The organism is Micromonospora sediminimaris (genome assembly GCF_016863575.1).
GTDB classification, from domain to species: domain Bacteria; phylum Actinomycetota; class Actinomycetes; order Mycobacteriales; family Micromonosporaceae; genus Micromonospora; species Micromonospora sediminimaris.
The window spans coordinates 56,226-285,145 of record NZ_BOPD01000008.1 but is presented as its reverse complement, the minus strand read 5'-3'; the positions used below and the strand labels follow the sequence as shown (position 1 = coordinate 285,145).

At 71.5% G+C, this 228,920-nt stretch carries 215 protein-coding genes, 4 tRNA genes, 2 pseudogenes and 1 riboswitch (2 of these 222 cut by a window edge); of the genes and pseudogenes, 147 read left to right on the top strand and 74 right to left on the bottom strand.

The window, feature by feature from the left end; translation table 11 throughout:
• From Vse01_RS06910 to Vse01_RS06885, 6 genes are all read left to right on the top strand, one after another.
• Positions 1-305 carry the final stretch of a DeoR/GlpR family DNA-binding transcription regulator gene (locus Vse01_RS06910; protein WP_093403331.1) on the top strand. The gene continues 481 nt to the left of window position 1, outside the view, so 305 of the gene's 786 nt are visible here — the last part of the coding sequence; its start codon lies off the left edge, out of view; the stop codon is at positions 303-305.
• Between the two features lie 155 nt (positions 306-460).
• On the top strand, positions 461-1,471 hold the full coding sequence (locus tag Vse01_RS06905; RefSeq protein WP_093403333.1) for an ATP-binding cassette domain-containing protein: 1,011 nt from the start codon (positions 461-463) through the stop codon (positions 1,469-1,471).
• A complete protein-coding gene (locus Vse01_RS06900; protein ID WP_093403334.1) occupies positions 1,468-2,481 on the top strand; it encodes an ABC transporter permease subunit in 1,014 nt (337 codons plus the stop codon). The genes Vse01_RS06905 and Vse01_RS06900 overlap by 4 nt, the downstream gene beginning before the upstream one ends.
• A 147-nt stretch (positions 2,482-2,628) precedes the next feature.
• Positions 2,629-3,018 carry a DUF3263 domain-containing protein gene (locus tag Vse01_RS06895; protein WP_373870649.1) on the top strand — a complete coding sequence of 130 codons (390 nt, stop codon included), beginning with the start codon at positions 2,629-2,631 and terminating at the stop codon, positions 3,016-3,018.
• 63 nt (positions 3,019-3,081) lie between these two features.
• Positions 3,082-4,038, top strand: coding sequence for a hypothetical protein (locus Vse01_RS06890; RefSeq protein ID WP_232511188.1), 957 nt, complete (start codon positions 3,082-3,084; stop codon positions 4,036-4,038).
• A gap of 103 nt (positions 4,039-4,141) precedes the next feature.
• The gene (locus Vse01_RS06885) at positions 4,142-4,648 is read left to right on the top strand and encodes a GNAT family N-acetyltransferase (RefSeq protein WP_093403339.1); all 507 of its coding nucleotides are present in this window, start codon (positions 4,142-4,144) and stop codon (positions 4,646-4,648) included.
• Between the two features lie 11 nt (positions 4,649-4,659).
• Here Vse01_RS06885 and Vse01_RS06880 read toward each other — a convergent pair whose 3' ends face one another.
• The 7 genes from Vse01_RS06880 to Vse01_RS06850 are packed head-to-tail and all read right to left on the bottom strand — an operon-like array spanning position 4,660 to position 13,063.
• Positions 4,660-7,032: an AAA family ATPase gene (locus tag Vse01_RS06880; protein ID WP_093403340.1), complete on the bottom strand. Its 2,373-nt coding sequence runs from the start codon at positions 7,030-7,032 to the stop codon at positions 4,660-4,662.
• A gap of 34 nt (positions 7,033-7,066) precedes the next feature.
• Complete coding sequence (locus Vse01_RS06875) at positions 7,067-7,582, bottom strand: hypothetical protein (protein WP_093403342.1); 516 nt, start codon at positions 7,580-7,582, stop codon at positions 7,067-7,069.
• A gap of 42 nt (positions 7,583-7,624) precedes the next feature.
• The gene (locus Vse01_RS06870) at positions 7,625-8,395 is read right to left on the bottom strand and encodes a GTP-binding protein (RefSeq protein ID WP_170863395.1); all 771 of its coding nucleotides are present in this window, start codon (positions 8,393-8,395) and stop codon (positions 7,625-7,627) included.
• The gene (locus tag Vse01_RS06865) at positions 8,373-8,855 is read right to left on the bottom strand and encodes a DUF742 domain-containing protein (protein WP_093403343.1); all 483 of its coding nucleotides are present in this window, start codon (positions 8,853-8,855) and stop codon (positions 8,373-8,375) included. Before Vse01_RS06865 ends, Vse01_RS06870 begins: the two co-directional genes overlap by 23 nt.
• Complete coding sequence (locus Vse01_RS06860) at positions 8,852-9,322, bottom strand: roadblock/LC7 domain-containing protein (protein WP_093403345.1); 471 nt, start codon at positions 9,320-9,322, stop codon at positions 8,852-8,854. Before Vse01_RS06860 ends, Vse01_RS06865 begins: the two co-directional genes overlap by 4 nt.
• Positions 9,319-11,886, bottom strand: coding sequence for a nitrate- and nitrite sensing domain-containing protein (locus tag Vse01_RS06855; protein ID WP_093403346.1), 2,568 nt, complete (start codon positions 11,884-11,886; stop codon positions 9,319-9,321). The genes Vse01_RS06860 and Vse01_RS06855 overlap by 4 nt, the downstream gene beginning before the upstream one ends.
• On the bottom strand, positions 11,873-13,063 hold the full coding sequence (locus Vse01_RS06850) for a hypothetical protein (RefSeq protein ID WP_093403691.1): 1,191 nt from the start codon (positions 13,061-13,063) through the stop codon (positions 11,873-11,875). The genes Vse01_RS06855 and Vse01_RS06850 overlap by 14 nt, the downstream gene beginning before the upstream one ends.
• Positions 13,064-13,431: 368 nt before the next feature.
• On the opposite strand from Vse01_RS06850, the gene Vse01_RS06845 reads away from it, so the two are divergent.
• Positions 13,432-16,299 carry an alpha/beta fold hydrolase gene (locus Vse01_RS06845; RefSeq protein WP_093403348.1) on the top strand — a complete coding sequence of 956 codons (2,868 nt, stop codon included), beginning with the start codon at positions 13,432-13,434 and terminating at the stop codon, positions 16,297-16,299.
• The gene (locus Vse01_RS06840) at positions 16,299-17,198 is read left to right on the top strand and encodes an ABC transporter permease (protein ID WP_093403349.1); all 900 of its coding nucleotides are present in this window, start codon (positions 16,299-16,301) and stop codon (positions 17,196-17,198) included. Before Vse01_RS06845 ends, Vse01_RS06840 begins: the two co-directional genes overlap by 1 nt.
• A gap of 41 nt (positions 17,199-17,239) precedes the next feature.
• Here Vse01_RS06840 and Vse01_RS06835 read toward each other — a convergent pair whose 3' ends face one another.
• Complete coding sequence (locus Vse01_RS06835) at positions 17,240-17,977, bottom strand: DUF4232 domain-containing protein (RefSeq protein WP_093403351.1); 738 nt, start codon at positions 17,975-17,977, stop codon at positions 17,240-17,242.
• A gap of 203 nt (positions 17,978-18,180) precedes the next feature.
• Between Vse01_RS06835 and Vse01_RS06830 the strand changes: the two genes are divergently transcribed.
• The 5 genes from Vse01_RS06830 (at position 18,181) to paaN (ending at position 24,232) form a co-directional block, all read left to right on the top strand.
• On the top strand, positions 18,181-18,627 hold the full coding sequence (locus Vse01_RS06830; RefSeq protein ID WP_093403352.1) for a DoxX family protein: 447 nt from the start codon (positions 18,181-18,183) through the stop codon (positions 18,625-18,627).
• Between the two features lie 117 nt (positions 18,628-18,744).
• Positions 18,745-18,880, top strand: a riboswitch (SAM riboswitch).
• Positions 18,881-18,889: 9 nt separating this feature from the next.
• Positions 18,890-20,176, top strand: a complete 1,287-nt coding sequence (gene thrC, locus Vse01_RS06825; RefSeq protein ID WP_093403354.1) for a threonine synthase — start codon at positions 18,890-18,892, stop codon at positions 20,174-20,176.
• 239 nt (positions 20,177-20,415) lie between these two features.
• Entirely contained in the window at positions 20,416-21,435 is a 1,020-nt protein-coding gene (locus tag Vse01_RS06820) for a GNAT family N-acetyltransferase (RefSeq protein ID WP_093403355.1), read from the top strand.
• 50 nt (positions 21,436-21,485) lie between these two features.
• Positions 21,486-22,505, top strand: a complete 1,020-nt coding sequence (locus Vse01_RS06815) for a GNAT family N-acetyltransferase (protein WP_093403693.1) — start codon at positions 21,486-21,488, stop codon at positions 22,503-22,505.
• 53 nt (positions 22,506-22,558) lie between these two features.
• Complete coding sequence (paaN, locus tag Vse01_RS06810; RefSeq protein WP_170863396.1) at positions 22,559-24,232, top strand: phenylacetic acid degradation protein PaaN; 1,674 nt, start codon at positions 22,559-22,561, stop codon at positions 24,230-24,232.
• Between the two features lie 61 nt (positions 24,233-24,293).
• Here paaN and Vse01_RS06805 read toward each other — a convergent pair whose 3' ends face one another.
• Entirely contained in the window at positions 24,294-24,824 is a 531-nt protein-coding gene (locus Vse01_RS06805; RefSeq protein ID WP_093403358.1) for a GNAT family N-acetyltransferase, read from the bottom strand.
• A 211-nt stretch (positions 24,825-25,035) separates the two neighbouring features.
• Between Vse01_RS06805 and Vse01_RS06800 the strand changes: the two genes are divergently transcribed.
• From Vse01_RS06800 to groL, 3 genes are all read left to right on the top strand, one after another.
• Positions 25,036-25,239 carry a cold-shock protein gene (locus Vse01_RS06800; RefSeq protein ID WP_013288855.1) on the top strand — a complete coding sequence of 68 codons (204 nt, stop codon included), beginning with the start codon at positions 25,036-25,038 and terminating at the stop codon, positions 25,237-25,239.
• Between the two features lie 258 nt (positions 25,240-25,497).
• Entirely contained in the window at positions 25,498-26,421 is a 924-nt protein-coding gene (locus Vse01_RS06795; protein ID WP_139233127.1) for a hypothetical protein, read from the top strand.
• 275 nt (positions 26,422-26,696) lie between these two features.
• A complete protein-coding gene (gene groL, locus Vse01_RS06790) occupies positions 26,697-28,319 on the top strand; it encodes a chaperonin GroEL (protein WP_093403361.1) in 1,623 nt (540 codons plus the stop codon).
• Between the two features lie 104 nt (positions 28,320-28,423).
• Here the strand turns inward: groL and Vse01_RS06785 are convergent, their stop codons facing one another.
• Both Vse01_RS06785 and Vse01_RS06780 read right to left on the bottom strand, forming a co-directional pair.
• On the bottom strand, positions 28,424-28,666 hold the full coding sequence (locus tag Vse01_RS06785) for a hypothetical protein (RefSeq protein WP_093403363.1): 243 nt from the start codon (positions 28,664-28,666) through the stop codon (positions 28,424-28,426).
• Between the two features lie 160 nt (positions 28,667-28,826).
• Positions 28,827-31,331: a S8 family serine peptidase gene (locus Vse01_RS06780; protein ID WP_093403364.1), complete on the bottom strand. Its 2,505-nt coding sequence runs from the start codon at positions 31,329-31,331 to the stop codon at positions 28,827-28,829.
• 114 nt (positions 31,332-31,445) lie between these two features.
• Here Vse01_RS06780 and Vse01_RS06775 point away from each other — a divergent pair, with 114 nt between their 5' ends.
• Positions 31,446-33,269 (top strand): glycerol-3-phosphate dehydrogenase/oxidase, encoded by a 1,824-nt coding sequence (locus Vse01_RS06775; RefSeq protein WP_093403366.1) that lies wholly within the window; start codon positions 31,446-31,448, stop codon positions 33,267-33,269.
• Positions 33,270-33,352: 83 nt separating this feature from the next.
• Entirely contained in the window at positions 33,353-33,877 is a 525-nt protein-coding gene (locus Vse01_RS06770; RefSeq protein ID WP_170863397.1) for a hypothetical protein, read from the top strand.
• Between the two features lie 13 nt (positions 33,878-33,890).
• Here Vse01_RS06770 and Vse01_RS06765 read toward each other — a convergent pair whose 3' ends face one another.
• A complete protein-coding gene (locus Vse01_RS06765; protein ID WP_093403695.1) occupies positions 33,891-35,291 on the bottom strand; it encodes an FAD-binding oxidoreductase in 1,401 nt (466 codons plus the stop codon).
• A 66-nt stretch (positions 35,292-35,357) separates the two neighbouring features.
• On the opposite strand from Vse01_RS06765, the gene Vse01_RS06760 reads away from it, so the two are divergent.
• A complete protein-coding gene (locus tag Vse01_RS06760; RefSeq protein WP_093403369.1) occupies positions 35,358-35,732 on the top strand; it encodes a DUF4031 domain-containing protein in 375 nt (124 codons plus the stop codon).
• Positions 35,733-35,795: 63 nt separating this feature from the next.
• Here Vse01_RS06760 and Vse01_RS06755 read toward each other — a convergent pair whose 3' ends face one another.
• Positions 35,796-36,434: an HD domain-containing protein gene (locus tag Vse01_RS06755; protein ID WP_093403370.1), complete on the bottom strand. Its 639-nt coding sequence runs from the start codon at positions 36,432-36,434 to the stop codon at positions 35,796-35,798.
• 109 nt (positions 36,435-36,543) lie between these two features.
• Here Vse01_RS06755 and Vse01_RS06750 point away from each other — a divergent pair, with 109 nt between their 5' ends.
• Both Vse01_RS06750 and Vse01_RS06745 read left to right on the top strand, forming a co-directional pair.
• Complete coding sequence (locus Vse01_RS06750) at positions 36,544-37,806, top strand: FUSC family protein (protein ID WP_093403372.1); 1,263 nt, start codon at positions 36,544-36,546, stop codon at positions 37,804-37,806.
• An 87-nt stretch (positions 37,807-37,893) separates the two neighbouring features.
• Positions 37,894-39,390, top strand: a complete 1,497-nt coding sequence (locus Vse01_RS06745) for a PrsW family intramembrane metalloprotease (RefSeq protein WP_093403373.1) — start codon at positions 37,894-37,896, stop codon at positions 39,388-39,390.
• Positions 39,391-39,448: 58 nt separating this feature from the next.
• Here Vse01_RS06745 and Vse01_RS06740 read toward each other — a convergent pair whose 3' ends face one another.
• Entirely contained in the window at positions 39,449-39,616 is a 168-nt protein-coding gene (locus Vse01_RS06740; RefSeq protein ID WP_166458800.1) for a hypothetical protein, read from the bottom strand.
• An 88-nt stretch (positions 39,617-39,704) separates the two neighbouring features.
• On the bottom strand, positions 39,705-40,043 hold the full coding sequence (locus Vse01_RS06735; RefSeq protein ID WP_093403375.1) for a GroES family chaperonin: 339 nt from the start codon (positions 40,041-40,043) through the stop codon (positions 39,705-39,707).
• Between the two features lie 166 nt (positions 40,044-40,209).
• On the opposite strand from Vse01_RS06735, the gene Vse01_RS06730 reads away from it, so the two are divergent.
• Positions 40,210-41,508 carry an AI-2E family transporter gene (locus tag Vse01_RS06730; RefSeq protein ID WP_093403697.1) on the top strand — a complete coding sequence of 433 codons (1,299 nt, stop codon included), beginning with the start codon at positions 40,210-40,212 and terminating at the stop codon, positions 41,506-41,508.
• Between the two features lie 23 nt (positions 41,509-41,531).
• Here Vse01_RS06730 and Vse01_RS06725 read toward each other — a convergent pair whose 3' ends face one another.
• A complete protein-coding gene (locus tag Vse01_RS06725; RefSeq protein ID WP_373870648.1) occupies positions 41,532-43,757 on the bottom strand; it encodes an ATP-dependent DNA helicase in 2,226 nt (741 codons plus the stop codon).
• Between the two features lie 57 nt (positions 43,758-43,814).
• Between Vse01_RS06725 and Vse01_RS06720 the strand changes: the two genes are divergently transcribed.
• The 4 genes from Vse01_RS06720 (at position 43,815) to Vse01_RS06705 (ending at position 47,125) form a co-directional block, all read left to right on the top strand.
• Positions 43,815-44,321, top strand: coding sequence for a DUF402 domain-containing protein (locus Vse01_RS06720; RefSeq protein WP_093403376.1), 507 nt, complete (start codon positions 43,815-43,817; stop codon positions 44,319-44,321).
• A 102-nt stretch (positions 44,322-44,423) separates the two neighbouring features.
• Entirely contained in the window at positions 44,424-45,356 is a 933-nt protein-coding gene (locus Vse01_RS06715; RefSeq protein ID WP_093403378.1) for a PPK2 family polyphosphate kinase, read from the top strand.
• A gap of 133 nt (positions 45,357-45,489) precedes the next feature.
• Positions 45,490-46,116, top strand: coding sequence for a DUF47 domain-containing protein (locus Vse01_RS06710; RefSeq protein ID WP_093403380.1), 627 nt, complete (start codon positions 45,490-45,492; stop codon positions 46,114-46,116).
• Positions 46,117-46,120: 4 nt separating this feature from the next.
• Positions 46,121-47,125 carry an inorganic phosphate transporter gene (locus Vse01_RS06705; RefSeq protein ID WP_093403382.1) on the top strand — a complete coding sequence of 335 codons (1,005 nt, stop codon included), beginning with the start codon at positions 46,121-46,123 and terminating at the stop codon, positions 47,123-47,125.
• Between the two features lie 49 nt (positions 47,126-47,174).
• Here Vse01_RS06705 and Vse01_RS06700 read toward each other — a convergent pair whose 3' ends face one another.
• Entirely contained in the window at positions 47,175-48,143 is a 969-nt protein-coding gene (locus tag Vse01_RS06700) for a Gfo/Idh/MocA family protein (protein WP_093403383.1), read from the bottom strand.
• Positions 48,144-48,219: 76 nt separating this feature from the next.
• On the opposite strand from Vse01_RS06700, the gene Vse01_RS06695 reads away from it, so the two are divergent.
• Positions 48,220-49,050 carry an NUDIX hydrolase gene (locus Vse01_RS06695; RefSeq protein ID WP_093403385.1) on the top strand — a complete coding sequence of 277 codons (831 nt, stop codon included), beginning with the start codon at positions 48,220-48,222 and terminating at the stop codon, positions 49,048-49,050.
• 9 nt (positions 49,051-49,059) lie between these two features.
• On the opposite strand, the gene mshD is transcribed toward Vse01_RS06695, so the two are convergent.
• From mshD to Vse01_RS06680, 3 genes are all read right to left on the bottom strand, one after another.
• Positions 49,060-49,986 (bottom strand): mycothiol synthase, encoded by a 927-nt coding sequence (gene mshD, locus Vse01_RS06690; protein WP_093403387.1) that lies wholly within the window; start codon positions 49,984-49,986, stop codon positions 49,060-49,062.
• A 57-nt stretch (positions 49,987-50,043) separates the two neighbouring features.
• Positions 50,044-50,919 (bottom strand): polysaccharide deacetylase family protein, encoded by an 876-nt coding sequence (locus Vse01_RS06685; protein WP_373870646.1) that lies wholly within the window; start codon positions 50,917-50,919, stop codon positions 50,044-50,046.
• 69 nt (positions 50,920-50,988) lie between these two features.
• Positions 50,989-51,726 carry a winged helix-turn-helix transcriptional regulator gene (locus Vse01_RS06680; protein WP_093403700.1) on the bottom strand — a complete coding sequence of 246 codons (738 nt, stop codon included), beginning with the start codon at positions 51,724-51,726 and terminating at the stop codon, positions 50,989-50,991.
• Between the two features lie 253 nt (positions 51,727-51,979).
• On the opposite strand from Vse01_RS06680, the gene Vse01_RS06675 reads away from it, so the two are divergent.
• The 5 genes from Vse01_RS06675 to Vse01_RS06660 all read left to right on the top strand — a co-directional run bounded on the left by Vse01_RS06675 (position 51,980) and on the right by Vse01_RS06660 (position 55,446).
• Positions 51,980-53,008, top strand: a complete 1,029-nt coding sequence (locus Vse01_RS06675) for a hypothetical protein (RefSeq protein ID WP_093403702.1) — start codon at positions 51,980-51,982, stop codon at positions 53,006-53,008.
• Positions 53,009-53,112: 104 nt separating this feature from the next.
• Complete coding sequence (locus Vse01_RS06670; RefSeq protein WP_093403390.1) at positions 53,113-53,898, top strand: LmeA family phospholipid-binding protein; 786 nt, start codon at positions 53,113-53,115, stop codon at positions 53,896-53,898.
• Positions 53,899-53,970: 72 nt separating this feature from the next.
• Positions 53,971-54,048 carry an Ms5788A family Cys-rich leader peptide gene (locus tag Vse01_RS29765; RefSeq protein WP_311202345.1) on the top strand — a complete coding sequence of 26 codons (78 nt, stop codon included), beginning with the start codon at positions 53,971-53,973 and terminating at the stop codon, positions 54,046-54,048.
• A 209-nt stretch (positions 54,049-54,257) separates the two neighbouring features.
• Entirely contained in the window at positions 54,258-55,106 is an 849-nt protein-coding gene (locus Vse01_RS06665; RefSeq protein ID WP_093403392.1) for a sulfurtransferase, read from the top strand.
• A gap of 1 nt (position 55,107) precedes the next feature.
• Complete coding sequence (locus tag Vse01_RS06660) at positions 55,108-55,446, top strand: DUF1416 domain-containing protein (RefSeq protein ID WP_093403394.1); 339 nt, start codon at positions 55,108-55,110, stop codon at positions 55,444-55,446.
• Positions 55,447-55,952: 506 nt separating this feature from the next.
• Here the strand turns inward: Vse01_RS06660 and Vse01_RS06655 are convergent.
• Entirely contained in the window at positions 55,953-60,329 is a 4,377-nt protein-coding gene (locus Vse01_RS06655) for a S8 family serine peptidase (RefSeq protein ID WP_093403396.1), read from the bottom strand.
• A gap of 288 nt (positions 60,330-60,617) precedes the next feature.
• On the opposite strand from Vse01_RS06655, the gene Vse01_RS06650 reads away from it, so the two are divergent.
• Both Vse01_RS06650 and Vse01_RS06645 read left to right on the top strand, forming a co-directional pair.
• Positions 60,618-61,157, top strand: a complete 540-nt coding sequence (locus Vse01_RS06650) for a winged helix-turn-helix domain-containing protein (RefSeq protein ID WP_093403397.1) — start codon at positions 60,618-60,620, stop codon at positions 61,155-61,157.
• Positions 61,158-61,169: 12 nt separating this feature from the next.
• Positions 61,170-62,027, top strand: a complete 858-nt coding sequence (locus Vse01_RS06645) for a hypothetical protein (RefSeq protein ID WP_093403399.1) — start codon at positions 61,170-61,172, stop codon at positions 62,025-62,027.
• Between the two features lie 33 nt (positions 62,028-62,060).
• Here Vse01_RS06645 and Vse01_RS06640 read toward each other — a convergent pair whose 3' ends face one another.
• The 3 genes from Vse01_RS06640 to Vse01_RS06630 all read right to left on the bottom strand — a co-directional run bounded on the left by Vse01_RS06640 (position 62,061) and on the right by Vse01_RS06630 (position 64,958).
• A complete protein-coding gene (locus Vse01_RS06640; protein ID WP_093403703.1) occupies positions 62,061-64,112 on the bottom strand; it encodes an amylo-alpha-1,6-glucosidase in 2,052 nt (683 codons plus the stop codon).
• Entirely contained in the window at positions 64,109-64,489 is a 381-nt protein-coding gene (locus Vse01_RS06635; protein ID WP_093403401.1) for an SCP2 sterol-binding domain-containing protein, read from the bottom strand. The genes Vse01_RS06640 and Vse01_RS06635 overlap by 4 nt, the downstream gene beginning before the upstream one ends.
• A 94-nt stretch (positions 64,490-64,583) precedes the next feature.
• Positions 64,584-64,958, bottom strand: a complete 375-nt coding sequence (locus Vse01_RS06630) for a DsrE family protein (RefSeq protein WP_093403402.1) — start codon at positions 64,956-64,958, stop codon at positions 64,584-64,586.
• Positions 64,959-64,970: 12 nt separating this feature from the next.
• Here Vse01_RS06630 and mtfM point away from each other — a divergent pair, with 12 nt between their 5' ends.
• Both mtfM and Vse01_RS06625 read left to right on the top strand, forming a co-directional pair.
• Positions 64,971-65,075: a small membrane protein MtfM gene (mtfM, locus tag Vse01_RS29595; protein WP_046570768.1), complete on the top strand. Its 105-nt coding sequence runs from the start codon at positions 64,971-64,973 to the stop codon at positions 65,073-65,075.
• Positions 65,076-65,138: 63 nt separating this feature from the next.
• On the top strand, positions 65,139-65,741 hold the full coding sequence (locus Vse01_RS06625) for a heme-binding beta-barrel domain-containing protein (protein WP_093403404.1): 603 nt from the start codon (positions 65,139-65,141) through the stop codon (positions 65,739-65,741).
• 66 nt (positions 65,742-65,807) lie between these two features.
• Here the strand turns inward: Vse01_RS06625 and Vse01_RS06620 are convergent, their stop codons facing one another.
• Positions 65,808-66,656 carry an aminotransferase class IV gene (locus Vse01_RS06620; protein WP_093403406.1) on the bottom strand — a complete coding sequence of 283 codons (849 nt, stop codon included), beginning with the start codon at positions 66,654-66,656 and terminating at the stop codon, positions 65,808-65,810.
• Between the two features lie 68 nt (positions 66,657-66,724).
• On the opposite strand from Vse01_RS06620, the gene Vse01_RS06615 reads away from it, so the two are divergent.
• The 4 genes from Vse01_RS06615 (at position 66,725) to Vse01_RS06600 (ending at position 70,242) form a co-directional block, all read left to right on the top strand.
• The gene (locus Vse01_RS06615; RefSeq protein WP_093403408.1) at positions 66,725-67,153 is read left to right on the top strand and encodes a Fur family transcriptional regulator; all 429 of its coding nucleotides are present in this window, start codon (positions 66,725-66,727) and stop codon (positions 67,151-67,153) included.
• On the top strand, positions 67,150-68,262 hold the full coding sequence (gene ygfZ, locus Vse01_RS06610) for a CAF17-like 4Fe-4S cluster assembly/insertion protein YgfZ (protein ID WP_093403409.1): 1,113 nt from the start codon (positions 67,150-67,152) through the stop codon (positions 68,260-68,262). Before Vse01_RS06615 ends, ygfZ begins: the two co-directional genes overlap by 4 nt.
• A gap of 44 nt (positions 68,263-68,306) precedes the next feature.
• Positions 68,307-69,134 (top strand): beta-keto acid cleavage family enzyme, encoded by an 828-nt coding sequence (locus Vse01_RS06605; protein WP_093403411.1) that lies wholly within the window; start codon positions 68,307-68,309, stop codon positions 69,132-69,134.
• Between the two features lie 94 nt (positions 69,135-69,228).
• Positions 69,229-70,242 carry an asparaginase gene (locus tag Vse01_RS06600; protein WP_093403413.1) on the top strand — a complete coding sequence of 338 codons (1,014 nt, stop codon included), beginning with the start codon at positions 69,229-69,231 and terminating at the stop codon, positions 70,240-70,242.
• A gap of 26 nt (positions 70,243-70,268) precedes the next feature.
• On the opposite strand, the gene Vse01_RS06595 is transcribed toward Vse01_RS06600, so the two are convergent.
• Complete coding sequence (locus Vse01_RS06595; protein WP_093403414.1) at positions 70,269-71,066, bottom strand: alpha/beta fold hydrolase; 798 nt, start codon at positions 71,064-71,066, stop codon at positions 70,269-70,271.
• A 111-nt stretch (positions 71,067-71,177) separates the two neighbouring features.
• Here Vse01_RS06595 and Vse01_RS06590 point away from each other — a divergent pair, with 111 nt between their 5' ends.
• The 5 genes from Vse01_RS06590 (at position 71,178) to Vse01_RS06570 (ending at position 75,018) form a co-directional block, all read left to right on the top strand.
• On the top strand, positions 71,178-71,780 hold the full coding sequence (locus Vse01_RS06590) for a helix-turn-helix domain-containing protein (protein WP_093403416.1): 603 nt from the start codon (positions 71,178-71,180) through the stop codon (positions 71,778-71,780).
• 2 nt (positions 71,781-71,782) lie between these two features.
• On the top strand, positions 71,783-72,595 hold the full coding sequence (locus Vse01_RS06585) for a hypothetical protein (protein WP_093403417.1): 813 nt from the start codon (positions 71,783-71,785) through the stop codon (positions 72,593-72,595).
• A gap of 70 nt (positions 72,596-72,665) precedes the next feature.
• Positions 72,666-72,980, top strand: a complete 315-nt coding sequence (locus tag Vse01_RS06580) for a DUF2516 family protein (RefSeq protein ID WP_093403419.1) — start codon at positions 72,666-72,668, stop codon at positions 72,978-72,980.
• A complete protein-coding gene (locus tag Vse01_RS06575) occupies positions 72,977-73,864 on the top strand; it encodes an alpha/beta fold hydrolase (protein WP_093403420.1) in 888 nt (295 codons plus the stop codon). The genes Vse01_RS06580 and Vse01_RS06575 overlap by 4 nt, the downstream gene beginning before the upstream one ends.
• A gap of 239 nt (positions 73,865-74,103) precedes the next feature.
• Complete coding sequence (locus Vse01_RS06570; protein WP_093403422.1) at positions 74,104-75,018, top strand: SDR family oxidoreductase; 915 nt, start codon at positions 74,104-74,106, stop codon at positions 75,016-75,018.
• Positions 75,019-75,080: 62 nt separating this feature from the next.
• On the opposite strand, the gene Vse01_RS06565 is transcribed toward Vse01_RS06570, so the two are convergent.
• From Vse01_RS06565 to Vse01_RS06545, 5 genes are read right to left on the bottom strand one after another with little or no spacing between them, the layout of a single operon-like run.
• On the bottom strand, positions 75,081-76,082 hold the full coding sequence (locus Vse01_RS06565) for a helix-turn-helix transcriptional regulator (RefSeq protein WP_093403423.1): 1,002 nt from the start codon (positions 76,080-76,082) through the stop codon (positions 75,081-75,083).
• A 6-nt stretch (positions 76,083-76,088) separates the two neighbouring features.
• Positions 76,089-76,739 carry a response regulator gene (locus tag Vse01_RS06560; protein WP_093403425.1) on the bottom strand — a complete coding sequence of 217 codons (651 nt, stop codon included), beginning with the start codon at positions 76,737-76,739 and terminating at the stop codon, positions 76,089-76,091.
• A complete protein-coding gene (locus tag Vse01_RS06555) occupies positions 76,736-78,058 on the bottom strand; it encodes a sensor histidine kinase (RefSeq protein WP_232511190.1) in 1,323 nt (440 codons plus the stop codon). The genes Vse01_RS06560 and Vse01_RS06555 overlap by 4 nt, the downstream gene beginning before the upstream one ends.
• A 4-nt stretch (positions 78,059-78,062) precedes the next feature.
• On the bottom strand, positions 78,063-78,797 hold the full coding sequence (locus tag Vse01_RS06550; RefSeq protein WP_093403426.1) for an ABC transporter permease: 735 nt from the start codon (positions 78,795-78,797) through the stop codon (positions 78,063-78,065).
• Between the two features lie 10 nt (positions 78,798-78,807).
• A complete protein-coding gene (locus Vse01_RS06545) occupies positions 78,808-79,716 on the bottom strand; it encodes an ABC transporter ATP-binding protein (protein ID WP_093403428.1) in 909 nt (302 codons plus the stop codon).
• 128 nt (positions 79,717-79,844) lie between these two features.
• Here Vse01_RS06545 and Vse01_RS06540 point away from each other — a divergent pair, with 128 nt between their 5' ends.
• On the top strand, positions 79,845-80,666 hold the full coding sequence (locus Vse01_RS06540) for an EI24 domain-containing protein (RefSeq protein WP_093403429.1): 822 nt from the start codon (positions 79,845-79,847) through the stop codon (positions 80,664-80,666).
• A 1-nt stretch (position 80,667) separates the two neighbouring features.
• Positions 80,668-81,183, top strand: a complete 516-nt coding sequence (locus tag Vse01_RS06535; RefSeq protein ID WP_093403431.1) for an O-acetyl-ADP-ribose deacetylase — start codon at positions 80,668-80,670, stop codon at positions 81,181-81,183.
• On the opposite strand, the gene Vse01_RS06530 is transcribed toward Vse01_RS06535, so the two are convergent.
• The 8 genes from Vse01_RS06530 to Vse01_RS06495 all read right to left on the bottom strand — a co-directional run bounded on the left by Vse01_RS06530 (position 81,180) and on the right by Vse01_RS06495 (position 89,986).
• Entirely contained in the window at positions 81,180-82,088 is a 909-nt protein-coding gene (locus Vse01_RS06530) for a GNAT family N-acetyltransferase (protein ID WP_093403433.1), read from the bottom strand. The genes Vse01_RS06535 and Vse01_RS06530 overlap by 4 nt on opposite strands.
• Positions 82,089-82,212: 124 nt before the next feature.
• Positions 82,213-83,127 (bottom strand): endonuclease domain-containing protein, encoded by a 915-nt coding sequence (locus Vse01_RS06525; RefSeq protein ID WP_232511191.1) that lies wholly within the window; start codon positions 83,125-83,127, stop codon positions 82,213-82,215.
• A 105-nt stretch (positions 83,128-83,232) separates the two neighbouring features.
• Positions 83,233-84,240 (bottom strand): LacI family DNA-binding transcriptional regulator, encoded by a 1,008-nt coding sequence (locus Vse01_RS06520; protein WP_093403436.1) that lies wholly within the window; start codon positions 84,238-84,240, stop codon positions 83,233-83,235.
• Positions 84,241-84,259: 19 nt separating this feature from the next.
• Complete coding sequence (locus tag Vse01_RS06515) at positions 84,260-85,630, bottom strand: GH1 family beta-glucosidase (RefSeq protein WP_093403438.1); 1,371 nt, start codon at positions 85,628-85,630, stop codon at positions 84,260-84,262.
• Entirely contained in the window at positions 85,627-86,460 is an 834-nt protein-coding gene (locus Vse01_RS06510) for a carbohydrate ABC transporter permease (protein ID WP_093403439.1), read from the bottom strand. The genes Vse01_RS06515 and Vse01_RS06510 overlap by 4 nt, the downstream gene beginning before the upstream one ends.
• 103 nt (positions 86,461-86,563) lie before the next feature.
• The gene (locus Vse01_RS06505) at positions 86,564-87,571 is read right to left on the bottom strand and encodes a carbohydrate ABC transporter permease (protein WP_093403441.1); all 1,008 of its coding nucleotides are present in this window, start codon (positions 87,569-87,571) and stop codon (positions 86,564-86,566) included.
• Positions 87,572-87,685: 114 nt separating this feature from the next.
• Entirely contained in the window at positions 87,686-88,993 is a 1,308-nt protein-coding gene (locus Vse01_RS06500; RefSeq protein WP_093403442.1) for an ABC transporter substrate-binding protein, read from the bottom strand.
• A 228-nt stretch (positions 88,994-89,221) separates the two neighbouring features.
• Positions 89,222-89,986, bottom strand: a complete 765-nt coding sequence (locus Vse01_RS06495; RefSeq protein WP_093403706.1) for a maleylpyruvate isomerase family mycothiol-dependent enzyme — start codon at positions 89,984-89,986, stop codon at positions 89,222-89,224.
• 70 nt (positions 89,987-90,056) lie between these two features.
• Here Vse01_RS06495 and Vse01_RS06490 point away from each other — a divergent pair, with 70 nt between their 5' ends.
• Positions 90,057-91,139 carry a UDP-N-acetylmuramate dehydrogenase gene (locus Vse01_RS06490; RefSeq protein ID WP_093403444.1) on the top strand — a complete coding sequence of 361 codons (1,083 nt, stop codon included), beginning with the start codon at positions 90,057-90,059 and terminating at the stop codon, positions 91,137-91,139.
• An 84-nt stretch (positions 91,140-91,223) separates the two neighbouring features.
• On the opposite strand, the gene Vse01_RS06485 is transcribed toward Vse01_RS06490, so the two are convergent.
• Positions 91,224-92,012, bottom strand: a complete 789-nt coding sequence (locus Vse01_RS06485) for an SAM-dependent methyltransferase (protein ID WP_093403708.1) — start codon at positions 92,010-92,012, stop codon at positions 91,224-91,226.
• 5 nt (positions 92,013-92,017) lie between these two features.
• Positions 92,018-92,782 carry an SDR family oxidoreductase gene (locus tag Vse01_RS06480; RefSeq protein ID WP_093403445.1) on the bottom strand — a complete coding sequence of 255 codons (765 nt, stop codon included), beginning with the start codon at positions 92,780-92,782 and terminating at the stop codon, positions 92,018-92,020.
• A gap of 184 nt (positions 92,783-92,966) precedes the next feature.
• Here Vse01_RS06480 and mshA point away from each other — a divergent pair, with 184 nt between their 5' ends.
• The 3 genes from mshA (at position 92,967) to Vse01_RS06465 (ending at position 96,041) form a co-directional block, all read left to right on the top strand.
• Positions 92,967-94,316 carry a D-inositol-3-phosphate glycosyltransferase gene (gene mshA, locus Vse01_RS06475; protein WP_093403447.1) on the top strand — a complete coding sequence of 450 codons (1,350 nt, stop codon included), beginning with the start codon at positions 92,967-92,969 and terminating at the stop codon, positions 94,314-94,316.
• Positions 94,317-94,390: 74 nt separating this feature from the next.
• A complete protein-coding gene (locus tag Vse01_RS06470; protein ID WP_093403448.1) occupies positions 94,391-94,924 on the top strand; it encodes a type III secretion system chaperone family protein in 534 nt (177 codons plus the stop codon).
• A gap of 217 nt (positions 94,925-95,141) precedes the next feature.
• Complete coding sequence (locus Vse01_RS06465; RefSeq protein WP_232511205.1) at positions 95,142-96,041, top strand: hypothetical protein; 900 nt, start codon at positions 95,142-95,144, stop codon at positions 96,039-96,041.
• 370 nt (positions 96,042-96,411) lie between these two features.
• Here the strand turns inward: Vse01_RS06465 and Vse01_RS06460 are convergent, their stop codons facing one another.
• Positions 96,412-97,713 (bottom strand): MFS transporter, encoded by a 1,302-nt coding sequence (locus Vse01_RS06460; RefSeq protein WP_232511192.1) that lies wholly within the window; start codon positions 97,711-97,713, stop codon positions 96,412-96,414.
• A gap of 52 nt (positions 97,714-97,765) precedes the next feature.
• Positions 97,766-99,073: an MDR family MFS transporter gene (locus Vse01_RS06455; protein WP_093403452.1), complete on the bottom strand. Its 1,308-nt coding sequence runs from the start codon at positions 99,071-99,073 to the stop codon at positions 97,766-97,768.
• A 151-nt stretch (positions 99,074-99,224) separates the two neighbouring features.
• Here Vse01_RS06455 and Vse01_RS06450 point away from each other — a divergent pair, with 151 nt between their 5' ends.
• Positions 99,225-99,992: a phosphoglyceromutase gene (locus tag Vse01_RS06450; protein WP_093403711.1), complete on the top strand. Its 768-nt coding sequence runs from the start codon at positions 99,225-99,227 to the stop codon at positions 99,990-99,992.
• Positions 99,993-100,056: 64 nt separating this feature from the next.
• On the opposite strand, the gene phoU is transcribed toward Vse01_RS06450, so the two are convergent.
• Positions 100,057-100,707 carry a phosphate signaling complex protein PhoU gene (phoU, locus tag Vse01_RS06445; RefSeq protein WP_093403453.1) on the bottom strand — a complete coding sequence of 217 codons (651 nt, stop codon included), beginning with the start codon at positions 100,705-100,707 and terminating at the stop codon, positions 100,057-100,059.
• 199 nt (positions 100,708-100,906) lie between these two features.
• On the opposite strand from phoU, the gene Vse01_RS06440 reads away from it, so the two are divergent.
• Together Vse01_RS06440 and Vse01_RS06435 are read left to right on the top strand one after the other, a co-directional pair.
• Positions 100,907-102,139, top strand: a complete 1,233-nt coding sequence (locus Vse01_RS06440; protein ID WP_093403455.1) for an ATP-binding protein — start codon at positions 100,907-100,909, stop codon at positions 102,137-102,139.
• Complete coding sequence (locus tag Vse01_RS06435) at positions 102,136-102,819, top strand: response regulator (RefSeq protein WP_093403456.1); 684 nt, start codon at positions 102,136-102,138, stop codon at positions 102,817-102,819. The genes Vse01_RS06440 and Vse01_RS06435 overlap by 4 nt, the downstream gene beginning before the upstream one ends.
• Before the next feature lie 331 nt (positions 102,820-103,150).
• On the opposite strand, the gene Vse01_RS06430 is transcribed toward Vse01_RS06435, so the two are convergent.
• The gene (locus Vse01_RS06430; protein WP_093403458.1) at positions 103,151-103,960 is read right to left on the bottom strand and encodes a DUF3109 family protein; all 810 of its coding nucleotides are present in this window, start codon (positions 103,958-103,960) and stop codon (positions 103,151-103,153) included.
• Positions 103,961-104,032: 72 nt separating this feature from the next.
• Between Vse01_RS06430 and Vse01_RS06425 the strand changes: the two genes are divergently transcribed.
• Together Vse01_RS06425 and Vse01_RS06420 are read left to right on the top strand one after the other, a co-directional pair.
• Complete coding sequence (locus Vse01_RS06425) at positions 104,033-104,977, top strand: Ppx/GppA phosphatase family protein (protein ID WP_093403459.1); 945 nt, start codon at positions 104,033-104,035, stop codon at positions 104,975-104,977.
• Between the two features lie 75 nt (positions 104,978-105,052).
• On the top strand, positions 105,053-105,859 hold the full coding sequence (locus Vse01_RS06420) for a sugar phosphate isomerase/epimerase family protein (RefSeq protein WP_170863399.1): 807 nt from the start codon (positions 105,053-105,055) through the stop codon (positions 105,857-105,859).
• Positions 105,860-105,892: 33 nt separating this feature from the next.
• On the opposite strand, the gene Vse01_RS06415 is transcribed toward Vse01_RS06420, so the two are convergent.
• From Vse01_RS06415 to Vse01_RS29260, 3 genes are read right to left on the bottom strand one after another with little or no spacing between them, the layout of a single operon-like run.
• On the bottom strand, positions 105,893-106,450 hold the full coding sequence (locus tag Vse01_RS06415) for a CGNR zinc finger domain-containing protein (RefSeq protein WP_093403462.1): 558 nt from the start codon (positions 106,448-106,450) through the stop codon (positions 105,893-105,895).
• Positions 106,451-106,468: 18 nt separating this feature from the next.
• Positions 106,469-107,635, bottom strand: a complete 1,167-nt coding sequence (locus tag Vse01_RS06410) for a glutathionylspermidine synthase family protein (RefSeq protein WP_093403464.1) — start codon at positions 107,633-107,635, stop codon at positions 106,469-106,471.
• A 2-nt stretch (positions 107,636-107,637) separates the two neighbouring features.
• A complete protein-coding gene (locus tag Vse01_RS29260; protein WP_232511193.1) occupies positions 107,638-107,946 on the bottom strand; it encodes a hypothetical protein in 309 nt (102 codons plus the stop codon).
• A gap of 69 nt (positions 107,947-108,015) precedes the next feature.
• Here Vse01_RS29260 and Vse01_RS06400 point away from each other — a divergent pair, with 69 nt between their 5' ends.
• From Vse01_RS06400 to Vse01_RS06345, 12 genes are all read left to right on the top strand, one after another.
• Positions 108,016-108,936 carry a proline dehydrogenase family protein gene (locus Vse01_RS06400; protein WP_093403466.1) on the top strand — a complete coding sequence of 307 codons (921 nt, stop codon included), beginning with the start codon at positions 108,016-108,018 and terminating at the stop codon, positions 108,934-108,936.
• 91 nt (positions 108,937-109,027) lie between these two features.
• A complete protein-coding gene (locus tag Vse01_RS06395) occupies positions 109,028-109,828 on the top strand; it encodes an alpha/beta fold hydrolase (RefSeq protein WP_093403467.1) in 801 nt (266 codons plus the stop codon).
• Positions 109,821-110,399 carry a TetR/AcrR family transcriptional regulator gene (locus Vse01_RS06390; protein ID WP_093403469.1) on the top strand — a complete coding sequence of 193 codons (579 nt, stop codon included), beginning with the start codon at positions 109,821-109,823 and terminating at the stop codon, positions 110,397-110,399. Before Vse01_RS06395 ends, Vse01_RS06390 begins: the two co-directional genes overlap by 8 nt.
• Positions 110,400-110,470: 71 nt before the next feature.
• Positions 110,471-111,883, top strand: a complete 1,413-nt coding sequence (locus Vse01_RS06385; protein ID WP_232511194.1) for a hypothetical protein — start codon at positions 110,471-110,473, stop codon at positions 111,881-111,883.
• Between the two features lie 128 nt (positions 111,884-112,011).
• A complete protein-coding gene (locus tag Vse01_RS06380; RefSeq protein ID WP_232511195.1) occupies positions 112,012-113,226 on the top strand; it encodes a hypothetical protein in 1,215 nt (404 codons plus the stop codon).
• Positions 113,227-113,268: 42 nt separating this feature from the next.
• Positions 113,269-114,657 carry an efflux RND transporter periplasmic adaptor subunit gene (locus Vse01_RS06375; RefSeq protein ID WP_093403470.1) on the top strand — a complete coding sequence of 463 codons (1,389 nt, stop codon included), beginning with the start codon at positions 113,269-113,271 and terminating at the stop codon, positions 114,655-114,657.
• A complete protein-coding gene (locus Vse01_RS06370) occupies positions 114,654-115,364 on the top strand; it encodes an ABC transporter ATP-binding protein (protein WP_093403472.1) in 711 nt (236 codons plus the stop codon). Before Vse01_RS06375 ends, Vse01_RS06370 begins: the two co-directional genes overlap by 4 nt.
• Positions 115,361-116,545, top strand: a complete 1,185-nt coding sequence (locus tag Vse01_RS06365; RefSeq protein WP_093403473.1) for an ABC transporter permease — start codon at positions 115,361-115,363, stop codon at positions 116,543-116,545. The genes Vse01_RS06370 and Vse01_RS06365 overlap by 4 nt, the downstream gene beginning before the upstream one ends.
• A gap of 226 nt (positions 116,546-116,771) precedes the next feature.
• Positions 116,772-116,981 carry a helix-turn-helix domain-containing protein gene (locus Vse01_RS06360; RefSeq protein ID WP_007465625.1) on the top strand — a complete coding sequence of 70 codons (210 nt, stop codon included), beginning with the start codon at positions 116,772-116,774 and terminating at the stop codon, positions 116,979-116,981.
• A 221-nt stretch (positions 116,982-117,202) separates the two neighbouring features.
• On the top strand, positions 117,203-117,304 hold the full coding sequence (locus Vse01_RS06355) for a 30S ribosomal protein bS22 (protein ID WP_007465623.1): 102 nt from the start codon (positions 117,203-117,205) through the stop codon (positions 117,302-117,304).
• Between the two features lie 117 nt (positions 117,305-117,421).
• Complete coding sequence (locus tag Vse01_RS06350; protein WP_093403475.1) at positions 117,422-118,495, top strand: NAD-dependent epimerase/dehydratase family protein; 1,074 nt, start codon at positions 117,422-117,424, stop codon at positions 118,493-118,495.
• A 161-nt stretch (positions 118,496-118,656) separates the two neighbouring features.
• Positions 118,657-119,466, top strand: a complete 810-nt coding sequence (locus Vse01_RS06345) for a lysophospholipid acyltransferase family protein (RefSeq protein WP_232511206.1) — start codon at positions 118,657-118,659, stop codon at positions 119,464-119,466.
• Between the two features lie 69 nt (positions 119,467-119,535).
• On the opposite strand, the gene Vse01_RS06340 is transcribed toward Vse01_RS06345, so the two are convergent.
• The 3 genes from Vse01_RS06340 to Vse01_RS06330 form a co-directional block, all read right to left on the bottom strand.
• Positions 119,536-120,396, bottom strand: coding sequence for a DUF5667 domain-containing protein (locus Vse01_RS06340; RefSeq protein WP_093403476.1), 861 nt, complete (start codon positions 120,394-120,396; stop codon positions 119,536-119,538).
• 283 nt (positions 120,397-120,679) lie between these two features.
• The gene (locus Vse01_RS06335) at positions 120,680-121,627 is read right to left on the bottom strand and encodes an ECF subfamily RNA polymerase sigma factor, BldN family (RefSeq protein ID WP_093403478.1); all 948 of its coding nucleotides are present in this window, start codon (positions 121,625-121,627) and stop codon (positions 120,680-120,682) included.
• Positions 121,624-121,770, bottom strand: coding sequence for a hypothetical protein (locus Vse01_RS06330; RefSeq protein WP_170863400.1), 147 nt, complete (start codon positions 121,768-121,770; stop codon positions 121,624-121,626). Before Vse01_RS06330 ends, Vse01_RS06335 begins: the two co-directional genes overlap by 4 nt.
• A gap of 449 nt (positions 121,771-122,219) precedes the next feature.
• Between Vse01_RS06330 and Vse01_RS06325 the strand changes: the two genes are divergently transcribed.
• From Vse01_RS06325 to Vse01_RS06285, 9 genes are all read left to right on the top strand, one after another.
• On the top strand, positions 122,220-123,800 hold the full coding sequence (locus Vse01_RS06325; RefSeq protein ID WP_232511196.1) for an AMP-binding protein: 1,581 nt from the start codon (positions 122,220-122,222) through the stop codon (positions 123,798-123,800).
• Complete coding sequence (locus Vse01_RS06320) at positions 123,793-124,044, top strand: glutaredoxin family protein (RefSeq protein ID WP_093403479.1); 252 nt, start codon at positions 123,793-123,795, stop codon at positions 124,042-124,044. Before Vse01_RS06325 ends, Vse01_RS06320 begins: the two co-directional genes overlap by 8 nt.
• 38 nt (positions 124,045-124,082) lie before the next feature.
• Entirely contained in the window at positions 124,083-124,745 is a 663-nt protein-coding gene (locus tag Vse01_RS06315; RefSeq protein ID WP_093403481.1) for an HAD family hydrolase, read from the top strand.
• Between the two features lie 344 nt (positions 124,746-125,089).
• Entirely contained in the window at positions 125,090-125,860 is a 771-nt protein-coding gene (locus Vse01_RS06310; protein ID WP_093403720.1) for a redox-sensing transcriptional repressor Rex, read from the top strand.
• Positions 125,857-127,185, top strand: a complete 1,329-nt coding sequence (locus Vse01_RS06305; protein ID WP_093403482.1) for a glutamyl-tRNA reductase — start codon at positions 125,857-125,859, stop codon at positions 127,183-127,185. The genes Vse01_RS06310 and Vse01_RS06305 overlap by 4 nt, the downstream gene beginning before the upstream one ends.
• Positions 127,182-128,153, top strand: a complete 972-nt coding sequence (hemC, locus tag Vse01_RS06300) for a hydroxymethylbilane synthase (RefSeq protein ID WP_093403484.1) — start codon at positions 127,182-127,184, stop codon at positions 128,151-128,153. Before Vse01_RS06305 ends, hemC begins: the two co-directional genes overlap by 4 nt.
• Positions 128,150-129,730, top strand: coding sequence for a bifunctional uroporphyrinogen-III C-methyltransferase/uroporphyrinogen-III synthase (locus Vse01_RS06295; RefSeq protein ID WP_093403485.1), 1,581 nt, complete (start codon positions 128,150-128,152; stop codon positions 129,728-129,730). Before hemC ends, Vse01_RS06295 begins: the two co-directional genes overlap by 4 nt.
• A 36-nt stretch (positions 129,731-129,766) precedes the next feature.
• The gene (hemB, locus tag Vse01_RS06290; protein WP_093403487.1) at positions 129,767-130,750 is read left to right on the top strand and encodes a porphobilinogen synthase; all 984 of its coding nucleotides are present in this window, start codon (positions 129,767-129,769) and stop codon (positions 130,748-130,750) included.
• Between the two features lie 426 nt (positions 130,751-131,176).
• The gene (locus Vse01_RS06285; protein WP_139233128.1) at positions 131,177-131,569 is read left to right on the top strand and encodes a helix-turn-helix domain-containing protein; all 393 of its coding nucleotides are present in this window, start codon (positions 131,177-131,179) and stop codon (positions 131,567-131,569) included.
• Between the two features lie 20 nt (positions 131,570-131,589).
• Here Vse01_RS06285 and Vse01_RS06280 read toward each other — a convergent pair whose 3' ends face one another.
• Together Vse01_RS06280 and Vse01_RS06275 are read right to left on the bottom strand one after the other, a co-directional pair.
• Positions 131,590-132,606, bottom strand: coding sequence for a GNAT family N-acetyltransferase (locus Vse01_RS06280; protein ID WP_093403488.1), 1,017 nt, complete (start codon positions 132,604-132,606; stop codon positions 131,590-131,592).
• A gap of 72 nt (positions 132,607-132,678) precedes the next feature.
• On the bottom strand, positions 132,679-133,893 hold the full coding sequence (locus tag Vse01_RS06275; RefSeq protein WP_093403490.1) for a lytic transglycosylase domain-containing protein: 1,215 nt from the start codon (positions 133,891-133,893) through the stop codon (positions 132,679-132,681).
• Positions 133,894-133,949: 56 nt separating this feature from the next.
• On the opposite strand from Vse01_RS06275, the gene Vse01_RS06270 reads away from it, so the two are divergent.
• Positions 133,950-134,168 (top strand): FmdB family zinc ribbon protein, encoded by a 219-nt coding sequence (locus Vse01_RS06270; protein WP_093403491.1) that lies wholly within the window; start codon positions 133,950-133,952, stop codon positions 134,166-134,168.
• A 165-nt stretch (positions 134,169-134,333) separates the two neighbouring features.
• Positions 134,334-137,162: an ATP-binding protein gene (locus Vse01_RS06265; protein WP_093403493.1), complete on the top strand. Its 2,829-nt coding sequence runs from the start codon at positions 134,334-134,336 to the stop codon at positions 137,160-137,162.
• Positions 137,163-137,252: 90 nt separating this feature from the next.
• Here the strand turns inward: Vse01_RS06265 and Vse01_RS06260 are convergent, their stop codons facing one another.
• From Vse01_RS06260 to Vse01_RS06245, 4 genes and pseudogenes are all read right to left on the bottom strand, one after another.
• Positions 137,253-137,789: a phospholipase gene (locus Vse01_RS06260; RefSeq protein WP_093403495.1), complete on the bottom strand. Its 537-nt coding sequence runs from the start codon at positions 137,787-137,789 to the stop codon at positions 137,253-137,255.
• A gap of 185 nt (positions 137,790-137,974) precedes the next feature.
• Positions 137,975-138,700 carry a methyltransferase domain-containing protein gene (locus Vse01_RS06255; RefSeq protein ID WP_093403496.1) on the bottom strand — a complete coding sequence of 242 codons (726 nt, stop codon included), beginning with the start codon at positions 138,698-138,700 and terminating at the stop codon, positions 137,975-137,977.
• Between the two features lie 136 nt (positions 138,701-138,836).
• Positions 138,837-139,088: pseudogene (locus tag Vse01_RS06250) on the bottom strand (hypothetical protein); the annotation flags it as partial.
• A gap of 37 nt (positions 139,089-139,125) precedes the next feature.
• A complete protein-coding gene (locus tag Vse01_RS06245; protein ID WP_093403499.1) occupies positions 139,126-140,763 on the bottom strand; it encodes an ABC-F family ATP-binding cassette domain-containing protein in 1,638 nt (545 codons plus the stop codon).
• 60 nt (positions 140,764-140,823) lie between these two features.
• On the opposite strand from Vse01_RS06245, the gene Vse01_RS06240 reads away from it, so the two are divergent.
• The 3 genes from Vse01_RS06240 to Vse01_RS06230 all read left to right on the top strand — a co-directional run bounded on the left by Vse01_RS06240 (position 140,824) and on the right by Vse01_RS06230 (position 142,435).
• A complete protein-coding gene (locus Vse01_RS06240) occupies positions 140,824-141,576 on the top strand; it encodes an ROK family protein (RefSeq protein WP_093403500.1) in 753 nt (250 codons plus the stop codon).
• A 91-nt stretch (positions 141,577-141,667) separates the two neighbouring features.
• On the top strand, positions 141,668-142,033 hold the full coding sequence (locus Vse01_RS06235) for a tetratricopeptide repeat protein (RefSeq protein ID WP_093403502.1): 366 nt from the start codon (positions 141,668-141,670) through the stop codon (positions 142,031-142,033).
• Positions 142,034-142,180: 147 nt separating this feature from the next.
• Positions 142,181-142,435 (top strand): Smr/MutS family protein, encoded by a 255-nt coding sequence (locus Vse01_RS06230; protein ID WP_013736060.1) that lies wholly within the window; start codon positions 142,181-142,183, stop codon positions 142,433-142,435.
• A gap of 5 nt (positions 142,436-142,440) precedes the next feature.
• On the opposite strand, the gene Vse01_RS06225 is transcribed toward Vse01_RS06230, so the two are convergent.
• Entirely contained in the window at positions 142,441-144,819 is a 2,379-nt protein-coding gene (locus Vse01_RS06225; RefSeq protein WP_093403503.1) for a M28 family peptidase, read from the bottom strand.
• A 157-nt stretch (positions 144,820-144,976) separates the two neighbouring features.
• Between Vse01_RS06225 and Vse01_RS06220 the strand changes: the two genes are divergently transcribed.
• The 7 genes from Vse01_RS06220 to Vse01_RS06190 all read left to right on the top strand — a co-directional run bounded on the left by Vse01_RS06220 (position 144,977) and on the right by Vse01_RS06190 (position 153,887).
• Complete coding sequence (locus Vse01_RS06220; protein ID WP_170863401.1) at positions 144,977-146,227, top strand: PP2C family protein-serine/threonine phosphatase; 1,251 nt, start codon at positions 144,977-144,979, stop codon at positions 146,225-146,227.
• The gene (locus tag Vse01_RS06215; protein ID WP_093403505.1) at positions 146,224-148,014 is read left to right on the top strand and encodes a sensor histidine kinase; all 1,791 of its coding nucleotides are present in this window, start codon (positions 146,224-146,226) and stop codon (positions 148,012-148,014) included. Before Vse01_RS06220 ends, Vse01_RS06215 begins: the two co-directional genes overlap by 4 nt.
• Positions 148,011-148,463, top strand: coding sequence for a response regulator (locus tag Vse01_RS06210; RefSeq protein ID WP_093403507.1), 453 nt, complete (start codon positions 148,011-148,013; stop codon positions 148,461-148,463). The genes Vse01_RS06215 and Vse01_RS06210 overlap by 4 nt, the downstream gene beginning before the upstream one ends.
• Positions 148,456-149,265: an inositol monophosphatase family protein gene (locus Vse01_RS06205; RefSeq protein WP_093403509.1), complete on the top strand. Its 810-nt coding sequence runs from the start codon at positions 148,456-148,458 to the stop codon at positions 149,263-149,265. Before Vse01_RS06210 ends, Vse01_RS06205 begins: the two co-directional genes overlap by 8 nt.
• A 294-nt stretch (positions 149,266-149,559) precedes the next feature.
• The gene (locus Vse01_RS06200) at positions 149,560-150,564 is read left to right on the top strand and encodes a coiled-coil domain-containing protein (RefSeq protein ID WP_093403511.1); all 1,005 of its coding nucleotides are present in this window, start codon (positions 149,560-149,562) and stop codon (positions 150,562-150,564) included.
• Positions 150,565-150,600: 36 nt separating this feature from the next.
• Positions 150,601-152,154, top strand: coding sequence for a fused MFS/spermidine synthase (locus tag Vse01_RS06195; RefSeq protein WP_093403513.1), 1,554 nt, complete (start codon positions 150,601-150,603; stop codon positions 152,152-152,154).
• 71 nt (positions 152,155-152,225) lie between these two features.
• Positions 152,226-153,887 (top strand): serine/threonine-protein kinase, encoded by a 1,662-nt coding sequence (locus tag Vse01_RS06190; RefSeq protein WP_093403514.1) that lies wholly within the window; start codon positions 152,226-152,228, stop codon positions 153,885-153,887.
• A gap of 9 nt (positions 153,888-153,896) precedes the next feature.
• Here Vse01_RS06190 and Vse01_RS06185 read toward each other — a convergent pair whose 3' ends face one another.
• Together Vse01_RS06185 and Vse01_RS06180 are read right to left on the bottom strand one after the other, a co-directional pair.
• Entirely contained in the window at positions 153,897-154,568 is a 672-nt protein-coding gene (locus Vse01_RS06185; protein WP_093403516.1) for a potassium channel family protein, read from the bottom strand.
• A complete protein-coding gene (locus tag Vse01_RS06180; protein ID WP_093403517.1) occupies positions 154,558-155,892 on the bottom strand; it encodes a TrkH family potassium uptake protein in 1,335 nt (444 codons plus the stop codon). The genes Vse01_RS06185 and Vse01_RS06180 overlap by 11 nt, the downstream gene beginning before the upstream one ends.
• A gap of 183 nt (positions 155,893-156,075) precedes the next feature.
• Here Vse01_RS06180 and Vse01_RS06175 point away from each other — a divergent pair, with 183 nt between their 5' ends.
• From Vse01_RS06175 to Vse01_RS06145, 7 genes are all read left to right on the top strand, one after another.
• Entirely contained in the window at positions 156,076-156,276 is a 201-nt protein-coding gene (locus tag Vse01_RS06175) for a hypothetical protein (protein ID WP_139233129.1), read from the top strand.
• Between the two features lie 325 nt (positions 156,277-156,601).
• Entirely contained in the window at positions 156,602-157,807 is a 1,206-nt protein-coding gene (locus tag Vse01_RS06170; protein WP_093403520.1) for a substrate-binding domain-containing protein, read from the top strand.
• Between the two features lie 6 nt (positions 157,808-157,813).
• A complete protein-coding gene (locus Vse01_RS06165) occupies positions 157,814-158,557 on the top strand; it encodes an ABC transporter ATP-binding protein (protein WP_093403522.1) in 744 nt (247 codons plus the stop codon).
• Positions 158,554-159,330, top strand: a complete 777-nt coding sequence (locus tag Vse01_RS06160; protein WP_093403523.1) for an ABC transporter ATP-binding protein — start codon at positions 158,554-158,556, stop codon at positions 159,328-159,330. The genes Vse01_RS06165 and Vse01_RS06160 overlap by 4 nt, the downstream gene beginning before the upstream one ends.
• Positions 159,330-160,220: a branched-chain amino acid ABC transporter permease gene (locus Vse01_RS06155; RefSeq protein ID WP_093403525.1), complete on the top strand. Its 891-nt coding sequence runs from the start codon at positions 159,330-159,332 to the stop codon at positions 160,218-160,220. Before Vse01_RS06160 ends, Vse01_RS06155 begins: the two co-directional genes overlap by 1 nt.
• On the top strand, positions 160,217-161,347 hold the full coding sequence (locus tag Vse01_RS06150; protein WP_093403527.1) for a branched-chain amino acid ABC transporter permease: 1,131 nt from the start codon (positions 160,217-160,219) through the stop codon (positions 161,345-161,347). The genes Vse01_RS06155 and Vse01_RS06150 overlap by 4 nt, the downstream gene beginning before the upstream one ends.
• 182 nt (positions 161,348-161,529) lie before the next feature.
• Entirely contained in the window at positions 161,530-162,276 is a 747-nt protein-coding gene (locus tag Vse01_RS06145; protein WP_093403528.1) for an SDR family NAD(P)-dependent oxidoreductase, read from the top strand.
• Here the strand turns inward: Vse01_RS06145 and Vse01_RS06140 are convergent.
• Positions 162,248-163,078 (bottom strand): hypothetical protein, encoded by an 831-nt coding sequence (locus Vse01_RS06140; protein WP_093403530.1) that lies wholly within the window; start codon positions 163,076-163,078, stop codon positions 162,248-162,250. The two genes, Vse01_RS06145 and Vse01_RS06140, sit on opposite strands and share 29 nt — an antisense overlap.
• A gap of 92 nt (positions 163,079-163,170) precedes the next feature.
• Here Vse01_RS06140 and Vse01_RS06135 point away from each other — a divergent pair, with 92 nt between their 5' ends.
• Together Vse01_RS06135 and Vse01_RS06130 are read left to right on the top strand one after the other, a co-directional pair.
• A complete protein-coding gene (locus Vse01_RS06135) occupies positions 163,171-165,345 on the top strand; it encodes a RecQ family ATP-dependent DNA helicase (RefSeq protein WP_093403531.1) in 2,175 nt (724 codons plus the stop codon).
• 69 nt (positions 165,346-165,414) lie between these two features.
• A complete protein-coding gene (locus Vse01_RS06130; RefSeq protein WP_232511197.1) occupies positions 165,415-166,440 on the top strand; it encodes a DUF8832 domain-containing protein in 1,026 nt (341 codons plus the stop codon).
• A gap of 8 nt (positions 166,441-166,448) precedes the next feature.
• On the opposite strand, the gene Vse01_RS06125 is transcribed toward Vse01_RS06130, so the two are convergent.
• The 3 genes from Vse01_RS06125 to Vse01_RS06115 all read right to left on the bottom strand — a co-directional run bounded on the left by Vse01_RS06125 (position 166,449) and on the right by Vse01_RS06115 (position 170,129).
• Entirely contained in the window at positions 166,449-166,901 is a 453-nt protein-coding gene (locus tag Vse01_RS06125) for a helix-turn-helix domain-containing protein (protein ID WP_093403533.1), read from the bottom strand.
• A 118-nt stretch (positions 166,902-167,019) separates the two neighbouring features.
• Positions 167,020-168,195 carry a class I SAM-dependent methyltransferase gene (locus Vse01_RS06120; RefSeq protein ID WP_093403534.1) on the bottom strand — a complete coding sequence of 392 codons (1,176 nt, stop codon included), beginning with the start codon at positions 168,193-168,195 and terminating at the stop codon, positions 167,020-167,022.
• 227 nt (positions 168,196-168,422) lie between these two features.
• Entirely contained in the window at positions 168,423-170,129 is a 1,707-nt protein-coding gene (locus tag Vse01_RS06115) for a DEAD/DEAH box helicase (RefSeq protein ID WP_093403536.1), read from the bottom strand.
• A 332-nt stretch (positions 170,130-170,461) separates the two neighbouring features.
• Here Vse01_RS06115 and Vse01_RS06110 point away from each other — a divergent pair, with 332 nt between their 5' ends.
• Entirely contained in the window at positions 170,462-171,115 is a 654-nt protein-coding gene (locus Vse01_RS06110; protein ID WP_093403537.1) for a ferritin-like fold-containing protein, read from the top strand.
• Between the two features lie 90 nt (positions 171,116-171,205).
• Here the strand turns inward: Vse01_RS06110 and Vse01_RS06105 are convergent, their stop codons facing one another.
• Positions 171,206-171,433, bottom strand: coding sequence for a DUF3107 domain-containing protein (locus tag Vse01_RS06105; protein WP_093403539.1), 228 nt, complete (start codon positions 171,431-171,433; stop codon positions 171,206-171,208).
• Positions 171,434-171,496: 63 nt separating this feature from the next.
• Positions 171,497-172,135: a TetR/AcrR family transcriptional regulator gene (locus tag Vse01_RS06100; protein WP_093403541.1), complete on the bottom strand. Its 639-nt coding sequence runs from the start codon at positions 172,133-172,135 to the stop codon at positions 171,497-171,499.
• Positions 172,136-173,521: 1,386 nt separating this feature from the next.
• Here Vse01_RS06100 and Vse01_RS06095 point away from each other — a divergent pair.
• The 6 genes and pseudogenes from Vse01_RS06095 to Vse01_RS06070 form a co-directional block, all read left to right on the top strand.
• A pseudogene (locus Vse01_RS06095) lies at positions 173,522-175,162 on the top strand (hypothetical protein); the annotation flags it as partial.
• A 23-nt stretch (positions 175,163-175,185) separates the two neighbouring features.
• Positions 175,186-176,160 carry an alpha/beta fold hydrolase gene (locus tag Vse01_RS06090; protein WP_093403545.1) on the top strand — a complete coding sequence of 325 codons (975 nt, stop codon included), beginning with the start codon at positions 175,186-175,188 and terminating at the stop codon, positions 176,158-176,160.
• 97 nt (positions 176,161-176,257) lie between these two features.
• Complete coding sequence (locus tag Vse01_RS06085) at positions 176,258-177,106, top strand: DUF3152 domain-containing protein (protein WP_373870643.1); 849 nt, start codon at positions 176,258-176,260, stop codon at positions 177,104-177,106.
• Between the two features lie 172 nt (positions 177,107-177,278).
• Positions 177,279-177,995, top strand: coding sequence for a DUF3152 domain-containing protein (locus tag Vse01_RS06080; RefSeq protein WP_232511198.1), 717 nt, complete (start codon positions 177,279-177,281; stop codon positions 177,993-177,995).
• A 101-nt stretch (positions 177,996-178,096) separates the two neighbouring features.
• Positions 178,097-179,317 (top strand): adenylyltransferase/sulfurtransferase MoeZ, encoded by a 1,221-nt coding sequence (gene moeZ, locus Vse01_RS06075; RefSeq protein ID WP_170863402.1) that lies wholly within the window; start codon positions 178,097-178,099, stop codon positions 179,315-179,317.
• A 32-nt stretch (positions 179,318-179,349) separates the two neighbouring features.
• A complete protein-coding gene (locus tag Vse01_RS06070) occupies positions 179,350-180,270 on the top strand; it encodes a prenyltransferase/squalene oxidase repeat-containing protein (protein WP_247673809.1) in 921 nt (306 codons plus the stop codon).
• A gap of 116 nt (positions 180,271-180,386) precedes the next feature.
• Here Vse01_RS06070 and Vse01_RS06065 read toward each other — a convergent pair whose 3' ends face one another.
• A complete protein-coding gene (locus tag Vse01_RS06065) occupies positions 180,387-181,631 on the bottom strand; it encodes a glutamate-5-semialdehyde dehydrogenase (RefSeq protein ID WP_093403548.1) in 1,245 nt (414 codons plus the stop codon).
• 28 nt (positions 181,632-181,659) lie between these two features.
• On the bottom strand, positions 181,660-182,769 hold the full coding sequence (proB, locus tag Vse01_RS06060) for a glutamate 5-kinase (protein ID WP_170863403.1): 1,110 nt from the start codon (positions 182,767-182,769) through the stop codon (positions 181,660-181,662).
• Positions 182,770-182,830: 61 nt separating this feature from the next.
• Here proB and Vse01_RS06055 point away from each other — a divergent pair, with 61 nt between their 5' ends.
• From Vse01_RS06055 to Vse01_RS06045, 3 genes are read left to right on the top strand one after another with little or no spacing between them, the layout of a single operon-like run.
• Positions 182,831-183,136: an MGMT family protein gene (locus Vse01_RS06055; protein WP_093403551.1), complete on the top strand. Its 306-nt coding sequence runs from the start codon at positions 182,831-182,833 to the stop codon at positions 183,134-183,136.
• A 41-nt stretch (positions 183,137-183,177) separates the two neighbouring features.
• Positions 183,178-184,653 carry an MFS transporter gene (locus Vse01_RS06050; protein ID WP_093403552.1) on the top strand — a complete coding sequence of 492 codons (1,476 nt, stop codon included), beginning with the start codon at positions 183,178-183,180 and terminating at the stop codon, positions 184,651-184,653.
• Positions 184,650-186,113, top strand: a complete 1,464-nt coding sequence (locus Vse01_RS06045; protein WP_093403554.1) for a pyridoxal phosphate-dependent decarboxylase family protein — start codon at positions 184,650-184,652, stop codon at positions 186,111-186,113. The genes Vse01_RS06050 and Vse01_RS06045 overlap by 4 nt, the downstream gene beginning before the upstream one ends.
• Positions 186,114-186,218: 105 nt before the next feature.
• Here the strand turns inward: Vse01_RS06045 and Vse01_RS06040 are convergent, their stop codons facing one another.
• Entirely contained in the window at positions 186,219-187,172 is a 954-nt protein-coding gene (locus tag Vse01_RS06040) for a hypothetical protein (protein WP_093403555.1), read from the bottom strand.
• Positions 187,173-187,227: 55 nt separating this feature from the next.
• Positions 187,228-187,437 carry a hypothetical protein gene (locus Vse01_RS06035; RefSeq protein WP_093403557.1) on the bottom strand — a complete coding sequence of 70 codons (210 nt, stop codon included), beginning with the start codon at positions 187,435-187,437 and terminating at the stop codon, positions 187,228-187,230.
• A gap of 128 nt (positions 187,438-187,565) precedes the next feature.
• On the opposite strand from Vse01_RS06035, the gene Vse01_RS06030 reads away from it, so the two are divergent.
• The 3 genes from Vse01_RS06030 to Vse01_RS06020 all read left to right on the top strand — a co-directional run bounded on the left by Vse01_RS06030 (position 187,566) and on the right by Vse01_RS06020 (position 190,432).
• Positions 187,566-188,144 carry an NADH-quinone oxidoreductase subunit B gene (locus Vse01_RS06030; protein ID WP_093403558.1) on the top strand — a complete coding sequence of 193 codons (579 nt, stop codon included), beginning with the start codon at positions 187,566-187,568 and terminating at the stop codon, positions 188,142-188,144.
• Between the two features lie 129 nt (positions 188,145-188,273).
• On the top strand, positions 188,274-189,590 hold the full coding sequence (locus Vse01_RS06025) for a DUF2252 domain-containing protein (protein ID WP_093403560.1): 1,317 nt from the start codon (positions 188,274-188,276) through the stop codon (positions 189,588-189,590).
• 11 nt (positions 189,591-189,601) lie between these two features.
• On the top strand, positions 189,602-190,432 hold the full coding sequence (locus Vse01_RS06020) for a hypothetical protein (protein ID WP_093403561.1): 831 nt from the start codon (positions 189,602-189,604) through the stop codon (positions 190,430-190,432).
• On the opposite strand, the gene Vse01_RS06015 is transcribed toward Vse01_RS06020, so the two are convergent.
• Positions 190,337-191,383 carry a glucose 1-dehydrogenase gene (locus Vse01_RS06015; protein WP_170863404.1) on the bottom strand — a complete coding sequence of 349 codons (1,047 nt, stop codon included), beginning with the start codon at positions 191,381-191,383 and terminating at the stop codon, positions 190,337-190,339. The two genes, Vse01_RS06020 and Vse01_RS06015, sit on opposite strands and share 96 nt — an antisense overlap.
• A 148-nt stretch (positions 191,384-191,531) precedes the next feature.
• On the opposite strand from Vse01_RS06015, the gene Vse01_RS06010 reads away from it, so the two are divergent.
• Positions 191,532-192,335, top strand: coding sequence for an NADH-quinone oxidoreductase subunit C (locus tag Vse01_RS06010; RefSeq protein ID WP_093403565.1), 804 nt, complete (start codon positions 191,532-191,534; stop codon positions 192,333-192,335).
• Entirely contained in the window at positions 192,335-193,297 is a 963-nt protein-coding gene (locus tag Vse01_RS06005; RefSeq protein WP_093403566.1) for a complex I subunit 1/NuoH family protein, read from the top strand. Before Vse01_RS06010 ends, Vse01_RS06005 begins: the two co-directional genes overlap by 1 nt.
• A 100-nt stretch (positions 193,298-193,397) precedes the next feature.
• On the opposite strand, the gene Vse01_RS06000 is transcribed toward Vse01_RS06005, so the two are convergent.
• On the bottom strand, positions 193,398-194,429 hold the full coding sequence (locus Vse01_RS06000; protein WP_093403568.1) for a glutathione S-transferase family protein: 1,032 nt from the start codon (positions 194,427-194,429) through the stop codon (positions 193,398-193,400).
• Positions 194,430-194,537: 108 nt separating this feature from the next.
• Complete coding sequence (locus tag Vse01_RS05995; protein ID WP_093403570.1) at positions 194,538-195,110, bottom strand: Uma2 family endonuclease; 573 nt, start codon at positions 195,108-195,110, stop codon at positions 194,538-194,540.
• Positions 195,111-195,205: 95 nt separating this feature from the next.
• Here Vse01_RS05995 and Vse01_RS05990 point away from each other — a divergent pair, with 95 nt between their 5' ends.
• The 9 genes from Vse01_RS05990 to Vse01_RS05950 all read left to right on the top strand — a co-directional run bounded on the left by Vse01_RS05990 (position 195,206) and on the right by Vse01_RS05950 (position 205,013).
• The gene (locus Vse01_RS05990) at positions 195,206-195,832 is read left to right on the top strand and encodes a NuoI/complex I 23 kDa subunit family protein (protein WP_093403571.1); all 627 of its coding nucleotides are present in this window, start codon (positions 195,206-195,208) and stop codon (positions 195,830-195,832) included.
• Complete coding sequence (locus Vse01_RS05985; protein ID WP_093403573.1) at positions 195,829-196,365, top strand: NADH-quinone oxidoreductase subunit J family protein; 537 nt, start codon at positions 195,829-195,831, stop codon at positions 196,363-196,365. The genes Vse01_RS05990 and Vse01_RS05985 overlap by 4 nt, the downstream gene beginning before the upstream one ends.
• Positions 196,362-196,748 carry an NADH-quinone oxidoreductase subunit NuoK gene (gene nuoK / locus Vse01_RS05980; protein WP_232511200.1) on the top strand — a complete coding sequence of 129 codons (387 nt, stop codon included), beginning with the start codon at positions 196,362-196,364 and terminating at the stop codon, positions 196,746-196,748. Before Vse01_RS05985 ends, nuoK begins: the two co-directional genes overlap by 4 nt.
• Positions 196,745-198,694: an NADH-quinone oxidoreductase subunit 5 family protein gene (locus Vse01_RS05975; RefSeq protein WP_093403574.1), complete on the top strand. Its 1,950-nt coding sequence runs from the start codon at positions 196,745-196,747 to the stop codon at positions 198,692-198,694. Before nuoK ends, Vse01_RS05975 begins: the two co-directional genes overlap by 4 nt.
• A gap of 76 nt (positions 198,695-198,770) precedes the next feature.
• Entirely contained in the window at positions 198,771-200,312 is a 1,542-nt protein-coding gene (locus Vse01_RS05970) for a complex I subunit 4 family protein (RefSeq protein WP_093403575.1), read from the top strand.
• A 46-nt stretch (positions 200,313-200,358) separates the two neighbouring features.
• Complete coding sequence (locus Vse01_RS05965; RefSeq protein ID WP_093403577.1) at positions 200,359-201,831, top strand: NADH-quinone oxidoreductase subunit N; 1,473 nt, start codon at positions 200,359-200,361, stop codon at positions 201,829-201,831.
• Positions 201,832-201,956: 125 nt separating this feature from the next.
• A complete protein-coding gene (htpX, locus tag Vse01_RS05960; protein WP_093403731.1) occupies positions 201,957-202,832 on the top strand; it encodes a zinc metalloprotease HtpX in 876 nt (291 codons plus the stop codon).
• A 228-nt stretch (positions 202,833-203,060) separates the two neighbouring features.
• Complete coding sequence (locus Vse01_RS05955; protein ID WP_093403578.1) at positions 203,061-204,320, top strand: MFS transporter; 1,260 nt, start codon at positions 203,061-203,063, stop codon at positions 204,318-204,320.
• Between the two features lie 222 nt (positions 204,321-204,542).
• Positions 204,543-205,013, top strand: coding sequence for a GNAT family N-acetyltransferase (locus tag Vse01_RS05950; protein ID WP_093403580.1), 471 nt, complete (start codon positions 204,543-204,545; stop codon positions 205,011-205,013).
• A gap of 115 nt (positions 205,014-205,128) precedes the next feature.
• Here Vse01_RS05950 and Vse01_RS05945 read toward each other — a convergent pair whose 3' ends face one another.
• Positions 205,129-205,623 carry a YajQ family cyclic di-GMP-binding protein gene (locus Vse01_RS05945; RefSeq protein WP_093403581.1) on the bottom strand — a complete coding sequence of 165 codons (495 nt, stop codon included), beginning with the start codon at positions 205,621-205,623 and terminating at the stop codon, positions 205,129-205,131.
• A gap of 149 nt (positions 205,624-205,772) precedes the next feature.
• On the opposite strand from Vse01_RS05945, the gene Vse01_RS05940 reads away from it, so the two are divergent.
• The 25 genes from Vse01_RS05940 to fusA form a co-directional block, all read left to right on the top strand.
• Positions 205,773-205,856, top strand: a tRNA-Tyr gene (locus Vse01_RS05940).
• A 582-nt stretch (positions 205,857-206,438) separates the two neighbouring features.
• Positions 206,439-206,612 carry a hypothetical protein gene (locus Vse01_RS05935; protein ID WP_170863405.1) on the top strand — a complete coding sequence of 58 codons (174 nt, stop codon included), beginning with the start codon at positions 206,439-206,441 and terminating at the stop codon, positions 206,610-206,612.
• Between the two features lie 38 nt (positions 206,613-206,650).
• Positions 206,651-209,176, top strand: coding sequence for a putative bifunctional diguanylate cyclase/phosphodiesterase (locus Vse01_RS05930; protein ID WP_170863406.1), 2,526 nt, complete (start codon positions 206,651-206,653; stop codon positions 209,174-209,176).
• Between the two features lie 92 nt (positions 209,177-209,268).
• Positions 209,269-209,341, top strand: a tRNA-Thr gene (locus Vse01_RS05925).
• Positions 209,342-209,366: 25 nt separating this feature from the next.
• Positions 209,367-209,439, top strand: a tRNA-Met gene (locus tag Vse01_RS05920).
• Positions 209,440-209,573: 134 nt separating this feature from the next.
• Positions 209,574-209,741 (top strand): 50S ribosomal protein L33, encoded by a 168-nt coding sequence (gene rpmG, locus Vse01_RS05915; RefSeq protein WP_093403583.1) that lies wholly within the window; start codon positions 209,574-209,576, stop codon positions 209,739-209,741.
• A gap of 123 nt (positions 209,742-209,864) precedes the next feature.
• The gene (locus tag Vse01_RS05910; protein WP_093403585.1) at positions 209,865-210,311 is read left to right on the top strand and encodes a MaoC family dehydratase N-terminal domain-containing protein; all 447 of its coding nucleotides are present in this window, start codon (positions 209,865-209,867) and stop codon (positions 210,309-210,311) included.
• Position 210,312: 1 nt separating this feature from the next.
• Positions 210,313-210,705 (top strand): MaoC family dehydratase, encoded by a 393-nt coding sequence (locus Vse01_RS05905; RefSeq protein ID WP_093403586.1) that lies wholly within the window; start codon positions 210,313-210,315, stop codon positions 210,703-210,705.
• A gap of 126 nt (positions 210,706-210,831) precedes the next feature.
• Positions 210,832-210,904: transfer RNA gene (locus Vse01_RS05900), tRNA-Trp, on the top strand.
• A 210-nt stretch (positions 210,905-211,114) separates the two neighbouring features.
• Positions 211,115-211,504 (top strand): preprotein translocase subunit SecE, encoded by a 390-nt coding sequence (secE, locus tag Vse01_RS05895; protein ID WP_093403588.1) that lies wholly within the window; start codon positions 211,115-211,117, stop codon positions 211,502-211,504.
• Between the two features lie 37 nt (positions 211,505-211,541).
• Positions 211,542-212,264 carry a transcription termination/antitermination protein NusG gene (nusG, locus tag Vse01_RS05890; protein ID WP_093403589.1) on the top strand — a complete coding sequence of 241 codons (723 nt, stop codon included), beginning with the start codon at positions 211,542-211,544 and terminating at the stop codon, positions 212,262-212,264.
• Between the two features lie 200 nt (positions 212,265-212,464).
• Positions 212,465-212,896 (top strand): 50S ribosomal protein L11, encoded by a 432-nt coding sequence (gene rplK / locus Vse01_RS05885; RefSeq protein WP_093403591.1) that lies wholly within the window; start codon positions 212,465-212,467, stop codon positions 212,894-212,896.
• 83 nt (positions 212,897-212,979) lie between these two features.
• Entirely contained in the window at positions 212,980-213,696 is a 717-nt protein-coding gene (gene rplA / locus Vse01_RS05880; RefSeq protein ID WP_093403592.1) for a 50S ribosomal protein L1, read from the top strand.
• 74 nt (positions 213,697-213,770) lie between these two features.
• Positions 213,771-214,559, top strand: coding sequence for an ABC transporter ATP-binding protein (locus Vse01_RS05875; RefSeq protein WP_093403594.1), 789 nt, complete (start codon positions 213,771-213,773; stop codon positions 214,557-214,559).
• Positions 214,556-215,245, top strand: a complete 690-nt coding sequence (locus Vse01_RS05870) for a hypothetical protein (protein ID WP_093403595.1) — start codon at positions 214,556-214,558, stop codon at positions 215,243-215,245. The genes Vse01_RS05875 and Vse01_RS05870 overlap by 4 nt, the downstream gene beginning before the upstream one ends.
• Positions 215,246-215,652: 407 nt before the next feature.
• On the top strand, positions 215,653-216,198 hold the full coding sequence (rplJ, locus tag Vse01_RS05865; protein ID WP_013735964.1) for a 50S ribosomal protein L10: 546 nt from the start codon (positions 215,653-215,655) through the stop codon (positions 216,196-216,198).
• A 56-nt stretch (positions 216,199-216,254) separates the two neighbouring features.
• Positions 216,255-216,644, top strand: coding sequence for a 50S ribosomal protein L7/L12 (rplL, locus tag Vse01_RS05860; RefSeq protein ID WP_093403597.1), 390 nt, complete (start codon positions 216,255-216,257; stop codon positions 216,642-216,644).
• A 570-nt stretch (positions 216,645-217,214) separates the two neighbouring features.
• A complete protein-coding gene (gene rpoB, locus Vse01_RS05855) occupies positions 217,215-220,646 on the top strand; it encodes a DNA-directed RNA polymerase subunit beta (RefSeq protein WP_093403598.1) in 3,432 nt (1,143 codons plus the stop codon).
• A 128-nt stretch (positions 220,647-220,774) separates the two neighbouring features.
• Complete coding sequence (locus Vse01_RS05850; protein WP_093403734.1) at positions 220,775-224,662, top strand: DNA-directed RNA polymerase subunit beta'; 3,888 nt, start codon at positions 220,775-220,777, stop codon at positions 224,660-224,662.
• A 77-nt stretch (positions 224,663-224,739) separates the two neighbouring features.
• On the top strand, positions 224,740-225,087 hold the full coding sequence (locus Vse01_RS05845; RefSeq protein WP_170863407.1) for a VOC family protein: 348 nt from the start codon (positions 224,740-224,742) through the stop codon (positions 225,085-225,087).
• 27 nt (positions 225,088-225,114) lie between these two features.
• Positions 225,115-225,489 (top strand): hypothetical protein, encoded by a 375-nt coding sequence (locus Vse01_RS05840; RefSeq protein WP_093403601.1) that lies wholly within the window; start codon positions 225,115-225,117, stop codon positions 225,487-225,489.
• Between the two features lie 625 nt (positions 225,490-226,114).
• Positions 226,115-226,486: a hypothetical protein gene (locus Vse01_RS05835; protein WP_093403603.1), complete on the top strand. Its 372-nt coding sequence runs from the start codon at positions 226,115-226,117 to the stop codon at positions 226,484-226,486.
• A 578-nt stretch (positions 226,487-227,064) separates the two neighbouring features.
• Entirely contained in the window at positions 227,065-227,439 is a 375-nt protein-coding gene (gene rpsL / locus Vse01_RS05830) for a 30S ribosomal protein S12 (RefSeq protein WP_013735958.1), read from the top strand.
• A gap of 1 nt (position 227,440) precedes the next feature.
• Positions 227,441-227,911, top strand: coding sequence for a 30S ribosomal protein S7 (gene rpsG, locus Vse01_RS05825; RefSeq protein ID WP_093403604.1), 471 nt, complete (start codon positions 227,441-227,443; stop codon positions 227,909-227,911).
• Positions 227,912-227,985: 74 nt separating this feature from the next.
• Positions 227,986-228,920, top strand: the 5' portion of a protein-coding gene (gene fusA / locus Vse01_RS05820) for an elongation factor G (protein ID WP_093403605.1). It continues 1,162 nt past the right edge of the window; 935 of the gene's 2,097 nt are visible here — the first part of the coding sequence; its start codon is at positions 227,986-227,988; its stop codon lies beyond the right edge, outside the window.

Sequence of the window (228,920 nt, the reverse complement as noted above, 5' to 3'; positions counted from 1 at the left end):
TCGGGCCACTGGGCGGGGCGCTGCTACGCGAGGTCACGCTGGACGTGGCGCTGCTCGGGGTGGACGCCATCGATCCGCTGCTCGGTGCGGCGGCTCATCACGAGGGTGAGGCGGCGATGAACAACCTCATGGTGGCGCGGGCCAAGCGGGTCGTGATCATCGCGGACTCGTCCAAGCTGGGCGGTCATGCCTTCGCTCGGATCTGCCCGGTCGACCGGGTCGAGACGCTGGTCACCGATTCCGGAGCCGCGCCCGAGGTGGTAGACGCCTTCCGTGCCGCCGGGGTCCACGTCATCTGCGCCTGAGCGCTCCGGCCCCGAGGCTGACCTGGCGTCGCTTCGTCGACGCTCACGGTATTGAAATCTTCCGTTCGGCGTGGCGCTGCATACCGGGTATTGCCTGCGGCTGCATACCGCGTATGGTGTCGTCGTCGCCCACACACCAACGGGGGAGGTGCAGCTTGCCAGCTGTCCTGGAAATCGAAGGTCTACGAAAGACGTACCGAAGCCGACGCCGTGGCACCCGCAACGCCCTGGACGGCTTCGACATGCGGGTCGAGGCGGGCCAGGTGCACGGCTTCCTCGGTCCCAACGGGTCCGGCAAGACCACCACGCTGCGTACGCTGCTCGGCCTGATCCGGCCGGACGGCGGCCGGATGGCGATCCTCGGGCACGAGGTGCCCGGGACGCTGGACCAGGTCGCCCCGCAGGTCGGCGCGATCGTGGAGAGCCCGCAGTTCTTCCCGCACTTCACCGCGCGCGACACGCTGTCGCTGCTGGCCGGTGCCGGTGACCTGCCCGAGCAGCGGGTCGACGAGGTGCTGGAGCTGGTCGGTCTACGCGATCGGGCCGGTGAGCGGGTCAAGACGTACTCGCTCGGCATGAAGCAGCGACTCGCGGTTGCCTCGGCGTTGCTCAAGAACCCGCGGCTGCTGATCCTGGACGAGCCGGCCAACGGCCTCGACCCGGGCGGCATCCGGGAGATGCGCACGCTGATGCGCAACCTCTCCGAGGCCGGCATGACGGTGGTGCTGTCCAGCCACATCCTCGGCGAGATCCAGCTGATCTGCGACTCGGTCACCATCATCTCGCTGGGCCGGCGGGTCGCCTTCGGCCCGGTCGACGAGGTGCTGGCACAGCACTCGTCCGGCGCGGTCCGGGTGCGGCTGGAGGCGGTCACCGACCTTCCGGTCGCCGCCACGGCACTGACCCGGGCCGGCGTACGCGTCACCACGAACGACGACCACCTGATGCTCGCCGGGGTGGACAAGCCGGCCACGGTCACCCGGATCCTGGCCGAGCAGAGCCTCTACGTCAGCGAACTCGCGCCGATCGCTGTCGACCTGGAGAGCGTCTTCCTCGAACTGACCGCCACCGCGCCGGTACCCGGCCAGCACCGGCAGGTCGACCAGTCCGTACGAATCGACGGGACGGCGCCGTCCGCGCCCGCCGGAGGAGGTTGGGGCGCGTGAGTCTCTTCCGTACCGAGCTACGCCGGCTGGCCAAGCGGCGCTTCGCCCGTTGGATGACCGCCGGTGGCCTGCTGGTGCTGGTGCTGGTGGCGGCGGGCATGTTCCTGAGCAACCAGAAGATCGGCCCGGACCAGCTTGCGGAAGCGCGGCAGGCCGCTGACCGGCAGCATCAGGAGCAGGTCCGCTGGGCGGAGCAGGAACGCGCAAACTGCGAGCGGGCCAAGGCAGCAGGCGAGAACGTCGACTACTACCCGGCCGACTGCGCCGAGATCAGCCCGCCACCACGGGAGTCGATCGAGGAGCAGTGGTTCCTGCCCTCGACCTTCGACTTCCGGAAGAGCTTCGGCGAGATGCTGATTCCGCTCGCCGCGATTCTGGCCCTGGTCGGGTTCGTGGTCGGTGCCTCGTTCGTGGGTGCCGAGTGGAACACCGGCGGGATGATGAATCTGCTGCTCTGGCGGCCGAAACGGCTGACCGTCCTGCTGACCAAGCTGGGCGCGCTGCTCACCGGTCTGCTGGCGCTGGCACTGCCCGCCACGGCGGCCTGGTTCGGCAGCATGTGGCTGGTCGCCAACCTCCGCGGCACCACCGAGGGGATGACCTCGGGTACCTGGCAGTCGTTCCTCATCACCGGGCTGCGCGGCATCGTGCTGGCACTGGTCGCGGCGACGGTGGGCTTCGCTCTGGCCTCGCTCGGCCGGCACACCGCGATGGCGCTCGGCGGGGCGATCGCGGTCATGGTGGTCGGCCAGGTCGGGCTCGGCATCCTGCTGTCCATGGCGCAGGTACGGTTCGCCGAGGCGTGGCTGTTGCCCACCTACGCCATCGCCTGGATGACCAAGACGGTCACGCTCCAGGACTGGCAGGCGTGCAACGCGACCTACACCGGTGAGTGCGAGCCGGCCACCCTGGACATCACCTGGCAGCACTCGTCGGTGCTGTTCGGCGTCGGGATCGTGCTCTTCCTCGGCGCGGCGCTGTGGACGATGCGCCGGCGCGACATCACCTGAGCCGGCCGGTGGCGGACCGTTCTCGCCGGAGCGGTCCGCCACCGCCCCTCTTTGTCGCGGTGGCCCGCCGGCTGGTGGGATGCGGCAGGTGGTGGCCCTCGTTAGGCTGATGGGCCAGGTTGGCCTTGCCGTGCCGGCCGCCCCCGGATGAGGAGCACGATGCAGCCCGCCGACGCCACCCCGGCAGCGCAGACCGGTCCGGACGCCGTCACGGTGCCACCGCCGAGATCCGCCCCCGAGGTCGAGTCGACGTCACCGGACCCTGCGGAGTCACCTGCCGACGCCGGTGGGGAAGCGGCCACGGCCAGCGGGCTCGACGAGCGGGAACGGGAGATGCTCGCCTTCGAGCGGCAGTGGTGGCGGCACGCCGGTGCCAAGGAACAGGCCATCCGCGACCGGTTCGGGCTCTCGGCCACCCGCTACTACCAGCTGCTGAACGCGCTGCTTGACAATCCGGCGGCCCTGGCCGCCGACCCGGTGCTGGTGGGCCGGCTGGTGCGGCTGCGCGCCTCCCGAACCCGCAACCGCCGCCGCTAGGGCTTGCGACCTCGACGTGTCGTCCGGTGCTGAGTGGGTAGCCGGGGGCGCGGGGAGGTGGCGATGAGCGGCGGAGGGCCGAGACAGCCGGGACGAATCGCGCATCCGGAGACCAGCGTGCCCGAGGCGGCCCCGGACGAGCGCCGGCGAGGTGCGGTGGTCGGGACCGCACCCACCATGCGGGTACGATCCGCGTCCGCCCCGCCACCCGGTCGGGCGGTCAACGAGGACCTGGTGTTCCGCTTCGGGCCGCTGGTCGGGGTGCTCGACGGCGCCACCGTGCCGGAGGGCTTCGACACCGGCTGCGTACACGGACCGCAGTGGTATGTCCGGCACCTGGCCGCCCGGCTCGGCCTGGCGGAGGCCGCCCGCCCGGCCGCCACGCTGGTGAGCAACCTGGCCGCGGCGATCCTCGCGGTCCGTTCCGACCATGGCGAGCAGTGCGACCTCGACCACCCCGGCACCCCGTCGAGCACGGTGTGCCTGCTCCGCGACGGCGGTGACCAGGTCGACTACCTCGTGCTCTGTGACAGTCCGCTGGTGCTCGACACCGGTGAACGCGTCGACGTGGTGGCCGACGACCGGCTCGCGGCCTCGGCGGACAACCTGCGCGAGACCGCCGACCTGCTGCCCGAGCCGACCGACTGGGCCACCCGGTTCCGGCGCGCCGTCACGGCGCAGCGGGAGCTGATGAACCGTACCCACGGTTACTGGGTCGCCGCCGCCGACCCGGACGCCGCCTACCACGCGGTGGTTGGCACCGTGCCACGGCACGGGCCGGCGGCGTTGCGCCGCGCCGTGCTGCTCTCCGACGGTGCCTCCGCCCTGGTCGAGCAGTTCGGACTGCTCGACTGGTCCGGCCTGCTGAACGTGGTGGCCACGGAGGGTCCGGACGGGCTGATCGACCGGGTCCGCGCCGCCGAACGGGACCACCCCGACCGGCGACGCCGGCACAAGGCGGCCGACGACGCCTCCGCCGTCTACTGCGAGTTCGCCCGGCCGGACGATCGCGGAGCGTGACCCGGGAGGTGATTCGACCCGACCGGTCGGACCGGTCCGCCGGAGGGGCCGGTCGTCGCCAACCGGGTGGACGTGCGCCGCCGGGCGCGGGAGACTGCGGCACGTGACTGGTGCGGTCCGGTTGGAGCCGGTGGACGAGCGGAACCTCGAACCGTTGCTCTCCGTGGCGGTGGCCGAGGCGGAGCCGGCCGACGTGATGCCGCCGGTGGAGGCGCCGGCCGGCTGGTCGAACGCGCGGCGGGAGGCGTTCCGTGAGTTCCACCGGGCCAGCTTCGGTGGGCTCGACGCGACCGCCCGCAGCGCGATGTACGCGATCGTGGCGGGCGGCGAGGTGGTCGGAATGATCCGGATGAGCCGACGGGACGAGCCCGGCGTCGCCGAGGTCGGCATGTGGCTCGGCCGGTCGGCCCGGGGCCAGGGGATCGGCGCGGCAGCGCTACGCGAACTGCTGCACCTGGCGGCGGCGGCTGGCCTGCGGACCGTGGTCGCGGACACCACACCGGAGAACCGCGGCGCGCTGTCCGTGCTGGGGAAGTGCGGCGCGAAGCTGCGCGAGGCCGATGACCGGGTGTACGCCGAGATCTCGCTGGACGACGCAGCTCCCTGTTGACCGCGGGATGCTCAGCCCCGTTGTTCGGCGTACGCGGCGAGCCAGGCGACCTGGGCCGGGTCCAGGGACGGGCGGACCCGGGACCGGGCCGCCGCCACGTGCTCGGCGGTGACCGTGGAGGCGGTGAGCGACTCGCGCATCGCGGCCAGCGCTGCCTCCCGGACCAGCGCCGCGCAGTCGGCGGCCGAGAACCCGTCCAACTCCGCGCCGAGGGCGGGAAGGTCGACGCCCTCGGCGAGGGGCACGTTGCGTGCTGCGGCCCGCAGGATCTCCGTCCGGGCCTCGGCGTCCGGTGGTGGCACGTAGACCAGCCGTTCCAGCCGCCCCGGGCGCAGCAGCGCCGGGTCGACCAGGTCGGGACGGTTCGTCGCGGCGACCACCACCACGTTGCGCAACGCCTCCACCCCGTCCAGCTCGGTCAGCAGGGCGGCGACCACCCGGTCGGCGGTGCCGCCGTCGGTGGCCTGGCCGCGTACCGGGGCGAGGGCGTCCACTTCGTCGAGGAAGACAAGCGTGGGGGCGGCCTCCCGGGCCCGACGGAACAGCTCCCGTACCGCGCGTTCGCTCTCGCCGACCCACTTGGACAGCAGCTCCGCGCCCTTGACCGACAGCACGTTCGCCCGGCCGGTCCCGGCCAGCGCGGTCACCAGGTAGGTCTTGCCGCAGCCCGGTGGACCGTAGAGCAGCACCCCGCGCGGCGGTTGCACGCCGAGCCGGGCGAAGGTGTCCGGGTAGGTGAGCGGCCACAGCACCGACTCGGTGAGCGTCTGCTTGACCTCCACCAGGTCACCGACGTCGTCCAGGGTGACCCGGGCCAGTTCGAGGGTGGCGGCGGCCATGGTGGTCGGCCGTACCACCTCCAGGGCGGCGGTGAAGTCGGCCATCAGCACCGTGGGGGTCTGCGCCGACTTCTGCCGCAGGGCCGCGCGCACCCCGGCCTCCCGGACCAGCGCGGCCAGGTCGGCGGCGACGAAACCGGGGGTACGCGTGGCCACCTCGTCCAGCCGTACGTCGTCGGCGAGCGGCACCGGACGGGTCAGCACGGTCAGCTGCTCCCGGCGCAGGGCGGCGTCGGGCAGCGGCACGTCGATCCGCAACGAGAGCAGGTCCGGGGCGCGTAGCGCCGGGTCGACCGCTTCAGGTCGACTGCTGGTGCCGACCACCGCCGCTCCGGCCCGTACGAGTTGTGCCACGCACTGCCGGAACACGGTCGCCACCGGTCCGGGAGCCTCCGCCGGGGCCAGCGCCTCCACGTCGGTGACCAGCAGCACGGCCGGCCCGGCGGCCAGCGCCTCGGCCGTCACCGCCCGGAGCCGGGCTGCGGCCGAGTCGTTCGTCAACGCCGCGACCTCCGGCGCCCAGAGCGGATGCACCCGGGCGCCGACCTGGGCGGCCACCGCCCGCACCAGGGCCGCCTTGCCGGAGCCGGCCGGCCCGCTCACCAGCACCCCCAGCGCCACTGCGGTGCCCAACCGGCTGAGCACCTCCCGATGGTGGAAACCGAGGTCGAGCAGCTCGGTCAGCTCCTCCGCCTGGGCGCGCAGGCCCGGCAGCTCGTCCACCGACGGTACGGCCCCGACGTTGGCGTCGGCGTCCGACTCGATGTCGGAACCACCAGCCGTCCCGGGCTCCGTCGAACGGCCGTCGACGCTACCGTCGCCAGCGGTGCCGCCCGTCGGCCAACTGCCCTGCCCGACGCCCGTCGTCCAGCCGCCCTGCCCGACGCCCGTCGCCTGGCCGCGCGTTCCGACGCCCGCCGCCCGGCTGGCCGCAGCGGTCGCCGGGGGGACGCCGGTGCCATTGTGGGTCGCGGGACCGTGTTCCCAGGCGACGAGGGTGTCCATGGTGACAAGCGCGCCCGGATCCGGTTCGGCGGCCAACACCCGCAGCAGGGTGCTGGTCCAGGCGTAGCCGACCCGGGTGGAGAGGCTGCGCCGGGCCGCCTCGACCAGGGTGCGGGTCGAGGCGTCCGGCAACACATCCTGCGGCAGCAGGGAGACGTCGTCCCCGGTGGTGACCACCTTGCCGAGCAGCGCCAGCCGCAGCATCTCGGGGGAGACCACCGCGACGACCTCGGCCGGCCCGGCGAGCAGCACCCGGCGGGCCGGGGTGACCGGAGTCGGACTCAGTCTCACCTGCCCGCCGTCGCGTACGCCGAGGTTGCCCAGCATCAGGTCGTCGGCGTGCAGCAGGGCCGCGCTGGCGGTGCCCTCGGCCGCCGCGACGAGGCCGGCGGTCACCCGCCGTCCCGCGAGCCGGACCGGATCACCTGGGCGCAGCGCGAGGGCGGTGAGCGCCTCCGGGTGCAGCCGGACGATGCCCCGCCGGGCGTCCAGTGCGGCCGGCCGCAGGCTCGCGATCAGGGTCAGCTCGGGTTCGCCCACCGCCCGACCCTAGCGTGCGTGTGGAAGCCCCTGGTCAGCCTGCGGGTTCCTCCCCGGTGAGCAGGGACGGGTCGCGGCGGATCAGCTCGGCCAGCCGGGCTGCCGGATCCTCGCTCAGCCCGTCCTGGGCGGCGGACCAGCCGGGCACCGTCTTGACCGACAGTGGCCAGGAAGGTGGCGGCGCGGCCGGCTGTCCGCTGACCGTGACCTCCTGATCGACCCAGGTCACCCGCAGGTCGTACGCCTGCCCGTCGTGCTCGACCCGAGCGGCGACGGACGCCCCCGGGTGCGCGGCGACGGCCGCGCGCAGCGCCTCGGCCACGTCCTCCACCGGGTGCCGTGGCGGGGCCTCGTGGGCCGGTTCGTGGACCCCGGCCCAGCCGGGTCCCGCGTTGCGGCTGTCGGTCCGACCCCAACCGGCACCGGACCCGTGGCCCGGCTCCGGACCGGGCTGGTCGTCGGCCGCCACGGTCGGGTCCGTGGCCCGTCGACGCAGCGCCTCCTCACGCCGACGCATCCGGGCCAGAGTCTCGTCCAGTCCGCCTCTCATCCGCCTCACCCCTTCCCACGAGGGGCCTGCGAGCCGGTCGGCTCAGGCCCGTTTCTCCCGGGTGGCCCGGTCCAGCGCGCGGTCCAGGACGACCAGCAGGGCGTCCCGGACCGAAAGCCGGTCCCGTGCGTCGAACTGCACCAGGGGTACATGTTCGCCGATCGCCAGAGCCCACCGGATCGCACCCAGGTCGTGCGCCAACCGCCCGTCGAAGGCGTTGACCCCGACTACGAACGGCAGTCCCGACCGTTCGAAGAAGTCGATCGCCGGGTAGCAGTCGTCGAGCCGGGCGCTGTCGACCACCACCAGTGCGCCGAGCGCACCCCGGGCCAGGTCGTCCCACATGAAGCCGAAACGGGTCTGGCCCGGCGTACCGAACAGGTAGAGCTTCAGGCTTCGATCGATGGTGACACAACCGAAGTCCATCGCCACCGTGGTGGTGGTCTTTCCGGAGCGCTGACCAGGGTCGTCGACCCCGATCCCGGCGGTGGTCATCTCCGCCTCGGTGGTCAGCGGGGCGATCTCCGAGATCGAGCCCACGGTGGTGGTCTTGCCGACCCCGAAGCCGCCGGCCACCAGGATCTTCACCGGTATCGGCGGGGTCGCCCGGTGCGTACCCGTGGTGGCGGGCGTCGCGGCCGGCGGCCGGTACGGCGGCGGCGCCGGTGCGGCGTGGGCCGGTGGCGGTGGCGCGGTGGCCCGGCCGATGGATGGTGGGGTAGGTGTCGGACCGGCGTAGCGGGCCGCGGCGCTGTTGGCGGCGAGCGCGCCCGGTGGCGCGGCGGGCCAGTCAGGAGATTGCACGGAGTCCATCAATCACTCGCAGGATGACGTCGGGGTCGAGGGCGTCGTCGGCGTCGGTCACGTGTACGTCCAGGTGGCCGGCGGCGCGCAGATCGCCCACCAGCACTCGGGTCACGCCGAAGTGCAACCGGGTCTTGGCGGAGATCTCGGCCACCGAGATCGGCTCACCGCAGAGCGCCACGATCGCCTGGAGTTCCGGGCTCAACCGGGTGGCCGTGACGTTCCTCGCTTCGGTGGTCGGTCGGGCGGTCACCTGGGTCTCCAGGCCGATCGTGGGGTCGGCGCCGGCCACCCGGCCGGCGGTCAGCACGAAGGGGCGAGGTCCGGTCGGCCCGGCCTCCTCGGGCTCCGGTCCGATCGCCGCCGGTGCGCCCGCCGGGCCGGCGGAGCCGGCCGGGGAGGACTCGCGCAGGTAGGGCCGGATGCGGATCACCGGCTCCTGTTCGGCACCGGCGGCGTCGGGATTCATTGCTGTACGGAGTTCTTGAGCTCGGCGATCAGGCGCGGGGTGAGCGCACCGCCGGCCCGACCGGCGAAGAGGGTCATCTCGTAGGCGACGGTGCCCAGGTTCGCCGACCGGTCGGCGACCACGCCGAGCACCGAACCGCTGCTGATCGCACTGATCAGGAGATAACCCTCGGCCATGTCCACCACGACCCGGTTGAGACCGCCCAACGCGTACCAACTGGCGGCCCCGCCGGCCAGGCTGGTCATCCCGGAGACGACTGCGGCGAGCCGCTCCGCGTTGGACCTGTCCTTGATCGCGGACATGGCCATCAGCAGGCCGTCCGACGACACGGCGATCGCCTCCAGCACCCCCGCGGTCCCGGAGGTGAAGGAATCCAGCAGCCAGTTGAAGGTGCGGGCCTCGGGGCTGAGGTCGCCGGCGGGGTGGCTCTGGTGGTCGAGGTTCTCGTGCACGTGCGGGCTGGTCAACGTGGCGTTCCTTCGTCGTCGCTGCGGTCGTTACGGACATCGCGCAGAGCCCGGGCGACGCCCGTCTCGAACGCGTTGATGCGATCGCGGACCTCGGCCGGATCGCCCGGGTCCTGGGTGAGCGGTTGTTGCGGTAGCTGCGCGATCAAGTTGGCGCCGGGCACCCTGCGGGACAGCTGAGTCAGCCCCGGCGGAGCGGGCGGCTCGACCGGCTGCGGCAGCGCGTCGGCCTGGCTCAACTCGGCCCGGCGTACCCCCGACTCGAACGCCTCGACGGCGGCGCGAGCGGCGCTCGGGTCCACGCTGCTGGAGTCGGCCCGGCCCACCTTCGGTGCCGTCCTCGGCAGGCTGGCGCCGGGCACCCGCTGCCGGATGCCGGGCATCGGGGCCGGCGGGGTGGCCGAAGCCGGTGTGACCTGCGGCACCGTCACGGTCGCCGCGTCGATTGCGGCCGATTGCTCGTCGGTCTTCCCGACGGGCTCCGGGCCGGTGCCGAACGCGTCCCAGGACTCGGACAGTTCCATGCTCTCGGTTGCCCGGGTCAGCAACGTGGGATTGAACCCGACCGGTTCCGGCACGGGGGTGGCCAGGTCCACTGACGCCTGGGTGTCCCGGGTCGGTGGCACCGCTTCGAGCTGGTGCCGGGCCGGCAGGGCGGCCACCGGCGCGGCCCGGCCGACCGGTGGAACGGGGAGGCCGGCCGGCTCGGGCGTCCCGACGACCAGCGACGTACGGGGAATCCGGAGGGTCGCGGTGACGCCGCCGCCCGGGGTGGCGGAGAGATCGACCGCCCACCGGTGCCGGCGGGCCAACCGACCCACCACGAACAGCCCCAGCACCTCGGTCGGAGCAAGGTCCAGCCGCTCCCGTCGGGTGATGCGGGCGTTCTCGTCGGCCAGCCGCGCCTCGGTCATGCCGATGCCGTGGTCCACCACGGTGAGCTGTACGCCGCTCTCGGTGAGTTCGCCGCTGACCAGCACCCTGGTGTGCGGCGGCGAGAAGACGGTGGCGTTCTCCATCAGTTCGGCGAGCGCCAGCACCAGGTCGCCGACGATCGCGGGTGCGGCGGCGGCCTCGGTCGGCACCTGGACGTCCACCCGGGTGTAGTCCTCGATCTCACCGAGGGCGAGGCGGACCACGTTGGCCAGCGGAACCGGCGCGACGTGCGCGACGTCACCCACCGCGCCGGAGAGCACCACGAGGTTGCCCGCGTTGCGCCGCAGCCGGCTGGAGATGTGGTCGAGCCGGTACAGGTTCTCCAACCGCCCCGGATCGGTCTCCTGCTGCTCCAACCGGTCGATCAGGGCGATCTGCCGACCGACCAGGTTCTGGGTACGCCGGCCGACGTGGCCGAACATCTGGGCGACGTTGCGTCGGCTCGCCGCCTGCCGCTCCACCAGCCGTGCGGCCGTGTGCTGTACCCGTTCGAAGGCGCGGGCCAGGTCGCCGACCTCGTCCCTGGCACGGACATCGACGGGATCGAGGCGAACGGGTTGGGCGTTGTCGACCTCGTCGTCGGCCACCCGGACCAGCTCGGACTCGGCGACCCGGGCGACCCGGTCCGCGGAGCGGGTGAGCCGGGTCAGTGGCCCGGTCACCGTGCGGCCGATGGCCAGGGCGAGCAGCACCACGCCGACCAGGATCACCGCGACCAGCACGGTCACCCAGTACGCCCCGGAGAGCGCCGTCTGCCGTTGTGCGCGTACCTCGGCGGTCACGTCGGCGACCAGTTTCTTCTCGACGAACTGACCCAGCGTGATCAGCGAGGAAACGGTGGGGAAGAGAGCCTGGATGGGGATGTCCGCCACCGCGGCCACCGGGTCCAGGGCGCTCTGTTGGAGGAACTCGGGGCTGGTTCGGGCGTCGACAGCGGTCTGCTCGATGTTCACAAGCGCCTGCTGCTCCGGGGTGAGCAGGCCGAGCATCTTGCTGCTCTCCGACTGGAGGGTGGCCATGTTGGCCACGAAGGCGGTGGCGAACTGCGGGTTCGGCGAGGCGGCGACCAACACGATCAGGGCACCGCCGCTGCTGAGGCCCTCGCTCTTGCGCAGGATGCTGTCCAGGGCCAGCGTCTGGCGTCCGGCCGGGGTCCGGGTGTCCACGTCGTGCGGCAGCCGCAACGAGTCGATCAGGGCGATGTGGACCGGCCCGTACGCGCCGATGACCTGCGGCGGCGCGGCCTGTCCGGCCAGTACTGCCGTGCGTACCTCGGCGAGTTGCGCAACGCCGTCGAGTGCCGTGTCCACCTCGGCCGGAAGGTCACCGTCGAAATCGGCCCGCAGATCGACGATCCGGTCGTCCACCTCCGCGATCTCCTGCACCAGCGTGGTGCGCTCGACCTGCCCGAGCAGGAGCCCGACGGCGAGCATCCGTTCCCGCTGCAGGTGCTGAAGCAGGGTGCCGACCCGACTGGCGAGCTGGACGGTCTGGTCGATGTCGGCGGCCCGCTGGGCCACACCGGCTCGTTCCCAGACCACCGGCAGGGTCAGCCCAAGCATGCCGAGCAGGGGGATGGTCACCAGCAGGCTGAGTTTGCCGCGGATGCGGAGCCTACCGAGCAGCATCGAAGGGCCTCCACCGATCCGGCTCGTGGACCTGTCCCACCGGCTGAAGCGCCGGTGGTGGTTCGACGGGACGTGACCCGACGGCACCCCACTGGATGCCGGACGGCGGAGGCGGCACGACTCCGCCTGCCGGCACGCCGCCGCCTGCCGACGCGGCGGAGGTGTCTCTCGGACGGGACATCCAGCCGCTCACCGCGAGACCGACCAGCAGCAGTGCGGCGAGGCCGCCCGCGCCGAGAATCAGCAGGCGATCCCGGTCCAACCCGTCGAGTCGCTCCACCAGCAGCCGGTCGATCTCGTCGAGAAGGACCGGGTGGAGTTGCTTCGCGGCCTGCTGCGCCTCGTTGCGGGCGGCGAGGAGCCGCGTCGTGTCGACCGTGCCGGCCCGATCGACCGGCTGGGAGTGCAGGGCCATCGTCTCGACGGCGCGCTGGTAGGCGTCGAAGGGGGTGAGCACGTTCGCACCCAGGTCGGCACTTTCCGTGTTCTCCACCACCGCCCGCAGGTTGCTGGCCAGGTCGTTGGCGGGTTGCAGGGCGGCAGCCCGGAGGGTGGCCAGCTGGCTGAGCGACTGGATCCGTTCGGCCGTGGGCCGGCGGTTCATCAGGACGGCCAGGTCGGTGAGGCGGCCGGCGGCCACCATCGCCTCCGGCATCTCCTCCGCGACGCCGTCCTGCAGGAAGTACGCGTCGACACCGGGGTCCCGGATCAGGCCGGAGGTCTCCCGGACCTTGCCGTGCAGGGCCAACAGCAGGTCGGTGACCTCGCCGTACACGGTGAAGGCGGTCTCCGGGTCGGCCAGTGAGCGTTCGGGGAGCGCCTCCAACTTCGCGCGGAGCCCGGCCCACCGCTCGCTGGTGCTCAACTCACCACCGATGCGCGCGTCGACCGCGGCGGCCCGCTCGACCGCCTGGTCGAGGGTGTCCCGGCGCAGCGACCGGCCGGTGACGGCGGCGCTCTGCGCGTCGACAAGCGCGTCGGTCACCGGACCGAGGGCGCGGAGGTACTCGACGCCGAGCCGTTCCCGCCCGACGACCTCGCGGTCGTTGTCGACGAACTGGTGTGCCTGTACGACGAGGAACGCCACCGGCAGCAGCAGCGCGGTGGCGAGTAGCAGCGGCAACAGCCGGCCCGGTGTCCGGGGCCGGCGACGGACCCGCGGAGCGGGAACGGTCATGGTTGTCTCCTCCGGCATGGCGCAGGTTGTCCGACGGCGTCGACGAGCCGGTCCCGTGCGCCGGACCGGAAAACTAATCGAAGGCTGGTGCTATCGGTCGGCCGGCAACCGTCAGCTTTGCGTCACTTCGAGCGATGTGACTCACGGCGATCAATTCGCTCACGGTAAGTGCCGTTCATGTGGGAGATAGGCGTACTTGAGTATAGATTCGAGCGAAAGGCAGGAATTTCCGCGATGCGAAGTCATCCCAAAGGTTCGCCGACTGGACGCTGTGCGGATGACCTTCGCCGGATGACGATCGGGCTACCAGAACGGACGTACGGCGGATCTCAGCTAATACCCAGGTTTCGGGCCGTACCGTGTGCCCAATGAGATCGCCGTTCTCGGCCGCGCGGATCCGACGTGCCCTGCCCACCGGTCGCCGGGCCGTCGCCGCCACCGCGGCTGTCGTCCTGCTGGCGGCGGCCGTGGTGTGGGCGGTGTGGCCGGACCGGCCGGCCTTCCGCACGGAGTCCGCGATGCTCACCGTCCGGTCCGGACCGGACGGTGACGAGCCGGTCGACCTGGACACCACGCTGTACCTTCCGCTCGACGCCGCCGCCGGCCGCGAGGTGCCGGCGGTCCTGCTCGCCCACGGCTTCGGTGGCACCAAGGAGTCGGTCCGCACCGACGCCGAGGATCTGGCGGACCGGGGGTACGCCGTACTGACCTGGACCGCGCGCGGCTTCGGTCGCAGCGGCGGCCAGATCCACCTGGACAGTCCCGACCACGAGGTACGCGACGCGCAGCGGCTGCTGGACTGGCTCGCCGCGCGTCCGGAAATCCGCACCGACGCCACCGGCGATCCCCGGGTGGGTGTGGTCGGCGGCTCCTACGGCGGTGCCCTGGCACTGCTGCTCGCCGCCCAGGACCAGCGGGTCGACGCGATCGTTCCCATGATCACCTGGAACGACCTGTCCCGCGCCTTCCTGCCGGAGAGCACCGGCGGCGAGCCGACCGAGGGCGTGTTCAAGTCCGGCTGGGCCGGCATCTTCTTCGGCGGCGGCGGAAACGTCGGCTCCGGCCCGGCCGGGATCTCCGGCACCGGCGCCGAGACGCCGGAGGGCGCGCCCGGCGCCGGGCCGCCCAGCCCCGCCCCGGGCCAGGGACCCGGCACCGCACCCGGCGCACCGGCCGTCGGCGGTCTGCCCGATCCCTCCTGCGGACGGTTCGCCGCCGACGTCTGCGCCGCGTACCTGCGCATCGCCGCCACCGGCCGGGCCGACCAGGGCGCCGTCGACCTGCTGCGCCGGTCCAGCCCGGCCGGGGTGCTGGACCGGATCACCGCGCCCACCCTGCTGGTGCAGGGCGCGGCGGACACCCTCTTCCCGCTCGCCGAGGCCGACGCCAACGCCCGGGGCATCGCCGCGAACGGCACCCCGGTCCGGGTCGCCTGGTTCACCGGCGGCCACGACGGCGGCTCCGGACCGCAGACCGACTCCGACCGGGTGAAGTTCCTGACCGCGCAGTGGCTCGACCACTACGTGTCCGACGACGGTGACTCGCCCGGCGACACCTTCACCTTCTCGCGGATCGCCGGCTTCGACGCCATGGACCGTGGTTTGGTCGCCACCGGTTACCGCACCGAGGACTATCCCGGTATCGGCGGCGACTCCCGGGTGGAGGTGGCCGTGGCCGGCCCGGCTCAGCCGGTGGCCAACCCGCCCGGCGGCAACCCGGCCGCGATCTCCTCGGTGCCGTTCGCCGGTTCGCTGAGCTCGCTGCTCGGCGGGGTGGCCGGCGACATACCCGGGCAGCACGCCCGGTTCGAGTCCGAGCCGTTGACCGAGGCGGTCGACATCGTCGGTACGCCGACCGTGTCGCTGCGCGCCGCGTCGAGCAGCGGCGAGGCCGTCCTCTTCGCCAAGCTCTACGTGGTCGACCCGGAGGGGGCGGCAACCCTGCCCAGCGGCCTGATCGCGCCGATCCGGCTCACCGGCCTGCCGGCGAGCGTCGACGCCGCCGCGCCGGTCACCGTCACCCTGCCGGCGATCGTGCACCGGGTGGAGGCCGGGCACCGGCTCCGGCTGGTGGTGGCCACCTCGGACCAGGCGTACACGACCCCGATCGAGCCGGCGGTCCACACCGTCGCGGTCGGCGACACGCCGATCAGCCTGCCGACTGTCGACAGCGACCCGATCCCCACCGAGGCGGCGCTCTGGCGCTGGATCCTGGTCGGGCTGCTCGCCGCGATCGTGGTCGGGCTCGTCGTGCTCGTGGCCGTGCTGCGCCGCCGGCACCGTCGCCAGGACACCTCCGTGCATCCGGAGTACGCGGACACCCCGCTGGCCGTGCGCCGGCTGCGCAAGGAGTACGCCGACGGCTTCGTCGCGGTCTCCGAGGTGGACTTCGAGGTGCACCCCGGTCAGGTGGTCGGCCTGCTCGGGCCCAACGGCGCCGGCAAGACCACCACGCTGCGGGTGCTGATGGGGCTGACCCAGCCGACCGCGGGGGAGATCTACGTCTTCGGGCACCGTCTGGTGCCCGGCTCGCCGGTGCTGTCGCGGATCGGTGCGCTGGTGGAGGGGCCGGGGTTCCTGCCGCATCTGTCCGGCCTGGAGAACCTTGAGGCGTACTGGCGGGCGACTGGCCGGCCGAAGGCCGACGCCCACTTCGAGCAGGCACTGGAGATCGCCGGGCTGGGTTCCTCGGTACACCGGCGGGTGCGTAAGTACAGCCACGGCATGCGGCAACGCCTCGCCATCGCCCAGGCCATGCTCGGTCTGCCGGAACTGCTGGTGCTCGACGAACCGACCGACGGGCTGGACCCACCGCAGATTGCCGAGATGCGCCGGGTACTCCAGCGGTACGCGACCGACGGTCGGGCGGTGCTGGTCTCCAGCCACCTGCTCGCCGAGGTGGAGCAGACCTGTACCCACGCCGTGGTGGTGAACAAGGGCCGCATCGTCGCCTCCGGACCGGTCGAGGAGATCGTCGGTGACTCGCCCAGCGTGCTGTTCGAGGTGAGCGACCCGACCGCGGCCCGGACCGTGCTCGACGGCCTCGGCCGCGTACGCGTGCTGGACGACGCCGACGGGCAGTTGGTGGTGGACACCAACGGCACCGCCCGCAGCGAAGTGGTCGCCGAGCTGGTCCGGGCCGGCATCGCGGTGGACCGGGTGGTGCCCCGGCGCCGCCTGGAGGACGCCTTCCTCGCCCTGGTGGGCGAGAACTCTCGGGGAAGCGGGGACCGGTGATGGCGGGATCGACTGTCGAGCCGACGGGGGACACGACAAGCGTCGCCGCCTCGGGAGCGGCGGCGGGTTACCGGCCCGCCCGGACGCTGCCGTTCGGTGCCGAGTTCCGCCGGCAGGCGTCGCGTCGGCGTACCCAGTTGGCGCTCGGCTTCATGGTGCTGCTGCCGCTGATCATCCTGATCGCGTTCCAGTTCGACACCAACGACGACGACAACGGCGGGGGCGAGTTCGGCAGCCTGATCGATCTCGCCACCTCTGGTGGGTTGAACTTCACCCTCTTCACCATCTTCGTGTCCGCCTCGTTCCTGCTTGTCGTTGTGGTCGCGCTGTTCTGCGGCGACACGGTGGCGAGCGAGGCGAGTTGGGGAAGCCTGCGCTACCTGTTGGCGATTCCGGTGCCCCGCGCCCGACTGCTCACGGTGAAGCTGCTTGTCGCGCTCGCGTACTCGGCGCTGGCACTGATCCTGCTCGCCGGCACGGCACTGGCCATCGGCACCCTGCGCTACGGCTGGTCGCCGCTGCGCAGCACGGTCGCCGCGCAGTTGGAGCCGGGCGAGGGGCTGCTGCGGTTGCTCGCGGTGCTCGGGTACCTGGCGATCGTCCTGCTGGTGGTCGCGGGCCTGGCCTTCCTGCTGTCGGTGACCACCGACGCGGCGCTGGGCGCGGTGGGTGGCGCGGTGCTGCTGTGGATTCTCTCCAGCATCCTGGACCAGATCACCGCGCTCGGCGCGATCCGGTCCTTTTTGCCGACCCACTACAGCACCGCGTGGTTGGGACTGCTCTCCACGCCCGTACAGACCGACGACATCGTGCGGGGCACGGTCTCGGCGATCTGCTACGCGACCGTGTTCTGGGGCCTGGCGTTCTGGCGTTTCACCCGCAAGGACATCACCAGCTGAGCCCGTTGTCCGCGCCCGCTCGGCCCGTGTGCTCCGTCCGGTCAGAGCAGCGGGACCGGTGTGGTGGGCGGCGGGTTGGGCACCGCCCGCGTCGGCTCCGGCGTGCTCGGCTCGCGTTTCTGCCAGGCGCTGACCCCGAGCCGGTCGGTGTTGCCCAGGTCGATGTGGCCCTGTATGACGACCCGTTGCGCGGGTCGGCCGCGCAGCGGGGCGACGTCGAGGTGCTCGGCGTTGGTCGCCACCACTGTCGGGTTGTCGACCAGGTTGCGCCAGAGCAGGGCGGTGCCGGCCGCCTCGCCGGGGGCCAGGACCAGGGGGCGGGGTGGGTCGTCGAAGCCGGACGTGATCCCCTTCGCGCCCCGGATCACCCGAACCGGGATGACGTCGCCGTCCGCGTCCCGCAGTCGCGGCTCAGGGTAGCCGTGCAGCCGGTAGGGGCGGTCGCCGCAGTTGACCAGTTCCAGGCCCATCGCCCGCAGCCCCATCGCGGCGCTGACGCCGCGGTAGGTGATCCGCACACCGGAGTCGGGGCAGCCGGACGTAGGGCCGTTGCTTCCCCCGGGATCGCCGTCCCGGGAGGGCGTGCCGCCGAGCTCGGCGGCGTCGGACGGAGCGCTGCCGGGTCCACGGGAAGCCGGGGTCGGGCCGGGCGGCGCACTCGCGAGGCCGCCGGCCGGGGCGCAGCCGGCGAGCAGGCCGAGCGTTGCGGTGATCGAGACCGACACGGCGACGAGCCGACGCCCACCGGGGGCCGGGCTGCGGACCGTTGTGGGTGGCATCGGAGCATCGTCGCACCCGGCCACGGCGGCTTGTGCTCCCGCCACCCACGTAAGCAGACCATAAGGTTTCCGTGGTAGGGGTACCCCCGAAAGTTTCGGCCGCTAGACTGAGTGTGGGAGCGTTCCCAACAAGAGAGATTGCATCGACAACTATCTATAGATTCCGCATTCTGGTACCACCACCCCACTCGTAGGAGGTACCAATGCGTACTGACCGGTTCGGCGGGCCGGCTCTGTCCCTGTTCCGCATTGTCATCGGGCTGTTATTTCTCATTCACGGCATGTCGTCCGTCTTCGGCGTCTTCGGCGGCAACCGTGGCACCGGCGAGGCGGTGCCGCTCGGCCAGTGGCCGGGCTGGTACGCCGCGATGATCCAGTTGATCTGCGGTGCCCTCGTGCTCCTCGGCCTGTTCACCCGACCCGCGGCTCTGGTGGCGTCGGGCTCCATGGCCTACGCGTACTTCGTCGTCCATCAGCCCGAGGCGCTGCTGCCGCTGCGCAACAACGGCGAACTGTCCGTCCTCTTCTGCTGGGCGTTCTTCCTGGTGGCGGTGCTCGGCCCGGGCACCTGGGCGGTGGACACGCTCTGGCGACGCGGGGCCGCCACGGTCGCCCTGGCCGAGGACGAACGGCGGTCCGTGCCAGCCTGACGGTGATGCTCAGCGGCGCCGGGGGCACGAACGGCGCCGCTGAGGTTTCGCTCACAGGCTGAGATTGGCAGGCGACGGCCGCGTCCGGATTGCCTAGACTCGGCGACACAACTGCATACCTCATCCAGAGGGGCTGAGGGATACGGCCCGACGACGCCCCGGCAACCACCTCGCGCGCTCACCGTTGAGCGTCCGGCGGGGCAGGTGCCAATTCCGTCCCCGCCGCAGGGTGCGATGCGGGGAAAGATGAGAGGACTTCGACATGACGTCGACGCTCGCCCCGTCCGGCATCGACACCGCCGCCAGCCCCGCCCGTGCCCTGGTCTGCCGGGCCTGTTCGGCCCGCTACCCGCTCGCCGCCCAGCACGCCTGTTACGAGTGTTTCGGCCCGCTGGAGGTCGACTACGACCCGGCCGCACTCGCCACCGTCACCCGCGAGCAGATCGAGGCCGGCCCGCGCAACCTCTGGCGCTACGCCGCCCTGCTGCCCGCCGGCCAGGACCCGGCCGCCCGGGTCACCCTGGACCCGGGTTTCACCCCGCTGGTGGCCGCCGACCAGCTCGCCGCCGAGTTGGGCATCACCGCTCCGCTCTGGGTCAAGGACGACAGCGCCAATCCCACCCACTCCTTCAAGGACCGGGTGGTGTCGGTGGCGCTGACCGCCGCCCGCGCGCTGGGCTTCTCCCGGTTCGCCTGCGCCTCCACCGGCAACCTGGCCAACTCCGTGGCCGCGCACGCCGCCCGGGTGGGTGCGCCCTCCGTGGTCTTCATCCCCAGCGACCTGGAGCAGGGCAAGGTCGTCACGACCGCCGTCTACGGCGGTGACCTGGTCGCCATCGACGGGTCGTACGACGACGTGAACCGGCTCTGCGGCGAACTGGTCGAGACCGACGAGTTCGAGGACACCGCCTTCGTCAACGTCAACGTGCGGCCGTACTACGCGGAAGGGTCCAAGACGCTCGGCTACGAGGTGGCCGAGCAACTCGGTTGGCGGATCCCCGCCCAGGTGGTCATCCCGATGGCCTCGGGCGAGCTGCTCACCAAGATTGACAAGGCGTTCAGCGAGCTGGTCGAGATCGGCCTGGTCGAGGCCCCGGCCGGTGGCTGGAAGGTCTTCGGGGCGCAGTCGGCCGGCTGCAACCCGATCGCCACCGCACTGCACGGCGGCACCGACGTCATCACCCCGGTCAAGCCGACCGGGATCGCCAAGTCGCTGAACATCGGCGACCCGGCCGCCGGGCTGTACGCCCTGGAGGCGGTGCGCCGCACCGGTGGCTGGATGGACTACGCCGACGACGACGAGATCCGATCGGGGGTACGCCTGTTGGCGCGTACCACCGGGGTCTTCGCGGAGACGGCCGGCGGGGTGACCGTGGCGGTGCTGCGCAAGCTTGTCGAATCGGGCCGGCTGGACCCGACCGCCGAGACGGTGGTGTTCAACACCGGCGAAGGACTGAAGACCCTCGACGCGGTCGCCGGCGAGGTCGGCCCCACCCACCGGATCAAGCCTTCGTTGCGGGCCGCCCGCGACGCGGGCCTGCTGACCTGACGACGAACGGATTAGTAAGCGGCATTTCGCAGGGAGTGAGCGAAACACGCCGCCAGGGACTTGACGACCGCAAACGGACGGCGCAAGATGCTCCGTGCGGGAGGGCGCTTCGCCGTAGACTTTCAGTCTTTACGACCCAGCGCCGGAGGCGTTGTGCGATCGTCCCTCCCGACCAACGTCCGAGCGGGCCAGCGAAAATTCGCTGGCCCGCTCGTCTGTCGCTGGCGCAGGCTGCCGGCATGACCATCACCATCACCCCGGTCTGGGCCGCCGACGAGGCGGCCGTCGAGCAGGCGTATCAGATCGGTGCCGCACAGGTGGCCGCCGACGAGCCGGACTTCCCGCCGCTCTGCCGGCGACGATTCACCGCCCTGCTCCGCCATCCGATGCCGGGCTACGAAACCAGCATGCTGCTGGCGTGGATCGACGGTGTGCCGGCCGGTTTTCTCCGGCTGGACCTGCCGCAGCTGGACAACACCGAGAACGCCTCCGCTGAGCTGATCGTGCATCCGGCACGACGCCGCCGAGGCGTCGGCCGAGCGTTGGCCGAACATGGCCTCGGCCTGCTGCGCGAGCGCGGGCGTAAACGGGTGAGTGCGATGAGCCGGGCGGAGCTTGCCGGCGAGCCCGGCCGCCGGTCGCCGGGTAACGCATTCGCTGCGGCCATGGGCGCGGTCGACGCCCTGACCGATGTGCGGCGACGCCTCGACACCGCCGACCTCGATCAGGCGAAGCTGGACGCGCTGCTGGCCGACGCCCGGGATCGCTCGACCGGCTACCAGGTGCTGTGCTGGCGCGGGTACACGCCCGACGACCTGGCCGCCGACGTGGCGTACCTCGACGGACGGCTGCTGGCCGACGCGCCGATGGGCGATCTGGCGTGGGAGCCGGAGCAGGTCGACGCCGACCGTCTGCGCGGCACCGAGTCGGCGCTGGACGCGCGGGGTCGGCGGCGTTACCACGTCGGCGTCCGCCACGAGGCATCCGGTCGGCTGGTCGCGTGGACGCTGTTGGACGTCGGTGCCTCCGCGGACTGGCACTCGTTCCAGCAGATCACAATCGTCGACCCCGAGCACCGGGGACACCGGCTGGGCCTACTCGCCAAGATCGAAAACTTGCGGCACCTGCTCGCCCACGAGCCGGGCGTACGAGTGATCGACACCTTCAACGCGGCCAGCAACGACCACATGATCGCCATCAACGAGCAGCTCGGTTTCCGGGTGCAGGACCGGTGGAGCAACTGGCAGCTCAACGTGTGACAGGCGAAAACCGGTGGCGGTGGCCGGGCGGTGCCGGCACGCTCACCGCCATGGACATCGCCGTCATGCCGTACGAGTCCACCGACGAGGCAGCGCTCGACGAGGCGTACCGCGTTGTCGCGGCGGCGCAGGCGGTCGACCTGCCCGATCTGCCGGTGGGAGACCGGGCCGAGTTCGGGCTCCTGGTCGCCCATCCGCCGCACGGCAACGTGATCCATCAGGCGTTGGCCCGGCGGGACGGCGAGGTGGCCGGTCACCTGCGGATGCGGCTGCCGCAACTGGAGAACACCGGCATCGCCACCGTCGAGCTGACCGTCGATCCGGCGCGGCGGCGGCGGGGGGTGGGCCGAGCACTGCTGGCGTACGCCCGGAAGGTGGCCGCCGAGCACGGCCGCGAGCGGTTGATCGGTGAGACCCCCGGGCCGCTGCCCGGCGGACCGGGGCGGGAGGCGCCCGGGGCGGCCTTCGCGGCGGCGGCCGGCGCGCAGGCCGCGTTGGCAGAGGTGCGGCGTCGACTGGACACCACGCGGCTGGACCCGGCGGCTCTGACCGCCCTGCACAATGCTGCCCGCACCCGGGCCGCCGGTTACCGGACGGTGGCCTGGCGCGGGCCGGTGGCCGAGGAGTACGTGGTCGACATCGCCAGGCTGGAGAGTCGGCTGCTCGTCGACGCGCCGATGGGGGATCTCGCGATCGAGGCGGAGCAGGTGGACGCCGCGCGGCTGCGGGAGATCGAGCGGATCCAGCGATTGCGGGGCCGACGGCGTTACCACGTCGGCGCGGTGCACGAGGCCACCGGCCGGATGGTCGCCTGGACGATGATCGACAGGGGCCCGTCGACGCCGTGGCACGCCTGGCAGGAGATCACCATCGTCGACCCCGCACACCGGGGTCATCGCCTCGGCCTGCTCGTCAAGGTCGAGAACCTTCGGCACGCACTTGCCCACGAGCCGGGCCTGGCCGCGATCGACACCTGGAACGCGGCGGTCAACGATCACATGATCAGCATCAACGAGCAGCTCGGGTTCCGCCCGGTCGACGCCTGGACCGATTGGCAGCTGACCATCTGAAGTTGTGACACGCCCCTACTGATCTGAGGGCTTCGTGTTGCATGATGGCGGGCATGACGGAGACCCCGCACCCCCGCTACGACAGGCACGCCGAGACCCTCAACCGCGCGCTGACCGCGATCACGGAGCGGGGATACTGGTCCGCCTACCCGGAATCACCAAGCCCACGGGTGTACGGCGAGACCGCCGCCGCCGACGGCAAGGCCGCCTTCGAGGCGTACCTGGGCGGGGACTTCCCGCTCGACCAGCCGGGTGGCGGCGACCGGGTCGCCACCGAGCACAGCCCGTTCGGCGTCGCCCTGAACGTCCGCTACCCGCACGCCGACGCCGAACAACTGGTCACCGCCGCGTCAGCGGCGCTGCCCGCCTGGCGGGACGCCGGCCCGCAGACCCGGGTGGGTGTCTGTCTGGAGATCCTCGACCGGCTGCACAAGAACATCTTCGAGCTGGCCAACGCGGTGCAGTTCACAAGTGGTCAGGCGTTCGTGATGGCCTTCCAGGCCGGTGGCGCGCACGCCCTGGACCGCGCGCTGGAGGCGCTGGCCTACGCGTACGCGGAGATGACCCGGCACCCGGGCACCGCCGGCTGGGAGAAGGCCGCCGGCAAGGGCGACCCGCTGCGGATGTCCAAGACCTTCCACGTGGTGCCCCGGGGCGTGGCCCTCGTCATCGGCTGCAACACCTTCCCGACCTGGAACTCGTACCCGGGTCTGTTCGCCTCGCTGGTCACCGGCAACCCGGTCGTGGTCAAGCCGCACCCGCGCGCCGTGCTGCCGCTGGCCATCACCGTGCGGTACGCCCGGGAGGTGCTCGCCGAGGCCGGCTTCGACCCGAACCTGGTGCTGCTGGCCGCCGAGGCCCCCGGCGAGAAGCTCGCCTCGACGCTGGCCCTGCACCCGGCGGTGAAGATCGTCGACTTCACCGGCTCCACCGAGTACGGCGACTGGTTGGAGGCGAACGCCCGCCAGGCGGCGGTGTACACCGAGAAGGCGGGGCTCAACACGGTGGTGATCGACTCCACCGACGACTTCGCCGGGATGTGCCGCAACCTGGGCTTCACGCTGACGCTCTACAGCGGGCAGATGTGCACCACCTCGCAGAACATCTTCATCCCCCGGGACGGCATCGACACCGATCAGGGGCACAAGAGCTTCGACGAGGTGGCCGGCGGCATCGCCGCGGCGGTCGGCAAGCTCACCGGTGACCCGGCCCGCGGGGTGGAACTGACCGGCGCGATCGTCAACGACGGGGTGCTGGAGCGGCTGAATGAGGTGACCAAGGTCGGTTCGCCGGTGCTGGAGTCGCGTACCGTCGAGCACCCCTCGTTCCCGGACGCCGTGGTGCGTACGCCGGCCATCGTGAAGTTGGACGCGGGTGACACCGAGACCTACTCGCGGGAGTGGTTCGGGCCGATCTCCTTCGCCATCGCCACCGACTCCACGGCGCACAGCCTGGAGATCCTGCGCTCGACCGTGGGCGAGAAGGGCGCCCTCACCGCGGCGGTCTACTCCACCGACGACGCGGTGCTGGACGCCACCGAGGCGGCGGCGATCGAGGTCGGGGTGCACCTGTCGGCCAACCTCACCGGCGGCGTCTTCGTGAACCAGTCGGCGGCCTTCTCCGACTTCCACGGCAGCGGAGCGAACGCGGCGGCGAACTCGGCGTTGACCGACGGGGCGTACGTGGCGAACCGGTTCCGGGTCGTGCAGAGCCGTCGACACGTCTGAGAGCTGATGCGGCTCCGGGGTATTCCCCGGAGCCGCCCGGGTCGGCGATCGTCCGTCGGGTCTACGCGGCCCTGCGCATCTGGAGTTCGCGCAGGGTGGGGATGTTGGGGTGCGGGACGCGGACACCTGTGTCGACGAAACCCAGCCGCTGGTAGGCCCGGTAGGCGAGGTCGTTGCCGACCACGACCTCGAGCATCAGCTCGTTCCGTCCGCAGGCCCGGGACCAGTGCGCCACCCCACCGACCAGCTCCGCGAGCAGGCCGGTGCCCCGCCAGCTCGGAGTGATGTAGACGGCGTAGAGCACGGTCACCCCCGGCTCGGCCGGGTGCGCCATGCCACCGACGTGCCCGACGAGCCGGCCGCCCGGATCCGCCACGAACTGCGCCGTGTCGGGGCCGGCGGAGACCCGGGCGACCCGGGCGGCGTACTCGGCGTGTGGTCGGGCCGCGGCCTCGGCGATCGTCTCCAGGAAGGCCAGCGGCGCGTCCGCGAGCATCTCCAGGCGCAGCGCCCGCATCCGAGCTGTGTCGGCTGGCTCGACTCGGCGGATGACGGCCCGGCGCAGCGCCGTCCCGTCGGTGACGCTTGTCATGCCGGAATGCTTATCACAATGACGTACGACGATGCGGACGACTGTAATACGCCCGATTTGTGGTCGTGCGCCGTCGTCACTCCTCGTGTAGCGTGCGATTTCGGTCACCCGTTTCAGTGGTCGTCGCCGACCGCTGAAACCGGTGGTTTCCGGGTGCCGGTTCGCTGGCGGCCCGAGGTAGTGGAACGCCGTGCAGAGTGAGGAAAACACCGTGGCACAAGGCACCGTGAAGTGGTTCAACGCCGAGAAGGGCTACGGCTTCATCGCCGTCGACGGCGGGCAGGACGTCTTCGTTCACTTCTCTGCGATCGAGATGGACGGCTACAAAGCGCTGGACGACGGTCAGCGGGTGGAGTTCGAGATCGCCCAGGGCCAGAAGGGCCCACAGGCGGAGCGGGTGCGCGTCATCGCCTGAGCGCCGACCACCCACCCCCCACCGACCGATCGTCGTCGGGGTGGCGTGACCATCGCCGGAGGGGGCAGCGGTGCCGGCGCCCCACAAGGGAAGATCATGGGCCGAGCCAGCCGTCGCTGAGGAGGTCCCATGTCCGACCAGCCGCCCCCGACAGGTCCGTCCTCTCCGCCTCCGGGTGAGCCGCAGCCGCCCGCCGGATGGGTCGGTCAACCACCCCTCCCGGGCCAGCCTGCGTACGGTGCGCAGCCGGCTCATCCCATGCAGCCGTCCCACCCCGGCATGACGCCGTATCCCGGCCAGCCGTTCTACGGCTGGTACCCCCCGGGCGGCTACGGCCTCGACCCCTCCGACGCCCTGGTGACCCCGCCCGGGGCCGGGCTGGGCGGCTGGTTCGCCCGGTGTGTGGGTGCCGCCCGCCGGGGGTGGCGACCCCTGCTGCCGATCCTCGTACTCACCCAGGCGCTGCCGGCCGCGGTGCTGTCGGTGCTCGTGTTGGCCGTGGACCCCTCGGCCCGCTGGGACGCCCAGCTCGCCAGCGACTCCGCCGCGCTGCCGGCGAACTTCTGGTCCGATCTCGCGACGCTCCTGGTCGTGGTACTCGGTGGCAGCCTGCTGCTCGGTGTGGTGCAGGCCGTCGGCTGGGCCGCCGGCACCTGGGTGATCGCCCGGCAGGCGGTCGGCGAGTCGGCCGGCCTCGGTGCCGCCCTGCGCTACGGAGCGCGTCGGGCGCTCGGTCTGTGGGGCTGGACACTGCTCATCACCCTGATCGTCACCTTCGGATTCTGTCTGTGCTTCCTGCCCGGCGTGTACGCGGCGTTCGCGCTGGCCCTGGCCGGCCCGGTCTACCTCTTCGAGCGGCACGACCCGCTCAGCAGGTCGCATCGAATGCTGCGTGACCGGCTGGGGCTGCTGCTCGGCCGGGTGGCGCTTGTGGGTGCCGCCGTGATCGGTTTCTCACTGGCCGCGAGCGTGCTGGAGTCGCTGGCGATCCTGCCGTTCGGCACCACTCCGTTGGACTCGCCGGGCACGGCGGTGGGCGCGGTGCTGACGATTGCGGTGGTCGCGGTGCTGACGCTGCCGGCGTACCTCGCGCAGCTGGTCGGGCTGGTCGTCACCTACGCCGAGCAGCGGGCACACGAGGGCCCGGTGAACGCCGCCCAACTGGCAGCCGAACTCGGCTGACCCGGGCCATCGTGCTTGCACTCGGCAGGGCAGAGTGCTAAACAAGTCATTGGCACTCGCATGGCGTGAGTGCCAGCTGGTCGGGACGGTGGGGCTGCGGTCGCGCTCGTGACATAACCACGGGTGGGGCACGTGGCCGGTCGTCGCGGGCTATCCGGCCCGGCCGAGGAGACGTCGCCGTCGCCAGGTGGCGACGTCCCAAGGTGCGTACACCAGACGGCCCATCCGGGGCACACACTCGGGTGGCCCGTGAGTGTCCAGGAGGACAACGCCGTATGGCCAAGATGATCGCGTTCGACGAAGAGGCGCGCCGCGGCCTCGAGCGGGGCATGAACCAGCTCGCCGACGCCGTGAAGGTGACCCTCGGCCCCAAGGGCCGCAACGTCGTGCTCGAGAAGAAGTGGGGTGCCCCCACCATCACCAACGATGGTGTGAGCATCGCCAAGGAGATCGAGCTCGAGGACCCCTACGAGAAGATCGGCGCCGAGCTGGTCAAGGAGGTCGCCAAGAAGACCGACGACGTCGCCGGTGACGGCACGACGACGGCGACCGTCCTGGCCCAGGCACTCGTTCGCGAGGGCCTGCGCAACGTGGCCGCCGGTGCCAACCCGATGGCCCTGAAGCGGGGCATCGAGGCTGCGGTCGCCAACGTCTCGGAGGAGCTGCTGAAGCTCGCCAAGGACGTCGAGACCAAGGAGCAGATCGCCTCCACCGCCTCCATCTCCGCTGGTGACGCCAGCGTCGGCGAGATCATCGCCGAGGCGATGGACAAGGTCGGCAAGGAAGGCGTCATCACCGTCGAGGAGAGCAACACCTTCGGGCTGGAGCTGGAGCTCACCGAGGGTATGCGCTTCGACAAGGGCTACATCTCGGCCTACTTCATGACCGACCCGGAGCGTATGGAGGCCGTCTTCGACGACCCGTACATCCTGATCGCGAACAGCAAGATCTCGTCGGTCAAGGACCTGCTCCCGATCCTGGAGAAGGTCATGCAGGGCGGCAAGCCGCTGCTGATCATCGCCGAGGACCTGGAGGGCGAGGCCCTGGCCACGCTGGTGGTCAACAAGGTCCGTGGCACCTTCAAGTCGGTCGCCGTCAAGGCGCCGGGCTTCGGTGACCGCCGCAAGGCCATGCTGACCGACATCGCCATCCTCACCGGTGGCCAGGTCATCAGCGAGGAGGTCGGCCTCAAGCTGGACGCCGCCAGCCTCGACATGCTGGGCCGGGCCCGCAAGGTCGTGGTGACCAAGGACGAGACCACCATCGTCGACGGTGCCGGCGACGCCGAGCAGATCCAGGGTCGGGTCAACCAGATCCGGGCCGAGATCGACAAGAGCGACTCCGACTACGACCGGGAGAAGCTGCAGGAGCGGCTGGCCAAGCTGGCCGGCGGCGTTGCGGTGATCAAGGTCGGCGCGGCCACCGAGGTCGAGCTCAAGGAGCGCAAGCACCGCATCGAGGACGCGGTCCGCAACGCCAAGGCCGCCGTCGAGGAGGGCATCGTCCCGGGTGGTGGTGTCGCGCTGGTCCAGGCCGGCAAGACCGCCTTCGACAAGCTCGACCTGGCCGGCGACGAGGCGACCGGCGCGCAGATCGTGAAGATCGCGCTGGACGCCCCGCTGCGGCAGATCGCCGTGAACGCCGGCCTTGAGGGCGGCGTCGTGGTGGAGCGGGTCCGCAACCTCGACTCGGGTCACGGCCTCAACGCCGCGACCGGCGAGTACGTCGACCTGCTGGCCGCGGGCATCATCGACCCGGCCAAGGTGACCCGTTCCGCGCTGCAGAACGCCTCGTCGATCGCCGCGCTGTTCCTCACCACCGAGGCCGTCGTGGCGGACAAGCCGGAGAAGACCCCGGCCGCACCGGCTGGCCCGGGCGGCGGGGACATGGACTTCTGAGTCCAGCTCCAACGCCGGAAGGGGCGGGCCGCGTCAGCGGTCCGCCCCTTCCGCTTTTGTCGGCGGTGGCCGGCCGACCCTGCGTCGGCGGTGGCGGCTGGTCGCTACGTCGGGAGTGGCCGCTGGTTCCGTCGCTTCCGCGCCCGGTCGTACGGTGGTCGGTGCTGAACCGGCTCGTCCACCAGGATGAGCGGCTCCTCGGGTGGCTCGTCCACACCGGTCATCTCGGCCAACTGCTCGGCGTCGCCGTAGTCGAGCCGGTCGATCGGCAGTTGGCCGGGGAGTCCGTGGACCGCAGCCCCGGTGGCTGGTGGGGCTTGCCGGGCCTGATCGTCGTCCGTGCTCATCGCTGCCTCCTTACCGAAACGGTAGGGGCGTGCCGAGCACCGGGATGGGCGATTGGCATTATCGGGATCTATTTGCTATTTGCGCTTTTCAAGTGGTCAAGGGCGCTACGTCCGGAAGAAGATACGTTCGGCCCGGACGCCGGTACCGCCCGAATGACGATCAGTCACGGGCCGCCGACACGGCCGCGTACGCGTCGACCAGACCGGCACCCACGATGTTCGCCGGGCCGCCACATTCGTCGGTCCGCGCCCGGGCCGGGTCGTCGGTCTCGATCGGGTCGGCCGTGTCGCGGAGGATCCGCCGCGTCCGGTCAAGGTCGCCGACGAGTTCCGGGTTGGCTGACCACATCAACGCGACCACGCCAGCCACCTGTGGTGTGGCCATCGAGGTGCCGTCGAGCACGGCGTACCCGCCGCCGGGCATCGCGGAGACGACCTCCGCCCCCGGTGCCATCAGATCCGGTTTCGTCACTCCGGCGATCGTCGGGCCACGTGAGGAGAAGGCGGTGACCCGCCGCCGGTCGTCCACCGCACCAACGGTCAGCACGTCCGCGTACGGTGCGGGCGGGTCCTGCACGGAGCCGCAGAACGGGCCGGTGTTGCCGGCCGCCGCGACGACGAGAATCCCGGCGGCCTCCAGCGCTGCGGTGGCCGGCCGCAGCGCCGAGGGATCGCAGCCTTCGATCGGCGGGCAGCCCCACGAGTTGGTCAGGATCTCCGGCGCCCGGGCGGGCCGCCCCTGTCGGAACGGGTCGCCGCCGAGCGGGAAAGGCGCCAGCATGAACTGGAGGCAGTCGAGATAGGCTGCCGGGTTCCCCAGATTGCGGTCGAGGTTGACGCAGCCGACCCACCGCGCGCCGGGGGCCACACCGATGCCGTCCCGCCCGACGGCGCTGCCCATCGTGTGGGTGCCGTGTCCGCTGCGGTCGGTCGGTGCCCCACTGCCGTTCCACGGGTCGAACCACGAGTCGTCGCCGCCCCGGAAACCCTGGGCCAGGGCCGGATGCCGCCCGTCCACTCCCGAGTCGGAACTGCCCACGGTCACGCCGTCGCCGGTGACGCCGAGTTCGGACCAGACCCGATCCGCGCCGATCATGGTGATATTCCACGGCGGGCCGGACGGGGGCGTGGCGTTGCCGGTGGCGCTGTCGGCGGGTGCCGGCAACGGACGCAGTTGCTGGCTGACCAGTACCCGGGCCACCTCGGGTCGGCTGGACAGCCAGGCGCGTACCGCCGGCCCACCAGCCACCTCGATCGCGTTGACGAGATAGTAGGGGGTGTGTGGCAGTCGAGCCCGCCGCAGATCCCGCCGCAGGTCGGCCTGGGTCCGGTCGGCGGTGTCGACCAACCGCCGGTAGACCTCCTCGGCGCGTGCGTCCCGGCCCGCCCGCCCTGGCTCGCCGCGCACACCGCTCAGGTCCGCCTGTTCGCGGAGCAGTACGAAGAGCCGCTCCCCGTGCAGCCCTGGCTGTCCGGCGGTCGCGCCGACCAGACCGACCGTGACCAGTAGCGTCAGGGCGCTCGCTGCGGCCAGCACCCGGCTCGGCGTGCGGGCCGAGCGGCGGGCCAGCAGCAGGCCGTACCCGACCGCCAGCACCAGTCCGACGGCGAGGCCGACACCGGTCGCGGCCGCGACCCAGAACGGCACGTCGCGGTTGCCGACCAGCAGCAGGCTGACCTCCTCCGGGTCGGTGAAGGCAAGCGGGCCGAACACACCGAGCCCGACCAGCCAGGCGGTCGGCGTCCGACCGCCATCCCCGGCAGAATGGTGGGCCACGACGCCCCCGGCGATCGGTTGATCCGGCAGAACGCGGCGGGTGCCCGGGTGGGCGACACCACGTCCGGTGGCCGGCCGGCGGCTCATGGCCCGCAACGCGGCCAACGCGAAACCGGCCGGCGGCAGCGTCACCAGCAGGGGCAACTGCGCGCCGGAATGGCCGGTGCCGGCACCGATCAGCAGCAGCAAAACCCCGGCGACGAGCCCGCCCAGCAGCACCAGCCGGGCCGGTCGAGGTGGTTCGTCGGCCCCGAAGCGGCCCCAGAACCGAACGTCGAGCAGCGTCGCCGCCAGCACGCCGACGGCCACCGCAGCCAGCCCGGCGAGCATGGTCTCCAACAGCCCGCCGAGTGCGCCCCACCAGACCCAGGGCAGTAGCAGGGCGAGCCCGGCGGCCACCGCCAGCAGGGCCGCCACCGACTGCTGTCCGTCCCGTCGCGCCTGCCGCCCGGTCTCGGCTTGCCGGCCGGGGCCGAGGACGTGGGAGGGCAGCCGGGTCGTCACCACCGCCAGCAGCGCGGCCACGAGGGCCAGCGCACCGAGGTACGCCTCGTGGTGCACCGGGGGGATCGTCCGCAGCAGCCCGAGCAGACCGAGTACGAGCGCACCGGCGAACCAGAGCCGGCCGGTGACGCGGACCGCCGCCGAGCGGGGAACGAGGGCCAACGGCAGCGTCGCGGCGGCGATCAGCAGCACGGTGAGCAGGCAGGCCACCGGCCAGAGCGGCACCAGCCGGTCCAGCCCGCCGATCAGCACCACCTGGTCCACGGCCCAGCCCCCGGTCTGCGCCAGGACCGTGACCGCGACCGTCCAGCAGCCGGCGAGTACCGCCGCGACGATCGCCCAGGGGCTGGCGGCCGAGCCGGGTGTGGTGGGTTCCGCCCGCATCCGCACACAGTACGACGCAGCCGCCGCGCCGTCGGACGGATCTGGCGGGCAACGAATCCGAGGCCCCCGGGCCGGCACGTGTCGGGGGAGGACCGGGCCGGTTAACGTGGACGGGTGCGTGATCCGAACGTTCTGCGGTCCGTTGCCGGGCAGCTGTCGCCCGCCCGCCGCGCCGCCGACCTGCGTCGGTTGCGGGCCGAGCGGTTCGACGTGCTGGTGATCGGGGGTGGGGTGACCGGTGCCGGCGCGGCCGTCGACGCCGCGTCCCGGGGCCTCAAGGTGGCCCTGGTGGAGGCCCGCGACTTCGCCGCCGGCACCTCCAGCCGGTCCAGCAAGTTGATCCACGGTGGCCTGCGCTACCTGGAGCAGTTGGAGTTCGGCCTGGTGCACGAGGCGCTGACCGAGCGTGGGCTGCTGGCCACCCGGCTGGCGCCGCACCTGGTGCGGCCGGTGCCGTTCCTGGTGCCGCTCCCGGCTGGGCAGGGCGTCCGCGACCTGCCCGCCCGACTGCTGCGGCGGGCCTACTACGGCGCCGGGGTGGCCGCGTACGACGCCTTCGCCGGCCTCTTCGGCGGCGGTCGGGGCATGCCGCTGCATCGGCACCTGAGCCGGGAGGGTGCCCGCCGGGTCTTCCCGAGCCTGCGCTCGGACGGCCTGGCCGGGGCGATCCGCTACCACGACGGGCAGGTCGACGACGCCCGCCTGGTGGTAACCCTGGCGCGCACCGCCGCCAGCCTGGGCGTGACCGTGGTGAGCAGTGCCCGGGCGGTCGGGCTGATCCGGCAGGCCCGGGAGGTCACCGGGGTCCGGGTCCGTGACCTGGAGGCGCCCGCCGGTTCACCCGAAGCCGAGTTCGAGGTACGCGCCCGTACGGTCATCGCCGCCACCGGTGTCTGGACCGATGACATGTCCCGCATGCTCAACGACGTCGGGCTGCGGCCCGGGGTCCGGGTCCGGGCGTCCAAGGGGGTGCACCTGGTGGTGCCCCGCTCGGCGATCACCGGCGAGACCGGGCTGATCCTGCGTACGGCCACCAGTGTGCTTTTCGTCATCCCGTGGGGCGGGCACTGGATCATCGGCACCACGGACACCGACTGGCGGCTGGACCGCTCACACCCGGCGGCCTCCGCCAGCGACATCGACTATCTGCTCCGGCAGGTCAACACGGTGTTGGACCGCCCACTGACCACCGCCGACATTGAAGGGGTCTACGCCGGGCTACGTCCGCTGCTGGCCGGTGAGGCGGACTCCACCTCGAAGCTTTCCCGGGAGCACGCCGTCATCGAGCCGATGCTCGGGCTGCTACTGGTGGCCGGCGGCAAGTACACGACGTACCGGGTGATGGCCGCCGACGTGGTCGACCGGGCGATGCGTCGGCTCGGTGGCCAACGGGTGTCGCGTACGGCCGATCTGCCGCTGCTCGGCGCGGACGGGTACGCGGCCATGTGGCGGGACCGGGCGGACCTGGCCCGCCGCCACGGCTTGCCGGTGGGTGTGGTGGAGCATCTGCTGGAGCGCTACGGAAGCCTGACCCTCGACCTGCTCGCCCTGATCGACGCCGACCCGTTGCTGGCCTCCCCGCTGGCGGGCGCGCCGGAGTATCTCGCCGCCGAGGTGACGTACGCGGCCCGCGCCGAAGGGGCGTTGCATCTGGAGGACGTGCTGACCCGGCGTACCCGGATCTCGATCGAGACCACCCACCGGGGCCTGGAGTCGGCCGAGCACGCGGCCGAGCTGATGGGCGCGGTGCTGGGCTGGGACGCGGCTCGGCGGGCACGGGAGGTCACGCACTACCGGGGCCGGGTGGAGGCCGAGCGACAGTCCCAGCTGATGCCGGACGACGCGACCGCCGACGCCGCACGACTCGGCGCGCCAGACGTGCGCGGCTACGCTGCGGATCGGGGCGCCGACGACGGCGCGGCGGGTGTGGCCCGCTGAGATCCACACTGGAGATCGTCGAGCATGGATATCTCTTCGACGGGTTACGCTTCCTACCTACGGTGGGGTAAGTTCCGCGAGTGATGGCGCTTTCCCGATCACGACTGGCATTCCTGCCCGGCATCGTCCTGCTGGCGGTCGCTCTCGGCGGCTGTGCGCCCTTCGGCGACAACTCCGAACCGCCCGTGGAGGCGAGTGCGCCGGCCGCCGGGCAACCCGGCGGCGCGGGGGCCACCACCACCGGAAAGGGCCGGGTCAGTCTGCTCCAGAACGACGGGGCCGACGGTCCGCTGCGCACCCTGAACGTGGAGCCGGACGGGCGTTGGGAGTGCATAGACTGTGCCGGCGACGGAGTCACCTCGACCGGCGCGTTGACCGAGGAGCAGCGGGAGCGGCTGCAGCAGCTGCTGGCCGAGCCGGACTTGGCGCGGGAGACCGACGAGGCCCGCGGCTACCGGGTCAGCTGCGTCGGCGCGCTCACCTCCAGCCTGCTGACCGCAGCCGGTCTGATCACCTCGCAGGACTGTCCGGGGGAGGAGCGACCGCCGGTGGCCGAGGAGATCCTGCTGCTGCTCACGCAGAACACGCCCGCCGAGATGGTCGGCTGAACCGCCCCGACGCTCAGAGGACCTTTCCGGGGTTGAGCAGGCCGGTCGGGTCGAGCGCCGCCTTGATCGCCTGGTGCACCCGTACGCCCACCGGACCGATCTCCCGGGCCAGCCAGTCCCGCTTCAGCAGCCCGACGCCGTGTTCACCGGTGCAGGTGCCGCCCAGGTCCAGCCCCAACCGCATGATCTCGTCGAAGGCCCGTCGGCCACGCTCCAGGCTCGCCGGATCGGCTCGGTCGACCACGATGTTGGGGTGCATGTTGCCGTCACCGGCGTGACCGACCACCCCGATCGGCACCTGGCACTCGGCCGAGATCCGGGCCACCCCGTCGAGCAGCGCGGCGAGCGCTCCCCGGGGCACCGCCAGGTCGTCGATGATCAGGCCGCCGCTGCCGCCGGGGTACGCCTCGGCGGCGTACTTCTCCATTGCCGGGTGAGCCGACCGGCGGGCCTGCAACAGCGCGGCGGCCTCCACGGCGTCGCTGGCCGCGTACACCTCCTCGGCGCCGGCCGCCTCGCAGACCGCAGCCAACTCGGCCAGGTCCGCCGCCGCTCGGGGACCGGTGTCGGCGGCGGCCAGCAGCAGCGCCTCCGCGTCGGTGCGCAACCCCATCGGCCGGTACGCCTCGATCGCCCCCAGATGGGTGCGGTCGAGCAGTTCCAGCAGGCTGGGGGAGAGTCCCTGGGCCGCGATCCGGGCCACCGCCTCGCCGGCGCCCGCGGTCGAGCCGAACACGGCCACCAGGGTTAGCGACTCCGCGGGCGCGGGTCGCAGCGCCACGGTGACCTCGGTGATCACTCCGAGGGTGCCCTCCGAGCCGACGAAGAGCCGGGTCAGGTCGTAGCCGGCCACGCCCTTGGCGGTGCGCCGTCCAGTGCGCAGCACCTCGCCGGAGGCGAGCACCACCTCCAGGCCGAGCACGTACTCGGTGGTCACGCCGTACTTGACGCAGCACATGCCGCCCGCGTTGGTGGCGACGTTGCCGCCGATCGTGGACGACTCCCAGGAGCCCGGGTCGGGCGGGTACCACAGACCCTGCTCACTCACGGCGGCGGTGAGCGCGGCGTTGACCACCCCCGGCTGGACGACCGCGATCCGGCTCACCGGATCGATCTCCAGGATCGCGTTCATCGAGGTGGTGCTGATCACCACCGCGCCGGCGACGGAGTTCGCCGCGCCGGCCAGCCCGGTACGGGCACCCTGCGGCACCACCGGCACGCCGTGCCGCCCGGCCGCCCGGACCACCGCGACGACCTCCTCGGTGCTGCTCGGCCGGGTCACCACCAGCGGCGTCGCCGAGGCACACAGGTCAGCCTCGTCCCGCTCGTGCCCGCGCAGCAGGTCAGGATCGGTGAGCACCGCGTCCGGCCCGAGGGCGGCACGCAGGTCGTCGAGGAGCGGGGAGGTGGCCATGCGGCCGAGGTTACGACCGGCCACTTGTGATCATCAACCTGAGTCGGCGGCGGGTACGGTGGCGGGGTGATCTACGTGGACCGGCCGGCCTGGCCGGGGCGCGGCCGGCTCTGGTCGCACCTGATCAGCGATGTCTCCCTGGCCGAACTGCACGTCTTCGCCGAGATGCTGGGCGCCCCCGGGCGGGGCTTCGACCGGGATCACTACGACATTCCCGCCGAGCGCTTCCCGATGGCTGTCTGGCTCGGTGCTCAGGTCGTACCCAGCCGCGACATCGTCCGCCTCCTGCGCGCCGCCAACCTGCGCCGCCCCAAACACCTCTCCCGCCCCACTCGCCCCTCCCTCCCGCCGCTCCCCCCGACCGCCCCCGCCGCCGATCATGCAGTTGTGGTACGCATCAAAGCGGACGAAGCATCCATAACGCCTGCCGCAACTGCATGATCGGCGACGCGAGGCGAGGCGAGGCGACGCGGGGCGGGGCGGGGCGGGGGGTGGTGGGGCTTGTCAGGGGGTGAGGTGGGTCAGTTCGCGGGTGAGGTTGGTGTGGGCCGGGTGGGTCCAGCGGGCGGCCAATGCGGGAATGCGGTACAGGGAGGGCAGGGCGAGCAGGCCGGAGAGCACCCGGGCACGGCCGGCCCGGTAGTCCGGCTCGGGCACGTGGGCGTACTCCCGGCGGATCGCGGCGGCGTACCGGTCGTACTCCGGTGGTGACGCGGCCAGCACGGCCAGGTCGGCGTCGCAGAGCAGCGCGCCGTCGGCGTCCGCCGGAGCCACCACGTGACCGGCGGTGAGCAGGACCAGTCGCTTCACCTCGGCCACCTCGGCGGGAGGCAGCCCCAACCGGGTGAGCAGGGCGTCGGCGAGCGCCGCGCTGTCCTGCTCGTTCCGGTCACCCGCCGCGCGGGGGTCGTACACCGCGTCGTGGCACCACGCGGCGAGTCGCACCAGATCGGGTCGCGACGCGGTCGAGGCGTACCGGTCGATCACGTCGAGCACGGCGGCCAGGTGCGCGATCGTGTGGTAGTGCCGGTGCGGCTCCCGCCACCGTTCGAGCAACTCCGCCCCGGCGGCGTCGACCGACGCGGGGTCACCCGCTCCGGCAGCCCGGGCGGCGGTACGCCATCGCGCGATCAACCCTGTCACCGGCCCGAGTCTGCCCGATCCCGGCGACGAGCCGTGATCCGGTGCCGCCGTCCGGAGTGATGTGCCGCTTCGGCGGGAATGTCCGGGCGTCAGGTGGGTAGTCCCGGCCATGACGGTGGCCCGGCGCGGACTTTCTCGGCTGCTGCGCCGAGACGGCGCGCGCGACGGACGGTCCGACGTCGACACGGCTCGGATCGCCGGGACCATGGCGCAGCTACATCACCGGAGCAAGGCGACCCTGCGCGACCGCCTGCACCGGGTGCGCCTGTCACTCGGCCTGGCCGCGCAGGCGGGTCTGGCCGCCGGGCTGTCCTGGGTGGCCGCGCATGAGCTGCTGGGCAATCCGCAACCGGTCTTCGCCCCGATCTCCGCCGTCGGCACCCTGGCCGTCTCGGTGGGTCAGCGGTTCCGCCGGACCATCGAGTTGATCCTCGGGGTGGGCGTCGGGGTGTTCGTCGGCGACCTGCTGATCTATTTCCTCGGCACCGGGCCGTGGCAGCTCGGGCTGGTGGTCACCTCCGCCATCGTGCTCACCGTTTTCGCCGGGGGCAGCGTCGCCATCGTCATCCAGGCCGCGGCGACCGCGGTGCTGATCGTGACGCTCAGCCCGTCGGTGGAGGATCTGGAGATACCCCGGTTCATCGACGCGATCGTCGGCGGCAGCATCGCGCTGCTGGTCACCGCGATCCTGCTGCCGCTCAACCCACTGCGGGTGCTCAACCGGGCGGCCCGGCCGGCGCTGGACCTGCTCGCCGCCCAGCTCGATGCCGCCGCCGACGGGCTGCGGGAGCGCGACGCGGGCAAGATCCAGAGCGCGCTGGACCGGCTGCGCGACAACAAGGAGGAGCTGGCCACCTTCTCCGAGGCGATCGAGGGTGCCAAGGAGACCGCGCTGCTCTCCCCGGCACGGTGGCATCGGCGTAGCGAACTCACCCATTACGCGGAGGCGGCCGAACCGATCGACCGGGCGATGCGCAACAGCGGCACCCTGATCCGGCGTGCGGTGACCCTGGTGGAGGACGACGAGCCGATTCCGGAACCGATGCCGGACGCCGTCGATCACCTGGCCGAGGCGGTGCGCCAGCTACAGAAGGAGTTCGCTCAGGGCGAGGAGCCTGAACAGGCCCGGGAACGGTCGCTGCGCGCCGTCAGCGAGGCCGGCCGGGCGTACGGCGACGGGGTGGGGTTCTCCGGCAGTGTGGTGGTGGCCCAGGTGCGTACCACCGCCAGTGATCTCCTGGTGGCCTCCGGCATCAGTCAGGAGGAGGCGAACCGGCTGGTGCGGCGCTCCTTCGGTGAACTGGACCGACCGGGGGCACCGGCCGGGCCGGAACCGGCCGTACAGCGGCCCACCGCACCCCCGGTCGGCTAAGCCGTGTGTCGAAGTCCCCGGCGGGGCTGCGGCGCGCCCTGGCACGTCGGCTGGCGGCGTTGCCGTCGCTCTGTCCTCGGGGTGGCCATGCGCCCGGCCCGACGGGCCGGGCATGACTACGCTGACCGCATGGCCGTCACCCCGTCCGGCGGATCACTGCCGCCGTCGCAGTCCGTGCCCGTCGCCCCAGGCGTGGAGGGTGGCGTACCCGGAATGCCGCGACGCCGCCTCAGCTGGCGACGGGCACTGGTGCTGATCGGGGTGATCATCCTGATCGCGGCCTGCGCGATCTTCATGATCTTCACGCTCGGCACCAGCCTTGGCGCAGAGGCGTTGCTGGTCGGCACCGCCGCCGCGATCCTGCCGGTCCCGGTGCTGGTGGCCTGCTTCCTCTGGCTCGACCGGTACGAACCCGAGCCGCTGAAATACCTGGTCTTCTGCTTCGCGTGGGGCGCCTTCGTCTCCACCGCCGCGTCACTGATGGTCAACGAGACGGCCGCCAACTGGTTCGACGACCAGGGGCTGCCCGTCGGGCTCACCGCCGTTCTGGTCGCGCCCTTCATCGAGGAACTGACCAAGACGCTCGGTCCGATCCTGCTGCTGGTGTTTCGGCGGCGGGAGTGGTCCGGCATCACCGACGGGCTGGTCTACTGCGGGCTCTCCGCGATCGGCTTCGCGATGGTGGAGAACATCCTCTACCTCGGCGGGCTCGGGTACGCCTCGGGCGTCGAGCAGTACGGGCCGGCGACCGGGGCGCAACAGGTCATCGCCATCTTCATCGTCCGGATCCTGCTCTTCGGGTTCGCCCATCCGCTGTTCACCTCGATGGCCGGTATCGGGCTCGGTATCGCCGCACGGTCGGCGGACCGTCGGGTGCGGTTCTTCGCCCCGGTCGCCGGGCTGCTGCTGGCGATGATGCTGCACGGGACGTGGAACCTGCTGCCGACGCTGACCCAGGCCACCGGTCAGGTGCTGATCTCGCTCTTCGGCTTCGTCGGCGTGATGGTTCCGATCTTCTTCGGCATGGTCGGCCTGGCGGTGTGGCTGCGGGCCTGGGAGGGACGGCTCACCGAGCGGGTGCTGCCGGACTACGTCCGGGCCGGTTGGCTCACGCCACCTGAGGTGGCCGCGTTGAGCAGCCTCGGTCGACGACACGCGGCCCGGGTGTGGGCCCGGCGGGTGGCCGGCGACGCCGGTCTACGGGCGATGCGTGGCTACCAGTTCGCGGCGACCCGGTTGGCGTTGCTTCGGGACGGTGCCACCCGAGGTCTGGACCGCCGCCCCGTCGACCGGGACCGGACGGCCCGGGAGGAACAGGAACTGCTCCACTCCATCGCCGCGTACCGGTCGTACTTCGTGGGCCGGGACCCGCAGTCGCCGGTCGGTGTCTGGGACGGGCACCGCTACCACCTGTGGTTCCCGGACGGTTCGCAGCGGGCGGTGGAGGCCCCCGAGGAGCCGGTGGTCCCGATCCCGGTGGTGCTCACCCCGCCGCCCCCGCCGCCCGCGTTCCCCGCCGGATACGGCCACCCCGGCTGGTACGGCCCCCGTCCCGCCGCCCCCTGGCCACCCGGCCACCGCTGACCGCCCCCGTCGGCCCGGTTCCGGCCCGGCCGGTGACCGGGGCGGCCGCTCGGTGGGCTCACGTCATCAGGCTGGTGAGGAAGTCTCCGAGCCCCTGGGCCATCATCATCAGGGCCGCACCGATGGCCTTGAACATCTGTGCGGCGCCCTCCGGCCGGAACGCCATGAAGTAGATCAGAAACGCGAGGCTTCCCCAGGCCAGCACCTTTTTCACGAATACCGGCATCGTCCCTCCCCAGGCCGGTGGTGCGGCTGGCTTCCCGCCGGGGAGCGCGGCAAACGACGCGTGGGCCGTTGGAGGGGACGGAAGCCGGTCAGAGATAGAGACCTGTCGCGTTCTCCTCGATCCGCTCGGCGGCCACCGCGTGCACGTCGCGTTCGCGCAGCAGCACGTAGCCACGGCCGTGCAGCTCGACCTCGGATCGGTCATCGGGGTCGAAGAGCACCCGGTCGCCCGAGACGATGGAGCGTACGTTGGGCCCGACGCCGACGGCGGTGGCCCACGCCAGGCGTTTGCCCACCGCCGCGGTGGCAGGAATCACGATGCCGGCGCTGGAACGCCGCTCGCCTTCGCTGCCCTCCATCCGCACCAGCACGCGGTCGTGTAGCAGCCGGATGGGCAGGCCGGAGTCGAGGTTCGGATCGGCGGTCACGCCGCAGACGCTACCGTGTCGTCCCCCGTGGGCCGTCGGTGGTCACCTGGTTAGCGGACCGGTCGGGCGGGGCACTGTGGGTGGCGAATTCGTCCTACCGTTGCCTGGTCGGGCGTATCCTGTCCGACCTGACGCAGTGCGCAGGCCGATCTGCCGGGAGGTGCGCTTGAGCCGCTTCGAGCGGATACGCGGACGGCTGCGTCGCGCGTACGAGTCGGGCCGGGAATCGGTCAGAGCGGGTCGCCGGAGTCCCGCCGACGTCTCGGAGCCGCCCGGCCTGGCGTCGCCGTCGAGCCCTGGTCCGGTGGCACCGGCGGCGGCGACGGTGGTCGGTGCCGAGACGCCCACCGCGCTGCACAACTCCACCTCCAGTCGGGACGACGCCGACGTGCCGCACGCACTGCGGATCGCCGCCGCGTGGTGCTGGCGGCTGATCGTCATCGGCATCGTCTTCTGGGCGCTGCTGAAGCTCGTCGGCACGATCAGCATCGTGATCATCCCGTTGGCGGTGGCGCTGCTGCTGTCGGCGCTGCTGGCACCCGCGGTCGGCTGGCTGCTGCGGGCCCGCCTGCCGCGATCCCTGGCGACCGCGGTGGTGCTGGTGACCGGGCTGGCCGCGGTGATCGGCACGCTCACCCTGGTGGTCAACGAGTTCATCAAGGGCGTTCCGGAACTGACCGCGAAGTCCACCCAGGGGTTGCAGCAGATCCAGGAGTGGCTCAAGACCGGGCCGCTGCACCTGTCGGACAACGACCTCGACCGGTACATCGAGGAGACCCAGCGGTGGGTCGACAACAACACCGAGCGGTTCACCAGCGGTGCCCTCTCCACCGCGGCCACCCTGGCCGAGGTGCTGACCGGCACGGTGCTGGTCCTCTTCGCCACCTTCTTCTTCCTGCGCGACGGCAACATCATCTGGCGGTTCCTGGTCCGGCTGCTGCCCGTTGCCGCGCGTTGGAAGGTCGACGACGCCGGTCGGGCCGCCTGGGCGACGCTTGTCGCCTACGTCCGGGCGACGGTGCTGGTCGCCTTCATCGACGCCGTCGGCATCGGCATCTTCCTGGTCATCTTCGACATCCCGTTCGCCTTTCCGCTGGCCGCCCTGGTCTTCCTCGGCGCGTTCATCCCGATCGTCGGTGCGACCCTCTCCGGGGGCGTGGCGGTGCTTGTGGCGTTGGTCGACAGCGGCCCGGTTACCGCGTTGATCATCCTGGGCGTGGTGATCGGTGTGCAGCAGGTGGAGGGACACGTCCTCCAGCCGCTGATCATGGGTAGGGCGGTCGCCATCCACCCGCTCGCAGTGATCATCGGTCTGGCGGCCGGCGTCGTCCTCGCCGGGATCACCGGCGCGCTGGTGGCGGTGCCCATCATCGCGGTGCTCAACACGGCGGTACGCCGCCTCGCCGCCCGGCGCGTTCCGGACACCCCGCCCGACGCCGTCGTCGTCGCCGCCCGGGCACCCTGACCCGGGCTGCGCCGTCGGCCGGCTCAGCTCGCGGCGAGGCGGGTCAGTGCGCCCCGGGCCACCTCCGGGCGGGTCGTGTACCAGAACGGGGGCAACGAGCGGCGGAGGAACGAGCCGTAGCTGCGGGCCGTCTCCAGCCGGGAGTCGAGCACCGCCACCACGCCCCGGTCACCGCTGGCCCGGATCAACCGGCCCACGCCCTGTGCTAGCCGAACCGCCGCGATCGGGACGCTCACCGCGGCAAAGCCGGAGCCGCCCTGCGCGTCGACCGCCGCCGCCCGGGCCGCAGCGAGCGGTTCGTCGGGGCGAGGAAACGGAAGCCGGTCGATCACCACGAGCTGGCACGCGTCGCCCGGCACGTCGACGCCCTGCCACAACGACATCACCCCGAACAGGCAGCTCGACCGTTCCTCGCGGAAACGTCGGACCAGCAGCGGCAGCGTCTCCTCACCCTGAAGCAGCACCGGCAGGTCGGTCCGCGCGCGCAGCAGCTCCGCCGCCTGCTGCGCGGCCCGGCGCGAGGAGAAGAGCCCGAGCGTACGCCCACCGAGCGCGGTGACCAGCGCGAGCAGTTCCTCCCCGGCGGCCTCGGGCAGCCCGGAGGCCCCCGGGCGGGGCAGGTGGGCGGCAACGTAGAGGATTCCCTGCCGGGGATAGTCGAACGGCGAGCCAACGTCCAGTGAACGCCACCCGAGCCCGGAGTCCGTCAACCCGTCGGCGGGGTCCGGCGGGCTCGGTGTCGTAGCACCCGCCGAATCGTCCGGCGTGGACGGTCGCCGGGTGGCCTGGGCGAGGGCGGCGGCGGCCGGCGACGGTGGGCCGGGCGGAGGCGAGTCGAGGCCCAGTGCCCGGGCGACCGTGTCGAACCGCCCGCCGAGCGCGAGCGTGGCCGAGGTGGCCACCACGGTCCGCTCGTCGTAGAGGTGGGTGGCCAGGGTGCCGGCAACCGAGAGCGGCGCCACCACAAGTGCCCGCCGTCCGGTCACGTCGTTGCGCTCCACCCAGGCCACGTCGTGCTCGGCCTCCTCCAGCAACCGCTGAGCGGTGGTGGACAACTCGTCGAGGACGGCCTTGGCCTGCTGCTTGCGTACCGGGTCGGGGTCGTCGGCCTTGACGTCGCCGATGCTGTCCAGGGCGGTACGGGTGGCGGCGTCCAACAGCGTGCAGGCCTCCCGGAGCGGGCCGGGCAACCCGCTCGTGATCCGCCCGACCGGTGCCTCGGCCAACCCGACCGCGAGGGCGTCACCCGATGCGGTCAGCGCTTCGGCCGTCTCCGGGCGCAGCAGCGGCCGCGCCCGCCGGGCGGACCTGTCGATCAGCTCCGGGGTCAGCTCCGCCTGGGCCGCCGAGGAGACCCGGTCCGCCAGTTCGTGGGCCTCATCGACGACCAACAGCCGGTGCGGCGGGACGATGTGTCGGCCGGCGAGCATGTCGACCGCGAGCAGGCTGTGATTGGTCACCACGATGTCCGCCTCCCGGGCCCGGGCCCGGGAAGCCTCGGCGAAGCACTCCGCACCGTACGGGCAGCGGGACGCGCCGACGCACTCGCGGGCGGGCATGGAGACCAGCCGCCACGTCTGGTCGTCGACGCCCGGGTCCAACTCGTCGCGGTCACCGGTGTCGGTCTCCAGGGCCCAGTCCCGCAGGCGCTGGATCTGCTTGCCCAGCCGGCCGGCCTCACCGAGCCAGCGGGTGCCGCCGGGGCGCTCGGTCGGGGCGTCGAAGAGGGTGTCCTCCGGCTCGTCCGCCGTGGAGTTCTCCAGCCGGGCGAGGCAGAGGTAGTGGTGGCGGCCCTTCAGCACGGCGAACGTGGGGCGGCGCCGGAGCAACGGTTCGACGGCGTCGGCCAACCGGGGCAGGTCGTGCTCCACCAGCTGGGACTGCAACGCCAGGGTGGCGGTGGAGACCACCACGGGGCCGTCCACAGTCAACGCCGGGGCGAGGTACGCCAGGGACTTGCCGGTGCCCGTGCCGGCCTGCACCAGCAGGTGATCACCGGTGCTGACGCATTCCTCGATCGCCGCGGTCATCCGCTGCTGGCCAGGACGGGCCGTACCGCCGGGGACGGCACCGACCGCAGCGGACAACAGCTCGGCGCCGCCCGGCCGGTCGCCCCGCCGACGTGCCTTGTCGCGGGCGGTGGCGGTGGCGGTGCGGGGCGGAGTCACCGTGGCACGGTACCCGCCGGGGCGGACGCGGTCGGTACCGAGCGGGCCGTGTCGCGGTCGCGCGGCACGGAATACCGCCATGTCGTCCGGTAACTTCCCGACGGCGAGGCGTGGGCGGAATCGGCTAGGGTGCGACTCATGCCGAGCGACGTGATCCGTGTGATCTACCGCAAGTTCGACGGCAGCGCCCACCGCGACTACCCGGCCCGTCGGTTGGCCGAGGACGACCTCGGCATCTGGCTCGGCGTGCCGGCCGGCACCAGCTCGGTCTACCACGGCCGGCCGTCGGTCGAGCAGATTCCCTTCGTGCTGCTGGTGCCGCACCACGCCTGGTGGACAGGCATGTTCAACCCGCCGCCCCGCACCAGCGAGGTCTACTGCGACATCGCCAGCCCGGCCCGGTGGGAGGGCGAGGACACGGTTCATCTGATCGACCTCGACCTGGACGTGGTCCGGCGTCGCGAGACCGGCCTGGTCGAGCTGCGCGACGAGGACGAGTTCGCCGAGCACCGGGCCCGCTTCGGGTATCCCGAGGACCTGGTGGTGGAGGCCGAGGCGGCGGCGCGCTGGCTGTTGGGCGCGCTCGGGGATGGCACGGAGCCGTTTGCCACCTCGTACCGCAAGTGGTTGGCCCTGGTGGTCTGACCGCTGCCGGCGGGCGGACCGTCCCCGACATCCCCGGCCCTGCACCCCGGCACGATGCGACTCCGTCGCGCGGACCGGCGGCGGGCGGGTGATGATGCTCCGATGGTGGACGACTGTGGCTTTGACGTGGTGGCGCCGAACGGCGGCGCGGTACGCGACCTGCTCCGGGTACGGCCCGGTGGCCCGGTGGACCTCGCGGAGATCGATCCCCGTTCGACTCCGGGGTTGCCCGGCCCGGAGGTGACCGGGCCGGACCGCAAGACCTGGGCCCGCCGGCAGCTCACCCGGCTGGGTGCGGGGTTGGCCCGGCAGCAGGAGATGCTGTTCGCTGGCGCGAAGGCCGACCCGGGTGCCGGTCGGCGGGTGCTGCTGGTGCTCCAGGCGATGGACTGCGGTGGCAAGGACGGCACGGTCAAGCGGGTGGTCGGGGCGATGAATCCGCTCGGCGTGCACATCCGGGCGTTCGGCCCGCCGACCGTCGAGGAACTGCGGCACCACTTCCTGTGGCGGATCCGCCGGGCCCTGCCGCCGCCGGGCAGCCTGGGGGTCTTCAACCGCTCGCACTACGAGGACGTGCTGGTGCCCCGGGTCCAGGAGCGGGCGCCGGAGGAGGTCTGGCGACCCCGGTACGCGGAGATCGGCGAGTTCGAGCGGGAGTTGACCGACACCGGGGTGACCGTGGTCAAGGTCTTCCTGCACATCTCGAATGCCGAGCAGGCGGAGCGGCTGCTGGCCCGCCTCGACGATCCGACCAAACACTGGAAGTACCACCCGTCCGACGTCGACGCCCGGGCCAGGTGGGACGACTACCAGGCCGCGTACGCCGAGGTGCTCGCCAGGTGCGGTACGGACCTGGCGCCGTGGTACGTGGTGCCGGCGGACCGCAAGTGGTACCGGGACTGGGCGGTGGCGCACCTGCTGCGTGAGACGTTCGACACTCTTGATCTGGGGTATCCGCCAGCCGACTTCGACATCGAGCGGGAACGCGAGCGACTGCTGGGAACCACGGGGCCGGTGAAGGTGAACGGAAGTTGAACGAGCGGTGAATGCTATCTGGCCAGGGGTGGGCCGAATAATCGCCGATCTGACGGTTCCCTAGCATTCCCCTCAGCAGGGCGCCGGAGCGACGGCCGCCACCCCTTCCACCCGACACGACGAGGTCCGTGCTGTGAGGTTTTCCTTCCGCCCCAACGAGGGCGCTTTCTACGAGCTCTTCACCAGGGCCGCGCAGAATCTGGTCCGGGGTACCGAGCTGCTCAACGAGCTGGCCCTGCCCGATGTCGAGGTGCAGTCGGTGAGCGAGCGGCTCACCGAGGTGGAGCACGACAGCGACCAGATCACCCACGATCTGTACAAGAAGATCAACTCCACCTTCGTCACCCCCTTCGACCGCGAGGACATCTACCGGCTCGGTTCCCTCCTGGACGACGTCATGGACCACCTGGAGGCGGTGGGCAACCTGCTCTACCTCTACGGGCTGACCAAGCTGCCGTCGCTGCCCCGGGAGATGCACGAGCTGGTGCACGTGCTCGACCAGCAGGCGAAGCTGACCGCCGACGCGATGCCCCGACTCAAGTCGATGAAGGATCTTGAGGATTACTGGATCGAGATCAACCGACTGGAGAACGACGGCGACCAGGCCTACCGGATGCTGCTGGTGCGGCTCTTCTCCGGTGAGTACGACGCGCTGACCGTGCTGAAGATGAAGGAGGTCGCCGACGAGCTGGAGGCCGCCTGCGACGCCTTCGAGCACGTCGCCAACACGGTCGAGACCATCGCGGTCAAGGAGTCCTGATCCTGTGAGTCCCGAGCTCATCGCCGTGCTGGCGGTGATCGGGGTGGCCCTGGTGTTCGACTACACCAACGGCTTCCACGACGCCGCCAACGCGATCGCGACAAGCATTTCCACCCGAGCGCTGACACCCCGGGTCGCCCTGGCCATGGCGGCGGTCGGCAACTTCATCGGCGCCCACTTCGGTGCCGAGGTCGCCAAGACCGTCGGCAGCGGCCTGGTCGAGCTGCCTACCGGCGTCTCCAGCCTCGGCATCGTGTTCGCCGGCGTGATCGGCGCGATCACCTGGAACCTCATCACCTGGTACTTCGGCCTGCCCTCGTCGTCCTCGCACGCCCTGATCGGTGGCCTGGTCGGCTCGACCGTGGCCGCCTCCGGCACCGTGCTCTGGACCGGCATCGGCGAGAGCGTCATCATCCCGATGATCCTGTCGCCGATGGTCGGCTTCATCCTCGGCTACATCGTGATGATCGCTGTGCAGTGGGTCTTCCGGAACGGGCACCCGGGCAAGCTCAACCGCGGTTTCCGCTGGGCACAGACCGCTTCGGCGGCGGCCATGTCGGTCGGCCACGGCATGCAGGACGCCGCCAAGACCATCGGCATCGTGGTGCTCGCCCTCTTCGTCGGTGGCTACCAGGACGATGCCACCTACATCCCGGAGTGGGCGTTCTGGACCTCGGCGGCCGTGCTGGCGGCCGGCACCTACGCCGGCGGCTGGCGGATCATCCGGACCCTGGGCCGGAAGATCATCGACCTGCGTCCGCCGGAGGGTTTCGCGGCCGAGACCGTGGCCAGCGGCGTGCTCTACTTCAACGCCCTGGTGCTCGGTGCGCCGATCTCGACCACGCACACGATCACCTCGGCGATCATGGGTGTCGGCGCCACCAAGCGGCTCTCCGCCGTGCGTTGGGGCGTGGCCGGCAACATCATCGGCGCCTGGATCCTGACCTTCCCGGCGGCCGGCTCGATCGGTGCCCTGATGTACTTCCTGGTCCGTCCCATCTTCAGCTGAGCACGGTCGAAGGGCCCCTGGGACGGCCCAGGGGCCCTTCGACAGGCCGTCAGATGTAGGAGACGCCGATCTGGGCGCGGATGTCGTCCAGCAGCCCCATGATCTCCAGGGTGGCCGAGTGCGGTACCAACGGGCTCTCGGTGAGCCCCTCGGCCAGGCACCGCTGCACCTCGATGGCCTCGTGCTGGTAGCCCGAGCCGACCAGCTCCTCGGTGATCGTCTCCGGCTCCGCGTCGCCCCGGTAGAGGGTGAACCTGTCGGGTCGGAAGAACGGCTCGGGCAGATCGATCCGACCGGTGCTGCCGGTGATCGAGGCGGTGAGCCCGGTGGCCCCCACCATGCCGCAGCTCAACGTGGCCACGGCACCGGAGTCGTAGCCGAAGACCAGGCCGGTGTTCTCGTCCGTGCCCTCCGGACCCAGCTTCGCCCAGGACCGTACGTGCTGCGGCGTGCCCAGCAGCAGGTGGGCCAGGCTGATCGGGTAGACGCCGAGATCCAGCAGAGCGCCACCGCCCAGCGCCCGCGCGCGCATCCGGTGCTCAGGCGGGAAGGGGCCGGCGACGCCGAAGTCGGCCCGGACCCCGGTCAGGGTGCCGATCGCGCCGTCGGCGATCAGTTGACAGACCCGCCGGATGAGCGGGTTGCACCGCATCCACATCGCCTCCATGAGGAAGACCCCGGCGGCGCGGGCGGTGTCGACGAGTTCGGTGCTGGTGGCCAGGTCGAGGGTGAACGGCTTCTCCACCAGCACCGGCCGGCCGGCGGTGAGGCAGGTCAGGGCCGCCTCGTGGTGGGCGGCGTGCGGGGTGGCGACGTAGATCACGTCGACGTCGGCGTCCGCAGCCAGTTCCGCCCAGGAGCCGTACGCCCGTGGTACGGCATGCCGGTCCGCGAAGCGTTCCGCGGTCTCGGCGGTGCGGGAACCGACCGCGACGAGTTCGGCCCCCGGCACCAGCCGGAGGTCCTCGGCGAAGCGGGCGGCGATGTGGCCGGTGGCCAGGATGCCCCAACGAGTCATGGCGCGACGCTACCGAAGATCAGCAGAGGGCTGTACTGGGCATCCACGGGTCGGGACCAGGGCCTAGTCTCGGCGCATGACGACCGACAGTGGCTTCCCGGCTCCGCCCGCGCTGGTGGAGCACGCCCGCAGGTTCCGGGCCTCTGGCGCGGTGCCGGCGGTACCCAGGGTGGCCGCCACCGTGCTGCTGCTCCGCCCGGCCGACGAGGGCTTCGAGGTCTACCTGATCCGCCGGGTCGTGGCGATGGCGTTCGGCGGCATGTACGCCTTCCCAGGTGGTGGAGTGGACCCCTCGGACTCCACCACCCACCTGGACTGGGCGGGCCCGGCACCGAGGGACTGGGGCGTACGCCTCGGGCTGGCCCCGGCGGCGGCGCAGGCGGTGGTCTGCGCGGCGGCCCGCGAGGTCTTCGAGGAGGCGGGGGTGCTGCTCGCCGGGCCGGACGCGACGCGGGTCGTCGGCGATGTCAGCGACGACGGCTGGGAGGCTGCCCGGGCCGACCTGGAACAGCGGCGAACCGGGTTCGCCGACCTGCTCGCCGGGCGCGGGCTCACCCTCCGGTCGGACCTGCTGCTGCCGTGGAGCCGCTGGGTGACCCCGGAATTCGAGCCACGTCGGTTCGACACGTACTTCTTCGTGGCGCTGCTGCCCGAGGGACAGCGGACCCGCGACGTCTCCGGTGAGGCCGACCACACGCTGTGGATCCGGCCCGACGAGGCGGGCCGGCAGGCGGCGGCCGGCGACCTGACAATGCTCCCGCCGACCCTGGTCACCCTCGGCGAGGTGGCCGCCTGCACCGATCTCGCCGCGGTGGCAGCGGCGGCAGCGGCCCGCGACGCGGTCACCGCGATCACGCCCCGGCTGGATCTGTCCGACCCCGACCGGCCCCGGTTCTACCTGCCCTGACCGGACGGATCAGCCGAGTTGGTAGTTGACGTGGGCGGACCAGCGGGCGAAGCCGAGCCGCTCGTAGAGCGCCACCGCGCCGGTGTTCGACTCGTCGACGTACAGCATCACCCGGTCCAGTCCGCGTCGGTCGCGCAGGTACGCCAGCCCGGCCATGGTCAGGGCCCGGCCGAGCCCGCCGCCGTGCGCGGTGGGCTCCACCCCGAGCACGTACACCTCGCCGATGCGGGCGGAGCCGGGTCGCTCGTGCACCTTGGTCCAGTGGAAGCCGAGCAGCCGGCCGGTCGCCGACTCGACGGCGAGCAGGAAGCCGGCCGGGTCGAACCACGGTTCGGTGAGGCGTACCCGCAGGTCATCGGCGGTCCACCGGCCCTGCTCCGGGTGGTCGGCGAAGGCCCGCGCGTTGAGCGTCAACCAGGCTTCCTCATCGCTGCCGGGGCGGAACGCGCGCAGCGTCACCCCGTCGGGCAGGCGCGGTTCGGGCAGCGGCGCGGCGAGCGGTCGACGTAGCTGCCAGAGGACCCGGGCGCGGTGAAATCCGAGGTCGACCGCGAGGGCAGCGGCCGAGGGGTGGTCGCCGTGCGCCCACGCCCGCAGTGGCCCGGCGGCGGTGGCCAGCACCCCCCGGGCCAGTGCCCGTCCGGTACCGCGCCGCCGGTACGCCGGGTGCACCATCAGCTCCACGCCGACGCCGCTGTCGGGGTCGGTCGTGTCGAGGTGCGCGTACCCGGTGAGCGTGCCGTCGGTGGAGCGGGCAACCAGGTGGCTCGCGGCAGCGTGCTCGTCGCGCAGGCGGAGCAGCACGTGCTCGTCCATCGGGTCCGCCCCGTCGGCGTCGCCGGCCGTCCGGGCGAGCGCCAGCACGTCGGTGATCTCCGCCGGGCCGAGTCGGTCGACGCGGCTGACCTGGTCGATGCCCGACTGGGTGCTGCTCATCGCATCACCGTAACCGCACCGGAGGTGCGCCGCCCGGAGGGACGGTTGGTACCCCCGTCACAGTCCGCGCGGTGGCAGCGCCTGAACGTCGAACCGGCCGGCCAGTTCCGGCAGGATCCGGTACAACGAGTTGACGGTGCCCTGACGGTCGCCACCCGCGTCGTGCAGCAGGACGATCGAGCCGGGTTGTACCCCGTTGAGCACGGCGGCGGCGATCCGGGTGGCGCCCGGCGCCCGCCAGTCGGACGGGTCCAGCGTCCAGTGCAGCGGTGCCATGCCGAGGTCACGGGAGACGGAGATGACCGAGTAGGTCCAGGCGCCGCCCGGCTGCCGGTACCAGGCGATCGGCGCGTCGGGCACGGCGGCGCGGATCGCCTCGCTGGTCCGCATCAGGTCGGCGCGGATCCACTCGATCGACCGGGCGCCCAGGGCGACGTCATGGTCCCAGCTGTGATTGCAGAGGGTGTGCCCCTCGGCGACGATCTGCTCGACGAGCCAGGGGTACGCCTGGGCGTTCTTGCCGACCACGCAGAAGGTGGCCGTGACGTGGTAGTCCCGCAGGATCGCGAGAACCTGAGGGGTGTAGTCGGGGTGCGGTCCGTCGTCGAAGGTGAGCGCGACACCGGCGTCGCCGGTGCTCACACGGGTGCCCATCGGGCCGAAGTTCGGGTCCTGCCCCTGCTCGTCGGTGCGCTGCGACCCGTCCGACCCGGTGTCGGGTGCGCGGGTGGCGTCGGGCTCGGCGTCGATCGGGGCCGACTGGTCCGCGTACTCGGGGTGATCGGCACCGGTCGCGGTGACGGCGGTGTCGGTCCGCGACGCCTCCGGCACCAGGCTTCGTCCGAGCAGGTACGCCGTGCCGAGGACCGCCGTCACCACGAGCGTGATGATCCCGACGGCCCGTGCCGCCCCCACCTGGTTACCGCCCACCAATGCCCCCCGCTGGTCAACTGGCAGTCACCATAAGGCGCACTAGTCGACCAAAAAGGGCATATAGGAAATTTAGCCCTCGACGGTGAGGGCCCGCATCGGTAGCGGCGAGTGCTCGGCAGCCTCCGACAAGGTCCGCGACGACGGCACCACGAACTTGTAACCCACCTGCCGGACTGTGCCGATCATCGACTCGTACTCGGAGCCGAGCTTGGCGCGCAGGCGACGCACGTGCACGTCGACCGTCCGAGTGCCGCCGAAGTAGTCGTACCCCCACACCTCGCGCAGCAACTGGTCGCGGGTGAACACCCGCCCTGGGTGCTGGGCGAGGAACTTCAGCAGCTCGAACTCCTTGTAGGTCAGGTCGAGCGGGCGGCCCTTGAGCTTCGCCGCGTAGGTGTCCGGATCGATCATCAGCTCGCCGGCCCGGATGGATCCGCCGGCGCCGGCGGTCGCGTTGCTCAGCCTGCCGACCGCGAGGCGCAGCCGGGCCTCCACCTCGGCGGGGCCGGCGGAGGCGAGGATGACGTCGTCGACGCCCCAGTCGGCGTTGAGTGCGATCAAGCCAGCCTCGGTGACCACCGCGACCAGCGGCACGCCGAGCCCGGTGGCGTGCAGCATCCGGCAGGTGGCCCGGGCCTCGCTCAACTCGGAGCGGGCGTCGACCAGCACGGCGTCCGGGCTCGGGCCGGCGACCAGGGTGCGGACATCGCGGGGTGCGGTGCGGACCGAGTGCGGCAGCAGGTCCAGTGCCGGTAGCACTGCGGATGGTTCGCCTGCCCGTGCGGTCACCAACAGCAGGATCTCCACGATCACCTCCGTCCCGGCGGCCCGTTGCGGCCGCGCGCGACCAGCGGCACTCCTGCGGGGTGTGGCGCTGGGAACTTCCGTGGGTCCCGGCGTCGCTGACGGGCGGGTTTCGCCGTTGAGCGTAACCGATTGCTCGCGTACGACCCTGGCGCGGTTTCCTCTTTGCCCTATCTGCCCCTGATCGCGGCCCAGGTTTTAACGTCGCGGAAACGCTGGCACCCGCGATGTGAGGTTGGTCTGGCACGATCGGTGGGTGTTTCCCTCCAACTCGTCCGAGACCGGCCGTGACCCGTGGGCCGAGGATCCGTCCGTCCCGGGAGGCTCGGCGCCCCGTACCGGTCCGGCCGTGGAGACCGACGAGCGGCCCTCGCGTGGCCCCCGCCGCCTGCGCCGCGGCGGTTCGGCCCGCCGGGCCGACGACGAGGCGGATGCCGACGACGAGGAGGAGGAACCACCGGTCGAGGTACGCCGGCAGCTCTCCCTCGCCATCGGCGGCTTTGCCGCGCTGCTCGGTCTCGGCCTGGTCGTCGCCGCGCAGACGTCCATCCCCGGGCACCGGCTGCCCTTCACCCTCGTGGTGCTCGCCGTGCAGGCGCTGTTCGTGCTCGTCTGGACCATGGTCACCAGGCCACCGGCACTGGCGGTCGTCCTCGGGGTCGGCGCGGTGACCGCGGTGGCGGCCGACGTGGTGGCCGTACGGTCGGCCGAAGCCCGGTTGGCGCCGCTGCTCTACCTCGCGGTCGGCGGGGTGCTCGCCGCGGTGCTCGGTCAACTCGTCCGACGGGTGGACCGGGTCCGGGTGACCGACTCGCTGCGGACCACCGCGACCACCGTGCTCGGAGTGGTCGCGTTGGCCACGCTCATCATGCTCAGCCGGATCCCGGCGGGCACCCAGACGATCGCCGTCTGCCTGACCGCGGCTGGCGTGGCGCTCACCGTCGCCCGGGTGACCGACGCCGTCGCGGCCTGGCCGAGGCTGGCCCCCCAGGTGCCCAGGGGGGCGGCGGGGGTGGTTGGCGGCGCGATGGTCGGCACGCTGATCAGCGCGCTTCTCGGTGGCTACCTGGTCACCCCGTTCACACCCACCCGGGCCGCGATCATCGGCCTGGTGGCGGCCGTCGTCGCCGTGCTGGCCGACCTCGCCGTGAGCTACGCCGAGGCGGGCCGGCTGATGGCCGGTGAAGTGCCGTCGGTCTGGGCCGTACGGCACGTGCAGGGGCCCCTCGGTGGCTTCGCGATGGCGGCGCCGGCCGCGTACCTGATGTGTCGGCTGGTGCTCTGACCGTCAGCGCGGCGACCGTCCGGCCGCGCGATTGAGAAATCCGGACCACGGGTACCACCGGTCCACCGCTGGCGGCATCGAGGTACGACGAGACAGGAGACGGCGTGGAGCAGGAGCAGACGTACGAACGGCGGCCGCGGCGACGTGGACGCAAGGTGCTGATCGGGTTCGTCGTCCTGCTGCTCGTGCTCGCCGGACTGATCGCCATCGCCGACCGGGTGGCGGCGAGCGTGGCCGAGCGCACCATCGCCGACGAGGTGCGCCAGCAGGTCGCCGAGCAGGGCGCGCAATCCTCGCCACCCGAGGTCGAGGTGGGCGGCTTCCCGTTCCTCACCCAGGTGCTCGACGGTCGGTACGAGCGCATCTCGATCAAGCTGCGGGACGTGCGGGCCTCGGTGCAGGGCGACGCGGTCGCGCTGCCCAGTCTGGACGTCGACGCCCGAAACGTACGGGCCTCGCTGGACACCCTGCGCACCGGCCAGGGTGAGGTCGTGGCCGAGACGGTCAACGGCACCGGCACCATCAGCTACCAGAGCCTGTCGGCCCTGCTCGATCGGGAGGGGCTGACCCTCGGTGAGCGGGACGGGCAGCTCGCCGTCACCGCCCCGGTGGACATCCTCGGCCAGCGGTTGACCGTCACCGGCACCGCCGACATCGTCGTCGGTGAGCAGGGGCAGGTGGCCCTGCAGTTCGACGACCTGGACGCCGAAGGGCTGCCGGACGTGCCGTTGGCCCGCACCCTGGTGAGCAATTTCGCCCGCAGCATCTCGGTCGACGTGCCCCTGCCGGAGTTGCCGTTCCAGCTCACCGTCCGCGAGGTCCGGCCGCAGCCGCAGGGGCTGACGGTGACCGCCGACGCACGGGACGTGCCGATCAACTCGGTCGGCTGACCACCGGCTCGGCGTCCCGGATGCTGGTCGGCCCGATAGAGATATCTGGGATCGCTGGTAGGCTCCCTGCTCATGGGGACGCTCCTCACCAAACGGCGCGCGGTCGACCTGTGCCGCGTGGCCACCTGCCTGTGTCGCCCCGTCATCTGACGGCGGGGCTGACTCGGGCCGCCTAGCGGCCAAGGCACCAGGGGCACGCGTACCTCGTTCCCGGTGCACCCCACCGGACGCCCGGCAGCGGCGCCGTCGCACGAACCCGTGATCCGTTCCGAGCTATGGGTCCCGCGCGTGGTGCGACACCTTTACATCCCGATCTCCGCGCGCTGGCTCACCATCCATCCTCACCAGGGAGTGATCTGATGAGTCGCGACACCGCACTCGTCTCGGCCGAGTGGGCCGAGAAGAACCTCGACGCCCCGGGCGTCGTCTTCGTCGAGGTCGACGAGGACACCTCGGCCTACGACTCCGGCCACATCGCCGGCGCCATCAAGCTGGACTGGAAGAACGACCTCCAGGACCCGGTCCGCCGGGACTTCGTCAACAAGACCCAGTTCGAGGCGCTGCTGTCCGAGCGGGGCATCAGCAACGACGACATCGTCGTCCTCTACGGCGGCAACAACAACTGGTTCGCCGCGTACGCGTACTGGTACTTCAAGCTCTACGGCCACCGCGACGTCAAGCTGCTCGACGGTGGCCGTAAGAAGTGGGAGCTGGACGCCCGGCCGCTGGTCACCGACGCCGTGACCCGCCCGGCGACGCAGTACGTCGCCAGCGAGCCGGACACCAGCATCCGAGCCTTCCGGGACGAGGTCGTCGACGCGATCGGCACCAAGAACCTGGTCGACGTGCGTAGCCCCGACGAGTACGCAGGCCGCCTGCTCGCCCCCGCCCACCTGCCGCAGGAGCAGGCACAGCGCGGCGGCCACATCCCGACGGCGATCAGCGTGCCGTGGTCGAAGGCGGCCAACGAGGACGGCACCTTCAAGTCCGACGACGAGCTGCGCAAGATCTACGGCGAGGCCGGGCTGGACGACGGCAAGGAGACCATCGCCTACTGCCGCATCGGCGAGCGTTCCTCGCACACCTGGTTCGTGCTCCAGGAGCTGCTCGGCCACCGCAACGTGAAGAACTACGACGGATCGTGGACCGAGTACGGCTCGCTGGTCGGTGTGCCGGTGGCGCTGGGCGATGAGCCGGGGGAGGCCTGAGATGACCGCACCCACCGCAGCAAGCACCGCCGCCGCCGGCTGCGCGGCTCCCGATCAGGCCGCCCCGCTGCCGGCCGGCCTCGACTTGGAGCGGGAGACCGTCATCACCGGGGTCGTCCGCTCCGCGGAGGGCGAGGCGGTGCCGGGCGCGTACGTCCGTCTGCTCGACTCGACAGGTGAGTTCACCGCCGAGGTGGTGACCTCGCCGGCCGGCCAGTTCCGCTTCTTCGCCGCGCCCGGCGCCTGGACGTTGCGGGCGCTCTCCCGTCAGGGCAACGGAGACACCACCGTGACCGCCGGTCGCGGCATCAACGAGGTGGCCGTCACCGTCACCGACTGACAGCTCTGGCTGACCCGCTCTGATCGGCCTCGTGGCCCGCATCCCTCCCAAGAGGATGCGGGCCACCCGCCGTCTGCACCCCACCCCGCCCTGAGCTGCGCACTCCCTGCGCCGCACGCCCCCGCCGCCCTGCGCGCTCCCCGCTGCGCGCTGCCCGCCGCGCCCTGCGCGCTCCCCGCCCCCGCCCCCGCCCCCGCGAGGCTGTGGCAGCAACTTCGCTGATGTTGCTGCCCTGACGACGCCGGATACAGCAGTATCCCTGAAACTGCCGGGGGTGCCGGGCCGCTGGCCCGGGGCACGCCCGGGGTCCGGGGGGCGAGGCGCTGCCCGGGGTCCGGGGGCGAGGCGCTGCCCGGGGTTCCGGGCGCGGCGTTGCCGGGGGTTCCGGGCGGGCGAGGCACCGCCCGGGCGCGGCGTTGCCCGGGGTTCCGGGCGGGTGGGTGTTGGCGGGAGTCGGGGGCGGGGCACCGGCCCGTGCGGGCCGGCGCCCCGCCGTGTGGGTCGGGTCAGATGCCGGTGGCTCTGGTGCAGGTGGAGGCGGGATCAAGGGCGAAGTCGAGCGTGCCGACGATGCCCGCCTCGATGCGGTGGCGCTGTACCTGCGGCACCCAGCCGTCCTTGGCCACGATGACCTCGTAGCGGCCCTTCGGCAGCCACCAGGCGTAGCGGCCGTTGCCGTCGGCCGTCAGGGTGGTTCCGGTGCCGGCCGAGATCAGGTTCACCCGTACCGTCGCCGGGATACCGACCGTGACACCGCCGCAGGTGGTGCCGGTGACGGTGCCCCGGATCTTGCCCCAGCTGGCCGGCGGCGACACGTTCATCTCCACCGAGACCGGGGTGACCGGGTAGGGGCTGTCGGAGGCGATGGCGAGTTCGCCCGCGTACCGGCCGGGTTGGGCGACGCCCGCCGCCTCGGTGGCCGTCAGGGTGACGGTCACCGTCCGCGACTCGCCCGGCGCGAGGGTGAAGGTGGCCGGGGAACTGTCCAGCCAGGGCAGGTCGGCCTCGGCTGCGCAGAGCTCCAGACCACCGAGCCGTTCGCTGTCCGCGCTGCCCACGAAGGAGCTGGGTGACCCGCCGATCTTGTACGCGCCGCAGGTGGCGGCCCCCCGGTACCGGCTGAAGCGGGCGTTGGGCAGGTCACGCCAGGCGCCGGTGACCGGGTCGAAGCCGACCGTTCGGTTGGTGACCGCCGTCGAGCCGTCGGTCACCCCACCGGCCAGCACCAGCAGCCCGCCGGCCGCCGCGTACTGTGAGCCCCACAGCTCCACCGGCAGGTCTGGCAGCGGACTCCAGTTGTCGGTGGCGGGGTCGTACCGGTAGGCGTCGGTGTACTCGGTGCTGCCCGTGCCACCGGCACAGTAGACCGAGGCGCCGATCCCGCCGCAGGCCAGCCACGACACCGGGTGTGGATAGGCAGCACCGGTGCTGAACGAGCCGGTGTCCGGGTCGAACACCACCAGGCCGTCGCTGTCGGTGCAGGTGGCGTCGGCGCAGCCACCCACCAGGTACACCTTCCCGCCGACCACGGCCGAGCCGGCCGCCGCGACCGGGGCCGGATTGGTCACTCCCGGCAGGGTGCTCCACGTGCCGCTGGCCGGGTCGAAGACGTCGACCGTGGCGACTGTGGCGTCGTCGGCGCCCCAACCTCCGATCACGTAGAGCTTGCCGCCGACCGCTGCCGCAGCGGGCTTGGACCGTACCGTCGGCAGGTCGGGCAGGGCGGTCCAGGCGCCCGGCGCGGGGTCGTACACCCATGCCTTGCGCTCGGTGCCGGTGCCACCGCCACCACCGACCGAGTAGATCTTCCCGTCCAGCCACGCGGCGGCGTTGTCGTAGATCGACGTCGGCAGCTTGGCGATCTCGGTCCACGCCTCGTCCTCGGCGGTAGCGGCCTGGGATGCCGCCCCGCCGTACGGGGTGCCGGTGCGGGCCTTGCTGATCCCCTTCATCTTCTGCTCCCGCAGCGGCGCGCCGTCGCGCCTGAGCAGTTCGAACTGACCGGCCCGTTCCAGTAGGTCTACGCTGGCCGGCGCGGTACCGCTGTTCCGGACCGTCACCCGGGTGGTGCGGCTGCTGCCGTACGGCTGATGTGACTCGATCGATGTCGGGCTGACCGTCAGCCGGCCTGCGGCGAGGGCGAAGTTGGCCCGCTTGACCCGGTCGGCGGTGACCGTCACCTCCTTGGTCACCGGCGCGTACGGGGTGCGGTCCGCGGTGAACGGGTGGGTGCCGGTGAGTCCGGAGAAGAGCCAGTAGAAGCCGTCCGGCTCGGCCGGGTCCTCGGGCGTGGCCGCCGAGACCGCCCGGTCCTCGGGACGGTGGTCGCTGGCCACCGTCACGCCGTTGAGCGGGTCACCGGTGTTGCGGTCCGTGGTGGTGCCTACCACCAGCCCGCCGGGCACCGGCGAGCACTCGCGGTTGACCACCTCCACGTCGTCCACCTGCCACCACCAGGCGAAGGTGCCGTTGAACCGGAAGCGGAACAGCGCGGAAGCGGCGTTCGCGGCCGGGTCGAGCGGTACCTCCTCGGTCCGGGGGCCACGCCGGCTGGCGGTCTGGTGCCAGACGTTGGTCCAGTTGGCCCCGCCGTCGGTGGAAACGTCGATGTCGGCGGTGTCGCTGATGCCGACGGCCCGCCAGTCGCTGCGGAACCGCAGCACCGGTGCGGCCGTCGTGGACAGGTCGACCGGCGGGGCGATCAGGTCGGTGTCCTGCGTGTTGCCGGAACCGAGGGCGTCGCTGTCGATGATGGCGAAGCCGCCGGTGCCGCCGGTGAGGTTGCCTCGGGAGTCGGGATCGTCGAAGACCCAGCCGCCGGAGGCGGTGCGGTTCTCCACCCTCCAGCCGGGCGGCGCGCTCGTGCCGTCGAAGCTCTCGGTGAGCAGCGGCGTACCGAACTGTGCCGTGTAGCCGGCGGCGTTGCAGGCGGCATCGACCGGTACCGCCACATTGATCTTGGTGGCGTCACCGCCCACCGCCACCTCACGGGTGACGGTGCGGTAGCCCGGGTACTGCGCGGTCACGGTCAGCCGGTACGAGGTGTTGCCGGGCAGGGTGACGGAGTATCGGCCGGTCACCGGATCGGTGAAGACCGGATCACCGGGCCGGCCCGCCACCTCGATCTTGGCGTACAGCGGCCAGCCGTGGCCGGAACCGTCGGTGACCTTTCCGCTCACCGTGACCGCCGGCGTGGCCAGCAGGGCGAAGTCCAAACTGACGGAGTCACCGTCGGGCACCGTGACGGTAGCCGACTCGTCGGCGTAGCCGTAGGCGCTGACCGTGAGCGTGGTCTCGCCGGCCGGCAGGGTGAGCGCGTAGCGCCCGTCAGCGTCGGTGGTCGTGCTGCGGGTGCCGTCGGTCACCCTCGCACCGGAGAGCGGGTCGTCGTCACCGGAGTCGGTGACCACCCCGGTGACCCGGCCGACCGGTCCACGGGGTGCGTCCCGCACCGCCGCGTACGCGTCGAGCCGCCCCTCACCGAAGACGTTGTTGTCGGCCGGCGTGCCACCGCAGGTGGTGGCGTCGACATCGCGGGCCGTACGGTCCAGCAGCTCCTCGGTCGCGGCGAGGTCCCCGCGCAGTCCGGGCGCCGCCGCCCAGAGCAGCGCCACCGTGCCGGCGACGTGCGGCGCGGCCATCGACGTGCCGCTGAACGAGGCGTATCCGCCGCTGGGAACGCTGGACCGGACGCTGCTGCCGGGGGCGGCGATGTTCGGCTTCAGCGGGTCGGTTCCGGAGCCGCGCCCGGAGAAACCGGCGATCACGTTGTTCACGTCGTACGCGCCGACGGCGTACGCGTCGGTGTAGTCACCAGGCGAGCCGGCGCTGCCACAGGCCGGACCGTCGTTGCCGGAGGAGAAGACGGGGAACATGCCGGCGGCCCGCCAGGCGGCCACGGTCTGCTGGTACCAGGGGTCACCACCGTCGCCGCCCCAGGAGTTGTTCACGATGTCGGGCCGCAGGTCCGGCCGGGGATTCTGGCCGTTGGCGTCCGTGGGGGCGAGCACCCACTGACCGGCGGCGAGCAGCGAGGCGTCGGAGCAGTCGTTCGACTCGCAGCCCTTTGCGGCGATCCACTTCGCGCCGGGTGCGACGCCGATCTGGTTGCCCGCACCGTCGTCACCGACCATGGTGCCCATGGTGTGGGTGCCGTGGTCGTTGTTGTCGCAGGGTGCGGTGCCGGCGCACACACCGGCCGGATCGAACCAGTTGTACGCGTGGTCGAAGCTGCCGCCGCCGAGGTTGCCCCGGTAGGAGCCGACGAGGGCGGCGTGGTCGTAGCGCACGCCACTGTCGATGTTCGCCACCACGACGCCCTCGCCACGGGTGCCGAACTCGTCCCACACCCGCGGTGCGCCGATGTTTGTCAGTCCCCATTCGACGGCGGCGGTGCGCGCCCGAGCGGTCTCGGTCGCGGTGGGCCGGACCAGCGGGTAGCTGCGGCTCGGTTCGATCCGGGCCACCTCGGGCCGGCGGGCGATCTCGTCGAGCAGTGCCTTGTCGCCCTCGACCCGCACCGCGTTGGCGATCCAGTACGAGGTGTGCGGCACCTTGCGATCGTCGAGCAGCGTACGCAGGTCGCGTTGGGTGCGGGTGGCCGTGGTGGTGAGCAGACGGTGTACCTCGCCGGCCCGGGCGTCGGGGTCACGCAGCCGGCTGGCCTGCGCCAACGGCGCGGTGTCGGCCAGGTAGACCAGGAAGGGTGCGGTCGACGTGGCGCCGAGCTGGTCGAGCAGCGCCGGATCGACGGCGGCCCGGTGCGCCACCGGCGGTTGAGCCGGCGCGGCGAGCGCGGGCTGGCCGGTGACGCCCAGCACGGCAGCGGTCAACACCGCCACCGCCCGCCATCGTGGCGACCGGGTGGATGGTCGTGTGAACAATGTTCCTCCCCACGTCGTCGGTCCCGATCCGTTCGGGCCCGCACACCCGCGCGCCGCGACGCGGCTGCGCGCAGCGGCCGGGGCGATGTGGGTGGCCGGTGGTGGTGCCTCCGCCCGCTGAAAGTCATGCTCTTGCTCCGACCGTCGGTGATCAATGGACGGCGTCGGTCAGTACTCGGTCAGTGACGAGGCGCGATCCTGACAGTTAGGCTGCAACCGGGCGTCATCGGTGACCGTCACTGGCGATCGGTGGAAGTCGCAGGCCAGAGGCGCCCTGGGGGAGGCTTCGTGTCCGGTCCAGAGTTTCCGATCGTGGTCTGCGTCAGCTCCGACGCCACCGTCCGGCAGCGCGTGGTGCAGCGGCTGGAGGGCGTCGGGCCGGTGGTGATCTGCGCAGACCTCGCCCAACTGCGGGCGGTGTTCCCCGCCCCGCCGGCGGAGCCGGGAGGGCCGCTCGACGAGCCTGCCGAGCGTCCCACGGAACGGCCGGCCACCTGGGGAGATCTGACGGTCGACCGGGCAGGGCACCTGGTCACCTGGCGCGGCGCACCGCTGGGGCTGACCCGTACCGAGCGGGAGTTGTTGGCCCGCCTGGTCAGTCCGCCCATCACGTTGTGGAGCTACGAGCGGCTGTTCGCCTCCGTCTGGGGTGGTGCCTACCTCGGCGACACCGCGATCCTGCACTCGGCGGTGAAGCGGCTGCGTCGCAAGCTACGGACGCTGCCCGACGGGCCGCAGGTGCAGACCGTACGCGGCGTTGGTTACCGGCTGAGCGTGCCGCCGGAGGCTGGCGACGGGCGTCCGGACGGACGGTCGCGCCAGGCGTGACACGATGGCCGGGTGAGCAACGCCGTCCACACCACCGCCCCACCGACCGGTCCCCGACCGCCGGCCGCCGGCTCCCGATGGCCGCGCTGGCTGATCACGGTGACGGCGGTCTGGGTGGTGCTGCTGGCCGGCCTCACCTGGATGTCGTCGGTCGAGGACCCACCGACCGTTCGGGAACAGCGCACCCTCACGCAGGCCGGGCCGGTGGTCGACGGTGCGATAGGTGAAATTGTCGCGGCGGCTGACGCGGGTGTCCCGGCGCTGGTCCCAGCCGAGGTCGACCGGGGCTGTCGGATCAGCCCGTTCGCAGACGGTGCGACGCTGACCCGTTCGGTCGACCTGGCCGCGCCGGTGGGCGAGGAGCAGGCCCTGCTGCGGCAGGTCGCCGACCGGCTGCCCGCGCGGTGGCGGGCCGGTGTCCGGCTCACCCCGGACGGCCCTCGCCTGCGCGCCGACGCGGGTGAGTTCGTCACCGTGACCGGGCGGCCGGCGACCGACGGTCGGATCCGGTTCACCGTCGACACCGGCTGCCGCCCGGTGGGCGACGACTACGACAGCGCCGGGGCCGCCCCGGCCGGCCCCGAGGCCGGCGTGCTGGCTGAGGTGGTGCGTGCGCTGAACGGCCGCGTCGACGACCCGGAGTCGGTGGTGAGCGCACCCTGCCCCGGTGGCGGCGTGGCCCGCACCATCCGCTCCGTCGTCGACCCGGTGGCCACAGCGCCGCAGGCCGCACTCGCGCCGTTGGCCGGCGGCACGCCGGTGGTGGAAACCCCCGAGGTGTACGCCTACCGGCAGGACGGTGTCGCGGTGCTGGCCGATTTCCAGCCGGAGCAGGTCGTGGTCGCCGCGACGACGGGGTGCGCCGGCTGAGCCTCGCCGCTCTGCCGCCGAAGCTGAGGTCGTTCAATCCGGTCGGCGCGGCCCCTCGTCGCGGCTGCGACCCAGCGCGTCCACCCGGCCCCACCGGCCGGGAATGTCCAACAGTTCCACCCGGCCCATCCCGGCCGGCACGTACGGGTCGATGATCAGGTGCTCGCCCTGTGGTTCGAGTCCGAGCATCACCCGCAGCAGCAGCAGCGGGGTGCCCGCCGACCAGGCCTGTGGGCTGCACGCGGTCGGATACTCCACCGGGTAGTCGGTCAGATCACGTTCGTAGCCGGCGAAGGCTTCCGGAAGCCGGCCGAAGAAGTAGCGGGAGGCCGCGAACATCGACTCGCAGATCCGACCCGCCTCCTCGCGGAGACCGTACTTCCACAGACCCCAGGCGATGATCGAATTGTCGAACGGCCAGACGGTGCCGACGTGGTATCCGATGGGGTTGTAACGTCCCTGGTCGTCGGCGAGGGTACGGACGCCCCAGCCGGAGAAGAGCCGGGGACCGAGCAGGTGCTCGGCGACCCGCTGGGCCCGGGAATCGTCGACGATGCCGCTCCAGAGCAGGTGCCCGATGTTGGACGTGAGCGCGTCGACCGGGCTGCCGTCGGAGTCCAGGGCCAGCGCGTAGTACTCCTTGTCGGGTAGCCAGAAGTCCCGGTTGAAGCGTTCCTTCAACTCGGCGGCCTCACGTTCCAACCGGTCGGCGTAGACCGGGTCGTTCCAGCACAGTCGGGCCAACCGGGCACCGCGCAGCTTGGCGTCGTAGGCGTAGCCCTGCAACTCGCAGGTCGCCCGGGGGAAGCTCGGCAACCGACCGTCGGAATAGCAGATCGCGTCCCAGGAGTCCTTCCAGCACTGGTTCTCCAGGCCGATCTTGGGGTTGCGGGTCTGGTACCAGACGTACCCGGTGCCGAGCAGGTCGCCGTACGTGTCGATCCAGGTCAGCGCGGCCCGTACCGAGAACTCCAACCGTTTGACCAACTCGACGTCGCCGGTCCACCGCTCGTACTCGTCGAGCAGGATCACGAACAGGGCGGTCGAGTCGGCCGCGCCGTAGTAGGGCGAGTGTGGCTGTTCCTCGAAGCCGGCGGATTCGCCGTAGCGCAACTCGTGCAGGATCTTGCCCGGCTCCTCGTCGCGGAAGTCGTCCACGCGGTGGCCCTGGAGACCCGCCAGCATGGTCAACGTCGGTGGGATCAGCTCCGGCACGAACGGCAGCACCTGAAGCGAGGTGAAGATGCTGTCCCGGCCGAACAACGTCATGAACCACGGCAGGCCGGCGGCCATCAGCCGGACGCCGAGCGCGATCGACTCGTACCGCAGCGCGGCCAGGTCGGTCAGGCTGCGCCGGTACGCCCCGGCCATCGGCTCGCAGTCGCAGCCCAGCTTGGGTGCCCGGGCGACGAACTCGGCGTGTTCCGCCTCGATCGCCGCAGTGGTCCGGCTGCCCGCGAAGGGCAGCAGCGAGCGGACGTCCTGACCGCGGGCGCCGTAGATGACGACGTTCACCGTCAACCGGGTGGTCCACTCGCCGTGCGGTCCGATCATGATCGGAAAGGTCATGCCCCGGCGGTCGACCTGGGCGGCGGCGCTGCTCGTGATCGTCGTCTCGCGGTGGAAGGCGTCCCGCCGGTAGGTCAGCCGCAGCGAGTTCTCGCCGGGCGCGGCGGTGTTGTGCCCCTTTTTGCGCTGGGTGTCCTTGATCTCGAAGATGTCCGCGAAGTCGGAGGCCATCTCCATCCGGACGGTGAAGCTCATCTCCTGCCCGGAGTGGTTGAGCACGGTCAGTTCCTCGGACAGGTCGCCGCTGATCGCCCGACTCCTGATCACCGAGACCTTCGCGTCCAGGAAGTGGGTCGGCTCGCCCGGCACCAGGAAGTAGCGGGTCCGGTGGGACTCGGCGTCGTCGATGGAGAGGGCGTGCAGCCGCTCGCCGTCGATCAGCAGCAGCCAGGTGGACAGGAACCGGGTGTCGAAGGCGAACAGCCCGGTGGGGAAGTCCAGCGAGGGCTCGACGTCCCCACGGCGGTCGCTGACCAGGAACGTGTTGCCGTCGAGGATGCTGACCAGTTCCTTCACCGGGTCCACCTGGCGTGCTCGCGGGCGACCTCGCGCGGGTCGCGGGTGCCGGGTGCGGACGGGAAGAACAGCCGGAAGGCGAGAAACAGCACCACGTCGCCGCGAAAGGTGCTCTCGTTGCGAAGTACTGCGGAGATCGCCTGCGCGCGTCCGGTGACCAGCCGTTCGAAGAGATCGGCCCCGCAGTACCAGGTCGCGTCGCCCGGCTCCACCCCCTGGTCGACCTCCACGGCGCCGGGCCGCATCCGGACCAGCCAGTGCTCGGTGCGGTGCCCCTCGGACAGGTCGATCCGCAGCGTTCCCGCGACCGGAGTGCGGAGGACTTCCGGGGCGCGGGCCGGCAGGGTCGCGAAGAACTGCTGGGTGGCCTCGGTCACACCCGAATCGTAGGCATTCGCCCGCCTTGTCGGGCGGGTTCCGCCGCCTTCTGAGGCAGCTCCCGGCGAGCCTGGCCGGGCACTGACCGGCGAGTCAGTAGACGAGCGCCTGCGCGCCCTCGGCCATCGTCTCCTCGACGAAGACGGCCGCCCCGGCGATCCGTACTCCGGGGAGCACGTCGCCGGAGTCGATGTCCCGGCGAGCGGCGCACTGGGTACAGGCCGTCACGGTGCCGGTGGCGAGGATCACGTGCAGCAGCTCGGCCAGCGGGGCGGAGTGCGGAAGCTCGAAGTTCTGCGCCCGGCCGGGCAGCGCGAACCAGGTCGACTCCCCGGTCAGCCAGAGGGAGACGGGCACCCCGGCGGCGGCTGCGGTGGCTGCCACGGTGAACGCCTGGGCGCACCGTTCCGGTGCGTCGGCGCCGGCGGTGGCCTTGACGACGAGAGTGCGGGCCATGACCGCCAGCATAGGATGACCCGGATGGTCACCGAGATCGGGTTCGTCAGCCTGCTGGTCGCCGGCCTGGGCGCGCTCGCCGGTGGCCTGGTCTATCTGGCGGTACGCATATCGAGAGGCAAGTGGTGATCCGGTGAGTGCGAGGAGTGAGCCGGTTTTGCGAGCCCCGCAGTCGCGAACGAAGGTGATCCGGTGAGTGCGAGGAGTGACGACAATCCGTTGGCGCCGCCGCCCTGGCTGAACGCGCCGCCGGTGGAGGCGTACCCCTTCGAGGAGAGTCACGACCTGCGGGTCGGCCCGAAGCTGCACCCCACGCTCGACGGCCTGCTGCCGTACATCGGCGTGTGGCGGGGGCGGGGGCGGGGCGGTTTCCCCACCATCGAGGACTTCGACTTCGCCCAGGAGATCCGGATCAGCCACGACGGGCGGCCGTTCCTGCACTACGAGTCGCGGGCGTGGATCCTCGACGAGCAGAGCCGACCGGTGCGGCCGGCCGGCCGGGAGGTCGGCTGGTGGCGTCCGGTGCTGGACGGCGACCGGGCCACCGACGAGCTGGAGGCCCTGCTGACCACCCCGACGGGGGTGATGGAGCTGCACGTCGGCCGGCGCAAGGGCACCCAGGTGGAGTTCGTCACCGACGCGGTGGTGCGCACCTCCACCGCCAAGGAGGTCACCGCCGGCCACCGTCTCTTCGGCATCGTCGAGGGCGCCCTGCTCTACGCGCAGGACATGGCCGCCGTCGGTCAGCCGTTGTCTCCGCACCTGTCGGCCCGCCTCATCCGGGTCGCCGGCTGATCCGCTTCCGCCTCCGGCCCACCCCGCCGGTACGCCCGGCTCGGGTCAGCCATCGCCGGTCCAGGTTCAGGGCAGCGGGAAGCCGAGCAGCTGCTGCAACGCGCGGGTGAGCGGGCTGGGCGGCAGCGGCTCACCGTCGAGGGTGTGCACCGCGACCAGGCCGCGTACCGACGAGGTGAGCCAGACCCCCTCGGCCTTGCGCAGCTCCGTCGGGGTGACCATGCGTTCGGCGGCCCCGCAGCCGACGTCGGCGGCGTGGGCGAGCAGCCAGGCGACGGTGGTGCCGGGCAGGATGCCGGTGCGTCCGGCGGGCACCGTGCACAGCGTCTCCCCGGCCAGCCAGACGAGGTTGGCGGTCGGTCCTTCCAGGGCGTACCCGTCGGAGGAGATCCAGAGCACGTCGTCCACGCCGGCCCGGGCGGCCCAGCGCCGGGCGGCGCTGCTGGCCCCGTACGACGTGGACTTGATGCCCGCCGGCAGCCAGTCCAGTTCCGGCCGGGCCTCGGCGGGCACCCCGAGGGAGAGGGTGGCGACGCTCACCCCGTCGTGCCGGGCCTGCGGGGCCGCGGGGGCGACCTCCGACAGGGTGGCGTAAACGGTGGGCGGGCCGCCGCGCTCCGGCCCCCGGGTGCAGACCAGCCGCAGTGCGCCCTCCACCTCGGCCGGCCAGTCGGCGGCCACCTCGTCCAGCAGTTCGACCAGGGCGTCGTCCGCCGGCAGGGCCAGTTCCACGGCGGCCGCGCCGCTCCGCAGCCGGGCCAGGTGCTCCTGGCGCAGCCAGGCTCGCCCGTCACGTAGGTGCATGGTCTCGAAGAGCCCGTCACCCCGCAGCACGCCGAGATCGTCGGCGCGCAGCACCGGCTCATCGGCCGGCAGCCGCCCGCGACCCAGCACGCCGATCCGCGAGGTCACCACGGGGGCCGAGCATAGTGCCGTGCCGGTCGCGCCGGGAGGTACGCGCGCGGCCGAACTATGATCGGGGGGTGTCCGAATCCTCCCTCGCGGAACTGCTCCGCGCCCGTGGGCTCCGGCTGACGGCGCAACGACAGCTGATCCTCCAGGCGGTGCTGGACCTGGGGCACGCCACCCCCGAGCAGGTGCACACCGCCGTACGCGAGGTCGCCGCCGGGGTCAACATCACCACCATCTACCGCACGCTGGAGCTGCTGGAGCGGCTCGGCCTGGTCACCCACACCCACCTCTCGCACGGGTCGCCGACCTACCACGCTGCCGGTGAGGACCAGCACGTGCACCTGGTCTGCCGCGAGTGCGGCGCGATCGACGAGATGGATCCGGAACTGATGCGTCCGCTCTCCGACCAACTGGCCGGGGAACGGGGCTTCCGGGTGGACATCGGGCACGTCTCCTTCTTCGGCTTGTGCGCGCGGTGCGGAGACGGGGAAAAGACATGATCGACATCGCGGGCGCGGTGGCCGTGGAGAGCATCGACGAGGCCAGCCGGGATCAGCCGGAGCCGGCGCACGCCGCAGCCGGGGTGCGGGGCGTGGCCGCGCACTACGGCGACCCGATGCGCGAGCAGCGCCAGTTGGACACCGAGGTCGGCCTGGTGGACCGCTCCCACCGGGGCGTCGTCGCGGTGCCGGGTGCGGAGCGCATCTCCTGGCTGCACACCCTCACCACCCAGCACCTGGCCGAGTTGGGCCCGTGGCAGGGCACCGAACTCCTCGTGCTCTCGCCGCACGGCCATCTGGAGCAGCACGCCATGGTGGCCGAGGACGGCGACACCACCTGGCTCGACACCGAGCCTGGGGCAACTGCGGGACTGCTGACCTACCTGGAGAAGATGCGGTTCTTCAGCCAGGTCGACCCCCGCGATGCCACCGCCGAGTACGCGCTGCTGTCGTTGGTCGGGCCGAAGGCCGCCGAGGTGGTGGCCCTGCTCGACGTACCGCCGCTCGCCGAGCCGGACGTGGTGGGGCTGCCCGGCCCGAAGTTCCGCTCCGGCGAGTTGCCGCCCCGCCCGACCGCCCGCTACGACGTACAGCCGCTGCCGCAGGGTGGCTGGGCCCGGCGCGGTCCGCTCGGGGTGGACCTGCTGGTTCCCCGACCCGCGATGGACCAGGTTGTCACGCGGCTGCGCGACAACGGGGTGCCCCCGGTCGGGCTGTGGGCGTACGAGGCGGTGCGGGTGGCCGCCCGGCGGCCCCGGGTCGGCGTCGACACCGACCACCGGACGATCCCCGCCGAGGTGAACCTGATCGCCCCGGCAGTGCACCTGGACAAGGGCTGCTACCGGGGGCAGGAGACGGTCGCCCGGGTGCACAACATGGGCCGTCCGCCACGCCGACTGGTGCTGCTGCACCTCGACGGGGTGGCCTCGGACCAGCTGCCGGTCGCCGGTTCCCCGGTGACCCTGGACGGCCGTACGGTCGGTTTCGTCGGCACCGCGGTGCTTCATCACGAGCTGGGGCAGGTCGCGCTCGCGGTGGTCAAGCGCTCGGTGCCCGACGATGCCGCGCTCCGGGTGGGCGACAGCGCCGCCGCCATCGACCCCTCGTAGACACCGACACCGCTGGTGGCCGGGGGCGCTCTAGGATCGCCGGCATGACGACAGGGACGTTGATCACGGTTGCCCCCACCGGCGCGGAGTCGGCGAAGACCGAGGTGCCGGCGCTGCCGGTGACCCTCGACGAGCTGCTGCTCACCGCCAAGGAGTGCGAGGCACTGGGTGCCTCCGTGATCCACGTGCACATCCGCGACGACCAGGCCCGGCCGACCCTGGACCCGGGTCGGCTCCGGGCGACCGTGGCGGCGTTGCGGGAGAGCACCGACCTGATCGTGCAACTGTCCACCGGCGGCGCGGTCACCGACCCGGAGGCCGACCGGCTCGCCGTGCTGGACGCGGCCCCGGACATGGCCTCCTGCACCATGGGTACGGTCAACTTCGGTGACGAGGTGTTCCTCAACCGTTGGGAGTTCGTCGTCGACCTGCACACCAGGATGCAGGAGCGGGGCATCGTGCCGGAGTACGAGATCTTCGATCTCGGCCACCTCAGCGCCCTGCAGCGCCTGTTGGGGAAGTACGGCCTGCCGCACGGCGGTCACGTTCACGTCGACTTCGTCATGGGTGTGCCGGGAGGCATGCCGGGAACCACGGCGACGCTGGTGGCGGGCCAGCAGATGCTCCGGGATCTGCCGGAGGGCACCACGTTCTCGGCGACCGGCATCGGCCGTACCAGCCTTCCGGTGCTGCTCGCCGCGCTTTCCACCGGCGGTCACCTGCGGGTCGGGATGGAGGACACGGTCACGTACGCCAAGGGCCGCCCGGTGGAGTCGAACATGCAACTGGTCGCGCGTGCGGTCGGCTTCGCTCAGCTCGCGCAGCGTCCACCGCTGAACACCGCCGAGGCCCGCGAGCTGCTCGGCCTGTAAGGCACGAGTCGCCCGGCATCCCTTTACGCCCGGAGGTGGAGTCCCAGCTCACCCCGGCGTGAGGTCGGCCGGACACCTCGGTACCGTCCACGTTGTGGGAAAGACGTACGAGGGCGGCGTACCGCTCGCCGAGGTGGTCCGGTCCGGCTTCGTGGAGGGCGTGCACCGCGGCTCGGTGGTGGTGCTCGACAGTGCCGGTGCGTCGCTGGCCGCGGCGGGCGACGTAACCTCGCCGATCTTCCCGCGCTCGTCGAACAAGCCGATGCAGGCGGTCGGCATGCTCCGCGCCGGGCTGTCCCTCACCGAGCCTGCCGACCTGGCCATCGTCTCCGCCAGCCACGCGGGGGAGGAGTTCCACCTGGCCAGGGTCGCCGGGCTGCTCGCGGGTGCCGGGCTGAGCGAGGACGACCTGCACTGTCCGCCGGACCTGCCGGCGGGCGATCTCGCACGGATGGCGGTGCTGCGGGCCGGCGGCGGCCCTGCCCGGGTCCAGATGAACTGCTCCGGCAAGCACGCCGGGATGCTGTTGACCTGCCGTGCCGCCGGCTGGCCGCTGGAGGGTTACTGGCGGATCGAACATCCGCTCCAGCGGTGGCTGCGCGAGACGGTGGAGGAGTTCACCGGCGAGGAGGCGGTGGCCGTCGGCGTCGACGGTTGCGGCGCTCCGGTGCTGTCCGCGTCGTTGACCGGGCTGGCCACGGCATACCTACGGTTGGTGACGGCCGAAGGCGACACCGGGGCGGGCCTGGTGGCCGACGCGATGCGGGCGCATCCGGAGGTGGTCGGCGGTACGCAGGCGGACGACACCCGACTGATGCGTGGCGTACCCGGGCTGCTGGCGAAGATCGGCGCGGAGGGTGTCATCGCCGCGGCCCTGCCCGGCGTCGGCGCCGTGGCGCTCAAGATTGACGACGGCGCCGGCCGGGCCCGGATGCCGGTCCTGGTCTCGGCCCTGCGCCGGCTCGGCGTGGATGCGCCGGTCCTGTCGGAGTTCGCCGAGCTGCCGCTCTTCGGCGGCACCCTCCCCGTCGGCGCCACCCGCCCCAGCGACGCGTTGATCAAGAAGTTTTGGTCGGGAGTAGCGCGGAATCCGACCAAAACTTCTTGATCAACCCGGAAGGGGGGAGTGCGGGGTTAGGGGAGGAAGGTGAGGAGTTGCTGGTTTACCCGGGTGGGGTGTTCCAGGGGGAGTAGGTGAGCGGCGTTTGGGATGTCGGGTGGGCGTATCGCGTGGGGTGCCTCGGCCGCGATGCGATCGGCCAGGTGGCGGATGTCGGGCACGTCCAGCGCGCCGGCCGCGACCAGCACGGGCATGGTCAGCTCGGCGAGTCGCCCGATGGCCGGTGGGTCGAGCTCGGCCACGTCCACGGCGCTGAGCGCCAACTCGGCGGCGAGTGCGCGCTCGTCCATCGCGGTCGCGAAGGCGACCAGCTCAGGGTCGACGTCGGCGGGCTCGCGGTCCGGACCGACCACCCAGAACCGCACCTCACCCGCGGCAGTCGCGGCTAAGTCCTCCGGATCGACGTCGCCGACCAGGTGCTCCCACAGCTCGTTCGTCTGCTCTGACCATTCGTGGCCGGAGACCGCGGCGCCGAGCAGGGCCAGCGCGCTCACCCGGTGGGGGTGGGCGAGTGCGGTGTCGATCGCCACCGCCCCACCGAAGGAGCAGCCGACCAGTGCCGCGCTGGCCAGTCCGAGAGCGTCGAGCAGGCCGACCACGTCATCGTGGTGGGCGAAGGCGCTCGGTGGCAGCTCGGACTCCCCGTACCCGCGAAGGTCGAGGGCGATCACCCGGTGTCGGGTCGCGAGTGGGGCGATCTGGTCCCGCCACATCCGGCGGTCGGCGATACCGGCGTGCAGCAGGACGACCGGCGATCCGCTGCCGGCCTCGTCGTACGCCAGCAGAGCGCCATTTACCTGGATCTTGGTCACCGCAGGACGGTACGACCGGGCGGGAGCGGTGCGCAAGCCGGCGATGAGACATCGCTAACTTCGGCTAGCACTTTGCTTGCAGCTGCTAGCAGTGCGGGCTAGCGTTGAGTCATGGCCACTCCCAAGGACCTTCCCGACGTCGGCGGGTTCATTCGTGACCTGCGGCGGAACGCGAAGATTTCGCTCCGGCAACTGGCCGAGCAGGCGGGGGTCAGCAACCCCTACCTCAGCCAGATCGAGCGCGGCCTGCGCCGGCCGAGCGCGGAGGTGCTCCAGCAACTCGCCAGCGCGCTGCGGGTCTCCACTCCGGCGATGTACCTGCGGGCCGGACTGCTCGACGACAAGGAGGGGCAGGGTGTGCTGGCCGCCATCGCCGTCGATCCGGACCTGACGATGGCCCAGAAACAGTCCCTTACCCAGATCTACGAGACATTTCGCCGGGAGAATGCGCGGCTGGCCGAGGCGACCGCGACGATGCCTGGCGCGAGCGGGGAGACCGGCACCTCCGACGCGGATAACGTCACCGCCCCCGACGTGGCCAACCTGGCCGCGACCGGGCCCACCACCGCGGCGGGTACCCCGACCGAGGCGGTGCTCGAATCGGTCGCCGTGACCGAGGCAGGTTCCGCTCCCGCCCCGAACAGCACCCCACCCAGGAAGGCCGCCCGCAAGGTGGTCCGCAAGACCGCGACAGCGGTCCAGGAGGAGAAGTAACGATGAGCCAGCCGAAGACCAATCGCATCCCTGCCCCGATCTACGCTGCGGCCGGCGCTGGTGAACTGGCCTTGCAGCAGCTGCGCAAACTGCCCACCGTGGTCGGTGAGCTGCGTGACCGCGTCGTCGCCGACGGTGGGCGGGTCGTCAACGAACTCGGCGGCAAGGCCGTCGTCACCGGCTTCGAACTGCGTCAGAAGGCCAACGACACGCTGCGCAACGCCAACCGGACGGCCGAGTCGCTGCGGCAGAAGGCCGCCCCGACGACCGACCTGAACCGGCTGCGTGAGCACGCCGACCTGGCCAAGCTTCGCGAGGCTGCGGACCTCACCAAGCTGCGCGAGACGGCCGACCTGAACAAGCTGCGGGAAGCAGCCGACCTGGACCGTCTCCGCGAGCTGGCGAGCCGCAACGCGGCGGTCGTCGTCGCCGGCGCCCAGGCCGCTCAGGTGCGGGCGCTGGCCGCGTACGGTGCGCTGGTGGCGCGGGGCGAGCGTGTCGTGGGCGCCGGCGTGCTGGAGGCCGCCGACACGGTGAACGCCGACATCGAGGCGACCGGGACGACCACCCCGACGGCGACTGTCGAGCAGACCGCGACCGTCGGGAAGTCCGCGCCGACCGAGACGACCGTGACCGTCGGGAAGGCCACGCCGGCCGAGGTGCCGAGCCCGGCGGAGGTGGCCGAGATCGTGGAGGCCAAGCCGGCCGCCGCGAAGAAGACCACCCGGGCGAAGTCGACCACCCGGCAGGCCGCTGCCAAGCGGACCGACAGCCCGTCGGCGAAGCTGCCCCGGGGTACCAAGCGGAGCCAGTGAGTCAGCAGCCGGCGGCCCCGGGACCGTCCCATCGCCACGGATCCGGGGTCGCCGGCATAAGCTTGCCGTCATGGCCAACGCCGCGCCGATCTTCGTTTTCGACGTCCGCTACGTGATCGAGCTGATCCTCTTCGTCTTCGCACTGATCGTGCAGGGGGTGGCTCTCGTGCACGCAGTCACGCAACGCTCCGATGCCTTCCCGGCGATCGGGACCCTGCCGAAGGGCGGCTGGATCGCGATCCTGGCGGTCACTCTCCTGCTCACCCTGCTCACCCGCTCCACCCTCAGCATCTTCGGGCTGATCGGTGTGGCGGCGGCTCTGATCTATCTGCTCGACGTCCGGGTCGGACTACGTGACCTAGGCGACAACAGAGGGTCCTGGTGAGATCTTTCCGCTGGCCACCACCGCCGGACGGCGGGCCACGCAGCTGGGGTCCCGGCCCGGGTGCCCCACGGACCGGCCGACCGCCGTTACCCGACCCGGAAACGGAACTGGTCGCCACCCCGCACGGCGTACGTCTGGAGCGGCTGGTCACCGGCGTTGGTGACCCGGTCACCGTCTTCGCGCACGGGCTGGCCAACGGCATCGCCACCACCCGACCCTTCGGCAGCGGGGTCACCGGTCGCCGGGTCTTCTTCCAGTTCCGTGGCCACGGCCGTTCCGACGCGCCCGACGGGCCGTGGAGCTACCTGGACCTGGCCCGCGATCTGCGGGCGATAGCCGACCTCAGCGGCGCGACGCGCGCCTTCGGGGCCAGCCTGGGCGCCGGTGCGCTGTGCCGCCTGCTCGCCGAGAGCCCGGAGCGGTTCGAGCGGCTCGTCTTCTTCCTCCCCGCCGCACTCGACCGGCCGCGCGGACCAGTCGCCCGGGCGCGGCTGACCGAACTGCTGGCGGCTGTGGAGAGCGGGGACGCCTCGGCGGTGGCGGAAGCCGTCTCCACCGAGCTGCCGCCGGCTGTCCGCAACACGCCGGCCGGCTGGGCGTATCTGCGGCAACGGCTGGACCACCTGCTGCGCGACGGCCTCGCCGCCGGGCTGATCGACCTGCCGGAGCAGGCGCCACTGCCCGACGCCGGCGTGCTCGCCCGGGTGACCGCGCCGGCACTGGTCATCGCCGCCGAGGGCGACGACCTGCATCCGGTGGAGGTGGCCGAACAACTCGCCGCCACGTTGCCCCGGGCCACCCTGCACCGCTACGACCGCCCCGGTGTCCTCTGGACGGAGCGCGCCGACCTCCGCAGCCGGATCTCCGACTTCCTCAACGGCTAGCCCGTCGCGTGCCACCTAGCGCCCCCGCCCGCCGCCCGTGGGATGCGGCATGCCGCGGCATCCGGCGTGCGGGAGGGCGCGACATGCGGTATCTCGGGGCATCCGGCGGGCGGTAGGACCCGGGATGCCGCAACTCGCGAGCCGGATTGTGGCCCTCCCGGGTCGATCAGCCGGCCCTGTCGCGACGAGTCGCGAATACCTGCCACCAGATGGCAGGTATTGCTGGCAGCGTGGAGCGCATGACTAAACCGCTGATCGGAAAGGTGGCGCTGGTCGCCGGGGCCACTCGGGGGGCCGGCCGGCAGATCGCCGTGCAACTAGGCGCCGCAGGTGCCACCGTTTACGCGACCGGCCGCAGCAGCCGCGCCGGCCGTTCCGAACTGGACCGCCCGGAAACCATCGAGGAGACCGCCGAACTGGTCACCGCGGCCGGCGGCACCGGCATCCCGGTCCGGGTCGACCACCTGGTACCCGACGAGGTGCAGGCCCTGGTCGCGCGAATCGACGCCGAGCAGGGCAAGCTTGACGTGCTGGTGAACGACGTGTGGGGTGCCGACCCCTTGATCACCTGGGAGAAGCCGGTGTGGGAGCAGTCGCTCGACGCCGGCTTCCGGATGCTGCGGCTGGCGGTGCACACCCACGTGATCACCAGCCACTTCGCGTTGCCCCTGCTGATCCGCCGGCCCGGCGGACTGGTGGTGGAGATCGGTGACGGTACGAAGGCGTACAACGAGGAGAACTACCGGCTGTCGGTCTTCTACGACCTGGCCAAGACCTCGGTCAACCGGCTCGCCTTCAGTTGGGCCCACGAGGTCAGGCCGCACGGCGGTACGGCGGTCGCGCTCACCCCGGGCTGGATGCGCTCCGAGGCGATGTTGGAGCACTTCGGCGTCACCGAGGACAACTGGCGCGATGGCGCGGCCAAGGACCCGCACTTCCTCATCTCGGAGACTCCGACGTTCGTGGGTCGAGCCGTCGCCGCGCTCGCCGCCGACCCGGACCGGGCACGCTGGAACGGTCGGTCCGTCTCCGCCGGAGAACTGGCCAAGGTGTACGGCTTCACCGACGTCGACGGCTCCCAACCGGACGCCTTCCGCTACCTCAGTGAGGTGGTCGACGCCGGCAAACCCGCCGACACCACGGGTTACCGCTGATCCTCCCGCCCCGGCGTCCGCCCGTCTGAGCGGCCCGACCGGCGTGCACCCGACCGGCCGTACTACGCCGGCCGGTCGGGGAACCGGTCGTCGGCGGTGGAGTACAGCGCGGCGGCGCTCATCGCCGCCTCGGCCAGCCGCGACCGTAGCTCCGGCGGCTCGATCACCTCCACCTCCGGCCCCAGCGCGAGCAGTTGGGTGTACGCCACCTCGACGGACTCGACGGGCAGGCGGGTCACCACCCAGCCCTGCCCGTCGGGTTCGCCCGCGGCGGCGACCGCCGCCTCGTACACGAAGGGGGCGTCGGCGAGGAAGCGGAGCCGGCGCAGGCCGGCGGGGCTCAACCGGATCGTCACCTCGACCCGGAGCATGCTCCGCAGGAACGCCTCGGCCTGCTCCCGCCAGTACCCCGCCAGGTCGAAGCCGGCGTCCCGGTCGAAGGTCTCCGTCCCCACCTCGACGTGGGTGACCCGGTCCACCCGGTACGTGCGGTACGCGTCGTCGACCCGGGCCACGAGATACCAGACGCCGCTCTTGAGGACCAGCCCGTACGGGTGCGGCTCCCGCTCGACCTCGCGGTCGCCGCGGCGGTAGCGCAGCCGCACCACCCGGTCCCGCCAGACCGCGCCAGCCAGGTCGCTCAGCCACGGCGGCGGCCCGGTTTCCCGGAACCAGCCGGGCACGTCCAGGTGGAACCGCTGGCCGGTGCGCGCGGGGGCGTCGCGCAGGCTCGGCGGTAGCGCCGCGAGGAGCTTCAGTTCCGCCGCCGCGACGGCGTCGGCGAGACCCATGTCACCGGCCGGGCCGGGCAACCCGGCCAGGAAGAGCGCCTCCGCCTCGTCCCGGGTCATCCCGGTCAGCCGGGTCCGGTAGCCGCCGAGCAGCCGGTAGCCGCCGGCCCGTCCCCGGTCGGCGTAGATCGGCACCCCGGCGGCGGAGAGCGCCAGCACGTCCCGGTAGACCGTCCGCTCGGAGACCTCCAACTCGCGGGCCAGTTCCGCCGCCGTCAGCGCCTCACGGGTCTGCAACAGCAGCAGCAGGGAGAGCAATCGCGACGCCCGCATCGACGCTCACCGGCCACCGGGGGTCAGCAACCCCCGGTCGTACGCGACGGCCACTGCGGCGGCCCGGTCGTTGACCCCGAGCTTGGCGTAGACGTGCAGCAGGTGGGTCTTCACCGTGGCCTCGCTGATGAACAGGCGCGCCGCGGCCTCGCGGTTCGACGATCCCCGGGCGACCAGGGTGAGCACCTCCAACTCACGCTGGCTCAGCGGTTCCTCGGCCGGTTGGCGTGGCGTCCGGAGGCGACCCATCAACCGGCCGGCCACGCTCGGCGCGAGTACCGACTCGCCTCGGGCGGCGGCCCGTACCGCCCGGACCAGTTCGTCGCGGGGCGCGTCCTTGAGCAGGTAGCCGGTGGCGCCGGCCTCGATCGCCGGGAGCACGTCCGCGTCCGTGTCGTACGTGGTCAGTACCAGCACCTTCGCCGGGCTGTCCGCCGCGACGAGGCGGCCGATCGCGGTCACCCCGTCCATCCCCGGCATCCGCAGGTCCATCAGCACCACGTCGGGGTGGTGCCGGGCGGCCATCGTCAGCGCCTCGGCGCCGTCCGCCGCCTCGCCGACCACCTCGAACCCCGGGTCGCCGGCGAACATGCCGCGCAGTCCGTCCCGCACCACTGGATGATCATCCACGATGAGCAGGCGTACCGGATCGGTCATGCGGCGGCTCCGGGCAGGGCCGGCACGGAGGCCGAGACGGCGGTCCCGCCACCCGGTTCGGACTCGACGGCGACCTGGCCACCGACCCGGTTGACCCGCTGCCGCATCGCGGTCAGGCCGTAGCTTCCGTCCTGATCCGGGATGGTCGACTGGTTGGCCACGTCGAATCCCGATCCGTCGTCGCGGACGTCGAGGGTGACCACGTCCGACATGTACGACAGGGTGAGCCCGACCCGGGACGCGCCGGCGTGCCGGGCCACGTTGCTCAACGCCTCCTGAGCTGCCCGCAGCAGCGTCACCTCGATCTCCGGGTGCAGTGGGCGGGGCGTCCCGGTGGTGCTGACGCTGGCCGTCACCCCGTGCACGGCCGACCAGCGCTGACCCAGCTCGGAGAGCGCGTCGGGAAGGCGGGCCGTCTCCAGCGGCTCGGGGCGCAGCGCCCGGACCGACCGGCGGGCTTCGGTGAGGCTCTCCCGGGCCAGCGCCAGGGCGTTGTCCATGTGGCGTCGCCAGTCGGCGGAGCGGTCGCGGGTCTGCTCGGCCGCCTCCAGCTGGGTGATGATGCCGGTCAGGCCCTGGGCCAAGGTGTCGTGGATCTCCTGAGCCATCCGCTGCCGCTCGTCCAGTACGCCGGCCTCGCGGGCCTGGGTGAGGAGCTGGGCGTGCAGTCCTTCGTTCTCCCGTACCGTCTCGGCGAGCTGGCGGTTGGCGGCGGCGAGTTCGGCCACCAACCGCTTACGCCTGGCGTCCTCCCGCTCACCGACCAGGTTGAACCAGCTCACCGCACCGGCCAGGACCAGGTTGACCAGCACCAACACCAGCCACAGCGGCCAGTTCGACCACGAGGACGGCAGACCGCCGCCCTGCGCGGTGGCCACCAGCACGGCTGTCGCGGCCATACCGGCGAACCGCCATCGTCCGTTGAGCACGAGGAAGGCGTGCAGAAATCCGACCCAGGCGAAGAAGCCGTACCACGGGCTCGCGGCCACCAAAACGGCGGCGAAGGCGAGCAGCCCGACGTAGTAGACCGCCATCGACCGCTGCTGTCCCTGCCACTGCGGAGACAGCACGACATACCAGGTGACCCAGCAGGCGGTCAGCCCGGCGATCACCAAGGTGAGCGGCATCGGCAGCCCACGCGGTGCCGGCGCGAAGGCGGCCAGCAGCGAGCCCACGAGCAGGCCGCCGTAGGGCAGCACCCGGTGCAGCCGCGCCTCCCGCGCCCGCCAGTGGGTTAGCCAGTCGTCGGCGGGCAGGGTGTCGTCGCGGCTGGCCGTCGAGCCGTCCCCGCCGTAGGTCATCCCGTCCCCGCTCACCATGCGCTCACTCCCAGCGGAACAGCCTCGCCGCAGCGGCGCCGGCCGCCACGGCGATCACGGCCATTATCCCCAGGTGCAGCGGGTGCGGTGCGGTGCCGGTCCAGGCGTCGAGCAGCGCCTGGACCCCGGGCGGGGTGTAGGCGCCGATGTCGGCGAGGAAGTCGGGCAGCAGGAACCGGGGCAGGTACACCCCGCCGAAGAACATCGTCACCATGAACAGCGGTACCGCCAGCGCCTGGGCCGCCTTGGCGGTGGGCGCGACCGCCGCCACCAGCAGCCCCACCGCGAGCAGAGCGGCCGTACCCAGGACGAGCGCCACCGCGAACCCGAGCGGGTGCTGCGGCAACGGGGTGCCGAACGCCAGTCGGGCGATCACCGCGAGGAGCACCGCGCTGGCCAAGATGCCCACCAGGGCCAGCACGAGTTGAGCGGTCAGCAGCGCCAGCGGACTTGCCGGGGTGGTGGCCAGCCGGCGCAGGATGCCGCGCTCCCGGTAGGTGGCCAGCACGGTGGGCAGGGCGTTGATGCCAACCATGGCCAGCGTGACGACCAGCAGCGAGGGGGTGAAGTACGTGACGAAGGACTGGTTGCCGAATTCCGGGCTGGGTTCCCGAAGCGACGGAATCAGCCCGAGCACCACCAGGATCAGGGTGGGCAGGGCGACGGTGAGCATCAGCGTCGGAATGTCCCGTAGGTAGAGCTTTGCTTCAGTCCTGAGGATCTGGCCGAAGGCGTGCATCGTGTCCCCTTCAGTCGACGAACCGGCGCCCGGTCAGCTCGACGAACGCGTCGTCAAGCGTGGCCTGCTCCAGCCGTAGTTCGGCGGCGGTGATCTGGTGGCGGGCGAGCACCGAGGTGACCGCGTGCAGCACGTCACCGGTGCCGGTCACCACGATCTGGCCGCCGCTGCGCGTCACGGCCGTGACCTGCGGCAGGCCGGTCAGCAGCCGGTCGTCCAGTGGAGTGGACGGGCGGAACCGGACGCGCTGCTCGGGTGCTACGGCCGAAACCAGCCCGGCCGGGGTGTCCAGGGCCACCACCCGCCCCTTGTCGATCACCGCGAGGCGGTCACAGAGCCGCTCGGCCTCCTCCATGAAGTGGGTGACAAGCAGGATGGTCACCCCGCGATCCCGGACCCGCTCGATCAGACCCCAGGTGTCCCGGCGTGCCTGCGGATCCAACCCGGTGGTCAACTCGTCCAGGATGGCGATCCGCGGGTTGCCGACCAGCGCCAACGCGATGGAGAGCCGCTGCTTCTGACCGCCGGATAGCTTCTCGTACGGGGTGTTCCGCTTCTCGTCGAGGCCCAACTCGCCGATGAGCTGCGTCGGGTCGGCCGGCTCTCGGTAGAACGACGCGTAGAGCTCCAACGCCTCGGCCACCCGGAGCCGGTCGGGCAACTGGCTCTCCTGAAGTTGCACCCCCACCAGTTGGCGCAGCCGGGTGGCGTCCCGGCGAGGGTCGAGCCCGAGGACCGACACCCCGCCCCCGTCTGGGACGCGCAGCCCGGCGACACACTCCACAGTGGTGGTCTTGCCGGCGCCGTTCGGGCCGAGTACGCCGAAGATCTCGCCGGCCTCGACGTCGAAGGACACGTCCGCCACCGCCACCGTCTCGCCGTACCGCTTGTGCAGGCTGGTCACCTCGATGACCGGCATGGCAGCCGCCTCTCGTCGTCGGTTCCGGGTACCGCTCAAGCGTCGCGGGAGGCGGCCGGCGACGAATCGACCGGCTGTAGGTGACCTTGGTCAGCTCCGGTTGATTCCGGCGATCCGTCAACCGGTGGATGCGCCGACGAGTGACTACGCTCCTGGACGTGCACGCATCCGAGCTTCCCTCCACCGCCGTGGGCGCGGGCCGCCGCTTCGTCGGCGGGGCCACGCTGCTCCTGCGGGGCATCGGCCTGTACGTACGCAGCCCAGGTCTGATGCTGCTCGGCGTCGTCCCGGCGCTGATCTCCGGGGCGATCTTCGCGACCGCGTACGCTCTCCTGGTCTTCTTCGTCGGCGACCTGGCCGCTGCGGCCACTCCGTTCGCCGACGACTGGGCGGCGACACCGCGCAGCGTGGTCCGGGTGATCGCCGCGCTGGCGTTCCTCGGTCTCGGTGGCCTGCTCACCGTCCTCACCTTCACGGCGGTCACCCTGGTCATCGGCGATCCCTTCTACGAGAAGATCTCCGAGCGGGTCGAGCGGCGCTACGGCGGTACGCCGGACGAGGTCGAGGTCCCGTTCTGGCCGTCGCTGCGTCGCAGCGCCGCCGACTCGCTCCGGCTGGTCGCCCTGGCGGCGTTGTTCGGCGTGCCGTTGTTCGCCGCCGGTTTCATTCCGGTGGTCGGGCAGACCGTGGTGCCGGTCATCGGCGCGTTGGTGGGCGGCTGGCTGCTCGCCGTGGAGCTGACCGGCGCGCCCTTCTCCCGGCGCGGCAAGCGACTGCCGCACCGGCGCGCGGCACTGAAGGTGGACCGACCCACCTCACTCGGCTTCGGAGTCGCGGTCTTCGTCTGCTTCCTGATCCCACTCGGCGCGGTACTGCTGATGCCGGCCGCGGTGGCCGGCGCCACCCTGCTGGCCCGCCGCTCCCTCGGCCAACCCATCACGGAGGGCTGACATGCACATCGCCCTGGTAGCGGGAGACATCACCACCGAACAGGTGGACGTGGTGGTGAACGCGGCGAACTCGTCCCTGCTGGGCGGCGGGGGAGTCGACGGCGCCATCCACCGCCGGGGCGGACCGGCGATCCTCGCTGAGTGCCGCGCGCTGCGCGCCTCGCGCTACGGGCGGGGCCTGCCGACCGGACAGGCGGTGGCCACCACGGCAGGTGACCTGCCGGCGCATTGGGTGGTGCACACCGTCGGCCCGGTCTGGTCGGACACCGAGGACCGTGCCGCGCTGCTGCGCGCCTGCTACACCAACAGCCTCGCTGTCGCGGACGAACTGGGCGCGGCAAGCATCGCCTTCCCGCTGATCTCCGCCGGGGTCTACGGCTGGCCGGTCGAGGACGCCGTCCGTCAGGCCCTGTCGGTGCTGCGCGCGGCAACCCCGACGAACATCAGCGAGGCTCGGCTGGTGCTCTTCGGCGCCGACACCCACGCGATCGCCGAGCGGGTGTACGCGGAGGGTTAGCCCATCTCGCGTACGCAGGACCACTGGCTGGCCACCCGCCGGTAGCCGAGCCGGTCGTTGACCGCCAGCATCGCCGCGTTCGCCGCGTCGTTTCCGGTGTACGCGACGGTGACGCCGCGCGCCGCCGCCCGGTGTAGTGCGGCCAGCTTCGCCAACCGGGCCAGCCCTCGGCCGCGGAAGTCCGGCACGGTGCCGGTGTAGTCCGACCACATTCGTGCGCCGTCCCGCTTCACCAGGCTGATCGCCACCAACTCGCCGTCGACCTCGGCGCCCATGCTGCCCTCCCGGTCCAGCCCGACGTTGTCCCAGGTGTCGGCACACCAGGTGGCATATCCGATGGCGTCGGAAGTCACGTCACCCGGCTCGTCGGCGCTGGCCAGCACGTCCACCCGGTGGACCCGGCGGGGGTCGACCTCGGCGAGCGGGACCAGCCGGACATCGGCAGGGGCCGGTGGCAGCGGTGGCAGCGCGTGCAGCTCCAGAGCCGAGAAGTGCTCCTGCCGACTCGGGATGAAGCCGTGCCGGCGGGCGAACGGCAGCGCCTCCGGCAGCGTACGGCCCCGTAGCCGGTTCAGGCCGAGCGGCGCGAGGTGCTCCAGCGCCCGGCCCAGCAGTGCCCCGCCGATCCCGCGTCGCCGCTGGTCCGGGTGTACGTGCAGCAGGGACACCTCGCCGACGGCTGCGCTGGTGTTGGTGTTGCGGGACGCCGACACCCAACCGATGACCTCCCCGTCGACCTCGGCGACGAAACCGCCCCAGTGCTGCTCCGCCGGTGGCGTCGAGATCAGCTGCCGGGTGGACGCGACACCCCGGATCAGGAAGGGAAACACGAGGGTACGCAGCGCCACCACGGCTGGGGCGTCGTCGGGATGTGCGGGACGGATCAGCGCGGACGGTTCAGGCATGCGCGGCAGGCTAACCAAACCCCACGGACCTCCGCGCCCGCTTTCCCACCCCCACCCCCGCCGCGCGGCACCCAGGCGGTGGGTACGTTTCTTGTCGCTGGGACGACAAGAAACGTACCCATGTTCAGCCTTGCCAGCCGGCGGCGGTCAGGGCGGCGCGAAGTTGGGCGGCGACATCGTCGGGGCGGTGGCGGACGTCGAACGCGGTGAACCGGAGAATGCGGTCGCCGTCGATCCAGATTCGGTTCTGTCGACGCAGGTCCGCCGCCCAGTGCCGGGCGTCCATGTGGTGCGCGCCGTCGACCTCCACGTGCAGCCGCCACTGTGGCCAGTAGGCATCCAGGTAGCGGATCCGTCCGTCGGCGTCGCGGCGTCGCTGCTGTGCGGTTGGCGCCGGGAGGTGGTGGCGTCGGCAGAGTCGTACCAGGTCGATCTCCGAGAGCGCCTCGGCGCCACCGGCGATGTCCTGCACCGTCTGTCGGATCAGGACCCGCCGTCGGGCCTGGGGCAGTCGGGCGAGGACCGCGGCGATCTCCGTCGGGGTCGACCGCCGCTGCTGGCAGCCGGCCGCGAGAATCTGTTGGGCATCCTCATCGGTACGCGCCCACTGTGCCGCGTCCACCAGGGAACGGGCCATCGACGTTCGGTCGGGCCGACCACGCTGCCGGTCCTCGTCCGGCAACTGCCGGGCCCGGCGTACCCGGACAGCAGGTAGGCCGAGCGGCAGCCGACGCAGCAGGTCTGCCCGACGCCGGTGATGCGGAACCAGCACGTCGACGGTCTCGTAGCGCCACTTTCCGCGTAGCCCGCCCGCTGTCGCCGCCGCCAGCCCGGCCAGCACCGCACCCGGACCGGCCGCCAGCACCGCCACCCACAAATGCTGCTCTCGACGGTACGGCTCATCGGGCGAGGCGGCCCGCAGGATTCCCCGACACACCCTGCCCCACCGCCCTGTCGCCAGCAGGTGCCGGACCTTCGCCGGGCTCAGCTCGGCGGTCGCCTGCGCCCAGCTGACGATCCCCGACTGCTCGAACAGCAACCACTGCAACGTGTCGGCGTCGTCCCCCGGGGATCCGCATCTGTCGATTGAATCTCCAGTCGGGTACGTTTCTTGTCGCCCGGGCGACAAGAAACGTACCCGGGTTCAGGCGGAATCGCGGATGATCAGCTCGGTGGGCAGGATGAGCGCCGGCTCGACGTCCTCCCCAGCGGCGAGGCGCAGCAGCAGCCGGGTGCCCTGCCGACCCAGCTCCACTATCGGTTGCCGGACGGTGGTCAACGGCGGATCGGTGTACGCGGCGGTCTCGATGTCGTCGAAGCCGATCACCGCCACGTCCTCGGGTACCCGACGTCCCGCCTCGCGCAGCGTACGCAGGGCGGCGTGGGCCATCAGGTCCGACGCGGCGAAGACGGCGTCCAGGTCGGGGTGGGCGGCGAGCAACTCCCGCATCGCCGCCGCTCCGGATTCGCGGGTGAAGTCGCCGACCGCCACCATCTCGGGCAGCCCGGCGGCGGCGACGGTGTCCCGGTAGCCGGCCAGCCGCTCGATGCCGGCGACCATGTCCTGCGGTCCGGCGATGGTGGCGATCCGACGCCGGCCGCTGTCGATCAGGTGCCGTACCGCCCGGGTGACCCCGCCGACCTGGTCGACGTCGATGTACGGCACGTCCGCCCCGTCGAGCGGTCGGCCGCTGCACACCACCGGGATGCCCAGCGCGGCCAGTCGGGCGGGCAGCGGATCTGCCCCGTGCAGCGAGGCGAACAGCACCCCGTCGACGTGCCGACCGGTGGTGTACCGGGCGACCCGTTCATGCCCGGCCGGCGACCCGGCCAGCATCAGCACCAGCTGCTTGTCGGCGGCCTCCAACTCCTGTGCCGCGCCCCGGATGATCCCCGGGAACACCTGGTCGTCGGAGAAGACCCGGGTGGCCTCCTCCGGCATCACCAGGGCGATCGAGTCGGTCCGCTGGGTGACCAGGGTGCGTGCGGCCAGGTTCGGCACGTACCCGAGCTCGGCGACCGCCTGACGGACCGCCTCCTGGATCGGCTCGGCGACCGTGGTCGAGCCGTTGACCACCCGGGAGACGGTGGCCCGGGACACACCGGCCCGTCGTGCCACCGCTTCCAGAGTGGGCCGTTGCGCCCCCGTCATCGGAGAAACCACCACCTCGTCACAGCCCGTTCCGGGAGATCACCTCCTGGTACCACCGGGCGCTGGACTTCGGTGTACGCCGCTGAGTGAGGTAGTCGACGTGCACGATGCCGAATCGCTTACGGTACCCCTCGGCCCACTCGAAGTTGTCAAGCAATGACCATACGAGATAGCCGCGCAGGTCGACGCCCCGGGCGATGGCCTCGTGCGCGGCGCGCAGGTGGCCGTCGAGGTAGGCGATCCGGTCCGAGTCCTGGAGCGGGGTCGTCGGGTCGGCGGTCTTGTCCGGGAAAGCCGCGCCGTTCTCGGTGATCAGCAGCGGTACCGCCGGGTAGTCGGTGGCGATGCGCTCCAGCAGCCGGGTCAGTCCGGCCGGCTCGATCATCCAACCCATGTCGGTGAGCGGCCCGACGGGTGCCAGGAACTGCACCCGCCCCTCGGTGCCGGGGTACGCCCCGCCACCACCGGCACCGTCCGGCCGGCCGGCGACGTAGGTGGGCGCGTAGTAGTTGATCCCGAGCAGGTCGATCGGCGCCGCGATGATCTTCTCGTCGTTGTCCTGCACAAAGGTGGGTTCGACGAACCGCGCCACATGCTCCCGGATGTCGTCCGGGTACCCGCCGACCAGCAGCGGATCGAGGAAGATCCGGTTGTGCAGGCCGTCGACCAGGCGTGCGGCGGCGGCGTCGGCCGCGCTGTTGGGATCGGCCGGGCGTACGTCGGCGGGATTGAGCGTGACGCCGACCCGGCCGGCGCCGGCCGCGCGCAACGCCTGGGTCGCCAGGCCGTGCGCCAGCAGCAGATGGTGTACGGCGCTGAAGGCCGCGCCCGGATCCTGCACCCCGGGGGCGTGCACGCCGTTGCCGTAGCCGAGGTACGCCGAGCACCACGGCTCGTTGAGCGTGGTCCAGGTGCCGATCCGGTCACCGAGGCGGGCGTACAACGCGGAGGCGTAGGTGGCGAAGTGCTCGGCGGTGTCCCGGCTGGTCCAACCGCCGCGATCCTGAAGGGTCTGCGGCAGGTCCCAGTGGTAGAGCGTGATGATCGGATCGATGCCCCGGCCCAGCAGCGCGTCCGTCAGCCGGTCGTAGAAGTCAAGGCCGCGCGGGTTGACCGGGCCGCTGCCGTCGGGCTGGATGCGGGGCCAGGAAACCGAGAAGCGGTACGCCTGCAACCCCAGCTCCGCCATCAGCGCGACGTCGTCGGCGTACCTGTGGTAGTGGTCGCAGGCGACGTCGCCGGTGTGGCCGGCGTGTACCTTGCCCGGCGTACGGCTGAAGGTGTCCCAGATCGACTCACCGCGCCCGTCGTCGCGGGCCGCCCCCTCGATCTGGTACGCCGCAGTGGCCGCACCCCAGAGAAAGTTGTCCGGAAATCTCAACTCAGTCACGCCTTGACCGCACCTTCCATGATCCCGCCGATGATCTGGCGGCCGAACAGGACGAATACCAGCAGCAGGGGCAGCGTGGCGATGGCCGTGCCGGTGAAGACCTGGGACATGTCCTGGTAGTAGCCGTCAGACAGGGCCCGCAACGATAGCTGCACGGTGGGATTCTCCGGGTCGTTGAGCACCGCGTACGGCCAGAGGAAGTCGTTCCAGGTGGTCATGAAGGTGAGCAGGCCGAGGACGGCGGCGGCCGGCCGCAGCGCCGGCACCACCACGTTCCAGTAGATGCGGGCGGTGCCGCAACCGTCCACCCGGGCTGCCTCGATTAGCTCGCTGCTGACCGCCTGCCCGGCGTACTGCCGCATCATGAACACCCCGAAACCGGTGACCAGTGCGGGCATGATCACCGCCGGCAGCCGGTCGTTCAGGTTGAACTTCGTCATCAGGATGTACAACGGAATCACGCCCAGTTGGGTGGGCACCATCATCGTGGCAATGATGATCATCAAAAGTGCGTTGCTGCCCCGGAACCGCAGCTTGGCGAAGGCGAACCCGGCGAGGGTGGAGAAGAAGACCACGGAGGCGGTGACCGTGATCGCGACGATCGCCGAGTTGATCAGACCGGTCAGGAAGTAGGCGTCGGTGTTGGCGAACAGCCGGGAGATGTTGGCCCCCAGGTTGCCGCCGGGCGTCACCGGCGGTGGCAGCTGGCCCATCGCATCGCTGGACCGGCTGGCCACCACGAACATCCAGTAGATCGGAAAGACCGACAGGACCCCGGCGGCGACGAGTGCGAAGTAGGTGAGCGGGCTCGCCCGCCACAACTGGCTCATCGCGCCACCTCGCTGCGCTCGGCGTCCCGATGAGCTTCACCAGCACTGAGCCGAATTGTTCGCTCGCTGCGCTCGCTCACCCGCGCCACCACGCTGCGCTCGCTCATCGGGAGCCTCCCTTCCGCTTGCCGGTGTCCGGCCGTGCGCCGGCGCCGAGCCGGCGGATGATCAGTACGTTGATCGCCGCGACGATGGCGATCAGGGCGAAGAGCAGCCAGGCGACCGCCGACCCGTAGCCGAAGTTGTAGTACGGCGCGAAGGCGTTCTCGAACATGTACATGGTCATCGTCTGCGACTCGCGCAGCGGCCCGCCCCGGATCGCGTTGGTGCCGGAATGGAACAGCCGGGGCTCGGTGAACAGTTGCAGTCCGCCGATGGTGGAGATGATGACGCAGAAGATGATCGTCGGCTTGAGCAGCGGCACGGTGATGGTCCAGAACTGCCGGGCCCGGTTCGCGCCGTCGATCGCCGCCGCCTCGTAGAGGTCGCGGGGGATGGCCTGCATGGCGGCCAGGAAGATCAGCGCGTTGTAGCCGGTCCAGCGCCAGTCGACCATCGTCGAGATGGCCACCCAGGAGGCGAACCGGTTGGACTTCCACTCGATGCCGTCGACGCCGATCAGGTCGAGCAGCCAGTTGACCATGCCGAACTCACGGCCGAACAGCACGCCGAACACGATCGCCACGGCGGCTGTGGAGGTGACGTTGGGCACCAGCACCGCCATCCGCCAACCGGTACGCATCCGCAGCTGCCGGTTGAGCAGGTTCGCCAGCCAGAGCGCGGCGAGCAGCTGGGGGAGCGTGCTGATGACGAAGATGCCGAGGGTGTTGACCACCGAGTGCCAGAAGTCGCTGTCCGCCAGCAGCCGGGTGTAGTTGTCCGCGCCGACGAATGTGGGATTGCTGCCGAGCAGGTCCCAGTCGTGCAGGGAGACCCAGAAGGTGTACGCCAGCGGCCAGGCCCCGAAGATCGCGAAGATCACGAAGAACGGGGCGATGTAGAGGTAGGGCGAGTATTTCGCGTCGATCCGGCTCAGCCGGCCGGCCCGGGACGGGCGGCTGTCCCGCGGCGCCGGTCTGGCCGGCGGTCGCGCGTCGAGTTGCAACGCCATGACCCGTTGACTCCTTTCCACGCCCCCGCCCCGCGCCGGCCCAGGGCGAGCCGCCGTACGCGTCACGACGCGGCGGACCCTGGACCGGCGGCGGGGATGGGGCCGTCGGGCCGGTTACTTGGCGGCGGCCTTCTTGGCGTTGTTGATCGCGTCCTGCCAGCCCTGGTCGGGGCTACGCTGGCCCAGCTCGACGGTGCGGACCGCGTTCTCCACCTCGGTGCGGACGGCCTGGTTCTTCGGGCCCATGTAGACCGGCTTCAGGGTCTTCGCGCCTTCGCCGAAGATCTTGCCGACCGGTGCGTCGGAGAAGTACGCATTGGTGGCCTCGGTGATGGCGGGGTCGTCCAGCGCCTGCGGCGAGGACGGCAGTGGACCCTTGGCCTTGAAGGCGCCGATGTGACCCTCGGCGCTGGTCAGGAACTTGACCAGCTTGACCGCCTCGTCCTGGTGCTTGCTCTGCTGCGGCACCGCCAGGTGCGAGCCGCCCCAGTTGCCACCGTTGCCCGGCACCCGGGCGATGTCCCACTTGCCCTTGGCCTCCGGCCCGGCGTTGCCCTCGATCACGCCGGTCATCCAGGCGGGGCAGGCGATGGTGGCGAACTTGGCCTGCTTGAAGGCGGAGACCCATTCCTCGGACCAGGAACCGTACTTGCCGGACAGGCCGGCGTTGACGATGTTCATGGTGATGTCCCAGGCCTGCTTGACCGCCGGGTTGGTGTCGACCACCAGGTTGTCGCTGGTGTCGTAGTAGTGGTAGCCCTGCGCGTTGCCGGCCGTCTGGAGCACGATGGTGTTGAAGGTGTTGGTGGCCGCGTCCAGGAACGACGCGCCGGTGTTGGCGGCCTTGAACTTCTCGCCGGTGGCGATGTAGTCCTCCCAGGTCGGCCAGAGTGCGGAGACCTGCTCACGGTCGGTCGGCAGGCCCGCCTTCTCGAACAGGTCGGTGCGGTAGCACATGGCCATGCCGCCCACGTCGGTGCCGAGCCCGATCAGCTTCTGGCCGTCGGCGGTGAGCCCCTGGTTCCACTTCCACTCCAGGAAGTTGCCCTTGAGGTCGGCGGCGCCGTGGTCGAGCAGGTTCACGAAGTTGTCCGGGTTGGCCTTGTACTCGACCATCAGGCCCTCTTCGATGGCCACGACGTCACCGGCGCCCTTGCCCGCGGCGAGCCACTGGGTCAGCTTCGGCGAGTACTCGTCGAGGTTGCCGCCGGTGCCCCGCTCGACGATCTTGATGTTCGGGTTGGCGTCCATGTACTGCTGGTAGAGCTGCTCGTAGCCGAACTGCCCGAAGACGTCGACGGTGAGCGTTATCTTGCCGTCCCCGGCGGCCTCGTCGCCGCCGCCGCAGCCGCTGGTGACGAGCAGGACGCCGGTGGCGGCCAGAGCGACCGCCGCGAGGCGGTGACGCGGGAATGTGCCCATTGTCTGATGACCCCTCTCAGGTCGGGGTGGTGGTAGAAGGTTCTGAGAGCGCTCTCTCGTAGCCTGCGGTCCGCCCCGGAACCGTGTCAAGAGAGCGCTCTCTCAGTCGCCATCACAGAATGGCCACAACCGGACCGCCGCCCACCCGCACTGATTGATCATGAGGTTGGCGGCAACCGGAGAGATCAACTGCCGCCCAACCTCATGATCGACGAGGTTGGGCGGGGGTCAGCCGGTGCGTACGCCGTCGAGCAGGGTGCGGTCGCCGGAGACGGTCAGGGTGTCGAAGCTGACCCGGCCCCAGAGCGCCAGCAGCAGGTCGCTGGCGGTGCCGGTGACCTGCACCCGGGCATGGTGGTCGTCGTGGTCGAGGATGGTGCCGGTGTCGAGCAGGGCGACCCCCTCGCCGCGCAGCCGCAGATACCACTCCTGGTCGGCGTCGGTGGCGGTCAATCGGACCACGCCCGCCCACGGGCCGCCCGACCTGCGCCGGCCCGCCGGCAGCCAGGTGTCCAGCACCTCGCTCACCCCGTCGGCCGCGAGCTTGGCCTCGACCGGCTCACCTGCGGCGATGGCGAGCTGGGCGTCCCAGCGGTGCACCGCCGTCTCATGGGCCATCCGCCGTGGCCAGAAGCCCGCCTTCTTCGGCTGCGGAGCCCAGTTCCAAGCCGGCGCCTCCGGGTCGAGGGAGTCGAAGAGCGCCATCAGTTCGTCGTACGCCTGCTGCCACTGCTGCACGGCGGTGACGTCCGCCGCCGGCTCGACCGGCTGTGACCGGCTCTGCTGTGGTGCCGACGGGTCGCCCGAGCCGGCCACGGCATGCACCCACCGGTAGACGCCGGCGAGATGGCGGGTCAGGTCGGTCACGGTCCAACCGGGGCAGGACAGCACAGGTGTCTCGGGCGGTGCCTCGGCCACCGCGGCAGCGAACGCCGGGCCCTCCGCCCGGAGCGCGCCGATCCAGAAATCCTTGGTGCCGTGCAATCTGCTCATCGCCATCCTCCCGGGGGTGACCGGGCCACCAGTGGGTGCCACGGCTACCCCTCAGCCTAGGGTGAGAGGCGTGTCTGACGTCTACGCCCAGCCGACAGCCGCCGCGCAACCCGCCAGCACGGACGATCTGGCGCAATACACGACATTGTGCCTGGGTGGGCCCGCCGGCCGGGTGGTCAGCGCCACAAACGCCGACGAGATCGTCAGCCGGGTACGCGAGGCGGGCACCGAGATCCTCCTGATCGCCGGCGGTAGCAACGTGGTGATCGGTGACGGTGGCTTCCCCGGCACGGTGGTGCTCGTCCGCTCCCGGGGGCTGCGGGTGCTCACCGAGGACGAGCAGACCGTGACGGTACGGGTCGAGGCCGGCGAGCCGTGGGACGACCTGGTCGCCGCGACGGTACGCAACGGCTGGTCAGGGCTGGAGTGCCTGTCCGGCATCCCCGGCTCGACCGGTGCCACGCCGATCCAGAACGTCGGGGCGTACGGGCAGGAGGTCGCCGAGACCATCACCGCCGTGCAGGTCTACGACCGGACGGCCGGCGCGGTCGGGCAGGTCGAGGCCGCCGACTGCGGCTTCGCCTACCGGTCCAGCATCTTCAAGTACAACGAGCGCTGGGTGGTGCTCTCGGTGGACTTCCGGCTGGCCCGTTCGCCGCTGTCCGGCCCGGTGCGCTACGCGGAGCTGGCCCGGGCGCTCGGCGTCGAGGTCGGTGACCGGGTGCCACTGGACCAGGCCCGGACCACGGTGCTGGGACTGCGCGCGGGCAAGGGCATGGTGCTCGACGCGGGCGACCCCGACACCCGCTCCGTCGGCTCGTTCTTCACCAATCCGGTCCTCGACGCCGCCGCGTACGAACAGTTGCGGCAGCGGGCCAACGGGCTGGGTGAGCCGCCGGCGTGGCCCGGTGCCGGCGGCGTGGTCAAGGTCAGCGCCGCCTGGCTGATCGACAAGGCCGGTTTCGGCAAGGGGTATCCCGGCCCCGAGGGCACGGCCATCTCCACCAAGCACACCCTCGCCCTGACCAACCCCACCGGCACCGCCAGCGCTCAGGCCCTGCTCACCCTGGCCCGCGAGATCCGCGACGGCGTCCAGTCCCGCTTCGGCGTAACCCTCCACCCCGAACCCGTCCTCATCAACTGCACCCTCTAACCGGGTTGATCAAGAAGTTTGCGTCAGCTTCCGCGCGGAAGCTGACGCAAACTTCTTGATCAACTCCGTGTCCGCCGGGCTCGTTCAGGTGGGGGATACTGCGGGCCAGGGGACGGTGAGGTGGCCGTGGCGCCAGTGGCGGGGGCGGCCGAGGACGGGCCAGCCCTGGGCGCGGACAGCCGACACGGTGTGCAACCAACGTTGGCGCGGGCCAAAGGGGGCGTAGCCGGCGGCGGCCCGCCAGGCGTCGTCCAGGGCCCGGATCAGGTCGTGGATCCGCTCGCCCGGTACGTTGCGGTGGATCAGCGCCTTGGGTAGCCGTTCGGCCAGCTCGGCCGGACTTTCCAGCGTCGTCAGCCGAGCGGCCAGGGTCAGCGAGCGCGGTCCGTCGGCTTCGAGCAGCACCCACCCGCCGAGGCGTCCCAGCTCGTCGCAGGTCCCCTCCACCAGCAGCCCACCCCGCGCCAGCCGGGCGCACATCGTGGCCCACGCGTCGGCCACCTCGCTCTCGTCGTACTGGCGCAGCACGTTGAACGCGCGGACCAGGGTGGGGCGCAGACCGGCCAGCTCGAAGCCGCCCCGGGCGAAGGTGAGCCCGGGTGGGTCGGCGGCGGGTTGCGCGTCGGCGACGCGTACCGGATCGATCTCCAGCCCGACCACCCGCACGTCCGGGCGGACCCGGGCGGCGAGCCGATCCCGCAGCTCCACCGCGGTCACCGGGGTCGCGCCGTAACCGAGGTCCACCACAAGCGGGTCTGGCGCGGCGCGCAGCGGATCAGCGCAGGTCTCCACGATCCAGTTGTCGACCCGGCGGAGCCGGTTGGGATTCGTGGTTCCCCGGGTCGCCGCGCCGAGCGGCCGGGACGCCGGCATCACCGTCAGCCCGTCCGGTGCACCTTGTGCTGGGCGGCCTGGGCCAGCGGCCGGACCACGAGACGGTCCACGTTGACGTGCTGCGGTCTGGTGGCGCACCAGGCGATGCAGTCGGCGACGTCCTCGGCGAGCAGCGGCTCCGCGACCCCGGCGTAGACCGCCTCCGCCCGCTCGACGTCCCCGTTGAAGCGGGTCAACGAGAACTCGTCGGTCTTCACCATGCCCGGGTCGATTTCGATCACCCGCACCGGGCGCCCGCACAACTCCAGCCGCAACGTGCCCGCGATCGCGGTCTGCGCGTGCTTGGCTGCGGTGTAGCCGCCCCCACCCTCGTAGACGGTGAAGCCGGCGGTCGACGAGACGACGACGACGGTGCCGGACCCGGAACTCTCCAGCGCTGGCAACAGCGCCTGGGTGACCCGCAGCGTGCCGAGCACATTGACGTCGTACATCCACTGCCAGTCACCGACCGCGCCGGACTCCACCGGATCCAGCCCACGTGCCCCGCCCGCGTTGTTCACCAGGAGGGTCACCGGCCCGCCGGCCTGCTGCGCGGCCCGGGCGAGGTCGGCCACCGACTCGTCGGAGGTGACGTCACAGCGCACCGCGGTGGCGGAACCGCCGGCTGCGGTGATCTCCGCGACCAGTTCGGCCAGGCGGTCGGTACGCCGCGCCGCGGCGAGCACGTGGAACCCCTCGTCCGCGAGCCGCCGGGCGGTGGCGGCGCCGATCCCGCTGGATGCTCCGGTGACGATCGCGACACGACTCATCCGGCCATTCTCGCCCCCCGCCATCGGATGGCGGGCGGCACGGTCGCCATGAGGTCGGTCACGCCCGAAGGCCTGCCCGACGTATTACCCGTCGCCGATCGGGAAGATGACATCCGGCGCGGAGTGTTGACGCAGAAGCGCCGGTCGTGCGGGGACGGCATCAACCGTGGCAAAGGGAGCGGAAGTGGCGGAAGAGCACACCGGTGTCGGTCGTCAGCGAGGTTCCCTGCCGTGGCCGCGTCCCCGGCGGATCGCGACACTGTCGGTACACACCTCACCGTTGCACCAGCCGGGTACCGGAGACGCGGGCGGCATGAACGTCTACATCCTGGAGGTGTCCCGGCGACTGGCCGAGGCGAACGTCGAGGTCGAGATCTTCACCCGGGCCACCTCGGGCGACCTGCCGCCGGTGGTGGAGGTGGCCCCCGGAGTGCACGTCCGGCACGTGATGGCCGGCCCGCTGGAGGGCCTGACCAAGGAGGAACTGCCCGGCCAGCTCTGCGCGTTCACCGCGGGCGTGCTGCGCGCCGAGGCGGCCCGCCCGCCGGGCCACTACGACCTCATCCACTCCCACTACTGGCTCTCCGGGCAGGTCGGCTGGCTGGCCAAGGATCGCTGGGGGTTGCCGCTGGTGCACACCGCGCACACCCTCGCCAAGGTGAAGAACGCGCAGCTCGCTGCCGGTGACCGGCCGGAGCCGAAGGCGCGCGTGATCGGTGAGGAGCAGGTGGTCGCGGAGGCGGACCGGCTGGTGGCGAACACCCGGGTCGAGGCGCGGGACCTGATCGGCCGGTACGACGCGGACCCCACCCGGGTGACGGTGGTCGAGCCCGGGGTGGATCTGGAGCGGTTCCGTCCCGCTGCCGGCGACCGGGACGCGGCGACCACGGCCGCCCGGGTTCGGCTGGGCCTGCCGACCCGTGGTCATCTGGTCGCCTTCGTCGGGCGGATCCAGCCGCTGAAGGCGCCCGACGTTCTCATCCGCTCGATCGCCGCCCTCCGGGCGCGGGATCCCGAGCTGGCCCGTGAGGTGGCGGTGGTGATCTGCGGCGGGCCCAGCGGCACCGGGCTGAACCGGCCAACCGCGCTTATCGAACTGGCCGCCTCGCTCGGCGTCACCGACCGAGTGCACTTCCTGCCGCCGCGCACCGGAGTGGAACTGCCCCTGCTGTACCAGGCGGCCGACCTGGTCGCGGTGCCGTCGTACAACGAATCCTTCGGTCTGGTCGCGCTGGAGGCCCAGGCCTGCGGTACGCCCGTGGTGGCCGCCGCCGTCGGCGGACTGGTCACCGCGGTGCGTGACCAGGTCAGCGGGGTACTGGTGCGCGGACATGACCCGGCGGACTGGGCGGGTACGCTGGCCCGCCTGTTGCCCGACCGGGCCCGACGGGCGGAGTTGTCCGCGGGAGCCGCCCGGCATGCCCGAGCCTTCTCCTGGCATCGCACGGCCGCCGGCCTGCTCAGCGTCTACGGTGAGGCGATCGCCGACCATCGGGCCGGCCTCACCGCAGAACTCACCGCCTCCTGCTGTTGAGCGCAGGACGGGCTGGGCCGACCGCGTCCGGTCCCTCCCGGCGACGCGGTGGTGATCGTCGTAGAGTTGGCCGGATGAGCGACCTCGGTGCACTGATCGAGTCCGTCTGCGCGGAGCGGGACCTCGCCTGCGAGTCCACCGGCCCGGGGTCGTACGCGGTGACCCTGCCCGGTACGCACAAGCTCAAGACGATCTGCAACCTGATCGTCGGTGAGCACGCGCTGCGGATCGAGGCGTTCGTGATGCGTCAGCCGGACGAGCGGCGCGAGGAGCTGTGGGCCTGGTTGTTGCAGCGCAACGCCAAGATGTACGCCGTGTCGTTCTCCATCGACGCGGTCGGTGACGTCTACCTCACCGGCCGGGTCAACCCGGACGGTGTCGACGCCGACGAGTTGGATCGGCTGCTCGGCGCGGTACTTACCTACGCCGACGAGTCCTTCGACACGATGCTGGAAATCGGCTTCGGCAGCTCGATCCGCCGCGAGTGGGAGTGGCGGGTGAAGCGCGGTGAGTCGACCGCCAACCTGGCCGCCTTCGCGCACCTGTTCGAGCCCTCGGAGGCCGCCCGGTCGGCTCCGCCGGCAGCCGGGAACTCGGACGCCTCTTGACGGCAGCCGGAGGTTCGGACCGCTCCTGACGGGTAAGCCGCTGCGCGCGGTGCGGCGTTGGGACCCGCCGCGCCGAGACGGCGAGTGGCGAGGAGCGTGAGCATCCATGGCTCAGCGAAGCAGCTCGGGTCGCGGCGGGACCGCGACCAGGACCAGGCGGCAGGGCGGCAACCAGACCCCGAACACGCCACGGATCTCCGAGTCGGAGATCTCCCGCATGCGGGTGGACGACATTCGGGGACAGCTGCGGCGACACGGGGTCTCCGGCATCTCGGCCCTGCGTAAGCCGGAACTTGTGAAGACGTTGGCGAAGACGCTGCGATCCAGCGGTGCCGGGCGCCGTAGCAGCGGCCCGGCCGGCCGGGCCGGCGCCACGAAGGCGTCCGGCACGAAACAGGCGGCTTCCGGCCGGACGGCGCCGGGGCGGGCCAAAGCAGCGCCGGGACGGGCCAAGGCGGCGCCGGGACGGGCCAAGGCGGCGCCGGAACGGGCCAAGGCGGCACCGGCGAAACGGGCTGCTCCGGCGCGCAAGGCGACCGGCGCGGCGGCCAGGTCGACCGCCGGCACCGCCCGCAAGGCGACAAGTGCGGCGCGCAGGTCCGAGACGGGTACGGCGCGGAAGAGCACGGCCGGAGCGCGGAAATCGGCCCCGCGCAAGTCGGCCCTGAGCGGCACGACGACCACCCGCGCCCGTAAGGCGGTACCCACCCGCCGTCCGGCCGAGGCTCGGCCGGCCCGTGGTGGCGCGGCCCGGACCGGTCGGTCGACGTCGCGGTCGGTCCGGTCGTCGCAGCTGATCTCCTCGCTTCAGGACCGGCCGGAGCGCCCCGGCCGCAGCCTGGTGACCAACAACCATGACGTCATTCGGCGGTGGGCCCGGGAGCGGGGCGCCAAGCCGGCGACGATCAGCGGTACCGAGCGTGCGGGTCGGGCCGGGGTGCTGACGTTCAACATTCCGGGTTACCGGGAGAGCAGCCGGATCCGCGAGATCACCTGGGACGAGTGGTTTCACACCTTCGACCTGCGCCGGCTGAACCTGATCTATCAGGAGCAGATGCGGGACGGCCGGCAGAGCAATTTCTTCCGGACCGAATCACCCGATCGTGAGGATGGGTGAGAGGTTTGCGGGAATAGCACTCGGGTACCCGCAGTTGGCCTTGACCGAGGGCCTAAGCGCCGTCTCCAAGGGGATCGCGCTGTGACGGGCGAGACAGCCGCTCAGGTTGAATCGCGAGGTCGGGCCGCACTAGCTTTATTGCACCGCGTCACGCTCGGTACCGTTCGGGGGAGCGGCGGATCGATCAGATCTGTGCAGCCGGGCGAGACGCGGGGGACGGGTGGACCGACACCGTTGGGGGACGGTGGCCCACCTGTTTGGACCGGCGGCGCGAGCGGGCGTCGCTTACGGGGGTGAGTGCCGCCCGCCGCCGCCGGTCGTACGACGTGAAATGCCCGGCACGACTTCGTGCCGGGCATTACGCGTGGGCTCAGGAATGCCCGGCCAGCGACGGCTCGGCCCGTTCGCCCTGACCACGCAGGGTGGCCACGCGTCGCTCCCGCGCCGGCCCGGCGAACAGGTGCGCACCGGCGGCCAACAGACCCAGTGCGCCGACCAGCAGCCAGTGCCCGTCGCCCCAGCGTTGCAGGCTGAAGCCGCCGAGCGTCGGCGCGATGAAGGACGCTGCCGGGAAGGCCAGGTAGAACACCGACTGGTAGCGGGCCCGCAGCGCCGGTGGCGCCAGGTCCGCGTTGATCTGTGCGTTGGGTGGCGCGGCCAGCATCGAGCCGACCGTCCAGACCAGGCAGGCGCCCAGGTAGAACACGAGGTCGTCGGCGACGGCGAGCGCGCCGAAGCCGACGGCGAGCAGCGCCGTCGACAGGGCCAGCACGTGGGCCTTCCGGTGCCGGTCGATGAGCCGGGGTACGAACAACTGCCCGAGCACGATCAGGACGCCGCCTAGGGCCACCACCGCGCCGTACGACGACGGCCCCAACCCGTCGGCCCGCATGGCCAACGGCATGATCGTCGACGCCTGCATGGTCAGTACGGCGAGGACGAAGGTCAGCCCGACGAAGACCAGGAAGTGCCGATCGGTAAGCGCGGTGTGCAGCCCCGGGCGACGCGGGCGGCGGGGGCCGGCGGCCGGACTCGCCCGCATCTGCCGACGGGCCAGCGTCTCCGGAACCTTCCAGGCGATCAGCGCGGCGGTCGCCACCGTGGCGACCGCGTCGACCAGGAAGAGGGCCACGTAGCTTGCCTCGGCCAGCAGACCGGCCAGCAGCGACGCGACGGCCATGCCGAGGTTGAACGCCCAGAACTGCAGGTTGAAGGCGCGGGACCGGCGATGTTCCGGTACCACGTCGACGATCGCGGCCACGAAGGCCGGGCTCGGCACGGAGTGCGTGACCCCGACCAGCAGGGCGAGTGCCGCGATCACGCCCAGGTGCTGGCTGAGCGCCAGCGCGACCATCAGGGCGGCGGTGACCAGGTGAGCTGCCACCAGGGTCGAGCGTCGGCCCCAGCGGTCGGCGAGGACCCCACCGAGCAGCACCCCGACCGCACCACCCGCGCCGTACGCGCCCACCACCACGCCGGCCAGCGACTCGCTGGCCCCCCGGGCCGCGGTCAGGTAGAGCGACAAAAAGAGCATCGCGAACGCGCCGGCCCGGTTGATCAGCAGGCCGGCCCAGAGGTACCAGAAGGTCGCGGGCAGGCCACCTGCGGTGTCGGTCAGCCAGCGACGAAGCGCCCCGGCCGGCACCCCGACCTTGCCAATCTGTTCGGACACCTAACAGATCTTGCCCGGGCTGATCGGCGGGTGGGACGCGGGGTGGCGGGGTTCACCCCCGGGAGGTGGCCACCGGCTCGGCCGCCTGCGGGGCGGCGGGCTGCGGGGCGGTCGACTGCACCGTCACCACCGGGGCGGTGCCAGCGGTACGCAACGCGACGGCACGCCGTTCCCGCGCGGGCCCGGAGAGCAGGTGGCCCACCGCCATCACCAGCCCGATCGCTGCACAGGCCGCCCAGAGGGTCGCGTTGCCGGCCTGCTCCCGCACCAGTCCGCCGAGGATCGGCGCCGCCGCTCCGGCGAGCTGCCAGGAGAGCGAGAAGACGCCCTGGTAGCGACCACGCAGCTGGGTGGGGGAGAGTTCGGCGATGAGGGTGGCGTTGGACGGCGAGTTGAGCATCTCGCCGAGGGTCCAGATCAGCACCGTCAGCCCGTAGAACCAGGCGACCTCGGCGAACGCGGTCAGCCCGAAGCCCACGCCCATCACCACCGCGGCCAGGGCGAGCACGTGTGAGCGGTTGCGCCCCTTGATCAGCCGGGGCACGAAGAGTTGACCGGCCACGATCAGCACGCCGTTGAGCGCGATCACCGATCCGTACGTGGCGGGGCTCAGGCCGGAGTCGGCCATCGCGATCGGCAGCATCGAGATGTGCTGGAGGAACACCAGCGCCCCGAGGAGGTTCAGCGCGACGAAGCCGAGGAACACCCGGTCGGTCAGGATGGTCCGCAGGGCTCTGGCCGGCACGCCGCCGCGTGGCATGCCGACGGTGACCGTCCGGGTCTCCTTGACCTTCACGAAGATGATCAGTGCGGTGACCACCGTGGTGGCCGCGTTGACCACGAAGAGCAGCAGGTAACCGGCCTGCGCGGCGAACCCGGCGAGCACGGCGGCGCAGGCGAACCCGAGGTTGATCGCCCAGTAGTTGAGCGAGAAGGCGCGCAGCCGGTCCCGCTCCGGCACCACGTCGATCATCATGGCGCCGAACGCGGGGCGGGCTGCCTCGGCGAAGAGGCCGAGCAGCAACGCCCCCGCCGCGACCGTCCACAGGTCACGGGCGAAGCCCATGGCGAGCATCATGGTCGCGGCGCCGAGATGGGCGGTGAGCAGGGTCGGCCGGCGACCCCACCGGTCGGTCAGGGTGCCGCCGGCGGTGGTGCCGACCGCGCCGCCGACGCCCCAGGCGCCGAGCACCAGCCCGGCCTGCGAGGCGGAGAAGCCGCGTTCCTGGGTCAGGTAGATGGCGAGGAAGACCAGGACGAACGAGCCGAGTCGATTGATCAGCGTGCCCGTCCAGAGGTACCAGAAGGTCCTCGGTAGCCCACCTGTGGTGTCCCGGAACCAACCCCGCATCGCGCGCACGCCCGCGCCCCCGTTTCCGTAATGCCTGTTGCTCTTTTGGATCCTTACCAACCTAGTGGCGTGCCGGAATCAAGGTCACCTGTATTTCCACGTGGTGGTCGTCACCACCCTTCCCGCGCGGGCCAGTACGGGTTGCGGCAGGATGATCGGCATGACAGCTAGCGAGGGGCCCACCGTCGGGACGCTGGTCCTGCTGCGGCACGGCGAGAGCGACTGGAACGCCAAGAACCTCTTCACCGGCTGGGTCGACGTCGACCTGACCGCGAAGGGGGAGGACGAGGCGCGCCGCGGCGGCGAGCTGCTGCGCGAACACGGCCTGCTGCCGGACGTGGTGCACACGAGCGTGATGCGCCGCGCCATCCGGACCGCCGAGTTGGCGCTGAACGCCGCCGACCGGCACTGGATCGCGGTGCGTCGGTCGTGGCGGCTGAACGAGCGTCACTACGGGGCGTTGCAGGGCAAGAACAAGAAGCAGACCCTGGATGAGTACGGCGAGGAGCAGTTCATGCTCTGGCGCCGGTCGTACGACACCCCGCCGCCGCCGATCGAGGACGACGACGAGTGGTCGCAGGTGGGTGATCCGCGTTATGCGCTGCTGCCGACCGAGCTGATGCCGCGTACCGAGTGCCTCAAGGACGTCGTCGAGCGGATGCTGCCGTACTGGTACGACTCGATCGTGCCGGACATCCTGGCCGGCCGTACGGTGCTGGTGGCCGCGCACGGCAACTCGTTGCGGGCGCTGGTCAAGCACCTGGACCAGATCAGTGACGAGGCCATCGCGAAGCTCAACATCCCCACCGGAATTCCGCTGCGCTACGACCTGGACCCGCTGCTGCGTCCCCAGACGCTGGGCGGCACCTACCTCGACCCGGAGGCCGCCAAGGCGGCCGCCGCCGCCGTCGCCAACCAGGGCCGCTGAGCCGACCGAGGACTTCGAGACGGACCCGAGGGGCCCCGGCGCTGGCCGGGGCCCCTCGCCGTGCTCAGGGGGAGGTTACGGGTTCGCCGGTGATCAGGTAGACCACGTGTTCGGCGCTGTTGACCGCGTGGTCGGCGAAGCGCTCGTAGAAGCGACCGAGCAGGGTGGCGTCGATCGCGGTCTCCACCCCGTACGGCCAGTCCGCGCCGAGCAGCACCCCGAACAAACCCTTGTGCAGCTCGTCCATCGCATCGTCGTCGCTGTCCAGTTCCGCGGCGAGGTCGGCATCGGGGTGAGCCAGCACCGAGGCGATCTTCTCGGCCATCCGGTCGGCGATGCCCGCCATGTCGGTGAAGACCGGGCGCAGCTCCGCCGGAACGGCCGGCGACGGGTGCCGGCGCAGCGCGGTCTTGGCCACGTGGTCGGCCAGGTCGCCCATCCGCTCCAGATCGGCGGCCACGTGCAGTGCAGTGATCATGGCGCGTAGGTCGGAGGCGACCGGTGCCTGGCGGGCCAGCAGGTCACAGACGCGCTCCTCCACCTGGCGGTACAGTCCGTCGATCTCCGCGTCCCGCTCGATCACGGACTCGGCCGCCCGACGGTCGGCGGTGAGCAGGGCCCGGGTCGCCTGCCGCAGTGCCGCCCGAACTCCCTCGGCCATCTCGACCAGCAGTTGGCTCACGGCCTCAAGTTCGGCCCGGAACTCGTCGCGCATTGTCACGTCCTGTCCGTCGGTGCCGGCGAGCCCGCCGGCGGGATTTCCGCAGGTGCGCCGTCAAGCTATGACGCCCGGGCGGATCGGAGGTGAACGCCGATGAACTACGCCGGACGCGCGAGTGAACTTTCCCGGAAGTGAGAGTGCTTCGTCCTGTTCTGGGCGATAGCCAGGTTAACAATGACCATACGATCGCCGAGTGACGTGGGCGGTGACGGTGGGCGTGGCTGCGGCCCTGGTGGTCGGGGTGGCCGTCGGCCTGTGGTTGTCCCGGTTCGGTAAGGGGAGGCTCGCGATCGTCGACGAAGTGCAGGTCGGGCTCGGCCGCCGCGCGATCGATTCGCTGCGCGCGGGGGTCGTGGTGCTCGACGCGGACGATGTGCCCGTACTGGTCAATCCGGCGGCGCGGGCGATGGGACTGCTGCGGACCGGTGGGCGGCCGGGTTCGATCATGGCGCATCCGCTGATTCGTACCCTGGCGGGGCAGGTACGGCGCACCGGCGTGCGGCGCGAGATCGAGCTCGACCTGCCCCGAGGCCGCGACAACGCCGGGGAGAACCCGCTCGGCGTGCACCTGCGAGCGATGGGGCTGGGCAACGGCTACATCGCGGTGGAGGCGGCCGACGTGACCGAGTCGCACCGGTTGGCGAGGGTGCGCCGAGACTTCGTGGCCAACGTCAGTCACGAACTGAAGACCCCGATCGGCGCGTTGCAACTGCTCGCCGAGGCACTGCTGGACGCCACCGAGCCGGCCGACGAGGGGCGTCCGGATCTCTCCGAGGACCTGATCGCCGCCCGGCGGTTCGCCGAACGTATCCAGCACGAGTCGACCCGGTTGGGGCGGTTGGTGCAGGAGTTGCTGGAGCTGACCCGACTCCAGGGTGCCGAACCGCAGCCGGCCCCCGAGCCGGTCGGGGTGGACTGGGTGATCTCCGAGGTGATCGATCGCACCCGGACCGCCGCCGCCGCCCGCCGGATCGAGGTCACCGTCGAAGCGGAGCGGGGCCTGACCGTGTACGGCAGCGACAACCAACTCGCCACCGCGGTGGCGAACCTGGTGGAGAACGCCCTCAACTACTCCGGCGAGGACACGACGGTACGCATCGCCGCCCGGGCCGCCGGAGAGCAGGTGGAGATCGCGGTCACCGACCAGGGCATCGGCATCGCCCCTACCGACGTCGACCGCATCTTCGAGCGGTTCTACCGCGCCGATCAGGCGCGCTCGCGGGCAACCGGCGGCACCGGCCTCGGGCTGGCGATCGTCAAGCACATCGCGAGCAACCATGGCGGTCGGGTGGAGGTGGCGAGCACTCTTGGTGGTGGGTCGACGTTCACTCTCCGGCTGCCCGCTCGCCCGCCGGACGACCTGCTGGCGACACTGCCGCCTGCTGGGATCGAGCCCGGTCCGACCGATGAAGGGAAACGCCGTTGAGTCGCGTTCTGGTGGTCGAGGACGAGGAGTCGTTCTCGGACGCACTGTCGTACATGCTCCGCAAGGAGGGGTTCGAGGTTTCCGTGGCCGCCACGGGGACGTCGGCTCTCACCGAGTTCGACCGGACCGGTGCCGACATCGTCCTGCTCGACCTGATGCTGCCGGAGATGTCCGGTACCGAGGTCTGCCGGCAGCTGCGCCAGCGCTCGCACGTGCCGATCATCATGGTCACCGCTCGGGACAGTGAGATCGACAAGGTGGTCGGCCTGGAGATCGGGGCGGACGACTACGTGACCAAGCCGTACTCTCCCCGGGAACTGGTCGCCCGGATCCGCGCGGTGCTGCGCCGGCAGAGCCCGGAGGCACCCGAGTCGGGCGCGCCGACGCTCGCCGCCGGGCCGGTCCGGATGGACATCGAGCGGCACGTGGTGACCGTGGACGGCGGCGCGGTGCAGTTGCCGCTCAAGGAGTTCGAACTGCTTGAGCTGCTGCTGCGCAACGCGGGCCGGGTGCTCACCCGAGGGCAGTTGATCGACCGCGTCTGGGGTGCCGACTACGTCGGCGACACGAAGACGCTTGACGTGCACGTGAAGCGGCTGCGCTCCAAGATCGAGCCGGAGCCTTCCACCCCGCGCCACATCGTCACGGTGCGCGGTCTCGGCTACAAGTTCGAGCCCTGATCGGCCCTGAGCCGCCCCGGCTCGTGACTGCCATTGTTGATGACGATCTGTCACTGGCTCGGCGTGGTTGCTTTGGGTGACGCCGCAGCCACCTACCCAACCCCCTACTCGACCCCTTTGCTCTGCTTACGTATACGCACAACTCGCTGAACAGGACTTGACCGGGCCGCTCTCGCGGCTAGAGGCGAGACGCAGACCACAGAGAGTCACCTGTGCGTATAGGTAAGCAGAGCAAAGGTGGCAAGGGGGTTGGTCGGGTCGGGTGCGGATATTTACCTGGTGTGACGACCTGCTCCGGCGCGCCGTCAGCGACCGGCAGGCGGACTCCGTGTCAGGCGCCGTCTGCCGGGTGCGGGGCGACGAGGCCCTGCCGGGTCCGCGCCGCGCACAGCTCGGCCAGCCTGGCGTACGCCGGCTCGCCGATGAGCGCGGTCAATTCCGGGGCGTACGACAGATACATCGGGTCGGCCCCGACGTGCGCGTCGGTGGAGGAGGTGCACCACCAGTCGAGGTCGTGCCCACCGGCACCCCAGCCACGCCGATCGAACTCGGCAAGCGTGGACACCAGCACCTTCGTGTTGTCCGGCCGCTTCACCCACTCCTGATCACGGCGGATCGGCAGCTGCCAGCACACGTCCGGCTTGTACTCCAGCGGATGCGCCCCGTCGCGCAGCGCCTGGGCGTGCAGCGCGCAGCCGCTCCCGCCCGGGAAGTCCGCGTCGTTGAGGAAGACGCAGGGCCCGTCCGCTTCCCGGGTGGCGGTCCGCCGGGCCGGGTTCTTGCCGTCGACGGTGTCGTTCTCGGTCCAGTTCTTGAACCCACGCCGATAGTGCTGCCAGGTCTGCGGGGTCAGCCGCTTCACCGCGGCCCGTACCCGCGACTCGTCGTCGGAGTCGGTGAAGAACGCGCCGTGCGAGCAACAACCGTCGGCCGACCGGCCGGCGATGATGCCGTGGCAGCCCCGGCCGAAGATGCACGTCCACCGGGACAGCAACCAGGTGAGGTCGGCCCGGATCAGATGCCGCTCGTCCGCCGGGTCGACGAACTCGATCCACTCCCGGGGGAAGTCCAGCGGCACCTCCCGGCTGCGCGGGTCGGTCGGGTCGTCCACCAGCACGCGGAGTTCGATCTGCCCTGTCACCCGGCCAGCGTACGCGCGGTGCGGCGGGCAGGTCGCCGAGTGACGCGAACCGGGTGGGCCTAGGGTTCTTCCATGCGACTGGGTGTCCTCGACGTTGGTTCCAACACGGTGCACCTGCTGGTGGTCGACGCCCACCGCGGCGCGCACCCGTGGCCGGCGCATTCGGAGAAGGCCGTGCTGCGTCTCGCCGAGCAGATCGGCCCGGACGGCGCGCTCCGCGAGGCCGGCGCGGACGCCCTGGTCAAGGCGGTCGAGGCGGCGCGTACGTCGGCTGCCGGCCTGGAGGTGGACGACCTGATCGCCTTCGCCACCTCCGCGGTGCGTGACGCCACCAACGCGGCCGACGTCCTGACCCGGGTGCGGGACTCCACCGGCGTACGGCTGGAGGTGCTCTCGGGCGCCGACGAGGCGCGGATGACCTTCCTCGCGGTCCGGCGGTGGTTCGGTTGGTCCGCCGGGCGGCTGCTGGTGCTGGACATCGGTGGCGGCTCGCTGGAGATCGCGGCCGGCATCGACGAGGACCCGGACGTCGCGGTGTCGCTGCCCCTGGGCGCCGGTCGGCTGACCCGCGACCGGCTCGGGGTGGATCCGGAAAGCACCGTCCCGCCCGCACCGGAGACGGTGGAGGAACTGCGGCAGTACGTCGACGCCCACCTCGATCCGGTGGTCGAGCGGATGACCGAGGTGGGTTGGGAACGGCCGGTGGCCACCTCCAAGACCTTCCGTACGCTGGCCCGGCTCGCCGGTGCGGCACCCAGCGGTGCCGGGCTCTGGGCCCGACGCCGACTCACCCGGTCCGGGCTGCGACAGGTGCTCGGCTTCATCCGGCACATCCCACCGGCGCAGCTCGTCGAGTTGGAGGGGGTCAGCGCCGGGCGTGCCCACCAGCTGCTGGCCGGTGCCGTGGTCGCCGAGTCGGTGATGCGTCGACTCGGCGTGGACTCCCTGGACGTGTGTCCGTGGGCACTGCGGGAGGGCGTGATTCTCAGCCGGATGGATCGACTGGCTCCGGTGTGATCCCCGTCGTCCTCGCTGTCCGATTTACGTACTCTCGTCAGGGTGTCTGAATGCGCGGCGGCTACCCTCGGTGGTGTGACTTCCCGCGTCCCGGTGCTCCTGTCCAGTTCCTCGGTCTTCCCTGAGCGGACCGCGGCGGCGTTTCAGCTGGCCGCGACCCACGGCTACGACGGCCTTGAGGTGATGGTGTGGACCGACGCGGTCAGCCAGGACGCGGGCGCGCTGCGCGGACTCTCCGATCACTACGGGGTGCCGGTGCTCTCCGTGCACGCTCCGTGTCTGCTGGTCACGCAGCGGGTGTGGAGCCCTGATCCGTGGGAGCGGCTCCGCCGGGCGGCGGTGCTCGCCGAGACGCTTGAAGCGCCGACCGTCGTGGTGCACCCGCCGTTCACCTGGCAGCGGGATTACGCGCGAGGCTTCGCCGAAGGGCTGGACCGGGTGGCCGGCGAGTTCGGTGGCCTGCGGTTCGCGGTGGAGAACATGTACCCGGTACGGATGGCCGGCCGCCAGTTCGTCCCGTACGTGCCCGGTTGGGATCCCACCGAAGCCGGTTACGCCTCGTACACCCTCGACCTGTCGCACTGCGCGGCCTCGCACACCGACGCGTTGGCGATGGCCGACCGGATGGGCGACGGTCTGGCGCACGTGCACCTCGGTGACGGCACCGGCGAGGGACGCGACGAGCACCTGGTGCCGGGACGCGGCAACCAGCCCTGCGCCGAGCTGCTGCGCTCGTTGGCCGGGCGGGGCTTCACCGGCTCGGTGGCGGTGGAGGTGACCACCCGGGGTGCGAAGAGCCGACAGGTCCGCGAGGCGGATCTGCGCGAGGCGCTGGCGTTCGCCCGTCAGCACCTCAGCACGCCGTCCCCGGTCGACGCCTGAGCATCGGTTCCGACCGTCCCGGGCCACGCCAGGTCAGGAAACCGGTGTCAGCGGGTCCGGCTGGCTGGGCACGGCGGCCCGCTTGCGGGCCCGGTGGGCGGCCACGTGCGAGCGGGTGGCGCAGCGCTCCGAGCAGAACCGCCGGCAGCAGTTCGATGAGGTGTCCAGGTAGACGTTGCCGCAGCGGTCGTCGGCGCAGACGCCGAATCGGGCGCTGCCGTACTCGCACAGCCACACCGACAGGCCCCACACCGCGCCGGCCAGATACTCCGAACTGACCGATGCACCCCGGCTGGTCACGTGCATGTGCCAGTCGCTGGAGTCGTGCCCCGAGATGCGCGGCTGCACCGGGAATGCCTCCAGCAGGGAGTTCAACTCGCCCACCGCCTCGACGTCCCGCCCCGAGGTGCCGTACTCGAAGACGTCGCGCAGTCGCTTCTGCGCGCGCCGGAAGGTCGGCAGGTCCCGTTCCGCGACCTCGTGGCGCATCCACTCCTGGTCGTCGCAGAAGATGGCGCGCAGATCGTCGAGGTCGTCCAGGCGCGCGTTGACGAGGTCAACCCCGGTCCGGGCGTACGCGTCGAAGTTCACGCCCCAACGGTAGACGACTCAACCCGGGCGTGGCGCATCGATGTAGTGCGGCAGGAACCGCGCGTAGCCGTCGGTGATCAGGCTCGCGCTCTCCCGCAGCCCGACCCCCGCCGACTCCCCGTCGACGATCCAACTGCCCAGCACGAGGTGGCTCCCGGCGAATTCGGGCAACGCCCGGAACTCCTGGTAGCAGAAGCCCTCGTCGCCGTAGTCCCCCGGATTGCTGATCTCCTCGCCGGGGGTGACGATCCGCACCGCGGCCCCCTCCCGACCGAGCAGCGGCTTGGCCACGTACTCGGGCATCCCGCGCGGCGAGTCCAGGTACGCCGGCAACAGCAACTCGTGCCCCGGGTACAGCTCCCAGAGCACGGCCAGCAGCGCCTTGTTGGACAACAGCAGCTTCCAGGCCGGCTCGATCCAGGTGGTCGGGGTGCCCGGCTCCAGCGCCAGCGGGCCGTACGGCTCGGCGAGCATCCACTCCCACGGATAGAGCTTGAAGCAGGTGGTGACCGGGCGGTCGGCGGTGTCGACGAAACGTCGGCCGTCCCAACCGAGATCCTGAATCGGCAGCAGCTCGACGTCCAGCCCCGCCTGGCGGGCGGTCTCGGCCAGGTAGCCGGCGGTCATGTGGTCCTCGCCGGTCTCCTCCTCGTTCGACCAGACCACGTGCACCCGCCGGTCGTGCAGCCCGGCACCGATCTTCGCCCAGCTGCCGACGAGCCGTTCGTGCAGGCTGTTCCACTGGTCCAGGTCCGGTCGGGTGTGCTCCAGCCAGTACCACTGGATGATGCTCGCCTCGACCAGCGCGGTCGGGGTGTCGGCGTTGTACTCCAGCAGCTTCGGCGGCCAACTGCCGTCGTACCAGAGGTCGAAACGGCCGTAGAGGGTCGGTGGCGTCTCCCGCAGCGAGCGGGCGACCGCCTCGGCCGCCCACTCGGGGATGCCGAACTCGGCGTACCGGTTGCGCGCCACCACGTGTTCGGCGGCGGCCACCGACATCCGGTGCAGTTCCTCGGTGGCCTCCTCCAGCCGCAGCACCTCGTCCAGCTTGAAGGCGTACGCGGCGGTCTCGTCCCAGTACGACATCACTCCGCCGTCGGGCAGTTCCGTGTCGACGTAGACCAGGCCCTGCTCACGGATGGTGGTGTCCCAGTCGGGGCGCGGTGTGGTCGGTTCGCGACGCACGTTCAGCCGCCGCAGGAGGCGAGGTGGGTGCCGAAGCCGCCCCGGTCGGGCACGGCCGCGCCGACCGGCTCGGGCGCGGCCCGACCGACGCTGGTCTCGGCGGCGGGGGCAGGCACCCGCAGGGCCAGAGCCACCGTCTCGCCGCCGCCGGTCGGGCCGAGGGCGCAGTCGTCATCGTCGTCGTCGGAGGTCATGTTGCAGCCGGAGAGGGCGAGCGCCAGAGCGGTGATCGCGCCGAGCTGTACGGAGGCCGATCGGAGTCGGCGGCGAGGGCGTTGTTCCACGACATGGTTGTAACCGATGAACGCCATCCCGTCCGCCCCGGGCCCGGGGCGGACGGGGAACGTACCTGGCGGTCGGGTGGGCGTTACGCTCGGCTCATGTTCCGTTCCGTCATCCTCGCCGCCTCCCGGTCATCCCGGGTCGAGCGGCTCGTCGCGACGGCCCCGTTCTCCCGGGACGTCGTCCGCCGGTTCGTCGCCGGCGCCAAGACCGACGACGCGTTGCGCGCGACCCGCGAACTCGTCGACGACGGTCTCGCGGTCACCCTCGACAATCTCGGCGAGGACACCGTCACCGGTGAACAGGCAAACGCCACCCGGGACGAGTACCTCACACTGCTGCGAATGCTCGCCGAGGCGAAGCTGACGCCCGCCGCGGAGGTGAGTGTGAAGCTCTCCGCGCTCGGCCAGGCGTTCGACGAGCAACTCGCCTACGACAACGCCCGGGCGATCTGCGCCGCCGCCGAGGCGGCGGGCACCACGGTCACCCTCGACATGGAGGACCACACCACCACCGACTCGACCCTGGACATCCTGACCAAGCTCCGTAAGGACCACCCGTCGACCGGGGCGGTGTTGCAGGCATACCTGCGGCGTACCGAGTCCGACTGCCGGGAGTTGGCGTCGGCCGGGTCACGGGTGCGGCTGTGCAAGGGCGCGTACCGGGAGCCGGAGTCGGTGGCTTACCAGTCGGCCCGCGAGGTCGACAAGTCGTACGTCCGGTGCCTCAACATCCTGATGTCCGGCGACGGCTATCCGATGCTTGCCACCCACGATCCGCGTCTGATCGCCATCGGCGAGGACCGGGCGCGCTGGTTCGACCGTGGCCCCGACCGCTTCGAGTTCCAGATGCTGTACGGCATCCGGCCGGAGGAGCAGGCCCGCCTGGTCGGCGAGGGCTACACGGTGCGCACCTACGTGCCCTACGGCGACGACTGGTACGGCTATCTGATGCGCCGTCTCGCCGAGCGCCCCGCCAACCTGGCCTTCTTCGCCCGCGCGCTCGCCTCCAAGAAGTAACCCTCGCCCGCACCCGTACCGCCGATCGACCCGGTCGGCGGTGCGCGGCGCAGCCTTGACGTCGTCGGCTAATGCCATTAGCCTTCTGGCTATGACAGCTAGCTTGGTGGAGCGTGCCGGCGGCCGGATCGCGTACGAGGTGCACGGGCAGGGGCCGCTTGTGGTGCTCTCGCACGGCATGGGAGAGAACCGGCACTCCTACCGGCATCTGATTCCGCTGCTGGTGGCGGCGGGCTACCGGGTCGCCTCGATCGACGTACGCGGGCACGGCGACTCCAGCGCCGACTGGCCGTCGTACGCCCCGGCGGAGGTGGGTGGCGACCTGCTCGCGGTGGTTCGCGACCTCGGTGGCGGTCCGGCCGTCCTGGTCGGCAACTCGTCCAGCGGCGCGGCCGTGGTCTTCGCCGCCGCCGACGCACCGGACCTGGTCAACGGCATCGTGCTGGTCGGCGCGTTCGTCAACCAGCCGAAGCTCAGCCCGTTCCTGCGGCTGGCCCAGACGGTGGTGCTGCGCAGTCCACGGTTGTTCGGCCTGTTCCACCGCACGCTCTTCCCGGTGCACCGTCCGGCCGACGACGCGGAGTACCGCCGGCAACTGGTGACGGCACTGCGTCGCCCCGGCCGGATGGTGCCCGTGCGGGGCGTCATCCACCCGGTGCAGCCGCACTGGACCGCCCGCGCCCCGCAGGTGCGTCAGCCGGTGCTGGTGCTGATGGGCACGAAGGACCCCGACTTCCCCGACCCGGGTGCCGAGGCGCGGGCCGCCCGGCGGCTCTTTCCGGTCGCCGAGGCGCGGATGCTCACCGACGCCGGGCACTACCCGCACGCCGACCGTCCAGAGGCGATGGCGAACGAACTGGTCGGCTTCCTGGCGGCGGCCAACCGTGCCTAGGGCCGGGCTCAACGCGCAGATCGTGGTGCGCGAGGCGGCCCGGCTGGTCGACGAGGTCGGATATCACCGGCTCACCCTCGCCGCGCTGGCGAACCGGCTCGGCGTGGCGCTGCCCAGCCTCTACAAGCACATCAAGGGTGCCGAGGCGCTCGCGCAGCAACTGTCCACGCTGGCCACCGCCGAGATCGCCGAGGAGATGACCACCGCCGCCGCCGGCCGGAGCGGCGAGGACGCACTGCGGGCCGCCGCCGCCGCCTACCGTTCGTACGCCCGGCGGCACCCCGGTCGCTATCCCGCCACCCAACGGGTACCGGATCCGGCCGACCCGGCGCACCTGGCTGCCGGGGAGCGGGCGGTCGGCGTCGTCTACGCCATCCTGCGGGGTTACGGCATCGACGGTGACGCTGCGGTGGACGGGGTCCGGATGTTCCGGGCAGCCGTGCACGGTTTCGTCTCGCTGGAGGCGGCCGGCGACTTCGGGCTGCCGCGCGAACTCGACAGTTCCTTCGACCAGATGATCGCCGCGCTGGGCGTGGCGTTCCGTTCCTGGCCCGCGCCCGGCCCTGCCTGAAGGTACGAACCGTGGCAACGGCCGGATGATCACTCTTCCGTCGGCACCACCACAGGCCTTACCCTGCGCCGGTGAATCACGGGGGCCCTGAGGGCGACGAACAGCCAGCGCCGACCGGTGCGACACCGGACGAGGTGACGGCGCAGCCGGCACAACTCCCGGCGGTGGGGGTGCCGCCCGTCGGCCCGACTCCCGACAGCCGGCCGCGTCGCCGATGGCCACTGTGGGCCGCGGTGGTCGCGGTGGTGCTGACGCTGAGCGTCGGCGTACCGGTGGTGCTGCTGACCGGCGGAGTGTCCGATGTCGAGGTCGGTGAGCCGGCGACCGCCGCCTCACCGACGGAGAACCCGACCACCGTCGCCGCCCGACAGGTCGCCGAACGGATCACCGCGCAACTCGACAAACAAGCCGCCGCGCTGCTCGGCGGCGACCGGTCCGGGTTCGCCGCGATCGCGTCTTCAGCCGTACGCCCAGATCTGCGCCGTCGGTTCGACGCGCTCAGGGCGCTGCGGGTCACGCACTGGCAGGGACGCCCGAGTGGCCTGCCCACCTCCGCGGGTCGGGCAGGCGAATGGCGGGTGTCGATCGAGTTCCAGTACTGCTTCGTCGTACCGAACTGTCAACCGAGCCCGATGGCGGTCGAGACCCGGTGGCGTGACGGCGCGGAACCCCGGCTGCTGACCTTTCCGAAGTCGAAGTCCTCGGCGTATGTGAACGGCCGCTACAACGGTCAGCCGGGCGTCCTGCCCTGGGAGGTCAGCAAGCTTGCCGTCCTGGTCGGCAAGCGCGTGATGGTGGCCAGCACCCCGGCTCACCGGGATCGGTTGCCGGGACTGCTGAAGCGGGCCGAGGCGGCGGCGAAGGTGGCCGACAGCTACGTCGTGGCCGGTGCGCCACCTGACCTGTACCGCGTCTTCTATGCCGGGCCGAAAGAGTGGGACCGGTGGTACGGCGGTGACCAACCGGAATGGGGTGCCGGGTACGCGGTGAACGTCGGCGGCGGTCACCACGAGGTGGTGCTGGCGCCCGAGACGCTCGGTTATGGTCCCGGGCTGGACGAGGTGCTTCGCCACGAGTTGGCCCACGCCGCCTCGCTGCCCGACAAGAGCTACTGGGACGACTCGGCGTGGTGGCTGATCGAAGGGTTGGCCGAGCACGCGGGTGCGGATGGCCAGCCGGTCACCCGGTACGAGGGACTGGTACCCACCCGAGGGCTGGTGAAAGGCGATTGGGACGGCAAGCTCGACAAGCTCCTACCCGCCGACGACGCGTCCGACGAGGAGGTGGCAGGCACCTACGGGATCGCGTACCTCGCCTTCCGGCATCTGGTCGACCGCTTCGGCGAGGAACGGGCCTTCGCCTTCTTCAAAGCGGTGGTCCACGACCTGCGGCTACCGGCGCAGACCACCGAGGAGATCTTCGATGAGTCCTGGGCGAGCCTGCGCAAGGAGTGCGTCGCGTACATCCGCAAGGCCGTGCGGTGACCGGCATGACAGGTTCAGAGGTTCCTGCTGATCCGCCGGTTCCGGCCCCCGGGCGACCTCAGCGGCGTTGGGGAGTGTGGGCCGCGCTGCTTGTGGTCGTGTTGCTGGTGGCTTGCAGCCTGCCGGCGGTGACGGTACTGATGATCGGGTCCGGTCGCGAGGGCGCCGACGGCGCATCGAGCGAGTCGGCCGACCCGACCGAGAACCCGACCACTGCGGCAGCCCGGCAGCTCGCCGAGCGGATCGGCGCGCAGCTGAACCGTCAGGCGGCCGCCCTGCTCGACGGGGACCGGGCCGGGTTTCTGGCGATCGCCGAAACCGCAGCCGCGCGCACCGAGCTGCGCCGCCGGTACGACTCGCTCAGAGCGCTGCGGGTGGCCCGTTGGGTGGCCAGCCCGAGCGGCCTGCCCACCAGGGCGGGCGAGGCGGGCGAGTGGCGGATGCGTGTCTCGATGAACTACTGCTTCGTCACCGCCTCGTGCCAGCTCAGCCCGATGGTTGTCGACACCAGGTGGAGCGACGGGCCGGAGCCGCGGCTGCTGGAGATCGAGAGGTCAAAGCCCTTCCCGGACGTGCTCGGCCAAGCCAGCGGTCAGCCCGGCAACGTGCCCTGGGAGATCAGCGAGTTGACCGTGGTGGTGGGCAAACGAACTCTCGTGGCGACCGTACGGGAGCATCGCGAGTTGCTGCCGATCCTGCTGCTGCAGGCCGAGGCGGCAGCCAGGGTGGCCGATCGGTACGCGGTGGACGGCACGCCGCCGGACCGGTATCGGGTCTTCTATGCCGGCAAGAAGGAATGGCAGAGCTGGTACGGCGGCGAACAGCCGGAATGGGGGATCGGTACGGCGATAGGCATCGGCGGCGGCCACCACGAGGTCGTACTCGGGCCGGACAGCCTGTACTACGGCCCCTACCTCGACCAGGTGCTCCGGCACGAGTTCACCCACGCGGCGACGATGCACGACGGCTACTGGGAGGATTCGGCCTGGTGGCTGGTTGACGGGTTGGCCGAGTACGCGGCGGCGAACGGTCAACCGATCGCCCGTTACCCCGCGCTCGCCGAAACCCGGCGGCTGGTGCGCGGCGACTGGGACGGCAGGTTCGACGACCTCTACCCGACTGCCGAATTCTCGGACGAAGAGGTGAACGGAACGTACGGCATCGCGTATCTCGCCGTGGGGTACTTCATGGAGCGGTTCGGTGCTGAGCGGTTGCTCCCCTTCTTCAAAGCTGTGGTGCACCAAGGCCGTCGACCTGCCCAGACTTCCGAGGAATTGCTGGGCGTGCCCTGGTCTGAGCTGCACAAGGAGTGCGTCGCGTACATCCGCAAGGCCGTGCGCTGACCTGGTGCCCTGGCCGGGTCGACATCGACAGGGGCTCGTAGCATGTGTCGCGTGCGCCGCCCCGACTCGCCGCGGCTGCCAGCCCCGCGGCTCCGCCTGCTCACCGTCCTGCTCGCCGTCACCGTCCTGACCCTCACCACCGCTGCCTCCTGCGGTGGCGACGAACCGTCGATCACGCTCGCCGCCGCGGCACGGGCCGCCGTGGCGGAGGAGATCGACGCCCCCGCCACTGTCGTCGCGCGGGCGGCGGCCACCCTGACCGCCCCGGCCGACGGCACGTTGGCGCGCCTCCGGGTGCAGCCGGGCCAGCGGGTCAAGCGGGGCCAGGTGCTCGCCGTGATCAGCTCACCGTCGGCCCGGGAACGGCTGCGCCAGGCGCGCAGCGCCCTGGCCGCCGCGAAGCGCGCCGGTGCCGGCGGTGGCGGCGGCAACCTCGCCGGTTCGCTGCGTGTCACCGACCGCGCCGCCGACGAGACGCACGCCGCCGCCCGTGCCGCGGCGGCGAAGATCAGCGATCCAAAACTCCGGAAGGCGTTGCTCACCCAGGTCGAGGCGGCACAGCGACGGTACGACTCGGCGGCCCGAGCCGCCGACCAGGCGGTACGGGAGGTGCAACGCGGTGTCCGGAACCTGAACTCCGCCGTCGGCGCGCTCGCCACCGCCCAGCGACTTCAGGCCCAGCAGGCGTACGACCTGGCCAAGGCGACCGTCGACGCATTGACCCTGCGCGCGCCTATCGCCGGGGTCGTGCAACCTGGCGGAGTCAGCACCGGCGGTGGCTCGGCGGGGGCGCTCGCCGGGCTGCTGGAGTCGGGCGGGGTGCCGGCGGGGATCGACCCGGGGGCCCTCGGCGCGCCGGCCGGCCCGCCGCCCGGCGTGGACACCGCGATCCCGGTGGGTGGTCGGGTCAGCGCCGGCACCCCGGTGCTGACCGTGGTGGACACCCGCGACCTGGGCCTGCTCGCCGAGGTCGACGAGACGGACGTGCTGCTGGTCCGGCCCGGGCTCACCGGGACCGTCGAACTGGACGCCGTCACCGGTGCCACCTACGAGGCGACGGTCCGCTCGATCGACGTGCTGCCCACCACGTCGGCGCGGGGCGGGGTGAGCTACCGGGTGCGACTCGCCCTCGGCGCCGGCCGCTACGGCGAGGCCGAGCCGGCGCCCGCGCCGCGGCCCGGGATGAACGCGGTGCTGCGGCTGCGGGTCCGGGAGGAGGCGGACGCGGTGACCGTGCCCGCGTCGGCACTCTTCTCTGTCGACGGCCGGGACACCGTGTGGCTGGTCCGCGACGGCCGTGCCGACCGGGCGGTGGTCACCGTCGGCGTGCAGGGCCAGGACCTGGTGCAGATCGTCGACGGGGTGCAGGCCGGCGACCGGATCGTCGTCCGGGGTACCGACCAGGTCCGCGAGGGCCAGGAGATCGGGTGAGCCGGGCACCGGCGATCGAGGCTTTCGACGTGTCCCGGACGTACGAGTTGGACGGGGTCTCCGTGCCCGCCCTGCGGGGGGTGTCGCTGACCGTCGCGGCCGGGGACTACGTGGCGCTGACCGGGCCCTCCGGATCCGGGAAGTCCACGCTGATGCACCTGCTCGGCGGTCTGGACCGGCCCAGCGGCGGCCGGCTGGTGATCGGTGGCCGGGAGGTGGGCACGCTCTCCGCCCCGGAGCTGGCCCGGCTGCGCAACGAGACCATCGGCTTCGTGTTCCAGGCGTTCCACCTGCTGCCGCGTACCTCAGCCGTGGACAACGTGGCGTTACCGCTGGTGTACCGGGGGGTGGGCGCGCGCCAGCGGCGTGAGCGCGCCGCCGCGATGCTGGGACGGGTCGGCCTGGGGCACCGGTTGCACCACCGGCCGAACCAGCTCTCCGGCGGTGAGCAGCAGCGGGTCGCCATCGCGCGGGCGCTGGTCACGGACCCGACGGTGCTGCTGGCCGACGAGCCGACCGGCAACCTGGACAGCACCACCGGCGCCGCCGTGCTGGAACTGCTGGAACGGCTCAACGTCGAGTCCGGGGTGGCGCTGGTGATGGTCACCCACGACGCGGAGGTGGCGGCCCGGGCCCGGCGACGGGTCGCGATGCGGGACGGCGTGGTCGTCACCGACAGCGCGACGGACGGCGGGGGCGGCGCGTGAGGCTGGCCGAGGCGTGGCGGGTGGCGTGGGACGCGCTGCGTGCGAACCGGATGCGCAGCGCCCTCACCATGCTCGGGGTGGTCATCGGGGTGGCCTCCGTGGTGCTGCTGGTGGCCATCGGGACCGGCACCAAGCAGCGGGTGGAACAGCAGGTGGAGGGCCTCGGCTCCAACCTGCTGCTGGTCGTGCCGGGGCGGCTGGACGTGGGCAGTGCTCCGGCGCTCTCCCCGCTCACCCTTCAGGACGTGGACGCGGTCGGCCGGGTGGTCGGTGATCCGAACCGGGTGGCCGTGACGGTCGCCTCGGGTGCGACCGTGCGGGCCGGCAACCGGGAGGACTTCACCACCGTCCAGGGGGTGTTGGAGACGACCCCCACCGTTTTCGCCCGGGAACTGGCCCGCGGGCGGTACCTGACCCGATCCGACGTGGACACCGGCCGGCGGGTCGCGGTGCTCGGCGACTCGGTGGCCCGGTCCCTCTTCCCGGATCGGGAGGCGGTCGGCCAGCAGATCAACGTGGCCGGCGTCCGCTTCCGGGTGATCGGCGTCTTCGTCCCGCTCGGGCAGAGCCTCGGCGTCGACCGGGACGACGAGGTGCACGTACCGGTGACGGCGGCGCAACGGCTCTACGGCACCCAGCGGGTCGACGCCATCGCGGTGAAGGCGCCGGACCGGGAACGAATCGACGAACTGGGCGAGCGGATCGTGGCCGAGCTGAACGGTCGGCACCCCGGCACCGAGTTCAGTGCCGTCACTCAGGAGCAGATCCTCGGTGTGCTGGGCGACATCCTCGGCATCCTGACCGGCGTACTGGCCGCCATCGCGGGCATCTCGCTGCTGGTCGGCGGGGTCGGCGTCTCCAACATCATGCTGGTCTCGGTCCGGGAACGGACCCGGGAGATCGGGCTGCGCAAGGCGGTTGGCGCCCGTCCCCGGGACATCGGCGTTCAGTTCCTGCTGGAGGCGGTGCTGCTGACCTCCGTCGGTGGACTCACCGGGATGGCCCTCGGGGTGGGCGGCGCACTACTGGTGGCCGCCGTCTCACCCATACCGGCGGCGGTGACCTGGTGGTCGCTGGCGCTGGCGTTCGGCGTCTCGGCAGCTGTCGGCATCGTCTTCGGGGTGGTACCCGCGCAGCGGGCCGGTCGGCTCGACCCGGTGGTGGCCCTGCGCACCGAGTGACATCCCCGATACCCGCGGCCGAGGTTGATCGTTGCCGAAATCCCGGGTACGGCACCCGACCAGGGGTTTTTCGTCACCAGCCCGGGCCCGATCCATGATCAGTTGCAGGAAGGGATCGCGCCGGTCACAGCCGTCCCGCTACCGTACTGGTAACACGCGCGTCGCCGGCCGCGCGGGAGGACCCGTGTGGCGGCACGCGCCGGGCATGGGATAGGTCGGGTGAGCCATGGCCGGGTCGCAGTCCGACGGTCGGCTGTCGGAGGTCAAGTTCCTGACTGTCGCGGAGGTGGCGACGGTCATGCGGGTGTCGAAGATGACGGTCTACCGCCTGGTGCACAGCGGCGAGCTGACCGCCGTACGGGTGGGCAGGTCGTTCCGGGTGCCGGAGCACGCGGTGCACGAGTACCTGCGCGGCGCCTTCCAGGAGACCGCCTGACCCCTGGTGCGGCCGGGCCAGGCGACCCGGCGGAAGGGGCATCGAGCGGGGGCGCGTTGGTCCTGCTGACGCAGTCCCGCTACGCTGGACTCCGATCGTGACCGCTGGTGCGCTCCGCCGCCCTTCCCGCCGGTCCGATCCCTGTCCGCAAGCGGTCGCTGACGCCACGGGTTCGTGGTGTCCTCCCGGTCGCGCCGCACGTTGCATCGAAAGGCTGTCGTATGGGCTCGGTGGTCAAGAAGCGCCGCAAGCGCATGGCTAAGAAGAAGCACCGCAAGCTGCTGCGCAAGACCCGCGTCCAGCGTCGCCGTCTCGGTAAGTGACCGATGCCGGGCCTGGTCCCGGCATCCGTCCCTCGCCAACTGTCGACCCTCGGAGGCTCAGGTGATCAGGCCGTGGCTGCCCCGGCTCGGTCCCACCTGCCGGGGTAGGTGCCAGACATGACCCCCGGTGGCTCCCAGAGCCCTCCGGGGGTCGTCGTCGTGACCGGGGTCAGCCGCTATCTCGGCGCGCACGTCGCCGCCCGGCTCGCCGACGACCCGCGGATCGACCGGGTCATCGGCATCGACCAGCCGGAGCCGGGGCCCGACATCGACGTCCTGCTCGACCGGGTGGAGCGGATCCGGGTCGACGCCGGCTCGGTCGGTGGCCTCCTCGCCGACCTCGACGTGGACACCGTGGTGCATCTGGCCCTGGTCAGCTCCCCCGATCCGCAGCACGGTGGCCGGGCGGCGATGAAAGAGCAGAACGTCATCGGCACCATGCAACTGCTCGCCGCATGCCAGCGCGCACCACGGTTGCGCAAGATCGTGATCCGCTCCTCCACTGCGGCCTATGGTGCCTCGTTCCGTGATCCGGCCGTCTTCACCGAGGAGACCGAGCCGCGCGAGGTGCCGCGGGGCGGCTTCGGTCGCGACATCCTCGACATCGAGGGGTACGTCCGAGGCTTCCGTCGTCGGCGCGGTGACGTCACCGCCACCGTGCTGCGCTTCGCGCCGTTCATCGGCTCGACGGCGGACACCACGCTCACCCGCTACTTCGCGCAACCGGTGGTGCCCACCATCTTCGGCCGGGACGCTCGACTGCAGTTCCTGCACTTCGAGGACGCGCTGGAGGTGCTGCACCGGTCAGTGGTCGAGGATCATTCCGGCACCTTCAACGTCGCGGGGCCGGGGGTGCTCGCGTTGTCGCAGGCGATCCGCCGAGCCGGGCGGGTCGCCGTGCCGGTGCTGGAGCCGGGCCTGTCCGGCGCTGTCGCGCTCGCCCGGGTGATGGGGTTCGGCCGTTACGGTCTCGACCAGGTCGACCTCTTCGTGCACGGCCGGGTGGTGGACATCTCCCGGCTGGAACGGGAGTTCGCCTTCACACCCCGCTCGACCGCCGCCGCCTTCGACGATTTCATCCGGGCGCACCACGGGCGTGCCGTGGTGACCCGGGACCAGTTGGCCGCCGCCGAGCAGTTGGTGCTGAACAACATCCGGCAGGTGCGCGCCGCCGTCCGGGAGCGGTCGTGACCGAGCCCGAGGAACGGCATGACGAGGGGGGCCTCGACGACCGGTACGTGGTGCCGGCGCCGGTGAGCCCCGATGCGGACCCGGCGCGGCGCAACGGGCACCGCCCGGGCGTACCGGACCAGGCGGGCGGCGACGTCTGGGACCGCCGGGTCGCCACCGGACTGGCCTTCCTGCGGCGACGGCTGGCCGGCGACTACGAGGTGGACGAGTTCGGCTTCGACCGTGACCTGACCTCGGCGGTCTTCCATCCGCTGCTGCGCCGGCTCTACCGTGACTGGTTCCGCACCGAGGTCACCGGCCTGGAGAACGTGCCGGCGGATGGGGCGGGACTCATCGTCGGCAACCACTCCGGCACCGTGGCCCTGGACGCGTTGATGCTCACCACTGCGCTGCACCACGAGCATCCCGAGCACCGCTACCTGCGGCTGCTCGGTGCGGATCTGGTCTTCCGGATGCCGGTGGTCTCCGAGATCGCCCGTAAGACCGGCGGCACGATGGCGTGCAACCCGGACGCCGAGCGGCTCATGCGCCACGGCGAACTGGTGGGTGTCTTCCCGGAGGGTTTCAAGGGCATCGGCAAGCTGTACGCGGAACGGTACAAACTGCAACGCTTCGGGCGGGGTGGTTTTGTCTCGGCGGCGCTGCGCACCGGCACCCCGATCATTCCGGCGGCGATCGTCGGCGGCGAGGAGATCTACCCGATGCTCGCCGACATCAAGCCACTGGCCCGGCTGCTCAAGCTTCCGTACTTTCCCGTGACACCCACCTTCCCCTGGCTCGGGCCGCTGGGCATGGTGCCGTTGCCGAGTAAGTGGCTGATCGAGTTCTGCCCGCCGATCCCGACTGAGCACCTGATGGATTCGGCGGACGACCCGCTTGTCGTGTTCAACCTTGCCGACCAGGTACGGGAGACCATCCAGCAGACCCTGCACCAGCTGCTGAAGCGTCGACCCGACCCGTTCGGTCCCTGACCGACCGCGACAGTGACCGGCTGCCCGACGCCGTGCCGACTTCCCGGCGGGCTCGCGGTGCCCGCCCGGTCAGGAGCAGATGGCGGGGATCGGGCCGAGCGTGTCGCTGGTGACGGTGAGCTCCTGACCACAGGCGATGGCGGCGCGCATGGCGTCGGCCCGGTCGGCGACGGACTCGAGCAGCGCCAGCGATTCGCTGGTGCGCGCCCGGTCGGTCCGGGAGCCCCGGCCTTCCAGCGCGTTGAGCGAACGCCGCTGGTCGGTGAGGAAGGCGTCGACCGCGGCCAGCGCTGCAGGGTCCGAACGCTGGGCGGCCGCTCCGGTGAGCAGGCGTACGCCCTGCCGGGTGTCCGCGTCCATGTCGTCCAACACGGCGCTGTAGCCGCTCGGGTTGCTCCGCAACGTGGCCGCCTCGGCCAGTCGGGTGCGGGCGAAGTCGAGGAAGAGCTGACCCCGGCTGATCTCGGAACTGGTGAGCGCGAGTTGCGCCCGTTCGGTGCCTCGCTTCATGCCGTACAGCGCGTCACCGGGCACCGCGTTCTCGCTGGCCGCCGAGATGCCGGAAACGGCCACCGCACCGGCGGCGATGCCGATCAGGATCGCACCGCGGGCGCGGGCCCGGCGGGCAGTCACCGCGGGCAGTAGCGACCCACGACTGGAAGCTGCCTTCTCGGCCGGCCGGGCCGCGGCAGGCGTCCCGATGCCCTCGCGAGCAGCGGTGGCCAGCAACATGGCCCGCAGGCCGGTGCGGAATTCCGGGTCGACCTCGGCCGCCGGCGGGTTGACGCCGAGGTGACGACCGAGCGTCACGAGCGGCGCGAGCCGATCGTCGTCCCTGGATCGCACGTGATGACGTCGGCCGCCGTTTGCTTCGTCGAGAAGCTGCGCGAAGCGCTCGGCGCGCCGACGGGAGAAGAGGGCGTTGTCCACCGTGGCACCTCCTCTCGCTGGTCACGGCCGGTCGGCCGTGTTCACCGCCAGCGACCGATGATCCCGTGACATCACGGCGGAGGGCCGTCGTCGGCTCCGTCGCAGATCATCCGAGGACCCCGTGGGTTCCCGACCTGTCACCGGTCGCACCCGGAGAAACGCGCCGTGCCGGGGGCGGGTTACGGCCCGGCCGGTGCCGAAATTACGCAAAGTGATCGCTGTCAGGTCGAGAATGCTCGGGATTCGGCCGGGCCGGACGACCCTCGTCGCGGTGCCGGGGAGGTCACGGCTGGAATCCGTCCGGGAGCAGCCGGGCCAGGGCCCGCACCGCCCGGTACTGCAACGCCTTGATCGCGCCCTCGTTCTTGCCCATCGCCCGGGCGGTCTCGGCAACCGAGAAGCCCTGGAGAAAGCGGAGCACGATGCACTCCTGTTGCTCGGGGTTGAGGCGTTTCACCGCACTCAACAGGGCGACGTTTGTGATGTGCTCCACCACCGCCGCCTCCGGGCTGCCTTCGGGACCGCGATCCTCCCGGTCGGCGTCGAGGACATCGCCGGTGGTCACCTCCAGCCGGTACCGGCCCGACTTGAAGTGGTCGGCGACCAGGTTGCGCGCGATGGTGACCAGCCAGGCGCCGAGGTCGCGGCCCTGCCAGGTGAAGCTGCCGATCCGCTTGAGTGCGCGTAGGAAGGTGTCCGAGGTGAGATCCTCGGCGAGTTGTCGATTGCCGACCCGGAAGTAGACGAACCGAAAAACGGTGTCCACGTAGCGGTCGTAGATCAGCCCGAACGCCTCGGCCTCACCGGCCTGGGCGCGTTCGACGAGGGCCCAGACCTCGGTCGCCGGGTCGGAGGGATCCGGACGGCTCGGGAACCCGGTCGAGGTGCCGGTGGTCTCGGGCACCGCCGGAAGGATCGCCGTCTCGGTGGTGGACACCTCGGTGACCGGTGCATCCCCGCTGCGCCGGGCCTGGGCCGGCATCGTCGGCCGGTTCGGGGAGGCGACCCGGCCGCCAGCGGGTTTGGCGTTTCCCCCGGGCACGGGTGGTCGATGCGGCGGCTCGTTCTGATGGGGCCGGCTGCCCACCCGACGCGCGGTACCGTCGCCCCGGACGGCGAGGTTGGCCGACGCGTCCGGGGCACTGTGGGCACCGCCGCGTTCGTTGATCGGAGTGCGGGCGGCCGGACCGGTCAGGCCGACCGGACGTTCGGCGAAGCCGAAGGTGGTCATCGCGCCGCCTCCGTTCCGCCGGTGGCCGGCGGGCTGGCGACGGCCGGTCGCCCGGTCGTCGCCCCGTCGGGCAGGTTGGCTCCGGGGTGTGCCGGCGGGCGGCAGATCCCCTTGAGGTGCTGGTCCAATGCGCTCAACGGCACGGGGGCCTCCTCGGGCTGAGGGGTGTCGACTCACGGCAAATGGGGTGAGCCGACCCGAGTGATGATAGGGCCAACGTCACCCGCGCGTGGCAAGTCCGTTACACAGGGCCGAAGTATTTCCCGACGTGTCGCCGACCTGGCGGACCGGTTGTCCGTCGGGTGTGGTTGACAACCGGCGGTCCGGCTGATCCCCAGTGGAGCCGCTGTTCGTGCTGGTGAGGGGGCGGATCGACGGTCGGCGTCCCGGGCCGGTGGAGGCTGGTGCCGGAACCGGAGCGGGACACCTGCGGTGCGTTGTCGTCGCGGCCGTGCCGCACCGTCGGTGACGTGGTCCGGTTCCGTGCACGGGACTCACCGGACCCTGCGGGACGGCTGGCGCGTTCCTCCGGGTGCGGCCGGTGGTTCGCGGGCGTGGCCGTGCGGACCCGGCTGTGCCAGACTCAGCCACCGTGCAGGATCCTGACTCGGTTTCCGGTCCCAACCTCGCCGACCGTCTCCGCCGGGCGGCGGAGCTGTACGCCGGCAAGCCCGCACTGCACTGGCAGGATCGGACGATCACCTGGTCCGAACTGGACGAGGCGGTGAGTGGTACGGCCCGGGCGCTTGCCGACGCGCTGCCGGGGGCCGATGCGACCAGGCCCGGCGCGCGAGTCGCCGTGGCGCTCCCCAACGTGCCGGATTTCGTGATCAGCCTGCTCGGTGCGTTGCGGGCCGGCATGACGGCGGTACCCGTGAACCCCGGCCTGACCGCCCGCGAGCTGCAACACGTCCTGGCGGACTCGGGAGCGTCGGTGCTGATCGCTACCGAGCGAATCCGGGCTCTGGTCGGGGAGCTGGATCTGCCCGCGTTGGTGGCGGTACACACCAGCGCGCCGACCGCCGGAGGCGACCAGAGGTTTCCGGTCCGGGGCGCCGACGACCTGGCGGTGCTGCTCTACACCTCGGGGACCTCGGGGTGGCCAAAGGGGGCCATGCTCTCGCACGGGGCGTTGGCGGCCAACCACGAGCAGGTCGACCGGATCGAGCCGCCGGTGGTCGGCCCCGACGACAGGGTGCTGCTGGCCCTGCCGCTCTTTCACGCCTACGGGCTGAATGCCGGGCTGGGCGCGGTGATCCACCACGGTGCGACCGGGGTGCTCGTCGACGATCCAGGCGCCGACGCGGCGCTCACCGAGATCGCCCGGCACCAGGTGAGCGTGCTGGTGGGCGTACCGTCGATGGTGCAGACCTGGTCCCGGGCGGACGCCGAAAGCCTCGCCGCGGCGATGACCGCGGTGCGGATCGTGGTCTGCGGCGCGGCGCCGCTGGAGCCGGCCGACGCGGCCCGCTTCACCGAGGCCGCCGGCCGTCCGGTGCACGTCGGGTACGGCCTGACCGAGACCGCGCCGGTGCTCACCTCGACCCTGGTCGGCGGCGAACCCCGGCCCGGATCGATCGGCCGTCCCTTGCCCGGCGTGCAGGTGCGGCTGGTCGGGGCGGACGGTACGGAGTTGTGGCGCGACGGGGTCGCCGCGCCCGACGATGACCCGGACGAGATGGATCTCACCGATCCGGCTACGGGCACCGATCCGGGTCAACTCGTGGTCCGCGGCGCGAATCTGTTCTCGGGATACTGGCCGGACGGCGCGGGCGGACCGGATGCCGACGGTTGGTGGGCGACCGGCGACGTCGCGTACGCCGATGCCGATGGCGATCTCTACCTGGTCGACCGGGTCGGTGAGCTGATCCTGGTCAACGGCTTCAACGTGTACCCGCACGAGGTGGAACTGGTGTTGTCGGCGCATCCGGCGGTGGCGGAGTCCGCCGTAGTGGGCGTGCCGCACCCGAGGACCGGAGAGACTGTCCGGGCGTACGTGGTGCCGGTGCCGCAGGCCACGGTGGCCGGTACCGAGCTGATCGCCCACTGCACGCGTAATCTGGCCAGATTCAAGTGCCCGACCGAGGTCGAGTTCGTCGATGTGCTGCCGCGCTCGGTGATCGGGAAGGTACGCAAGACCCTGCTCGGTACGACGGAGGAGACCGATGCGTGAACCCCGCCTGACGCTGATCACCCGCCCCGGCTGTCACCTCTGCGAGGACGCCAAGGCGGCGCTCGATCGGGTGGTCGCGGTCACCGGCGACCGGTGGACCGAACGGGACGTCAGCGGTGACGTGGAGCTGGAACGTGAGTACGGCGACCGGCTGCCGGTGGTGCTCCTCGACGGCCGGGAGCACGGCTACTGGCGGGTCGAGGAGGAACGGCTGCTGCGCGACCTGACCACCCCGCAGCTCTGAGCCCCTCGCGCCCTCCCGCGGCCGGATAGGGTGCGGCGATGACCCCTGCGAGCCCCCATCTGGTGTGGGACTGGAACGGCACCCTGCTCAACGATCTCAGCCTCGTGGTGGCCTGCACCAATGCGGTGTTCGCCAGCGAGGGCGGGCCGAGCGTCACCCCCGACGAGCACCGGGTCCGGTTCCGCCGGCCGATCGCCGACTACTACGCGGAGGTGCTCGGTCGCGCGGTGGACGACGACGCCTTCGGCCGGCTGGACAAGATCTTCCACGACGCGTACCGGGTGGGTCTGACCACCTGTGAGCTGGCGCACGACGCCGTGGCGGCGATGGCGGCCTGGTCGGGCAGCCAGTCTTTGTTGTCGATGTGGTTCCACGACGAGTTGGTACCCACCGTCGAGACGTACGGTCTGACCGGCCGGTTCGCCCGGGTCGACGGGCTGCGGGCGCAGGTGGGCGGCGACCGCAAGGCAGAGTCACTGGCACGGCATCTGGACGCGTTGGGCGTCGACGGCCGGTCGGTGGTGCTGATCGGCGACTCGCTCGACGACGCCGACGCGGCCCGCTCCGTCGGTGGCCGCGCCGTCCTCTACACCGGCGGATTCACCGACCGCGCCCGACTGCTCGCCTCCGGCCATCCGGTCGCCGACAGCCTCACCGAGGCCGTGACCCTCGCCACCGATCCCACCGCCAAACCGCGCTGATCATGAAGTTTGTGGCCCCCCAAATCGGCGTGTCGGGGCGATAACCTCATCATCGGCCAATTGGAATGGGAGCCAGGGGCTGCGTGTGATTGGTCAGAGAAGTCGGGATTGAGCGATAATCGCGCGGGCGCCTATGGCGAGGTGGTGATCGATCTTGCGGGATGGAGGGGCCGGTGGGGGCGCGGGCCGTGCCAGCAAGATCGCGATTTGTGCACGTCTTCACAAGCGCCTACTCTGTAATTCCGACGCGCCCTGCTAGCACAGCCGGCAACATCGGTCGCCAGCGGGAGTCCCGAAACGGCCGGCCGGTGGAGTTGGTCGAGGATCGCACCGCACGGAGTCTCATGAGTCAGCACCGTCACCCTGGCGCGCCCGGTCGCGCAGGTGCCGTACCGGCGCTCCCGGATCTGCCGGAGGCGACGGTGGCCCGGCTCCCCGAATATCTTCGTGCCCTGCACAACCTCGCCGAAACCGGTCACGAGACGGTTTCCAGTGAAGGATTGGCCAACGCCGCCGGCGTCAACTCGGCCAAGCTTCGCAAGGACCTCTCCCAACTCGGCTCGTACGGCACCCGGGGCGTCGGCTACGACGTCGGGCTGCTGATCGACCAGATCGAGTACGTGCTCGGGCTCACCCAGCGTCGGGCCGTCGCCCTGGTAGGGGTGGGTAACCTCGGTCACGCCCTGGCCGGCTACGACGGCTTCGCCAGCCGCGGGTTCCGGATCGCCGCCCTCTTCGACGCCGATCAGGAGCGGGTCGGCGAGGAGATCAACGGTCTGGTCGTGCAGCACATCGACGAGCTGCCCCGGGTCGCCGCCGAGGAATCCATCGCGATCGGTGTCATCGCCACCCCGGCAACCGCCGCGCAACGGGTGGCGGATCAGTTGGTCGCGGTCGGCGTGACGAGCATCCTGAATTTCGCCCCGTGCGTACTCTCGGTCCCCGAGGGGGTCGACGTGCGCAAGGTCGACCTGGCCATCGAGTTGCAGATCCTGTCGTTCCACGAGCACCGCAAGGCATCCCTGACCGCGCTTCCCGCCGCCGGTGGGTCCGCCCTCACCGCCCTGCCGGGTGGTCTCGCGGTCACCGAGAGCCAGGAGGCGATCGGCACGTGAAACTCCTCGTCGTGGGCGCGTCGTACCGCACCGCACCGGTCGCCACCCTGGAACGACTCGCGGTGTCACCCAGCGGGCTCGACCGCACCCTGGGGCGCCTGGTCGCGCAGCCGTACGTGAGCGAGGCCGTCCTCGTCTCCACCTGCAACCGGGTGGAGGTCTACGCGGCGGTGTCCGGCTTCCACGGCGGCCTCGGCGACATCTGTGCCATCCTCGCCGAGCAGGCGGGCTGCCAGCCGGCCGCGCTGGCCAACCACCTCTACGTGCACTTCGACTCGGCCGCGGTGGATCACGTCTTCCGGGTCGCCGCCGGGCTGGACTCGATGGTGATCGGCGAGGCGCAGATTCTCGGGCAGCTCCGGGACGCGTACCACTGGGCAAGTGCGGCCGACACCGCCGGGCGGCTGCTGCACGAGCTGATGCAGCAGGCCCTGCGAGTCGGCAAGCGGGCTCACTCGGAGACCGGCATCGACCGCGCCGGCCAGAGTGTGGTCACCGCCGCGCTGGGGCTCGCCGCCGGACACCTCGACGACGACCTCACCGGCCGACCCGCGCTGATCGTCGGAGCCGGGGCGATGGGCTCGCTGGGCGTGGCGACACTGTCCCGGCTCGGTGCCGGGCCGCTGACCGTGGCGAACCGAAGCACCGACCGCGCCGTCCGGCTGGCCGAGTCGTACGGTGCCGGTGCGCGACCGATGGCGGAGCTGGCCGAGACGCTTTCCACTGTGGACATCGTGGTGGCCGCCACCGCCTCCACCGAGCCGGTCCTCACCCGCGAGGTGGTCGCCGCCGCGGCGGCCGACCGCGACCCCGGGCGTGGCCCGCTGGTCCTGCTCGACCTCGCGGTACCGCGAGACGTCGGCCCCGGCGTCGCCGAGCTGCCCGGCGTCGAGGTGATCGACATCGACCGGATGGCGGCACTGCTCGCCGACGGTCCGGTCGCCGCGGACGCCGCCGCCGTCGAGCGGATCGTGGCCGGCGAGGTCGAGTCCTTCCTCAGTTGGCTGCGCGGCGCCGACGTCGCCCCGACCGTCGCGGCCCTGCGCGGGCGGGCCGACGACGTGGTCACCGCCGAACTGCGCCGGCTCGCGCAACGCCGTCCCGACCTCAGCGACGACCAGCGCGCCGAGGTGGCGCGTACCGTGCACCGAGTGGTCCAGCGGCTGCTGCACCAGCCGACCGTCCGGGTCCGTCAGCTCGCCGCCGAACCCGGCGGTGACCAGTACACCGCCCTGCTGCGGGAACTGTTCGATCTCGAGGTTCCGCAGACCTCGCCGGTGGACACCGTGCCCGACATCACCCCACCGACCGGAGGCGAGCGATGAACGAGGCCCCGCTGCGCCTCGGTACCCGGGGCAGCAAGCTGGCGATGGCCCAGTCGGGCCACGTCGCCGAGGCGCTGACGGCCCGTACCGGACGCCCCGTCGAGCTGGTCGAGGTGGTCACCGCCGGTGACCGGTCCAGCGCGCCGGTGCACCGGCTCGGGGTCGGCGTCTTCGTCTCCGCGCTGCGTGACGCACTGGTCGCCGGGACGATCGACTTCGCGGTGCACTCGTACAAGGACCTGCCCACCGCGACCGCGGCGGGGCTGCACATCGCTGCGGTGCCGCCACGACAGGATCCGCGCGACGCGCTGATCGCCCGCGACGGCAGGACTCTCGCCGAACTTCCACCCGGCGCGGTTGTCGGCACCGGTGCGCTGCGCCGGATCGCCCAGCTGCACGCGTTGGGCATGCCCCTGTCGGTCACCCCGATCCGGGGCAACATCGACACCCGGCTTGCCCGGGTGCTGGGCCCGGACGCCGACCTCGACGCCGTCGTCCTGGCCCGAGCGGGCCTGGCCCGCATCGACCGGAGCGACGTCATCACCGAGACGCTCGACCCGATGCTGATGCTGCCGGCACCCGCGCAGGGTGCCCTGGCGGTCGAATGTCGGGTCGACGACCCGGATCTGGTCGAACTGCTCGCCCTGCTCGACCATGCGCCGTCCCGTGCCGCGGTCACCGCGGAACGGGCGATGCTGGCCACCCTGGAGGCCGGATGCTCCGCTCCGGTCGCCGCCTACGCCGAACTCGCCGAAGGCGAGAACGGCGATGAGATCTACCTGCGCGGAGCGGTGATCAGCCCGGACGGTACCCACGAGGTCCGGCTGTCCCGCACCGGTACGCCCGCCGACGCGGCGGAGATCGGTAAGGCACTCGCCGCCGAACTCCTCGACCTCGGCGCCGACTCGATCCTCGGCCCGCAAGGACACGACGGCCCGGGGACCCAGCAATTTGGGAGCACAGAATGACCCGCACCCGTAAGCCCGTAGGCCGCATCGCGTTCGTCGGGGCAGGACCCGGCGACCCGGGCCTGCTGACCCGCCGGGCGCACGACGCCCTGGTCGACGCCGACCAGGTGGTGTACGACCGGGGAGTCCCCGAGTCGCTGCTCGACGTCGTCCGGGCCGAGGCCAGCTCTGACGCCCAGTTCACCCCGGCCGAGGGCGCGCCGGGCGACGTGGCCAAGATCCTGATCTCGGCGGCCCGTTCCGGGCAGAACGCGGTGCACCTGGTGGCCGGCGACCCGTTCGGCCACGACTCGGTGGTCAAGGAGGTGCAGGCGGTGGCACGTACCGCCGCGCACTTCGAGGTGGTTCCCGGCGTCGGCCAGGCCGAGGGGGTGGCCACCTACGCGGGCGTGCCGCTGCCGGGCGTACGCACCGCCGCCGACGTCGAGGACGTCAGTGCGCTGGACTTCGACGCGCTGGCAGCGGCCGTGCAGCGCGGTTCGCTGGCGCTGGCGGTCGACGCCGGCGACCTGGCCGCGATCCGGGACGGGCTGCTCGCCGCCGGCGTGGACGGCGGCACCGACGTCGGGGTGACCGGGGACGGCACCGGGGAGACGCAGTACACCACCACGTCGACCGTGGACTCCTTCGTCGCGGCGGCACTCGGCTTCACCGGCCGGGTCGTGCTGACCGTCGGTGACGGCGTGGGCCAGCGGGACAAGCTCAGCTGGTGGGAGAACCGTCCGCTGTACGGGTGGAAGGTGCTGGTGCCCCGCACCAAGGAGCAGGCCGGCGCGATGAGCGCCCGGCTGCGTGCGTACGGGGCGATTCCCTGTGAGGTGCCGACCATCGCGGTCGAGCCGCCGCGTACCCCCGCCCAGATGGAGCGGGCGGTCAAGGGCCTGGTCGACGGCAGGTACGCCTGGGTGATCTTCACGTCGGTCAACGCGGTACGGGCGGTCTGGGAGAAGTTCGCCGAGCACGGCCTGGACGCCCGGCACTTCGGCGGCGTCAAGATCGCCTGCATCGGCGACGCCACCGCCGACGCCGTCCGCGCCTTCGGTATCCAGCCGGAGCTGATCCCCTCCGGTGAGCAGTCCTCCGAGGGGCTGCTGGCCGAGTTCTCGCCGCACGACGAGGTGCTCGATCCGGTCGGCCGGGTGCTGCTGCCGCGTGCCGACATCGCCACCGAGACGCTCGCCGCCGGGCTCACCGAGCGCGGCTGGGAGGTCGACGACGTGACCGCGTACCGGACGGTCCGGGCCGCTCCGCCGCCCGCCGAGATCCGGGACGCGATCAAGTCGGGTGGGTTCGACGCGGTGCTGTTCACCTCGTCCTCCACGGTGCGGAACCTGGTCGGCATCGCCGGCAAGCCGCACACGCGTACCGTTGTTGCTGTCATCGGGCCCAAGACGGCGGAGACCGCGACGGAGTTCGGCCTGCGGGTCGACGTCCAGCCCCCGCACGCCTCGGTGCCCGATCTGGTGGAGGCGCTCGCCGGCTACGCCGTCGAGCTGCGGGAGAAGCTCGCCGCGATGCCGGCGAAGCAGCGCCGTGGTTCGAAGGTCCAGGGGCCGACCGCGCTGAGGTTCCGGTAGCCGTCGCCGGCTCCGGCTGGTCGTCAGGGAGGGTTCGTGCCGTACCCAGAGATCCGGCCCCGCCGGCTGCGCCGCACCGCGGCGATGCGTCGGCTGGTCTCCGAGACCCGCGTCGACCCGGCCGAGCTGGTCGTGCCGATGTTCGTCAAGGAGGGGCTGACCGAGCCGCGCGCCATCGCTTCGCTGCCGGGTGTGCTCCAGCACTCGCGCGACTCGCTGCGCAAGGCGGCGGTGGAGGCGGTGCAGGCCGGCGTCGGCGGGATCATGCTGTTCGGCGTGCCGGCGTCGCGCGACGAACGCGGCTCCGGCGGTATCGACCCGGACGGCATCCTCAACGTCGCCATCCGTGACGTGGTCGCCGAGGTGGGCGACGCCACGGTGGTGATGAGCGACCTCTGCCTGGACGAGTTCACCTCGCACGGCCACTGCGGGCTGCTCACCCCGGCCGGTGAGGTGGACAACGACGCCACCCTTGGCGCGTACGCCGAGATGGCGGTGGCCCAGGCCGCCGCCGGGGTCGGGGTGGTCGGGCCGTCCGGGATGATGGACGGCCAGGTCGGGGTGGTACGCCGGGCACTCGACGCGGCCGGTCACACCGACGTGGCCGTGCTCGCGTACGCCGTGAAGTACGCCTCGGCCTTCTTCGGCCCCTTCCGTGACGCGGTGGAGTCGGCGCTGGAGGGGGACCGACGGGCCTACCAGCAGGATCCGGCCAACCTGCGCGAGTCGCTGCGCGAGGTCGCGCTGGACGTCGCCGAAGGCGCCGACATGGTGATGGTCAAGCCTGCGCTGCCGTACCTCGACGTGGTGTCGGCGGTCCGCGCCGCCGTGGACGTGCCCGTGGCGGCCTACCAGGTCTCCGGCGAGTACGCGATGGTCGAGGCGGCTGCCGCGAACGGCTGGATCGACCGGGAGCGGGTGATGTTGGAGACCCTCACCTCGATCCGCCGCGCCGGTGCCCAGATCATCCTCACCTACTGGGCCGTCGAGGCTGCCCAACTGCTCCGCCAGCGCTACTGACCTGCTCGACGGCCCTGCTCGCCTCTCCCACGACACCCGTCAGCACTGGTCGGCCAGCGGCACCTCAGCCGCAGCTGTCACTCTGAGTGTTGCTCGTCCAACCCCACCGATGCACTCGCCCATCCTTTGCTCTGCTTCAACCCACGCATAGCTTGCGGAGTGTAGTCGTCGGCGGATGGCGCGTTGAGGACTCGGCCTCGCTCAGCTGCTGGTCAGAGAGGGTTGCGTGGGTTGAAGCAGAGCAAAGGGCGTGGAGGTGCTAGTAGGAAGATCGGAGGGAGGAGCCCTTTCGGTCACTCAAGGTGATCGTCGCTCACGGTGGCGATCGTCTGCCTGGTGCGGGGTCAGTGGATGCCGCGGGGCTTGATATCCACAGGTTTTTCCACAGGGTTGCTGCCCTGGTTCGTGCAGCGGCAAGGTCGGGGCATGTCCACCGTCTTCGAGCCGCCGGACCTCGGCCCCACCGTCGGTCCCTTTCCCATCGCCGGTCTGGTGCGACGTGCCCGCCGGATCGTCGGGCTCAGCCAGTTGCGGATGGCCCGGTTCGCCAAGGTCGCCCCGTCGACCGTCGCGCGGGTCGAGGCGGGCAGCCTCACGCCGAGCCTGGCGGTGCTGGAGCGGCTGCTGGCTGCGGCCGGGCTATACCTCGTGGCCGTCGACCAGGAGGGGCGGGTCGTGCTGCCGATGGAGGTCTGGGACGACACCCGGGACGGAGCCGATCGGGAGGCGCGGCGACGCCGCAGTCAGTGGGAGGTGCGGGTGGCCAAATACCGGAACGTGCCGCCTCCGCCCGACCCACGGACCTGGTACCGGGACTGACCGCCGGACAGCCGACCGGGTCAGCGCGTGGTGTCGATCCGGTGGACCAGCTCGGCGACGTCGATGCTGTATTCGCACCAGTCCCGGTCGGTGCGGTAACCCAACTCGGCGTTGACCTTGAGCATGGCCTCGTTGGCCTGCGCGTTCCAGGTTTGCACCTCGGTCAGCTGCGGCTCGGCCGAACGCAGCTCCAACAGCATCCGAGCCTTGATCGCGCGGTCGATGCCGTAGCCCTGGTGATCCTGCACCACGATCGTGTCGTACTGGTCGGCGCGGGTCGGATGCTGAGCCGGCACGACCACCTCGGTCAGGCCGGCCACCTCACCGGTCTGCTCGTGCAGCGCGAGCACGATGTACGGCTTCATGCCCCGTCGGTGCAGGCAGTCGAGGCTGTCCCGGAGCCGCTGCGGATCGTACGAGCTGGGTCGTAGCTCGCCGTCCTCGATGTCCCGGATCTCGGCCTTGGCCCGCGCGTACGCCTCGATCAGTTCGTCCGGCGGGCCGCCGGGGTGGAACTGGACCTGGTAGCCCGCACCGAGCCCGGTCGACATCTCCGCCAACTCGGCCCAGTCCACGCTGGAGAGGTCCAGGACGCTTCGGGTCTCGACGTACTCCCGGCTGAAGCCGAGCGATTCGTAGAAGGCGACGGCAGGAGTGTCGCCGACCACCTCCACCCCGATCGACTCGAAGCCCTCCTGGTAGACGCGACGGGCCGCGCGCAGGACGAGATCACGGCCCAACCCGCTGCGCCGTGCGCTCGGGTGGACCAGGACCTCAAGCACGCCGATGTTGCCGAGCAGCAGCACGTGCACCTGGCCGAGGATGGCCCCCGGGCTGCCGTCAGCAGCCGGATCCTCCTCGGCGATCCAGGAGATCCGCCGTTCGCCCGGCATCACCTCGGCGAGGTACTCCCGCAGGGAACTCTCCCGCCACGGCGGATCCTGCGGGAGATCGGCCGCCAGGACCGCGTTCAGCGTGTCCAGCAGCGACGCGATCTCGGCGGACGACGCGGTCCTGGGGTCCCACTCGCGCACCATCACCCGTCTAGCTTGCCGTTAACCGCAGCCGGGGGGAAGTGTCCAGTTCTCCAATGTATGCGGACGATCACTTCACGTGCGACTGGCCTGTCCGTACCGGTTGGCGGCGTCGAAGACATCCTGGGCGTACCTTCGGACGTCGTTGTACGACAGAATCGCGTTCCACCAGTCACCCGGAATGGTGAGGTTCCGACCGCCCTTGCACAGGTACATGCCGGCGGCGAGCGCGGCGTCGTGGATGTTGTGCGGGTCCTTGCGGCCGTCGTTGTCCGCGTCGGCACCGATCTCCGCCCAGGTGGTCGGAATGAACTGCATCGGCCCGATCGCCCGGTCGTAGGTGGTGTCGCGGTCCAACTCGCCCCGGTCGGTGTCGGCGATGCGCATCCGGTTGCCCTGACCGTCCAGCGGCAGACCGATGATTTCCGGGACCGCCCGGCCGTCCGCGCCGAGCTGGGCGTTGTTGGCCTGGCCGTGGCGGGACTCGACCAGACCGATCGCGGCCAACGTGGTCCAGCTCAGGCCGCAGGCGCGATCGGTCTCGGCGAGCACCAGCTCGGCGTAGCCGTACGCCTGCATGGCGATCGGGTCGATGCCGACCTTGGCGCCCGTGTCGCGGGCCCAGCCGGCCAGGGCGTCGGACGGGCGTCCACCGGCCGGCGCGGCGGTGCCCGGTGGGGTCACGCCCGGCGGAAGGGTCGCGGTGGGTGGCGGAAACTGCCCCGGCGGCGGCACCGCACCGGACGGCGGCAGGTCGCTGGGCAGCGCGTCGGGCACCTCGGCGGTGGCGTCGACCGCCACCGGACGCGGGGCGCCGAGGGTGGCCGGCACGAGCAGTGCGCCGGCCGTGGCGGTCGCAGCGATCAAGGCCAGCAGGAACACGCCGGGCAGGGTCAGCCGGCCACTCGGGCGGCGCGACCAGTCGCGGGTCGCCCGGGCCGCGACCCGCGGCCCCGGCAGACGTACGGCGTGCACGAAGCGCACCCGGCGACGCCGGGCTGCCGGTGCGCCGGAGTCCGGAGTGGACTGCTCGACAGTGGTCTTCGGCGTCGATCCGGGAGCCGCAGCGCCGGTCGAGGCGCCTGCGGCGCTGTCGATGGCCGCTGCCGGAACCGACTCGGTGGTTGGTGAGTCCAATGCCGCGTCGTCGGCCGGCTTGCCGGAACTCAGCCAGGGTCGGCGGGGCCGGGGCAGCCTGGTCGCCGGCCCGTCCGGGCCGGCACCGGAGTCGGCGCGCGGCGTGGCCGGTCGGAGGGGTCGAAGGGTGCTGCGCTCTTCGCCGTCTGCCACCCGTCGAGTATCACCCATGTCCACGCCGACGTCAGGTCCGGTCGTAGGCTGATGGCATGCCCCGGTACGAGTTCCGTTGCCGCGCCTGCGGCGCCACCTTCGAGGTCAACCGTCCGATGGCGCAGGCCGGTGAGCCGGCGCCCTGCCCGCAGGGGCACGCCGACACGGTGAAACTGCTCTCCACGGTCGCGGTCACCGGTCGCGGCGGTGGCGGCTCCGGTGCCGCGTCCGTTGCCGGCGGCGGCGGTTGCTGTGGTGGCGGCTGCGGCTGCTGACCGCGCCGGCAATCTTCGTGGATGGGTGGTACGGGTGATGCCGGCCTTGCCCGGATGCCGGGTCCGATGGCACCTTGGGTCGGAGTCTTGGCCGGCCGTTCTCACGATGCGTGATGATCTGGTCTCGGGAAGTATGGTGCCGAGACCAGGGGGGAGGTTCCACGCATGCCGCCACGGATCCACCTCCCGACCGGCTGGGTGACCTTCGTTTTCACCGACATCGAGGGCTCCACCCGACTGGCGCAGCTGCTCGGGTCGGGCTATCGGCCGGTGCTGGCCGAGCATCGACGGCTGCTCCGCCGCACGATCGCGGCGACCGAGGGCGCGGAGTTGCTGACCGAGGGCGACTCGTTCTTTCTCGCCTTCGATGACGCCGGAGCGGCGTTGACCGCCTGTCTGACCGCCCAGCGGGCGCTCGGTGAACACGACTGGCCGACCCCCGAGGCGGCCCCCCGGGTCCGGATGGGACTGCACACCGGTTGGGCGGAGCCACGCGACGGCGAGTACGCCAGTCCCGAGGTGCACCGGGCGGCCCGCGTCGCCGCTGCGGCGCACGGCGGGCAGATCCTCTGCTCCGGTGCCACGGCGCGGCGGGCCCGTCCACTGCCGGCCGGCGCCTCGCTACTAGACCTCGGGCTGCACCGGCTACGCGGCTTCGATGACCGGGAACGGCTCTTCCAGCTCGTCGCACCCGGCCTGGAACGGCAGTTTCCGCGACCGCGTACCGCCGACGCGGTGGCGCACAACCTGCCGATCCAGGTCACCACGTTCGTCGGCCGGCAGACCGAACGCGCCGAGCTGAGGCGACTCGTGGCCCGACACCGGCTGGTCACCGTGCTGGGCGCGGGTGGCAGCGGCAAGACGCGGCTGGCCGTGGAGTTCGCCACCGACCTGGTGGACGAGTACCCGGACGGCGTCTGGTTCGTCGACATCGCCGCGGTCACCGATCCCGGGCTGGTCGCCTTCGCGGTCGCCGCCGTGCTCGGGCTGCGTCCGGAGCCGGGCCGCCCGATGGTCGACACGCTTGTGGAGTACGCCGCTGCCCGCCGGATGCTGATCGTGCTCGACACCTGCGACGCCCAGCCGGCGTCCTGCGCCGAGGCGGTGTCCCGGTTGCTGGCCGGTGGCGGTGGCGTGCGGGTGCTGGCGACGACCCGGGAACCGCTCGGGCTGCCGGGCGAGGTGGTGTGGCGAATCCCGCCGTTGTCCGTCGACCCGGCACCCGACGGCACCGAGAGCGACGCGGTTGCGCTGCTGCTGGACCGTACGGCGGCGGCCCGAGGCGGGCGGCAGCCCGACCCGTCCGAGTCGGCCGACATCCGCCGGGTGGTGCGCCGCCTGGACGGGTTGCCGCTCGCCATCGAGCTGGCCGCGGCCCGGCTGCGGGTGCTCTCGGTCGGTCAGCTCGCCGAGCGTCTCGACGACGTGCTCGGCACGCTCGACGCCGGCCGCGAGGATCCGCTGCCGGCACCGGCCGATCGGGGCAACACCGGCAACCAGCGGGACACGGTCGACCTGGCCGCGGCGGCCACCGGCGTCAACCCCTCGGCCCCGGCGACCCGCGCTGCGGCCCGCTCGGCTGTCGAACGGCACCTGACCATGCAGGCGACGGTGACCTGGTCCTACCGGACCCTCGGGCCGCGGGCCGCGCGACTGCTGCGCTGGCTGGCCGTCTTCGCCGGCCCGGTCGACCTGCCGACGGTGGAGTGGCTGCTCGACGACGACCCGCTCGACCCGCTGTCGGTGCTTGTCGACAAGTCCATGGTGCTGGCGGAGCCGCATGCGGCCGGCTGCACCTACCGGATGCTCGACCCGATCCGGGCGTACGCGGCACGCCGGCTCGCCGAAGCCGGCGAGGAACAGGCGGCCCGTGACCGGCATGTGGCCTGGTCGGCGCACGCCCTGGAGCGGGCACACCTCGGCCCGGACGGGCAGGCGGTGACGCTGTCGCTGTACGCGCTGGATCCACTCGCCGGTGAGCTGCGTGCCGCGCTGCGCTGGTGCGCCACAGGTGGCAGTGCCCGGATCGGACTGCGGCTGGCTGGCGGGCTGGACCAGTGGTGGCGTGAGCGCGGACTGGCCCGGGAAGGCCGGCTCTGGCTGTTCCGGCTCTACGGCCGCCTGGCCGAGACCGGTGAGGTGATCCCGGAGGACGAGCTGGCGGCGGCCTACCACATGCATTCGCTGCACGCCGGTGGCGACGGCGAGTTCGGCGAGGAGCTGCGCTACTCGCAGCGGGCCGAGGCGGCGGCCCGCCAGGCCGGGGACGCCGGTCTGCTGGCCCGGGTGCTCGCCGGCCGCGCCGCCCCGCTCGTCGACATGGGACAGTTCGCCGAGGCGGAGCGGGTCTGCCGGGAGGTCATCGACTGGGCGCAGGACCAGGGGGTCGAGTCGGAGGCGTTGTTCGCCGTCTTCCGCCTGGCCGAGCTGCTGTGGCGGCGGGGCGCGCTGGGCGAGGCGGCGGAGCTGCTCGGTGCGGCTCGTCCGGTGGAGGCGTCCCGCCCGGTCGACCGGGGACGCCGCTCGGTGGACATGCTGCTCGGCATGGTCGCGCTGGCGCGGGGTGACCTGGTGGCCGCACACGAGCACCTGCTGGTGGCGCTGCGGTCGCGGATGAATCACGGCTTCCACGGGCGGGCCTGCGACACGTTGAACGCGGTCGCGGTGCGTTGCGCGGTCGGTGGCCAGCCGCTGACCGGGGCTCGGCTCTTCGGCGCCGCCCAGGCGACCCGGGCGGGTCTGCGGTCGACGCCGGGCATCTTCGAGGCGTACTGGACGGAGCGGCAGGCGGCGCTGCGGCGGATGTTGGGCGACACGGCCTTCGACGAGGCGTACGGCGAGGGCGCCGAACTGGGGCTGGATGAGGCGGTCGCGTTGGCGCTCGGTGTCGAGCATCCCGACCTGGCGGCCGATTCGGGGCGGTTCGCCTCGGGAGCGGGTCGCTCCGCTCCACCTCGGCCCAGCGCTGTCAACCGGCACACCGAGCACGCCTGAGACCGTCGGGAATCCGCGCGCGGATTCCCGACGGTCCCTGAGCGGCGGGACGCCCGACCACGGTTGCTGCCGGGCCGTCCACACTGTTCGTCAGGCGCGAGCGCGGCGCTCGGCGTCGGCCTTCATCCGGGCGGCCCGGTCGATGTCGGACTGCTGGACGGCGGCTACCGAGCCGAAGATGGCGACGGCCTGGTAGTAGGTCCACGCCAGGCTCAGGCAGGCCGGCCGGACGACGGAGTTGTAGGTGGCGCAGGACCGCTTCAGATCCGCGTAGAAGGCGCTGTCGAGGCGCGGCTTGGTGGCACTGAACTGGCCGACCGCCTTGTAGTTGCGGTAGCCGAAGTCGTGGCGGGCGCAGGAGAGGCTGAACTTGAATCCGAGCGGGTTGTCCGGGCTGGACGAGCAGTAGTCGGTGGACCAGTCGAAGTTGTACTCGGCCCAGGGCGCGCGGTTCTGGCGGGCGGAGTACCAGGCGTTGTGGCTGCTGGCGCTGGTCTGGGTCCAGCTGGACAGGACCGACAACTTCTGCTGTGGAGTGACGGCCGCCGTGGCGGGGGAGGCCACGGCGAAGGCGGTGAGCAGCGCGAGTACGCCGGAGGTGAGGATGGTGGCGAGACGTCTGGGCATGGTCGTACCTCCGCGGGGGTGTGCGGTGGGGCCAGTTGTTACCGGCGAGTCACCGGGGTTAGATCAGTGTCGATCGATGACGCGGCCTGCCGGTGTTACCCGCGAGAAATATTGGTGACCTGTGCCGAAACAGACGAATGTCCTGGACACCGCCGGTGTCCAGGACATTCGTCGAGCGGACCTGCCTAGTCGAAGAAGCGGGCCAGGTGGGTGGCGGTAGGGCCGTCGTCCTCCGGTCCCAGCGGAGTGAGGTCGGCGAAGATGGACGCACCGTCGCTGCCGGCGTGCAGGGGGTACCAGCGCGGCGTGCCCGGGGGTCGCATGACGCAGATGCCCTTGACCGTCTGCACGTCCAGCAGCCGCACGTGGGTCGGGTCGGCAACCGCGTTCACATGACCCCACCAGGGGCTCATCACGTGCAGCACACCCCCGGGGCGGAGCACCCGGTGGCACTCGTCCAGCAGCGGCAGAAAGTCGATCAGGTGCTCCAGGATGTGTACCGCGAACAGCACGTCGACCGAGTCGTCGGCCAGTGGCAGGGAGCCGGAGAGATCGGCGACCGCGTCCACTCCGGGGGCGGGGAAGATGTCCAGGCCAAGATTGCCGGGCCACTGCTTGGTGGCGCCGCAGCCCAGATCGACCACCACCGGGTCGCGTCCGCCGACCCGTACCCGGCACCAGACGCCGAAGACGCCGGCCAGCCGGCCGACCTGCTCGCGTACCAGTCGCAGCTGTGCCGGCTCGTCGACCTCGCCGGTCAGGTGGGCGACGCCCCGGTCGAAACGGACCTCGACACCGAGCGGGCGCAATCGCTCGTCGTGGCGGACCTGGTCCAGCCACGCCTCGGTGAGGAACCCGTCCATCGCCCGCAGCCGCTCGGCGGAGGACGGGGTGTGTGCCAACGCGACCATACCGGCCACCTCCGGCCGGCCCGTTACCCGGATAGTTGCCCGGTATGCGCCGGTTGTCCCTGAAATTCGCGCCAGGTCAACGCGCGATGGGCCGTCGAGGACGTCCGGTACGCATCCGCTGCCGCGGTGCGGCCGCCGTCCGGGGCCGCTTCAGGTGATAGCGGTGCAACTCGTTGTTCCCCGGCAGGGACGGGTCCTCGCTCATCGCGACCAACTCCCAGCCCTGGTCGCCGGCCCGGTTGAGATGAGCCAGCGCGGTGTCGCCGTACGGCGTGACGTCGATCATCGAACCGTCGGGGCCGTACCAGGAGAAGATGACCTCGAAGCCGAGGTCGTTGGTGGCGGCCTGGCGGCGGCGCACCAGTAGGGCGTACTCCCACCTGAGCATGGGGTCATTGTCGCCCCACCGTCCGGATTCCGCCGGATCAAAACTCGGTGATCCGCCCGGCGTCCACCCGCAACCGCCGGTCGAGGCGTACCGCCTCCAGCATTCGCCGGTCATGGGTCACCAGCAGCAGGGTGCCCGGGAAGCTGGCAAGCGCGGACTCCAGTTGCTCGATCGCCGGCAGATCGAGGTGGTTCGTCGGCTCGTCCAGCACCAGCAGATTGACGCCGCGCCCCTGCAACAGGGCCAACGCGGCCCGGGTCCGTTCGCCCGGAGAGAGCGTCGCGGCCGGTCGCAGCACGTGCTGCGCGCGCAGGCCGAACTTGGCCAGCAGCGTACGCGCGTCCGCCGGAGACACGTCCGGCACCGCGGCCCGGAACGCGTCAAGCAGCGGTACGTCACCCAGGAACAGTCCCCGGGCCTGGTCCACCTCGCCGACCACCACGCCCGGCCCCAGCGCGGCCTGGCCGGCGTCCAGCGGCAACCGGCCGAGCAGGGCGGCCAGCAGGGTCGACTTGCCGGAGCCGTTCGCCCCGGTCACCGCCACCCGGTCCGCCCAGTCGATCTGAAGGTTCACCGGGCCGAGGGTGAAATCGCCCCGGCGTACCACGGCGTCGCGGAGCGTGGCCACGACGGCGCCGGCGCGCGGCGCGGCGGCGATCTCCATCCGCAGCTCCCACTCCTTGCGTGGCTCCTCCACCACATCCAGACGTTCGATCAGCCGCTCGGTCTGCCGGGCCTTCGCCGCCTGCTTCTCGGACGCCTCGGACCGGAACTTGCGGCCGATCTTGTCGTTGTCGGTGGCCTTACGCCGGGCGTTGCGGACCCCCTTCTCCATCCAGGCCCGCTGGGTACGCGCCCGTGCCTGGAGTCCGGCCCGCGTGTCGGCGTACTCCTCGTAGTCGGCGCGCGCCTGGCGGCGGGCCACCTCCCGCTCCTCCAGGTACGCCGCGTAACCACCGCCGAAGTGGTTCACCTGCTGCTGGTGCAGGTCCAACTCCAGCACCGAGGTGACCGTGCGGGCCAGGAACTCCCGGTCGTGGCTGACCAGGACCGTGCCGGCGCGCAGCCCGGTCACGAAGGTCTCCAGCCGGTCCAGCCCGGCCAGGTCGAGATCGTTCGTGGGCTCGTCGAGCAGGAAGATGTCGTACCGGCTGAGCAGCAGCGACGCCAGGCCGGCCCGGGCGGCCTGGCCGCCGGAGAGACTGGTCATCTCCTGGTCGAGATCGACGGCGAGGCCCAGCTCGGCCGCCACCTCCTCGGCCCGCTCGTCCAGGTCGGCGCCGCCGAGCCCGAGCCAGCTCTCCAGCGCGGCGGCGTACGCGTCGTCCGCGCCCGGGGTGCCGGCGGTCAGCGCCTCCGTCGCCGCGTCGAGCGCAGCTTGCGCCCCGGTCACGCCGGTGCGGCGGGCCAGGAACGCCCGGACCGTCTCCCCGGGGCGGCGCTCCGGCTCCTGGGGCAGGTGCCCGATGCTCGCGCCGGGCGGGCTCACCGCGACGCTGCCGGCCTCGACCGGCAACAGACCGGCGAGCGTACGCAGCAGCGTCGACTTGCCGGCCCCGTTGGCCCCGACCAGGCCGACCACGTCGCCGGGCGCGACCACGAGGTCCAGGCCGGCGAAGAGGGTGCGTTCCCCGTGCCCGGCGGCGAGGTCCCGGGCGATCAGCGTGGCGCTCACAAACAGCCGAGCCTACCCGTCGCCGCGCGGCGGACCCTGCGACGAGGCAGACTCACGTGCGTGTTGACCACTCTGGCGATCGACTGCGGGGGCGGCGGAATCAAGGCCTCCGTCCTCGACGGCGCGGGCACGATGCGGGCCCAGCCGATGCGGGTGCCGACGCCGTACCCCCTGCCGCCGGACCTGTTCGTCCGCACGCTCGTGGAACTCGGCGGTCGGTTGCCGGCGGCCGGCCGGGTGACGGTCGGGATGCCTGGCATGATCCGGCACGGCGTGGTGGTGGCCACCCCGCACTACGTGACCCGTTCGGGCCCACGTAGCCGGGTCGACCCGGCGCTGCTCGCCGAGTGGTCCGGGTTCGACGCCCGCAGCGCGCTCTCGGCCGCGTTCGGCCTGCCGGCGCTGGTGCTCAATGACGCCGAGGTGCACGGTGCCGGGGTGGTCGCCGGCACCGGTTGCGAACTCGTGCTGACCCTCGGCACCGGGTTGGGCAGCGCCCTCTTCGACGGTGGGGTGCTCGCCCCGCACCTCGAACTGTCACATGCCCCGGTGCGTTGGGGCACCACCTACGACACGTACGTCGGTGAGCCTGAGCGCCGCCGGCTGGGCGACGCCTTCTGGTCCCGACGGATCCGGCAGGTGGTGGAGGGGCTGCGTCCGGTGTTCCGCTGGGACCGGCTCTACCTGGGCGGCGGGAACTCGCGGCGGATCCGCCCCGAGCAGCTCACCCGGATGGGTGACGACGTGGTGGTGGTCCCGAACAGCGCCGGCATAGTCGGTGGCGTCCGCGCCTGGGACCTCGCCACCGTGTAAGGCAGGCAGGAAAAGCCACCGGGAACAGTCGCGGTACGGCCGGTGTTGTGCCAGCGTCGGAGCAGTGGTGCGACACGGAGGGGGTGGCGGCATGGATCTTCTGGCCGAGTACCGACGGGCGACCCTGTTCTTCGAGGCGGGCGACCCCAGCAGCGCGGCCCGGCTGCTCGAACCGATCATCGAGGCGGAGCCGGACAACGCCTCCGTGCGCCAGTTGCTGGCCCGGGCCTACTTCCAGTCGGCACAGCTCAACCGGGCCGAGGAGCAGCTGCGGGAACTGGTCGACCGCAACCCCAGCGACCACTACGCCCACCACGTGCTGGGCCGGACGCTGGAGCGGCTCAACCGCTACACCGACGCGCTGCGTCACCTGCGCATCGCGGCGGCCATGCACTCGTCCAACGACGACTACACGACCGCCCTGCGCCGGGTCGAGACCCGGGTCGGCGGTCGCTGATCCCGGACACGTGTCGAGAGGGCAGCCCGGGTGGGCTGCCCTCTCGACGTCTGGGGACCCGGCAGCCGCCGTGCCCACGATGGCCTGGCCGGCGTCCGGCGTGCCTACCATGAGCCGCATGACAGCCGACCGGACGGTGGACGTGGCATGAAGCTGAAGCTGGACCTGCACGACATCTTCAACAAGGGCCACGACATCGACCGGGCACTGCGCGGGATCATGGACGAGGCGGTGGCCAAGAAGGCCACCCTCGTCGAGATCATCCCGGGCAAGGGCTCCGGCCAGCTCAAGAAGCGGGTGCTGCGCTTCCTCGACCAGAAGGACGTCAAGCAGCTCTACCACCGGGTCGAGAAGGACTCCAAGAACTTCGGCCGCCTCTTCGTCCACTTCCGCTGGAAGTAGCTGCCCTACAGCGGGTAGGTGCGGGCGACGGCGAGCATCTCGGAGCTGTGCGAGCCGGCGACGCCGACGTCCGGTGGGCGGGGGCGGAAGCCGGGCAGCGTGTCGAGGCCGTCGCTGGCGTCCATCGCGCGCAACGCGATCCGGTCCGTCTTCGGCGTGACGGTAAGCGTGACCTCGATCCCGTCGGGCGGTGGGGCGTGGAAGACCACCCCGAATCCCCAGCGGCCGTCGCGGGTCTCCACCGGAACCGGGCGGCCGGCGACCTCGACCCGCCGCACGTCAGCGGTGTTCGTGTCGACGTGCAGGGTGGTCAGGCGTACCTGGCGCTGCGGGGTGAGCCGGAGCGTCAGTGTGCGTTCGCCTGCGGTGGTGGTGTCGGTCAGCACGTCCAACCGGGGCGCGGGTAGGTCCGCCGGCTGTGCCGGGCCGCCGAGCAACTCGTCGCCGCCGATTCCGGGGAACTCGTCGGCGACCTCGACCGGGCCGTCCACGTACTCGTCGGTCCAGGGCTGCGGATCGCTCTCGTGGCTGAGCCAGCGGGCCTGGCCGGTGCCGGCGTCCAGCGCGTACATCAGGTGGGTGGGTGCGGGGTGCGTGGCGTCGAACCGGTCGACGGCGAGGCCGATCCCGGCGAGGATCACCGCGGCCAGTGCGGCGGCCCCGGCCGGCAGGGCGCCGAGTCGGCGGGCCCGCAGCGCGATCATGCCCCGCTGGCCGCCGGCCTGTGGATGCAGCAGGTCGATCACGGGCAGCGCGGCGAGACCGAGCAGCACCGCGAAGAGCGCCGCGACGCCGCCCATCGCCATGCCCAGCGCCGGGAAGAGCAGCACGACGGTGGGGAGCAGCAGGAGCACCGCGACCGCGGCCGCGACGGTCACCGCGATCACCGGTACCGGGCCGTCGAGCCGGGTGGCCAGCGCCACCAGTCCGCCGAGCGCCCCGGCCAGGGCGGGCAGGGTCGCCAGGTACGCCCCGCCGGGCGCCAGGAAGGCGAGCAGCACGCCGAGCAGCGCCAGCCAGCCGAGTCCGCCGATCGCCAGGGCGGCTGGGCCGATCCGGCGTCGGCTCAGCGCGTACCAGGCGAACACGACGGCGGCGGCGAGCGACAGTACGGCCAGCCGGTACCAGGTCGGCCGGTACGGGTCGAGCAGTTCGGCGTAGCCCGGCCGGAGCGCGACGATCGCAGCCCAGAGCAACTGGGCGCCCAGCGGGGCCACCATGATCGGCACCAGGGCCAGGCCGAAGCCGGCGGCCAGCCGACCGGTGGTGACCCGATCCCGGCGTCGGGCCAGCCAGCCGAGCCCGACCACGCCGCTCAGCGCCAGCAGCGCCAACGGCAGCACCAGCCAGCCGGGGTAGCGGGCGAGCCCGCCGGGCACGGGGAAGTAGGTGGCGTCGTGACCGGCGCGCAGGTCGCCGAGGTCGATCCGGCCGAACTCCCGGGCGAGACCGAGGGTGTTGTCACCGTGGTGCTGGAGGCTGGCCTGGTCCATCGAGGCGGGGGTGTCCAACGGCGTGTGGTAGATCGCACCGCCATCCAGGTACGCCGAGTTCAGCCCGAGGAACCCCTCGTCGAGGAAGGCGGTGAAGTCGGTGTCGTTGGGCAACGCGCGGTACACCTCCACCGCGAACGAGGTTCCCACCGGGTGCGGTGCGGCCCGGCCGAAGACCTCGACCAGACGCGCGTTCTCCGGCGACGTCTCGAACATGATCACCGGGCCGGTTCGACCCCTTGCCTCCAGGTTGAGCACCACACCCTTGTCGGCGGTGAGCGGGTGCTCGGAGGCGAACGTCGAGGCTCCGCAGAGGCACGCCTCCTCGGCGTCGGTGAGCACGAAGACGACGTCGTTGCGGGGCGCTGGGCCGTCGGTCAGCGCACGGGCCACCTCCAGGATCGCCGCCACCCCTGCGGCGTCGTCGTTGCCGCCCGGCCCGGTCTGCACCGCGTCGTAGTGCGCGACCAGGAACACCGTGCCGGTGGGGGCGGTGCCGGGCAGCCGCGCCACCACGTTGCGGACCCGGGCCAGGGTGGCGCCGCCCGCCGCGCCGCTGAGCTGCCCGGCCTCCTCGGCGACGGTGTCCTGCACCTGCGTCTCCAACCCGAGGCCACGCAGCGCGCCTTCCAGGTAGCCGCGGACCTCCTCGTTGGCTGGGCTGCCTGCGACGTGTGGCCGCCCGGCGACCTGCGTCACGTGTGGGTACGCGCGCCCGGCGCTGAACTCGTCCGTCGGCGCGTCGGCCGGCCGGGGTGCCGGAGGACGCAGGTCGAGCAGCGCGCCCGCGCCGACGGCGACGAGCGCGACGAGTGCGGCCAGCGCGGCGAGGGGACGTCGACGCGGCCGGGTGAGGGCGCGGTCGGCGGCGGGGGTGGGGGGTGCGCCCACGGGTGGCTCCTTGCGAGGGGGGTCCTGGGGTGGACATCATCCTCCATGCCACCTGAGGGTGCCCCGTCGTGTTGTGTGCGAACGTTGTCTAATACAGGATCAGCAGGGCACTCGGAAGGAGCCCGACATCACCAGCGATCAGCCGCCAATCGCGGCGGTGACCCGGCCGGCCCGGGGGACCGGGATGACCGGTCCCTCCGTCGTGTCGTGGCCGTACCCGCAGGGAGGGCTGGGTGGCAACCCGAACCTGCCACCCGGGGAGCGGCTGAGCGTGCTGCTGGTGGAGGACGACGAGGGTGACGCCTTCCTGGTCGGCGAGTTGCTGGCCGAGACGAACTCCGGAATCGACCTGCTGGTGGCGACCAGCCTGAGCGAGGCCCGCCAACGGATCGCGGGGGTCGACTGCGTACTGCTCGACCTGGGGCTGCCCGACGCGCAGGGGCTGGACGGGCTGCGGCAGGTGCTGGAGATGTCCGGCAGCGCGGCCGTCTGCGTGCTCACCGGTCGAACCGACGAGCACCTGGGCATCGTGGCGGTTGCCGAGGGGGCTCAGGACTACCTGGTCAAGGGCCAGGTAGACGGGGTGCTGCTGACCCGGGCACTGCGCTACGCGGTGGAGCGCAAACGGGCCGACGAGAACGCCCGCCGGCTGCGTGAGGTGGAGCTGCGCCAGGCCGAGTCGGCCCGGTTGGAGCGCGGCCTGCTGCCCCAGCCGCTGATGTCGACCGATCAGATCGCCGTACACACCTTCTACCGGCCCGGCCGGCACGCCGCACTGATCGGCGGGGACTTCTACGACGTGGTGCAGACCCGTCCCGACCGGGTGGATCTGATCATCGGCGATGTCTGTGGGCACGGCGTGGACGAGGCGGCCCTCGGCGTCGAGCTGCGGGTGGCCTGGCGGGCGCTGATCCTCGCCGGGGTACCGGACGACGAGGTGCTCCCCGCGCTGGAACAGGTGCTGATGAGCGAGCGTCGGCTTCAGGAGATCTTCGCGACCGTGGCGACGGCCCGGCTGGACCTCAATGCCGGCCGGGCGACGGTGCGGCTGGCCGGCCACCCGCCACCGGTGCTGCTCGCCGGTGGGCGGGTGACTCCGGTGCCTGCCCCGGGTGGTCTGCTGCTCGGCGTACGGCCGCGCCGGCCCGTCGCCTTCGACCTGAAGTTCGACACCGAGGACTGGTCTCTGCTGATGTACACCGATGGTCTGATCGAGGGCCGGGTGGGCGCGGGCGACGAACGTCTCGACGTGCCCGGCCTGACCCGCCTGCTGACCGAGCCGGCCAGTCGGGCGGTTGCGCTGCCCGATCTGCCGGCCTGGCTGGTCGGGCGGGCCGAGCAGCTCAACGACGGCCCGTTCGCCGACGATGTGGCGATGCTGCTGGTCACGCGGGGTGGTGGCCGGTGACGGCCACGGGTGCCGGCTGGAGCCTGCGCGGTCGGCTGGCCCTGCTCGTCGCCGTCGTCGGGTTGCTGTTGCTCGGGGTGGCCGTCGCGGAGGCGGTGGTCGCCACCCGTAGCCGGGCGCACATCGACGCGGTGCTCAACGAGACAGGTCCGTTGCGGGCCCAGTCCCAGGAACTGCTCGCGGTCCTGGTCGACCAGGAGACCGCGATCCGGGGGTACGCGCTGACCGGCGAGCGGGAGGATCTCGCCCCGTTCGACACCGGCCGGCAGCGGGAGCAGGAGCTGGCCGCCTCGATGGACCGGCTGTTGGCCAGCTACCCGGAGCTGCGTGACGAGTTCGGCACGGTGCAGCAGCGGGCGGAGCAGTGGCGGCAGGCGGTTGCCCTGCCGGTCATCGCCGCCATCGAGACCGGTGGCGCCACCGCCGGCCAGCAGTTGCTCACCGACCAGTCGCGGCAGCAGTTCGACCAGATCCGGGTCGCCGTCGACGTGTTGCAGAACGGCATCCTCGAGGTTCGCGACGAGGCCGCGGCGAACGTACGCAGCACGAGCAACCTGCTGGTGCTGCTGCTGGTCATCGCGGCGCTCGTGGTGCTGGTCACCGGGGTGGTGCTGCTCACCTCGCTGGAGCGGATGGTGATCCGTCCGCTGACCAGCCTGGCCGGGCAGGTTCGGGAGGTCGCCGTCGGCGACTACGGCCACCGCATCACCGGCACCGGTCCGCCGGAGTTCCAGCGCCTCGGCGAGGACGTGGACGCCATGCGCCAGAAGATCGCCGCGGACCTGGCCGAGGTGCGTGAGGCCCGGGAGCGCATCGAGTGGGTCAACACCCAGTTGCAGAAGCAGGCCGAGGAGCTGACCCGGTCCAACCGTGACCTGGAGCAGTTCGCCTACGTCGCCTCGCACGACCTGCAGGAGCCGTTGCGCAAGGTGGCGAGTTTCTGCCAGCTGCTCCAGCGGCGTTATGCCGGGCGGCTCGACGAGCGGGCCGACCAGTACATCGCCTTCGCGGTGGACGGCGCGCAGCGGATGCAGCGGCTGATCAACGACCTGCTGGCCTTCTCCCGGATCGGCCGGCTCACCACGGGCTTCACCGATGTCGACCTGAACCGCCTGATGGCCGAGGTGGCGGCACAGACCGAGCCGGCCCGGCAGTACGCCGACGCCGAGCTGACCTGGGGCGAGCTGCCGGTGATCCGCGGCGAGGAGCCGCTGCTGACCAACCTGCTGGTCAACCTGGTCAGCAACTCCGTGAAGTTCCGTCGGGCGGATGTTCCGCCGAAGGTGCACGTCTCGGCCCGGCTGATCGGCGAGGATTGGGAGATCACCTGCCAGGACAACGGCATCGGGATCGAGCCGGAGTTCGCCGACAAGATCTTCGTCATCTTCCAGCGACTGCACGCCAAGGACGCGTACCCGGGTACCGGAATCGGGCTGGCGATCGTCAAGAAGATCGTGGAGTACCACGGCGGTCGGGTCTGGGTGGACACCGACGTGCCCGAGGGGACGGCGATCCGTTTCACCCTGCCCGCGCTGCCCGCCGACACGGAGGCTGCGCAGAGCGCCACCGGCGCGGACGGGTCCGCGGCGGACGGGGAGGCTGCGGACGGGTCCGCTCCGGCGACTGTGGGGACGGACGCGGCGGCAGGCCGGGCCGATGACGAGGTCCCGGTGGGTGACGGTACCGTCGGCGCCGAGGCCGGCGGCGACTCGCAACGCCCCTCGGCCGTCGCTGGCCTGCCACAGGCCGGCGGTGGGACAGGTGGCATGAAGGAGGCGGTGGGATGACCGCGCCGGCGGACGGTAACAGCCCGATCGAGGTGCTTCTGGTCGAGGACGACCCGGGCGACGTGTTGATGACCCAGGAAGCGTTCGAGGAGCACAAGCTGCGCAACCGGCTCAACGTCGTGTCCGACGGTGCCGAGGCGCTTGCCTACCTGCGCCGCGAGGGCCAGTACGCGGACGCGGAGCTGCCGGACCTGATCCTGCTCGACCTGAACCTGCCCCGGCGGGACGGTCGGGAGGTGCTGGAGGAGATCAAGAAGGACGAGCAGCTCCGCCGGATCCCGGTGGTGGTGCTTACCACCTCCCAGGCCGACGAGGACATCCTGCGCAGCTACCAGCTGCATGCGAACGCGTACGTGACCAAGCCGGTCGACTTCGAGCAGTTCATCGCGGTGGTCCGGCAGATCGACGAGTTCTTCGTCAGCGTGGTGAAGCTGCCGCCGCGTGGTTGACACCCTGCTCGACGACGTCGGCGGGCTGCTGCGGGAGACTGCCGACCGCGTCGTGCTGCCCTTGTTCCGCCATCTCGACGCCGCCGACGTGAGCGAGAAGGCCCCCGGTGAGCTTGTCACGGTCGCCGACCGGCGGGCCGAGGAAATGATCAGCGCCCGGTTGCTCCGGCTGCGCCCCGGCTCGGTGGTGGTCGGCGAGGAGGCGGTGGCCGACGATCCCGACCTGCTGCGTCACCTGCGTGCCTCGGGGGACGTCTGGCTGGTCGACCCGGTCGACGGCACTGCGAACTTCGCAGCGGGCCGCCGCCCGTTCGCCTTGATGGTCTCCCTGCTCACCGATGGCGAGCCGGTGGCCGCCTGGGTGTTCGACCCGTTGGCCGACGCGCTGGCGACCGGCCGTAACGGCGAGGGCACGTACCTGGACGGTCGGCCGTTGCACCTGCCCGACGGGGCACCGCCAACGGGTGAGCTGCGGGGCACCGCGATGACGAAGTTCCTGCCGGGGCCTTCCCGACGCACGGTGGAGGCGGGCGGTGCGCGGCTCGGCGAGCTGCTACCGGGGCAGCATTGCGCCGGTCGCGAGTATCTCGACGTGCTCACCGGCCAGCAGCAGTTCGTGCTGTTCTGGCGGACCCTGCCCTGGGACCACGGCCCAGGCACCCTGCTGGTGCGGGCCGCAGGCGGAGTCGCCCGCCGGCTCGACGGCACGGACTACCACCCCGCCGACACCGAACACGGCCTACTGGTAGCCGCCAACCAGGAGGTCTGGACCAAAGTCCACACCACCCTCCTCCCCACCTGATCCCCTGCGCCCACCCGTGTTGATCATGAGGTTGACGGCGAGTTCGATCCGAAAGTGCCGCCAACCTCATGATCAACACGGGGTAGGGGTGCGGAGGGTGAGGGGGTGGTTGCGGGGGGTTGGGATTGGACGGGTTCAAGGGTCGGCGGGCTGGTCGGGAGGGATGGTTCCGGTATCCTGACCGGCGGCCTACCGCCAGCAGGCCGCCGACCGGCGCCGGCGGGGGCCGCCGCCGCGCAGTGGAACTCATCGGGGGCCGGCGGCCGACGAAAGGATGCTTTCGTGCGCAGGTCCATGCCCGTCCGGCGGTACGCCCACCGGCCGCTGATCGCCCTGCTCGCCGCCGTGGCGCTGCTGCTCGGGGTGGGTGCAGTGCCGGCGTACGCCGAGCCCAACGAGGGTGGCAGCAAGAAGCTGCGGGACGCCCTGGAAGCCACCGCCAAGGCGCACATCGACGCCAAGCGCAAGCTGGACGGCTCCAAGAAGCGGCAGAAGCAGATGGCCAAGGAGTTGTCCGCGATGGAGGGCCGGCTCAACGAGCTGACCGCCATGGTCGGCGAGGTGGCCGCACAGTCCTACCGGGTCGGGCGGCTCAGCCCGGCAGCCGTACTGCTGGACAGCGCGACGCCGGAGGCGTTCGTGCAGCGCGCCGCCAACCTCGACATGATGGCCCAGCGGGACAGCCGCCGGATCCGGGAGCTGACCGAGGCGCGTGAGCAGGCCCGGCAGGCCAAGCTGGCGATCAACGCCGAGGTGCGCGAGCAGACCAAGCAGTTGGCCGTGATGGCGAAGAAGAAGAAGGAGGCCGAGGCGGCCCTGGCCGCGGTCAGCTCAGGTAGCGGCGGCGGGTTCAGCGGTGGCAGTTCCACCTCGGCGAAGCCGGCACCGCGTAACTCCGACGGTTCCTGGCCCGGCGAGTCGTGCTCGGTGGACGACCCGACCACCTCGGGCTGCATCACGCCCCGCACGCTGCACGCGCTGAAGCAGACCCAGGCCGCCGGATACAAGCGGCACGTCTCCTGCTACCGCAGCGGCGGCTCCGGCGAGCACCCCAAGGGTCGGGCCTGCGACTTCTCCGCCGCCACGAACGGCTTCGAGGACCGCACGGCTACCGGTGGCGACAAGTCGTACGGTGACAGCCTGGCCTCCTGGCACGTCCGCAACGCCGACCGGCTCGGCGTGCTCTACGTCATCTGGTACCGCCAGATCTGGCACCCGGGCACCGGTTGGCGGGCGTACAGCGGTAGCGGCAGCCCGGCCGCCGACCACACGAACCACGTTCATCTCTCGATGTACTGACCCGCCGGCCCGGGGCCGCTGCGTACCATCGCCACGATGAACTCTCCATCGCCTGAGGTGGCGGCCCCATCCGTGCCGTCCTCGCCGGAGGTGCCCCGGGCCCTGCCCAACGGGCTCGCCGCGTTCCTGGTCTTCTACTCCAGTGGTGCCGTCCTGGTCCTGGAGACCGCCGCGCTGCGCCTGGTCGGGCCGTACGTCGGGGTCACCCTCCAGGTGACCAGTTCGGTCATCGGCATCGCGTTGGCGGCGATCGCGTACGGGGCGTGGGCGGGTGGCTGGCTGGCCGACCGGCGCAACCCGCGTACGCTGCTGGCCCCGGCGCTGGTGCTCTCCGGCATCGCCACCGCGATCACCCTGCCGGCGGTGCGGTACGCCGGTGAGGTGCTGCGGGGCGGTGCGGCAAGCGCGGTTCTGCTGCTTGTCGCGGTCGCCGTGTTCGCGCCCGCGATGCTGCTCTCGGCGGTCAGCCCACTGGTGATCAAACTCCAGCTCGCCGACCTGCGCCGCACCGGCCAGGTCGTCGGCCGGCTCTCCGGCATCGGCACCCTCGGCGCCGTCACGGCCACCCTGGTCACCGGCTTCGTGCTGGTGGCGGCCCTGCCCAGCACCGTCATCCTGTTCGGGCTGGCCGCCTCCCTGGGCATCACCGGTATCGCGCTGGGGGTGTACCTGCACCGGCAGGACCGGGCCGCCCTTCCCGGGCCGGCCCGGGTCAAGGCCGCCCTGGCGGTGCTCGGCCTGGCCGGGGCCGGGCTGACCATGGTCGCCCCGAACCCGTGCGACGTCGAGACGGCGTACCACTGTGCCCGGGTACAGGCCGACCCGGGTCGGTCCAGCGGGCGGACGCTGCTGCTCAACTCGGCCCAGCACTCGTACGTGGACCTGAACGACCCGACCCACCTGGAGTACGCGTACACCCGGTGGATCGGCGCGGTGGCCGACGTGCTCGCCCCGTCGGGCCAGCGGCTCGACTCGCTGCACCTGGGCGGGGGCGGGTTCACCGTGCCGCGTTACCTGACCGCCACCCGGCCCGGCACCGACAACCTGGTGTTCGAGATCGACGGCGGGCTCGTCGAGCTGGGGGAGCGGCGACTCGGCGTACGCCAGGGACCGGACCTGCGGGCGGTGGTGGGCGACGCCCGGATGCTGGTGGCCGACGAGGCGACCGACAGCCGCGACTTCGTGGTGGGCGACGCCTTCGGGCACCTGGTGGTGCCCTGGCACCTGGCCACCCGGGAGATGGCCGCCGAGATCCGCCGGGTGACCCGCCCAGCTGGCGTGTACGTGCAGAATGTCATCGACTACCCGCCGCTGCGGTTCATCCGCAGTGAGGTGGCCACCGTCGCTGCCGAGTTCGGGCATGTCGCGCTGATCGCCCCGCCCGAGGCGCTGGCCGGCGAGCGGGGTGCGAACTTCCTCATCATGGCCTCCGACGCGCCACTGCCACTGGCCGCGGTACGGGCCCGGCTCGACGACGCCAACGAGCCGGCCAGTCTGCTCAGCGGCGGTGACCTGACGGACTTCGTCGGCGACGCGCTGGTGCTCACCGACGACTACGCTCCGGTGGACCAACTGCTCGCCACCGCCTGATCGGGTGACATCCGTGACCGAATCAGACCAGAAAGGTGTAGGCGGCCTCACGTCGGGCAACAACGCCGACCATGGGTGGTGCGGTGAGCAGAGGCGCGCAACTGCTCGGTGAGCGGTACCGGCTCATCGAACAGCTCGGCGCGGGCGGCATGTCGGTGGTCTGGCGCGGCTACGACGAGGTGCTCGGCCGGCAGGTGGCGGTCAAGGTGCTCGCGTCCCGGCTGGCCAGCGACCGCGCGTTTCGGCACCGGATCCGGATCGAGGCCCAGGCCGCCGCCCGGCTCTGCCACCCCAACATCACAAACGTGTACGACTACGGCGAGTCCGTGCAGGTCGGGTTGACCGTGCCGTACGTGGTGATGGAACTGATCGACGGCGGTCCGCTGACCGCGAGGTTGGCCCGGGACGGACGCCTGCCGTGGCGGGAGGCGGTGGCGGTGGCGGCCGAGGTCGCCTCCGCGCTGGCCACCGCGCACGCCCGGGGCGTGGTGCACCGCGACGTGACCCCCGGCAACGTGATGCTCACCGCGACCGGGGTGAAGGTGGTCGACTTCGGCATCTCCGCGCTGGTCGGTGAGAGCGAGAAGGGGCCCGACGGCAACCTGCTCGGCACCCCGGCGTATCTCGCGCCGGAACGGCTCGACAACGGCCAGGTCAGCCCGGCCACCGACGTGTACGCGGTCGGGCTGCTGCTGTACCGGATGCTCACCGGTCGGCTGCCCTGGCAGGCCGACACCACCACCCAGATGCTGCGCGCCCACATGTACCGCGAGCCGGAGCCGATGCCCGACGTGCCGGGCCTGCCCGGTGCCGTCGCCGACCTCGTGCAGCGCTGCCTGGCGAAGCGGCCGGCGGATCGTCCGGCCACCGCAGAGCTGGCCCGGGTCCTCGCGGAGGCGGCCGGCAAGGTGCCGACGGTGCCGGTGGGCACCGGCGTGGGTGACATCGGTCCGTCGTCGCTGGCCGACGCCGGTACCACGATCCTGCCCTGGTCCGCGGCGACCGACGCGCTGCCCCTGGCCGGCCTGCGCACCCGGCGCCGGCTGAACCGCAGGCGCCGGATCGAGGCGGTGACGGCCGCCGCCGGGCTGATGGCCGTCACGGCGGCGGTCTGGGGGGTCACGTCGCACAGCTCCGCCAGCGGTGGAATCGATCAGCCGACCCAGGCACGCATCGGCGGCGAACAGGAGATTCCCTGCCAGGTGACGTACGCGCTGCGCAAGGATTCCGGCAAGGACTTCACCGCGGAACTGAGCCTGACCAACACCGGCGATCGTGAACTGCGCGACTGGACCATGAGCTTCGCGTTCCCCGGCGAGCAGCAGGTGACCGACGCGACACCGGTGCCGGTGCGGCAACAGGGCCGGTCGGTGGCGGTGCAACCGGTCCCGCAGCGGCCGGCGCTGGCACCGGGTGCCACCGAGAAGGTGAACCTGACCGGGCGGTACTCCGGGACGAACCCGCTGCCGGTGGAGTTCCGGATCGGCACGGCGGTGTGCGGGGTTCAGGTCTCCGGGGTCGCTGGCACCGCGCCCACCACCAAACCGGCACCCACCAAGTCGGCCACGGCCAAGACGGTGAAGGCGACGGCCGGCAAGGCCGGGTCCGGTGACTCGAAACCCAAGGCGAAGAAGCCCAAGGCCGAGAAGGCCAAGCCGGACGACGGCAAGGCGAAGGGCAAGGGTGGAGGGAAGCCGCAGCCGGACAAGCCTGGCAAGGGCTCCAGCCGGTGAGTTGAGCGGTCAGGACAGCGCGGCGAAACGCTGGATCTGTTCGATGGTTCCCTCCACGATGAGGATGGTGTCCTCGGTGAGGTCCAGGACGTGCGAGGCGTACCGGTACCGGTTCTCGCCCGGCCGCTTCACCCCGATCACCCGTACGCCGTAGCGGTCCAGCAGTTGAATCTCGCTGGTCGGGCGACCGGCGAGCGACCGCGGAACGCGGACCCGTGCCACTGCGAAGGCCTCATCGAACTCCACGAAGTCGAGCGTCCGGCTGATGATCAAATGGGCGAGCCGCTCGCCGGTCTCCGCCTCGGGAAAGATCACGCGGTGCGCGCCGACCGAGGAGAGGATCTTCGCGTGCTGCCCCGATGTCGCCCGGGCCCAGATCTGCGGAATGCCCAATTCCACAAGCGCGAGCACGGTGAGCACGCTGGCCTCGACGGAGGCGCCGATGGCCACCACCACCCGGGGCAGGTCGGTCAGGCCGAGCTGGCGCAGCGCGCCCTCGTCGGTGGCGTCGGCCTGCGCCACCTGGTCGAGCATCGACGACCACTTCTGCACCTGCTGAGCGTCCCGGTCGATGGCCAGCACCTCGCGGCCGAGGGCGGAGAGCGATTCGGCCAGATGGCTGCCGAACCGGCCGAGGCCGATCACGGCGATGCCGCCCGGGTCCGATTTCCTATCCGACAATGGGTTGCTCCTCTGGGTATCGGTACAGCCGACGTCGGGTGTTCAGCGCGATCGCCGAGCCGAAGGTGAGCGGCCCGACCCGGCCGACGTACATGAGCACGGTCAGCAGGAACTGGCCACCGTCGGACAGGGAGGACAGGACGCCCACCGAGAGCCCGGTGGTGCTGAACGCCGACGTGACCTCGAACAACGCGGCGTAGAACGGAAGCTTGTCGGTCATCGCGATCAGCGTGGCGGTCCCGCCGGCCACGATCGCGACGCTGAGCAGCGCGACGGTGAGGGCCTGCCGCTGACTGGCGGTGGCGATCCGACGGTGACCGACCGTGACGTCCGGCTCGCCGCGGACCTCCGCCCAGATGACGAAGGCGAGCAGGAAGAAGGTGGAGACCTTGATCCCACCGGCGGTGCTGGCGCTGCCGCCGCCAATGAACATCAGCCCGATCAGCAGGACGTGGCTCTCCTCGCGGAGCAGGCCGGTCGGCACCACCTCGAAGCCGCCGGTGCGGGCCAACGCGATCTGCGTGAACGCGGCCACCACCTTGCCGGGTACGTCGTACTGGCCGACGGTCCACGGGTTGGCCCACTCGGCGGACAGGAACGCGACCGCACCGAACACGACAAGCGCCGCGCTGCCCCAGATGGTCAGCTTGGTGGCGACCGCCCAGCGCGCCGGCTGCCGCCACTCGCGGACCGCTTCGAACAGGGCCGGGAAGCCGAGACCGCCGACGATCGCGCCGAGGGCCAACGGCAGGCTGATCCACGGGTCACGGGAGAAGGCCAACAGCCCGTCGGGGTAGAGCGAGAATCCGCAGTTGTTGAAGGCCTGGATGGAGTGGAACGCGGCGGACCAGAGGGACTGCCGGAATGGCTGGTCGTAGCCCAGCCAGAGCCGCCCGGTGACGACGACGGTCATCGCCAGCTCGCAGGCGAAGACCGTGGTGGCGATGCGCAGCAGCAGTCGGCGTACGTCGCCGATCCCGTACTCCGCGGTCTCGGCCCGCAACAGCAGCCGGTTGTGCAGCCCGAGCCGCCGGGACACGGTGAGGATCACCAGCGCGGCACCGGTCAGGATGCCGAGCCCACCCAACTGGGTGAGCACGGTGATGAGCGCCAGCCCGGAGCCGGACCAGTAGTTCGGGGTGTCGGTGACGGTAAGGCCGGTCACCGAGATGGCCGACGTGGCGGTGAACAGCGCGGTCATGAACGAGGTGTGCTGGTACTCGATGGTCATCGGCCGCAGCATCAACAGGCCGGTGCCGATCAGGATCGCCACCAGGAAGACCAGCGGCACGAGCCGCACCGGGTGACGAAGAAACCGACGCACCAGACAATCTTCCGATTCTGCGCGCGGTTCCGGGCCTGAACCGACATCCCGACGCCCCGCACCCCGGGCCCGCCCTTGCTCTGCCCCGTCCCGGTCTAGCCGGCAACTTCGGGGATACTGCGGCCTCGGGCGCTGGCGACCCTGGCCGACCAGATCACCGACGCCCGGGTCGCGGAGGCCGGCGTGCCGATGACCGTGGCCGGCCTGTATCCGTCACTGCACCTCAACCTCGGTGACTGCTACCGCAGACTGGGTGATCTCGACCTGGCCCGCGCCCACCTCCACCGCGCGGAGGCGGGGATGGCCGAGCTCGCTGACGACGACTACGGCCGGTTGATCAAGAGTGGCCTGGACCGACTGGCCGAGCAGCTGACCGCCGGGTAGGAAACAGGCCGCCGTCCCACGAGACACCGCAACCTGTGCCTTCGGCTGGCCCGGACGCCCCGACATGCCGCAACTCGTCGTCGCCGGAGAGCGTTCGCGAGTGGGCGGCGGACCGTGGCGGGGGGCGACACATGACGGCCGCGAACCGTGGCAGCGGGCGACCGCCGTTGTGCTGGGCCGGTGCGCCCGGGCTCCGGGCTTGTAAGTGCCGGCCACCTCGGCCCGGTTACTTGTGTGTTTCGACCACATGGCCCGTGGGTGACGTCACTTCTAGCGTGAGCCGACACATAAGGTTCCTCCCTCTGAGTCCTCACGTGGAGTCGCAATGACGGTCCGGACGACACGGCGGGTGTTCATCTCCGCCGCCACGATGATGGCCGCGGCGATCGCCGCCACGGCCTGTGGCAGCCCTCAGGACACCGCCAACGGCGGCGGCGACAGCGCCGCCCCGGTGAAGGTTGGTCTGGTCTACTCCCAGTCGGGAGCGCTGGCCAGTTACGGAAAGCAGTACATCGAGGGGTTCAGGGCCGGCCTGGACTTCGCCACCGACGGCACCAACAAGGTCGGCGACCGCACGATCGAGATCACCGAGGTCGACGACGCCGGTGATCCGGCGAAGGCGGTCTCCGCGGCCAAGGATCTGATCGGCAAGGGCAACAAGATCATCGCTGGTTCGACGGCCTCGGGCGTGGCGCTCCAGGTCGCCCCGATCGCCGCGCAGAACAAGGTGCTGTTCATCTCCGGCCCGGCCGCCACCGACGCGGTGACCGGCGCGAACAAGTACACGTTCCGCTCCGGCCGGCAGTCGTACCAGGACGTGGTGACCGCGAAGTCGTTCATCGGCGACCCGGCCGGCAAGAAGGTGGTGGTTTTCGCCCAGGACGGCGCCTTCGGCGACGCCAACGAGGCCGCGGTCAAGGCCGTCATCGGTGGAGCCGGCGCGAGCGTCAGCGCCGTCCGGGCGCCGGCCAGCGCGACCGAGTTCACCCCGTTCGCCAGCCAGATCAAGTCCGCCAAGCCGGACCTGCTCTTCGTGGCCTGGGCCGGTACCACCGCCCCGGCCATGTGGCAGACCCTGGACCAGCAGGGCGTGCTCACCTCCACCACGGTCGTCACGGGCCTGGACATCCGCACCTCCTGGCCGACCTTCGGTGCCGCCGGCAGCAAGATCTCCTTCCTGTCGCACTACTTCGACGGGGCCAGCGACACCGAGGCGGCCAAGGCCGCGAAGGCGAAGGTCCCCGGCGGCACGCTCGACCTGTTCCACCCGGACGGGTTCGCCGCCGCGCAGATGGTGGTCCGCGCCGTGACCGAGGGTGGCGACGACGTCGAGAAGATGGTCACCGCGCTGGAGGGCTGGAGCTTCGAGAGCGTCAAGGGCAGCATGACCATCCGTGCCGAGGACCACGCGCTGCTCCAGCCGATGTACCAGGCGAGCCTGACCGGAAGCGGCGACACGTTCACCGCGACCGCTCAGAAGGCGCTCACCGGTGACGAGACCGCGCCGCCGGTCCAGGCAATGAAGGGCTGACGCGAGATGCTCGCCACCCGCGGTCTGACCTGGCGGATCGGTGAGGTCTCCATCGTCGACTCCGTCTATCTGGACCTGGCACCCGGGGAGTTCCTCGGCGTGATCGGTCCCAACGGCGCCGGCAAGACCTCACTGTTCAACCTGATCACCGGCCTGCGCCGAGCCACCGAAGGCCGGGTGACCCTGGACGGGCAGGACATCTCCGCCCTGCCGCCGTACCGGCGGGCCCGGCTGGGCCTGGGCCGTACGTTCCAGGCGTCCTCGGTGTTCGGTTCGTTGAGCGTGCGGGAGAACGTCCGGCTCGCCGTGCAGGCACACCGCGGGGGTTCGCTGAAGCTGTGGCGGCGGGCGGCGGCCGACCGGGAGGTCGCCGCCGCCGCCGACGCGGCGCTCGACCGGGTCGGCCTGGCCCACCGGGGTACGGCGTTGGCCGGCACCCTCGCCCACGGCGAGAAGCGGAAGCTGGAGATCGCCCTGCTGCTGGCCGGCGAGCCACGGGTGATGCTGCTCGACGAGCCGATGGCCGGGGTCAGCGCCGAGGACGTGCCGGAACTGGTCCAGGTGATCCGTGCGTTGACCGGGGACAGCGGTCGAGCGGTGCTGATGGTGGAGCACCACATGGACGTGATCCTCGAACTGGCCGACCGGATCGCCGTGATGCACCACGGCGCGTTGCTGGCGTGCGACACGCCGGAGACAGTGATGGCCAACCCGACCGTACAAGAGGCCTACCTCGGGGAGTCGCTGTGAGCGAACCCGTATTGACCGTGGAGGATCTGTCGGTCCGGATCGCCGGGCTGCACATCCTCCAGGGAGTGTCGTTCACGGTCGCGCCGACCGGGGTCACCGTGCTGCTCGGCCGCAACGGGGTCGGCAAGACCACCACGCTGCGCGCCGTCGTCGGGCTGACTCCGCGCAGCGGCGAGGTACGCGGCACGGTCCGGATGGGCGCCCGGAGCCTGCTTTCCCAGCGGACCCACCGCCTGGTCCGCGATGGGCTCGGCTACGTGCCCGAGGACCGCTGCGTCTTCGCCGGACTCACCGTCGCGGAGAACCTGCGGCTCGCCGAGCGGCGCGGCACCACCGCAGCGTACGACCGGGTGTTCGCACTCTTTCCCGAGCTGGACCGGCGTTCCCGGCAGCGGGCCGGATCGCTCTCCGGCGGGCAGCAGCAGATGCTCGCCATCGGCCGGGTGCTGCTCAACGACAACCGGCTGCTGCTGGTCGACGAGCCGACCAAGGGGTTGGCGCCGAAGGTGGTGACCGAGGTGGCCGAGGTGCTGGAACGGGTCGCGGAGTCCGTGCCGGTGCTGCTGGTCGAGCAGAACCTGGCGGTGGTCCGGCGGCTGGCCCGCGACGCGGTGGTGCTCGCCGCCGGACGGGTCGCCTGGGCCGGCGACGCCCAGGAGTTGCTGTTGGAAACCGCGCTGACCCGGTCCCTGCTCGGCGTCGGCTCGGTAGAGGGCCACCAGCCCGCCAGCCAGCCGGCCGCCGCCGCGTCGGCCCCGGAGGACGGCAACTGATGGACGCGATCATTCTGCTGACGCTTACCGGGCTCGGCCTGGCCGCCCTCTACTTCCTGGTCGCCTCCGGGCTGTCGCTGGTCTTCGGCCTGGCCGACGTGCTCAACTTCGCGCACGGGCTGTTCCTCGGCGTCGGCGCGTACGCCACCTGGTGGGCGGCGGGGAACCTGCCCGGCGCCGGCCCCGACGGCCTCGGTTTCGTGGTCGCGGTCGCCTTCGGGGTGGCCGCCGGCACGCTGATGGCGGTGCTTGTCGAGCTGGTGCTGATCCGGCCGCTCTACTCGCGCACCATCGAGCAGGTGCTGGTCACCGTCGGCCTCTCGCTGGCCGGCGTGGCGTTGTTGCAGGCCACCTGGGGCGCCGACGCCCGACCCTTCCCCCGTCCGGCATGGACCCGCGAGGTGACCTCGATCTTCGGCGCGCAGGTGCCCAACGGAGGTCTCCTGCTGATCGTCGCTGCGGCGCTGGTGCTCGGCGCGATCCTCGCCTTCCTCCGCTGGACCCGCTACGGCCTGATCATCCGGGCCGGCGTGGAGAACCGGGAGATGGTGACCGCGCTGGGCATCGACGTACGCAAGGCGTTCACCCTGGTCTTCGCCATCGGCGGGGCGGCGGCAGCGTTGGCCGGGGCGCTGGGCAGCGTCTACTTCGGCACCGTCTCGCCGCAGCAGGGCGGCTCGCTGCTGATCTTCGCGTTCATCGTGGTGGTCATCGGCGGCATGGGCTCGGTGGTCGGGTCCGCGTACGCGGCGGTCGCGGTCGGGCTGCTGCAACAGTTCGTCAACTACTACGGCACCTCCGGACTGGGTGACATCTGCGTGGTGGCGTTGCTGGCCGTGGTGCTGCTGCTGCGTCCGCAGGGCATCGCCGGGAAGGCGGTTACGGCATGACCGAGGTCAAGAGCCCCGAGGTTTCGGCACCACCGGCGGCGGTGCCCGACGAGTTGACCGAGCAACCAGGCCGCTGGGGCCGGCTCCGCCCGTTCCTGCCGCTGGTCGCGCTGGTGGTGGCGCTGATCCTGCCGTACTCGACGCTGCACCTGCCGGGCATCTTCGAGGGCGCGCTGAACTCGCCGGGCACCCTGCAACTGCTCGCCGTGTGTCTGGTCTTCGGCGGTCTGGCGGCCGGTTACGACCTGCTTTTCGGGCGCACCGGAATGCTCTCCTTCGGCCACGCCCTCTACTTCGCCGCCGGCGTCTACGGCACCGACATCCTGATCACCCGGGCCGGGCTGCCGCTGTGGCAGGCCGCACCGCTGGCCATCGTGGGCGGAACCATCCTCGCCGGGCTGCTCGGTGCCGTGGCGCTGCGTACGGTCGGCATCGCCTTCGCCATGGTGACGCTGGCGTTCGCGCAGGTCGGGGCGATCCTGGTGGCCCGGGACTTCGGTGGCCTCACCGGTGGTGAGGAGGGGCTGCCGCTTGACGTCGCCGGGCTGCCGGACGGGCTGGTCGGGGTCACCAACACGGTAAACCTGTACTGGTTGGCGCTGGCGTATCTCGTGGTGGTGGTCTTCGTGGTGCACCGGGTCAGTGGCTCGCCGACCGGGCGGGTGCTGGCCGGGTTGCGCGACGACGAGCGCCGCATCGGCGTGCTCGGGCTGGATCCGTACCGCTTCAAGCTGGTCGCCTTCACGCTGGCCGGCGGCTTGGCGGCGGCCGGCGGGGCGGTCTACTGCCTGATCGTCGGCGGTGCCTCGCCGCACATCACCAGCAGCGAGCTGACCCTGTCGCTGCTGGTGATGGTGGTCCTCGGCGGGCCGGGTACCCGGTGGGGCCCGGTGCTGGGCGGCATCCTCTACATGTACCTGGACCACCGACTGGTGTCGTTCGGCACCTCCGACGCGGTGAACGCGTTGCCGGCGTTCCTCAGCCGGCCGCTGTCCCAGCCGCTGTTCGTGCTCGGCACGGTCTTCATCCTGGCCGTCTACTTCTTCCCCGGTGGCCTGGCCAGCCTCGCTCCTCGCCTGGCCCTGCTCCGTGACTCCCTGCGTCCCGGCTCCCGCCAGCGAGGTTGATTACGAGGTCGGCGGGACGGCACGGACGGCGTGCCGTCCCGCCGCGCTAGCCTCATGATCGGTGGCCGGACCGTGCTTCGGTCCGGCCAGCCGGGCATCCGGCTGGTCACCGTCGCGCTGCGGCACGGCGGTGGCGGGTCCGGCCGGGCGCGTGCGGGAAAAGCAGCGACGGGGAGGACGGCATGAGCGAGCGGTTGGCCGTGGTCAGTGGCGGCGGTACGGGGATCGGGGCGGCGGTGGCACGGTCGCTCGTCCTGGACGGGTGCTCGGTGCTGGTTCTGGGCCGGCGCGCGGAGGTGCTCAGTGCGACGGTCGAGCGGATCGGCGCCGAATGTGGCCGTCCCGAGGCGATCCGTGCCGTGACGGCGGACCTCACCGACCCGGACCAGGCGGCGAAGGTGGTCGAGGCGGTGGGTGGTCGGCCGGTCGACGTGCTTGTCAACAACGCCGGCGGCTACCACAGCGCGGAAAGTGACACGCTTGCCGGGATCGCCGCGAACTGGCGGGCGACCCTGGACACCAACGTGCTCACCGCGGTGCTGCTCACCGAGGCGCTGCGGCCGGCACTGCGCCGGCCCGGCGGTCGGGTGATCCTGATCAGCTCCATCGCCGCACAGCGCGGTGGCGGTGACGCGTACTCGGCGGCGAAGGCGGCGCTGCACGGCTGGGCGTACAGCCTCGCGGCCCAACTCGGGCCGGATCAGATCACGGTCAACGTGGTCAGCCCGGGCTACGTCGCGGAGACCGAGTTCTTCGACGGCCGGATGACCCCCGAGGGCCACGCGCAGCGGGTGGCCGCGACCCTGGTCGGCCGGGCCGGGGTACCGGACGACGTCGCCGAGTCGGTGCGCTACCTGGCCAGCCCCGCCGCCGGCTACGTCACCGGGCAGGTGCTCGGCGTCAACGGGGGGTCGGTGCTCGGCCGCTAACCGGTAAGCGGTTGAGCAGGTCGTACGCGGCGTTCGGGGCCTGCTGGGCCTGCTCCTCGGTGAACGCGACGACGGCGGGGGCGGCACCGAAGTCGAAGTACTCGACCACGTACTCGGACGCCTTCTTCTTGCCGGCCGGCGGGATCTCCAGCGTCAGCGAGGAGAGGTTGCCGTCCGCGCCGACCACCGCGCTGAGCGGAAGCTGCCCGTCGGTGTCGTCGAGCGCGGCCACGCCCTCCAGGGCGTCAGCCAGCTCCGGCACCACGGACAGGTCCACCACACCGGTGTACGTCCCGGGCTCACCGGCCTGGACATCGGAGGCCGCGCGGATGATCGCGGCGGCGTTGCCCGGGTCGGTGCTCTGGTAGCTGAGCAGCGGGTTCGGTCCCTCGATCTCCGCCGGGTCCAACTCCATCCACTTGGTGGGCAGCTTCATCAGCTTCTGGATGTCCTTGGCACCCTTGAAGTTGACCTTCATCCAGGTGCGTGACTCGACCATCCGGTAGGACATCTCAAGCGTGAAGTCCTTGTCCTTGGTGACCGTGTCGATGTCCATGCCCCGGTTCACCGGGTCGACCACGCCGGAGACGTCCCCGGACGAGTCGCTGGTGGTGAAGCGGAAGGCCGGGTCCTGCTCACCCGGCACGGCCGCCAGCAGCTCCTGCTTCGGGTCCGGTGGCGGTGGCGCCGCCGCCGGAGTGGCCTCGTCGTCGCAGCCGGCCACCACTGTCGCGGCCAGCAGGGCGGCGGCCACGGCCGCGAGACGGCGGGTCGTGGCGGTGGTGCCGGTTCGCTGAGTCATCTCGTCTCTCTCTCCGGTATCGAACGGGAATGGTAGAACACACTCCCGGACGCGGCCCGGCTCTGCCGCCGCGACGCTGGTAGAAACGTCGGATGGGCCAGGAACGGACGGTGGTACGGGAGCGGGCCGAGGCGGTGCTGCGGCGGCTGGCCGGCGCGCAGGCCCGGCTCCGCGAGGACCAGTGGCGGGCAATCGAGGCGCTGGTGGTGGACCGGCGTCGGGTGCTCTGCGTGCAGCGCACCGGGTGGGGCAAGTCGGCTGTGTACTTCGTGGCGACGGCGCTGTTGCGCGACCGCGACGGCCAGGGCACCGGGGCCGGACCCACCGGCCCGACCGTGATCGTCTCGCCGTTGCTGGCCCTGATGCGGAACCAGGTCGACGCGGCGGCCCGGGCCGGCATCCGGGCCCGCACCATCAACTCGGCGAACCTGGACGAGTGGGATGCCATCACCGCCGAGATCCACGCCGGCACGGTGGACGTGCTGCTGATCAGCCCGGAACGGCTCAACAACCCGGACTTCCGGGACGCCGTACTGCCGAAGCTGGCCGCCACCACCGGTCTGCTGGTGGTCGACGAGGCGCACTGCGTGTCGGACTGGGGGCACGACTTCCGGCCGGACTACCGCCGGCTGCGCACCTTCCTCGGTAACCTGCCCGAGCGCACCCCGGTGCTCGCGACCACCGCCACCGCCAACGCCCGGGTGACCCGGGACGTGGCCGAGCAACTGGGCACCGAACCGATAGCGGCGGCCGGGCCGCGACCGGACGTCCTGGTGCTGCGCGGCAGCCTGGACCGGGAGTCGCTGCGGTTGGGCGTGCTCGACCTGCCCAGCCCGGCGCACCGGCTCGGTTGGCTCGCCGACCACCTGGACCGGCTCCCCGGTTCCGGCATCGTCTACACGTTGACGGTGGCCTCGGCGACCGAGACCGCCGAGTTCCTCCGCTCGCGCGGTTGGGCGGTGGCCGCGTACACCGGGCAGGCCGAGGACGCCGACCGCCGCGCCGCCGAGCAGGACCTGCTGGACAACAAGATCAAAGCCCTGGTGGCCACCAGCGCGCTCGGCATGGGTTTCGACAAGCCGGATCTCGGCTTCGTCGTGCATCTCGGCGCGCCGCCGTCGCCGATCGCGTACTACCAGCAGGTCGGCCGGGCCGGGCGGGCCGTCGAACATGCCGAGGTGCTGCTGTTGCCCGGTGCCGAGGACGCGGCCATCTGGCGGTACTTCGCCTCACTGGCCTTCCCGCCCGAGGAGCAGGTCCGCGCGGTGCTGGCCGCGCTGCACACCGACCGGCCGCTGTCCACGCAGGCCCTGGAGCCGCTTGTGGATCTGCGCCGGGCCCGGTTGGAACTGATGCTCAAGGTGCTCGACGTGGACGGCGCGGTCCGCCGGGTACGGGGCGGCTGGCTCGCCACCGGGGAGCCCTGGACCTACGACGAGGCCCGGTTGCGTCGCGTCGCCGCCGCCCGCACCGCCGAACAACAAGCCATGGTCGAGTACGCGGCGACGACCGGCTGCCGGATGCGCTACCTGCGCGAATGTCTGGACGATGCGGAGGCGGTCGACTGCGGCCGGTGTGACCGCTGCGCCGAGCCGCTGTTCCCGCCCGAGGTGTCGGCGGCCGCGCTGACCGCCGCGCAGACCTTCCTCGGCCGCCCCGGGGTGCAGGTCGCGCCGAAGAAGCTCTGGCCGACCGGGCTGGAGTCGGTCGGCGTACCCCTGAAGGGGCGCATCGCCCCGACGGAACAGGCGCTGCCGGGCCGCGCCGTCGGCCGGCTGTCGGATCTCGGCTGGGGCGGTCGGCTGCGCGGGCTGGTCGGCCCGGACGCGCCGGACGGCCCGGTGCCCGACGACGTGGCCGCCGCGGTCGTCGAGGTGCTCAAGGCGTGGGCGCACGGTGACGACCCCTGGCCGGACCGCCCGGCCGGGGTGGTCGCGGTCGGCTCCCGGACCCGTCCGGCGCTTGTCGGTTCGCTGGCCGAGCGGATCGCCGCCGTCGGCCGGCTGCCGCTGCTCGGCCAGGTGATCCCCACCGGGTCGGTGGCCGCCGACGGTCCGCGCGGCAACAGCGCGCAGCGGGTACGCGCCCTGCACGGCACCCTCACCGTCCCCGACCGTCTCGCCGAGGCCGTCGCCGACCTGGACGGCCCGGTGCTGCTGGTGGACGACCTGGTCGACTCCGGCTGGACCATGACGATGGCGGCCCGGGAACTGCGCCGCGCCGGCGCCACCGGCGTGCTGCCGCTCGCACTCGCCGTCGCCGCCTGAGGATGCGACCGGAACCACGATCCGGTCGGCCCGCCGGGTGTCCGATTCGCCCGGCGGTACGGTGGGCGCATGGCTGACCAGGCACCCGATGCGCCCGCGCTCGGGTCGGTACGCACCACCGAGCGACCAGTCGCCGGTCAGGACTCCGGCGCGACGTCGGCCCGCCGGGCGCCTGCCGCGGCCTCGGCCGTACCGGATCGCGCCACGCTGCGGCTGGCGCTGGTGGTGGGCGGGCTCGTGCTGGCGGTGCTGCTCGGATTCGGGCTCGGGCGGATCAACGGGCGCGGTGGCCCCACGGCGGCCGGCGGCACCGACAGCGCGCTGGCCGATCACCCCCACGCCCCCGGCGCCGGCGCACACTCGCACGGTGCCGACCAGGACGCGGCGGCCGAGGCCGGCGGTCTGGCCGTCAGCCGCGACGGCTACACCCTGGCCCCGATGACCGCCGAGTTCACCCCCGGTCAGGCAGCTGAGCTGCGCTTCCAGATCCGGGACGGGCAGCGGCGGACGGTCACCCGGTTCGCGGTGGTGCACGACAAGCCGATGCACGTGATCGTGGTGCGTCGGGACCTGTCCGGCTATCAGCACCTGCATCCGACCATGGCGGTGGACGGCACCTGGTCGGTGCCGCTCACGCTGCCGTCGCCCGGCGTCTGGCGCGCGTACGCCGATTTCACCGCCGTCGCCGACGACGGCCGGCAGACGGCGACGACGCTCGGGGTGGATCTGGTCGCGCCCGGCAGCTACACGCCTCGTGACCTGCCCACACCGGCGACCACGGCCAGGGCCGACGACTTCACCGTCACGTACCAGAGGGTTCCCCAGCCGGGGCTCACCGTGCCGGTCGACTTCCGGATCACGGGGGCGGACGGCGCCGGCCCGGCGCTGGAGCGTTACCTCGGCGCGTTCGGTCACCTCGTCGCGTTGCGCGAGGGCGACCTCGGCTATCTGCACGTGCACCCGGAGGCGGAGTTGGTCGACGGGGCGATCCGGTTCTGGCTGACCACACCGGGGCCCGGGCGGTACCGCCTCTACCTGGACTTCGCCACGGGGGGAGAGGTACGCACGGCAGAGTTCACGGTGTCGGTGCCTTAGGCCCTGGGTCAGCCCGCCGTCCGGCGCATCGGTGCGGCGGTGGGGTCCGTCGGCCGGCGGACCGGCCGGCGGGCGAGGTAGCGCAGCAGGTCGCGGATGTGGTGTTTCTCTTCGGCCGGCACCGCCGGATCCGCCAACCGTTGCAGGATCACCCGCACATCGGCCTCCACCGGGCCGTCGTCGCCGCGTCGCCAGGACCCGGGGCCCGCGTCGGGCAGACCGAGAGCGCGGAAGGCAGCCGCCACCGGCAGATCGAGCGCGGCGCAGAAGCCTCGGACCTTGGCCAGTTCGGGATAGTCCTGCCAGTCACCGGCGAGCCAGCGGAAGACGGTCGAGCGACCGATGCCGGTGTGGGCGGCCAGGTCGGTGACGGTCCAGCCGCGCTCCTCGCGGGCATCGTCGATGGCGCGGCGTACGAAACGCGCGAAGGCCATCTGCGGCGAAACCTCTGCCGAACCCATCCGGTGGGTCTTCCCTCCCGACCGGCACCCGACGGTGCGCTCTTCGAGAGTAGTACGGGAAGGGCGCTCGACAACTGACTGATCGACCAGACGATTCCGGTGGCGAGCCGCTGATCCGTCACACCGTGGGCGAAGCCTGCGTGAGCAGCGTCTCCAGCCGGGGCGTGACCTGCCACTGGGAGACCAGGTCCCGGTACTCCGTGCGCTGGGCGGCGGTCGGGTCGGCACCGGTTCGCCGGGCCCGGATGAGCAGGTTCCGGGGGGTGTGTGCGGAGTCGACGAACTCGACCACCTCGGCCCGGTAGCCGTGCAACCGGAGCAGCCCGGCACGCAGCGCGTCGGTGAGGACGTCCGCGAAGCGCTCCCGCAGGATGCCCTGCCGGGTGAGCAGGTCGTACGGCCCCGGTGCCGGCCGGTTACGCAGCTGCGTCGCGACGTCGTGGTGGCAGCACGGCGCGGCGAGCACCCAGCGGGCGTGCCAGCCCACCGCCCGGGCCAGCGCCTCATCGGTGGCGGTGTCGCAGGCGTGCAGTGCGAGCACCAGGTCGGGCGGTGGTTCGACAGCCGCGTCGGCGATCGTGCCGGCGACGAACCGCACCCGTCCGGCCCAGCCCAGCCGCTCGGCCAGTTCGGTGTTGCGGCGACGCTGGTCGTCGCGCACGTCCACGCCGACCAGTTCGACGTCCAGGCCCGACCGGGACAGGTAGCGGTACGCGGCGAAGGTCAGGTACGCGTTGCCGCAACCCAGGTCCACCACCCGCAGCGGTCGGTCCAACTGCCCGGCCAGCCCGTCCGGAAGGGTGGCGGTCAGCGCCCGCAGGAACGCGTCCACCTGTCGTCGCTTGGCCGCCGAGCCGCCGATCTCGGCGAAGAGCGGATCGCCCGGATCGAGCAGGTACTCCTTGGTCCGGTCGTGCCCGGTCGCTGCCGCTGGAGCGGCCGACCGGCTCGCCGTGCTGCGGTGCACCTGGGCCTCACCCGACTTGGTGACCCGCAGTTGCAGGGTGGCGTCGGCGGTCTCCACATGCCAGTTGCCGAACGGCTCGGCCAGCAGCGCCTCCACCGCGGCGTCCGCCTCCGGCCCCGGGCTCAGGTTTCGGGTGTGTGGCCGGGCTCCGTCCGAGGTGGAGATCTGCAACCGCTGACCGGCCTTGAGGGCGACGGGCCGCAGTTCGGCCCGGATCACCGAGGGACGCTGGCCGCGCCGCCGTCCGGCCGCCACGGCCCGGGTCAGGGCCGGTCCGAGCAGCATCGAGCGGACCTCGGCCAGGGCGGAGTCCAGTGGTTCGGGCATCGCTCCATCTTTCGGGGAGGATTCGGCGGCATTCGTCAGCTGGCAGGCGGTCCACGACCCCTGCGCTGCCCATCCGCCAGCTCTGCTTCAACCGACGCACAGGTTCCGGCGCTTGGCCGGTGCGTGGAGTGAAGCAGAGCAAAGGGGCCGGACAGCAAGCACCGCCCGGGCGGCGACGGGTCGGCCAGTGGCGCTGGCCGCTCTCCGCCGCCTCGGGCGGTACGTGGTCAGTCCGTGGTCGCCTCGGCCGGCGTACCGCTGTCGGCTGCGGCACCACGGCGGCGTCGGCGGCGGCGCGGGCGCGGATTGGCCTCACCGGCGGCGTCCTCGTTGCGGTCGGTGGTCGCCTCGGCAGGGGCGCCGTCGACGGCCGTCGACACGGTCTCGGCGCCCGCCACCGCCTCGCCGGCCCGGCGACGCCGACGACGCCGGGGAGTACGGGTGCCTTCCTCGGCGTCACTCGCGGTGGCGTCGGTCGGCGTGGTGTCGGCACCGTCCTGCCGGCGACCGCTGCCGCCGCGTCCACGACCGCCCTCACCACGACCGCCCTCACCGCGACCGCCGTCGCCGCGACTGCGGCGGCGGGTGCCACGCGGCTCGCCCCGCCGGGAGCGGCCACCACCCAGGTCCTCCTCGACCTCGGCGGCCAGTCCCGCACGGGTGCGTTCCGCGGTCGGCAGGGTGCCGGTGATCTCGGTGGAGATGTGCAGGTCGGTGTAGAGATGCGGCGAGGTGTGGTACGTCTCCGGTGGCTCGGGCATATCCAGGCCGAGCGTCTTGTCGATGATCCGCCAGCGGGGCATGTCGTCCCAGTCGACGAAGGTCACCGCGACACCGGTCGCGCCGGCCCGACCGGTCCGGCCGATCCGGTGGGTGTACGTGTCCTGGTCTTCCGGACAGTCGTAGTTGATCACGTGGGTGACGCCGCTGACGTCGATGCCCCGGGCTGCCACGTCGGTGGCGACCAGAGTGTCGATCTTTCCGGCCCGGAACGCCCGCAGGGCCCGCTCGCGGGCGCCCTGACCGAGGTCGCCGTGCACCGCCGCGACCGCGAAGCCACGGAAGTCCAGGTCCTCGGCGACGCGGTCGGCGGCCCGCTTGGTCCGGGTGAAGATGATGGTCAGGCCGCGGCTCTCCGCCTGGAGGATCCGGGCCACGATCTCGATCTTGTTCATCGAGTGGGTGCGGTAGACAAGCTGTTCCGTCTGCGGCGACGGGCCGGTCTCGGCGGTGTGCCCGGCGTGGATGGTGATCGGGTGGCGCAGGAAGCGTCGGGACAACGTCACGATCGGATCCGGCATGGTCGCGGAGAAGAGCATGGTCTGCCGGTCCTCCGGCAGCATCGCCAGGATCCGCTCGACGTCGTCGAGGAAGCCGAGGTCGAGCATCCGGTCGGCCTCGTCCAGCACCAGTGCGCGTACCCCGTGCAGGCGCAGATGCTTCTGCTTGGCGAGATCCAGCAGGCGTCCCGGAGTGCCGACGAGGATCTCCACGCCCTTGCGCAACGCCTCGATCTGCGGCTCGTACGCGACGCCGCCGTAGATCGGCAGCACCCGTACGCCCCGGGTGCGGCTGGCGGCGGCGATGTCCTTGGCAACCTGGATGCCCAGCTCGCGGGTTGGTACGACGACCAGGGCCTGCGGCAGCCCGTCGCCGCCCTCGTCGGGTGCGAAGACCCGCTCCAGCAGCGGTACGCCGAAGCCCAGGGTCTTGCCGGTGCCGGTCGGCGCCTGCCCGATCAGGTCAGCTCCGCGCAGCGCGATCGGCAGTGCGTACTCCTGGATGGCGAAGGCGCGGGTGATGCCGGCCGCGGCCAGCGCGTCGACGGTCTCGGCGCGCGCGCCGAGCTCGGCGAAGGTCGGTGCCTCCGGTCGGACCGGGGCGGTCGGGGCCAGTTCCTGGCCGTCGATAATGTCTTGAATCGGCTCACTCATGTGGATTTGGGGGTGCCCTCTCGTGGGTGCGCCCCGTCATGTCCTCAGGGCGCGTTCGGTATGGCGCGGGCCACACGGTCGGCGGCAGAGAGCCGGGCGGACCGGGCCGCACGCGCGCCGTGGGTCGGACTTCGACCGGATCGGAGTTGACTCCAGCCGGATCGGCACCTACGGCAACTCCTCCATGCTACCTGAACGGGCCAAACAGCGTCCCGATTCCGCGGGGGCCGGTGGCGGCGCAAAGGTTTGTAAGTGACCTGTATCACATATTGTCGGGGTGGCGGGTTTCGCTCGGGCCTGCCGGTACCCCGGCCGGACGGTAGCCTGCGCACGTGTCCGCCCCCACCCCGCCCGGCCACGCCGTCGCCGACCTGCTCGGTCTGGTGGCCCTCGGTGAACTGCTCGCTTTCGACCGGATGGCGGCCGACGCCCGGCTCGCTCCCGACCTGCGCCGCCGGGCAGCTTTGAGTGAGATGGCAGCTGCCGAGATCGCCAACTACCGGCGGGTGGCCGACCGGCTCACCGCGCTCGGCGTGCCGCCCGACGACGCGATGGCGGCGTACGTCATGCCGTTGCAGGCGTACCACGACTCGACCGAGCCCCGCGACTGGGCGGAGGCGGTCACCAAGGCGTACGTCGGTGACGCGATCACCGATGACTTCCTTCGGGGGATCGCGGTCGCGCTGGGAGAGCCCGACCGTCAGCTGGTCCTCGACGTGCTGCACGAGTCGCGGTACGCGGAGTTCGCCGCCGCCGAGATCCGGCTGGCCGTGGCGGCCGATCCGACCGTGGCGGGCCGGCTGTCGATGTGGGCGCGACGTCTGGTCGGCGAGGCGCTGTCCCAGGCGGGGCGGGTCGCCACCGCCGACCATGGGGCCCTCACCATGCTGATCGCCGCGGGTGGTGACGTCGACGTGGCGGAATTGTTCCGGCGGCTGACCGCTGCGCACACCGCGCGGATGGCCGCCGTCGGGCTCAACAACTGAGTTGGGCGCAACGACTGAGCAGAGACCGGCAACAGGGCGGTGCGGCGGGACAGCCCGCCCCGCCGGTCCTGTCGCCGGTCGGTCAGAACGTCAGCGGACGGTGAAACCGACCGCCCGAGGGGATGCCTCGGCGATCTCGACGTAGGCGACCTTGCCGACCGGCACGATCACCCGCCGCCCCTTCTCGTCGGTCAGGGAGAGAGTGCCCTCGCCCCTGGCGACGGCGTCGGTCACGATCCGCTCGATCTCGGCCGGCGACTGTGCGCTCTCCAGGACCAGCTCGCGCGGCGCGTACTGCACGCCGATCTTGACCTCCACTGTGCCTCCTCCATCGGGCGAAATGGCCGCCCTGCGAAGGCTATCCGATCACAAGGTCGAAGGTCAGGCTGACTCACCTTGCAGCGGGAAGCTGGCGATGCCCCGCCAGGACAGCGCCGCGACCAACGCCTCGGCCTCGGCCTTGGGTACCTGGCGGCCGCCGGCCAGCCAGAACTGCGCGGCGGTCTCGGCCGCGCCCACCAGGCCCGAGGCGAGCAGTTCGGCGTGCGCCCGGCTGACCCCGGTGTCGGAGATGATCGTGTCGGTGATCGCCGCGATGCAGCCCTGCTCAACCCGCTCCACGCGTTGCCGCACGGCCGGATCGTTGCGCAGATCCGACTCGAAGACCAGCCGGAAGGCTTCGCTCTCGTGATCGACGAAGTCGAAGTACGCCCGCACCGACGCGCTGACCCGCTCCTTGTTGTCGGTGGTGCTCGCCATGGCGTCGTGCACCTTGGCGACGATCGCGTCACAATGCGTGTCGAGCAACGCGAGATAGAGCTCCATCTTGCCGGGGAAGTGTTGGTACAGCACCGGCTTGGAGACCCCGGCCCGCTCGGCGATGTCGTCCATGGCCGCAGCGTGGTAACCCTGCGCGACGAACACCTCCTGAGCAGCGGCAAGTAGCTGCTTGCGGCGCGCCGAACGGGGCAGGCGCGTGGGTCGGCCGGCGGTCTGGGCGCCGTTCCCCACAGCGGTCATGGGAACCTCCGAGGTTGTCGTACGGGCCGGCATATCACCCGAACCCGGTCGGGGCCCCTCGGCCCCTCGCGGAATTGGCCCGCCGCTGTAACTTATCGCCACTGTCGCCACACGGTAGCCTCAGCGGGGGCGACCAAGGAGCGCGCGGTGAGTGAAACAGGGCAACCCGGTGCCGCCACCCCGGGAGAGCACGGCGACGGGACGGGTCAGCGCGATGACCTGGCCCGTTCCGGCAACGGGTGGGGGCCGCCACCGGTCGACTGGTCGTGGGGGCCCGAGGTCGTGCCCGGTTCCGAAGCGACCAGGCCGCGGCCGGAGTCCCCGTCCGGTTGGGCCACCGCCTCGTCACGCCATGCCGACCTGCCCGCTCCTGTCGGTGAGCAGGCGGAGCCGGAGCGGCCCGTGCGGGTCAACGGAAACCACGTCAACGGCCACCGGACGAACGGCACGCCGGTCGCGGACCAGACGCCGGCCAACCGGCATGCCCCGGTCAGCGCCCCGCCCGGCCCGCACGGGCCGGGTCAGGATCCCGGCAAGGACCGGCTTGTCGTACCGGCCCCACGCCCGGTGCCGTCCGGCGAGTTGCCGGTGACCACCGGCACCGGCCTGCCGACCTCGTCGCCCCCGGCCGTGCAGGTGCCGCCCGTCGGCACCGCTCCCTCCGGCTTCGAGATGCCACCCGGCCTGCACGCGCCCACCGCCGAACGGTCCGGTGAGGGCCCGACGGGTGCCCGGCAGCAGAGCTGGGACGACGGATTCCCGCCGGAGCCGGTCGGCGAGCCCTGGTCGACCGCGCCGGTCGCCGATCAGGCCGGCGGGCCGGCCGACCACCCTTCGGGCGGCACCGACCAGCCTGCCCGCTGGTCGCCCGCCGACCAGCCCGCCGGTGATGCGGACCGACCCAGCTGGGCCCAGCCCGGCCCGGCTCGCGACTGGGCGCCGCCGTGGGCGCGCGACGACGGTGAGTCCGCCGACCGTCGGTCCCGTGAGGCGCCGACCCGGAACTGGGCCAGCGAGCCCAACCGCCCGTACGAGCCGGTCCGCGCCGAGCCGACCCGCCCGTACGAGCCGGTCCGTGCGGAGCGGCCCCGGCCGTACGAGACCCGCCGGGATGCCGAGCCTGCGGAGGGCGAGTCGTCCACCGCGCCCGAGCCCGGGGACACGTCGGCCGCCGTCGACCCGACCAGCGCACCCCCGTTCCCGCAACCGCCCTCGTGGGCGCGTGCGCCCGAGGTGCCGCCGGCCGAGGAGCGTCCGTCCTGGGCGCTGCCCCCGGCCAGCGGCGATCCGACAAGCGCCCCGCCGGCCCCCCAGCGGCCGTCGTGGGCGCGTGCGCCGGAGTCGCCGCCGGCGGAGCAGCGTCCGTCCTGGGCGCTGCCGCCGGTCAGCGGCGCACCGGCGAACGAGGGCCTGCCCTGGGGTACGCGGAACGAGGAGGCCCCGTCCTGGGGCAACCGGTCCGGCGGCCAGCCGACCGACGAGCGTCTGCCGTGGGCGCTGCATCCGGCCAGTTCCCCGCCGGCCGGCACGCCATCCGGTGCGGTCGATCCGACCAGCGCTCCACCGGCCGGAACCCGGTCGACCGCCCCCATCGGCAGCGCGCCGCAGCCCGACCCGCCGAGTCGGCGGGAAACCCTCGATCCCGGCTCGACGCCACCGGTCGCCGAGGCCCGGTCAGCCGCCGATCCGCCCGGGTATCGTCCGTTCCGGCTGCGGTCGGTTCCGGACGAGCCGACACCCACGCCCGTCTCTGCTCCCGCCCCGCCGGATCCGATCACCGGGCCGGCCGCGACCGACCAGGTTCCGGGTGAGCCCGGCCGCCGCGAGCGCACCCCCTCTGCGCCCGTCCCGACGAGTGCAGCCCCCTATGCGGCACGCCGGTCCGCGCCCGATCCGGTGCCGTCGACCGAGTCGGCCGGCGACCGATCGCAGGAGAGCACCACGGCGGTGTTGCCGCAGCGCGTCCCTGCCGAACCGGACGTGCCCGTCGTGCCGGAGCCGCCAGCTGTGGAGCCACCCGCCGAAACCCCGGAACTCGCCCGGAACGCCACTCATCTCCGCCGTGACGACGAGCCGGCCACGCTGCGGGACCGGCCGGAGGGCTTCGACGTCAACGCGATCCTCGCCGCTGTCCGAGGAGTCGAGGGCGTCCGCGACGCCGCCCTGCGGCGTACCCCCGCCGGGGCGCACAGCCTGCGCCTCGACCTCGCCGACGGGGCCGACCCGGCCGAGGTGAGCCGACACGTCGCTCGCCTGTTGCAGGAGCGGATGGGGCTGGCCGCGGCACCGCGCGGCCTGCCCGGAGTGCCCGCCGCGCCGGTGCGGCGACGCGCTGCGGAGAGCCGGAGCGAGTCGGGTGAGACGCGCCCGGTCGCCGAGCCACGGCGTCCGTCCGCCCGACCCGGTGGCACCCGGACGGAGGCTCCGCCGAGCCGGCCGGAGACCGTGCCGGAGACGACCCGGCGGCGCCGGCAGTCCCCGGCTCCGCACCGGGGCCGGGCCGTAGTGGACGAGCCGGGTGCGCCGGGCAGTCCGGCGACCCTCGCTGCCTCCTACTCCGGCGGGCAACTCACCACGACCGAGTCCGCGCCGTCGCGGCCGCTGGACACCGGCGGGGTGCCGGGCCCCCGGGTGGTACTCGACCACGTCCAGGTGAGCACGTTCGGGCTGGACGCCAACGTCGAGGTCCGGCTGGTCGCGGGCGATCACAACGCCTCGGGGTACGCCACCGGACCCGCCGTGGACGGCTTCGTGCTGCGGTTGTGCGGCGTCGCGGCGGCGGCGGCGATCGACGAGCTGCTCTGTGCCGCCGTTCCCACTGCGGAACGTGGACGGTGCTTCGTGGAGCACGCCGCGGTGGTGCCGTTCGGCAACTGCGAGGTGGCCACCGTGGTGGTGCTGCTGGTCTGCGACGGCTGGGTCGAGCAGTTGGCCGGTTCCGCGCTGGTGGCCGGCGATCCCCGGCAGGCGGTGGTACGCGCCACCCTGGCCGCCGTCAATCGTCGGCTGGAGGCGCTGCTGGCGTGAGCCGTTCCAGGCAGACTGGAACGGTGAAGCCTGCCACCCTCTGGCCCGAAGGGCTGCTGCCCGCCCACTCGGTTCCGCCGCCCTGGCCGGGGCGCGAGGTGCGACTCGACGGAGCGGTCACCTACGTCCGGGAGACGCCGGCCACCGGGCCGGACGCCGAACCAGCGTTGTACGTGCACGGTCTGGGCGGCTCCTCGCAGAACTGGACCGACCTGGCCGGCCTGCTCGCCGAGCGGCTCGACGGTCAGGCGATCGACCTGCCCGGCTTCGGCCGCAGCGAGCCGGGCCGGCGCTACACGGTGCCGGTCTTCGCAGACCGGGTGATCCGTTGGATCGAGCACTCCGACCGTGGGCCGGTGCACCTGCTCGGCAACTCGCTGGGCGGTGCGATCTCGGTGCGGGTGGCCGCCCTCCGGCCGGATCTGGTCCGGACACTGACCCTGGTGTCGCCGGCCCTGCCGTTCCTCGACTTTCGCCGGTCGTTGCAGGGACGGATGCTGCCGCTGCTGGCGATCCCCCGGGGCGAACGGGTGGCCGCCTGGCGGCTGGCCCAGCTCGCGCCCGAGGTGATGGCCCAGCAGGTCATGGAGGCGTGCGTGGCCGATCTCAGCCGGATCAGCGACCAGCGTAGGCGCGAGGCGCTGGAAGAGATCCGGGTCCGCTACGAGGCGGAGCACTACGCGGCGGCGTACGTGCGGACCTTTCGTGGCCTGGTGTCCAGCTTCGTGCGGTCGTACCTGCCCGGGTCGGGCTCGCTGTGGCGGATGGCCGGTACGGTGCGGGCACCGTCGCTGGTCATCGGGGGACGGCAGGACCGGCTGGTCGACGTGCGGGTGGCGCCGCAGGCCGCCCGGGTGATCCCGGACAGCCGCCTCCTGATGATCAACGGTGTCGGTCACGTGGCTCAACTTGAGGTGCCGCGCCTGGTGGCCCGGGCCGTGCTCGGGCTGCTCGCCGAGACTGGGGAACCCGCCCGCCGGGCCGACCTGGCAGGATGACCGGGTGCACAGCCCTGGTAGCCGTCTTCGATCGGCGCATTCCGCTGGCCGTCATGCCGTCCGGCGGGGCCGCGCTGGTCAGACGGCGGACCGGACCGTGTCCGACGGGGGCGGGCGGCGTCGTCGGCGGCCCGGGACGGGTGCGCTGATCCGGCTGGCGGTGCTGGTGGCCGCCGTCGGTGCCGTGGTGACGATGGTGGCCGGCGGCACCGGTGTGGGCTCGGGGGCGGCCGACGAGGTCGACCCGGTGGGGTCCGGGCCGCCCGTGGCCCCGTCGTCCGTGGCACCTGTGGAGACGCCGTCGTCGGTGGCGGTGTCCCCGTCGCCCGCGCCACCGGTTCTGCAGGAGCCCGGTTCGATCCCGTCGACCGGCCCGGGTCGGTTCGGCTATGACGACCGGACCGGCCCGGTGCTGGGTACGGCCGGCGACCTCCGGCGTTACCGGGTGGCGGTGGAGTCCGGTGCCGGCGTGGACACGGGCGAGTTCGCCCTGGCGGTGCGGACGGCGCTGGCCGGCCCGGGCAGCTGGGTGGACGGCGGCCGGCTGCGGCTGCGGCAGGTCGAGCGCAGCGCTCGTCACGACTTCACCGTCTATCTGGCCACGGCCGGGACGGCGGGCCGGATGTGCGCGGCCGGAGGTGTGGACATCCGGGTCGGTGGCCGGCCGTACACCTCCTGCCGCGCGCCGGGGAAAGTGATCATCAACCTGGACCGGTGGCGGCTGTCGGTGCCGCACTTCGTCGAGGCCGACGTGCCGCTGTCGCTGTACCGGACGTACGTGGTCAATCACGAGGTCGGGCACGAGTTGGGCAACCGGCACGAGCGCTGCCCGGGGCGTGGCAAGCCGGCGCCGGTGATGATGCAGCAGACGCTCTTCCTCAAGGGGTGCGTCGCGAACCCGTGGCCGTATCTGGACGGCCGGCGGTACGCGGGCCCGCCGCTCTGAGCGGATCCATGCGGAGCGCACCCAGTCGATCAAAATGTGGTGATGCGCCGGAATAAGGTGCGACGATGACGTCATGCCCTCTTCACCCCTTTGGCGCGATTGTCGGCGCTCGGGCGGCCCGCCGGAGCCCGACGATCGGCACTGCGGGCCGCTGGTCCCGTACCGGGTGATCGTGACGCTGGGCATGGTGCTCGTCCTGGCCGCCACCGCGGTGGTGCTGCTGGCCCGGACCGGTCAGCGGGTGGCCGCCCCGGAGCAGGGCTTCGGCAACCGGATCGCGTCCGGCGCGGGAGGCGACGAGCGAATCGGGCCGAGCCGGTATCCATGGGCGGGCGTCGGCAGTTTCACGGTGGCCGGTGACCACTCGCCGGTGCACGGCGAGGACGGTCCGGTGGCCCGCTACCGGGTCGCCGTCGAACGGGGCACCGGCCAGGACCCGGCTGCCTTCGCCGCCGCGGTCGACGGGGTGCTGGCCGACCCGCGTAGCTGGATCGGCACCGGCCAGTTGCGCGTGCAGCGGATCGCCGAGGCGGAATCGGCCGACTTCACCGTCTACCTGGCCACCCCGCGCACCTCGGAGGCGATGTGCGCCGAGGGGGGATTGAGCACCGAGGGCTACACCTCGTGCCGGCTGCCCGGGCAGGTCATCATCAATCTGGCCCGCTGGCTGGAGGCGGTGCCGGACTACGGCGCACCGCTGGAGGTCTACCGGGCGTACGTCATCAACCATGAGGTCGGGCACGAATTCGGGGAGGGGCACGAGGCGTGTCCGGCACCGGGTGACCCGGCGCCGGTCATGCAGCAGCAGACGTACGGCCTGGACGGCTGCCTGCCGAACGCCTGGCCGATCCTTGACGGGCGCCGGTACGCCGGCGAGCTGATCGGCTGACCACGGCGGCGGCAAGCGCCGGCGGCCCGACGGTATTCCCGCTCCCGCATAGCGGGCGACGTGTCCCTGCTCATGGTCGATGGGCGCGTCGCCGAGCGACAATGGCCCGGTTGCCCACCATCGATCCCGGGGAGTCCACCGTGTCGCTGCCCCCGCTCGTCGAACCCGCCGCCGAGCTGACCGTTGACGAGATCCGCCGCTACTCGCGCCACCTGATCATCCCGGACGTCGGGGTGGAGGGGCAGAAGCGGCTGAAGAACGCCCGGGTGCTCTGTGTCGGCGCGGGTGGCCTCGGTTCGCCCGCCCTGATGTACCTGGCCGCCGCCGGTGTCGGCACGCTGGGCATCATCGACTTCGACACCGTCGACGAGTCCAACCTCCAGCGCCAGATCATCCACGGGGTCTCCGACGTCGGACGCTCGAAGGCCGAGTCGGCCGCGGCAAGCATCCGCGAGATCAACCCGCTGGTGAACGTCGAGATCCACAACACCGCGCTGGACCGGGACAACGTCCGCGACATCTTCGCCCAGTACGACCTGATCGTCGACGGCACCGACAACTTCGCCACCCGCTACATGGTCAACGACGCGGCGGTGCTGCTCGGCAAGCCGTACGTCTGGGGGTCGATCTACCGCTTCGACGGCCAGGCGTCGGTGTTCTGGGCCGAGCACGGCCCCTGCTACCGCTGCCTCTACCCGGAGCCCCCGCCGCCGGGCATGGTCCCCTCCTGCGCCGAGGGTGGTGTGCTGGGCGTGCTCTGCGCCTCGATCGGCTCGATCCAGGTCAACGAGGCGATCAAGCTGCTCGCCGGCATCGGTGAGCCGCTGGTCGGCCGGTTGATGGTCTACGACGCGCTGGAGATGAGCTACCGCAAGATCAAGGTCCGCAAGGATCCGAACTGCGTGCTCTGCGGTGAGAATCCGACGCTCACGGATCTCATGGAGGACTACGAGGACTTCTGCGGCGCGGTGTCGGTGGAGGCCCAGGAGGCGGTGGTCGACGCGACCATCACCGCATCCGAGCTGAAGGAGTGGCAGGACGCCGGCAAGGACATCTTCCTCGTCGACGTCCGGGAGCCGGCCGAGTACGAGATCGTCCGCATCCCCGGGGCCACCCTGATCCCCAAGGGGGAGATCCTCTCCGGTGAGGCGCTGTCCAAGCTTCCGCAGGACCGGCAGATCGTGCTGCACTGCAAGTCCGGCGTCCGCTCCGCCGAGGCGTTGGCCGCGTTGAAGGCGGCCGGTTTCCGCGACGCGGTGCACGTGCAGGGCGGCGTGCTCTCCTGGATCAAGCAGATCGATCCGTCGCTGCCCGTTTACTGATCCGCAGCCGAGGGGCCTCTCCGCCGTGTCCAATGGGGGAGGGGCCCCTCGCCGCTACCCTGCCGTCGGTCGGATCTCACCTATCCGTCCTCCTGAGGCGAGATCACGTTTGCGCCGGTAGCGTGGCCGCCGTGGTCGACATCGACGCCGCGATCGGGTTCGTGGTGGCTCACGGAGATGCGGTGGAACGTGCCCGCCTGTCCTGGCTGCGTACCGGCACGCAGCCACCGCCGGAGGTGCTCGACAGCGCCGAGGTCGGGCAGACACTTGGCGGCGGCTGGCCGGCGTCCTGGGGTGACGAGGTCGCCTCGGTCGACGCGACCTGTTTCCGCCTCGCGGAGCTGGACGACCTGGGCGCGCTGGGCCGCCCGAGCGCCCGCCGGGCCCTGGACTGGCTCGCCGCCGGCCAGCAGCGCGACGGCAGCTGGGAAGAGGACCCGGCCCTCGCGGACTCCGCGCCCGAGTGGGCCCGGCCGGGTGACCCGGAGGCGCGGTTGTACCTGACCGCCAACGCCGCCTTCTGGCTGACGGTGGCGGGCCTGGACGCGCGGGCCGCCGGTCCGTTGGACCACCGGGTCGGCGGGGCGTACGCCGGGGTGGTGCAGGCAGCCAGCCAGGCGCTCGCCGCCCAACTGCGCCCCGACGGCAGCTGGCCGTCCTTCCTGGCCGCCGGGTGGCTCAGCGCGGCCGTCCTGCATCGGCAGCAGATGTTCTACGAGTCGGCGCAGATCAAGGCGGTGTTGGCGGAGCGGTTGCCGCAGGCGTCGGCGGCCGATGCCGCCTGGCTCGCCGTGACGCTGCGCCGGGTGGGCGTCGATCATCAGGAGTGGACGCTTGTCGCCGCCCGACGCCGCCTCACCGAGACCCAGCGCAGTGACGGCGGCTGGAGCAGCGACGACGGCCACCAGTTCGACGTACACGCCACCCTCGCCGTGATCCGCGCCTTCCGCTGACCCCGTTACCCCCGCTCCCCGCGATCTTGCAGTTATTGCCTCTACAAAGTGGGGCAACAGGTCCGTATCGGCGACCGAAAGTGCAAGATCTGTGAGGAGGGCGGCGCGGGTGCGGGTCAGGGGCGGAGGTGGCCGGTGCCGGTGACCACGTACTTGGTGCTGGTCAGTTCGGGGAGGCCCATGGGGCCGCGGGCGTGCAGCTTCTGGGTGGAGATGCCGATCTCGGCACCGAAGCCGAACTCGCCGCCGTCGGTGAACCGGGTCGAGGCGTTGACCATCACGGCCGCCGAGTCGACCCGGGCCACGAACTCCCGGGCGGCCGCCTGAGAGTCGGTGACGATCGCCTCGGTGTGTCCGCTGCCGTACCGCCTGATGTGTGCGACCGCCGCGTCCAGCGAGTCCACGACGGCGGCGGAGATGTCGGCGGCGAGGTATTCGGTGCCGAAGTCCTCGTCGGTGGCCGCAACCACGGCGTCGGAGTAGGCCGCTACCCGTGCGTCGCCGTGCACGGTCACCCCGGCCTCGGCGAACGCGGCAAGCATCGCCGGCAGGAAGGCGTCGGCGACGTCGGCGTGCACCAGCAGCGACTCTGCGGTGTTGCAGGTGGACAGGCGCTGCGTCTTCGCGTTGAGGGTGATCGCGACCGCCATCGACACGTCGGCGGCGGCGTCCACGTAGACGTGACAGTTGCCCACCCCGGTCTCGATCACCGGCACGGTCGACTCCTCGACCACGGTGCGGATCAGCGACGCCCCGCCGCGCGGGATCAGCACGTCGACCAGGCCCCGGGCCCGCATCAGCTCCTTTACCGAATCGCGGGAGCTGGCGTCCACCAGTTGCACCGCGTCCGCGGGCAGTCCGGCACCGTCGATGGCGTCCCGCAGCACAGTCACCAGCGCCGCGTTGGAGTGCGCGGCCGAGGAGGAGCCGCGCAGCAGCGCCGCGTTGCCGGCCTTCAGGCAGATCCCGGCCGCGTCCACGGTCACGTTGGGTCGCCCTTCGTAGATGACGCCGACCACCCCGAACGGCACCCGGATCTGCCGCAGCTCCAGCCCGTTGGGCAGGGTCGAGCCCCGGACCACCTCGCCCACCGGGTCGGGCAGCGCGGCCATCTGGCGCAGCGCGTCGGCGATGCCGGCCACCCGCTTCTCGTCGAGGGCGAGCCGGTCCAGCACGGCCGCGCTCAGCCCGGCGTCGCGTCCGGCCGCCAGGTCCGCGGCGTTCGCGGCCAGGATCTCCGGCGTACGCGCCACCAGCGCGTCGGCCATCGCGTGCAGCGTGGCGTCCTTGGCGGTACGCGTCGTCACGGCCAGCGTCTCCGCCGCCGTTCGCGCCCGGCGGCCCTGCTCGCTCACGCTCATTGCACAACTCCTCAGGTTGGACGGTCTCTTACAGCAGCACCAGGTCGTCGCGGTGGACGACCTCCCGTTCGTACGCCGGGCCGAGCGCCGCGGCGAGGTCGGCGGTCGACCGCCCGAGCAGGCCGGGCAGCTCGATCGCGTCGTAATTGACAAGCCCTCGGGCCACCGGTGCGCCGGAGGTGTCGACGAGGTCGACCGGGTCGCCGGCGGTGAAGGCGCCGTCCACGGCGGTGATCCCCGCGGGCAGCAGCGACTTGCGTCGCCCCACCACCGCGGCGACCGCGCCCGGGTCGAGGTGCAGCCGGCCCCGGGGCGCGGTGGCGTGGGCGAGCCAGAACAGCCGGGCCGCGGGTCGCCGGAGGCTGGGGTGGAAGAAGGTGCCGACCGGCTCACCGGCCAGCGCGGCGACCGCCTGGGCGGCGGAGGTGAGCACCACCGGGATGCCGAAGCCGGTGGCGATCCGGGCCGCTTCCACCTTGGTCACCATGCCGCCGGTGCCGACCCCCGCGCGGCCGCTGCCGCCGATCTCGACACCTACCAGGTCCGCCTCGTCGCGTACCTCGGGGATGCGGCGGGAGCCGGGTCGGGTCGGGTTCCCGGTCCAGAGCGCGTCGACGTCGGAGAGGAGTACCAGCAGGTCGGCGTCGACCAGCGCGGCCACCAGCGCGGCCAGCCGGTCGTTGTCGCCGAACCGGATCTCCTCGGTGGCGACCGTGTCGTTCTCGTTCACGATCGGCACCGCCCGCAGGTCGAGCAGCTTGCGCAGGGTGCGGTACGCGTTGCGGTAGTGGGCCCGTCGGGTCACGTCGTCGACGGTGAGCAGCACCTGGCCGACGGTACGGCCGTGCCGGGCGAAGGCGGCCGCGTACCGCCCGATCAGCAGGCCCTGGCCGACGCTGGCGGCGGCCTGCTGGGTGGCCAGGTCTCGCGGTCGCCGGGGCAGACCGAGCGGGGCGAGGCCGGCGGCGATCGCGCCGGACGAGACCAGCACCACCTCGCGGCCGTCAGTGGCCCGTAGGCCGAGGGCGTCGACCAACGCGTCGACCCGCCCGTCGTCCAGACCGCCGCTGGCGGTGGTCAACGAGGAGGACCCGATCTTTACAACGACCCGCCGGGCCGCCGTGACTGCGTCGCGCACCCGCCCATTCTGCGCTGTCGTCGCGGCGTGGCCTGTCGCCGTTCCCATAGTCTGGCCGCTTGTGACACCTGACGAGTACGTCGAGGCCGTGCTGGAACTGGTCGACCGGATCCCACCCGGCCGGGTGATGTCGTACGGAGCGGTGGCCGAGGCGCTGGCCGACCGCTCCGGGCGGACGTCGGCGCGGCTGGTTGGGGCGATCATGGCCCGCCACGGTGGTGGGGCCCCGTGGCACCGGGTGGTGAACGCGTCCGGCGGGCTGCCGCCCCGGCTGGCCCGGGAGGCGCGGGCGCGTTGGCTCGCCGAGGGGACGCCGCTGCGCGGTACCGGGGTGGACATGCGGACGGCCGTGTGGTGGCCCGGGTAGGGGATGTGACCCCCGCCATAACGTGAGTAATATTCGGCCCCATGACCGCGCCGCCGGGTGGCTCCGGCCCACCGCCCACCCCCGGACAGCCCGCGCAGAGCCCAGGCCCACCGGGCACGCTGCCCAGGGGCGTGCACGCCGGCTATGCGCTCGGCTCGCTGGCGACCGGGGCCTTCGGCACCGTGCCGGGTCTGCTGCTGCTGCCCTATCTGACCGACACCCTCGGGGTGGCCGCCGGCGTGGCGGCTCTGCTGGTGCTGCTGCCGAAGGCATGGGACGTGCTGGTCAACCCGGTCGCCGGGCGGATCTCCGATCGCACCAGGTCGCGGTGGGGCGCCCGTCGTCCGTACCTGCTCTTCGGCGGGCTGGCCCTGGCCGTGCTCTTCGGGGCCATCTTCGCCGCGCCGTTCGGCGCCGGTCCCGCCGCCGGGGCGTACGTCGCCGTCGCCTTCCTGGCCACCGCGACCGCGTTCGCCTTCTTCCAGGTGCCGTACGTGGCGATGCCGGCCGAGCTGACCAGCGACTACGCCGAACGTACCCGGATGATGACCTGGCGGATCGCGGTGCTGGCGCTGGCCATCCTGGTCGCCGGCGCGGTGGCCCCACTGGTGCGTGATGCGGCCGGCGGAGGTGTACCCGGACACCGATGGATGGGTGTCTTCGTGGCCGCCCTGATCGCGCTCGGTGCCGTCGGCGCCTTCCTCGGCACCCGGTCCGCTCCGCAGGGCGCGGTCGGCGAGAGTGAGCCGAGCCTGCGCGCCCAACTGGCCGTCGCGGCACGCAGCCGGCCCTTCCGGGCGCTGCTGCTCTGCTTCGTGGTGCAGTCCGCCGGGGTGGCCACGATCCTCGCCGGGGTCCAGTACTTCGCCGACCACGTGCTGCGGGACTCCACGACCGGCCCGACCGTGCTCTTCGTCTGCTTCGTCGGACCGGCGCTGGTGGTCATGCCGCTCTGGTCGCGGGTGGGCGCCCGGGTGGGCAAGCTCGCCGCCCTGGTCGCCGCGTCGTTGATCCTGTCGGCCGGCGGACTGGCGCTTGTCGCCGCGCCGGTGCTGCCCACCGCCGTGGTCTACCTGCTGGTCGCGGTACTCGGCGTCGGGTACGCCGGTCAGCAGGTCTTCGCGCTGGCCATGCTCCCGGACTGCATCGCCTACGACACCGTGCGCACCGGGCGTCGGCAGGCCGGCGTCTTCACCGGTGTGTGGACGGCCGGCGAGACCTTCGGACTGGCCCTGGGCCCCGGCATCTACGGACTGGTCCTCGCCACCACCGGCTACGTCTCCTCCACCACCGGTACCGCCGCCACCCAGTCCGACACCGCCCGCCTCGGCGTCCTGCTCGGCTTCACCATCCTCCCCGCTCTCCTCATCGGCCTGGCCACCCTCCTGCTCCGCCCCTACGACCTGACCCCCGCCCGCCTCTCCACCCCCACCCCGCCCCCAGCCACCGCCGATCATGCAGTTGTGGCAGTAACAAAAGCCGCTAAAACCCACGGAAAGGGCACCACGACTCCATGATCGACGAGAATTGGTCGGACGGGATGCCGGCGGAGCAGGTGCTGGCGGAGATCCGGCAGCTGCGCACGATGGATCGGCCGACGCACGGGGGGCGGTTGTTCGCGTACGTGTACGACCCGGCGGTGCCCGGGCTGGACGCGCTCGCCGCTGCCGCGTACGCCGAGAGCGCCCACGTCAACGGGCTCGACCCGACCGCCTTCCCCTCCCTGCTGGCCATGGAGAACGCGCTGGTCGCGGCGGCGGCGCGACTGCTCGGGGGCGGGCCGGGCACGAGCGCTCCCGAGGTCGCCGGCAGCGTCACAAGCGGCGGCACCGAATCGCTCATCCTGGCCGTGAAGACCGCCCGGGACGCTCGGCCGGACATCACCGCGCCCCGGATCGTGGTACCGGCCAGCGCCCATGCCGCGTTCGCCAAAGCGGCCCATTACCTGCGGGTGGAACTCGACACCGTGCCGATCGACCCGACCACGCTACGACCGGCGGTCGCCGACGTGGCTGCCGCCGTCCGGCCGGAGACGGTGCTGGTGGCCTGCTCCGCCCCCTCGTACGCGCACGGCGTCGTGGACCCGGTCGAACAGATCGCCGAGGTGGCCGCCGCCGCAGGGGTGCGCTGCCACGTCGATGCCTGCTTCGGCGGCTGGACGCTGCCGTATCTGCGTCGCCTGGGTCTGCCGGTGCCCCCGTTCGACCTCGCCGTGCCCGGGGTCACCTCGATCTCGGTGGACCTGCACAAGTACGCGTACGCGCCGAAGGGCGTGTCGGTGCTGCTGCACCGCGACCCGCAACTGCGCGCCCCGCAGTACTTCGCGTACGCCGACTGGCCCGGGTACACCATGATCAACCCGGTGATCTCGTCCACCCGCTCGGGCGGTCCGATCGCCGCCGCGTACGCCACCCTGCGGCACCTCGGCGACGACGGCTACCTGGCGCTGACCCGCCGCACCTGGACGGCGGTGTGCACGCTGGCCGACGCGGTACGCGCCACCGAAGGGTTGCGGCTGGTCGCCGAGCCGGAGTCGACAGTGGTCTGTTTCACCGCCGACGATCCCACGCTCGACCTGTTCCTGCTGGTGGACGAGCTGACCGCGCGGGGTTGGCACACTCAACCACAGCTCCGGTACGCCGACCTGCCGGCCAGCGTGCACCTCACGGTGACCGCGGCGGTGGCGCCGCGGGTGGCCGAGTTCGGTCCGGCGCTGGCCGACGCGGTCGCCGCGGCCCGCGCCGCCGGGCCGGTCGAGCTGCCGTCCGACCTGCTGGCGATGGCCGGCAGCCTCACCCCGGAGGCGCTCACCCCGGAGTTGGTGGCGGGACTGGCCGAAGGGCTCGGCCTGGGCGGTGGCGCTGGTGCTCCGGACCGGATGGCGGTGGTCAACACGCTGCTCGACGCCGCCCCGGCGGCGGTGCGGGAGCGGCTGCTTGTGGAGTTCGTCGGGCTGCTCCAGCGCCCGGCCTGGTGAGCCGACGACGCCAGCGCCTGCCCAGTGACCCGACGACGTCGACGCCCGGCGTGGTGACCGACGACGTCCGGCCGGCGCCGTGGGCGCCGGCCGGACGAGAGGCGGTCAGGCCGCGTCGGCCACGCGAACCGTGAATGATGCGGTGTTGTCGGCCGGGTCGGCGTCGGCCACGCTGTTGCCGTACCACTGGGTGCTGAGCTGCAACGAGACGGTGCCGAGGTCGCCCGGCACGGTCTCCGGCTCGGCGTGCAGCAGCACGTCGAAGCTCCGCTGTTCGCCGGTCATGAAGCGGTCGCCGGGTACGACGAAGTTGGTGAAGGAGCTCGGGGCGTCCTGCGGATCGGTGCCCCAGATCACCACGCCCGCCGGCAGGCCGGTCGCCTCGCCCCACAGGTACTCGTGCGCGGTGTCGCCGGCCCACCCGACGGTCACCGGCAGCCTGCCCTGGTAGCTGCCGTCCGCCTGCCGGGTCAGCGTCACGGCCCCGGCCGTGGTGATGTCGGCGCGGGCCTGGCTGTCCTGCACGTAGGGCACCGGGTTGCGCAGCGAGCCCGAGGTGGAGCGGAAGCGGGCGGCGAAGCTGGCCCGGTCGGCGACCTCGTCCCGACCGTCGCCGATGTTTACCGAGATGCGCCCGCCCTTCGCGATCATCGCGACGTCCCGGGTCGGGGTGAGCACGTCAAAGGCGATCGAGAACGACCGGCTCTCGCCCGGCTCGATGTCGCCGCCCGGCACCGAGCAGGTGGCTGTCCGTCGGTTGTCCTTCGGCGCGCCGAAGCCGCACGCCTCCTCCGGGCTGAGCCTGCCCAGCGAACCGGCGACCGGCTCGACGACGTAGACGCTGAAGTAGGTGGCGGCCGGGCCGTTGTTGGTCACCGTGACCGGCAGGCTGCCGTGGTAGCCGCGGTCGGTCGGTTCGAGCACCAGCCGGCCGACCGAGATGTCGGCGGTGGGGCTGCCGGTGGTGGGCGCGGCGGCGGCCGGTGCGGCGAGCGGCAGCAACACCGCGCCGGTGCCGAGCAGGATGCCGGCCAGCCGACGTCCGGTACGTGTCCTCATCTGGAAGGTCCTCCCGTGGTTCCCCGTCACCGCGCGGCTCGTCCGCGCGGTGTCATCAGATGCACGCGACGGGCGTCGATCCGGTTGCCGACTCTTCTGCCGGAAGCCCGACAGTGATGCAGCCGTACGCGTAGCGATCCTCGTCGTTGTCGTGGTTCGGGTCCATGAGCGGGTCGGCGTCGCTGCCGACCGGCGTCACCTCGGCGATGTCGGTGCCGCTGGCGTGGTTCGTGTTGCGAAGCCCGAACCGGAAGGTCCGTTCCACTGTCCGGTCGCAGACAGGCGGGCCGCCGGATGTCCGCCCCGAGATGCGGAGTGCGCGACCCCCTGCCGGCCCGGGTTTCCGGCCTCGAACGTTGTGGTTGACTGTCGGGGACAGGAGGGGGAGCGGTCGTGCAGCTGCCTGCGGTGCTCGGTGAGCCGATCCGGTTCGTGCTGAACTGGGGCCGCCGCTACTCGCTCTGGGTCTTCAACTTCGGGCTGGCCTGCTGCGCCATCGAGTTCATCGCGACAAGCATGTCCCGCCACGACTTCATGCGACTCGGCGTGATCCCGTTCGCGCACGGCCCCCGGCAGGCAGATCTGATGGTGGTCTCCGGCACCGTCACCGACAAGATGGCCCCGGCGATCAAGCGGCTCTACGACCAGATGCCCGAGCCGAAGTACGTGATCTCGTTCGGTGCCTGCTCGAACTGCGGCGGCCCGTACTGGGACTCGTACTCGGTGACCAAAGGGGTCGACCAGCTGATTCCGGTCGACGTCTACGTGCCCGGCTGCCCGCCCCGGCCGGAGGCGCTGCTGCACGGCATCCTCCGTCTCCAGGAGAAGATCGCCGCCGAGCAGTCCGGCATCGGCGGGGTGCCGCGCACCGACCCGCTCGCCGCACCGGTCGACGCGCCGCCCAGCGACGGCACTGCGGTCCGCTCCGTCGCTTCCCTGACCTCGCCACCGGTACGCCCGCCGCACGCCTGACCGGGGCGACGCTGCTGCGTCGGGTCGCGGCCGGTGCCCGGCCGGGTGCGGGGGGCGGTCCGGTCGGTCCGGCGAGACCGGTCGCTCGGCTGGCCGTCCGGGTGGTGAGGTTTCGCTAGCGTACGGATCATGACCGACCTCGCCGAGCAACGTTCCGCCTTCATCATCGAGGTGCTGACCGAGGAGTTCGGCACCCTGATGGCGCTCGACCCGGCCGCCTTCCGGCGCAAGTTCCGCAAGATGGCCGCCTCGCCGTTCGCCTTCTACCGGGGCAGTGCCAGCCTGTTCTACGCCGATCAGCGTGGCGACTTCGCCGACGATAGCTTCCTGGACGCGCGGACCAGCCGGGTGTGGATCCACGGCGACCTGCACGCGGAGAACTTCGGCACCTACATGAACGGCTCCGGCCAGCTCGTTTTCAACGTCAACGACTTCGACGAGGCGTACGTCGGGCCGTTCACCTGGGATCTGCGACGGTTCGTCGCCAGCGTGGCGTTGATCGGCTACACCAAGGCGCTCTCCGACCGGATCATCAGCGACCTGGTCACCTGCTTCGCGAACGCGTACCTGATCGAACTGCGGGCCATCGCTGCCGGCGGGGACGACGCCATCGGGTCGATCACCCTGGACAACGCCGACGGTGTGCTGCGCCGGGTGCTCCAGCAGGCGCGGTTGAACACCCGGGTCGACCTGCTGCGGGGACAGACCACCATCGACAACTACGAGCGGCGCTTCTCCGTCGGCGACGGGGTGTACGAGATCGACGGTGACGTGCGGGCGCGGGTGTGCGCGGCGTTCGAGGCGTACCTGGACACGCTGCCGCCCACCACGGCGCAGGCCCGGCCGCTGGCCGCCCAGATCAAGGACGTGGTGCTGCGCAAGGGGGTGGGCATCGGCTCGGCCGGACTGCCGTCGTACAACCTCCTGTTGGAGGGGCACACCCAGGCACTGGAGAACGACGTCGTGATCTACATGAAGCAGGCTCAGGTGCCGGCGGTGGCCCGGTACATCGACGACGAGCGGGTCCGCGGCTACTTCCGGCACCAGGGACACCGCACCGCCGAGTCGCAGCGGGCCCTTCAGGCACACGCCGACCCGTGGGTCGGCTTCACCGAACTCGACGGCGTCGGTCAACTCGTCGCCGAGGTGTCCCCGTACGCGGCCGACCTCGACTGGTCGGACGTCAACGAACCGGAGGAACTGGCCGGGGTGCTGGTCGACCTGGGACGGTCGGTCGCCCGGATGCGCTCGGTGGCCGACGACGAGTCCAGCCACGACCTGGTCGACTACTCGACCGAGGAGGCCATCGTCGCCGCCGTCGACGCGGACACCGCCGGCTTCGTCGGGCACCTGGTCGACTTCGCCCACACGTACGGGGTACGCGCCCGTCACGATCACCAGCTCTTCGTCGACCTGTTCCGCAACGGTCGGCTGCCCGGGATCTGAGGTGCCCAGACGTGCCCAGACGCCTGCCCCGGTCGCTGGCCTGGACGCTACTCGCGCTCGCGCTGTCGAGCTTCGCGGTGGGGGTGGTGTGGGAAGCACGTGCCCTGGACCACATGCAGCAGCATCCGTACCTGGTCAACGTCCTGTCCGGGATGACCGGCTTCGCCACCAGCGCCCTGGTGATCACGCTCGGGGTCGACCGCGTGCTGCGGCGGGAGCACCTGCGGCGCTGGGGACGGATGATGGGTCAGGCGGTGGGCCGGATCCAGGCGGACCTGATGGACATCGTCGAGTGGCACCTGAGCGATGGACGGATCCGGCGGGAGCGTCATCGGTACGGGTATGCCGAAGGGCTGCTGGACACGCACCTGCTCGTCCGGACGCTCGTCACGGTAGCTGACCGTGGCGGACTCCGGGGGCCGGTCGATCGGCATCGGCTGGAGAGCCTGTTGCGCGTCGTTGACGAGTTGCTGGCGGTCTCCGTACCGGCCTTCGAACGTGCCTTCGACGTGCTCGCCGATCCCGCCGTGGAACGGGCGGTCGCCGAGATCAGGCACGGCCGGGACCTCCTGTCGGAGGGGGTGGATGGAGATCCGGCTCAGGTCGACACCAGGGCGTTGCTGCTCGGCTCGATCGAGCTGGTCCGAGCGCTGACCGCGGTGGCAACCTACCGGCCCTACCGGAAGATGGTGCTCCGCCGGCAGCGGCTCCGTGGCGCCCGTCGCGCCAAGGAGGGAGCGACCGGCTCAGGCGGCGAAGTCGAGGACGACCTTGATGTCCTGCGGTCCGGGGGAGTAGGCGGTGGCGTACTGGGCCAGCGGCACGCGCCGGGTGATCAGTGAGCCGAGCCAGGCGTGGTCGGCCTTGGACAGTGCCTCGGCGGCGCCCTCCCAGTGACGCCGGTTGGCGTTCACCGACCCGAAGACGACGTTGTTCTCCAGGACGAGGGTCCGGTTCAGTGCGCCCGCGTCGAAGTCGATCGTCCGGCCGCCGCTGGACACCCCGGCCAGGCACACGATCCCGTTGGGGCCGACCTTGCACATCGCCTCCAGCACGACCACTGGTGCGCCGGTGCACTCGATGATGACGTCCGGTTCGAGGTCCAGCTGATCGAGCGGTCCGGAGTGGTACGTCGCACCGAGCGCGCCGGCAAGCGCCGGCTTGGGGCCCTCGGTGGCCAGATCGAGCACGTGCACCGAGAGACCCCGCTGGCTGGCCAGCAGCGCGGCGAGCAGGCCGATCGGCCCGGCGCCGGTGATCAACGCCGTGCGGGGCTGCCACTCCGCCCGCAGGCCGATCCGGTCCACGTGGTCCCACGCCTTGACCATCACACTTGTCGGTTCGAGCAGCATCCCCACCTCGATCAGCGACGGGTCGAGTCCCACAGCGAAGCGGGGCTGCAACCGCCACCGCTCGCGGGCGAAGCCCGGCAACGCCTTGATGCCGTGCTCGGTGAACAGGCCGTTGCGGCACATGTCCCACTCGCCCACCGCGCAGTTCGGGCAGGGCATCGGATCGGGGTGCCGGACGATCCCGGCCACCAGGTCGCCGGGTTGCCGGGTACCGGTCGGATCCTCCAGCACCCGGCCCAGCGACTCGTGACCGAGCACCAGGTGGTCGGTGTCGGGCGGGGCCTCGCCGTACTGTCCGTCGATGATTTCGATGTCGGTGCCGCAGACGCCCACCGAGAGGGCCTCCACCAGGATGGGCCCCTCTTCGGGGGCCGGTTCCGGGTAGTCGTCGAGGAGCCGCAGCGAGCCGGGTACTCCGGGAATGACGGTCACAGCGCGCACGGGTCCATCCTGGTGACCACCGACGACCGGCATCGGCGAAGTCCGCGAGAGTCACCCGCCCGCGTGCACCCGTCCGGTCGGTCGGGTGCCGTCTGGCTCCGCATCGGCTCGGCCGACGACTCCCGCCACAGGGCCTAGGATCAGCGACATGACACCGGAAGAGGTCGGCCAGCGGCTCGTCGCGTTGCTTGCGCCCGTCGAGGCCACCGCGACGGTCTCCGGCGGTGAGGTCCATTCCCGGGCCACCATCGACGTACCCCCGAACGCCTGGCGGGCCGCGCTGCTGGCCGCCCGCGACGACGCCGAGCTGGCCTTCGACTACTTCGACTGGCTGTCGGCCGTCGACGAGTTGGCCGACGGGTTCGACGTGGTGGCCCACCTCTGGTCCACCACGCACCGGCACGGGGTGCTGCTGCGTGCCCGGGTGTCCCGCCAGACACCGAGTGTCGACTCCGTGGTGGCGGTCTACCCGGGGGCCGCCTGGCACGAGCGGGAAACCCACGAGATGTTCGGCATCGACTTCGCCGGGCACGCCGAGCTGCGCCCACTGCTGCTGCCCCCGGAGTTCGAGGGGCATCCGCTGCGCAAGGAGTTCGTACTGGCCTCCCGGGTGGCGAAGCCCTGGCCGGGTGCGAAGGAGCCGGGTGAGTCGGAGGCCGGCGGTGGACGTCGCCCGATCCGACCCCCGGGTGTGCCCGCGCCGGGCGAGTGGGGAGTCGTGCCGACCCCCGCCGGCGCCGGTGGGGTGGGGGAGGGGCCGCGCGGCGGCACCCCGGCCCGCCCCGCCCGGGAACGCCCGGCCCGTCCGGCACCGGGTGCCCGCGGGCCGCGTACCCCTCGGGATGCCGGCTCCGCCGGGGCGGGCTCCCGGCCGGGCCCCGGCGGTCCGGCGCCTGCGGATGGGACAGCATCCGAGGGTGGTCCGGCACCGGATGACGGAGGTAGCGCCTGATGCCGCTCTGGCTGGAACTGGTGGTCCGGATCGGTGGCGTGCTGGCCGCCTTCCTCGTTCTGCCGCTGTTGGTCGGACAGGCGGAACACAAGGTGATGGCGCACATGCAGGGTCGGCTCGGCCCGATGTACGCGGGCGGGTTCCACGGCTGGGCGCAGTTGATCGCCGATGGGGTGAAGTTCGTCCAGAAGGAGGACGTCACTCCCCGAGCCGCCGACCGGCCGGTGTTCCGGCTGGCTCCGGCGGTAGCGCTGGTGCCGTACCTGCTGGCCCTGCTGGTGATCCCGCTCGGCCCGAACGACCTGGTCGGCCAGCCGCTCGACGTCGGGCTGTTCTTCGTACTGGCAGTGGTCGGGGTGGGCGTGCTGGCCGTGCTCATGTCGGCCTGGGCGTCGGCCAACAAGTACAGCCTGCTCGGCGGGTTGCGCGGTGCGGCACAACTGCTCGGCTACGAGTTGCCGCTGGTGCTGGCCGCCGCGTCGGTGGCGATGGCCGCCGGGACGCTCAGCCTCTCCGGCATCGTCGAGGCGTGGCAGCCGTGGTGGCTGCTCTGGCAGGCACCGGCGATGGTCATCTTCTTCGTGGCCGGGCTGGCCGAGATCCGCCGGCCGCCCTTCGACATGCCGGTCGCCGACTCGGAGCTGGTCTTCGGCTACCTGACCGAGTACACGGGCCTGCGCTTCGCGTTCCTGCTACTGGCCGAGTACGTCGGCATCGTGGTGATCGCGGCGCTCACCACCGTGCTGTTCCTCGGCGGCTGGCAGGGCCCGTTCGCCGACGCGCAGCTCGGCTGGCTCTGGACCCTGCTCAAGGTCGCCGCCGTCAGCTTCGTGATCATCTGGCTCCGGGTCTCCTACCCACGACTCCGCGAGGACCAGCTCCAACGCCTCTGCTGGCTCGTCCTGGTCCCCGCCGCCCTGGCCCAGCTCGTCCTCACCGCCGCCATCCGCCTAACCCTCTAACCAATCCCGTTGATCAAGAAGTTTTGGTCGGGATCCGCGCGGATCCCGACCAAAACTTCTTGATCAACCCGGACGTCGCGCGGGGTGGGCGGGGGGTGGGTCAGCTCAGGGGGGTGTGGGCGGGGTTTACGCGTTCGGCGGGGGTGGGGGGTGCGGGTGGGGTGCCGGTGCCGAAGGGGTGGCCGCCGAGGGACTCGCGGTCGTGGGGCTCCAGCCAGTTCGACAGGTCGGGGCCAAGCGGTACGACGCCGGTCGGGTTGATGTCGCGGTGCACCTCGTAGTAGTGCCGCTTGATGTGGTCGAAGTCGATCGTGTCACCGAAACCGGGCGTGGTGAACAGGTCCCGGGCGTACGCCCACAGCACCGGCATCTCGCTGAGCTTCTGCCGGTTGCACTTGAAGTGGCCGTGGTAAACGGGGTCGAAGCGGACAAGCGTGGTGAACAGCCGGACGTCGGCCTCGGTAATCGTGTCGCCGACCAGGTAGCGCTGCCCGGCGAGTCGTTCACTGAGCCAGTCGAGCCGGTCGAACAGCCGCCGGTACGCCCGCTCGTACGCCTCCTGGCTGCCGGCGAAGCCGCACCGGTAGACGCCGTTGTTGACGTCGGCGAAGACCACCGCGTTCACCTCGTCGATCTCGGCGCGCAGATGCTCCGGGTACAACTGCGGCGCACCCGAACGGTGGTACGCGGCCCATTCGGTGGACAGGTCCAGGCTCATCTGGGCGTAGTCGTTGGTAACCACCTGTCCGGTGGGCACGTCCACGATGGCCGGCACGGTGATGCCCCGGGGGTAGTCCGGGTAGCGCGCGAAGTAGGCCTCCTGGATGCGCTCGATGCCGAGCACCGGGTCCCGCCCGTCCGGGTCGAGATCGAATGTCCAGCTCCGCGCGTCGTGCGTCGGACCGGCGACGCCCATCGAGATGGCGTCCTCCAGGCCCAGCAGTCGCCGCACGATGATCAGACGGTTGGCCCACGGGCAGGCACGGCTGACCACCAGGCGGTAGCGGCCCGGCTCGACCGGGTAGCCGTCCCGCCCGTCGGCGGTGATCCGGGTGGTGATGTAGTTCTGGTCCCGCTTGAACTCGCCCGGCTCGACGTACCTGCCGCCGCCGCTCTTGCCGTCCTCGCCCATGTCGCCCCCAGGGTGTGCCCGACTCGTCCTCGCCCCCATCATGGCGGATCTTCCTGCGACCGGCCCGGTGACCAGGCGGCGGGCGGGAGCCAGGTCGGCGTGACCTGATCAGCGGGAGCGGGGAGTGATCCGGTCGAGCGGGATGTCCATCTCCCACGGGTCGGCCAGCAGGATGCCGTCGCTCATCCGGGCGTGCTCGACGTAGACGCGCTTGACCGGGTCGAGCCGGTGGGCGTGCACCGCGATCCCCGTCTCCGTCTCGATCCGCCAGAAGAAGGGAATGTCCGCCTCGGCGTACAGTGCCGGCTTGAGCACCCGGTCGATGCTGCGCGAACCCTCCGAGACGATCTCCACCACCAGCAGAACCTCGTTCGGCAGGTAGGAGGAGGGGTTGCGGGCCGCCGCGTCCAGCTCGGTTACCAGCAGGTCGGGAATGAGGGATCGGCTGCGGGACATCCGCACCGACACCCCCTGGGTGACGTCAAACTCGGCGGGGCAGGTCTCCTGCAAGGCGGCACCGAGCAGCATTGCGATGGATTGGTGCAGTCGCGTGGGGGAGGGCGACACGATCAGTTGTCCGTCCAGGAGTTCACGGCGGCGGCCGTCGTCGGGCAGGCGGTCGAGGTCGTCCGTCGTCCACTCGCCCGGCGCCGGGTTGTCGTCGTGCAGCGCGGCGGTCATTGACGGGTCCTTTCCGGTGCGTCGTTCTCCCCGCAGCCACCGTACTACCGGCTACCTCCGGGGGGTGGTCGCGCGCGCCGTGCCCACAGGGCAGGATGTTCGGCATGAGCGAGCGCGAGCGAAGCGAGGCGACCGGCCTGCCCGGCAGCGGCTTGGTCAAGGGGCTCGCCGTCACGTTGAAGACGATGACAAAACGCTCCACCACGGCGCAGTACCCGGACGTCGCCCCGGAGCTGCCACCCCGCTCGCGTGGGGTGATCGCGCTGTTGGAGGAGAACTGCACGGTCTGCATGCTCTGCGCCCGCGAGTGTCCGGACTGGTGCATCTATATCGACTCGCACAAGGAAGAGGTGGCGGTGCCGGGCGCCGCCCGGGCCCGGCAGCGCAACGTGCTCGACCGGTTCGACATCGACTTCTCGCTCTGCATGTACTGCGGCATCTGCATCGAGGTCTGCCCCTTCGACGCCCTCTACTGGTCGCCGGAGTTCGAGTACGCCGAGTACGACATCAAGGACCTGCTGCACGACAAGGACCACCTGGGCGAGTGGATGGCGACCGTGCCGCCGCCACCGGCGCACGACCCGAACGGCGAGCCGGCCAAGGAGGAGACCGCCGCCGCGCGCAAGGCCGCCGTCCCGGGCTCGTCCGCCGCCCGTCCGACCACCCCGGGGGTACGCCCCGCACCACCCCGCGCCGCCGACGACGAAGGTACGCCCGCGTGACCGGGGTGGACGCGCTGCTGCTCGCCCTCGGCGCGGTGGCGGTCGGCTCGGCGGCGCTTGTGGTGGCCACCCGGCACCTGGTCCGTGCGGGTCTCTACCTGGTGGTCTGCCTCGGCGCGGTGGCCGGCATGTACCTGGTACTCGCCGCCGAACTGGTCGCCTGGGTGCAGGTGCTGATCTACGTCGGCGCGGTGGTGGTGCTGCTGTTGTTCGCCGTGATGCTGACCCGCGCGCCGATCGGCGCCTCGGACGATCTGGACCGCTCCGGCTGGCCGGCCGCGCTGATCGGCGGTGGGGTGGGGCTCGGGTTGGCGGCGTTGCTCGTCGACGCGTACCGCTGGACGACCGTGGAGCTGCCCGAGGCGGGCACCGCCGAGCGTCTCGGTGAGCAGGTCTTCAGCAGCTGGGTGCTGCCCTTCGAGGTGCTGTCGGTGCTGCTGCTCTCGGCACTTGTGGGGGCCATTGTGCTGTCCCGCCCCGACATCGGCGCCAGCAGGGACGACGCGGCGGACGATCGGGGGCGGTCGCGGTGAGGCCGGTCATCCCGTACGTCACCGCCGCGCTCCTGTTCGGCCTCGGCGTGTACGGCGTGCTGCGGCGGCGCAACGCGGTGCTGGTGCTGATGTCCGTCGAGCTGATGCTCAACGCGGTGAACCTGATCCTGGTCACCGCCGACACCACGGCGAAGGCGGTACTGCCGCACGGCGGGCAGGTCTTCGCGTTGTTCGTGATCGTGCTGGCCGCCGCCGAGATCGGGGTGGGTCTGGCGATCGTGCTCCAGCTCTACCGGATCCGGGCCAGCGTCGCCGTCGACGAGATCCCCCTGACCGAACAGCACACCGCGGAACCGGTCGCCGCCACGACGGTCGGCCAGGCGTCACGGGCCGTCGGAAGCGAACCGGAGGGACCGCGGTGAGCGTCACGACGTTTGGTGCGTTGCTGCCGGCCGTACCGCTGCTCGCCGGCCTGACCGGCCTGCTGCTGCCACCGTCGCCGCGGGGCGCGGCCATCGGCGAGGCGGCGGCCCGCCGGGTGGCCGCCACCGTTGGCATCGCTGGCGCGGCCGGTGCGCTCGCCCTGGCGGTGGCCCTGCTGGTAACCCTGGACGGCCCGGCCGAATCTTCGACCACCTGGATCGAGTTGGGCGGGCTCACCGTCACCCTCGGGGTACGCCTCGACGGTGCCGCCGCCCTGGTCGCCGTCGCGGTCACCACGGTCGCCCTGGCGGTGCAGATCTACTCGACCGGCTACCTGCGGCAGGGGCCACCCGAGGAACCCGACCACCGTTACCCGCCGTACGCGGCGCAGGTCAGCCTCTTCACCGCCGCGATGCTGCTGGTGGTGGTGTCCGGGGACCTGATCCTGCTGCTTGTCGGCTGGGAGGTGATGGGGCTCTGCTCGTACCTGCTCATCGCCCACGACCGGCGGCTGCCGGAGGCGCCGGCCGCCGCGATGAAGGCGTTCCTGGTCACCCGGGTCGGTGACGTCGGCTTCCTGCTCGGCATCGCGCTGCTCGGCGTCTCGGCGGGCAGCTTCCGGATCGCCGACGTGCTCACCCACGACCACGGCACCACCACGCTCACCGCCGCCTGCCTGCTGCTGCTCGCCGGGGTGGCCGGTAAGAGCGCCCAGTTCCCGCTGCACACCTGGCTGCCCGACGCGATGGCCGGACCGACCCCGATCTCCGCGCTGATCCACGCCGCGACCATGGTGGCCGCCGGCGTGTACGCGGTCACCCGGCTGTGGCCGATCTTCGAGGCCACCCCGACCGCGCTTGTCGTGCTCGGTGTGATGGCCTCGGTGACCCTGCTGCTCGGCGCGCTGGCCGCCACCGCCCAGGACGACATCAAGCGGGTACTCGCCTGGTCGACGGTGTCGCAGATCGGCTACATGACCGGGGCGCTCGCCGTCGGATCCCCGCCGGCCGCGCTGTTCCACCTGCTCACCCACGCGGCGTTCAAGGCACTGCTGTTCCTCGCCGCCGGTGCGGTGATCCACGCCGTCGGCACCACCCTGATGTCCCGGATGGGCGGGCTGCGGCGCAGTATGCCGGTGACCTTCTGGTGCACCGTGATCGGGCTCGGCGCGCTGGCCGGCGTACCGCCGCTCTCCGGTTTCTGGAGCAAGGAGGGGGTGCTCGCCGCAGCCGAGCAGGCCGCCCTGCACGGCGACGGCCCGGCACCGGCCTGGGTGGGCTGGCTGGTCTGGCTCGCCGGGCTGGTCGGTGTCGCCGTCACCGCCTGGTATGCCACCCGGCTGTTGCTTGGCACCTACTTCGGTGCGCCCCGCACCCCGCTTGCCCGGCCGCCACACGATCCGCCGGCCGTGCTGCGCTGGCCGGTGCTGGCGTTGGCCGTACCGGCGGCCCTGCTCGGCCTGGCCGGCTTTCCGGGCTGGTTCTCCCGCCAACTGCAAGCCACCCTGCCCGTCGGCCCCGACGTCGTGTCGGATCTGCTGCCGCCGGACGCGCTGATCCACCTCACCCCGACCGTGCTGCTGCCGCTGGCGCTGCTGGTGATCGGTGCTGGCCTGGCGTGGGTCGGGTGGCGGCGGGGCGGCGGTGCCGACCCGGTGGCCGCGCTCGGTCCGCTGCGGCCGGTCTTCGCCCGCGCGTTCCGGCTCGACGACGTGCAGCACACCCTGGTCGTACGCACGACCACCGCGATTGCGCGCGCGGCGCGTACCGCCGACGAGCGGGTGGTGGACGGTGCGGTCACCGGCACCGGACGCGCCGTGGGTGCCCTCGGCGGCAGGCTGGGCGTCCTGCACCGCGCGGCGCTGCCCCGGGCCGCCGCCGCGGTGCTGGCCGGCGCGCTGCTGATCGGCCTGGCCGCGGCGGCCCTGATCGGAGCGACGGCATGAGCGAACGTCAGCGAGCACACCACCTACCCGGCGTCCCGGTGCCGCCTGCCGGCCCGCCGGTCAGCGGGGGGCCGGCATGAACGTCGGGGAGTTCCTGCTGGTCTCGGTACTCGCGGTGCCGGCGCTCGGCGCGCTGGCGGTGGCGGCGACGCCCCGCGACCGGGCGGCGCGGATCGTGGGCACCGTGGCCGCCGCACTCACCCTCGTCGCGGCGGCGTCGCTGGTCGCCGGCCGGAACGCCGCATGGTCGACGTACGCGCCCCAGGACGCCGCCGGGGCGGTGCGTCCCTGGCACTCGATCGACCTGCCCTGGGTCCCTGGGCTGGAGCTGCGCTTCCACCTGGGCGTCGACGGCATCTCCTGGCCGCTGGTGGTGCTTACCGCCCTGCTGACCCTGCTCTGTTGCGGCTACAGTCTGTGGCGGGTGCCGGGCGGAGGCGACGGCCGGGCCCTGGTGGCGCTGCTGCTGGTCGTCGAGGTCGGCATCCTCGGCACCTTCCTCGCCTTCGACCTGGTGCTGTTCTTCCTCTTCTTCGAGGTCGTCCTGCTGCCGATGTACGCGATCATCGTCGGTTGGGGCGGCGACGGCACCGACCCGGCGGCACTGGACGCGCGGCGGCGGGCGGGGCGGAAGTTTGCCCTCTACACCCTGTTCGGTTCGGTGCTGCTGCTGGTCGGCGTGTACGTGGTGGTGGCCGCCGCCGGCACCGCCGACATCGTGGCGCTGACCGGCGGCACCGAGCTGTCCCGCACCACCCAGCTCGCCGCCTTCACCCTGCTCGCGCTGGCCTTCGCGGTGAAGAGCCCGCTGTGGCCGCTGCACTCGTGGCTGCCCGACGCGCACACCCAGGCACCCACCGTCGGCAGCGTGCTGCTCGCCGGGGTGCTGCTCAAGATGGGCACGTACGGTCTGATCAGGGTCGCCGTCGGGGTGGCCCCCGAGGGCGCCAGGTGGGCGGCACCGGTGCTCGGTGTGCTCGCCGTCGCCGCCATCCTGATCGGCTCGCTGGTCTGCCTGGCGCAGAGCGAGTTGAAGCGGCTGATCGCGTACTCAAGCGTCGGGCACATGGGCTTCGTCCTGCTGGGAGTCGCCACCCTGACCGCCACCGGCATCCAGGCGGCGCTGATCGGCAACGTCGCCCACGGCATCATCACAGGTCTGCTGTTCTTCCTGGCGGGCGCGATCAAGGACCGTACCCACACCGGCGCGCTCAGCGAGCTGTCCGGGCTGCGGGAGACCGCCCCGCGCCTGTCCGGGCTGCTCGCGTTCGCGGCGGTCGCCTCGCTGGGGCTGCCCGGGCTGGCCGGCTTCTGGGGCGAGGCGTTCGCCGTGGTCGCCGCCGTCGAGTCGGGTGGTGCGCTGTGGACCACGCTGGCGGTGCTGGCCGCGATCGGCGGGGCACTGACGGCGGCGTACCTGCTGCGACTGTTGCGGCGGGTGACCCACGGCGAGCCCAGCCCGGCGGTCGCCGCGCTCGGGCCCAAGCTGGCCGGAGCCGAACTGGTCGCCTGGGCGCCACTGGTCCTCCTCGCGCTGGCCGTCGGGCTGGCCCCGACGCTGGTGCTGGGCGTCGCCGAAGCTCCGGTCGAGGCCCTGGTGGGAGTGGTGGCGCGATGAGCGAGCGTAGCGAGCGGTTCATTCGGTTCAGTGCGGTGGTGGCGCGATGAGCGAGCCGAGTCTGGTGCAGGCCGTCGACCACGTGGCGCTGCTGCCGGCGTACCTGGCCGCCGGGACGGCGGTGCTGGTGCTGCTTGTGGACCTGCTGGCGGCCCGGCCACCGGCCACCGTCGCCACGGCGGTCACCGGCGCGGTCGCCACCGCAGTCGGTGCGGCGGCGGTCGGCTCGGGGGCCGAGCGACGCACGTTCTGCGTCGGTGCCGACTGCTCGTACGTCTTCGGCGGCCGGGCCGCCCTGGTCGCGGCGCTGGTGGCGCTGCTCGTCCTCGGGGTGCTGGCGTTGTCCGGGCCGCTGCTGCGGGCCGGGAACACCCCGGTGGGGGAGTACTGCTTCCTGCTCGCCTGCTCGATGACCGGCGGCGTGGTGCTCGGCGCGGCCGGTGACCTGATCACCCTGATCGTGGCGGTGGAGGTGCTCACCCTGCCGCTGTACGTCCTGGTCGGCCTGCGTCGGGGCAGCCTGGCCAGTGCCGAGGCGGCGGTGACCTTCTTCGTGGTCAGCGTGGTCGCCACCACGCTGACCCTGCTCGGTGCCGCGCTGCTCTACGCGGTCACCGGCGGACTGCACCTGGAACGGCTGGGTACCCTCCTCGCCGACGAGGCGCTGCTCGACCTGCCGTTGACCACTGTCGCGGTGACGCTCGTGGTGGCGGGACTGGCGTTCAAGGTGGCGGCGGTGCCGTTCCACGCCTGGGCGCCGGCCACCTACGACGGGGCACCACTGCCGGTGGCCGCGTACCTGTCGACCGCGTCCAAGCTCGGCGGGGTGGTCGCGCTGCTGGCAGTGGTGCGGCAGGCGTTGCCGCCGGAGGTGACCGGGCCGGTGCTGGCCCTGGTCGCCGCGCTGACCATGACCGTCGGCAACCTGGTGGCCCTGCGCCAGCGGCGTACGGTCCGGCTGCTCGCCTGGTCCTCGGTGGCCCAGGCCGGCTACATCCTCGCCCCCCTCGGCGCGCTGGCCCTGACCACCGACGCGGAGGCCCGCACTGCCGCGTACGCCGCCGCCCTGGCGTACGCCGTCTTCTTCGTGCTGCTGGAACTGGCCGCCTTCGCCGGCGTGGTGGCCCTGCGTCCGGCCGGCGCCGACGGGGGCAGGCTCGACGACCTGCGCGGTGCGGCACGGCGGCACCCCTGGGTCGGTGCCGGGCTGGCGTTCGCGCTTATCGGCCTCGCCGGCCTGCCACCCGGCCTGGCCGGACTGTTCGCCAAGGTGACGGTGGTCCGGTCCCTGCTCGGTGGCGACGCCGGCTGGCTCGCCCTGGTGGTGGCGGTGAACGCGGTCATCGGCCTGGCGTACTACCTGCGGGCCGCCGCGCTGCTCTACGCCCCGCCCGGAGACCTCACCGCCCGTGTCGCCCGACCCGCCCGCGCGGTGGCTGCGGCGCTGGCGGTGGCGACCGTGGTGGCCCTGGTCGTCGGCTTCGCACCGCAGGTCGTGCTCGATCTCGCCGGGAGCTGAACCCGGGCCAGCCAGCGCGCCATCCGTCACTCAGGTAACTCTCAGTCATGAGACGGATGGTTGACGGGTACCGGGGTGTTGTACCGGTCAGCGGATCCCGGCATCCGTGCACCGAAGGAGTGATCGTGCACCACAACCGTCTGAAGACCGCCGCGCTGCTCGGCCTGCTCACCTCGCTGATTCTGGCGGTGGGCTACTGGTTCGGCGGCAGCGGCGGCCTGGTCATCGCCGTACTCGTGTCGCTGGTGATGAACGGCGTCACGTACTTCTACTCCGACAAGCTGGCACTTCGCTCGATGCGGGCGCAACCGGTAAGTGAGGCGCAGTTCCCCGAGCTGTACCACATGGTTCGCGAGTTGGCCGCCGAGGCCCGACAGCCCATGCCCCGGCTCTACGTGAGTCCGACCGCCCAGCCCAACGCGTTCGCCACCGGGCGTAACCCGCAGAACGCCGCCGTCTGCGTCACCCAGGGGATCGTCGAGCTGCTCGACTACCGCGAGCTGCGGGGCGTCATCGGTCACGAGCTGTCGCACGTCTACAACCGGGACATCCTCATCTCCAGCGTGGCCGCCGGCCTCGCCGGCATCATCACCATGCTGGCGAATCTCGCCCTGTTCATCCCGCTGGGCGGCAACAGCGACGAGGACGGCCCGAACCCGCTGGTCCTGCTGCTCACCATCATCCTGGGGCCGATCGCGGCCACCGTCATCCAGCTGGCGATCAGCCGGAGCCGTGAGTTCCAGGCGGACGCCTCGGGTGCCGAACTGACCGGGGACCCGCTGGCCCTGGCCAGCGCCCTGCGCAAGATCCACATGGGTGCCCAGCGGCGGCCGTTGCCGGCCGAGGGGCAGCTCACCAGCACCGCGCACCTCATGATCGCCAACCCGTTCCGGGGTGGCGGGGTGGCCGCGCTCTTCGCCACCCACCCGCCGATGGAGCAGCGGGTCGCCCGGCTTGAGCAGTTGGCGAGCCAGACGGGCCCCGTGCGTTACCAGCGCTGACCCGCCCTGCCCCGGCGCCGGCGCGGGCGGTACCGTCCCTCGCCGGGGTGGAAGGGCACCACGAGTTGCGGTATGCCGGCCGCTCGGAGGCGGTTCGAGAGAGCAGATTGCGGCATCCCGGGAACGGGGTGGGTGAGCGCCGCCACAGGGCCGGACCGCGGGGTCGGCCGGACAGGGGACGTTAGGGTCTAACTGAGTCTCGCTCATTACATCTCGTGGAGGTCCGCTGTGGCTGGGCTGCGCCGGTATCTGGCTGTCTGGCAGATTCCGGGCGCACCGACCCTGCTGATCACCGGCATCATCGGGCGACTCGGGATCGGCATGACGCCACTCGCGTTGCTGCTCGTCGTCGAAGGGGTGACCGGCCGCTACTCGTTGGCCGCCGCGGCCGGCGGCTGCTACGCCCTATCCGGCGCCACGCTGAGCCCGGTGGCTGGCCGGATCGCCGACCGGATCGGTCCCACCCCGGTGCTGCTCGGCACCGCGATCGCCCACCCGTTGGCCCTGATGGGGCTGCTCTGGGCGGCCCGGGCCGATAGCGCTCCCTTCGCGCTGGTCCTGCTGGCTTCGGCGGCGGCCGGTGGAACGTATCCGCCGATGACCGCCGCGATCCGTGGTGCCTGGAACGGCCTGACCAACGTCGACTCCGGTCGGTACTACCTGCGCAACACCGCACTTGCCGCCGAAACCACCCTTTTCGAGATCGTTTTCGTGCTCGGTCCACTGCTGGTGGCCGGGTTCGTGCTGGTCGCCGACGCTGGGGCGGCGCTGATCGGTGCCGCGGTGGTGACCCTGGTCGGCACCCTGTCGGTTGCGCTCGGCCAGGCCATGCGCGGCTGGCGTCCGCACGCCCGGGAACATCATGCCCGTGGCCTCGGTCCGCTTCGGGTCGCCGGCTTTCCGGCGCTGCTGCTCTGCGTGGCCAGCATCGGCATCGCCTTCGGTGCGGCCGGCGTGACCGTTCCGGCGTTTGCCACCCGCTACAGCCCCGACGACCCGAACAGCCTCGCCGGCGTGCTGTTGGCCGTCTGGGGGGTCGGCAGTGCGATCGGGGGGTTCTGGTTCGGCGTCCGCCGGCCGGCCCGCAACATGACCCGCCTGTTCGCCTGGCTGCTCGCCGTGCTCGCCGGCAGCTTCGCTGTCTTCGCCGTGATGCCGACGCCAGTCGCACTGGGCGCCGCCCTGGTGATCGGCGGAGCCGCCATCGCTCCCGCGCTGACTCTGGAAAACACCCTGGTCGGGCGGATCTCGCCGACCAGCATGCTGAACGAGGCGTACACCTGGGTGGTGACCATGTCGGTAGGTGCGAGCGCGGTCGGCGGCGCCGTCTCCGGCCTGATCGTCGACCATGCCGGCGGGGTGCCCTGGGCCTTCCTGTTCGCCGGGTTCGCACTCGCCGTCGGAGCGGCAGTCGCCGCGCTGCCGGCCGGCCCCATCGCCCGCGCGGAGGCCACCGCCGTCCGGGCCGAGCAGCCCGCCGCGGCCTGACCCGCGCAATGATGGGTACGACGGCAGGATGTTCCTCTTCTTCTCGAACCGGATCGGCTGTCTCGGCTCGATCCTGGTGAGCGCGATCCTGACGGTCGTCCTGCTGCTGATCTTCGCCCGTTGACGCGGATCCGACGCCCGGCCGGCCCGGTCAGGTGGGCCGGGCCGGCCGGCGGAGGTTCTCCCGTTGGGCGGTAGCCTCGCGTGCCGAGGAGGCGAGTCATGGAGCTGACCGCGCTGGGCCCGACCCATCCGGCCGTCGTGGCGAGCTGGGCGACCTCTGCCGAGGAGAGTCGTCGCTGGTGCTCCCACGACCGAGTGACCGCGGAGAACGTCAGGCGCTGGGGAACCGAGCCCGACGTGCTCGCGTACCTCGCACTCCTCGACGGAGAACCGGCCGGCTACGGCGAGCTGTGGCTCGACGACGACGAGGCCGAGGTGGAGTTGGCCCGCCTCATCGTGGCCCCGGCGCTGCGCGGCCGGGGCCTGGGCCGTCGGATGGTCACCTTGCTCACCAACCTGGCGCGGGACCACCACCCGACGGTGCTGATGCGATTGCATCCCGACAACGTTCCGGCGCTGCGGTGCTACACCGCCGCCGGCTTTGAACTGGTTCCGCCGGACGAGGCGGATCAGTGGAACCGGGGCCAACCCGTGCCGTACCTCTGGCTGCGCCACCGGCGCGACGACTGACCAGACCGTTCGGAGGACCACGCCGGATCCGTGGCAGCGCTCCGGTCAACGCATCGAGCTGCGGAGCGCAACAATCGCTGGCGGCGACGGATCGACGCGGCCGGTTCGAGACGACTTAGCGGTAGTTGGTGAACTGGAGGGCCACGCCGAAATCCTCGGCCTTGAGCAGCGCGATGACCGCCTGAAGGTCGTCCCTCTTCTTGCCGGTGACCCGCAGCTGGTCGCCCTGGATCTGGGCCTGGACGCCCTTGGGACCCTCGTCGCGGATCTTCTTGCTGATCGCCTTCGCCTTGTCCTGGTCGATGCCCTGGATCACCTTGGCGTCGAGCTTGAAAACCTTGCCCGAGGGGCGAGGATCACCCGCGTCCAGCGACTTCAGCGAGATGTTCCGCTTGATGAGCTTCTCCTTGAACACGTCCAACGCGGCCCGGACCCGCTCCTCGGTCTCCGCCTGGAGGCTGATCGCCTCCTCACCCGACCAGGAGATCTCGGCGCCCGTGCCCCGAAAGTCGAACCGCGTCCCGAGCTCCTTGTCCGCCTGCCGGAGGGCGTTGTCGACCTCCTGGCGATCGACCTTGCTCACGATGTCGAACGACGGGTTCGCTGCCATACTCATGCTCCTGCTGTCTGGCTGTTTTGTGATCCTTTGGCCCTGGTTGCCCAGGGGTACGACCCCCTGACGGTACCCGGTTGCGGCGGCAACGGGTGGAGCCGCTATCCTTGCTTCCGCCGCCGCGCCACGGTGCGGTGGTACGCCCTGGCGGGTTGCCCGAGCGGCCAATGGGAGCGGACTGTAAATCCGTCGCGAAAGCTACAGAGGTTCGAATCCTCTACCCGCCACCAGGTGCACAAAGAGCCCCCTCACCAGCGAGATCTGGTGAGGGGGCTCTTTCGTGGGCCTACGTCGTGTCCCCGTTCGGTGAGCGGTGCCCGCGCCTGATCGGGTTGACCACCGCCCGGCCGGTCCACCACATCGACGATCCTGGGCGTGGCCCGACGGGGTGGCGGGCGTACATTGACTCTGTTCGCTGTTCCTCGGTGCTGGGGGAGGTGGCTGTCCGGGGACCTGGGGCCGTGCTGCCGTCTGTTGCGTCGCATGTGCGCCACTCTCGCGAGTGGACGTTGACCGCGGGGCGCGGAGCGGCGAGAGTGGTGGAGCGACGTGTACGCGAACCTGCCAGGTTCGTGGTTTTCCGGCCAATACCGGCAAAACCGGTGCCTTGTCGTTTTGGGCACCCTCAGATGCTCCGATGGGGGTGCTACCGGCCCAGAAGCCGGTCGACGACGGCTGGTCGCACGTCCGGGGGACGGCTATGCCCGTTCGCTGGCTTTTCCGGCTGCCTGGGCTGTGGCACGATCGGCGTACCCGTCACTACACCCCCGAAGGCAGGAGTGCTCCCGATGTCTCGTCGAAGGAGTGGTCGAGTGCTTGCCGCAGTCGCGGCAATCGCCATGCTCGCTACGGTGAGTGCTGCCGTGGTCGGATTCGGCGATGCGCAGTTCGTCGGTATCGGGTGGGAGAACAACCCGCTCCAGGCCAACGGCCTTGAGTGGGGCGCCCCCGCACCAGACGATGTGGTTGTTTCGAGCACACGCTGACCGGGAGGCACTCGGCAATCTGGTGAGGGGGCACCTGCGTGCCGACTAGAGAGGCACCGCGCCGCCCGATCGCGACCGCTTGGCTGATCACCACGCCCCTCGCGGCGCTGGCCGTTGCCAGCATCGCCATACTGGTCTTCACTGCCGAGTTCGACGAGCGGGATCTGCTCCTGGCGGCTCTCCTGCTGGTCGTGATGGTCATTGCGGGCATCCCGACCCTGAGTTTCGTCGTCCGGCGGCAGGCTTTTGTCGTCACCCTCACCGAGATACCACTGGTTCTCGCCTTCTACAGCCTCAGCCCGCTGCTGGTCGTGGTGATTGCGACCTGCGCGGCGATCATCACGCAGGCCTACCGTCGTTATCCGCCGCCGAAGCTGTGGTTCAACGTGGCAAGGGATGCGGCCGGGGTCTCGGTCGCGGGACTTGTCGTGGCGGTGGCGCTGCCGTTCGACGGGGTCGGCCCGGGCACGTGGGCGGTCCTGTTCGCCGCGATCACCGCGAACAGCCTGATCAGCCTGGTCGCGGTGGTCGGCGTGATCACCCTGCTGCAGGGCTGGCAGGGCTCCCGGGAGACGGCAAGTACGGCGGTTCAGCTCTTCCTCACTCTCGCGCTGAACGTCGCGATCGGTCTACTCATCCTGATCGCCCTGGCCAGCACCCTGTGGTCGACCCTGCTGTTGGGGGCGATCACCATTGCGGGCGTGCTGCTCTACCGGTCGTACGCGCGTTTCCTCCGGCAGCACCGGACTCTCGGTGACATGTACGAGCTGACCCGCGCGATGGCCAGTGTCGGTGCGGAGGGAAATCTCGCCGACATCCTGCTGGGACGTATCCGGGCCCTGATGCAGGCCGAGTACGCCACGCTGTGGCTGCCGGCCCAGGGCCGGCATCCGGAGGTACTGCTCACCGCCCGGCTGGACGATCGGGGTCTGCTCGATGTGGCGCAAACCCCGGTGACGGTTCGTCAGCGCACCCTGGAGTCCGGTCAGACCCTGGCGGCCGGGCGACTGCTCGGCGGTGAACCGGAACTACGTCGCGAGTTGACTCGGCAGCAGGTCAAGGACGTCATTGCCGTGCCGCTGCGCTCCGGACAGGTGGTCATCGGCACGATCGAGGTGGTGAACCGCCTCAGCGACGTGGGGAACTTCGCCCCGGCCGATGTGCCGATTCTGGAGACGGTCGCCGCCCATGCCGCGGTCGCGCTGGAGAATTCCCGCCTGGTCGACCGGCTGCGGCACGACGCCTACCACGATGCGCTCACGAAGCTGCCCAACCGGCGCCGCATCCTCGGTGCGCTGGCCGAGGCGGTCCGGATCCGGGCGCCCGGCGAGGTGGTCGCGCTGCTGCTGTTCGACGTCGATCGGCTGCGTCAGGTGAACGAGGCGCTCGGCCACGCTGCGGGCGACAAGGTTCTGGTCGAGGTCGCCGATCGGCTGCGTGGCTGTGTGCCGTCGGCCGCGCTGGTCGGGCGGGCCGGTGGCGATGAGTTCCTGGTGACCCTTCGGCTGGAGAGCGCCGACGCCGCGGTGGAGCTTGCCGGCCAGTTGCGGGAACAGATCCGCGACGAGATGGTCTTCGACTCGCTCACGCTGGATGTGGACACCGCGGTCGGGGTGGTCGTACACCCGGATCATGGCGACGCCCCGGCGACCCTGCTGCAACGGGTGGACGTGGCCGCGACGGCGGCCAAGGCGGTCCCCGGCAGCGTGCAGCTGTACACACCGGCGTTGGAGTCGCGGTCGCTGCACCGGCTCGGTCTCGCCGGAGACCTGCGCAACGCCCTCGACAACGGCGAGCTGGAGGTCTACTACCAGCCCAAGGTGACGCTGCGGGACCGCCGGCTCATCGGGGTGGAGTGCCTGGCCCGCTGGGAGCATCCGACGCACGGTTCGGTCACCCCGGCGGATTTCGTCGCCGTGGCCGAGCACACCGGTCAGCTCGGCCGGCTCACCGAGTTCGTGCTCCGGGAGGGGCTGCGGCACAGCCGGGACTGGGCACACGGCGGTCAGTCGCTCGCCGTCGCGGTCAACCTCTCCGCGCGTACGCTCACCGACCAGCACTTCCCGGAACAGGTGCGGGAGTTGCTTGAGGAGTACGGCGTTCCGGCGCAGCTGCTGACCCTGGAAATTCCGGAAGCCGGCGTGCTGGACGGCACCGAGCGCCCGATCCCGACCCTGCGCCGCCTGCGAGACCTGGGCGTACGGCTCGCCGTGGACGACTTCGGCACCGGCAGCTCCTCGCTGGCCCATCTGCGCCGGCTGCCGGTGCACGAGGTGAAGGTCGACCACTCCTTCGTGCAGGGCATGGCCACCGATCCGGGAGACCTGGCGATCGTCAACGCCGTCGTCACCCTCTCCCAGCAGTTCGGTCTCACCGTGGTGGCCGAGGGCGTGGAGAGCGAGCTGACCCTGGAGTTGCTCCAGGACATCGGCTGCGAGGTCGGCCAGGGGTTCCTGTTCAGCCGTCCACTGCCGTACGAGCGGTTGGAAGCGTGGTTCGGTGCCCAGGTCGACCCGGAGTCGATCTCCAGCAGCGAGCTTCCGAGGCTGCGCGTGGTGCCGTGAGCTGGGCGTACGACCTCCCTGGGGATCCGATTTCACCAGTACGATCGGGCCGTGTACTCTTACCTCTGCGCGGGCACCGAGTGATCGCGCAGGCCCCCTTAGCTCAGTCGGCAGAGCGTCTCCATGGTAAGGAGAAGGTCTACGGTTCGATTCCGTAAGGGGGCTCAGAGGGTCCGGCTGGGCCCACCGCGGCGGTGTAGCTCAGATGGCAGAGCAAGCGGCTCATAATCGCTGTGTCGCCGGTTCAAGTCCGGCCACCGCTACTCTCGTCCGCCCCGGAGGGATCTCCGGTGGTCGGTGGGACGGGCGCCACAGGCGCCCGCTTTGCGTGTCCGCCCAGGTGGCGCGTACGCTTTAGCGCCGTAGTTGTATCCGTTATCGAGGAAGGCACTCCGCCGTGGCGAAGGCGACCGATGTCCGGCCGAAGATCACTTTGGCGTGTGTGGAGTGCAAGGAGCGCAACTACATCACGCGCAAGAACCGCCGTAACGACCCGGACCGCATCGAGCTGAAGAAGTTCTGCCCCCGGGACGGACGGCACACCCTGCACCGCGAAACGCGCTGAGCCTGCCCGGGCCGATCGGCCCGGCTGCGCACGTATCCTGATCGCCGGTCCCTACGGACGGCGCGGCTGAGCCGACGCCGACCGCTCGGATCGGCGATCGTGCTTTGCGTGTAGGTTCGCGGCATGCCCCTGGACCAGTCCTTCGTCGGCCGGACCTATCCGCCGACCGCCCCCTATCAGGTGGGCCGTGAGAAGATCCGCGAGTTCGCGACGGCGATCGGCGCCACCGATCCCGCCCACCACGATCCGGAGGCCGCCCGCGCGCTGGGCCACCCGGACGTGGTCGCGCCGCCGACGTTTCCGGTGGTGATCACCATGGCCGCCAGCCGCCAGCTGATCGAGGACCCGGCGCTCGGCATCGACTACAGCCGGGTGGTCCACGGCGACCAGCGGTTCGCGTACACCCGGCCGGTGGTGGCCGGCGACGAGCTGGTCTGCGTCAACTCCGTCGAGGAGATCACCAGCCGGGGCGGCCACGAGTTCCTGACCACCCGGACCGATGTCAGCACGACCGCCGGCGAGTCGGTGGTCGCGGTCTGGTCCAAGCTCGTCGTACGCGGGGAGGCCTGACGTGGAACTGCCCACCCAGACGTTCCGGGTGACCCGGGCGGACCTGGTTCGTTACGCAGGTGCCTCGGGCGACTTCAACCCGATCCACTGGAGCGACCGGTTCGCCACCAAGGTGGGTCTGCCCGGTGTGATCGCCCACGGCATGTTCACCATGGCGCTCGTCGGTCGGGCGGTCACCACCTGGGCCGGCTCGCCCGACGCGGTGGTCGACTTCGGCGTGCGGTTCACCCGTCCGGTGGCCGTCCCGGACGACGACACCGGCACCGAGATCGTGGTGACTGCCGTGGTCCGTGAGGTGACCGACGCCGGTCTGACCAGGCTGGACGTAACCGCCACCTGCCTCGGTGAGAAGGTGCTCTCGCAGGCGCGGGCCACCGTGCGCACGGCCGGTTGACCGGTACCGCGCGGCACGTCGGGTAGACCGGTTGGGAAAGTCGGGTCGGTACCCGTACACTGGTCCGCCGTGGGGCAAGTGACCCCTGCCTGGTCGTGTGACCGGGCGGGGCGAGCGTTGCCGCACAGGGGTGTAGCTCAATTGGCAGAGCAGCGGTCTCCAAAACCGCAGGCTGCAGGTTCAAGTCCTGTCACCCCTGCGCCTCAGGCCTGACCGTTCCGTGGGTCCCGCCGCCTTCCGGTGGCGTCCGGCCCGTGGTGGTGGCATCGGCGGGGAGGTTCCGAGGCATCGGGCCTTCCGGTTGATCCGCCGGCCGCGGCCCGTCCCGGGACGGTTGGTCCGGCCGGCGTGACCAAGCGCCGCGCACGCGCACTGCGTGCGACACCGACATCCCGCGACGGAGGGCGAAGTGGCCGACAACAAGCGGCGCGGCGAGGACGCCGACGACGAGCGCCTGAACGACGAGGTCGTCAACGACAGCGCCGAGGACGACGCCACCGACGCGGACGAGCCGGTTTCGCGGGGTGGCACCGCCACCCGTTCGCGGGCCAAGGCCGATTCCGCCGACGGTCGCAAGACGCGTACCGACGCCGACAGGGTGGGCCTCTTCGGCCGCATCGCGCGTTTCATCCGCGAGGTCGTGGCCGAACTGCGTAAGGTCATCTGGCCGACCCGCAAGGAACTGCTGACCTACACGGCGGTGGTGATCGCGTTCGTCACGGTGATGCTGACGATCGTGGCTGTCCTGGACTACGGCTTCGCCAAGGGCGTGTTGTGGGTCTTCGGCAACCCCAGCTGACCGGCTGAACGTGCGATAGTGACGGAAGTGAGCAAGCGTGCCTGAGTACGACGAGACCGCCGCGACCCCGGACGAGCAGTCCACGGTGGCGACGGCGGCTGGTGACGAGTCGGTCGAGGCCGCCAACGAGTCGGAGTTCGCCATGACCGAGCCCGCTCCCGAGGAGGACTTCGACCCGGTTGCGGAGCTGCGGCAGAAGCTGCGCTACGCACCGGGCGACTGGTACGTGGTGCACTCGTACGCCGGTTACGAGAACAAGGTCAAGACCAACCTCGAGACCCGGATCACGTCCCTCGACATGGAGGACTACATCTACCAGGTCGAGGTGCCGACCCGGGAAGAGGTCGAGGTCAAGAACGGCAAGCGTTCCCAGGTGCAGGCGAAGGTCTTTCCCGGCTACATCCTCGTCCGGATGGAGCTGACCGCCGAGTCCTACTCCTGCGTACGCAACACCCCCGGGGTCACCGGTTTCGTCGGTGCCACGGACCGGGCCGACCGCCCGGCGCCGCTGAGCCTCGACGAGGTGCTCAAGTGGCTGGCACCTGCCGTCGAGACCGAGCAGAAGAAGGCCAAGCCGGAGGTCAAGGTCCTCGACTTCGAGGTCGGCGACTCGGTGACGGTCACCGACGGCGCCTTCGCCTCCCTGCCGGCGACGATCAGCGAGATCAACGCCGACCAGCAGAAGCTCAAGGTGCTGGTGTCGATCTTCGGCCGGGAGACGCCGGTGGAGCTGAACTTCAACCAGGTCGCCAAGATCTGAGCTGTCGACCATCGGTGGCGGGCGACCGCCGCCGGTGGTCGCCGTTCGTCCGGTTCACCCGCCCGGCCCACCTCCGTGGCCCTCGGGATCCAGGTCTGCGCTACCCTAGAACGTCGCCGCCGTCGCATGCGCGCTGACCGTGCGCGCCCCGACGGCGGTGTCGTGTGAACCTTTCCCAGTTCCAAGCCCCAGGAAGAGACATGCCTCCGAAGAAGAAGCTCGTCAAGACGTTCACGCTTCAGCTGCCGGCGGGCCAGGCGACTCCGGCGCCGCCGGTCGGTCCCGCGCTCGGTCAGCACGGCGTGAACATCATGGAGTTCTGCAAGTCGTACAACGCGCAGACCGAGTCGCAGCGGGGCGACATCGTCCCCGCCGAGATCAGCGTGTACGAGGACCGGTCCTTCACCTTCGTGTTGAAGACCCCGCCCGCCGCCCGGCTGCTGATCAAGGCTGCCGGTGTGCAGAAGGGCTCGGGCGTCCCGCACACGCAGAAGGTCGGCTCGGTGACCCGCGCTCAGCTGCGGGAGATCGCCGAGAAGAAGATGGCTGACCTCAACGCCAACGACCTCGACCAGGCTGAGAAGATCATCGCCGGCACCGCCCGGTCGATGGGTCTGAACGTCACCGACTGACGTCGGCCACCACCGACCCGTACGGATCGTGGGAGGGCGCGCGAGCACCGCGGCCCGCCAGAGACCACAGGAGTAGACAGAACATGCAGCGCAGCAAGAGCTACCGCAAGGCCGCCGAGGCCATCGACAAGTCGAAGCTCTACACCCCCGTCGAGGCCGTCAAGCTGGCCAAGGAGAGCACCGCCACCAAGTTCGACGCCACGGTCGAGGTCGCGATGCGCCTCGGCGTCGACCCCCGCAAGGCGGACCAGATGGTCCGCGGCACGGTCAACCTGCCGCACGGCACCGGTAAGACCGCCCGCGTGATCGTCTTCGCCGCCGGCGCGAAGGCCGAGGAGGCCGTCGCCGCCGGTGCCGACGAGGTGGGCACCGACGAGCTGGTCGCCCGGATCCAGGGCGGCTGGCTGGACTTCGACGCGGCGATCGCCACGCCCGACCAGATGGCCAAGATCGGCCGGATCGCGCGGATCCTGGGCCCGCGCGGTCTGATGCCGAACCCGAAGACCGGCACGGTGACCATGGACGTCACCAAGGCCGTGTCGGACATCAAGGGCGGGAAGATCACCTTCCGGGTGGACAAGCACTCGAACCTGCACCTGATCATCGGTAAGGCCTCGTTCTCCGAGGCCCAGCTGGTCGACAACTACGCGGCCGTCCTCGACGAGGTGCTGCGGGCCAAGCCGTCGGCCGCGAAGGGCAAGTACCTCAAGAAGGTCACCCTCACCACCACGATGGGACCGGGCGTGCCGGTCGACCCGAACGTGGTGAAGAACCTGCAGGAGGGCTCGGCCGACAGCTGAGCACGACGCACCGACGCGGCCCCGCCACTCATGGCGGGGCCGCGTTCGTCTGTCCGCTGTGGCAGGCTCACGGCATGTGGCTGGAGGACGTCGGGCTGCGGTACAACCGGCGCGGTCCGTGGGTGCTGCGCCAGGTGAAGGTAGGCGTCGCGCCGGGCGAGGCGGTGGTGGTGCTCGGCCGCAACGGTGCCGGCAAGTCGACACTGCTCCAACTCGCTGCCGGAGTCCTGCGGCCGTCCCGCGGGCGGGTGCTCGACCGGCCGTCGGTGGTGGGCTGGGTGCCGGAACGCTTCCCGGCCGACCAGCCGTTCACCGTCGACGGCTACCTCGCCGCGATGGCCCGGATTGTCGGGCTGTCCCCGATCACGGCGGATCGTGCGGTGCGGCGCTGGGTCGACCGGCTGGGCATCGGCCCGTTCCGCACGGTCCGGCTGTCCCAGCTGTCGAAGGGCACGGCACAGAAGGTCGGCCTGGCCCAGGCATTGCTGCGTCCGCCCGGCCTGCTCGTCCTCGACGAGCCCTGGGAGGGCCTGGACGCGGCGGCCCGCGAGCTGGTCCCGCAGGTGGTCGACGAGGTGCTGGCCGACGGCGGGTCGGTGCTGGTCAGCGATCATCGCGGGGAGACGGTCCGGCTGCCCGGCGCGCGGGAGTGGTTGGTGGCCGACGGGGCAGTGGTCGAGCGGGCCCCGTCGGACGCGGCGGCGGTCGCGGTGGTCGAGCTGGAGGTCCCGGTCGGGCAGTTGCCGGCCACCGTCGCCCGCCTGCGCGCCGAGGGCCACCACGTCCTGCGGGTACGCGGCCAGAACGCACCGCCCGAGGCCACGCGGCCGGGGGCGGGACCGTCCTCCGAGGTGGCCCGATGACCGCCCTGGTCCGGTTCCGGCTCGCCGGCTTCCTGCGTACCGGACGGGCGCTGGCACCGGTGCTGGCCGGCCTGCTCACCCTCGGCATCCTGTACGGCGGCGGTCGGGCCCAGCCGGCGGAGGCCTACGGCGTATCGGCCGTGGTGCTTTTTCCCGTGCTGGCCTGGCAGACCAAGATCCTGCTGGACGTGGAGCCGGACGTGCAGCGCCGCCTGGCTCTGGTCGCGGTCGGCCCGGCACGGGAGCAGGCGGCGGGGCTCGTCGCCGCGGTGGTGGCCGGCCTTGGTCTGGTGGCGACCGCCGTGGTCTTTCCCTGGTTGGTCGGCGGGGTCGCCGGTCCCAGCCTGCCCGGTGACCGGTCGGTTTCCGCAGGCGTGGCGCTCGGTCTCTGGGCGCACCTGCTCGCCCTGCCGGCGGCCGTGGCGTTGGGCGCGCTGGCCAGCCGGGTGATCACCCGAAGTGCCGGCTACGGTGTGGCTGTGCTCACTCTCGGTACGGTCGGCGTACTGGTGCTCGGTTTCTCGGGGTCGGTCGCGCCGTGGCTGGCGCCACCGTTGCTACCCACCGCCAGGGCGCTGGTCGGCCCGTTGTCCGGCTCGACCGCGCTGCTGCTGACCGTGTGGGCGCTGGCCTGGACGGCGGTGGCGCTGACCGGCTACGCCCAAGCCCGCACCCGGCGCGCTTAGCGCGTGGTCGCGTCCTCGGTCGAGGCGGGCAGGGCGGATCGCAGCCAGCCAGCGACCTGGACCACACGTGGCGATCGAGCTGTCGGCCGGGTCGGCCGTTGCCGCCGGGCCGGTCCGGGGGCGATTTGGCGGTTGCTGCAGGTGTCGCGTAGCCTGATGCGCGAAGTTCCACCCAGAGACCGCTGGTCACCGTGCCCCGGCACGGTCGAAGGTCCCGCGAAGACGGGCGACCCGCGTAGGGCGGCAAGCGACATCGGCAGCATCCTGTGGTCCGCCGACCATGTGATTCCGCCGTCCTCGCCCCGTGCGCCCTGCGCCGGGGCTTTTCTGTTGCCGCGACACCTCCGCCCCGTCACAGGCGCTCGCCTGCGACGGTGACCAGCCTCGAGCAACGAGAGAGGAGGGACATGGCGGACAAGCCGATCCGGGCCGACAAGGCCACGGCCGTCGCGGAGCTGACCGAGAGCTTCCGGAGCGCGGGTGCCACCGTGCTGACCGAGTACCGCGGTCTGACGGTCTCCCAGCTCACCCAGCTGCGGCGCTCGCTCGGCAAGGAGACCAGCTACACGGTTGCCAAGAACACGCTGGCCAAGCGTGCCGCGGCGGACGCGGGCATCTCCGGCCTCGACGAGCTGTTCACCGGTCCTACCGCGCTGACTTTCGTTTCGGGCGACGTCGTCGAGGCGGCGAAGGGCCTTCGCGACTTCGCGAAGGCCAACCCGAAGCTCGTCATCAAGGGCGGCGTCTTCGAGGGCAAGGCCATTTCTGCGGCCGAGGTCACGAAGCTCGCCGACCTGGAGTCCCGCGAGGTGCTGCTGGCCAAGCTGGCCGGCGCGATGAAGGGCAACCTGAGCAAGGCCGCGGCCCTGTTCCAGGCCCCGCTGTCGAAGACCGCCCGCCTGGCGGCCGCCCTGCAGGACAAGCGCGAGAAGGAAGGTGCCGAGGCGGCCTGAGGCCGCGCCGGCACACCACGTTCTTTAGTTTGAACCATTAGGAAAGGACGCCAGACATGGCGAAGCTCAGCACCGACGAGCTGCTCGACGCGTTCAAGGAGATGACGCTGATCGAGCTCTCCGAGTTCGTGAAGCAGTTCGAGGAGACCTTCGAGGTCACCGCCGCCACCCCGGCCGCGATGATGATGGCGGGTCCGGCCACCGGTGGCGCTGCCGCCGAGGCCGAGCCGGAGAAGGACGAGTTCGACGTCATCCTCGACGCCGACGGTGGCAAGAAGATCCAGGTCATCAAGGTCGTGCGTGAGCTGACCGGCCTGGGCCTCAAGGAGGCCAAGGACCTGGTCGAGGCCGCCCCGAAGCCGGTCCTGGAGAAGGTCAACAAGGAGACCGCGGACAAGGCCAAGGCCAAGCTCGAGGGCGAGGGCGCCAAGGTCACCCTCAAGTGACCTGAGTCCTACCTGGCCGTCCCGGCTCGCGTGAACCGGGCACAGCACGTCGCGGCGGGCGGCGATCCGACAGTGGATCGTCGTCCGCCGTGTTCGTGTACCGGCCCGCAACCGGCATGAGCAGGGCGTGGAACCCGGTCTGCGGCGCGTTGACCGGGCCGGCGGACTCGCTCGTGGGTGGGAAAGAGCGTCCGATGCCGACAACGGCCCTTGACGCGGCCCTGGGCTGCCAGGCACGCTGACATGAGCAAGACCTTCCGCGCTTGCGACGGCCACCGCGCGGGTAATGCAGCGGCAGCACCACTCGCCACGCAGACCCGGGCGGCCCGGCAGGGACGTTGCGTTCCGAGCGGCCCGGTGCGACCCGTTCGAGGGGTCCCGAGGCACGTTCCGCAACAACCTGCGGGGTGGGCTGGACAGCGGTTAGCCTCTCGGCTACACTGCTAGTTTGCGCTGCCTTCCGACTTGACCCCTGCTCGGAAATGTCCGTTTGTGGATATTTTCTGGTGGGGTCATTGGAGTGCACGCGTACCAGCCGTTCTGCAGCACCGGTCCTCGGAAGGACGCATCTTGGCAGCTTCCCGCCCTGCGAAGACCAGTCGTACGTCGAGCGCATTCGCTCCCCGCCGAGTTTCCTTCGGTCGGATCACCGAACACCTCGAGGTCCCCAACCTCCTCGCCATTCAGAACGAGTCCTTCGACTGGCTCGTCGGCAACGAGGCTTGGCAGGGCCGGTCGGCGGACGACCCGCACGCACGCTCGGGTCTCGCGGAGATCCTCGACGAGATCAGTCCCATTGAGGACTTTTCCGGCACTATGTCGCTTTCCTTCTCGGCGCCGCGCTTCGACGAGGTCAAGGCCTCGATCGAGGAGTGCAAGGAGAAGGACCTCACCTACTGCGCGCCACTGTTCGTGACCGCGGAGTTCACCAACAACACCACCGGCGAGATCAAGAGCCAGACGGTGTTCATGGGTGACTTCCCGATGATGACGCCGAAGGGCACCTTCATCATCAACGGCACCGAGCGTGTGGTGGTCAGCCAGCTCGTCCGCTCGCCGGGCGTCTACTTCGACAAGCAGCCGGACAAGACCTCCGACCGCGACCTCTCCAGCGTCAAGGTCATCCCGAGTCGGGGTGCCTGGCTGGAGTTCGACATCGACAAGCGCGACACGGTCGGCGTTCGCATCGACCGTAAGCGTCGGCAGGCCGTCACGGTGCTGCTCAAGGCCATCGGATGGTCGGCCGAGCAGATCCGTGAGAAGTTCGGCTGGTCCGAGCTGATGATGACCACGCTCGAAAAGGACCACATCGCCGGCCAGGACGAGGCGCTCCTCGACATCTACCGAAAGCTGCGCCCTGGCGAGCCGCCGACCCGCGAGAACGCCCAGACCCTGCTCGACAACCTCTTCTTCAACCCGAAGCGGTACGACGTAGCCAAGGTCGGGCGGTACAAGTTCAACAAGAAGCTCGAGCTGGACGTGCCGATCACCACTGGCACGCTGACCGAGGACGACATCGTCGCCACCGTGGAGTACCTTTGCCGGCTGCACGCCGGTGAGGAGGGCTACGAGGCCGACGACATCGACCACTTCGGCAACCGGCGGCTGCGTACCGTGGGCGAGCTGATCCAGAACCAGGTTCGGGTCGGCCTGTCCCGGATGGAGCGGGTCGTCCGCGAGCGGATGACCACCCAGGACGTCGAGGCGATCACGCCGCAGACCCTGATCAACATCCGTCCGGTCGTCGCCGCGATCCGGGAGTTCTTCGGCACCTCGCAGCTGTCCCAGTTCATGGACCAGACCAACCCGCTGGCGGGCCTGACCCACCGGCGGCGGCTGAGCGCGCTCGGCCCCGGCGGTCTGTCCCGGGAGCGGGCCGGCTTCGAGGTCCGCGACGTGCACCCGTCCCACTACGGCCGGATGTGCCCGATCGAGACGCCGGAAGGCCCGAACATCGGTCTGATCGGCGCGCTGTCCACCTTCGCCCGGGTCAACCCGTTCGGCTTCATCGAGACGCCGTACCGGAAGGTCATCGACGGTCGGGTCACCGACCAGATCGACTACCTGACCGCGGACGAGGAGGACCGGTTTGTCAAGGCGCAGGCCAACGCCCCGCTGCGGGCCGACGGCACGTTCGCCGAGGACCGCGTCCTGGTTCGGCGTAAGGGCGGCGAGACCGAGGACGTCCCGCCGGCCGCCGTGGACTACATGGACGTGTCGCCGCGGCAGATGACCTCGGTCGCGACCGCGATGATTCCGTTCCTGGAGCACGACGACGCGAACCGGGCCCTGATGGGCGCGAACATGCAGCGTCAAGCGGTGCCGCTGGTCAAGGCCGAGTCTCCGCTTGTCGGCACCGGCATGGAGTACCGGGCCGCGGTCGACGCCGGTGACGTGGTCGTGGCCGAGGTCGGTGGCGTGGTCGAGGACCTCTGCGCCGACTACATCACGGTCCACCAGGACGACGGCCACCGCCGGACGTACCTGCTGCACAAGTTCCGCCGCTCCAACGCCGGCTCCTGCGTCAACCAGAAGCCTGTGGTCTTCGAGGGTGACCGGGTCGAGGCCGGCCAGGTCATCGCCGACGGTCCGTGCACCGACGAGGGCGAGATGGCGCTCGGGCGCAACCTGCTCGTGGCGTTCATGTGTTGGGAGGGGCACAACTACGAGGACGCGATCATCCTGTCGCAGCGCCTCGTGCAGCAGGACGTGCTCACCTCGATCCACATCGAGGAGCACGAGGTCGACGCGCGGGACACCAAGCTCGGCCCGGAGGAGATCACCCGCGACATCCCGAACGTCAGCGAGGAGATGCTCGCCGACCTCGACGAGCGCGGGATCATCCGGATCGGTGCCGAGGTCGTCCCCGGCGACATCCTGGTCGGCAAGGTCACCCCGAAGGGCGAGACCGAGCTGACTCCGGAGGAGCGGCTGCTCCGCGCGATCTTCGGTGAGAAGGCGCGTGAGGTCCGGGACACCTCGCTGAAGGTCCCGCACGGTGAGACCGGCACGGTCATCGGCGTGCGTACCTTCTCCCGCGAGGACGGCGACGAGTTGCCGCCGGGCGTCAACGAGCTGGTCCGGGTCTACGTCGCCCAGAAGCGGAAGATCCAGGACGGCGACAAGCTCGCCGGCCGGCACGGCAACAAGGGCGTCATCTCGAAGATCCTGCCGGTCGAGGACATGCCGTTCCTGGAGGACGGCACCCCTGTCGACATCGTGCTCAACCCGCTGGGTGTGCCGAGCCGGATGAACATCGGCCAGGTGCTGGAGACTCACCTGGGCTGGGTGGCCAAGACCGGTTGGCAGGTCGACGGCGACGACGCCGAGTGGAAGCGCCAGCTTCAGGGCATCGGCGCCGACTCCTCCGAGCCGGACACCAACGTGGCCACCCCGGTCTTCGACGGTGCCCGCGAGGAGGAGATCTCCGGTCTGCTCGCGTCGACCCTGCCCAACCGGGACGGTCGGCAGCTGATCGGTTCCTCCGGTAAGGCGCAGCTGTTCGACGGTCGCTCCGGGGAGCCGCTGCCCGATCCGATCGCGGTCGGCTACATCTACATCCTGAAGCTCAACCACCTGGTCGACGACAAGATCCACGCTCGGTCGACCGGCCCGTACTCGATGATCACGCAGCAGCCGCTGGGTGGTAAGGCGCAGTTCGGTGGCCAGCGTTTCGGCGAGATGGAGTGTTGGGCGATGCAGGCATACGGTGCCGCGTACGCCCTGCAGGAGCTGCTGACGATCAAGTCCGACGATGTTCTCGGTCGGGTGAAGGTCTACGAGGCCATCGTCAAGGGCGAGAACATCCCGGAGCCGGGCATCCCGGAGTCGTTCAAGGTGCTGCTCAAGGAGCTGCAGTCGCTGTGCCTCAACGTTGAGGTGCTTTCCAGCGACGGTGTGGCCCTGGAGATGCGCGAGACCGACGACGAGGTGTTCCGGGCCGCGGAGGAACTGGGTATCGACCTGTCCCGGCGCGAGCCGAGCTCGGTCGAGGAAGTGTGACGTTGGGGTTTCGGGGCGGGGCGACCCACTCCGGGCGGTCAGGCTTGATCCCTTCGTGGGTCACCCCGCCCCGAAACCAAAACCCGGTGAGCTGCTGACGCACCAAGCGACGTGTGAGGGATTTGAACGTGCTCGACGTCAACTTTTTCGACGAGTTGCGAATTGGGCTGGCGACCGCGGACGACATTCGTCAGTGGTCGCACGGCGAGGTCAAGAAGCCCGAGACGATCAACTACCGCACCCTCAAGCCGGAGAAGGACGGGCTCTTCTGCGAGAAGATCTTCGGTCCGCAGCGGGACTGGGAGTGCTACTGCGGTAAGTACAAGCGGGTCCGGTTCAAGGGCATCATCTGTGAGCGCTGCGGCGTCGAGGTGACCCGCTCGAAGGTCCGCCGTGAGCGGATGGGCCACATCGAGCTCGCTGCTCCGGTGACCCACATCTGGTACTTCAAGGGCGTGCCGAGCCGGCTGGGCTACCTGCTGGACCTCGCTCCGAAGGACCTCGAAAAGATCATTTACTTCGCCTCGTACGTCGTGACGAGCGTTGACGCCGAAGCGCGTCACCGTGACCTCTCGACCATCGAGAACGAGATCCTGGCCGAGAAGCGGCAGTCGGAGAACAGCCGCGACTCGGAGATCGAGAAGCGGGCGGCCAAGCTGGAGGCCGACCTGGCCGAGCTGGAGGCCGAGGGCGCGAAGGCGGACGTCCGGCGCAAGGTCAAGGAGGGCGGAGAGCGCGAGATGCGCCAGATCCGCGACCGGGCCCAGCGCGAGATCGACCGTCTGGACGAGGTGCTGGACACCTTCCGCAAGCTGGAGCCGAAGCAGCTGGTCACCGACGAGCTGCTCTACCGTGAGCTGCGCGACCGGTTCGGTGAGTACTTCACCGGCGGCATGGGTGCCGAGGCGATCAAGGCCCTGGTGCAGAACATGGACCTTGAGGCCGAGGCCGAGAACCTGCGGGAGACCATCCGCACCGGTAAGGGTCAGCGGAAGATCCGGGCGCTCAAGCGGCTCAAGGTCGTCGCGGCGTTCCAGAACACCCGCAACTCGCCGCTCGGCATGGTGCTGGACTGCGTACCGGTCATCCCGCCGGACCTGCGCCCGATGGTGCAGCTCGACGGCGGCCGTTTCGCCACCAGCGACCTGAACGACCTCTACCGTCGGGTGATCAACCGGAACAACCGGCTCAAGCGGCTGATCGACCTCGGCGCGCCCGAGATCATCGTCAACAACGAGAAGCGGATGCTGCAGGAGGCCGTCGACGCGCTGTTCGACAACGGCCGCCGCGGCCGGCCGGTCACCGGCCCGGGTAACCGTCCGCTCAAGTCGCTGTCCGACATGCTCAAGGGCAAGCAGGGCCGGTTCCGCCAGAACCTGCTGGGCAAGCGCGTCGACTACTCCGGCCGTTCGGTCATCGTGGTCGGCCCGAAGCTCAAGCTGCACCAGTGCGGCCTGCCCAAGCAGATGGCGCTGGAGCTGTTCAAGCCGTTCGTGATGAAGCGGCTGGTCGACCTCAACCACGCACAGAACATCAAGTCCGCCAAGCGGATGGTCGAGCGGCAGCGGCCGGTCGTGTGGGACGTGCTGGAAGAGGTCATCGGCGAGCACCCGGTGCTGCTCAACCGGGCGCCGACCCTGCACCGACTCGGCATCCAGGCCTTCGAGCCGCAGCTGGTCGAGGGCAAGGCCATCCAGATTCACCCGCTGGTCTGCACCGCGTTCAACGCCGACTTCGACGGTGACCAGATGGCGGTGCACGTGCCGCTGTCCGCCGAGGCCCAGGCCGAGGCGCGGATCCTGATGCTGTCGTCGAACAACATCCTCAAGCCGGCCGACGGCAAGCCGGTCACCATGCCCACGCAGGACATGGTCATCGGGCTCTACCACCTGACCCACCTCACCGCCGGTGAGCGCGGGGAGGGTCGGGCGTTCAGCTCGGACGCCGAGGCGCGGATGGCGTACGACAACGGCGAGCTGCACCTGCAGGCACCGGTGAAGATCCGGCTGCGGGACGTGGTCGAGGTGGACAACGGCGCCGGTGGGCAGCCGTGGACCGCGCCCGAGGGCTGGGTCCCGGGCGAGCCGCTCACGATCGAGACCACCCTTGGTCGGGTGCTGTTCAACGAGACCCTGCCGCAGGGCTATCGGTTCGTGAACTACGAGATCCGCAAGGGTCAGCTCTCCGCGATCGTCAACGACCTCGCCGAGCGGTTCCCGAAGGTGGCCCTGGCGGCCACCCTCGACGGGCTCAAGGAGGCCGGCTTCCACTGGGCCACCTGGTCCGGCGTGACCATCGGCATGGAGGACGTCATCGCTCCGCCGCGCAAGCGGGAGATCCTGGAGCGGTACGAGAAGGAAGCCGACCGGATCGACAAGCAGTACCAGCGTGGTCTGATGACCGCCGAGGAGCGTCGCGGCGAGCTCATCGAGATCTGGACCAAGGCGACCAACGAGGTCGCCAAGGAGATGGACACCGCGCTGCCGCAGGAGAACCCGCTGTGGAAGATGATCAACTCGGGTGCTCGCGGTAACCTGCTCCAGCTCCGGCAGATCGCGGCGATCCGTGGTCTGGTGGCCAACCCGAAGGGCGAGATCATCCCGCGGCCGATCAAGGCCAGCTACCGGGAGGGTCTGTCCGTGCTGGAGTACTTCATCTCCACGCACGGTGCCCGTAAGGGTCTCGCGGACACCGCCCTGCGTACCGCCGACTCGGGTTACCTGACCCGGCGTCTGGTGGACGTCTCGCAGGACGTCATCATCCGCGAGGAGGACTGCGGCACCGATCGGGCCATCCCGATGCAGGTCGGTCAGCAGCTCGACGGCCGGCTCGTGGTGCACGAGCACGCGGAGACCAGCGTGCACGCCCGTACCCTGGCCGACGACATCAAGGGGCCGGACGGCACCGTCGTCGCCGAGCGGGGCGCGGACATCAACTCGATCCTGGTCGACCGGATCGTCGCCGCCGGAGTCGAGACCGTCCGGGTACGCAGCGTGCTCACCTGCGAGTCGAAGCTGGGCGTCTGCGGTGCGTGCTACGGCCGCTCGCTGCCGACCGGCAAGATCGTTGACGTCGGTGAGGCGGTCGGCATCATCGCCGCCCAGTCCATCGGTGAGCCGGGTACGCAGCTGACGATGCGTACCTTCCACACCGGTGGTGTCGCGGGTGAGGACATCACCCAGGGTCTGCCGCGCGTCCAGGAGATCTTCGAGGCCCGGATCCCGAAGGGCAAGGCACCCATCGCCGACACCCCCGGCCGGATCCGGATCGAGGACGGCGAGCGGTCGCGCAAGATCGTGGTGATCCCGGACGACGGCAGCGACGAGATCGTCTACGACAAGATCTCGAAGCGGGTCCGGCTGCGGGCCCACGACGGCGACCACGTCGAGGTCGGCGAGAAGCTCACCGAGGGCACCATCGACCCGCACGAGCTGCTGCGCATCCTCGGCCCCCGGGCGGTCCAGGTCCACCTGACCCAGGAGGTCCAGGAGGTCTACCGCTCTCAGGGTGTGCTCATCCATGACAAGCACATCGAGATCATCATCCGCCAGATGCTCAAGCGGGTGACGGTCATCGACTCCGGCTCGACCGAGTTCCTGCCGGGTGTGCTTGTCGACCGGGCGCTGTTCGAGTCGGAGAACCGTCGGCTCGTCGGCGAGGGTGGCGAGCCCGCCGCCGGTCGTCCGGTGCTGATGGGTATCACCAAGGCCTCGCTGGCCACCGACTCCTGGCTCTCGGCGGCCTCCTTCCAGGAGACCACCCGGGTGCTGACCGACGCGGCGATCCACGCCCGCAGTGACTCGCTGATCGGTCTCAAGGAGAACGTGATCATCGGTAAGCTCATCCCGGCCGGTACCGGCATCAGCAAGTACCGCAACGTACGGGTCGAGCCGACCGAGGAGGCGAAGGCCAAGGTCTACTCGATGACCGGCTACCCGGAGACCGACTACGGTTTCGGGCCGGCCAGTGGCCAGGCGGTCCCGCTGGACGACTTCGACTTCGGGTCGTACCGCTGATCCGTCAGCTCTGACAACGAGGCCCCCGGCATCTGCCGGGGGCCTCGTTGTCGGTACCGGTCGCTATGGTCGCCGGCATGTCTGCGAGCCCACTACGCAAGGTCGACACGGTCTTCGTCAAGGTCGACGATCCGCACGCCGTGGCCGAGTGGTACGAGCAGGTACTGGGCTGGCCGGAGCTGTTCCGCACCTCGCACATCGTGGTGCTGAAGGCACCGGAGGGTCCGCCGGTCACCTTGCTCAACCCGGGCGGCGGTGAGTGGTCCGGCTTCAACTTCCACGCTCCCGACGCGGCCACCGCGCGGGCCTGGCTGATCGAGCGGGGCGCCGAGGTCGGCGAGCTGAACGAGGCGCCCGACCAGCCGGTCACCTGGTTCTGGTTCCGTGACCCGCTCGGCAACCGGCTAGAGGTCTGCTCCTACTGATCCGGATCGCCCGGGCATGATGGAGACATGACGACCGCCGCCGGACCCATGCCGGTTGCACCTCCACCGGAGCCGCCCCGGCATCCGCTCGACCCGGATCCGGTCCGGGCGACCAAGGCTCGGGCGGTCTTCGCCCTCGGCCTGATGGCCGCACTGACGGGACTGCTGATCGGTGGCGTGGTACCGGCCACGGTGGCCCTGCACCTGGCCCGGCAGGCGCGTCGGGAGGCGTACGCCTCGGCGGGTTTCCTGACCGGTGCGGCCTGGCTGCGTCGTGGCGAGCGGCTGGCCTGGACGGGCCTGGTGCTGGTCGCGGTCAGCCTGGTGGTGGCGCTGGTGATCGGGGTGGTCCGGCTCGCCGAGTCGCCCTACGGGCAGGACTTCGCGCCTGAAGTCGACTGATCGGCGCCCGGTGCGTCCTCGCGCCCGGCACCGAGGGGCTGACTGCCGACGGTAGCCTGACCGGTGTCCGTCGCGTGGTGCGTGGACGCTGCCCGACAAGGAGGATCCCGTGACGGAACCGGCGCGCCCCGAGGGCGGCGAAGCCGCTCAGCCCATCGTCGGGCGCCCCGATGCCGACCAGACGGGATGGGCCCGGCCTGGAAGCGATCGGTCCGAACCGGAACAGGCCGTCCCGCCGACCTCCCCGCCGACACCTACCGCGACGCCCGCCGGTCCGCCGTCCGGCCCGCCAGTCCCGGGCCCACCGCCCGCCGCTGCCCCTTTCGGCCCGCCGCCCGCGAACTCGCCCTTTGGCCCGCCGCCCGGCTCGCCGGCCGCAGGCTCTCCTTTCGGACCGCCCGGCTCCCCGGCTTGGGGGCCGCCGCCCGGCTCGCCGACCTGGGGGCCGCCGCCTGGCTCGGCACCGCTCGCTCCGGCGGCCTTCGGGCCCTCGGCGGGCGGTCCATCCGCCTTCGGGGCGGTGCCGGGGTCGCCGCCGGCACCGGGTGGGCCCACCGGCGGCTCAGGCTGGGGACAGCCACCGCCGCCGCAGGATCCTCCCCGACCGCCGAAGCGGGTCGAGCCGGTGCCCGGTACGCCGTTCGCGGTGGTGCACCTCGACGTGCCCCCGGTCGCCTCCGGCCTGGCGGTCGGCTCGCTGGTGGCCGGTATCACCTCGATTCTGGTCTCGATTCTGGTCATCTGCGTGGGCGCCATCGGGGGAGGGGCGAACGGAGCCTGGGCGGCGGGTGCTTTCGCCGCCCTCGGTGGCCTCACCGGGGTGGGCGCCGTCGTGGCCGGCCTGCTCGGCCTGCGGCAGATCCGCCGCCCGGCGCCTCCGCCGGCGGTCCGCTTCACCGGGCGGGGCCTGGCCATCGCGGGAATCAGCTGCGGTGGGACCGGCCTGCTGCTCTGCCTGATAGGCGTGGGGCTGGCGGTGCTGCTGGCACTGGCTTAGAACCGCCTGGCCATCGCCTCCCGAGAGACTCCGCCCCGGGTCGGGGCGCCGCCGTGTCCCTGGCTGGTTCGGGCGAGCCTCTGCCGACATCTCGGCCGATCGCTGGCCGGGCTGCGGTCAGCTGGGGGCTCGCGGGCCGGTTTCCGGTAGAGCCGGTACACTTGTGTCCGTAGGTGCCCATCACGGGCGGGCGGTGCGACAGAGACCAGCCGGCAAGCGGTGCGGCGTCCGGCAGGTCTTTCCGTTTTGACCTGCGCGGCTGTGGTAGGTACTCTTTCCCCTTGTGCCCGGGCCTGCCCGGGCAACTCGTGCGTGCGCTGGAGCCGGTTATCCGATATCCGGACGGCACCACGATTGGAGCCAGAAGATCCGGCCTGCGGCGATCCGTGTGCCGGTGACAAACCCCGGGTCTGCGCGCAAGCGCCGGACGGGAACCGTGAGTTTGGCGACACGCCCGACCGCGGGTGCCGGGACCTCCGCGAGGTGGCCCTGGCCGGAATGTAGGAGAGCCGATCACGAGATCGGCTACGGCAGACGGCGCGGTCGCGAGCAGCGGCCGAAGGGAGCGGAGAAACCCGGTGCCCACCATTCAGCAGTTGGTCCGAAAGGGCCGTCAGGCGAAGACGACCAAGACCAAGACCCCGGCGCTCAAGGGATCTCCGCAGCGGCGGGGAGTGTGCACCCGGGTGTACACCACCACCCCGAAGAAGCCGAACTCGGCGCTGCGCAAGGTCGCTCGTGTCAAGCTCAGCAGCCAGGTCGAGGTGACCGCCTACATCCCCGGTGTCGGGCACAACCTGCAGGAGCACTCGATCGTGCTCGTGCGTGGTGGCCGGGTGAAGGACCTCCCCGGTGTGCGTTACAAGATCGTTCGCGGTTCGCTGGACACCCAGGGTGTCCGTAACCGCAAGCAGGCGCGCAGCCGTTACGGCGCGAAGAAGGAGAAGAGCTGACATGCCGCGTAAGGGACCTGCTCCGCGGCGACCGCTGGTCGCTGACCCGGTGTACAACTCGCCGCTGGTCACGCAGCTGGTGAACAAGATCCTGCTGCGCGGCAAGCGTCAGCTCGCCGAGCGCGTGGTCTACGCCGCCCTGGAGGGCTGCCGGGAGAAGTCCGGGACCGACCCGGTCGTCACCCTCAAGCGCGCCATGGACAACGTCAAGCCGACCCTTGAGGTGCGCAGCCGCCGTGTCGGTGGCGCGACCTACCAGGTGCCGGTCGAGGTCCGGCCGGCCCGGGCCACCACGCTGGGCCTGCGCTGGCTGGTGACCTACGCCCGCGCTCGGCGTGAGAAGACGATGATCGAGCGGCTGATGAACGAGCTGCTGGACGCGAGCAACGGCCTCGGTGCCGCCGTCAAGCGGCGCGAGGACACGCACAAGATGGCCGAGTCCAACAAGGCCTTCGCGCACTACCGCTGGTAACACCCTGGTCCCGGCGCCATCCGGTGCCGGGACCGCCACCAGTTGTGTCGAGACGACGATAAGTAGGGATTGAAGTGGCCGCCGCAGACGCGCTCGCCAACGTACGCAACATCGGCATCATGGCGCACATCGATGCCGGTAAGACCACTACCACCGAGCGAATCCTGTTCTACACCGGTATCACGTACAAGATCGGTGAGGTCCACGAGGGCGCTGCCGTCATGGACTGGATGGAGCAGGAGCAGGAGCGCGGTATCACCATCACTTCCGCCGCCACGAAGTGCGAGTGGAAGGGCCACACGATCCAGATCATCGACACGCCCGGCCACGTCGACTTCACGGTCGAGGTGGAGCGGTCGTTGCGGGTCCTGGACGGTGCTGTCGCGGTCTACGACGGCGTGGCCGGCGTGGAGCCGCAGACGGAGAACGTCTGGCGTCAGGCGGACAAGTACAACGTCCCGCGGATGTGCTTCGTCAACAAGCTCGACCGGACCGGTGCCGACTTCTTCCGCTGCGTGCAGATGATGATCGACCGGCTGAACGCCACTCCGCTGGTGCTCCAGATCCCGATCGGGCTTGAGGGCAACCACATCGGCGTCGTCGACCTGGTCGAGATGCGCGCCCTCACCTGGCGCGGGGAGACCCAGAAGGGTGAGGACTACGCGATCGAGGAGATCCCGGCCGACCTGGCCGACTCCGCGGCCGAGTGGCGCGAGAAGCTGATGGAGACCCTGGCCGACGTCGACGACTCGGTGATGGAGAAGTACCTAGAGGGCGAGGAGATCTCCGTCGAGGAGATCAAGGCCGCCATCCGGCGGGCCACCATCGCCAGCAAGGCCAACCCGGTGCTCTGCGGCTCCGCGTTCAAGAACAAGGGCGTACAGCCCATGCTCGACGCCGTCATCGACTACCTGCCGTCGCCGCTGGACATCCCGGCGATCGAGGGCACGGCCACCGACGGCGAGACGCCGATGCAGCGTAAGCCCTCCACCTCGGAGCCCTTCTCCGG

Coding starts and splice junctions, on each gene's coding strand:
- Vse01_RS06465 (WP_232511205.1), top strand. CDS start 95,142: ATGCGGGTGGACGACATTCGGGGACAGCTGCGGCGACACGGGGTCTCC.
- Vse01_RS06335 (WP_093403478.1), bottom strand. CDS start 121,627: ATGACCACCTTCGGCTTCGCCGAACGTCCGGTCGGCCTGACCGGTCCG.
- Vse01_RS06285 (WP_139233128.1), top strand. CDS start 131,177: ATGTCCACCGTCTTCGAGCCGCCGGACCTCGGCCCCACCGTCGGTCCC.
- Vse01_RS06570 (WP_093403422.1), top strand. CDS start 74,104: ATGACTAAACCGCTGATCGGAAAGGTGGCGCTGGTCGCCGGGGCCACT.
- Vse01_RS05970 (WP_093403575.1), top strand. CDS start 198,771: ATGAACGTCGGGGAGTTCCTGCTGGTCTCGGTACTCGCGGTGCCGGCG.
- Vse01_RS06875 (WP_093403342.1), bottom strand. CDS start 7,582: ATGAGAGGCGGACTGGACGAGACTCTGGCCCGGATGCGTCGGCGTGAG.
- Vse01_RS06165 (WP_093403522.1), top strand. CDS start 157,814: ATGCTCGCCACCCGCGGTCTGACCTGGCGGATCGGTGAGGTCTCCATC.
- Vse01_RS06140 (WP_093403530.1), bottom strand. CDS start 163,078: ATGACTCAGCGAACCGGCACCACCGCCACGACCCGCCGTCTCGCGGCC.
- Vse01_RS06845 (WP_093403348.1), top strand. CDS start 13,432: ATGAGATCGCCGTTCTCGGCCGCGCGGATCCGACGTGCCCTGCCCACC.
- Vse01_RS06270 (WP_093403491.1), top strand. CDS start 133,950: ATGCCCCGGTACGAGTTCCGTTGCCGCGCCTGCGGCGCCACCTTCGAG.
- rplL (WP_093403597.1), top strand. CDS start 216,255: ATGGCGAAGCTCAGCACCGACGAGCTGCTCGACGCGTTCAAGGAGATG.
- Vse01_RS06815 (WP_093403693.1), top strand. CDS start 21,486: ATGGACATCGCCGTCATGCCGTACGAGTCCACCGACGAGGCAGCGCTC.
- Vse01_RS06715 (WP_093403378.1), top strand. CDS start 44,424: ATGGTGGACGACTGTGGCTTTGACGTGGTGGCGCCGAACGGCGGCGCG.
- Vse01_RS06145 (WP_093403528.1), top strand. CDS start 161,530: ATGAGCGAGCGGTTGGCCGTGGTCAGTGGCGGCGGTACGGGGATCGGG.
- Vse01_RS06395 (WP_093403467.1), top strand. CDS start 109,028: ATGACAGCTAGCTTGGTGGAGCGTGCCGGCGGCCGGATCGCGTACGAG.
- hemC (WP_093403484.1), top strand. CDS start 127,182: ATGAACGAGGCCCCGCTGCGCCTCGGTACCCGGGGCAGCAAGCTGGCG.
- Vse01_RS06770 (WP_170863397.1), top strand. CDS start 33,353: ATGGCGCTTTCCCGATCACGACTGGCATTCCTGCCCGGCATCGTCCTG.
- rpsG (WP_093403604.1), top strand. CDS start 227,441: ATGCCGCGTAAGGGACCTGCTCCGCGGCGACCGCTGGTCGCTGACCCG.
- Vse01_RS06540 (WP_093403429.1), top strand. CDS start 79,845: ATGCGCCGACGAGTGACTACGCTCCTGGACGTGCACGCATCCGAGCTT.
- Vse01_RS06100 (WP_093403541.1), bottom strand. CDS start 172,135: ATGACCGCTGTGGGGAACGGCGCCCAGACCGCCGGCCGACCCACGCGC.
- Vse01_RS06025 (WP_093403560.1), top strand. CDS start 188,274: ATGACCGACCTCGCCGAGCAACGTTCCGCCTTCATCATCGAGGTGCTG.
- Vse01_RS05840 (WP_093403601.1), top strand. CDS start 225,115: ATGACGACCGCCGCCGGACCCATGCCGGTTGCACCTCCACCGGAGCCG.
- Vse01_RS05995 (WP_093403570.1), bottom strand. CDS start 195,110: ATGACCGCCGCGCTGCACGACGACAACCCGGCGCCGGGCGAGTGGACG.
- Vse01_RS06785 (WP_093403363.1), bottom strand. CDS start 28,666: ATGAGCACGGACGACGATCAGGCCCGGCAAGCCCCACCAGCCACCGGG.
- Vse01_RS06795 (WP_139233127.1), top strand. CDS start 25,498: ATGCAGCCGTCCCACCCCGGCATGACGCCGTATCCCGGCCAGCCGTTC.
- Vse01_RS06890 (WP_232511188.1), top strand. CDS start 3,082: ATGAGCGGCGGAGGGCCGAGACAGCCGGGACGAATCGCGCATCCGGAG.
- Vse01_RS06500 (WP_093403442.1), bottom strand. CDS start 88,993: ATGGGCACATTCCCGCGTCACCGCCTCGCGGCGGTCGCTCTGGCCGCC.
- Vse01_RS06835 (WP_093403351.1), bottom strand. CDS start 17,977: ATGCCACCCACAACGGTCCGCAGCCCGGCCCCCGGTGGGCGTCGGCTC.
- Vse01_RS06630 (WP_093403402.1), bottom strand. CDS start 64,958: ATGCTGGCGGTCATGGCCCGCACTCTCGTCGTCAAGGCCACCGCCGGC.
- Vse01_RS06400 (WP_093403466.1), top strand. CDS start 108,016: ATGTTCCGTTCCGTCATCCTCGCCGCCTCCCGGTCATCCCGGGTCGAG.
- Vse01_RS06535 (WP_093403431.1), top strand. CDS start 80,668: ATGCACATCGCCCTGGTAGCGGGAGACATCACCACCGAACAGGTGGAC.
- moeZ (WP_170863402.1), top strand. CDS start 178,097: ATGGCCCGGTTGCCCACCATCGATCCCGGGGAGTCCACCGTGTCGCTG.
- groL (WP_093403361.1), top strand. CDS start 26,697: ATGGCCAAGATGATCGCGTTCGACGAAGAGGCGCGCCGCGGCCTCGAG.
- Vse01_RS06310 (WP_093403720.1), top strand. CDS start 125,090: ATGAGTCAGCACCGTCACCCTGGCGCGCCCGGTCGCGCAGGTGCCGTA.
- rplA (WP_093403592.1), top strand. CDS start 212,980: ATGCAGCGCAGCAAGAGCTACCGCAAGGCCGCCGAGGCCATCGACAAG.
- Vse01_RS06350 (WP_093403475.1), top strand. CDS start 117,422: ATGACCCCCGGTGGCTCCCAGAGCCCTCCGGGGGTCGTCGTCGTGACC.
- Vse01_RS06745 (WP_093403373.1), top strand. CDS start 37,894: ATGCGCCCGGCCCGACGGGCCGGGCATGACTACGCTGACCGCATGGCC.
- Vse01_RS06120 (WP_093403534.1), bottom strand. CDS start 168,195: ATGCCCGAACCACTGGACTCCGCCCTGGCCGAGGTCCGCTCGATGCTG.
- ygfZ (WP_093403409.1), top strand. CDS start 67,150: ATGATCGACATCGCGGGCGCGGTGGCCGTGGAGAGCATCGACGAGGCC.
- Vse01_RS06765 (WP_093403695.1), bottom strand. CDS start 35,291: ATGGCCACCTCCCCGCTCCTCGACGACCTGCGTGCCGCCCTCGGGCCG.
- Vse01_RS06450 (WP_093403711.1), top strand. CDS start 99,225: ATGACAGCTAGCGAGGGGCCCACCGTCGGGACGCTGGTCCTGCTGCGG.
- Vse01_RS06560 (WP_093403425.1), bottom strand. CDS start 76,739: ATGACCGATCCGGTACGCCTGCTCATCGTGGATGATCATCCAGTGGTG.
- Vse01_RS06155 (WP_093403525.1), top strand. CDS start 159,330: ATGGACGCGATCATTCTGCTGACGCTTACCGGGCTCGGCCTGGCCGCC.
- Vse01_RS06580 (WP_093403419.1), top strand. CDS start 72,666: ATGGCCAACGCCGCGCCGATCTTCGTTTTCGACGTCCGCTACGTGATC.
- Vse01_RS06170 (WP_093403520.1), top strand. CDS start 156,602: ATGACGGTCCGGACGACACGGCGGGTGTTCATCTCCGCCGCCACGATG.
- Vse01_RS06000 (WP_093403568.1), bottom strand. CDS start 194,429: ATGGGCGAGGACGGCAAGAGCGGCGGCGGCAGGTACGTCGAGCCGGGC.
- paaN (WP_170863396.1), top strand. CDS start 22,559: ATGACGGAGACCCCGCACCCCCGCTACGACAGGCACGCCGAGACCCTC.
- Vse01_RS06850 (WP_093403691.1), bottom strand. CDS start 13,063: ATGACCGTTCCCGCTCCGCGGGTCCGTCGCCGGCCCCGGACACCGGGC.
- Vse01_RS06190 (WP_093403514.1), top strand. CDS start 152,226: ATGGGTGGTGCGGTGAGCAGAGGCGCGCAACTGCTCGGTGAGCGGTAC.
- Vse01_RS06150 (WP_093403527.1), top strand. CDS start 160,217: ATGACCGAGGTCAAGAGCCCCGAGGTTTCGGCACCACCGGCGGCGGTG.
- Vse01_RS06840 (WP_093403349.1), top strand. CDS start 16,299: ATGGCGGGATCGACTGTCGAGCCGACGGGGGACACGACAAGCGTCGCC.
- Vse01_RS06425 (WP_093403459.1), top strand. CDS start 104,033: ATGCGACTGGGTGTCCTCGACGTTGGTTCCAACACGGTGCACCTGCTG.
- Vse01_RS29765 (WP_311202345.1), top strand. CDS start 53,971: ATGGGGACGCTCCTCACCAAACGGCGCGCGGTCGACCTGTGCCGCGTG.
- Vse01_RS06820 (WP_093403355.1), top strand. CDS start 20,416: ATGACCATCACCATCACCCCGGTCTGGGCCGCCGACGAGGCGGCCGTC.
- Vse01_RS06265 (WP_093403493.1), top strand. CDS start 134,334: ATGCCGCCACGGATCCACCTCCCGACCGGCTGGGTGACCTTCGTTTTC.
- Vse01_RS06750 (WP_093403372.1), top strand. CDS start 36,544: ATGACGGTGGCCCGGCGCGGACTTTCTCGGCTGCTGCGCCGAGACGGC.
- Vse01_RS06135 (WP_093403531.1), top strand. CDS start 163,171: ATGGGCCAGGAACGGACGGTGGTACGGGAGCGGGCCGAGGCGGTGCTG.
- Vse01_RS06665 (WP_093403392.1), top strand. CDS start 54,258: ATGAGTCGCGACACCGCACTCGTCTCGGCCGAGTGGGCCGAGAAGAAC.
- Vse01_RS06865 (WP_093403343.1), bottom strand. CDS start 8,855: ATGAATCCCGACGCCGCCGGTGCCGAACAGGAGCCGGTGATCCGCATC.
- Vse01_RS06315 (WP_093403481.1), top strand. CDS start 124,083: ATGACCCCTGCGAGCCCCCATCTGGTGTGGGACTGGAACGGCACCCTG.
- Vse01_RS05945 (WP_093403581.1), bottom strand. CDS start 205,623: ATGGCAGCGAACCCGTCGTTCGACATCGTGAGCAAGGTCGATCGCCAG.
- Vse01_RS05965 (WP_093403577.1), top strand. CDS start 200,359: ATGAGCGAGCCGAGTCTGGTGCAGGCCGTCGACCACGTGGCGCTGCTG.
- Vse01_RS06050 (WP_093403552.1), top strand. CDS start 183,178: ATGACCGCGCCGCCGGGTGGCTCCGGCCCACCGCCCACCCCCGGACAG.
- Vse01_RS06720 (WP_093403376.1), top strand. CDS start 43,815: ATGCCGAGCGACGTGATCCGTGTGATCTACCGCAAGTTCGACGGCAGC.
- thrC (WP_093403354.1), top strand. CDS start 18,890: ATGACGTCGACGCTCGCCCCGTCCGGCATCGACACCGCCGCCAGCCCC.
- rplK (WP_093403591.1), top strand. CDS start 212,465: ATGCCTCCGAAGAAGAAGCTCGTCAAGACGTTCACGCTTCAGCTGCCG.
- Vse01_RS06255 (WP_093403496.1), bottom strand. CDS start 138,700: ATGGTCGCGTTGGCACACACCCCGTCCTCCGCCGAGCGGCTGCGGGCG.
- Vse01_RS05950 (WP_093403580.1), top strand. CDS start 204,543: ATGGAGCTGACCGCGCTGGGCCCGACCCATCCGGCCGTCGTGGCGAGC.
- Vse01_RS06375 (WP_093403470.1), top strand. CDS start 113,269: ATGTGTCGCGTGCGCCGCCCCGACTCGCCGCGGCTGCCAGCCCCGCGG.
- Vse01_RS06660 (WP_093403394.1), top strand. CDS start 55,108: ATGACCGCACCCACCGCAGCAAGCACCGCCGCCGCCGGCTGCGCGGCT.
- Vse01_RS05845 (WP_170863407.1), top strand. CDS start 224,740: ATGTCTGCGAGCCCACTACGCAAGGTCGACACGGTCTTCGTCAAGGTC.
- Vse01_RS06870 (WP_170863395.1), bottom strand. CDS start 8,395: ATGGACTCCGTGCAATCTCCTGACTGGCCCGCCGCGCCACCGGGCGCG.
- Vse01_RS06200 (WP_093403511.1), top strand. CDS start 149,560: ATGCCCGTCCGGCGGTACGCCCACCGGCCGCTGATCGCCCTGCTCGCC.
- phoU (WP_093403453.1), bottom strand. CDS start 100,707: ATGCGCGACGAGTTCCGGGCCGAACTTGAGGCCGTGAGCCAACTGCTG.
- Vse01_RS06895 (WP_373870649.1), top strand. CDS start 2,629: ATGAGGAGCACGATGCAGCCCGCCGACGCCACCCCGGCAGCGCAGACC.
- Vse01_RS06045 (WP_093403554.1), top strand. CDS start 184,650: ATGATCGACGAGAATTGGTCGGACGGGATGCCGGCGGAGCAGGTGCTG.
- Vse01_RS06590 (WP_093403416.1), top strand. CDS start 71,178: ATGGCCACTCCCAAGGACCTTCCCGACGTCGGCGGGTTCATTCGTGAC.
- Vse01_RS06210 (WP_093403507.1), top strand. CDS start 148,011: ATGACCGCGCCGGCGGACGGTAACAGCCCGATCGAGGTGCTTCTGGTC.
- Vse01_RS06235 (WP_093403502.1), top strand. CDS start 141,668: ATGGATCTTCTGGCCGAGTACCGACGGGCGACCCTGTTCTTCGAGGCG.
- Vse01_RS06470 (WP_093403448.1), top strand. CDS start 94,391: ATGAGCGACCTCGGTGCACTGATCGAGTCCGTCTGCGCGGAGCGGGAC.
- Vse01_RS06485 (WP_093403708.1), bottom strand. CDS start 92,012: ATGCCGGCGTCCCGGCCGCTCGGCGCGGCGACCCGGGGAACCACGAAT.
- Vse01_RS06510 (WP_093403439.1), bottom strand. CDS start 86,460: ATGAGCCAGTTGTGGCGGGCGAGCCCGCTCACCTACTTCGCACTCGTC.
- Vse01_RS06855 (WP_093403346.1), bottom strand. CDS start 11,886: ATGCTGCTCGGTAGGCTCCGCATCCGCGGCAAACTCAGCCTGCTGGTG.
- Vse01_RS06070 (WP_247673809.1), top strand. CDS start 179,350: ATGGGGGAGGGGCCCCTCGCCGCTACCCTGCCGTCGGTCGGATCTCAC.
- Vse01_RS29260 (WP_232511193.1), bottom strand. CDS start 107,946: ATGGCGTTCATCGGTTACAACCATGTCGTGGAACAACGCCCTCGCCGC.
- Vse01_RS06545 (WP_093403428.1), bottom strand. CDS start 79,716: ATGCCGGTCATCGAGGTGACCAGCCTGCACAAGCGGTACGGCGAGACG.
- Vse01_RS06320 (WP_093403479.1), top strand. CDS start 123,793: ATGCGTGAACCCCGCCTGACGCTGATCACCCGCCCCGGCTGTCACCTC.
- Vse01_RS06520 (WP_093403436.1), bottom strand. CDS start 84,240: ATGACGGGGGCGCAACGGCCCACTCTGGAAGCGGTGGCACGACGGGCC.
- Vse01_RS06295 (WP_093403485.1), top strand. CDS start 128,150: ATGACCCGCACCCGTAAGCCCGTAGGCCGCATCGCGTTCGTCGGGGCA.
- Vse01_RS06565 (WP_093403423.1), bottom strand. CDS start 76,082: ATGCGGGCGTCGCGATTGCTCTCCCTGCTGCTGCTGTTGCAGACCCGT.
- Vse01_RS06700 (WP_093403383.1), bottom strand. CDS start 48,143: ATGACTCGTTGGGGCATCCTGGCCACCGGCCACATCGCCGCCCGCTTC.
- Vse01_RS06355 (WP_007465623.1), top strand. CDS start 117,203: ATGGGCTCGGTGGTCAAGAAGCGCCGCAAGCGCATGGCTAAGAAGAAG.
- Vse01_RS06805 (WP_093403358.1), bottom strand. CDS start 24,824: ATGACAAGCGTCACCGACGGGACGGCGCTGCGCCGGGCCGTCATCCGC.
- Vse01_RS06725 (WP_373870648.1), bottom strand. CDS start 43,757: ATGGCGGTATTCCGTGCCGCGCGACCGCGACACGGCCCGCTCGGTACC.
- Vse01_RS06495 (WP_093403706.1), bottom strand. CDS start 89,986: ATGAGCAGATTGCACGGCACCAAGGATTTCTGGATCGGCGCGCTCCGG.
- Vse01_RS06230 (WP_013736060.1), top strand. CDS start 142,181: ATGAAGCTGAAGCTGGACCTGCACGACATCTTCAACAAGGGCCACGAC.
- Vse01_RS06505 (WP_093403441.1), bottom strand. CDS start 87,571: ATGGCGTTGCAACTCGACGCGCGACCGCCGGCCAGACCGGCGCCGCGG.
- Vse01_RS06005 (WP_093403566.1), top strand. CDS start 192,335: ATGCCGCTCTGGCTGGAACTGGTGGTCCGGATCGGTGGCGTGCTGGCC.
- Vse01_RS06010 (WP_093403565.1), top strand. CDS start 191,532: ATGACACCGGAAGAGGTCGGCCAGCGGCTCGTCGCGTTGCTTGCGCCC.
- Vse01_RS06480 (WP_093403445.1), bottom strand. CDS start 92,782: ATGAGTCGTGTCGCGATCGTCACCGGAGCATCCAGCGGGATCGGCGCC.
- Vse01_RS06195 (WP_093403513.1), top strand. CDS start 150,601: ATGAACTCTCCATCGCCTGAGGTGGCGGCCCCATCCGTGCCGTCCTCG.
- Vse01_RS06040 (WP_093403555.1), bottom strand. CDS start 187,172: ATGAGGACACGTACCGGACGTCGGCTGGCCGGCATCCTGCTCGGCACC.
- Vse01_RS06780 (WP_093403364.1), bottom strand. CDS start 31,331: ATGCGGGCGGAACCCACCACACCCGGCTCGGCCGCCAGCCCCTGGGCG.
- rplJ (WP_013735964.1), top strand. CDS start 215,653: ATGGCGGACAAGCCGATCCGGGCCGACAAGGCCACGGCCGTCGCGGAG.
- Vse01_RS06360 (WP_007465625.1), top strand. CDS start 116,772: ATGGCCGGGTCGCAGTCCGACGGTCGGCTGTCGGAGGTCAAGTTCCTG.
- Vse01_RS06740 (WP_166458800.1), bottom strand. CDS start 39,616: ATGCCGGTATTCGTGAAAAAGGTGCTGGCCTGGGGAAGCCTCGCGTTT.
- Vse01_RS06260 (WP_093403495.1), bottom strand. CDS start 137,789: ATGCCCAGACGTCTCGCCACCATCCTCACCTCCGGCGTACTCGCGCTG.
- mtfM (WP_046570768.1), top strand. CDS start 64,971: ATGGTCACCGAGATCGGGTTCGTCAGCCTGCTGGTCGCCGGCCTGGGC.
- Vse01_RS06605 (WP_093403411.1), top strand. CDS start 68,307: ATGACGACAGGGACGTTGATCACGGTTGCCCCCACCGGCGCGGAGTCG.
- Vse01_RS05870 (WP_093403595.1), top strand. CDS start 214,556: ATGACCGCCCTGGTCCGGTTCCGGCTCGCCGGCTTCCTGCGTACCGGA.
- Vse01_RS06585 (WP_093403417.1), top strand. CDS start 71,783: ATGAGCCAGCCGAAGACCAATCGCATCCCTGCCCCGATCTACGCTGCG.
- Vse01_RS06555 (WP_232511190.1), bottom strand. CDS start 78,058: ATGGTGAGCGGGGACGGGATGACCTACGGCGGGGACGGCTCGACGGCC.
- mshD (WP_093403387.1), bottom strand. CDS start 49,986: ATGAGCAGCACCCAGTCGGGCATCGACCAGGTCAGCCGCGTCGACCGA.
- Vse01_RS06065 (WP_093403548.1), bottom strand. CDS start 181,631: ATGAGCGTGAGCGAGCAGGGCCGCCGGGCGCGAACGGCGGCGGAGACG.
- Vse01_RS05875 (WP_093403594.1), top strand. CDS start 213,771: ATGTGGCTGGAGGACGTCGGGCTGCGGTACAACCGGCGCGGTCCGTGG.
- Vse01_RS06125 (WP_093403533.1), bottom strand. CDS start 166,901: ATGGGTTCGGCAGAGGTTTCGCCGCAGATGGCCTTCGCGCGTTTCGTA.
- Vse01_RS06830 (WP_093403352.1), top strand. CDS start 18,181: ATGCGTACTGACCGGTTCGGCGGGCCGGCTCTGTCCCTGTTCCGCATT.
- Vse01_RS06695 (WP_093403385.1), top strand. CDS start 48,220: ATGACGACCGACAGTGGCTTCCCGGCTCCGCCCGCGCTGGTGGAGCAC.
- Vse01_RS06115 (WP_093403536.1), bottom strand. CDS start 170,129: ATGAGTGAGCCGATTCAAGACATTATCGACGGCCAGGAACTGGCCCCG.
- Vse01_RS06530 (WP_093403433.1), bottom strand. CDS start 82,088: ATGCCTGAACCGTCCGCGCTGATCCGTCCCGCACATCCCGACGACGCC.
- Vse01_RS05910 (WP_093403585.1), top strand. CDS start 209,865: ATGCCCCTGGACCAGTCCTTCGTCGGCCGGACCTATCCGCCGACCGCC.
- Vse01_RS06550 (WP_093403426.1), bottom strand. CDS start 78,797: ATGCACGCCTTCGGCCAGATCCTCAGGACTGAAGCAAAGCTCTACCTA.
- Vse01_RS06280 (WP_093403488.1), bottom strand. CDS start 132,606: ATGGTGCGCGAGTGGGACCCCAGGACCGCGTCGTCCGCCGAGATCGCG.
- Vse01_RS05990 (WP_093403571.1), top strand. CDS start 195,206: ATGTTCGGCATGAGCGAGCGCGAGCGAAGCGAGGCGACCGGCCTGCCC.
- Vse01_RS06130 (WP_232511197.1), top strand. CDS start 165,415: ATGGCTGACCAGGCACCCGATGCGCCCGCGCTCGGGTCGGTACGCACC.